180 protein-coding genes, 1 tRNA gene, 1 rRNA gene and 2 pseudogenes are annotated in these 165,292 nt (G+C 27.3%); 122 read left to right on the top strand and 62 right to left on the bottom strand.

All coding sequences use genetic code 11. The annotated features are described in order from the left end of the window. The first annotated feature begins 197 nt into the window (after positions 1–197). The gene (locus T324_RS0115400) at positions 198–617 is read left to right on the top strand and encodes a DUF2513 domain-containing protein (protein ID WP_028328659.1); all 420 of its coding nucleotides are present in this window, start codon (positions 198–200) and stop codon (positions 615–617) included. 7 nt (positions 618–624) lie between these two features. On the opposite strand, the gene T324_RS0115395 is transcribed toward T324_RS0115400, so the two are convergent. Then, positions 625–1,644, bottom strand: a complete 1,020-nt coding sequence (locus T324_RS0115395; RefSeq protein WP_028328660.1) for a DUF2806 domain-containing protein — start codon at positions 1,642–1,644, stop codon at positions 625–627. A gap of 146 nt (positions 1,645–1,790) precedes the next feature. Between T324_RS0115395 and T324_RS19005 the strand changes: the two are divergent. The 17 genes and pseudogenes from T324_RS19005 to T324_RS17520 all read left to right on the top strand — a co-directional run bounded on the left by T324_RS19005 (position 1,791) and on the right by T324_RS17520 (position 15,788). Next, positions 1,791–2,413 (top strand): annotated as a pseudogene (locus T324_RS19005) (glycoside hydrolase family 19 protein). Further along, entirely contained in the window at positions 2,406–3,239 is an 834-nt protein-coding gene (locus T324_RS0115385) for a hypothetical protein (protein WP_028328661.1), read from the top strand. Before T324_RS19005 ends, T324_RS0115385 begins: the two are co-directional and overlap by 8 nt. A gap of 111 nt (positions 3,240–3,350) precedes the next feature. Further along, positions 3,351–3,626, top strand: a complete 276-nt coding sequence (locus T324_RS0115375; RefSeq protein WP_028328662.1) for a hypothetical protein — start codon at positions 3,351–3,353, stop codon at positions 3,624–3,626. A 121-nt stretch (positions 3,627–3,747) separates the two neighbouring features. Continuing rightward, entirely contained in the window at positions 3,748–4,002 is a 255-nt protein-coding gene (locus T324_RS0115370) for a hypothetical protein (protein ID WP_239649034.1), read from the top strand. 7 nt (positions 4,003–4,009) lie between these two features. Continuing rightward, positions 4,010–4,252 (top strand): hypothetical protein, encoded by a 243-nt coding sequence (locus T324_RS17540; protein ID WP_028328664.1) that lies wholly within the window; start codon positions 4,010–4,012, stop codon positions 4,250–4,252. After that, positions 4,242–4,415: a DUF3486 family protein gene (locus T324_RS18655; protein ID WP_245580743.1), complete on the top strand. Its 174-nt coding sequence runs from the start codon at positions 4,242–4,244 to the stop codon at positions 4,413–4,415. Before T324_RS17540 ends, T324_RS18655 begins: the two co-directional genes overlap by 11 nt. A 7-nt stretch (positions 4,416–4,422) precedes the next feature. Then, entirely contained in the window at positions 4,423–4,716 is a 294-nt protein-coding gene (locus T324_RS18650) for a DUF3486 family protein (protein ID WP_245580742.1), read from the top strand. Between the two features lie 101 nt (positions 4,717–4,817). Continuing rightward, the gene (locus T324_RS0115355) at positions 4,818–6,284 is read left to right on the top strand and encodes a terminase large subunit domain-containing protein (RefSeq protein ID WP_028328665.1); all 1,467 of its coding nucleotides are present in this window, start codon (positions 4,818–4,820) and stop codon (positions 6,282–6,284) included. A 124-nt stretch (positions 6,285–6,408) separates the two neighbouring features. After that, positions 6,409–8,397, top strand: a complete 1,989-nt coding sequence (locus T324_RS0115350; RefSeq protein ID WP_028328666.1) for a phage tail tape measure protein — start codon at positions 6,409–6,411, stop codon at positions 8,395–8,397. Between the two features lie 40 nt (positions 8,398–8,437). Further along, on the top strand, positions 8,438–9,751 hold the full coding sequence (locus T324_RS0115345) for a methyl-accepting chemotaxis protein (protein ID WP_028328667.1): 1,314 nt from the start codon (positions 8,438–8,440) through the stop codon (positions 9,749–9,751). Between the two features lie 17 nt (positions 9,752–9,768). Further along, positions 9,769–10,779: a hypothetical protein gene (locus tag T324_RS0115340; protein ID WP_028328668.1), complete on the top strand. Its 1,011-nt coding sequence runs from the start codon at positions 9,769–9,771 to the stop codon at positions 10,777–10,779. A gap of 3 nt (positions 10,780–10,782) precedes the next feature. Next, on the top strand, positions 10,783–11,349 hold the full coding sequence (locus tag T324_RS0115335) for a hypothetical protein (RefSeq protein ID WP_028328669.1): 567 nt from the start codon (positions 10,783–10,785) through the stop codon (positions 11,347–11,349). 1 nt (position 11,350) lies between these two features. Beyond that, entirely contained in the window at positions 11,351–11,674 is a 324-nt protein-coding gene (locus T324_RS0115330; protein ID WP_028328670.1) for a phage GP46 family protein, read from the top strand. Then, positions 11,667–12,713, top strand: a complete 1,047-nt coding sequence (locus T324_RS0115325; protein WP_028328671.1) for a baseplate J/gp47 family protein — start codon at positions 11,667–11,669, stop codon at positions 12,711–12,713. Before T324_RS0115330 ends, T324_RS0115325 begins: the two co-directional genes overlap by 8 nt. Then, positions 12,704–13,270: a hypothetical protein gene (locus T324_RS17530; protein WP_038374941.1), complete on the top strand. Its 567-nt coding sequence runs from the start codon at positions 12,704–12,706 to the stop codon at positions 13,268–13,270. The genes T324_RS0115325 and T324_RS17530 overlap by 10 nt, the downstream gene beginning before the upstream one ends. A gap of 14 nt (positions 13,271–13,284) precedes the next feature. Next, positions 13,285–14,724, top strand: coding sequence for a hypothetical protein (locus T324_RS17815; protein ID WP_051436760.1), 1,440 nt, complete (start codon positions 13,285–13,287; stop codon positions 14,722–14,724). 467 nt (positions 14,725–15,191) lie between these two features. Continuing rightward, complete coding sequence (locus tag T324_RS17520) at positions 15,192–15,788, top strand: DUF4145 domain-containing protein (RefSeq protein ID WP_051436761.1); 597 nt, start codon at positions 15,192–15,194, stop codon at positions 15,786–15,788. Positions 15,789–16,009: 221 nt separating this feature from the next. Here the strand turns inward: T324_RS17520 and T324_RS18910 are convergent, their stop codons facing one another. The 5 genes and pseudogenes from T324_RS18910 to serS form a co-directional block, all read right to left on the bottom strand. Beyond that, positions 16,010–16,216: a hypothetical protein gene (locus tag T324_RS18910; RefSeq protein WP_028331063.1), complete on the bottom strand. Its 207-nt coding sequence runs from the start codon at positions 16,214–16,216 to the stop codon at positions 16,010–16,012. 94 nt (positions 16,217–16,310) lie between these two features. Continuing rightward, a pseudogene (locus T324_RS18905) lies at positions 16,311–16,919 on the bottom strand (MFS transporter). 195 nt (positions 16,920–17,114) lie between these two features. Further along, a complete protein-coding gene (locus T324_RS0115290; protein WP_028331061.1) occupies positions 17,115–17,717 on the bottom strand; it encodes a GDSL-type esterase/lipase family protein in 603 nt (200 codons plus the stop codon). A gap of 87 nt (positions 17,718–17,804) precedes the next feature. Next, a complete protein-coding gene (locus T324_RS0115285; RefSeq protein WP_028331060.1) occupies positions 17,805–18,131 on the bottom strand; it encodes a TfoX/Sxy family protein in 327 nt (108 codons plus the stop codon). Beyond that, complete coding sequence (gene serS, locus T324_RS0115280; protein WP_028331059.1) at positions 18,131–19,411, bottom strand: serine--tRNA ligase; 1,281 nt, start codon at positions 19,409–19,411, stop codon at positions 18,131–18,133. The genes T324_RS0115285 and serS overlap by 1 nt, the downstream gene beginning before the upstream one ends. A 453-nt stretch (positions 19,412–19,864) precedes the next feature. Here serS and T324_RS0115275 point away from each other — a divergent pair, with 453 nt between their 5' ends. From T324_RS0115275 to T324_RS0115240, 8 genes are all read left to right on the top strand, one after another. Then, complete coding sequence (locus T324_RS0115275) at positions 19,865–20,917, top strand: methionine ABC transporter ATP-binding protein (RefSeq protein WP_028331058.1); 1,053 nt, start codon at positions 19,865–19,867, stop codon at positions 20,915–20,917. Next, positions 20,898–21,578, top strand: coding sequence for a methionine ABC transporter permease (locus T324_RS0115270; protein ID WP_028331057.1), 681 nt, complete (start codon positions 20,898–20,900; stop codon positions 21,576–21,578). The genes T324_RS0115275 and T324_RS0115270 overlap by 20 nt, the downstream gene beginning before the upstream one ends. A gap of 30 nt (positions 21,579–21,608) precedes the next feature. Then, on the top strand, positions 21,609–22,562 hold the full coding sequence (locus tag T324_RS0115265) for an L-lactate dehydrogenase (protein WP_028331056.1): 954 nt from the start codon (positions 21,609–21,611) through the stop codon (positions 22,560–22,562). 21 nt (positions 22,563–22,583) lie between these two features. Continuing rightward, on the top strand, positions 22,584–23,384 hold the full coding sequence (locus T324_RS0115260) for a MetQ/NlpA family ABC transporter substrate-binding protein (RefSeq protein ID WP_028331055.1): 801 nt from the start codon (positions 22,584–22,586) through the stop codon (positions 23,382–23,384). Positions 23,385–23,515: 131 nt separating this feature from the next. Further along, a complete protein-coding gene (locus T324_RS0115255) occupies positions 23,516–24,313 on the top strand; it encodes a MetQ/NlpA family ABC transporter substrate-binding protein (protein WP_028331054.1) in 798 nt (265 codons plus the stop codon). 32 nt (positions 24,314–24,345) lie between these two features. Beyond that, complete coding sequence (locus T324_RS0115250; RefSeq protein ID WP_028331053.1) at positions 24,346–25,149, top strand: MetQ/NlpA family ABC transporter substrate-binding protein; 804 nt, start codon at positions 24,346–24,348, stop codon at positions 25,147–25,149. A 26-nt stretch (positions 25,150–25,175) separates the two neighbouring features. Then, entirely contained in the window at positions 25,176–25,991 is an 816-nt protein-coding gene (locus T324_RS0115245) for a MetQ/NlpA family ABC transporter substrate-binding protein (RefSeq protein ID WP_028331052.1), read from the top strand. A 25-nt stretch (positions 25,992–26,016) separates the two neighbouring features. Then, positions 26,017–27,183, top strand: a complete 1,167-nt coding sequence (locus tag T324_RS0115240; RefSeq protein ID WP_028331051.1) for a pyridoxal phosphate-dependent aminotransferase — start codon at positions 26,017–26,019, stop codon at positions 27,181–27,183. A gap of 62 nt (positions 27,184–27,245) precedes the next feature. On the opposite strand, the gene T324_RS0115235 is transcribed toward T324_RS0115240, so the two are convergent. After that, positions 27,246–28,628, bottom strand: a complete 1,383-nt coding sequence (locus tag T324_RS0115235) for an MATE family efflux transporter (protein WP_028331050.1) — start codon at positions 28,626–28,628, stop codon at positions 27,246–27,248. Between the two features lie 150 nt (positions 28,629–28,778). Here T324_RS0115235 and hisF point away from each other — a divergent pair, with 150 nt between their 5' ends. The 13 genes from hisF (at position 28,779) to T324_RS0115170 (ending at position 41,637) form a co-directional block, all read left to right on the top strand. Next, entirely contained in the window at positions 28,779–29,534 is a 756-nt protein-coding gene (hisF, locus tag T324_RS0115230) for an imidazole glycerol phosphate synthase subunit HisF (RefSeq protein WP_028331049.1), read from the top strand. Positions 29,535–29,655: 121 nt separating this feature from the next. Next, positions 29,656–30,057, top strand: a complete 402-nt coding sequence (locus T324_RS18315; protein WP_028331048.1) for a hypothetical protein — start codon at positions 29,656–29,658, stop codon at positions 30,055–30,057. Between the two features lie 65 nt (positions 30,058–30,122). Then, entirely contained in the window at positions 30,123–30,632 is a 510-nt protein-coding gene (locus T324_RS0115220; RefSeq protein WP_028331047.1) for a hypothetical protein, read from the top strand. After that, positions 30,625–31,818 carry a bifunctional glutamate N-acetyltransferase/amino-acid acetyltransferase ArgJ gene (argJ, locus tag T324_RS0115215; RefSeq protein WP_028331046.1) on the top strand — a complete coding sequence of 398 codons (1,194 nt, stop codon included), beginning with the start codon at positions 30,625–30,627 and terminating at the stop codon, positions 31,816–31,818. Before T324_RS0115220 ends, argJ begins: the two co-directional genes overlap by 8 nt. Before the next feature lie 442 nt (positions 31,819–32,260). Then, positions 32,261–32,989, top strand: coding sequence for a hypothetical protein (locus T324_RS0115210; RefSeq protein ID WP_028331045.1), 729 nt, complete (start codon positions 32,261–32,263; stop codon positions 32,987–32,989). Between the two features lie 442 nt (positions 32,990–33,431). Beyond that, positions 33,432–33,788: a DNA mismatch repair protein MutS gene (locus T324_RS0115205; RefSeq protein WP_028331044.1), complete on the top strand. Its 357-nt coding sequence runs from the start codon at positions 33,432–33,434 to the stop codon at positions 33,786–33,788. Positions 33,789–33,804: 16 nt separating this feature from the next. Beyond that, entirely contained in the window at positions 33,805–34,512 is a 708-nt protein-coding gene (locus T324_RS0115200; protein ID WP_028331043.1) for a helix-turn-helix domain-containing protein, read from the top strand. A gap of 4 nt (positions 34,513–34,516) precedes the next feature. Then, positions 34,517–34,792 (top strand): hypothetical protein, encoded by a 276-nt coding sequence (locus tag T324_RS0115195; protein ID WP_028331042.1) that lies wholly within the window; start codon positions 34,517–34,519, stop codon positions 34,790–34,792. 64 nt (positions 34,793–34,856) lie between these two features. Then, on the top strand, positions 34,857–37,016 hold the full coding sequence (locus T324_RS0115190; RefSeq protein ID WP_028331041.1) for a hypothetical protein: 2,160 nt from the start codon (positions 34,857–34,859) through the stop codon (positions 37,014–37,016). Positions 37,017–37,144: 128 nt separating this feature from the next. Continuing rightward, complete coding sequence (locus T324_RS0115185; protein WP_028331040.1) at positions 37,145–37,828, top strand: MerR family transcriptional regulator; 684 nt, start codon at positions 37,145–37,147, stop codon at positions 37,826–37,828. Between the two features lie 104 nt (positions 37,829–37,932). Then, positions 37,933–38,241 carry a hypothetical protein gene (locus T324_RS0115180; protein WP_028331039.1) on the top strand — a complete coding sequence of 103 codons (309 nt, stop codon included), beginning with the start codon at positions 37,933–37,935 and terminating at the stop codon, positions 38,239–38,241. Positions 38,242–38,528: 287 nt separating this feature from the next. Then, on the top strand, positions 38,529–40,520 hold the full coding sequence (gene ligA, locus T324_RS0115175) for an NAD-dependent DNA ligase LigA (RefSeq protein WP_028331038.1): 1,992 nt from the start codon (positions 38,529–38,531) through the stop codon (positions 40,518–40,520). Between the two features lie 847 nt (positions 40,521–41,367). Then, on the top strand, positions 41,368–41,637 hold the full coding sequence (locus T324_RS0115170) for a hypothetical protein (protein WP_028331037.1): 270 nt from the start codon (positions 41,368–41,370) through the stop codon (positions 41,635–41,637). Between the two features lie 384 nt (positions 41,638–42,021). Here the strand turns inward: T324_RS0115170 and T324_RS0115165 are convergent, their stop codons facing one another. Together T324_RS0115165 and T324_RS0115160 are read right to left on the bottom strand one after the other, a co-directional pair. Further along, on the bottom strand, positions 42,022–42,603 hold the full coding sequence (locus T324_RS0115165; protein ID WP_038375341.1) for a hypothetical protein: 582 nt from the start codon (positions 42,601–42,603) through the stop codon (positions 42,022–42,024). A gap of 8 nt (positions 42,604–42,611) precedes the next feature. Continuing rightward, the gene (locus T324_RS0115160) at positions 42,612–42,902 is read right to left on the bottom strand and encodes a Bor/Iss family lipoprotein (protein WP_028331035.1); all 291 of its coding nucleotides are present in this window, start codon (positions 42,900–42,902) and stop codon (positions 42,612–42,614) included. Between the two features lie 213 nt (positions 42,903–43,115). Between T324_RS0115160 and T324_RS18825 the strand changes: the two genes are divergently transcribed. Then, positions 43,116–43,247 (top strand): hypothetical protein, encoded by a 132-nt coding sequence (locus tag T324_RS18825; protein ID WP_281171830.1) that lies wholly within the window; start codon positions 43,116–43,118, stop codon positions 43,245–43,247. Positions 43,248–43,321: 74 nt separating this feature from the next. Here the strand turns inward: T324_RS18825 and fsa are convergent, their stop codons facing one another. The 10 genes from fsa to T324_RS0115105 form a co-directional block, all read right to left on the bottom strand. Beyond that, positions 43,322–43,975, bottom strand: a complete 654-nt coding sequence (gene fsa, locus T324_RS0115150) for a fructose-6-phosphate aldolase (protein WP_028331034.1) — start codon at positions 43,973–43,975, stop codon at positions 43,322–43,324. A gap of 79 nt (positions 43,976–44,054) precedes the next feature. Next, the gene (locus T324_RS0115145) at positions 44,055–46,358 is read right to left on the bottom strand and encodes a hypothetical protein (protein WP_028331033.1); all 2,304 of its coding nucleotides are present in this window, start codon (positions 46,356–46,358) and stop codon (positions 44,055–44,057) included. A gap of 38 nt (positions 46,359–46,396) precedes the next feature. Next, complete coding sequence (locus T324_RS0115140; RefSeq protein ID WP_028331032.1) at positions 46,397–47,362, bottom strand: KpsF/GutQ family sugar-phosphate isomerase; 966 nt, start codon at positions 47,360–47,362, stop codon at positions 46,397–46,399. Between the two features lie 27 nt (positions 47,363–47,389). Then, positions 47,390–47,518, bottom strand: coding sequence for a hypothetical protein (locus T324_RS18820; RefSeq protein WP_281171828.1), 129 nt, complete (start codon positions 47,516–47,518; stop codon positions 47,390–47,392). Between the two features lie 10 nt (positions 47,519–47,528). Continuing rightward, a complete protein-coding gene (locus tag T324_RS0115130) occupies positions 47,529–47,894 on the bottom strand; it encodes a YraN family protein (protein WP_028331031.1) in 366 nt (121 codons plus the stop codon). Positions 47,895–47,909: 15 nt separating this feature from the next. Next, positions 47,910–49,139 (bottom strand): HD-GYP domain-containing protein, encoded by a 1,230-nt coding sequence (locus T324_RS0115125; protein ID WP_028331030.1) that lies wholly within the window; start codon positions 49,137–49,139, stop codon positions 47,910–47,912. A 4-nt stretch (positions 49,140–49,143) separates the two neighbouring features. Beyond that, the gene (locus T324_RS0115120) at positions 49,144–49,404 is read right to left on the bottom strand and encodes an EscU/YscU/HrcU family type III secretion system export apparatus switch protein (RefSeq protein ID WP_028331029.1); all 261 of its coding nucleotides are present in this window, start codon (positions 49,402–49,404) and stop codon (positions 49,144–49,146) included. Further along, positions 49,397–50,482 (bottom strand): hypothetical protein, encoded by a 1,086-nt coding sequence (locus T324_RS0115115; RefSeq protein WP_028331028.1) that lies wholly within the window; start codon positions 50,480–50,482, stop codon positions 49,397–49,399. Before T324_RS0115115 ends, T324_RS0115120 begins: the two co-directional genes overlap by 8 nt. 115 nt (positions 50,483–50,597) lie before the next feature. Further along, the gene (locus T324_RS0115110; protein WP_028331027.1) at positions 50,598–51,683 is read right to left on the bottom strand and encodes an NAD(P)-dependent alcohol dehydrogenase; all 1,086 of its coding nucleotides are present in this window, start codon (positions 51,681–51,683) and stop codon (positions 50,598–50,600) included. 121 nt (positions 51,684–51,804) lie between these two features. After that, a complete protein-coding gene (locus T324_RS0115105; RefSeq protein ID WP_028331026.1) occupies positions 51,805–52,791 on the bottom strand; it encodes an aminotransferase class I/II-fold pyridoxal phosphate-dependent enzyme in 987 nt (328 codons plus the stop codon). Between the two features lie 587 nt (positions 52,792–53,378). On the opposite strand from T324_RS0115105, the gene xerD reads away from it, so the two are divergent. Then, on the top strand, positions 53,379–54,305 hold the full coding sequence (gene xerD, locus T324_RS0115100) for a site-specific tyrosine recombinase XerD (RefSeq protein ID WP_028331025.1): 927 nt from the start codon (positions 53,379–53,381) through the stop codon (positions 54,303–54,305). A gap of 42 nt (positions 54,306–54,347) precedes the next feature. Continuing rightward, the gene (locus T324_RS0115095; RefSeq protein ID WP_028331024.1) at positions 54,348–56,621 is read left to right on the top strand and encodes a hypothetical protein; all 2,274 of its coding nucleotides are present in this window, start codon (positions 54,348–54,350) and stop codon (positions 56,619–56,621) included. Between the two features lie 40 nt (positions 56,622–56,661). On the opposite strand, the gene T324_RS0115090 is transcribed toward T324_RS0115095, so the two are convergent. Next, the gene (locus T324_RS0115090) at positions 56,662–57,027 is read right to left on the bottom strand and encodes a heavy-metal-associated domain-containing protein (protein WP_028331023.1); all 366 of its coding nucleotides are present in this window, start codon (positions 57,025–57,027) and stop codon (positions 56,662–56,664) included. 166 nt (positions 57,028–57,193) lie between these two features. On the opposite strand from T324_RS0115090, the gene T324_RS0115085 reads away from it, so the two are divergent. Continuing rightward, positions 57,194–57,850: a hypothetical protein gene (locus T324_RS0115085; protein ID WP_028331022.1), complete on the top strand. Its 657-nt coding sequence runs from the start codon at positions 57,194–57,196 to the stop codon at positions 57,848–57,850. A 7-nt stretch (positions 57,851–57,857) separates the two neighbouring features. Further along, a tRNA-Thr gene (locus T324_RS0115080) sits at positions 57,858–57,930 on the top strand. Positions 57,931–57,985: 55 nt separating this feature from the next. On the opposite strand, the gene T324_RS0115075 is transcribed toward T324_RS0115080, so the two are convergent. From T324_RS0115075 to T324_RS0115060, 4 genes are all read right to left on the bottom strand, one after another. Beyond that, positions 57,986–59,437 (bottom strand): HD-GYP domain-containing protein, encoded by a 1,452-nt coding sequence (locus tag T324_RS0115075; RefSeq protein WP_028331021.1) that lies wholly within the window; start codon positions 59,435–59,437, stop codon positions 57,986–57,988. An 82-nt stretch (positions 59,438–59,519) separates the two neighbouring features. Continuing rightward, entirely contained in the window at positions 59,520–59,894 is a 375-nt protein-coding gene (locus T324_RS0115070; protein ID WP_028331020.1) for a YkgJ family cysteine cluster protein, read from the bottom strand. Positions 59,895–59,928: 34 nt separating this feature from the next. Then, positions 59,929–62,325 (bottom strand): hypothetical protein, encoded by a 2,397-nt coding sequence (locus T324_RS0115065; RefSeq protein WP_028331019.1) that lies wholly within the window; start codon positions 62,323–62,325, stop codon positions 59,929–59,931. A gap of 4 nt (positions 62,326–62,329) precedes the next feature. Continuing rightward, entirely contained in the window at positions 62,330–63,070 is a 741-nt protein-coding gene (locus tag T324_RS0115060) for a hypothetical protein (protein ID WP_028331018.1), read from the bottom strand. Between the two features lie 784 nt (positions 63,071–63,854). On the opposite strand from T324_RS0115060, the gene T324_RS0115055 reads away from it, so the two are divergent. The 6 genes from T324_RS0115055 (at position 63,855) to T324_RS0115030 (ending at position 69,667) form a co-directional block, all read left to right on the top strand. Further along, positions 63,855–65,369 (top strand): 16S ribosomal RNA (locus T324_RS0115055). Between the two features lie 121 nt (positions 65,370–65,490). Beyond that, entirely contained in the window at positions 65,491–66,030 is a 540-nt protein-coding gene (locus T324_RS17810; protein WP_051436869.1) for a GNAT family N-acetyltransferase, read from the top strand. Positions 66,031–66,118: 88 nt separating this feature from the next. Next, the gene (locus T324_RS0115045) at positions 66,119–66,448 is read left to right on the top strand and encodes a cupin domain-containing protein (RefSeq protein ID WP_028331017.1); all 330 of its coding nucleotides are present in this window, start codon (positions 66,119–66,121) and stop codon (positions 66,446–66,448) included. Positions 66,449–66,456: 8 nt separating this feature from the next. Continuing rightward, the gene (gene prmC, locus T324_RS0115040; protein ID WP_028331016.1) at positions 66,457–67,329 is read left to right on the top strand and encodes a peptide chain release factor N(5)-glutamine methyltransferase; all 873 of its coding nucleotides are present in this window, start codon (positions 66,457–66,459) and stop codon (positions 67,327–67,329) included. Between the two features lie 16 nt (positions 67,330–67,345). Further along, on the top strand, positions 67,346–67,756 hold the full coding sequence (locus tag T324_RS0115035; protein ID WP_028331015.1) for a hypothetical protein: 411 nt from the start codon (positions 67,346–67,348) through the stop codon (positions 67,754–67,756). Between the two features lie 192 nt (positions 67,757–67,948). After that, complete coding sequence (locus tag T324_RS0115030) at positions 67,949–69,667, top strand: amidohydrolase (protein WP_028331014.1); 1,719 nt, start codon at positions 67,949–67,951, stop codon at positions 69,665–69,667. A 202-nt stretch (positions 69,668–69,869) separates the two neighbouring features. On the opposite strand, the gene T324_RS0115025 is transcribed toward T324_RS0115030, so the two are convergent. Continuing rightward, the gene (locus T324_RS0115025; protein WP_028331013.1) at positions 69,870–70,631 is read right to left on the bottom strand and encodes an HAD family hydrolase; all 762 of its coding nucleotides are present in this window, start codon (positions 70,629–70,631) and stop codon (positions 69,870–69,872) included. A 236-nt stretch (positions 70,632–70,867) separates the two neighbouring features. Here T324_RS0115025 and T324_RS0115020 point away from each other — a divergent pair, with 236 nt between their 5' ends. Continuing rightward, on the top strand, positions 70,868–71,836 hold the full coding sequence (locus tag T324_RS0115020) for a beta-ketoacyl-ACP synthase III (RefSeq protein WP_028331012.1): 969 nt from the start codon (positions 70,868–70,870) through the stop codon (positions 71,834–71,836). A 100-nt stretch (positions 71,837–71,936) separates the two neighbouring features. Here the strand turns inward: T324_RS0115020 and T324_RS0115015 are convergent, their stop codons facing one another. Both T324_RS0115015 and T324_RS0115010 read right to left on the bottom strand, forming a co-directional pair. Then, entirely contained in the window at positions 71,937–72,449 is a 513-nt protein-coding gene (locus tag T324_RS0115015) for a hypothetical protein (protein ID WP_028331011.1), read from the bottom strand. Between the two features lie 9 nt (positions 72,450–72,458). Further along, complete coding sequence (locus tag T324_RS0115010; RefSeq protein ID WP_028331010.1) at positions 72,459–73,889, bottom strand: rhodanese-like domain-containing protein; 1,431 nt, start codon at positions 73,887–73,889, stop codon at positions 72,459–72,461. Between the two features lie 148 nt (positions 73,890–74,037). Here T324_RS0115010 and T324_RS0115005 point away from each other — a divergent pair, with 148 nt between their 5' ends. Further along, positions 74,038–74,715, top strand: a complete 678-nt coding sequence (locus T324_RS0115005; RefSeq protein WP_028331009.1) for a DUF305 domain-containing protein — start codon at positions 74,038–74,040, stop codon at positions 74,713–74,715. A 134-nt stretch (positions 74,716–74,849) separates the two neighbouring features. Further along, complete coding sequence (gene smpB / locus T324_RS0115000) at positions 74,850–75,329, top strand: SsrA-binding protein SmpB (RefSeq protein ID WP_028331008.1); 480 nt, start codon at positions 74,850–74,852, stop codon at positions 75,327–75,329. Between the two features lie 11 nt (positions 75,330–75,340). Here the strand turns inward: smpB and T324_RS0114995 are convergent, their stop codons facing one another. The 12 genes from T324_RS0114995 to T324_RS0114940 all read right to left on the bottom strand — a co-directional run bounded on the left by T324_RS0114995 (position 75,341) and on the right by T324_RS0114940 (position 85,119). Then, positions 75,341–75,619: a hypothetical protein gene (locus T324_RS0114995; RefSeq protein WP_028331007.1), complete on the bottom strand. Its 279-nt coding sequence runs from the start codon at positions 75,617–75,619 to the stop codon at positions 75,341–75,343. A gap of 5 nt (positions 75,620–75,624) precedes the next feature. Then, positions 75,625–76,797: a hypothetical protein gene (locus tag T324_RS0114990; protein ID WP_028331006.1), complete on the bottom strand. Its 1,173-nt coding sequence runs from the start codon at positions 76,795–76,797 to the stop codon at positions 75,625–75,627. A 225-nt stretch (positions 76,798–77,022) separates the two neighbouring features. Further along, positions 77,023–77,289 (bottom strand): co-chaperone GroES, encoded by a 267-nt coding sequence (locus tag T324_RS0114985; protein ID WP_028331005.1) that lies wholly within the window; start codon positions 77,287–77,289, stop codon positions 77,023–77,025. A 100-nt stretch (positions 77,290–77,389) separates the two neighbouring features. Next, the gene (locus T324_RS0114980; RefSeq protein ID WP_028331004.1) at positions 77,390–77,902 is read right to left on the bottom strand and encodes an adenine phosphoribosyltransferase; all 513 of its coding nucleotides are present in this window, start codon (positions 77,900–77,902) and stop codon (positions 77,390–77,392) included. Positions 77,903–78,005: 103 nt separating this feature from the next. Continuing rightward, positions 78,006–79,379 (bottom strand): MATE family efflux transporter, encoded by a 1,374-nt coding sequence (locus T324_RS0114975; RefSeq protein WP_028331003.1) that lies wholly within the window; start codon positions 79,377–79,379, stop codon positions 78,006–78,008. A 237-nt stretch (positions 79,380–79,616) separates the two neighbouring features. Continuing rightward, complete coding sequence (locus T324_RS0114970; protein ID WP_028331002.1) at positions 79,617–80,387, bottom strand: DUF2715 domain-containing protein; 771 nt, start codon at positions 80,385–80,387, stop codon at positions 79,617–79,619. Positions 80,388–80,505: 118 nt separating this feature from the next. Further along, a complete protein-coding gene (locus tag T324_RS0114965) occupies positions 80,506–81,105 on the bottom strand; it encodes a hypothetical protein (protein WP_028331001.1) in 600 nt (199 codons plus the stop codon). 43 nt (positions 81,106–81,148) lie between these two features. Further along, complete coding sequence (locus T324_RS0114960; protein ID WP_156920182.1) at positions 81,149–81,547, bottom strand: hypothetical protein; 399 nt, start codon at positions 81,545–81,547, stop codon at positions 81,149–81,151. Between the two features lie 368 nt (positions 81,548–81,915). Further along, a complete protein-coding gene (locus tag T324_RS0114955) occupies positions 81,916–82,731 on the bottom strand; it encodes a hypothetical protein (protein WP_028330999.1) in 816 nt (271 codons plus the stop codon). Between the two features lie 26 nt (positions 82,732–82,757). Beyond that, positions 82,758–83,561 (bottom strand): hypothetical protein, encoded by an 804-nt coding sequence (locus tag T324_RS0114950; protein WP_028330998.1) that lies wholly within the window; start codon positions 83,559–83,561, stop codon positions 82,758–82,760. 3 nt (positions 83,562–83,564) lie between these two features. Then, a complete protein-coding gene (locus T324_RS0114945) occupies positions 83,565–84,314 on the bottom strand; it encodes a hypothetical protein (RefSeq protein WP_028330997.1) in 750 nt (249 codons plus the stop codon). A gap of 22 nt (positions 84,315–84,336) precedes the next feature. Beyond that, positions 84,337–85,119 carry a hypothetical protein gene (locus tag T324_RS0114940; RefSeq protein WP_245580741.1) on the bottom strand — a complete coding sequence of 261 codons (783 nt, stop codon included), beginning with the start codon at positions 85,117–85,119 and terminating at the stop codon, positions 84,337–84,339. A 335-nt stretch (positions 85,120–85,454) separates the two neighbouring features. Here T324_RS0114940 and T324_RS0114935 point away from each other — a divergent pair, with 335 nt between their 5' ends. Together T324_RS0114935 and T324_RS0114930 are read left to right on the top strand one after the other, a co-directional pair. Beyond that, entirely contained in the window at positions 85,455–86,723 is a 1,269-nt protein-coding gene (locus T324_RS0114935) for an MATE family efflux transporter (RefSeq protein ID WP_028330995.1), read from the top strand. A 188-nt stretch (positions 86,724–86,911) separates the two neighbouring features. Then, positions 86,912–88,201, top strand: coding sequence for a dicarboxylate/amino acid:cation symporter (locus tag T324_RS0114930; RefSeq protein ID WP_028330994.1), 1,290 nt, complete (start codon positions 86,912–86,914; stop codon positions 88,199–88,201). A gap of 99 nt (positions 88,202–88,300) precedes the next feature. Here T324_RS0114930 and T324_RS0114925 read toward each other — a convergent pair whose 3' ends face one another. Together T324_RS0114925 and T324_RS0114920 are read right to left on the bottom strand one after the other, a co-directional pair. After that, positions 88,301–88,732, bottom strand: coding sequence for an Hsp20/alpha crystallin family protein (locus tag T324_RS0114925; protein WP_028330993.1), 432 nt, complete (start codon positions 88,730–88,732; stop codon positions 88,301–88,303). Between the two features lie 57 nt (positions 88,733–88,789). Continuing rightward, positions 88,790–89,212 carry an Hsp20/alpha crystallin family protein gene (locus tag T324_RS0114920; protein ID WP_028330992.1) on the bottom strand — a complete coding sequence of 141 codons (423 nt, stop codon included), beginning with the start codon at positions 89,210–89,212 and terminating at the stop codon, positions 88,790–88,792. A 366-nt stretch (positions 89,213–89,578) separates the two neighbouring features. Between T324_RS0114920 and T324_RS0114915 the strand changes: the two genes are divergently transcribed. From T324_RS0114915 to T324_RS0114855, 13 genes are all read left to right on the top strand, one after another. Next, a complete protein-coding gene (locus T324_RS0114915; RefSeq protein ID WP_028330991.1) occupies positions 89,579–92,065 on the top strand; it encodes a dynamin family protein in 2,487 nt (828 codons plus the stop codon). A gap of 11 nt (positions 92,066–92,076) precedes the next feature. After that, complete coding sequence (locus T324_RS0114910) at positions 92,077–92,718, top strand: hypothetical protein (protein WP_028330990.1); 642 nt, start codon at positions 92,077–92,079, stop codon at positions 92,716–92,718. Then, positions 92,715–94,493: a dynamin family protein gene (locus tag T324_RS0114905; protein WP_028330989.1), complete on the top strand. Its 1,779-nt coding sequence runs from the start codon at positions 92,715–92,717 to the stop codon at positions 94,491–94,493. The genes T324_RS0114910 and T324_RS0114905 overlap by 4 nt, the downstream gene beginning before the upstream one ends. 1 nt (position 94,494) lies before the next feature. Then, positions 94,495–96,279 carry a dynamin family protein gene (locus tag T324_RS0114900; RefSeq protein ID WP_028330988.1) on the top strand — a complete coding sequence of 595 codons (1,785 nt, stop codon included), beginning with the start codon at positions 94,495–94,497 and terminating at the stop codon, positions 96,277–96,279. Positions 96,280–96,284: 5 nt separating this feature from the next. Next, positions 96,285–96,725 carry a hypothetical protein gene (locus T324_RS0114895; RefSeq protein WP_028330987.1) on the top strand — a complete coding sequence of 147 codons (441 nt, stop codon included), beginning with the start codon at positions 96,285–96,287 and terminating at the stop codon, positions 96,723–96,725. Between the two features lie 29 nt (positions 96,726–96,754). Next, positions 96,755–97,072: a hypothetical protein gene (locus T324_RS0114890; protein WP_028330986.1), complete on the top strand. Its 318-nt coding sequence runs from the start codon at positions 96,755–96,757 to the stop codon at positions 97,070–97,072. 62 nt (positions 97,073–97,134) lie between these two features. Further along, positions 97,135–98,118 (top strand): biotin--[acetyl-CoA-carboxylase] ligase, encoded by a 984-nt coding sequence (locus T324_RS0114885; RefSeq protein ID WP_028330985.1) that lies wholly within the window; start codon positions 97,135–97,137, stop codon positions 98,116–98,118. A gap of 14 nt (positions 98,119–98,132) precedes the next feature. Further along, on the top strand, positions 98,133–99,134 hold the full coding sequence (gene bioB, locus T324_RS0114880) for a biotin synthase BioB (protein WP_028330984.1): 1,002 nt from the start codon (positions 98,133–98,135) through the stop codon (positions 99,132–99,134). A gap of 36 nt (positions 99,135–99,170) precedes the next feature. Continuing rightward, the gene (gene bioD / locus T324_RS0114875) at positions 99,171–99,842 is read left to right on the top strand and encodes a dethiobiotin synthase (protein WP_028330983.1); all 672 of its coding nucleotides are present in this window, start codon (positions 99,171–99,173) and stop codon (positions 99,840–99,842) included. A 28-nt stretch (positions 99,843–99,870) separates the two neighbouring features. Beyond that, complete coding sequence (gene bioA, locus T324_RS0114870; RefSeq protein ID WP_028330982.1) at positions 99,871–101,217, top strand: adenosylmethionine--8-amino-7-oxononanoate transaminase; 1,347 nt, start codon at positions 99,871–99,873, stop codon at positions 101,215–101,217. 108 nt (positions 101,218–101,325) lie between these two features. Then, the gene (locus T324_RS0114865; protein ID WP_028330981.1) at positions 101,326–102,930 is read left to right on the top strand and encodes a peptide ABC transporter substrate-binding protein; all 1,605 of its coding nucleotides are present in this window, start codon (positions 101,326–101,328) and stop codon (positions 102,928–102,930) included. A gap of 126 nt (positions 102,931–103,056) precedes the next feature. After that, a complete protein-coding gene (locus T324_RS0114860; protein ID WP_051436868.1) occupies positions 103,057–104,958 on the top strand; it encodes a DUF262 domain-containing protein in 1,902 nt (633 codons plus the stop codon). Further along, positions 104,955–107,555, top strand: a complete 2,601-nt coding sequence (locus T324_RS0114855; protein ID WP_084548681.1) for a DUF262 domain-containing protein — start codon at positions 104,955–104,957, stop codon at positions 107,553–107,555. Before T324_RS0114860 ends, T324_RS0114855 begins: the two co-directional genes overlap by 4 nt. A gap of 82 nt (positions 107,556–107,637) precedes the next feature. Here the strand turns inward: T324_RS0114855 and trxB are convergent, their stop codons facing one another. The 12 genes from trxB to hisIE all read right to left on the bottom strand — a co-directional run bounded on the left by trxB (position 107,638) and on the right by hisIE (position 117,077). Continuing rightward, positions 107,638–108,576: a thioredoxin-disulfide reductase gene (gene trxB, locus T324_RS0114850; protein WP_028330978.1), complete on the bottom strand. Its 939-nt coding sequence runs from the start codon at positions 108,574–108,576 to the stop codon at positions 107,638–107,640. An 81-nt stretch (positions 108,577–108,657) separates the two neighbouring features. Continuing rightward, positions 108,658–110,124 carry an AlbA family DNA-binding domain-containing protein gene (locus tag T324_RS0114845; RefSeq protein WP_028330977.1) on the bottom strand — a complete coding sequence of 489 codons (1,467 nt, stop codon included), beginning with the start codon at positions 110,122–110,124 and terminating at the stop codon, positions 108,658–108,660. A gap of 124 nt (positions 110,125–110,248) precedes the next feature. Further along, the gene (locus T324_RS0114840) at positions 110,249–111,772 is read right to left on the bottom strand and encodes a YifB family Mg chelatase-like AAA ATPase (RefSeq protein WP_028330976.1); all 1,524 of its coding nucleotides are present in this window, start codon (positions 111,770–111,772) and stop codon (positions 110,249–110,251) included. An 82-nt stretch (positions 111,773–111,854) separates the two neighbouring features. Continuing rightward, positions 111,855–112,418, bottom strand: coding sequence for an OmpA family protein (locus tag T324_RS0114835; protein ID WP_028330975.1), 564 nt, complete (start codon positions 112,416–112,418; stop codon positions 111,855–111,857). 24 nt (positions 112,419–112,442) lie between these two features. Then, entirely contained in the window at positions 112,443–112,889 is a 447-nt protein-coding gene (locus T324_RS17505; RefSeq protein WP_245580740.1) for a tia invasion determinant, read from the bottom strand. A 63-nt stretch (positions 112,890–112,952) separates the two neighbouring features. Then, a complete protein-coding gene (locus T324_RS18645; protein WP_245580739.1) occupies positions 112,953–113,093 on the bottom strand; it encodes a hypothetical protein in 141 nt (46 codons plus the stop codon). A 12-nt stretch (positions 113,094–113,105) separates the two neighbouring features. Then, the gene (locus T324_RS0114825; RefSeq protein ID WP_028330974.1) at positions 113,106–113,375 is read right to left on the bottom strand and encodes a hypothetical protein; all 270 of its coding nucleotides are present in this window, start codon (positions 113,373–113,375) and stop codon (positions 113,106–113,108) included. Between the two features lie 3 nt (positions 113,376–113,378). Then, a complete protein-coding gene (locus T324_RS0114820; RefSeq protein WP_028330973.1) occupies positions 113,379–114,044 on the bottom strand; it encodes a hypothetical protein in 666 nt (221 codons plus the stop codon). A gap of 21 nt (positions 114,045–114,065) precedes the next feature. Continuing rightward, positions 114,066–114,779, bottom strand: a complete 714-nt coding sequence (locus T324_RS0114815) for an autotransporter outer membrane beta-barrel domain-containing protein (RefSeq protein ID WP_028330972.1) — start codon at positions 114,777–114,779, stop codon at positions 114,066–114,068. 12 nt (positions 114,780–114,791) lie between these two features. Next, entirely contained in the window at positions 114,792–115,697 is a 906-nt protein-coding gene (locus tag T324_RS0114810; RefSeq protein ID WP_028330971.1) for a hypothetical protein, read from the bottom strand. A gap of 15 nt (positions 115,698–115,712) precedes the next feature. Then, positions 115,713–116,252 (bottom strand): hypothetical protein, encoded by a 540-nt coding sequence (locus T324_RS0114805; protein WP_028330970.1) that lies wholly within the window; start codon positions 116,250–116,252, stop codon positions 115,713–115,715. A 171-nt stretch (positions 116,253–116,423) separates the two neighbouring features. Continuing rightward, the gene (gene hisIE, locus T324_RS0114800; protein ID WP_028330969.1) at positions 116,424–117,077 is read right to left on the bottom strand and encodes a bifunctional phosphoribosyl-AMP cyclohydrolase/phosphoribosyl-ATP diphosphatase HisIE; all 654 of its coding nucleotides are present in this window, start codon (positions 117,075–117,077) and stop codon (positions 116,424–116,426) included. A 199-nt stretch (positions 117,078–117,276) separates the two neighbouring features. Between hisIE and T324_RS0114795 the strand changes: the two genes are divergently transcribed. Next, positions 117,277–118,017 (top strand): site-2 protease family protein, encoded by a 741-nt coding sequence (locus T324_RS0114795; protein WP_028330968.1) that lies wholly within the window; start codon positions 117,277–117,279, stop codon positions 118,015–118,017. Here the strand turns inward: T324_RS0114795 and T324_RS0114790 are convergent. The 4 genes from T324_RS0114790 to T324_RS0114775 are packed head-to-tail and all read right to left on the bottom strand — an operon-like array spanning position 118,010 to position 120,681. Continuing rightward, positions 118,010–118,906, bottom strand: coding sequence for a hypothetical protein (locus tag T324_RS0114790; RefSeq protein ID WP_028330967.1), 897 nt, complete (start codon positions 118,904–118,906; stop codon positions 118,010–118,012). The two genes, T324_RS0114795 and T324_RS0114790, sit on opposite strands and share 8 nt — an antisense overlap. An 18-nt stretch (positions 118,907–118,924) precedes the next feature. Beyond that, positions 118,925–120,007, bottom strand: coding sequence for a hypothetical protein (locus tag T324_RS0114785; protein ID WP_028330966.1), 1,083 nt, complete (start codon positions 120,005–120,007; stop codon positions 118,925–118,927). A 15-nt stretch (positions 120,008–120,022) separates the two neighbouring features. Further along, positions 120,023–120,418, bottom strand: a complete 396-nt coding sequence (locus T324_RS0114780) for a hypothetical protein (protein ID WP_028330965.1) — start codon at positions 120,416–120,418, stop codon at positions 120,023–120,025. After that, positions 120,418–120,681 carry a YtxH domain-containing protein gene (locus T324_RS0114775; protein ID WP_028330964.1) on the bottom strand — a complete coding sequence of 88 codons (264 nt, stop codon included), beginning with the start codon at positions 120,679–120,681 and terminating at the stop codon, positions 120,418–120,420. Before T324_RS0114775 ends, T324_RS0114780 begins: the two co-directional genes overlap by 1 nt. A 197-nt stretch (positions 120,682–120,878) precedes the next feature. Between T324_RS0114775 and T324_RS0114770 the strand changes: the two genes are divergently transcribed. From T324_RS0114770 to T324_RS0114735, 8 genes are all read left to right on the top strand, one after another. Further along, positions 120,879–121,391 (top strand): PaaI family thioesterase, encoded by a 513-nt coding sequence (locus tag T324_RS0114770; protein ID WP_028330963.1) that lies wholly within the window; start codon positions 120,879–120,881, stop codon positions 121,389–121,391. 328 nt (positions 121,392–121,719) lie between these two features. Further along, positions 121,720–122,808, top strand: coding sequence for a hypothetical protein (locus T324_RS0114765; protein ID WP_028330962.1), 1,089 nt, complete (start codon positions 121,720–121,722; stop codon positions 122,806–122,808). A 22-nt stretch (positions 122,809–122,830) separates the two neighbouring features. After that, on the top strand, positions 122,831–123,814 hold the full coding sequence (locus T324_RS0114760) for an ABC transporter substrate-binding protein (protein ID WP_084548679.1): 984 nt from the start codon (positions 122,831–122,833) through the stop codon (positions 123,812–123,814). 52 nt (positions 123,815–123,866) lie between these two features. Next, on the top strand, positions 123,867–124,637 hold the full coding sequence (locus T324_RS0114755) for an ABC transporter permease (RefSeq protein ID WP_028330960.1): 771 nt from the start codon (positions 123,867–123,869) through the stop codon (positions 124,635–124,637). 18 nt (positions 124,638–124,655) lie between these two features. Beyond that, a complete protein-coding gene (locus tag T324_RS0114750) occupies positions 124,656–125,441 on the top strand; it encodes an ABC transporter ATP-binding protein (protein WP_028330959.1) in 786 nt (261 codons plus the stop codon). A 22-nt stretch (positions 125,442–125,463) separates the two neighbouring features. Next, complete coding sequence (locus T324_RS0114745; RefSeq protein WP_028330958.1) at positions 125,464–126,411, top strand: DUF7916 family protein; 948 nt, start codon at positions 125,464–125,466, stop codon at positions 126,409–126,411. A gap of 36 nt (positions 126,412–126,447) precedes the next feature. Then, the gene (locus tag T324_RS0114740) at positions 126,448–127,458 is read left to right on the top strand and encodes an aliphatic sulfonate ABC transporter substrate-binding protein (protein WP_028330957.1); all 1,011 of its coding nucleotides are present in this window, start codon (positions 126,448–126,450) and stop codon (positions 127,456–127,458) included. Positions 127,459–127,849: 391 nt separating this feature from the next. Next, the gene (locus tag T324_RS0114735; protein WP_245580738.1) at positions 127,850–129,040 is read left to right on the top strand and encodes an ROK family protein; all 1,191 of its coding nucleotides are present in this window, start codon (positions 127,850–127,852) and stop codon (positions 129,038–129,040) included. Here the strand turns inward: T324_RS0114735 and T324_RS0114730 are convergent. After that, positions 129,008–129,814: a sulfite exporter TauE/SafE family protein gene (locus T324_RS0114730; protein WP_028330955.1), complete on the bottom strand. Its 807-nt coding sequence runs from the start codon at positions 129,812–129,814 to the stop codon at positions 129,008–129,010. The genes T324_RS0114735 and T324_RS0114730 overlap by 33 nt on opposite strands. 323 nt (positions 129,815–130,137) lie before the next feature. Here T324_RS0114730 and rpsL point away from each other — a divergent pair, with 323 nt between their 5' ends. From rpsL to T324_RS0114555, 35 genes are all read left to right on the top strand, one after another. Further along, on the top strand, positions 130,138–130,512 hold the full coding sequence (gene rpsL, locus T324_RS0114725; RefSeq protein ID WP_020064458.1) for a 30S ribosomal protein S12: 375 nt from the start codon (positions 130,138–130,140) through the stop codon (positions 130,510–130,512). A gap of 14 nt (positions 130,513–130,526) precedes the next feature. Then, positions 130,527–130,997 (top strand): 30S ribosomal protein S7, encoded by a 471-nt coding sequence (rpsG, locus tag T324_RS0114720; protein WP_028330954.1) that lies wholly within the window; start codon positions 130,527–130,529, stop codon positions 130,995–130,997. Between the two features lie 21 nt (positions 130,998–131,018). Further along, positions 131,019–133,100 carry an elongation factor G gene (gene fusA / locus T324_RS0114715; RefSeq protein ID WP_028330953.1) on the top strand — a complete coding sequence of 694 codons (2,082 nt, stop codon included), beginning with the start codon at positions 131,019–131,021 and terminating at the stop codon, positions 133,098–133,100. Between the two features lie 74 nt (positions 133,101–133,174). Further along, a complete protein-coding gene (gene tuf, locus T324_RS0114710) occupies positions 133,175–134,401 on the top strand; it encodes an elongation factor Tu (RefSeq protein WP_028330952.1) in 1,227 nt (408 codons plus the stop codon). A gap of 76 nt (positions 134,402–134,477) precedes the next feature. Continuing rightward, positions 134,478–134,783: a 30S ribosomal protein S10 gene (rpsJ, locus tag T324_RS0114705; protein WP_028330951.1), complete on the top strand. Its 306-nt coding sequence runs from the start codon at positions 134,478–134,480 to the stop codon at positions 134,781–134,783. Between the two features lie 103 nt (positions 134,784–134,886). Further along, complete coding sequence (gene rplC / locus T324_RS0114700) at positions 134,887–135,540, top strand: 50S ribosomal protein L3 (RefSeq protein WP_028330950.1); 654 nt, start codon at positions 134,887–134,889, stop codon at positions 135,538–135,540. A 29-nt stretch (positions 135,541–135,569) separates the two neighbouring features. Further along, positions 135,570–136,217: a 50S ribosomal protein L4 gene (gene rplD, locus T324_RS0114695; protein ID WP_028330949.1), complete on the top strand. Its 648-nt coding sequence runs from the start codon at positions 135,570–135,572 to the stop codon at positions 136,215–136,217. Positions 136,218–136,228: 11 nt separating this feature from the next. Beyond that, positions 136,229–136,522 carry a 50S ribosomal protein L23 gene (rplW, locus tag T324_RS0114690; RefSeq protein WP_211232604.1) on the top strand — a complete coding sequence of 98 codons (294 nt, stop codon included), beginning with the start codon at positions 136,229–136,231 and terminating at the stop codon, positions 136,520–136,522. 12 nt (positions 136,523–136,534) lie between these two features. Continuing rightward, positions 136,535–137,371, top strand: coding sequence for a 50S ribosomal protein L2 (rplB, locus tag T324_RS0114685; protein WP_028330947.1), 837 nt, complete (start codon positions 136,535–136,537; stop codon positions 137,369–137,371). Beyond that, a complete protein-coding gene (gene rpsS / locus T324_RS0114680) occupies positions 137,371–137,640 on the top strand; it encodes a 30S ribosomal protein S19 (protein ID WP_008723378.1) in 270 nt (89 codons plus the stop codon). The genes rplB and rpsS overlap by 1 nt, the downstream gene beginning before the upstream one ends. A gap of 11 nt (positions 137,641–137,651) precedes the next feature. Further along, entirely contained in the window at positions 137,652–138,059 is a 408-nt protein-coding gene (rplV, locus tag T324_RS0114675) for a 50S ribosomal protein L22 (RefSeq protein ID WP_028330946.1), read from the top strand. A gap of 3 nt (positions 138,060–138,062) precedes the next feature. Continuing rightward, positions 138,063–138,800 carry a 30S ribosomal protein S3 gene (gene rpsC / locus T324_RS0114670; RefSeq protein ID WP_028330945.1) on the top strand — a complete coding sequence of 246 codons (738 nt, stop codon included), beginning with the start codon at positions 138,063–138,065 and terminating at the stop codon, positions 138,798–138,800. After that, positions 138,800–139,213 (top strand): 50S ribosomal protein L16, encoded by a 414-nt coding sequence (gene rplP, locus T324_RS0114665; RefSeq protein ID WP_014933897.1) that lies wholly within the window; start codon positions 138,800–138,802, stop codon positions 139,211–139,213. Before rpsC ends, rplP begins: the two co-directional genes overlap by 1 nt. Next, a complete protein-coding gene (gene rpmC / locus T324_RS0114660) occupies positions 139,213–139,419 on the top strand; it encodes a 50S ribosomal protein L29 (protein WP_028330944.1) in 207 nt (68 codons plus the stop codon). Before rplP ends, rpmC begins: the two co-directional genes overlap by 1 nt. A 12-nt stretch (positions 139,420–139,431) precedes the next feature. Beyond that, the gene (gene rpsQ / locus T324_RS18640; protein WP_028330943.1) at positions 139,432–139,791 is read left to right on the top strand and encodes a 30S ribosomal protein S17; all 360 of its coding nucleotides are present in this window, start codon (positions 139,432–139,434) and stop codon (positions 139,789–139,791) included. Positions 139,792–139,796: 5 nt separating this feature from the next. Beyond that, a complete protein-coding gene (rplN, locus tag T324_RS0114650; RefSeq protein ID WP_028330942.1) occupies positions 139,797–140,165 on the top strand; it encodes a 50S ribosomal protein L14 in 369 nt (122 codons plus the stop codon). A 2-nt stretch (positions 140,166–140,167) separates the two neighbouring features. Continuing rightward, entirely contained in the window at positions 140,168–140,509 is a 342-nt protein-coding gene (rplX, locus tag T324_RS0114645; protein ID WP_028330941.1) for a 50S ribosomal protein L24, read from the top strand. Positions 140,510–140,525: 16 nt separating this feature from the next. Beyond that, a complete protein-coding gene (rplE, locus tag T324_RS0114640) occupies positions 140,526–141,089 on the top strand; it encodes a 50S ribosomal protein L5 (protein ID WP_038375335.1) in 564 nt (187 codons plus the stop codon). Further along, a complete protein-coding gene (locus T324_RS0114635; RefSeq protein ID WP_008723403.1) occupies positions 141,089–141,274 on the top strand; it encodes a type Z 30S ribosomal protein S14 in 186 nt (61 codons plus the stop codon). The genes rplE and T324_RS0114635 overlap by 1 nt, the downstream gene beginning before the upstream one ends. 15 nt (positions 141,275–141,289) lie before the next feature. Continuing rightward, the gene (rpsH, locus tag T324_RS0114630) at positions 141,290–141,691 is read left to right on the top strand and encodes a 30S ribosomal protein S8 (RefSeq protein ID WP_013114311.1); all 402 of its coding nucleotides are present in this window, start codon (positions 141,290–141,292) and stop codon (positions 141,689–141,691) included. Between the two features lie 21 nt (positions 141,692–141,712). Beyond that, positions 141,713–142,285: a 50S ribosomal protein L6 gene (gene rplF / locus T324_RS0114625; RefSeq protein WP_028330939.1), complete on the top strand. Its 573-nt coding sequence runs from the start codon at positions 141,713–141,715 to the stop codon at positions 142,283–142,285. Positions 142,286–142,295: 10 nt separating this feature from the next. Next, positions 142,296–142,652 (top strand): 50S ribosomal protein L18, encoded by a 357-nt coding sequence (gene rplR, locus T324_RS0114620; protein ID WP_028330938.1) that lies wholly within the window; start codon positions 142,296–142,298, stop codon positions 142,650–142,652. 11 nt (positions 142,653–142,663) lie between these two features. After that, the gene (gene rpsE, locus T324_RS0114615; protein WP_028330937.1) at positions 142,664–143,182 is read left to right on the top strand and encodes a 30S ribosomal protein S5; all 519 of its coding nucleotides are present in this window, start codon (positions 142,664–142,666) and stop codon (positions 143,180–143,182) included. After that, positions 143,182–143,361: a 50S ribosomal protein L30 gene (gene rpmD, locus T324_RS0114610; protein ID WP_028330936.1), complete on the top strand. Its 180-nt coding sequence runs from the start codon at positions 143,182–143,184 to the stop codon at positions 143,359–143,361. The genes rpsE and rpmD overlap by 1 nt, the downstream gene beginning before the upstream one ends. Positions 143,362–143,372: 11 nt before the next feature. After that, entirely contained in the window at positions 143,373–143,861 is a 489-nt protein-coding gene (rplO, locus tag T324_RS0114605; RefSeq protein WP_028330935.1) for a 50S ribosomal protein L15, read from the top strand. 8 nt (positions 143,862–143,869) lie between these two features. Then, on the top strand, positions 143,870–145,210 hold the full coding sequence (secY, locus tag T324_RS0114600; protein WP_028330934.1) for a preprotein translocase subunit SecY: 1,341 nt from the start codon (positions 143,870–143,872) through the stop codon (positions 145,208–145,210). A 5-nt stretch (positions 145,211–145,215) separates the two neighbouring features. Continuing rightward, complete coding sequence (gene infA / locus T324_RS0114595) at positions 145,216–145,434, top strand: translation initiation factor IF-1 (protein ID WP_028330933.1); 219 nt, start codon at positions 145,216–145,218, stop codon at positions 145,432–145,434. A gap of 25 nt (positions 145,435–145,459) precedes the next feature. Further along, entirely contained in the window at positions 145,460–145,576 is a 117-nt protein-coding gene (rpmJ, locus tag T324_RS0114590; RefSeq protein ID WP_008723415.1) for a 50S ribosomal protein L36, read from the top strand. Positions 145,577–145,598: 22 nt separating this feature from the next. After that, positions 145,599–145,988 carry a 30S ribosomal protein S13 gene (rpsM, locus tag T324_RS0114585; RefSeq protein ID WP_008723417.1) on the top strand — a complete coding sequence of 130 codons (390 nt, stop codon included), beginning with the start codon at positions 145,599–145,601 and terminating at the stop codon, positions 145,986–145,988. Between the two features lie 16 nt (positions 145,989–146,004). Further along, a complete protein-coding gene (gene rpsK, locus T324_RS0114580) occupies positions 146,005–146,415 on the top strand; it encodes a 30S ribosomal protein S11 (protein ID WP_028330932.1) in 411 nt (136 codons plus the stop codon). Between the two features lie 38 nt (positions 146,416–146,453). After that, positions 146,454–147,080, top strand: coding sequence for a 30S ribosomal protein S4 (rpsD, locus tag T324_RS0114575; RefSeq protein ID WP_028330931.1), 627 nt, complete (start codon positions 146,454–146,456; stop codon positions 147,078–147,080). 30 nt (positions 147,081–147,110) lie between these two features. Next, complete coding sequence (locus T324_RS0114570; protein ID WP_028330930.1) at positions 147,111–148,085, top strand: DNA-directed RNA polymerase subunit alpha; 975 nt, start codon at positions 147,111–147,113, stop codon at positions 148,083–148,085. Between the two features lie 23 nt (positions 148,086–148,108). Next, positions 148,109–148,495 carry a 50S ribosomal protein L17 gene (rplQ, locus tag T324_RS0114565; RefSeq protein WP_028330929.1) on the top strand — a complete coding sequence of 129 codons (387 nt, stop codon included), beginning with the start codon at positions 148,109–148,111 and terminating at the stop codon, positions 148,493–148,495. A gap of 128 nt (positions 148,496–148,623) precedes the next feature. Beyond that, positions 148,624–150,138 carry a transcription termination factor Rho gene (rho, locus tag T324_RS0114560; RefSeq protein ID WP_028330928.1) on the top strand — a complete coding sequence of 505 codons (1,515 nt, stop codon included), beginning with the start codon at positions 148,624–148,626 and terminating at the stop codon, positions 150,136–150,138. Positions 150,139–150,162: 24 nt separating this feature from the next. After that, the gene (locus T324_RS0114555) at positions 150,163–150,744 is read left to right on the top strand and encodes a Smr/MutS family protein (RefSeq protein WP_028330927.1); all 582 of its coding nucleotides are present in this window, start codon (positions 150,163–150,165) and stop codon (positions 150,742–150,744) included. On the opposite strand, the gene T324_RS0114550 is transcribed toward T324_RS0114555, so the two are convergent. From T324_RS0114550 to fabZ, 4 genes are read right to left on the bottom strand one after another with little or no spacing between them, the layout of a single operon-like run. Beyond that, positions 150,741–151,556 (bottom strand): hypothetical protein, encoded by an 816-nt coding sequence (locus tag T324_RS0114550; protein WP_038375332.1) that lies wholly within the window; start codon positions 151,554–151,556, stop codon positions 150,741–150,743. The genes T324_RS0114555 and T324_RS0114550 overlap by 4 nt on opposite strands. Continuing rightward, positions 151,553–152,683: a lipid-A-disaccharide synthase gene (lpxB, locus tag T324_RS0114545; RefSeq protein WP_028330925.1), complete on the bottom strand. Its 1,131-nt coding sequence runs from the start codon at positions 152,681–152,683 to the stop codon at positions 151,553–151,555. The genes T324_RS0114550 and lpxB overlap by 4 nt, the downstream gene beginning before the upstream one ends. Positions 152,684–152,707: 24 nt before the next feature. Beyond that, the gene (lpxA, locus tag T324_RS0114540) at positions 152,708–153,502 is read right to left on the bottom strand and encodes an acyl-ACP--UDP-N-acetylglucosamine O-acyltransferase (RefSeq protein ID WP_028330924.1); all 795 of its coding nucleotides are present in this window, start codon (positions 153,500–153,502) and stop codon (positions 152,708–152,710) included. Positions 153,503–153,517: 15 nt separating this feature from the next. Then, positions 153,518–153,982, bottom strand: coding sequence for a 3-hydroxyacyl-ACP dehydratase FabZ (fabZ, locus tag T324_RS0114535; RefSeq protein WP_028330923.1), 465 nt, complete (start codon positions 153,980–153,982; stop codon positions 153,518–153,520). 205 nt (positions 153,983–154,187) lie between these two features. Between fabZ and cas10 the strand changes: the two genes are divergently transcribed. The 10 genes from cas10 to T324_RS0114475 all read left to right on the top strand — a co-directional run bounded on the left by cas10 (position 154,188) and on the right by T324_RS0114475 (position 165,158). After that, on the top strand, positions 154,188–156,659 hold the full coding sequence (gene cas10, locus T324_RS17805; protein ID WP_169730124.1) for a type III-A CRISPR-associated protein Cas10/Csm1: 2,472 nt from the start codon (positions 154,188–154,190) through the stop codon (positions 156,657–156,659). A gap of 14 nt (positions 156,660–156,673) precedes the next feature. Then, complete coding sequence (gene csm2 / locus T324_RS0114525; RefSeq protein ID WP_028330922.1) at positions 156,674–157,324, top strand: type III-A CRISPR-associated protein Csm2; 651 nt, start codon at positions 156,674–156,676, stop codon at positions 157,322–157,324. A 1-nt stretch (position 157,325) separates the two neighbouring features. After that, entirely contained in the window at positions 157,326–158,096 is a 771-nt protein-coding gene (csm3, locus tag T324_RS0114520) for a type III-A CRISPR-associated RAMP protein Csm3 (protein ID WP_245580737.1), read from the top strand. A 1-nt stretch (position 158,097) separates the two neighbouring features. Further along, complete coding sequence (gene csm4, locus T324_RS0114515; RefSeq protein ID WP_028330920.1) at positions 158,098–159,138, top strand: type III-A CRISPR-associated RAMP protein Csm4; 1,041 nt, start codon at positions 158,098–158,100, stop codon at positions 159,136–159,138. Positions 159,139–159,150: 12 nt separating this feature from the next. Next, entirely contained in the window at positions 159,151–160,359 is a 1,209-nt protein-coding gene (gene csm5 / locus T324_RS0114510; RefSeq protein ID WP_028330919.1) for a type III-A CRISPR-associated RAMP protein Csm5, read from the top strand. After that, positions 160,353–161,132, top strand: a complete 780-nt coding sequence (cas6, locus tag T324_RS0114505; protein ID WP_028330918.1) for a CRISPR system precrRNA processing endoribonuclease RAMP protein Cas6 — start codon at positions 160,353–160,355, stop codon at positions 161,130–161,132. The genes csm5 and cas6 overlap by 7 nt, the downstream gene beginning before the upstream one ends. An 87-nt stretch (positions 161,133–161,219) precedes the next feature. Further along, positions 161,220–161,645, top strand: coding sequence for a hypothetical protein (locus T324_RS0114495; RefSeq protein WP_211232602.1), 426 nt, complete (start codon positions 161,220–161,222; stop codon positions 161,643–161,645). Positions 161,646–161,662: 17 nt separating this feature from the next. Further along, a complete protein-coding gene (locus T324_RS0114490) occupies positions 161,663–162,970 on the top strand; it encodes a hypothetical protein (protein ID WP_028330916.1) in 1,308 nt (435 codons plus the stop codon). Further along, complete coding sequence (locus T324_RS0114485) at positions 162,960–164,354, top strand: CARF domain-containing protein (RefSeq protein WP_028330915.1); 1,395 nt, start codon at positions 162,960–162,962, stop codon at positions 164,352–164,354. Before T324_RS0114490 ends, T324_RS0114485 begins: the two co-directional genes overlap by 11 nt. 582 nt (positions 164,355–164,936) lie before the next feature. After that, a complete protein-coding gene (locus tag T324_RS0114475) occupies positions 164,937–165,158 on the top strand; it encodes a hypothetical protein (protein WP_028330913.1) in 222 nt (73 codons plus the stop codon). The last annotated feature ends 134 nt before the right edge of the window (positions 165,159–165,292 follow it).

Below are 165,292 nucleotides of genomic sequence, written 5' to 3'. Positions count from 1 at the left end.
TTGATAAATACAAGCAATAGACCATCACACAACAGCGAATAAGCGGGATTTAACGGGATAAAGCGGTATTTAGTGAAATGTAAAAAGAAAAAGAACCAACACATTATGCAATTAATTTAATAATTTTTATATATAAAACGATGAAAAAAACTCATTTTAATATATAATTTAATCACAAAACACTAGGAAATTATATAATGAAAATAAACTACGAATTAATTAGAAATATACTTGAAGTTATGGAAGAACATAAAAATCATGAAATACTTGGAAAAGAACTATTAGATAAATTAAACATCAAAGTACCAGAAGATGATAATAATGAAGAAGAAATTTTATTATATGATAATTTAGTAGGACATATTAAAATTTTATTTGATAATGAATGTATAGATAATGATTTCAATAATAAGGAAAATAAATATGGATTTACTTATTTGTTATCTACTAACTTTCCATTAATTAATGGAGCTTATAGAATTACAGCAAAAGGATATGATTTTCTAAGCGGTTTAAAAGAAGATAAAGTATTTTCTAAAATAAAAGATTTTTCAATTAATGTAGCTATAGAAGCTGCCAAACAATTATTAGTAAAACTAGCTTTAGGAAATTTATAAACAACAACTATATATCATTAATTAAATTTTCATTTTCATCTATAGTATAAATTATATCATTCTTAAAATCTATATACTTAATTCTTTTCACTTCATATTCACAACTATTTTTAAAATTCTCTTTTATTGACTTAATATTATCAATAAAAAAGTCATCATTACTACATTTATCGTCTATTAATTCTAATATTTCTTTTCCAGATTCAGAAAGTTTAAATACATTTACATTCATAAGGTTTATAATCAATATATTAGTATTTTTATTTTTATTTTTTGATAATTTAAATAAATAATTGTTATTAGATATAACTATTTCACTACTTATTGTTAAATTTAAGTCATTAAGACTACTTATAACACCCGAATCCATAAGTTTAGTTATGTCTGAAAGAGAAATACCATATTTTTGTAATAAAGTTAAATTTTTAAATATATATTTTTCTCTTTCTTTGCCATAAAATAATAATTTAGCAACTTTAGTAAATAATTCTGCTTCATCAGTAGTCATATTTTTTAATGTTTCTAAAGTTCTATATGAAAAACTACCAGGCTGTTTTATCTCTCCTGCTAATAATTTAGCCCATAAATCCTGAATATCTTCATTGCTTATATCTTGAACAATATTAAAATATCTAGTAAACCAATCCTTATCCACAGGTTTATCAGAAACATCCTCTTCATCTTTTAATATATCATAAGTTTTAGAAATAACATTTTGAATATTAGAAGTTCTTGATAATTCCTGATTTACTAATCTTGCTTTTGTGTTTTCTAATAATATATTAGCATTACTTATTTCTGTTCCATTATTATGATTTATATTAAGATTTGAATTTTTAGTTATAAATTCTAATATTTTTTCTATTTCATATATTTTGTCATCTGTTTCTAATTTTCTTTTATAAGATTCAGCATCAGCAATTCTTTTTATATGATACGGCTCATATATTTTCCAACCAAAACCTCTTAATAAATCAATAAGTTTTTCTATAGCTTTACCAACTCCAGCTATATCATTGATATCCATAATAACCCCTTATAAAGCACTATGTATAAATGATAAATCTTTAATATTTTTTGTCAATATATATAAAAAATCTAAAAATCTTTAGTCTATAAAAGTTCATTAAAAATCTATAATCTGAATATAATTAAATGAAGGCAGGTATATAAATGCTTACAAAAGATATTCTTAAAAAATCAGGAATAAATCAAAAATGGTATGAAGTATTAAGTAAAAGTTTTGATAAATATCATATATGCAAATCTGATAACAAAGAAGAAAATATAAATGAATTAGCTATGTTTTTGGCACAATGCGGACATGAAAGCATTAATTTCACAAAATTAGAAGAAAATCTAAATTATTCAGCAAATACATTATTAAAAATATTTCCAAAATATTTTAAGGATATTAATGAAGCCAGAGAAGTTGTAAGCAAGGGTAAAGAAGCTATAGAAACAGAATATACGGAGGAAGACTAGGAAACGGTAAAAATGAAGGATACAAATATAGAGGCAGAGGCATTATACAGCTTACAGGAAAAAATAATTATAAAAAATACGGAGAAAAATTAGGGATTAATTTGGTTGATAATCCAGATTTAGCATCATCAGAATTAATAGCATCAAATATAGCATGCTGCTATTGGATAGAAAGAGGTTTACAGCCATTTGCAAGAAAAGGCGATGTAAAAACAGTAACAAAAATGATAAATGGAGGCTATAACGGACTAGAGGACAGAGAAAAAAGATTCAAAAATATACTAAAAATATTAGAGGCTGTTAATGACTGATATACTGACCGCTTTTTCTATAATAATAGCTTGTATAACTATACTTATAATAGGCAATTGGGTAAGAGAACTTATTATAAATAATAAGCAGGCTAAAGTAAAAGCCAATCTTAAAATTGGAGAATTAGAGTTTGGAAATGATAAAATTATCTCAGAAAAACCTATAGAAAAACAAAATAATTTAGTTTCTAATGCTTTTAAATCTCCAAAAGAGCTTGATGTATTAGGAGCTAAAAATAACAGTGAAATATTAGCTTATTATCACGGAGATAATGAAAATGGAAATAGGTTTCAATATGACAATAATATTACTTCTTTGACAGTCTATAAAGAATACAGCAATATTATAAGTCAAAGTACATTGAAAGTTCAGAGTAAAATAATTAGTTATATAGCCAGAAATCATATACTTAATAAAGATAAATCTGAGTTTGAAGAGTATGTAAAAGAAAAAAGAATAGAAATTATAAATATATATAATACAGCTTTATCCAAAAGCGACATTGAAAGTATAAGAAGATTAGGATTAGAAAATATTTGCAATTTTTATTATATGATTATTTTAGATAATCTAAAAGAGATTTATAAATCAATATATAATAATCATAAAGTACAATATGATAAACGTAATAATTTTCTGAGAAATCTTAAAAATCTTCCTGCCAAAGATAGGTTAAAAAGCTATGATGTTTTTATCAATAATAATTTTACGGAAACAACAATAAAAGATAGTGAAATAGTTTTGGAAAGTTTAGAATATTTACAAAAATTTTTACTAGGAATATTTCACGACAGTATAAAATATAATGGAATTAGACAAAAATAAAAAACTTGAATGCCTGCTGAAGCAATTCAGCAGGAGGTTATAATGAAAGTTTTTTATTTTAGCAATAATAAAATATTTCACGACAGTATAAAATATAATGGAGTTAGATAAATGAGTTTTATAGACAAGCATAATGCAAATAAGAAATTATTAATTTATACAAGTATAGTCAGTTTTATTTTAGGCTGTATTTGGGTATTTGTTAATTTAATTTGGAGAGGCAGGACAGTAACTAAAGAAGAGGCAATAGCAGTTGTAATAATTCTTCTTGGGCTTAATGCTGTTAGTTTTGGAAGCGACTTGAGAGGATTTTTAAAAATATTAAAAGGAGGAAATGAAAAAGAAAAAAGATTAGAAGAAGTAAATACAATAAAAGATAATAAATAAAATGACAATAATAATCAGTATAATAATTAATTTTTTAAAGACAAAACTATTAAGTTTTTTGAAATCAAAATATTTTATATATTTTTTGATTGCAGGTATTTTACTTGGATATATAAGTTTTTTGAATTGTACAATAAAAATAAAAGACAACAAAATCAAATCTTTAGAAAAAGAAATATATACAACAAAATTAAATATTTCAAATATTATACTAGAGAAAGAAATGATTTTTGATAATGAAAGAAAAATAATGCTTGAAAGTTTCAGCAATAGTAATGAAGCTATAGAAAATATAAAAGAAAGTTATCTTAAAAGCGATGAAATAAAGGCATTAAATACTATTATAAATGATTATTATAAAAATATAAAAAATTAAGGAATATATGAAAATAAAATATTTAATTTTAATACTTATATTTTTAGTAAGCTGTACTGCTAAATATATAACCATACCATTATCACAGACGCCTAGTTTTTATGAGCCTAATAATAATATAAATACAAGTAAAGAACTTATTAAAGAATATCAAAAAAGTATTATAAAAATATCAGAATGGCAAATTTGGTATAATGTACAAACAGGAAGTAATTACTATAAAATAAGAGGCAGTAATAATGGCACCTAAAAGCAACATAGATAAACTTGATAAAAAAACAAAAGAAGAAATTATAGAACTTTTGCAAGACAGTACGGTAAGATATATTGATATTGCTAATATTATCAATGAGAAATTGGGAAAAAAAGCAGTGTCAAAATCTGGTATATCAAGATATAAGAAAAAGATTTGATAATTTATTGGATAAGAAAAAAGAAATAGAGGCAATAGCTTCAGCTTGGAAAGATAAAACAGGCGATGAATTAGGCAATATTTTAGGCAAGCAGACTATGGAAGAAATAAGAATGCTTATCTATGATTTTGTAGGTTCATTGCAGGAAATACAAAACAGCGAGGTAGCAAATATGGATATAAAAGAAATAGAGAAAATGTCTAACTCTATAGAAAAGGCAACAAAAGGAATAATCAATCTTGAAAATGCTATATCGAAAAATAATCAGCATACAGAAGAGATAAAAAATAAAGCCCTTTAAGAGGCACAAATTAAAGCCATTAATAATGCTAATTCTGCAGGAATATCTCAGGAAACAGTTAATACAATATTCAGAGATGTATTTAATATTAATAATTAAAAATGAATAACAAATTAAAAAATAAAAAGATACTTTTACCCTATCAGGAAAAATGGCTTATTAATCAGGATAAAGTAAAAGTTTGGGAGAAATCAAGAAGAATAGGAGCTTCTTATGTTGAAGCTTTAAATTGTGTATTAAAAGCATCATTATCAAAAAAAGAAAATGGTATGAGCTGTTATTATATATCTTATGCAAAAGATATGACACAGCAATTTATTAAAGATGCTGCTTTTTGGGCTAAATTACTTAATATAGCATGTGAAGATTTTGGAGAAACAGTTATAAAAGATGAAAACAAAGATATAACAATTTATAAAATAAGATTTGAATCAGGTTTTGAGATATGGGGGCTTCCTTCTGTACCTCGTTCTATAAGAAGTAAACAAGGTCATATAGTTATTGATGAAGCAGCATTCTGCGATGATTTAAAAGAATTATTAAAAGCAGCATTAGCTATGCTTATGTGGGGAGGAAGCGTTTTAATACTTTCTACTCATAACGGAGAAGATAATCAATTTAATTTGCTTGTAAAAGATATTGAATCTGGAAGGAAAGATTATTATTTACAAACAACTGATATTGATGAGGCATTAAAAGACGGTCTTTATAAAAAAATATGTGAAATATCTAAAGAAGAATACAGTAAAAGTAAAGAACAAGAATGGCTAAAATCTATAATTAAAGATTATGGAGAGGCTTATGAAGAAGAACTTTACTGCATACCTTCAAAAAATGGAGATAAATATTTTAATAGAGCATTATTAGAAACTGTAGCTGATGAAAAAATAGAAGTGTTTAGATTCTATGAAAAAGATGATTTTACTTTCAAAACAGAAAATGAAAGATATGCAAAAATGTTGGAATATTTCAATATTGTTAAGCATTTATTTACAAATATAAAAGATGAAGTAGTTTTAGGAGAAGATTTTGCAAGGAGCGGAGATTTAACAGTTTTATGGTTTGAAAAAATAAAACTTAGTAAAAATAAAATAAAAACTCTATGTGTTATAGAATTAAGAAATATTCCATTCAGTAATCAGGAACAATTTATTTTACTATGCATAAATGAACTTGGAAGAAAGTTTTTAGGAGCTGCTTTCGATGCTAGAGGCAATGGACAAATGATAGCGGAGAATCTTTCATTAGCATATAGAGGTTTAATTTTAGAAGTAATGATAACTAGAAAATGGTATGCAGAAAATATGCCTAAGCTAAAAAGTGCAGTTGAAGATAAAACTACAAATATTCCAAAAGATAATTTTATTATAGATGATTTTTTGCAGGCTGAAGTTTGGCAAGGAATACCTCTTATAAGAGAAAGGACAGGCATAAGAGGAAATAAAAGACATGGCGACAGCTTAATAGCTAAAGTTATGGCAATATATGCTATTAATGAATTAGAGTTAAATATATACCAAAAGATAACTTATGAACCTGTAAAAACTCAAAATTGTTGGAGAACATAAAAGGAGGTGAGCCGAGCCTTCACGGTAAAGAGTGAAACGAATTACCGTGCTATTATTTAGGCGACCAATGTAGGCACCCTTGCGGGTGGGCGAACATTGCCTTCGGCACGCAGGAGCGGCAACAATGAGTAATATAACAGCTGGCGTTTTAATAAAATTAAAAGATCAATTCTCTTCTGGTATTGATAAGGCTTCCAATAAAGTTAATTCTTTTCAGAGTAAAATGCAGGGAGCTTTTTCAAAAATAGATGGGATATTAAACTCTACAGCAAGTAATTTAGCTACTTTAGGAGTTTCTATAGGCGTAGGTGCTACAATTAATAAAATGATAGCATTTGAAGATAGGATAAATAAAATCGGAACTATAGCAAGAAGAAATGCTAAAGATGTAGAAACAGCAGAAAAACAATTAAATGGTTTAAGCGAAGCTATATATAAAGCAGCTATGCAGCCAGATATTAAAGTAGATGCAAATGAAATTATTGATGCTATGGACATTATAATGACTAAAACAGGCAATATGGATTTTGCTAAAGAAAATATAGAAAATATTGGAAGAGCTATGAGAGCATTTGGGGCTTCTGGTTCTGATATAGGCTCAATGATGTCTGAGTTTTCTAAATTGAATTATTCTGCTGAAGAAACTGCAAAACTAATGGATGAGCTTTATTATCAAGGAAATCAGGGTGCTTTTACGGCTTCAGAGTTTGCTAAATTTGGACCAGCTATAATAGCAGCTTATTCAAGTATTGGAACAGCTTCAGAAGATTTGAAAAATGCCAATGCTGTTATGCAGGTATTAACTGCAGGTACAGGGGATGCATCAGCTTCTGTTACTGTTCTTGAAAGTATTATGAGTGATTTAACTAATCCAGAAATACAAGAAAAATTACAAAATCTAGGAAATATTATAGGAGCAGACTTTTCTGTTAGAGATAGTGAGGGAAATTTTAAAGATTTGCATGAAATAATTATGAAAATAGTAAATGCAAAAGATAAAATGGGCGGTAATTTTGATATGCTATCAGATGTTTTTGGATCGGATTTATCAAGAGAAGCCATAAAGCATTTTGATAATTATGATGAGATATTGGAAAAAGTTTTAGATGTTTCTAATGCTCAGGGACAAGTAAATGCATCTGCAATGGAAAATGCACAAAGTTTGGCAGCTAATATACAAAACTTGCAGACAGCTTTTGATTCTTTTGCCAATAAAAATGTAGCACCATATTTAGAAAAAGTTACAGGAATATTAAATGATTTTGCTAAAAATCCTGAAAGATTTGATGCCGTATTCAAAGTTATAGCAGCTGGATTTGGAATATTTATGACAGCAAAATTGGTATCAGGGGTTGCTAATACAATTAGTTCAATAAACAGTTTGAAAAATATGGCAAAAGGCAATATATCATCTACGCTGCAAGCGGACAGTCGTCATATACAAGGAACAGGAACTCCTATTCCTGTTTTTGTTACAAATATGGGACAGTTTTTTTCAAATGGAAATAATTCTAACACATTCAATGTAGGTCAATCATCTTCAAATATACCAAATATCAATAATGGAAAAATGACTTGGAAAAGTTTAGGAAAAACAGCAGGTGCTATGGGTGCTGCTGTTACTGCTATACCAATGGCTATAAGCGGATTTATGGCTGCTAATGATCCTTCACTTTCAAAAAAAGAACAAAATAAAATGAAAGGTGAGGCTGTTGGAGGAGCCGTTGGAAGTATTGCGGGTACAGCTATAGGAACTAGTGCTGGAGCTGCTACTTCCGCTGCTATAGGTTCAGTTGTTCCTGGACTTGGCACAGCTATAGGGGCTTTAGTAGGTGCTGGTGTTGGTATTGCGGGAGGATATTTAGGAAGCAAACTTGGCGGAAAAATTGGAGAAAGTTTGACTAAAGAAGATACTTTAGAAAAAACTATTACTGCTAATAATATACAAAATAACAATGCTCAGGTTGAAATGAAAGGAGCTGCTAATATTGGAGTAGATATAAAATTGACAGATGAAAGAACTTATTATAAAGCTACTCCATACAATAATAACATACCAAATATAAATATACAAACAGGAAATATTGAAGAAATAAGAAATTATTCTTCTTAAATAACTAAAACATAAAAAATCCACTGTTAATAGGATAAAAATGGGTAATAGTAGTAATTTTCAATATCCTAGCTCTTCATCTTGGAGAGAGGCTTATGATATACAAAGCCTTGTAAAATATGAAGCTCCTAATATGGAAGCTGTTTATTTCTTATATGATAATATAAATATTTCAGGCGGACAGTCTTTAGATAATTCAAGTTATCCTAATTTTGGGTATTGGAGTAATACTTCAATTAATGAATCTGTTAATAAAATAAGAGTATCTGGCTTTTTAAGAGATGAAGAATATTTAAATAAAAAAATAGATTTAATAAATGCTTTTAAGATAAAAACAGATGATGAAAATCCAGCTTTTATTTTTTTACCTCTTTATCCCAGATTAAAAGTAACTTTAGAAAACTGGTCTATAGATGAAAAAGCAAATGAAAATGGTCAATGTAAAATAGAACTTAATTTTAATCTATGTGCTGATAGAAAAAATGATGAAAATTATAATTTTCTTAATATAGAAGATGCTAAAAACAATGTTCAGGAAATAGCTAATAAAAATCTTGAAAAGAAATTAGAGAATAATTTTAATTATGATACTTTTTTATCAGGTATAAATAATGTATCAAGTAAACTTTCAAATGTTATTGGAATGATACAAGGAAAAGCAGATTATATTAATGATATGGCAAGGGCTATAAATACAATATCTTCTACAATCGCTCAAGGAATTAGAACTCCTTCAGTTTTCGCTGATGCTTTACAGAATGTTGTATCTTCAATAGTTAATGGAATAATAGATATAAAACAGTCTGTAAATGAAACTGCTGAAAGCTCAAAATCATTCGCCGCAGGCGGCACGCAAGGTGGGCAGACGCCACAGTCGTCAATTAACAGCATACTTCCAATAGAAAATGCAAAAAATAATGAAAAAAAAGTTTTACTTCAGTTTCTTAATTTTTATAATTATGATACTACAAAAGATACAATTTCTTTTAATGAAATGAATACTGCAAAAGAAAGTGATAATTTTATTAAAATAATTGCAGTTACTGCTGTTGCTAGTATTATAATTCAAATAGATGATAGTAAGGAAAAAATAAAAAATTATTTAGAACTATATGACAAATTAAATGATTCTATAAATAAAGATGATTATGAACTTAATAATGCTTTAATAGACTTAAAAATATCTGTTATAGAAGAATTGAAAATAAAAGAATTAAAGAAATTAAGAAAAATTAAGTTCAATAAGAATATGACATTATTAAATGCAGAGCATTTTTTGAACTCATACAATTTGAGAGATTTTAATTTTATAGAAGATAGTTTTGTACTTCCTAAAGAAATATTTTATGTTTAAATAGGAGTATTATTAAAATGCATATTAAAGTTTATGCTGGAAAAAGCAAGAGATTAATTAATTATAATTCAATTATTATAAAAAAGAGTATTGATGAAATATGTAATACTGCTGATATAGTATGTCCTTTAAGCGAATTAAAAAAAGTAGAAAAGCATGACAGGATAATAATAAAGGCTCTTATGTGGAATAATGAGGAGAGAAATGTAACAACTACTTTAGTTGATGATATTAGTGCAGTATTAAATAATAATCAAAAGCAGATGACTATACATTCACGTTCTTATGCAAGAGATATAATAGATTCTACAGATTCAGGAAGAATTGAAGGCGGTACATTAGTAGAGGTAGTAAGAAAAATAGCACAAAAATATAATTCTAATATAGTAGTATCACATTACCCTACAAACAAAGATAATTCACCTCCTATAGCATCTTTTACATGGGAAAATGAAAGTGTTTGGCAGAAACTGCTTACTATAGCAGAAAATAATGGCTATGCAATAGCTTCAAATCAAGCGTCTAATCTATATGTATGGGCTAGAAATACATATTTGGCAAATAATGCAAATCATAAAATCATAGAAGGAAAAAATATAAAATCAGCATCTTTAAATAAGAGAGGATATGAGCAGTTTAATTGCTATAGAATAAAAGGAAATTATGGAATAGGAGAAAAGTTTGATTATAAATGCGATACAAAAAGGGTATTTACACTATTTTTTACAGATGAAAATATATCTCAAAAAGAACTTTTAAATAGAGCTGAATCAGAATTAAAAAGAAGAAAATCAGATGAATTAAATATTAATATGTATGGTTGGGGATTATCATATGAGGAAATAGAAAATAAAAAAATAAAAAATAATGATAAGATAGAAGTATTTTATGAGCCTAAGCAAAAAATAAAAGTTAATATTCCTTCTTTTGGAATAGATGACTATAAAGTAATTAAAAGTGTTGAGCTTGTTCTTAATAATGAAGAGTTTTCATCTAATATAATTTTAGTAGATGAAGGAGCTGTATAAAATATGTCTTTGCCTAATCTTATTTCATCTATATCTTCTAAAATAGCAAATATGATAACTATTTCAAAATTTATAAAAAGAAATAATGATGATACTATTCAAGTAAAATCTTCTTATGATAAAACAATAGAAAAAAAAGAATTATTTCCTTATGGATTTATTGCAAAAGCTAAAGAAGGAGAAGTAATTATTTTATCTAAAGGCGGTAATTTTGACAGCTCTCAAATATTGCCTATTTTATCTAGTGATAAAGCTCCTGAAATTAAAGAAGGAGATACATGTATATATAATGAAAAAATATCAATAATTATAAATGAGGATATGATAAAAATAGGAGGAGATGATTTCGGCGGACTTATAAAAATAGAAGAATTAAAAAAAGAATTGGAAAAAAATAATCAAATACTTCAAGCTATATTAAATATATGTTTAGGAGCTCCTATACCAGAAGCTGGAAATGGAGCAAACTCTGCTTTTCAGCTTGCTTTAAGTACTGCTTTAGCTGGAAAGACAATTGCTAATTTTAGTAGTATAGAAAATACAAAAATAGTGCATGGAGCCAATAATTGAAATGTTAGAAATAGATCTAAACAAATATAATAATATAGAATATCTTGTTTCTATGAGCATTTATTCAAATAAAAATAAATGGTGGGCAGACAATGATTTTGGCAGCGATTTATTTGCAAAAAAAAATAAATTAAGCAAAGAAACTCAAAATGAAGTAAAAAGAATAATAACTGATTCTCTTGAATGGATAGTTGAAGACGGACTTGCAAAAGATATAGAAGTTGATACTGAAATAGAAAATAAAAGCAGATTAAATTATTCTGTTTTAGTCAGAAAGCCTGATAATAATACAGAAATTATAAAAGGAGTGTGGGATAATGAATGAATCTTTAGAGCAATTAAAATTAAAAATATTAAATCAATATTACAGTGAATTAAATCCTCTTGAAAATACTCCTAAATATAATTTAGTAAAAGTAATAGCAAATGTAGAAGCTGGTATTCAATATTCCCTTTTAGGTGATATAGAGTTTTTAAAAAAACAAATATTTCCTGATACAGCAGAAAAGGATTTTTTAAGAGCTCATTGGGCTGACAGAGTACCGCCTCTATATGCTGAGGTGGCGAGCGGAAGTATTTTGGTAAAAGGTATTGCTGGTGTTTCAATTCCTTCAGGCTCAGTATTTAGATCTGAACAAGGTAATAATTATTTTATGACAAAAACGTACATCATAGCAGAAAATGGAAGTGTAGAAATAGAAGTTCAGGCTGAAAATGCAGGTACCAGCTACAATTTAAAATCAGAATCTAAATTAAAATTAGCTTCTAATTTAATAGCAAATGTAGAAAGTGAAGCTGTTGTTCAAAGAGATATAGCAGGAGGAACAGATGGAGAAACAGATGAGGCTTATTTAATTAGAGTATTAAATTATATAAAAGGAAACAGTAATGGAGGAAATGGAGATTTTGCTGATGAAGCATTGAACTCATCATCAGAAGTAAGCAAAGCATTTGAGTTTAGAAATTTTAATGTATTTGGTGCTTTGCTTGTAGTTGTAATAGGAGGAAATGCAGATACTGGCTTTATGAAAGTATCAAACATAGATAAAGTTCAAGAGCATATAGAAAAAAAATATCCATATACAATATTTACAGTAAAAACTCCAGAAATTATAACTGTAAATATAACTATAGAATTAAAAAGAGAAGAAGATACTGTAGGAATTAGAGAAATGATTACATCTACTATTAAAGAATATTTTAATAAAAGAGTAAAGCCTGATATGGAAATAAAAGAAGCATTAATCAAAAATCTTATAGTTGATGATATTAATGTTACAGAAGCTAATGTTGAAATAGAAGGAGGAGATAAATACTATAATCAATTAGAATATGCTGTTTTAGGAACTATAACATGGAACTAAATATTAAAGATGAAAAAACTTATTTTGAAGCTGTAAAAAGTCTTTATCCTGAAGGGGTATTTTTTGAAAGTCAGTTTGAAAATGAAAACTCTGATATGTCTAAATTAGCAAAACTTCAGGCTGATATGATAAAAAAAATAAAATTAGAATTAAAGAAATTATGGCTTGAAGCCAGGCTTGAAACTTGTACAGAAGATACGATAGAAGATTATGAAAGAATACACTCTAAGGAAATAAGAAATGGTTTAAGTTTAGAAAAAAGAAAATTACTTATTTTGCAAAATGATTTGCTTGTTTCTCAAAACCCAAAAGATACTATTAACAATCTTATAAAAAATGATTATCAAACAGAAATATTAAATATTAATGCTAATCATAAAATATCTGTATTCGGACATGCATCTTTTGGTCATACAAGACTTTATAATTATAGAGCATTTTGTTCAGTAATAATAAAATTAAAAAAGATAGAAGATTCAAATAAAAAAATAGAATTAGAAGAGTTTTTAATAAATTTATTTGATGCAAATAAAATAATATTTTTTGATTATGTATAAAGGAGTTAATTTTTATGTCATTATATCCTAAAGACCAAGAAATCACAGTTTTTGGAGAAAATATAAAATATCCGAATATGGGAGAAGATGGAAAGTTTACAAATGGAAGTTTTTCTGACCCTAAAATTAAGCCTTCTTTTATTCCAGCTGAAACTATAAACCTTATTTTGGATAATTTGGAAAATGTTATAAAAGAAGCTGGTATTGAAAGTAATAATCAAGATACAAATCAATTGATAAATGCTGTAAAAAAACTTGCTGGAGATAATGTCAGTAAATTTAAATATAAATTAGAAGAATTTGATACTGGTAAAATTTGGATAGATGACAGAATTATATACGGCAGAGTATTTGTAATAGAAAATTTAAATACTCAGCATTTTCCTATAGAGATTCATACATTTGATGATATAGATAAAATGATAGACTATAAAATAATAGGTGTTTATAATTATGATGTTGTAAAACAGCTATTCAAAGATTATTTAATAGGTAAAGATAAAATGCCTGCTATTTTAGCTTTATATATAGAAAACAACATTTTATATTTTCATTGTTTAACAAATCCAGATCTAATTATAAATAATAATGACAATAAATTAGAAATATATATAGAATATATAAAAAATAATAAAACTTTACTTATTATAAATCCATTATCTTTAGATTTATATGAAGATATAGACAGGATATCAGAATTGCAGGTAAATACAGATGCTGAAACTTTTGAAGCTAGAATAGAAAATCAAGAAATAGCTTCATTAATTATAGAAGAAAATAAATTAAGAGTTGTACAAAAAAAGATAGGAAGTTCAAATATAATAATAGAAGCTCATGCATCTGGAAGAGAAAAAGCAAGCGTAACTATACCAATACAGATAAAAGAAAGACCAATTACAACTTTAACTTTATCATCTCAAAGCGGTGAAGTTAAGCAAGATGAAACTATTTCAATTACTGCTGATACTAATGCTGATAGTATAGAAGCTCAAATAAATAATTCTAATGCTCAAATAAGTGTATCTGGAAAAACTATTAATATTATTGGTAAAAATGTAGGTTCTTCAATTATTACAGTAAAAGCACAGATACCAAACTCTTTGGAAGTTAGTAAAAATTATAATTTAAATATTTTAGAAAATATATATTATAATTCGTTAATATATGGCAAAATAACTTCAAATTCAGCGTCATGGGGATACAATATATTAACAATTAATTGGACAAATAATAATTGGGATTGGAATTCTGGAAGAAATAATGTAGTAATTAAAACATATAATAGTAATAATCTTTTACAAACTATAAAATGTAATTATTATATTAGCTATTTTTCTCCAAATGTACAAAGTTCTAATGCATATTTTAAAAAAGATGGCGAAAAATTATTAGCATATCAATCAAGACTTAATAATGTCGAATCTATTACTGATATAGTAATATTTTCAGCATAATAAGTACTAATAGCCACTATTTTTATGGCTAGTTTTTTTGAATACCTTTTATTTTGGGATAGCATTTTGTTTTGGGCATTATTTAGTATCGTAATATATACTTTTTTATAATTAGCTCCGTTTTCTAATTTGTATAAATCTTCTAAAACGTTGCCTTGAATAGTTTGAGGTTTATACACAGTTTTATAAACCTCTAAAAATTTCTTATTTCTTACTTCCAATGATAAGTGAGGTGTTTTATTTTCTATAATCTCTTCTTCTTTAATATATTTAATATCTGGAGCTAAAATTATATTAGAACAGCTTAAAATAAAAATAACAATAATAATAAAAATGATTTAATATACATATATGCTTATATTAGCATGATGTAAATTCAAGTCAAGGCAAAAAGGCTATATTTAACTTGATTTAAAAAATATTTATTTATTATAAATAATGTTAATAATAAAATGGAGCTATTTTTTATGGAAAACTATACAAATCTAAAATGGCAATCAATAGATGAATATAAATCTATAAGTTTTATATGTTGGAATTGTGGAGAAAATATTGCATCAGAAAAAGCATATGGAGCAACATATTATTCTACAGGTTACAAAAAAAATTTTTATATAGGATTAGTTTATATATGTCATAAATGTAATGCTCCAAACATATTTAATAGAGATGGAGATCCTATAATAAAACCTCCTTATGGTAAGAATATTGATAAATTACCAAATGAAATAAGAGAAGCGTATAATGAAGCTAGAAAATGTATGCAAGTTGGAGCATATACTGCTGCTAGTATGATTTTAAGAAAAATATTAATGAATGTAGCTGTTTCTGAAGGAAAAGAAGAAGGTGATACATTCAAAAATTATATAGATTATTTAGACAATGAAGGTATCATACATAAAAAACAAAAAGGTCTTATAAATAAAGTTAGAGAAATAGGAAATGAAGCTAATCATGAGATTAAATCTGTATCTGAAGAAGATGCTCAATATATATTTAAATTAATTGAGCATCTATTGTTAAATAATTATGAATTTATAGATAATGATAACTCCCCAAATTAAGCTCATATTTAATATTATGCAATTAATTTAATAAATATATTCGTTGGTTTTTGACTCGTTTTTTGTTGGGGTTATCACATAACAGCACCGCCGAATCCAATCCATTTCATACCATAGTTGTCAACAATTGTGCTGCCTATAAATGAACCTAATGCTACTCCCAAATTGAAAGAAAATGAGTTGTTAGCTGAAGATAATGTAAGACATGAAAGATAATCTTTTTAAACAAAGTTTAATATATTAATATGCACAGGAGAAGTCATTAAATATATTGAAAAACCTACTGAAAATACAATTATAGCAGATCCTATCTGTGTATCAAAAGCATAAGGAGAGGCCAGCATGAATAAAAACTGAAATATAAATACAAATCTTAATTTATATACTCCGTTTTTTTCTGCTAATTTACCGAAAGTAAGGTACTGCATAAAACAGCTATTCCAAATACAAATAGTGCTATGCTTATGCGGTCATTTGGTACATGCACATACTCAGTAAAAATAGGGTTCAAATAAGTATAAATTACATAAGATGAAGCTGCACCAAATATATAGTAAGAGAACTTAATATTAGTCTGCTATCTTTTACTATTATGAACTGCTCCATTAACTTTACTTTATATCTTGGTGTATTTCTAGGAAGCGTTAGAGCCATTAAAACCATAGTAATTATACTTGAAATAGATATAAATAAAAATGAATCTCTCCATCCGAAATTATAGCTTATGGTAGTTCCTATAGGAAGCCTTAAAATATATGATATACTGAATCCTGAATAAATCAAAGCTACTATAATACCTCTGCTTTCTTTTTTCGCTACATAAGGTATAAACGATATTGATACAGATATTAAAACTCAGGATATTATAGCTGTGAATACCCTCATAATAATCAAAAATATATAGTTATCAGCCATTGAACATAGAAAATTACTTATGACAAATAGTATGCTTGCAAATATCATAAAGTAATATCTGTTAAACTTTCCAGCAATAGCGGCAGAAAATGGTGAACATAAAGAGTATGCTAAAGCAAATATTGATATAATTCGGCTTGCCTGAGTGATTGTTATATTTAAACTAGTGGAAATATCTGTTAAAATAGCTACTACTATAAATTCACTAGTTCCCAATACAAAACTTAAAATGACGAGGGCGATTATAGCAAATATTTTATTTTTTCTATTATGTTTACATTATTTATATCATTATTTTTAATAGCCTTAGCATTTGACATCCATTATTCCTCATTTTAAGAAAAAGTATGAAATATTTTCTATATAATTTTTAGTAAATATTATCGGATTTTTTTGTAAAAATTATTTTAGTTATTTTATAATGATTTCTAGCAATATTTTATAAAGTTCTAAGGCAAAAACACTATGACCATTTTCATTTAAATGAACTCCGTCAAAGTATATATCATAATAGTTATGATTTTTTAAGATATTATTTATAAACATATTGTATATATCTATGCTTTTTATACTGTTTCTTTTCGTATATTCATTGATAAAATTAACATATTCTTTTAAAGTATCTTCAAGTTCATCTAAATTATTTGCTTCAAAAAATGTAAATGTCTCTTTTATAAATGGAATAGGTGTAAAAGCTATGATTTCAATATTATTTTCATTGGATTTATTTATTATATTGATAAATGACTCTTTTATTTTTTCTAAAGATTTGTAAGTAAATATATCATTAACTCCGCCCATTAATATAACAGAATTAGGATTTTCTTTTATGCAGTCGATATCAAAACGGGCAAACATACCTGATATCATATCTCCGTTAATACCTTTGTTAATAAATATTATGTCTTTATTGTCTTCTTTAAATTTATTATTTAAAATAGAAGTCCATATATTTTTTCTGTTTACCATGTAACCGTAAGTTGTACTGTCGCCTAAGCAAATTATATTTTTCATTATATTATTTCCTAATTTCCTATTAATTTATAATAAAAAAGTGCAAACCTTGTTTAGGATTTGCACTTTAATGTTTTTATTTATTTTTTACTTTTTAGCTTTTTTCTTTATAGAAGGAAGCTCATCATAAATTTCTTTGAATAAATACTCAAAGAAATCATTATCATATTTATTGATATCTTCTATAAATATCATATCTTTAGCATTTTCATAAGGCGGCTTTAATATATAATCCTTCATTAAAGTTTTTGCCTTATTAGTAGGCTTTATAAAAAGATGATTATCGCATACATAGGCTATTATTTTATTTTTATAATAGATTATATATTCTCCCATCATAGACTTATAATCAATACCATCTAAAGAATCCAATTTATCTAATACTGTATTAAGAAACTCTTTATTGGACGGCATTAATTAACCTTTTCTATTTTATCAAAACCAGTAAATGGTCTTAAAGCCTCAGGAATGATAACGCTTCCGTCTGCCTGCTGATAATTTTCAAGTATAGCAATCCAAGTCCTTCCAACAGCAATACCAGAACCGTTTAATGTATGTACTAATTCAGTTTTTCCGTTTCTTCTAGTTCTCATCTGCATACGTCTTGCCTGATAATCCCAACAGTTACTTACACTTGATATCTCTCTGTAAGTGTTTTGTGAAGGAAGCCAAACTTCTATATCAAAAGTTTTATAAGCAGCATTTCCTATATCTCCGGAAGAAAGAACTACTACTCTATATGGAAGTTCTAATGCCTGCAAGATACTCTCAGCATCTTTAAGCATTTTTTCATGTTCTTCTTTAGATTTATCTGCAGCACATATTTTTACAAGCTCAACTTTATCGAATTGATGCTGTCTTATTAATCCTCTCATGTCCTTACCATAAGAACCAGCTTCAGAACGGAAACAAAGTGTATAAGCAGTACAATATAAAGGAAGCATGTTTTCAGGTATAATTTCTTCTCTGTATATATTTGTAAGAGGAACTTCTGCAGTAGGTATTAAATATAAAGCAGGATCATCTGTAGTTTTAAATAAATCCTCTTCAAACTTTGGAAGCTGACCAGTACCTGTCATAGTTCTGCCATTAACAAGCATAGGAGGTACATATTCTGTATAACCATGCTCAGTTGTATGTTTTTTTAACATAAAGTTAATTAAAGCTCTTTCTAATGCCGCACCTTTTCCTTTCATAAGTGAAAAACGAGTTCTAGCCATTCTTACTGCTCTTTCAATATCAAGAATATCAAGTCCTAAAGCTACATCAACATGGTCTTTTACTTCAAAATCAAATTTACGAGGCTCACCCCATCTGATTATTTCTTTATTTGCCTTCTCATCATCTCCGTCTGGTACATCTTCAGAAAGCATGTTAGGTAAATAAAGTATTTCATTATTAACCGATTCTTCAAGTTCAGATAATTTTTCTTCTTTTTTATTTAAGGATTCTGTGAAGTTTTTCATTTCTTCTTTTATTTTTTCTGCCTCTTCTTTATTTCCGGCTTTCATACATTCGCCTATTTTTTTTGAAGATTCATTTTTTTTAGCTCTGTCCTGCTCAACTTCTTTTAATAAATTTAGTCTTTCATGCTCTAAAGCCTTTAACTTGTCTAAAGATACCTTACTTCTTCTTTTTCTTAAATTTTCTTCTACTAATTCAATATTTTCTCTTATTAATTTAACATCTATCATAATAAAATCCTTAAATAAAATTTCTACAAATTATACTACTTATTTAAAAATAGTAAATTATATTTTGATAAATTTTATTAGTTTATATATTAGCAAAATAATTAAATATTTATAATTATGCATACAAACTAATATAATTACTATTGACAATTATTTATAATAGTGTATTATGTATACAATTATATTTTAGGATTTATTTGTGAACTTTATAATGATTGTAATAAATATGCTTTGCAATTCAATGCAAATGACTATGGTATGCAGTATAGATGGCTGTGAAGTATAATTTATTTTTTATTTTGTAGTTTCAGCCGTCAAGTATTGGCGGCTTTTTTATTTTTAAACTACAATATGGTTGACAGATATCTTTTTAATTATATAATGACGAAATATACTTTTTTATTAGAAAATATATTCTCGTTAAAAATTACAAAACAATAATTAGGATAATTAATGATAATTTTAGAGAATGTAAGTAAAGTATTCAAAACTGCAAAGAATAAGCAGCTTAATGCAGTAAATAATGTATCTCTTAAAATAGAAAAAGGCGAGATATATGGAATAATAGGGTTTTCTGGGGCTGGTAAATCTACTCTTGTAAGATGTATAAATTTATTAGAAAGACCTACTTCAGGTAAGGTTTATTTGGATGGTGTGGAGCTGACATCTTTACCTCAAAGAGAATTAAGACAAAAAAGAAAAAAAATAGGAATGATATTTCAGCAATTCAATTTATTTGCTTCCAGAACAGTATTTAAAAATGTTGCTTATGCTTTAAGATACCGCGGTTTTTCAAAAGAAGAAATAGAAAAAAAAGTTATGTCTTTATTGGAATTAGTTGATATAAAAGATAAGGCTTATGTTTATCCTTCTCAGCTAAGCGGCGGTCAGAAGCAGAGGGTTGCAATTGCAAGAGCATTGGCAAATGATCCGCAAATACTATTATGCGATGAAGCTACCAGTGCTTTGGATCCTCAGACAACTTCTTCTATTTTAAAATTATTAAAGAAGTTAAATGAACAGTTTGGACTTACTATAGTTGTAATAACACATGAAATGAATGTTGTAAAAGAGTTATGCAATAGAGTGGCAGTTATGAATAAAGGCGACTTGATAGAAGAAGGTAATATATTTGAAGTATTTTCTAATCCTAAAAATAGAATAACTCAGGATTTTATAGATACTACTTCAAACATATCAAAAATATATTCGCTTGTTGAAGAGGGAAATAATATAACAAAATTAAAAAGCGGAGAATGTATAGTAAGACTTAAATATAAAAAGGAAAGTGTTGCTGAGGCTTTAGTATCTCATATTTCAAGAAAATTCAATGTTGATGCTAATATAATATTCGGTAATATTGAACTTATAGATGATAGTCTTCTTGGCGGACTTGTTGTTATAATGCATGAAAAAGAAAAAGGCGGTATAACAAAAGCTATAGATTTTTTAAAAGAACAAAATGTTGATATAGAGGTGATATCCGATGCTAGAATTACTCAATAAATTAATACCTAATGTAATGGCTGATTTGCCTAGACTTTATCAAAGTATAATACAGACATTTATTATGCTTTTTTATTCAGGAATAATATCGTTTTTTATAGGCGGTTTTTTGGGGGTATTGCTTATAGTGACAAAAAGATTCGGTATAATGGAAAATGTGTTGGTGTATGAGGTTTTAAGCAAAGTTATTAACTTTTTCAGAGCCATACCATTTATTATTCTGCTTGCTATGTTAGTACCTCTTACAAGATTTATAATGGGTACTGCTATTGGTGTAAAAGGAGCTATTATACCATTAATATTTGGTACAGTGCCGTTTTTTGCAAGACAAATTGAAAGTGCATTATCTGAGGTTAATTATGGATTGGTAGAGGCAGCTCAATCTATGGGATCGTCTCCAATATCTATTATTTTTAGAGTGTATTTAAAAGAAAGTATTGCTCCTATAGCTAGAGGAACTACAATAACTGCAATCAGTTTGATAGGACTTACAGCTATGGCTGGTGCTGTAGGTGCAGGCGGACTTGGAACTTATGCTATACAGTCAGGATATTATAGAAATAAATTAGATATTATATATGTGTCTGTAATACTATTAGTTATATTAGTTGGTATTATACAGGCTTTAGGTAATTTTGTAGTAAAAAAAGCTACACATTAATTTAAAATTTTTTATTAAAGGAATTTATTTATGAATACTATAAAAAGAAGAAAAGTTGTTTTGATAGGTGCTGGTCATGTAGGTTCGCATGCAGGTTATGCTTTAGCTTCACAGGGATTAGTTGAAGAAATCATTTATATAGATATAGATGAAAAAAAGGCATTTTCTCAGGCTTTGGATATATTTGATTCTACTGTTTATCTTCCTCATAGAGTAGAAGTTAAAGCTGGAACTTATAAAGATATTGATGATGCTGATATAATGGTTGTATGTGCGGGTCCTTTGCCTAATATGGATCAAACTAGAATGGACACATTGGGTGCTACTATCGAAGTTATGAAAGATATAGTAGGTAAAATAAAGAATACAAAATTTTCCGGTATAATAATTAATATATCAAATCCTGCTGATGTAATTACTCATTATTTGCAAAATAAATTGAATTATGATGCTAAAAGAATAATATCTACTAGTACAACGCTCGATTCTGCAAGATTAAGAAGAGCGATATCAGAGGCTATTAATGTTGATCAAAGATCTATATATGCTTATGCTTTGGGTGAACATGGAGAAAGTCAAATGGTTCCATGGTCAGCTGTAACAATAGCGGGTAAATCTTTATTTGAGCTTATGAAAGAAAAAGATAAATATTCTAAACTTGATTTAAATGATTTAGCTACTAAAGGAAGAAGAGGCGGCTGGGATGTTTTAGGAGGAAAAGGTTCTACTGAGTTTGGAATAGGTGCTTCTTTAGCTGAAGTTGCACGTGCTATACTTTGCGATGAACACAGAGTTCTTCCTGTATCAGTTTATTTGAATGGAGAATACGGACAAAATGATGTTTATGCTTCTGTTCCTGCTGTACTTGGAAGAAATGGAGTTGAAGAGATAATAGAAATAAAAATGAATGATGATGAGAAAAAACTATTTGACGAGTCTTGCAGTGTAATGAAAAAGAATTATGAATTGGCTTTAAATATGTGATTATTTTAGGAGATAATGATAATGAAGAAGATAGTTTTATTTTTGAGTTTGATATTTTTTACAGCATGTTCATCTGGAAATAAAAATGTTAATTTAGTGAAGGTTGGATATATAGGAGAATCTGACAGAGTAATTTGGGAAGAGGTTATCAGACAAGTTTCAAATGATAATATACAAATAGAATTAGTATCTTTTGGAGATTATCTTCTCCCTAATCAGGCTTTGAATGACGGAGATATTGATTTGAATAATTTTCAGCATTATGCTTTTTTTAATAATGAAGTTGAAACTAAAGGATATAAATTAACTGCTATAGCTGATACTTGCTTGGCTGCTATGAATATATATTCTCAAAATATATCTAATGTAAATGAAGTTAAAGAGGGTGATAAAGTAACTATACCTAATGATCCTTCAAATGGAGGAAGAGCTTTAAAAGTATTAGAAGCTGCTGGTTTGATAAAACTTAAAGATAAAAGTATCGCAAATCCTGAGTTAAAAGATATATCCGAAAATCCTTTAAATATAGAAATAGTTGAAGTTGATGCTGGAAGTATATATAGTTTACTCCCTGATGTTGCTTGTGCTGTTATTAATTGTAACTTTGCTTTAAACTTTGGACTTAATCCAGATAAAGATTCCATATTTAAAGATAATCCTTCAAATTATGCTGATAAGAATTATATTAATATAATAGCAGCTAGAACAGAAGATAAGGATAATGAAATATATAAAAAAATAGTTAAGGCTTATCAATCAGAAGAGGTTAAAAATATATATAGCAAAGACTTTAAGGGTGCTTATATAGCTGTATGGGAGTAATTTATTTTTCTGAATACAATTATTAATTATGCTTTGTTTATTATAGATATTTGTATGATTTTGATTTCTAAATAAATATTTATCGGAATATATTAATATAATATCTTAACTTTTATAATTGGAGAAATTACATGTATAGAAAATTGTTCTTAATATTTTTAATTATTATTTTATTCTGTTTTTCTAGCTGTGCTGATAATAATGCATCTAGTGTTAAAATAGGTCATATTGGAGAATTTGATTCATATATATGGAAATCTATATCCAGAAAATTAGAAGGTGAAAATATAACATTAGAATTAATAAATTTTTCTGACTATTCTGAAATAAATAGAGCATTGAATAATGAATATATAGATATAAATAATTTTCAAAATTATGCATATTTTGTAAATGAAACTAATAAAAATGATTATTGTTTAAGTATATTAGAGAAAACCTTTATAGCTTCTATGAATATGTATTCAAGAAATTTAACTAATGTTGCTCAAATTTCCTCAGGGGCTAAGATTGCTGTACCAGACGATTATATTAATTTTTCAAGAGCTTTAAAAATATTAGATTCTATTGGATTTATCAGATTAAAGAAGAATGAGAAAAAGGATTATAATTATGAAGAAAAGGATATAATTGAAAATTTCTTAAAATTAGAGTTGGTTCCTACAAAAGCAAATGAAATATATTCTATTATTGATGATGTTGATGCTGCTATTGTTAATTATAGTTTGAGTTTTGATTTTCAGGATGAAAATATTTTATATATTGATGACCCAAGTAAATATGAATCTGATATGTATGTTAATGTAGTTGCGGCAAGACTTGAAGATGAAAATAATGAAGTTTATAAAAAAATAGCAAGTTCTTATAAAGAAAGAATGTATGATGAAATAAGAAATGGAAATATTAAAGGCCTTATAATGGTTGATTAATTTATAAAAAATCAAAAATGGAGAAAATTAAAATGAAAAAAATATTATTAATTTTTATATCAATATTATTTTTCTTATCATGCTCTAATAATGCACAGAAAAATACTGTTGTTAAAATAGGACATGTAGGAGAATCAGACAGAACTATATGGAAGCCTGTTATAGAGAAGCTTGCAAAAGAAGGTATTACAGTGGAATTAATTTCTTTTGCGGATTATACTCTTCCTAATCAGGCATTAAATGACGGTGAAATAGATTTAAATGCTTTTCAGCACTTTGCATATTTCAATAATGAAGTAGAAACAAAGAATTATGATTTAACAGCTATAGGCACTACTTTTATTTCTGCTATGAATATATATTCAAAAAATATAACGAATGTAAATGAGGTAAAAAATGGAGATAAGATTGCCATACCTAATGATCCTGCAAATGGAGGAAGAGCATTAAAAGTATTAGAAGCAGCAGGACTTATAAAAATAAATCCTGAGGCAGGAGATTCTCCAAGTATGAATGATATAACAGAAAATAATCTTAATATAGAGTTTGTTGAAGTTGATGCAGGAAGTATATATAGTCTTCTTCCAGATGTTGCTTGTGCTGTTATTAACTGTAATTATGCTATAGATTTTGGGCTTAATCCAGGAGCTGATTATATATTTAGAGATGATCCTTCTATTTACGAGGGAAATTCTTTTTATAATTTAATAGCAGCAAGAACTGAAGATAAAGACAATGAATTATACCAAAAGATAGTTTCCGCATATCAATCAGCTGAAGTTGAAAAAGTATATGCTGAGGATTTTAAAGGTGCTTATTTACCTACTTGGAAATAATAAATTAATTTTAAGGAGAAAAAACAATGAAAAAAATTCTATTATTAATATCTGCATTGATATTATCTTTATCGATATTAGCATGCGGAGGAAATGCCAAAAATAGTGAGCAGGTTGTTAAAGTTGGTTTTGCAGGAGAGTCTGATTATCAAATTTGGGAGCCTATAGTTGAAAAATTAGCAACAGAAGGAATAAAAGTAGAATTAGTATCTTTTTCAGATTATACTATACCTAATCAGGCATTAAATGACGGTGAAATAGATTTGAATGCTTTTCAGCATTATGCATATTTTAATGATGAAGTATCTAATAAAGGATATGATTTAACTGCTATAGCTGATACTTATATATCTGCTATGAATATTTATTCTACTAATATTACTGATGTAAAAGAATTAAAAAAAGGAGATAAAATAGCCATACCTAATGATCCTTCTAATGGAGGAAGAGCTTTAAAAGTTCTTCAGGCTGCTGGAATTATTAAAGTAAAACCTGAGGCAGGAGATACTCCTAGTGTAAGCGATATAATAGAAAATCCTTTAAATGTTGAAATAGTAGAAATGGATGCTGGTGCTATTTACGGTGTTCTTCCTGATGTTGCTTGTGCTGTTATAAATGGAAACTATGCTATAGATTTCGGTTTGAATCCTGGTTCTGATTATATATTCAAAGATGATCCTTCTATTTACAGCGGAAAATCTTTTGTTAATTTAATAGCTGCAAGAACTAAAGATAAAGATAATGAATTATATAAAAAAGTTGTAGCTACTTATCAATCTGAAATAGTTGAAAAAGTTTATAATGAAAACTTTTTAGGTTCTTATTTACCTACTTGGAAATAAATAGCTATTTTTATTAGGAAATTGTATGTTAGATTTGAGTGAAAGAACGAAAATATTTGTAGATTCTGTTATAAGAAGGATGACAAGGGTATGCTTAGAGTATGATGCAGTTAATTTATCTCAAGGCTTTCCTGATTTTGACCCTCCTAAGGTAATAACTGACAGATTAATAGAAGTTGCCAATGAGGGCCCTCATCAATATGCTGTTACTTGGGGATCTCAAAAATTTAGAGATGCTTTAATAGAGAAACAAAAGCATTTTATGGGATTAAATAATATTAATTCAACAGACAATGTTGTTGTTACATGCGGAAGTACAGAAGCTATGATGGCAGCAATGATGGCTGTATGTAATCCTAGAGATAAAGTTGTTGTATTTTCTCCTTATTATGAGAATTATGCAATTGATGCTATACTTTCAGGGGCGGATCCTATATTTGTACCTTTGAGACAACCAGATTTTAATTTTGATGCTAATGAATTGGAAGATGCATTCAAGCAAAATGCTAAGGCATTGATTTTATGTAATCCTTCTAATCCTTCTGGTAAAGTTTTCACTAGAGAAGAGTTAGAAATAATTGCATCGCTTGCCAAAAAATATGATGCTTATGTTATTACAGATGAGGTGTATGAACATATTATTTACAAGCCTCATAAACATATATATATGTCATCTTTACCGGATATGTTTGAAAGAACAGTATGCTGCAGTTCGCTTTCAAAAACTTATCATATAACAGGATGGAGACTTGGATATATAATAGGGCCTAAGCATGTTATTGATGCTGCTAAAAAGATACATGACTTTTTAACAGTAGGTGCTGCTGCTCCATTGCAGGAAGCTGCTGTTGAGGGGTTAAAACTTCCTTATTCTTATTATGATGAATTACAGGAAAAATATACTAAAATGCGTGATATGTTTTTAGATGGTTTAAGGAATTTAGATTTAAAATTTACTGAACCTCAAGGTGCCTATTATGTTATGGTTGATATAAGCGAGTTTGGTTATGACAGCGATATGGATTTCTGTTATGATTTAGCCAAAAAGGTAGGAGTAGGTGCTGTTCCTGGTTCATCATTTTTTAAGGAACCTACTAATAACTTGATACGTTTTCACTTCTCTAAAAAAGAAGATACGGTTAAAAAGGCTTTGGACAGGCTTGCTGATATTAAATCTAAAATGAAAAAATAATCTACTCATTATATTATAAATAATAGCATAGGGATATAAAAAATCTCTATGCTATTTTTTTACTATAAATTATTTTCTTTTAATTTTTTTATATTCTTTATTTCACGGCTAACCATTATAACAGTGACAATTAAAGCAGCTCCGTCAGCAACAGGACCCGCATACATTACACCATCTATACCTAATATTCTTGGAAGTATTATGATAAGAGGAAGCAAAAATATTATCTGTCTTGTCATAGATATAAATGCTCCTTTAAATGCTTTTCCTAAAGAAGTAAAGAATGTACCTGTTACAGGCTGAATACCATTTATTACCATAAGAGCCATATATATTCTCATATACTCTTCTGCAAAATGGAAATACAATTCGCTTCCGTCACCGAATATTCCTACAATTTGTCTTGGGAATAATTGAAATAAAAGGAAAGCTATAAAAGCCATTATTGTGGTTATTGTTATTGTAAGTCGGTATGTACTTATAACTCTGTCATAATTTTTTGCCCCATAATTAAATCCTATTATAGGCTGACTGCCTTGAGATGAACCTATTATAAAGGCCATAACAAGCATATTAATTTTGGCAATAATTCCTGCAACTGCTAGAGGTATATTTCCTCCGTATACAGATTGAGATCCATAATAACTAAGTACATTATTCATTGTAATTTGAACTGCCATCATAGCTAATTGATTAAATCCTGATGATGAACCTAATGAAAATACTTTTAATATATTTTTTGGATCTACTATAAAGTTATCTCTTTCAAAAGTTATATGCTTAAATTTGAACAAGTATCTTACAACTATTATAAAAGAAATAAACTGTCCTATTATAGTAGCAAGAGCAGCACCTGACATACCCATATCAAATTTAAATATTAATATAGGGTCTAATATAGTATTTACTATAGCACCTGCAAGTACAGATATCATGGAATATTGAGGGCTTCCATCTGCTCTTATTATGTGGCTCATCATAGTAGAAAATATGAAAGGTATAAATCCGAGTGCTGTTATATTTGTGTATTCTACTGAATATTCTAAAACCTCTTTTGTTGAACCAAACATTATCATAAAGTTTTTATTAAAAAGTTTTACTACTATAGTAAATATCAAACCGAATATAAGAACTGATACTATTGTATTTCCTATAATTTTTGCAGCTTTTTTATTGTTTCCTTGTCCTAATAGTATGCTATAAAATGAAGCACTTCCAAATCCGTGAAATAATGCTATAGACATGCATATAATTGTAAGAGGAAAAGCTACATTTGTTGCTGCATTACCATTTATTCCTACTCCGCGTCCTATAAATATTTGATCTACTATATTATACAAAGATCCTACAAGCATTGAAATAATACTTGGTGTTGCATATTTAAAAAGAAGTTTATACGGTTTTTCATAATATAGAGGGTTGGCAGTTACTTTATCATTATTTATCATATAATATCATCCGAAAAATATATAAAATTTATGTTTAAGTATATTTTATTTTATTTATTTTTCAAGAATGTAATTTTGACAATATATCTTTACGAAATATTTGTTTTACTGTATAATTTTTTATAAATTTAATTAGGTGTTTCTGCAATGATAACAAAAAGAATTATACCATGTTTAGATGTTAGAGACGGCAGAGTTGTAAAGGGTACAAATTTTGAAGGACTTAAAGATGTAGACGATCCTGTAGAACTTGCCAAATATTATAATAATTCTTTAGCTGATGAGCTTGTATTTTATGATATTACCGCTTCTTATGAGGATAGAAGTTTATTTGTAAATGTGCTTGAAAAAGTGGCAAAGGAGATATTTATTCCGCTTACAGTTGGAGGAGGCATAAACAGTATAAAAGATTTTGATATAGTGCTTAAATCCGGTGCTGATAAAGTAAGTGTAAATTCAGGGGCTATAAAAAATCCTAATTTAATACGTGAAGCTGCTGAAAAATATGGAAATCAATGTGTAGTCCTTTCTATTGATATAAAAAGAGTTAATGGTAAATATTCTGTATTTGCTAAAGGCGGACGTGAAGATACCAATATTGATGCCATTGAATGGGCTATAAATGGAGAAAAAAATGGGGCAGGAGAACTTGTAATAAACAGTATAGATACTGATGGAGTTAAAAATGGTTTTGATATAGAATTGCTTAAAGAAATTGCTCAAAATGTATCAATACCCTTAATTGCATCAGGAGGTGCTGGAAATATGGAGCATTTTAAAGATGTATTTCAGGTAAATGGGGTTGATGCGGGGCTTGCTGCTTCTATATTTCATTTTAAAGAAATAGAAATAAAAAATTTGAAGAAATATTTGCGTGATAATAATATTAATGTTAGACTATAACTGTATATTCATACATTTAATTTAAGTATAATGTTTAATATAAAAATTGTATATTTATACTTGACAAAAAAAACTTATATATTATTATAGCTTTAAAATTATGAATTATGGAGTAAATGTAATGGAAAGATTCAAATCTCTTTTTTTATTAGATGAATTAAACATATTAAACGGCTATTTTGCAAAGTTTGATGATGATGATGATTTTGATGAAGATTATGACGATGACTATGATGAAGATTATGACGACGAAGACGACTTCGACGATGATGACGATTTTGATGATGATGACGACTTTGACGATGATGATTATGATGATTATGACGACGAAGACGAAGATTATGACGATGACTACGATGATGAAGATGATTATGATGACGAAGACGATTTTGATGATGATGACATTGATGATTTAGATGATTTTGACGATGATTTCGATGATGACTATGATGATGAAGACGATTTTGATGATGATGACTATGACGACTATGACGATGATTATGATGATAATTATGATAAATAATTAATTTGATGTAAAGCAATATTATTATTTATTAATAGTATTGCTTTATATTAAAAGGCGGTTTGATGTCAGAAAAAAAATTCAAAAAATTTAGCAAAGAAAATAACAGCGGAAAAAAGTTTTATAGCAATAACTATAATAATAAAAAAAATAAAAATAATTTCTATAATAAAAAAAAATATCATAACAATAATAAATATCAAGAAAAAAGCATAGAAGAATATGAAAAAATTTATCTAAAAAGGCGTATGAAGGAAGATGTTGAAAGGCCTTTATGCCCTGTTTGCAATGAACCTATATATATTGTAGAAGAAGCTATAAGACACAATGCTACAGGAGAGTTAGCACATTTTGAATGTATTTTAAATGAAATTAAAGATAACAATATTTCAGAAATGGAAGATGAGGATAAAATAGTTTATTTAGGTTCTGGAACTTTTGGAATTATACAAGAGAGACAGAATGGAAAAAGCTCTAGATTTTTTGTACGTAAAAGAATCAATTATGAAAATAAGAAAATAAAGAAAGTAGAAGATGATGCAGATCCTGAAGAGGAGGATTTGTTTAATGTATGATATACCTCTGGGTTTTTCATCTGCTGCTATAAAATCCGGACTTAAAAATAATGATTATGATCTTGCAGTTATAAAAAGCGATCCGCCAAGTATAGTATCTGCTTTATATACTAAAAATACTTTTCAGGCTGCTCCTATTATTTTTTCAAAAAAAAATGATAAAAACAAAATAAATTTATTAATAGTAAACAGTAAAATTGCTAATTCTTTAACTGGAAAAAAAGGCTTGGATGATGTTATTGATATAGCTAAGTATGCATCTGATACTTTTGATATTAAAAGAGACAGTATATTAATGGCATCTACTGGTATTATTGGAGAAGAGTTAGATACTCAAAAAATCAAGAATGGTATTGATGAAGCAAAATACTCTTTAAATAATAGTTTTGATAATATTGCAAGAGCTATTCAAACTAGGGATAAATTTAATAAAATATATTCTACAGAATTGGATGTGTCTGGTAAAACAGCAAGATTTTATGCCGTTGCTAAAGGAAGTTCAATAGTGCATCCTAATATGGCTACTATTTTGCTTTTTATATTTACCGATTTAAATATTGAAAAATCTGCTTTAAATAAGGCATTTAGAGAATCTATAAATAAAACATTTAACAGAATATCAATAGATGGTGAAACTTCAACTAATGATATGGCTGTTATTATGGCAAATGGTGCACTTAATAATAAGGCTGTAACTGAAGGGAACAAAAAATTATTTAAGGATTTAAAAAATAAATTGGATGAGATATGTGCATATTTGGCTAAAATGATCATACTTGACGGAGAGGGTATAACTAAAACAATTATAGTTTCTGTAAAAAGAGCCAAAAATCAAAAAGACGCTTTCAATGCTGCTCATGCTATAGCTACTTCAAATTTAGTTAAAATATTATTTCTTTCAAAAAATCCTAATTTTGAAAAGATACTGTCTGTTTTGGGAAATATTAGTATTAATATTAATATTAATAATGTATCTTTATATGTTAATGATATAGAAATATACAAAAATGGTAAAGTAAATAAAAACGAAGTAAATATTAAAAAACTTAAAGAATATATCAATAAAGATAAAAAAGAAAATTATATAACAATAGATTTGGGTTATAATACTAAATACGAAGATTATTACTATTTCACAGATTTAACTCAGGAATACATATCAATACATTCTTCTTATAATATATAAAAGTTTCTCACTATAATATTCTGCTAACTAAAGTTGTCAGAAGTTCGAAACTTTTATCTGGTAATATATAAAAAGTTTCCCGCATTAATATCCGCACGCAGAGCAAAGTTATAAACATAGGTTTACTTTTATTCTAAATTTTCACTATTTTTAATTTTGTTAAACGTGCGTTAGAGAAATTCTAAACTTAATTAATGTTTGGGTGGGTGCTGAAATTTCTAAATAAGTTATAAAGATAGTTAATATCGAAATTTAAGAGTTAGTTATAAAGTATAAAGGGCGGGGAATGTAATAAAAGTTTTAAAATTTAATTGTACTTGCTCTTTTATTATTTCTAATATTTTTTATTTGCCATGCATTAAAATATTTAGCTATTTGCTGAATATTGAATTTAATATGTTTATATTATAATATAAATAGAAGTATTTATTATAAGTAAAATATGAAAGAAGTAAGAATATATTTAAATGGCAAAACAAAAAAAATATCTTATACAAGTGAAGAAGATATAAAGGCTGCTATTTCAAAAGAAGAAAATGTATATGTAGTTCAAAAAACTAGAAGCGCTAAAAAGAATGAAGATTTTTCTATATCAAAATTAATTTATAAAAATGGAAAATTTGATAAAATAGAAGAAAAATATATTTCAGAAATTAAACTCAACAGTAATAATATTTATCTTTTTGAAATAGGATTATTTATAGATATATACAATAATATTTTCAAAGAATTAGAAAATAAATATTTAGAATATATTGAACTAGTAGAGCTAGTAAATGATAAACAAAAAGTACTGCATAATATAAATTCTGTTAAGGAAGAAGTGAGAAAATATAGAGAATATCATAAAAATGAACTTTTTGAAGGTTATAAACTTTTTAAAAATACAATCTATTATAAATTGGAAATGCTTATTATAGCAGACAATATAAATTATTATTATAAAAATAAATTAGATTTCAAAAAGATAAAAACTATATTATATGGTGCAAATGATGAAGCTGAAATACATTTAGATTATATAAGAAATATTGAAAAGAACAAAAAAACAATAAAAGAATTAACAAAAATCAAAAAAGCATTAAAATTACCTCCTGATTCACTTCCAAAAATAAAAAGAGAATCAATTGACACTATAATAAAAATTCTATTAAGAAAGAAACGAGATTAAATATATACTATCATAAAAATAATATTTTTGAATGCTTATATTATCTAAAAATAGTAAAAGAATTATCTTATTAATAAGTAGAATAAAATTCAAAAAAAATCATTTTTTATTAGGTACATCGATGTATCTAATTAGAATATTTTTTATATTTTTCCTATAATTACCCTAGATGATATTTATGTATATATATGATGATATATACAATATAAAAAATATTGCTATCCTACATAGGGTATCAAATGATAATTTTTATTTATATGTTAATATGCACCTATAAATTACAGGAGGGAATATATGTGTATATTTATATTGTTAATTATTATGATTGTAAGCTTAACTCCTATATAGAAATCTATTATAAATCAGCATACTAAATAATATCTTTAAATATTCAATTAACTTTAATTTGAAAAAACACTATAAAAAATATAGGAGGATACTTATGTCTAAAATAAAAAATTATCATTATAAAGGAAATGAAAACTATGATGACAGCAGTATAATATATAAAAAATTTTTTAGAGACGGATATTATGTTATAGATTTGCATTACCTTAAAAAAGAAAAAGCTATTAAGGCTTTGGAAGATACTATATTTAATGATTATTTTTTAAAAAAGATTTCATGCCCATTAGAAATAGTTTACGGCAGAGGAAATAATAGTATCGATGGTTATTGCAAATTAAAAAATTACATAATAGAAAAATTAGATGATTTAAAAAGAGAAAAATTTATAAAGCTTTGGGAGTTTAAAAGATATACAAAATACGGTGCCATTATAGCTTATATAAACAATTAATTTTGGAGGTAAATGAATGTCTAAAAGAAATGAAAATAATGAAACTCTTAATAATAAAAGAGATGTTAATAAAAAAGATATTGTTTTCTACATAGCAAACAAAAAATATTTGCTTCCTTTTAGAAATAATATTAATAAAAATAAATTTATGCAGATAGGAGATTTTTATAAAGAATTAATTTCTAAAAAAATATCTAATATAGATTTAAAATTACTAAGAAAATGGGACGAAAAAGAAATATTACCGGCATATAGATTTGCTAAAGGTGCTGTGAGAGTTGATACAAGATACTATATAAAAGAGCATGTTTTAATAGTAAAAGAAATATTAAGATTAAAAGAAATAGGGCTTAATATAGCTGATATAGAAAAGGTAATATTTTTTAATTATAATATTAATATGATTCTGCTAAATAAAAATATTAAAAATAAAGAATCTTTTAATAAAATGAAAAATACTATTAATAATATAGATAATATGGAAGCTAAATTGATAATACCTTCTATAAAATCAGTAGATAAAAAAGTTGTTGAGAATATTTTAAATGATAATTCATTATATACTGATGTCTTAAAAAAAGAGGATATTTCATTAATAACTTTTATTTCTATATTAAATAAGGCTTGTATTAATTATAAAAATAAAAAATTTGATAAACTAAATTTTAAATATGATATGATTAATACAATAGAGAATATCAATAAAAAATTATATAAAGGATAATAAAATGACAGATATAAATAGTATTGAAAAAGAATTTATAATACCAATTATAAAAAAATTGAAAAAAGATTTTTTTGAAAATAATAGCGAAGAAATAGATGAAGATTATATAAAGAAATTGATATTTAATTATAAAAATGCTGATTTGGATAAAGATGATATTCCTATATTATCTTTTATATTGATGATGCTTGCTTCTTTCTCTTCTTATGAAGATGATTATTTTGATAAGAAAAAGTTTCATGAGTTTATGGAAGATATAATGAGTAAATTTAATTAAAGAATTAGGGCAGATATAATATTAATATTTGCCCTTTATAAATTTTTTTATATAATAATTATATATGAAAGATAAAATTGATTTAATTAATGATGATGTATGTTATATAATTGAAAATACTCATAAATCTAATATAACTTCAAAATATTTATTTGATGATAATTATATACTGCCTTCATTAAAAACATTATTAAAAAAAATAGATAATAAAGAAAATATAATAATATATCTTATTTCAAAAAATTCAGGAACTCTTACTCAAAGACAAAAAGGAAATTATAAATATATACAAATAGAGTTTTCAAAATATAAATATGAAGAAGTAGGAGAATATTTATATGATAATGATATATTAAGTTTTCTTACAAATGATAAGTTATGCTTTTTTGAAATAGGGGCTTTTTTAGATTTATTTAATTTAATAAAAACATACAATAAAGATACAACATATTCTTTGATAAACAGTATTTTGAAATGCGAGGAAAAATCATATTTTACTAAACTAGATAAAAAATATATAGATGATATTTATAACAAAATAAATGATGATTATATTAATAATAAAACAGAAGAGCCTTTAATAAAAAAAAGAGAAATGGAAAGGCTTAAAAAAATACTTCAGGAATATTATGATATCAGTAAATCTTCAATACTTCCTTCATACAGATTACAAAAAAATAAAGATGATAAAAATTATAGATATTATACTTTAGAGTCTTTGGTTGTTCTTGATGAGATACTTACTATATATAAAAGAATAAAAGAGGATAAATTTTATTTTATAAGAAATATAAGTTATTTAGATGATACTAATGATATTAAAGAAGAATTATTTAATAAAGATAAAGTTTTAATAAATCTTAAAGAAAAACAATTAATAAAAAATCATTTATATATAAAAGATACATTAGAAATATTTGAAGGTAATGATAAAAAGTTAAAAGGAAAGAGCAGAGAGAGTAAAAAAAGAAAAACTAGATATTTTTTTGATATAGATACTGCTTCTAAGATGTATAGAGATGAACTTAAAGAATATATAGAAGATTATATATTTATATTATATAATAATATTAATAAAATGCTTGAAGAATATAAATATAATGAAAATAATATAAATCTTATAGAAAAGATTATAAATTATGATTTACATTTTTTTTATTTTAAATTTATTCTTGATTATTTATTTTTATCTGAAGATTTTTTTCAAAATGGAAATATAGAATATTACAATAATTTACATGATTTATACAGCTATAAATATTTTTATTTAAAAAAGAATAATATAATTTTATTTGAAAATATATATATTAAATGCCTTGAGAATAATATTTATTATTATAATAATAAAAGATATCCATATAGATGTTATTTAACTAATGAAACTGAATCTTTATTTAAAAAAGATATAAATATTGAAATGAAATTAAAATTGGAATCTATATTTAAAAATAATGTTATAAATATAGCAGATGATTTTGAATATTTATATTCTTATTATGATTTTTTAGTTTTCCATTTATATTATAAAATAATAATTTACAATGGTTCAATTTCTCGTATAAAGAGAGGAGCTATAAAGGCAATTTATGAAGAGCTTATAAAACTTCCAGATAATATGATTATGCCTGATACATTATTATCTGAATTAAGAGAAAATTTTGAAAAAATATTATTAATAACAGATATAATATATTTCTCAAATATAAAAAATGATAATATAAAAAAATTAAGATATAATATTTTAGAGCTTTATAAAAAAATAGATTATATTGATAATATTATTAATGATGATGAAATATATGATATAGTTGAGTATTTAGAGAAAGATGAATATGCTAATGAAAATAATATTATAGACAAAATACCTTCATATAATGTTGATATGTTTGAGCATAGAAAATATTATGAAGAAAATATATCAGATATTATTAAGATATATAGTTCATATAGTGAAGTTTCGAGCAGACCTGAAAATATATTCGCGTTATTCTTTAATTATTCTTTATACTTATCAGATGATAATAATTTAATTTATAAAAATATAGAAAAAATATTAAATGATATAAAAAAAGTAAATGAATTATATCATTCTCATTATACAAGAGAGTATTGTACATTTGATATTGATTATTTAAGAGAATTATATTATTCAAATTTCAATTGGCAGTATTATTATGATCCTTCCATTAGATTAAAATATGAAATTAGAGATTTTATATCTTAAAACATTTTTATCATATTTACCCATATATATACCGTACAGTAGATATTTAGTTTTTCTTTTTGATTTATTTAAAAATAATTAAAAAATTATATTATAAAAATAAATTAATTGATATTGGAAAAATTATTATGCTTTCAGAATATTATATAAATAATAAGAAATATAAATTAGAAAGTAAGATTAATAAAAAAGAGTTAATTGCTATAGGTGATTTTTTAAAAATTTTAAAATGTGAAAAGATAGAAAATGTAACATTAAAAAAATTAAGAGAATGGGATAATAAAAAATTACTTCAGGCATTTAGAGTAGCACATGGTCCTATAAGAGAAAAAGTAAGATATTATACTAAACAGCATATTAATATTGTAATAGAAATACTTAGATTAAAATCATTAGGATTTGAAATACCTGATATAAAAAAAGTAATTATTAATAATAATCCTGAGAATTTAATATTATTAAATAAAGATATAGACTGCAAAAAGAATATTAAAAATATGAAAGATATTATTAGAAATATTAATAATAAAGAATTGTATATTATAAAGCCAATGATAAAAAATGCCAAAAAATATTTTTTAGAACAGATGAGTATAAAAGAATTTAATTATGATGATATAAAAAATATTTTAATTAAAAATAAATATTTAAATTATGATTCTGGTATTATTATATTTGCTTTAATTTTATTAAGTTCTTTTAATTGTTATGATATAGATAATGATATTTTTGATTCTTATAAATTTTCAAAGTATATTGATGATATATCAGAAAGTATTAATTTTATTAACAATAATAAAAAAAATAATTAATTACCCTAGGTATAATATTAATTATTGTTTGATTATTCATTGTCTAATCATTAAAAAAGTTTATCATTAAAATAATTTTTATTTATAAATTAAGGAGTTACAAAATGAAAAATGTTATTGGTATAATAATGATGTTTGTTTTTTCATTATTAATTATAGGATGCTCAACTATAGCAACAGCAGATAATATTCCTCAAAGTCTCCAGCTTAGTGGAAACGATATTACTGTGGGAGAGGTTTTAACGGCTGAACTTCCTTATGATGCCAAAGATAATACTTTAAAAGAACAGCTTATAGCAGAGGCACTTAAAGATACTAATTATGATTTTTTAATTATGCCTAGATATGAGATTGTCAAAGTAGGTTTATCAAAAAAGATGAAGATAAGGGGCAGAGGTGCTAGAGTAAAATAATAATTTCTTATTGTTGCTAGCGATAAACTCGCTTAAATGTAGCTGACAACTAAAGTTATCAGCTGCTCGTTTATCGCTTTAAAATTAAAAACATAATTTATATATAACTTATATTAATAAATATTAGCAATAATAGAAAAATAATACTTTTTATTTAAAAACTGTCTTATTATATTTAAGGCAGTTTTTTATATATTAAATTTTGATATCTTATTTATTAATTTAAAATATTGAATTCAATTTGTTTTATATTATAATATGAATATTAAATTAATGATGAGGTAAAAATGAACATAGAAGAAGCTAAACAAAGAATCGAACAATTAACAGAAACTATTAATTACCATAATAAGCTTTATTATACAGATGATAATCCTGAAATAGAAGACTATGAATATGATAAACTTTTCAGAGAGTTGGAAAATCTTGAAAGAGAGTTCCCAGAATTAAAAAAAGATGACAGCCCTACAAATAAAGTTGGAGGCACTATATTAGAGAAGTTTGAGAAATTTGAACACCCTATTGCTATGTACTCACTTTCTAATGTTATGAATGAAGAAGAATTTTTGGAATTTGATAATAGAATGCAAAAGGAACTTAATCAAAGCAAGATTAAATATACTGTTGAAAATAAATTTGACGGTCTTGCTTTAGAGCTTATTTATGAAAAAGGAAAACTTACAGTTGCAAGCACAAGAGGAGACGGACAGGTTGGAGAGAATGTTACTAATAATGTTAAGATGATGAGCAATGTTCCTAAAAGTATAAAAGAGAAAAAGAAACTTATTGTAAGAGGTGAAGCATTAATAACAAAAAAAGATTTTGAAGCATTAAATAAAGAGAGAGAAGAACTTGAAGAAATACCTTTTGCCAATGCTAGAAATGCAGCAGCTGGAGGATTAAGACAATTAGACAGTGCTGAAAGTAAAAAGAGAAGATTAAAATTCTTTGCTTATCAGATTGCCAATTATAAAGATTTTGATTTAACTAATGAATATAAATCAATGGAGTTTTTATCAGAATTAGGATTTACAGTTGAGGGCGTTCACCCAAACATCGATGCTAAAAAAGTATTAGAAACTTATTATGATATACAAGAAAAAAGAAGCAAAATGGATTATGAGATTGACGGACTTGTAATAAAAGTTGATGATGTTAAGCATCAGGAGAAATTAGGATTCTTATCACGAGCTCCAAGATTTGCAGTAGCTTTTAAATTTAAGCCAGAGGAAAAAGAAACAGTATTAAAAAATATTGAGGTTCAAGTTGGAAGAACTGGAGCATTAACGCCAGTTGCTAAATTGGAGCCAGTTCAAGTTGGAGGTGTTACAGTTTCAAATGTTACACTTCATAACCCTAATGAGATAAAATCAAAAGATATAAGAATTGGAGATACCATTGTAGTTATTCGTTCCGGAGATGTTATACCAAAGATTACAAGAGTGGTATTAGAAAAACGTCCTGCCGACAGTAAGCCTTTCGAGTTTCCAAAAAAATGTCCTGTTTGCGGAGGCGATACTGCTGTAACTGACGGCGATGTAATTGTCAGATGTATTAATGAAGAATGTCCGAATAAAATAACTAAATATATAGAATATTTTGTTTCAAAACCTGCTATGAATATGGAAGGTATAGGAAAAGAATGGATTGCTGCATTTACAAAAAGCGGACTTGTAAAAACACCTGCTGACCTTTATAAAATAAAAAAAGAAAATTTATTTGAGTTTGAAAGAATGGGGGAAAAACTTGCTGATAATATGCTTGAATCTATTGAAAACAGCAAGAATACCACTTTAAAAAGATTTATATATTCATTAGGTATTCGTCAGGTTGGAGAAACTACTGCTGACTTATTAGCTAAATATTTTACTTCAGTAGATAATTTTAAAAAGGCTACTATTGATGATTTACAAAATATTGAGGGCATAGGAGAGATTAGTGCTAAGAGTATTTACGATTATCTTCATAATGAAAAGACATTAAAATTGATAGAAGATTTAATTGCTCAAGGAGTTAATTCAGTATTTGAAAAAGTTGTGACAGTGGAATCTCCTCTTACTGGTAAGAATGTTGTAATAACAGGTTCAATAGAAGGCTTTACAAGGAATTCTGCAAAAGAGGCTGCTGAGAGATTAGGAGCAACTGTTCAATCTGCTGTATCAAAAAATACAAACATTCTAATTGTAGGCGAGAAAGCAGGAAGCAAACTTAAAAAAGCTCAGGATTTAGGCGTAGAGATAATGGAAGCTGATGAGTTTATAAAGCTTGCTAATGGCTAATAATTAAAATAAAAATAATAATTATAAATATATAAAGACTGTGAATATTTTTTGTTTACAGTCTTTATTTTTTTCTTTTCATATAAAAATATACTCATTATTATTGATATTTAATATTTTTTATATACTGAAACTAATATAGTTTGTCAATTTATTTTTATAAAAATTTTATCAACTTTTTTGTTGCACACGCTCTGCGGACTTCGTCAAAGTTGCAAAAAACGCAATTACTTCAGTTTTATATATTGGTAATACGTATTAAATATAGGATAAAACTTAAATTTTAGCATTAAAAATGCAGCCTTTCGACGCAGGCGGGCTGTGTCTGGTTCTTTTTTTAACTATAATAATAAAGAATATACATTCATTGAAAAATAAAAAATATTGATTAATTTTTAATAGACTTGTTTCAAAAGTACTTGACAAAATTAGTCGAAGAATTAGTAAAATAATGTTTTATATGTTGTATAATAATTAACTTTAATATATAAAATTGCAGTTCTTTTGCTTCTTTTATACCAATAAAAGAAGTGGGGTTGCCGAAGGCACGCACAGCGGGGGCAAAGCCCCGATTATAAAAAATAAAAACACTAAAAAATAAATAGTATAAATATTTCTTATTTTAGTTTTGAAACAAGTATAATAAAGGCTGTAATATTTACAGTCTTTATTTTGCTTTTTACATAAAAATATTTTATTTATTATTGATATTTAATTATATTTGTATATAATATTAAATATCAATAAAATATAATAAAATATGTATATTAATATAATTAATTATATTTTATCTAATTTATTGAATATAAATAATAAAAAAGTATCTAACTAAATCAGGAGGTATTTTATGATTATTAATCCTTTAAGATCGCCTATTGAATTGAGTATATTTAAATTGAATGTAAAAAGAAAAATAATCAGAGATAAAATGTTTTTAAAGAAATTGTCGGCTAAAATCAATAAAATGACTGACAAGCAAAAACAAAATAAACTTTTCAAATATCAAAAAAATAAATATAAAATAGATGAATGTATTGCAGAAGTGAAAAAAGAGATTGAAAGGAGAGAGGAACAGTTAAAGCTTTTAAATGCTGTACAGTTTGTAACTTGGCTTTAAATTTATCAAACGCACGGTTAGTAGAATTTATAATATTAATAAAATTTGAATTGCAAACAAATCTGTATATTTAACCTCGCTATACGTGCGTGAATTATATATCAAATTTAAATAAAACTTGGGTAGGTGCTAAAGATTCTTTTTAAACAAAAAATAAATAGATATTATATTTAAAATAAAATTAATAAGAATAGAGAGTGGGAGAGTGTAATTAAATTTTAAAACTTTCATTACATACCCGCCCAAGTTTTTATTAGATTTTGAATTTATTTAACACACGTTTAATGAAATTGGATTATATTATGATTGATTTATAATTTTATTATACATGTGGTTTTAAATATAAATTGGGGAGAATTTTTTAAAAAACTTCTCCCCAAAGTGTTAATAAAACTCTACTGAATTAATCGAATTTGCAATGCTGTACATAGAGTCGTAATCATTGTATGATGGAAATGTGTAACTCAATACAAGGTAATTTGAATTTTTTGATTCAAATATCACAAAAAATAAAATAGTATCTTGTAATTGTATTTTGTATTGTATATTTTTATTTCCATTTACTATAAAATAGTTTTTTAATATATTGTTGTCATGATTCATGCTGTTTATATAAGCAATAAGATTATCTAAAGAATTTTTGTTCTTAGGCATATATCCTACAAAACAAGTAGTTTCTTTACTTTCATTTAAAAACATGCTGTCTATATAATATAGATCTTTAGCATAACCTGTATTTTCTATTATACAATTTTTTTCTTTATCTGATAGTTTAATAGAATTATATAAAGGAATAAGTTTAACTTTTATATTTGAAATATGATGTTTATCTTCATATGATTTATTGTCACCTAAACTTAATTTTTTAAAATTTATATCTCTATTAGAAAATATATCAGCGTTAGAAGAATTATTTTCGCATGAAATTAAAAATAGTGTTAATAATAAATATAGTGTTTTTTTCATAATTAATTTTATTTTCTAACAGTAACAGTTCTGCTGGTAAAACCAAGTATACCAGTAATAAGATTTATAAAGAAATCTCCTGCATTAGTTCTTGTGTATATTTCATAATTTTCAGAACCTCCTGCTAATCTTTCAGTATCTACATCATTCATAGGTACTAATCCCCATAGAGCATACCATTGCTTTCTTCTCAAAGTAACACCTGTTTGAGGACCATCTCCAACTAAATGCCTATGCTGATAAGAACATGAAAGAGCAAATATGGACATTGCTAATAATAAAATTATAATTTTTACCATAAAAAACTCCTTTGAAAAAATATTCGTTTATAATGAACTTTGTTCAGTTTAACATAATAGATGCTTTTGTCAATAATGAAATCGAAAATAAAAACATTGGTACGAAATTGTTCAGTTTGTTTTTATAAATTCTTTATGACTTTTTTTATAAAATTATTATATTTTTAATAGAGAGTTATGAGAGAGATTGAATTTTGATAAATGGGGTAAACTATGACAGAATTTTTAGACAATATTTTTTATTTTTTTACAGATGAAGACTATATATTATTGATAGACGAGTATAATGATATTCTTTACAAAGATGTACAAACTGATAACAATAATATTATAGGCTTACTATGAGTGGTATTTTATTAAATGAATTTTAAATGGAAGTATTTTATTAATACTTCCATTTAAAAAATTGTTATTAACAATTATTTTCCAAATACTGCTTCATAATCTTTTTTGAATTTTTCTATACCTTGATCGGTTAATGGATGTTTAGTCATTTGTACAATTACACTATAAGGAACAGTAGCAATATCAGCACCTGCTAATGCACATTCTGTAACATGTATAGGGTGGCGTACACTTGCTGAAATAATTTCTGTTTCTATTGCATGAGTTGCAAAAATTTCTGATATAGTTCTTATAAGTTCAAGTCCATCAACAGATATATCATCAAGTCTTCCTATAAAAGGAGATACATAAGTAGCCCCTGCTCTTGCTGCAAGTAATGCCTGATTAGCTGAGAATATTAAAGTAACATTAGTTTTGATTCCTTCTTTAGATAATACTTTTACAGCTTTTAAACCTTCATCAGTCATAGGAATTTTTACTACCATATTTTTATGTATTTTAGCAATTTCTCTAGCTTCTGCTATCATATATTCAGCTTTAACAGTAGTTGCTTTAACTTCCCCAGATATAGGGCCATCAACTATAGTAGTAATTTCTTCTATAGTTTTTTTGAAATCTCTTCCTTCTTTTGCTATTAATGATGGGTTAGTAGTAACACCGCAAATTACTCCCATATCATTAGCTTTTCTAATTTCATCAACATTTGCTGTATCTATAAAAAAACGCATTGAAAAATCTCCTTAAAAAATTTTATTGTTATATAATAAATACATTATATAACTTTGATATAATTTTATCAATATTATTTTATTTATTAGTAGTTTCTTTAATTATATTATAATAATGCTTTTTACCCTGAAAAATATCTTGAGATAATATTCTCTGAGCATTTTCATATTTGAATATTGTAAGGTTAGACACTTCGCTTTGTTCTATTGGCGAATTATTTGTAGTATAATAAAATCTATTGTAAGTACTTATTGTATTATCTATTTGTTCTTTGTATAGCAGAGATATTACACTGTTGGTGTAATCAATATTTAAATTAACAGCTATAAATAATGGTATATTTTCTGGTTTAAAATTTTCAGGTGCTTTATATGCTCCATTAGCGCCGTCCCAAATTAAAATAGGGGAGGGTTTATAATCATTTAAAAAATTAGTTTTTATTTTTTCATCTATTTTAGAACGTTCTATTATAGCTTTTAAATAAGGGTATAAATGATCATGTTTGAAGATAATAACAGCATTCGGAGAATGTTTAAGTATTGTGTCTCTTATTTTTATTATTTCAATGGCTGTCATTGCTGAATTGTCTAGTGTTTCCATTATATGAAGCTGATCATTTCCTTCAAAATATTCTAAAAATTTTTTATTGTTTTCTGATATATTTAAATCATTTGATAAATGAGAATCTGTATGACCTAATATTGTAAATCCTGCTGCAAATACTGGGCTTTCTAAATTATTAATATTGGTGTTTAAATAAGTATTTATATTTGTAGTTCCTAATCCGAATACTTGAGATTTAAAACCTATAGATGGATAGAAAGTTTTTAAATTATATGTATTAAGTGCTTCTTCCAAAGCTATTGTAGTATAACCATTTTTAGAAAGCAAATCGGGAAGAGTACTTTCTATTTTTTCTGATTGAGTTTTAGGATAAAGAGGAGAAGAGCCTGTTAATCCGGAAAGTCTAGCATAAAAACTTCCATTATTTACATTAGGTGCTATTTTTCTTGAAGCATTAGCCCATTTCCTATATTCTTTTGTAAAAGGATCTTTTTGAAATAATTTTGAGAAATGAGAATAATCATAAAAAGATTCTAAAAATATAAGATAAACATCGCGTTTTAAACTTTTCTTTAACTCTTCTATTTTTTTATTTCTTTCGGCATTTTCAATATCATTTGTACTATTAATGTTAATATCTTCTAATTTGTTTATTTCATTAAAAATATTTTTTGTAGATTTTAAATAAAGTTCTGAAATTTCTCTTTTGGATTCATATTCTTTTAATAAATTAATTGATTCTGATACAAGCTCTTTGTTTGGTTTAATCTCATTTAATCTGTCATAATTTATTCTATAGTTTATAGTGTTTATTATTCCTTTTCTGTTTGCATTTCTTACAAAATCTATACTCCATATATCTATATTTTTAGGTTTGAAGAATAAAATAAATACTATAAATATTATAGAAATTGTCATAACTAATGATAATATTTTGCTTCTTTCTATAAATATTTTGTATATATTAAAGATGAATAATAATATAAAAAATATTAAAGAAGAAAAATATATTATACTTACAGTTATAGTTATAATTTTCAAATACATTGGAAGTACAGTAATAAGAGAGGCATAAAGATTAGGCATATCAGAAAATAGTATAACCATATTAAGTACTGTTAAGCTTATAGTCTCTATTACGAAAAAAGAAAACATTGATATTATGCAAAACAGAGATGCTAATATTATTCTAATATTTTTAAATCTTTTATTTAGAGGATTGTAAAAAATCAGACTATATGCTGTCATTGTAAATAAATATGAATATAAAAAATCATATATATTAAATTTTAGATGCATCATTGAAAATGACGGCATTATAAAATTGATTACAGATAAGTATAAAACGCTGTTTAATATAAATAAAAAAATATATGCTTTATAATTTTTTAAAATGTTTGGTATTATATAAAAATAGAGTATTGGAAATAGTATAATAATAAAAAGAGCAAAAAATATAACGTTATTATTTATTTTTAATTTATATTTAATATTATCTATTTTATCATTCTTATTTAATTGTATGCTGCTGTCGCCTATAACAAGATTTCCGTAATAAGTGCCGCTCCATTTTATATTAGTTACATTTTTAGGCATTTCATTAGTATTAGGGTATACAGTGTATATTTTATTGTTTTTAAATATTTTACTATCAAATTTAAGTTTGAAATAGTATTTATTTTCTAGTATATGATCAAAATCTGATAAATAACCTATTCTTTGAATATTTCCAAGCATGCTTAAAATTGCTGTAAAAAGAATAATTATAACTATAAGTGCTGAATATGAGAATATGAATATTTTTTTATTTTGTTTCATATTATTATAACAAGCATTTTTATGAAAAGTAAATTTATTTAAAATGCTTTTATTTTTAGAATATCATGTATATGAACAATACCTATAGGTTTATTTGTATTTTCTTCAACAACGATTAAATTTGTTATTTTGCCTTCCATCATATGAAGTGCTTCACCAATTAAAGTATCTTCATAAATAAATTTTGGGGAAGTATTCATTATATTTTGTACTTCTTGAGATAGTATATTTTGTATATCATTATTCTTTATGAGTAATCTTTTTAAATCTCCGTCTACGATTACTCCTTTTAATATGTTATTATCATCTACAACTATAGCTATTCCAAGTTTGCACTCTATTATTTTAAATAATGCTTCTTGTAATGTAGTTGTAAGATTAATTATAGGAAGATTGTCAGTATGCATAATAGATTTAACCTTTGCTAATTGTCTTCCTAAACTTCCGCCAGGATGAAATACAGCAAAATCTTCTGCTTTAAATCCTCTTAATTCCATTAAAGCAGTGGCCAAAGCATCTGATAAAGCAAGAGAAGCTGTTGTGCTCACAGTGGGAGCTAGTTTTAAAGGACAAGCCTCTTCTTCTACATATGTAAGCAGTGTTATTTTTGCATTTTTAGATAAGGTTGAATCTATTTCATTTGTAATTGCTATGTATGGTATATTTTGTCTGCATAGCCAATTAACAAGCTCTATTATTTCTCTTGATTCTCCGCCTTTAGAATATAATATACAGCAGTCTGTTTTTGTTATCATTCCGAAATCACCATGCATACACTCATTTGGATCAACAAAAAAACTTGGTGTTCCTGTGGAGGCAAAAGTAGCAGCTGCTTTTCTTGCAATATGTCCGCTTTTGCCAACTCCGGAAGTTATAACTCTGCCACTTATTTTAAACAACTCTTTTACAGCATTTTCAAAATTACTGTCCAAATTATCAGATAATTTTTTTAAGTTTTCACTTTCAAGTAAAAGAGTAGTTTTTCCACGTTCTATTATATTCATATAAGTTTTTATTTACCTTATTGTATTTTAATCTATTACTGCACTTATTAAGTGCCCTGCCAATCTTTCTATAGCTTTATTAATGTATTTTTCATCTTTTAACTTTTTCTTATATAGATCTATTTTTTCAGGATTAATTTTTACTGCTGTTTTCATGATAATACCCCTAAATAAATATATCTTCTATATAAGATATTTCTCTTTGATGGTGGGTATCGTCTATTAAAACTGCCCCAAAAGAACATTTTTGGTTAAGACCTAATCCTTTAGAAATTAAGTATTCTTCAGCTGTATTATAGAGCTTTTTCTTTTTTCGCTCAGATATAGAATAAGCTGCATATCCAAAACTTCCTTGTCTTCGATATTTTACTTCTATAAACACAATAACAACTCCTTTTGTCATTATTAAATCTATCTCGCCTCTGGTGTTTTTAGCTCTAAAGTTTTTTTCTAATAGAGTAAATCCCATATTCTCAAGATATCTTAAGGCAATATCCTCTCCTAGATTGCCTATAGTTTTTTTATTAGTCATCTTTTAATATTACTTTTATTCTGTTTCAAATATTTTGGTTTTTACCTCCTCTAAGAAATTATGATCTTTATCTACAGCAACTATAAATAATTTATTAGTTTCTAATAAATTAATAGTTTCTCCATCATTTATTAATTCTCCATTTTCATTGGAGACTATTTTTATTATTGGTCTTATAGGAAAATTAGGATTTGTAGCAAAAACTAATCCCTTTCTATTATCATTTAAAATTACAATACATCCTATAGGATAAACGGTGAATATACTTACAAAAGTTTTTGATATAGTAGGATCATATTTTGTATTAGCACCATGCATAATCTCTCTAACAGCATCTGATAAAAATACATCTTTCTTTTTATTTTCAGAACTTTTTTCAAGCATTAAGCTAAAAGTAGATTTATGTTCATGTCCTTTTTGTTTATAACTTTCAAATCTATTGCTTTTTAGCATTTTTTCTACTGAATGGGCTATTGCTACAATTTTGGCATATAAATGTATTTGATTTCCTACTAGTCCTCTAGGATAACCTTTACCGTTAAAAAATTCATGATGTGCAAGAGATATCATAGCTACTTCATCATCAAATCTAAAATTAGTTTTCATGATTTTATAGCCGTAAACTGTATGTTTTTTTATTTCGTTATATTCATCTGTTGTGAATTTTCCTAGCTTTCCTAATATTTTGTCAGGTACTTTGGTTAATCCTATATCATAAAGCATAGCACCAACTCCCAACCTTTTTACTCTGCTCTCAGAGAATTTCATTGAACGCCCAATAATCATTGATATCATGGATACATTTAAAGATCTTATATAATATTCTTCTACTTTTGGTAAACCACTTAAATTAAAAAGCTGCAATACGCTATTTAAATTTCTATTCATAATATCAAGTATTTCATCTATAATTTCATTAAGTTCATTAATATTTACTATATTATTATTTTTATAATTACCTAGATTATTTTTTACTTTTTTGATTATATTTAAATATATTTTTTTGAATACTTTATATTCTCTTAAGAATTTATCAAAGTCTGCAGCTGATTTGGTATCTATAGATATAGAGCTATTATCTTCAACATATATTTCTTCTATATTCCATTTATTTAATCTTTTTATATCTTCTTCTTTGATATCTATATATCCTGTAATAGCAAGAAAATCATTATCTAAATAAACATCTTTTTTTTCAGCTTTAGTTTTTATATCTTGAGTTTTTATGCTAGTTAAATTTCCCATCGTTTCACTCTGCCTTTAATTTATATATATGTTTTAATATAATGCTTACAGCCTCATAAAGTGAATAAGGTATTTCCTCTCCTATATCTAAATGCATTAAACTATTAGCTGTTTCTTCATCTGAAACAACAGGCACTTTATTTTTTTTTGCTATATCAACCATTCTTTTTGCTAAGAAATTACTGCCTTTAGATATAACAACAGGAGCATGATGTATTTCTTTATTATAGAGAAGAGCCACAGCATTTTCAATTTTTTTATTCATTGTTTTTTCCGCCATTATTAATATAATTTATTTCTAATTTTATATTATCAAAGTTAGTTAAATCTCTTTCTATATTTTCTCTGATATTATTGCATTTATTATATAACTTTTCATCAAAAAATCTAATACATATCAAATACTTATTATCATTATTTTTTGATATAGATATTTGACATAGCTCTTTGTCATCATCATAAGCTATAAAAGTAAATTGTTTGTTAGTTCTTTTTTCTTCGCTGCCGCTTATATAAAGAAGTACATCTTTTATTTCTCCATCTATCATAAATGGTATAGGAATCATAAATGAAGACTCTTTTAGACTCCTATTTCTTTTATTGGCAGATAGTATTTTTAAAAGCAGCTTCAGCATATTAGAACTATCAGAGGATAATTCACTATGAAGCATATCAAAGAGCATAAACCATATACCAAAATTAGCATTTGTAGATATATAGTTATCTAATTTTTCCTTATCATTTTGCTGCAAAACGTTGTCAGCAAGCATTAGTAATATTTCGGCTGTTTCGTTATTTTTGTTAGAGTTTTTTATGACGCTTATAATGTCATTAAATTTTTTAAAAATATTTCCTAAAGTGTTTATTTCTTCTACCGTTAAATATACACCATTAGACATCGCATTTAATATGAACTTTTTTTTGTTAATATCTAAGTCTGGAAGATATTTTAATATTGTTTCAAAATATTTAATATTTTCATAACTAGGCTTTACACCTCTTTGAGCTAGAATAGATGCAGTTTCTGATTTTTCTGTATTTATGTTAACTGTTACTTCTGCGTTTTTCTGATTGTTAATATTTTCTCTTGCTTCTTTAATGCTGCTTGCATCTTTTAAGATAGTTAAGGTTATTTCACCATTTTTTTTAGACACTAATGCAAAACCTTTTTCTGTTATTCCATTTTTGAATAATGCTATAACTTTATTACCCATAATATTTATCAATGCTTTATCAGAGTCAAGTTTACGCATTACAGAATATCTTACTACATCACCGTCTTTTATTTGAGACTTGTTATTATTTGTAATAATATTTAAATATTTATTATTTATATTAATCATATATTTATATTATATATTTTTTTACTGTTTTGTTAATAGTATAAAATAATAAAGCAATAGAGTAATAAAATACCCTATTGCATAAAAGTTTTTGTTTTTGAGAATGTATTAATTTTTATAGAGTTTTCATATCTATTACATATCTGAATTTAGCTTGCCCGCTTGTAAGTTTATTGTATGCTTCATCTATTTGGTTGGCAGATATAATTTCTGTTTCTGGATATATTTTATGCTTTAATGAAAAATCAAGCATTTCTTGAGTTTCTTTTATACCGCCTATCATAGAACCATAAACTTTTTTACCGCCTGCAAATATTAATCTTGCTAAATCTATACTTTGTTTTAATTCGGCAGGAGGAAGTCCTACAATAGCCATTTCTCCGCCATATTTAAGTAAATCTACATAATCATTAACATTATATCCTGTAGGTATAGTTGATATTATTAAATCAAAACGTACTTTAATATCTTTTGTAGAAGTAAATAAATCTTTAGCTCCCATTTCTAATGCTTCTTTTTTCTTTTTATCATTGCGGGCAAATACATATACATCAGCACCCATATTAACAGCATATTTTACAGCCATAGATCCAAGTCCGCCGAAACCAGCAACACCTACTGTATCGCCTTTTTTAACACCTGAAAACTTCAGAGGAGAATAAGTTGTAATTCCAGCACATAGTAATGGAGCAACTTTTTCCATTGGGGCATCTTTAGGTACAGTAATAGCAAATTTTTCGCTTACTACTATATTATTTGAATAACCACCATAAGTAGGTTCATCATTATGGAAATGATCTTTACAATCATAAGTAAGAACTGTTTGTCCTCTTTCGCAGAATTGTTCATGGCTTCTTTTACATGCTTCACATTCTCCGCATGAGTTAACCATACATCCTACACCTGCATAATCTCCTATTTTAAATTTAGTAACATTTTTACCAACAGCAACAACCTTGCCTGCAATTTCATGTCCTGGAACCATAGGGTATATGCCTTCATGCCATTCGCTTCTAGCTGAGTGTATATCGCTATGACATATTCCTGCATACATTATTTCTATCAAAATATCATTATCTCCCATAGAATGTCTTGAAAACTCAAATGGTTTAAAAGTATCTGTTTTGCTATGAACAGCATAACCCTTAGCATTTATTCTTTTACCTGAATTAGCTTCTTCTAAGTTTTTATCCAATAACATAAAATAACTCCTTTCTATAATTATGACACTATTATAACATTGAAGTGCACTCCAATGTCAATAGTTATTTATTATTTTTATATTTAATTTTTTATAATGAGAAATATTGCAGCTTGATAAATTATTGAATATTTACAATTGCTTTTAATTCATTAATAAGGATATTATTTATTTTAGGACTTGATATTGTAACTCTTAAAAAATTTGCTAATATATTTTCTTTATTATATTGCTTTACAAATATACTTCTTTTTATCAGCTCATTATATATAAAATCTGAATCCTTATTTACATGTTTTATCAAAAGAAAATTCGCTCTTGAAGGTATTACTATAAAACCTTCTTTACTTAATAATGTATCTAGTCTGTTTCTTTCTAATACTATATCAAATATATTTTTATATGATGTTTCTTTATCTTTTAAAGCTGCTATAGCTATTGTTTCTGATATTTTATTTATTCCATATTTTTGTCTTAATTTGGACATATTTTCTATATTATTTTTATTTGAAACTATAAAGTTAATATTAAGTCCTGAGATGGAATGCGAATGAGCTATAGATCTTATTATAATTAAGTTGTCATAGTTGTTAATTAAATTTATTGCACTTTCACCTGCAAAGTTGATATATGATTCATCTATTACATAAATACCTTCATAATGCTTTAAAAAATTTTCTATTTCTTTTATGTTTATAAACATTCCGGTTTCTGCATTAGGATTGCTTGTTATTATTATTGAGTTTTTATTTCTTATGTTTTTTTTGAGATTTATATTATAATCTTCTTTAGCCTCTATAACATCATAATTAATTTTGCAATATTCTAATATTCTAGTATATAGATCTCTGTAAGGCTCCTGCAGAAATATTTTATATTTGTCATAGGAGTTTATTATGCATGTAAATGCTTCATACATTCCATTAACAGATATTATATTCTCGTTTTCTATATTAAGGTATTTTGACATTTCTTTATCTAATTTTTCCGGTATAAATTCAGGAAAAAGTTTTAATGAATCTACATCAAATTTTTCAAGCTCTTTAATAATGTTTTTGGATGGCTTGTATGGATTTTCATTTTTGTCTAAAAAAATTTTTTTGTTCATTATTGCTATGCTCGCCTACGCCTTAATAAATTAAGTCACACACTGTGTACCTTCGGTAATGTTCCGGCTCGCTTATTTTTATTGCTATGCTTGCCTACGTTTTAATAAATTAACTCACACACTGTGTACCTTCGGTAATGTTCCGGCTCGCTTATTTTTATTGCTATGCTTGCCTACGTCTTAATAAATTAACTCACACACTGTGTACCTTCGGTAATGTTCCAGCTCGCTTATTTTTATTGCTATGCTTGCCTACGTCTTAATAAATTAAGTTATATGTATCCCTGAGGGATTATTATATTTATTATTGCTAATAAAAAATTGTACGTATAGTAAATGGATTTTCAATTTTTATGTTTAGCATTTTAATTTAAAAAAAATTATCACTTATAATTATCTTATTATTTTTAAATAAGTTTACACTTTTAAATTTTATGTTTAGTTAATGTAATATTTTTATTAAGTAATGTATTATGTTTAAATAAATAGTAAATATTGTCGATAATCATTTTAAGTTGACAATATCCTTAAATATCAATGTCAACTTGATTTTGTATATTATATCTTAAATTAAGAGGCAGATTTCAATGTCAGTTAAACAGGTTTCAGATCAAGAAATATTATCAATGTATTTAAACTATGAGGCTGTAGAAAAAGGCTTGTCATCAAATACTTTGGAATCTTATAAAAGAGATATTGTTATATATCTTGATTTTTTAAGTAGGAATAAAAAGACAATTCTAAAAGCCACAAGAAAAGATATTGAGAAATTTCTTAGCGAAAGAAAGGAGCAAGGTTCAAAATCAAGAACTGTAGCTAGAAATAAAGTTAGCATAGTTAACTTATATAAATTTTTAGTAATGGAGAATTACATTTCTAAAAATCCTACAGATAATTTAGAAGTTATACGTTTAAAAAGAGTATTGCCTGAATCTCTTACTGCAACAGAAGTAGATGATTTATTATCTGTGCATAATGAGAAAACAGATAAAGGCTTAAGAGATAAAGCTATTTTTGAACTTATGTATTCATCTGGTTTAAGAGTTAGTGAAATTTGTTCTTTAAAGATTGATGATATATTTTTTGAAGGTAAATATTTGAAGATATGCGGTAAGGGTAAAAGAGAAAGAATAGTGCCTATTAATGACAGAGCCTTGGATATTTTGCAAAGATATATACAAACTAGCAGAGTTATAATGGTTAAAGGGAAAAAGACTAGCGAATTATTTTTAAACTTCAGAGGCGATAAAATTTCAAGAGTTGGTATTTGGAAAATAGTTAAAGAAGCCATGAAAAAGAGTGGTATAGAAAAAAATATTTATCCTCATACATTAAGACATAGTTTTGCTACACATTTGATACAGCATGGAGCAGATTTGAGATCTGTTCAAAGGATGTTAGGACATTCTGATATAACCACTACAGAAATATATACTCATGTGGATTCTTCGCATTTGAAAAAGCAAATAGCTAAGCATCCTAAACATTCAAAGCATTCTAGACAGAACACTTGATAATAAATTAAATAAAAATAAAAAAATTGGAAGCAAATCAATATGAAAAAAAGTATAATAGCCACTACAATATTATTGCTCATATCCGTAGCACTTGTCTCTCTTACATTTGGTATAGGTGAGAGAATGACTATACTTAGTTATAATAATGATAATACCTACAACATTGATAGTGAGGATCCTAAAAATCATAGAATAGATATGTACAATCCGGATTCGCTTTCGCTTGTTACATCGAAACCTATATATGATTATGATTTATCTGTAGATTTGGAAGATATTTATACAGATGAGGATATAAGTGCTGATGAAGATATACAGTATTTAAGCCAGGATTTGCTTTTAAGCGATGATGAATTTAGTTCTTCAATGCCTAATCCTAATATACTTCCTGCAATGGTATTTAATGCCAATACAACAGATAAAGCTGCCGATCAATTAAGCGGAGCAATTGATGCTGCAATACTTAACTCTAGAAAAAGAGAAGCTCCTAGAGTATCAATAGATTTATCTAAAATATCTGTTTTTAGATATGAACCAGTTGTAATAAATGCTTCTGTTTATACTGAGGATGTTGTAAATAATATAAGTATTTATGTAAGATATAAGAAAGACAGGATAGTAAGAAAAAACGGCGATGAAAGATATTCAATTAATGTATTTAAAGTTAGAAACTCTCAATATAAAGGAACATATTTGCATCCTTTCGGAGGAGTTTTAGGAGAATATCAGGCTATAGTTTTGGTTCAAACTAAGAGCGGAGTTTTTGGTTATACAAAAGACTTTACAGTTAAAGGAAGACAATCTCCTCCTGCTAAAGAAACTAAAAAAATAGCTACTTTAGAATATGCAATAGATTTAACTACTAAAAAGATACCTAGCGTAGAAACAGGCGAACCTACAACTTATGATGCTATATATGACTGGGTTAGATATATGAAATGCGATATGTTCTGGGCTATAGGGGGACAGACTACAGGATGGACTGGAGGTATTACTCCTGAAGAGCCTTGGGCTAAAGCTATGATAAAAAATATTGAAAATTTGGCTGACAGCAGAGCTAAAGGAAATGTTGAGCTTGGTGCTTATGTTATGAGTTATTTTGCGGCAGGCGGCGGTGCTAGAAAAGGCGGATATGAGGTATCAGTTGGATATAATTCTGCTACTCAAAGTTTGGTAGAAAGCAGACATATATCTTTGGCTGACCCTAAGAGAGTTCAGGACATTATAGATATATTGAAAAGATATGATGCTAACCCTAATATATCTTATGTAGGACTTGACTTTATACGTACAGGTGAAGTAGATGGTTACGAGATGGTTGATGAAATGGTTGAGCTTACAGGTGTTTATGTTCCTGCTAACTGGTCTACTATGAGTAAGCCTGCTAGAATGCGTTGGCTTGCTGTTAATAGAGGCAGAAAAGAAATAGGTATGAAATGGAGATGGTTTAGAGCTCATAAAGAATCATTGATAATAAAAGCTATAAAAGAATCAGGAATTAAGAAAAAATTATGGGCATTTACTTTAGGTTGGAATCATGGTCAGGAACATGGACAAGATCCTTATATGTTCTTTGATGCTGGTATAGATTACGATGCAGTTATGATATACGAAGCTAATCGTGCTCAGCATGTTGGTATGCTTGCTGCTTGGCCTCAGTATTTATCAGGCGAATATAATGTATTAGTTGGAAATATGATAGATAACAGACTTCAGGACGGAAGTTTGAGACCGGAATTAGAATATATGAGAAGAATGTATGAATCTGAAGCTAAATTTAATAGAAGCAGCAGAATAAGAGGTATATTCTTCCATGATATTTCAAGAATGTTATGGTCTAAGTTTAGAGGTTCTGGAAACAATATAAAAGAGTGGGCTAATATTAATGCTTCTATAGTTTCAAGAATAGAAGAGAAATATTCAGAAAACCCATTCAATGTTACAGTTAAACTTGATGAGGGCAATAGAACAGGTGTGCTTACTATAGTTAATAGAACATCTAAGAGACAAAATGATGTAACTATTAAAACAGATTTATCTCAGGCTCTATCAACAATAGTGCTTGATAGTGAAAAAGTAGATATAGATCCAGGTGAAAGTGTTGAGATTGGATTTAGATATGCTTATGGCAGAAGCAGATATTCTTCTCTAATGGCTTTCAGAGTGGCATCTTCTTCTGGTGAGGAAAATGTGGCTGTTGCTTATACTATGTTAAACTCTTTCAGAGCAAGACCTAAGAAAGAAGAGGCTGCTGTAGTTGCTAAAGGCGACGAAGATAAAAAAGAGGAAGAAGAAAAAGTAAATAATAATTGATTTATACAACTTACAAAAGGGGGCTTCAAAGCCTCCTTTTTTATTCCTTTATATAATATCTGTACCCGGATTCTTTTATAATATTTTCAAATATTTTATCATCTATATTTTCTTTCATAAGAATCTCAGCTTCTTCTTTATCAAAATTTACTTTAGTATATACATTTCCAAGTTTATTAAAATTGTTTTCTATTGTTCTAGCACAATTAGTACAGGTCATTCCACCTATTTTTAATATTTTTTTATATGGATAATGATTTTTATTTTTATCTTTTACTTTAACTTTTTCATTGCAGCATTTAATTTCACCAGAACAGCAGCTTCCTGATTTCATTTTCTTTATATAGCTTAATACTGCTATAATTCCTATTATTATAATAGCAGTTATAATTATTACACTTTCCATTAAATATTACTTTTAACATTTATTAGATTATTCTAACAAATATTTTGAAGGTGTCAATATTATTATTCAATTTAAAAAAAAAAAATACCTACTTGTCTTTAATTTTAACCATTAATATTCCGTTCTTAATATTATATAGGTTATATTTATAATGGAGAATAATAAAATGAATAAATTATTAATTTCATTTTTTATTATATTTGTATATTTTTCATGTTTGTATTCACAGCAAACTAATGATGCAATGCAGACAAACAATTCAAATGCAACTAATGATATTTTAAAAAGTAGATTATTCTTTACAGAAAGAGATAAATTGACTTCAAAAATGAATATATATACATCATGGAAGGATACATATAAATATTTAAGAGATAACAGATTTAGATTCTATAAAAGAGCAGGCAGAACTATAACATTAGAGTTTAGATATAAGTATCCAGGTCAAATATTAGTAAATAGGGGAACTCCTATAATATTTACTTTTGATGACGGAAGCACTGTTCAATTATCTAATATTCAGAAGGTTATTTATAATCCGTTTATGATGGGTGATTTAAGATTTTATGATGTTGAAGTTAGATATAAGTTTAATGATGATGCTGAGTTTGAAAGTTTCGCAAGCAGACCTATTTCTAATATAAGATTTAATTTTGTAAACGAATTTAATGAAGAGACTTATGATGATATATATGTTTCTCCTTTAGCTACAACTAATTGGCAGATGGTATTTTCAGCTTATAGAGATGGCATTGCTAAATTAGAAGAATTACAGCAGCAAGCAACTAATAATAATAATCAGACCGCTGTTACAAATAATTAAGTTTTAAGCCAATCTAGCTCAGTTGGTAGAGCAACGCATTCGTAATGCGTGGGCCGTGGGTTCGATCCCCATGATTGGCTCATACTATTTTTCAGTAATTTTGTATAAAACTGTATAGACTTTTTTAGTATACTACTATAGTAATTTGCAAGTCATCAAATCCTGTTCTATAGAATTGCTTAAAAACTCAACAAACACATCGTATAGTATAGGATCTAGTTTAACATGCTTTTCTATAAAATCTTCTCTCATTATGTTTAATGCTTCTTCAGGAGTGAAAGTTTTACCGCCTCTATATTTACGTGCAGGGTCTATTAAAGCATCGTATACATCTATAACTTCAAGCATTTTAGCAGGGAAATAAGCAAAAGCATCACATTCATCTATAGCTTTAGCATCATAAGTCATTATTCTCTGTATTTGGAAATTAGGATGTTTAGCTAGTTTTAATTCATATAAATGCTGATAAGGGCCATATCCTAAACCATAATATTCATGATGTAATGCTACAGTTAATATAACCTCTAAAGGATATTCAGAAGTTTGGCTTACCAAGGCATAACTATTAAATAAATGCTTCTTTATTCTCTCATAATCTCTTCCAGTAGCACCTTCAAAATAATCTAAGTCTTTGACCTTTCCTATATCATGTAGCAAAGCACCTACAGCATAAAGATTCATTTCTTTTTCGCCTATAACCTTTACCCCTTTATCAATACAATCTTCAACAGTGGCTAAATTTTTATGTATATCTGCTTTGCTAAATACAGCTTCAACTTGTTCATAAAATTTCTTATATTTGTTTGTGTATGATGTTCTTATTTTATGAACTAAATGTCTTCTGTTTATGAGATTGTTATAAAATGCCATAAAATTAACATAAGAAATAAAAACTCTGTTGGAATGAGACATTACTCCTCCGTCAGAATAATTTCTTAATTCATCAAAAACTTTTTGTGTTTCTGTATTATTTGCAAGCATATCAACTATAGTAGTAACAAGATTTGTAGTTGTTTCTGTTATTTCCTGATTCTCTATTTTTGCCTGTTCTTGTGTAATTTCTTCGCCTTTAATTTTTTGTATGCTTTCAAACATTGTAACTTTAGCTATAAGTCCAACATCATTTCCAACATTAACTATTTGCTGAGCTGCATTTTTTGTTAATCCGGCTTGTTCATCTATTTTAATTTCTTTAAGTTCTTTATTATAATTTTCTATAGTATTAACTTTTTCTTTATATGTCATTTTAGAGATTTCAGATATTCTCTTACCCATCTCTTTTTCTGATTCTTTCGGAGTTCTAAATACATAAGGAGCGGAAGAATCGTTATCATTATTAGTTGCTGTATTGATTATAGATTTGAATTCTTCTATAAATACAGAAAAATGTTTTGGTATATATAATTTTAAATTAGCGTATTTTTCATTATCTATTATAATACTTAATTGTTCTGTTGGAAACGATATGATATTTTTTTCTTTGTCTAATCTAAATAGGGGTATATTATGTGCTATTAATTGATCCTTAATAGCTTTTATATCTTTTACAGATAAAGCATCATATTTACTAATCAAATCATTACTCATTATTTATTTTTCCTATACATATTATCCATTAACAACGTATTATTATATAATATTTTTAAAAAAAATGAAATAAGCAAAAAAATTATTTTTTGATTTTTACACCCGGGCAGGGTCTATTGAATTTACCTGCTATTATATTACCATTTTTATCCATATATTCTTTCCAATATGGAAAAGTTTTGCATTGATGCGGTTTAGCGTCATTGATTGTGCATCTATTATTTTCATCAAGAAATGGACAGCTTTCTCCTTCAGATATTCTTATATAATATCCGTAATTTTCTTCGTACTCTAGATATTTATTAATGAAAACAGGAGGAGATGTTTTTAAGAATTCAGAGGCATTTATTATATCATTATCATTAAAAAATACATATCCCTTTTCTTTACAGCATATACCACATCCTGTACATGAGAATTCTAATTTTGCATTCTTATTTTTATTGAATCTTTTCATTGTTTATATCGCTAAATGGGATTTTTTAATTGAATTATTTTAATATAGAATTTGCTTGAGATTTAATTGTATTTGCCTGATTTGATTTTCCAATTTTTGAATATATTTCAGCTACTTTTAGATAATCATTATATAAACTTCTTTTTTCATTATCTGTCATATCATCAACTTTTTTTTTACCGCCGTTTGGTATTTTTATATATATATTAAATACTATATCATCAGGACTTTTCATTAAATCTTGGTTAAGTACAAATATAGAAGGCCATCTTCTACCGTCTCCAAGTTCTTTTGTAGCTATAGAAGATAGCGTATCATTCCATTGTGTTTTATATGTATTAAGACCTGATATATTATTATTCTGATTCATTCCAGATATTGAAGCATTTGTGTTATTGGCTGTAGGAGGATTAGGTGGAGGAGTAGGAGGTGTAGGTGGAGTTATCTCTGGTTCTTTTGGAGGAGTAGGAGGTGTGTTAGTCTGCACTCTTGTATTAGTTTGAGTATTAACAGCATTATTAGTCTGCGGTCTTGTATTATTATTAGTTTGAGGTCTTACTGTAGTGTTAGTTTGCGGTCTTGTGTTATTAGTTTGAGGTCTTACTGTAGTGTTAGTTTGTGGTCTTGTATTAGTTTGAGTATTAACAGCATTATTAGTCTGCGGTCTTGTATTATTAGTTTGAGGTCTTACTGTAGTGTTAGTATCCTCTTTTATAGTATTTGTTTGTATTAATGCCGCATTATTATTTGTATTAACATTATTATCTATAGTTTCATTTGTTACAATATCATAAAATCCATCATCAGTATTATTATTGTTTTTTCCAGTAAAAAACTGTATACCTAAGAATGATAAACCTAAAATTATTATAATTATACCGATTATTGGTACAAGTTTATTTTGTTTCTTATCATTTTCCATAGAATGTGCTGGAGCAACATAAGGTTCTACCGGCTTTCTTTCTATTTCAGGGAAAGATGATGTTTTTAATTCATCTTCTGTTTCTATTATTTTTATATCTTTTTCTCTAAGTTCCTGAAGTTTTTCATTATCTTCTGTTTTTTCATCTTCTATTGTTTTATCAAGTGTGTAATTTTTATAATTTTCTACTTTTTCATTTTCATGTATTATAGGAGCACTTTCAACTGCTTTATCCATTTCTTCTTGATTAAATTTGGATTTTTGTACTTCTTCACTATCATTTAAATTAGGTATTACAACTCTTTTAAATATATCGCTTTTACTATAAGTTGCTTTTTCTTCGATTTTTTCTTTTTCATCTTCTTTTATATCTTCTGTTTCAGCAACCTCTGCTATTTCTTTTATTTCTAAAGTTTCAGTAACTTCCTCTACTTCTTCTTTTATATCGTCTTCATCTTTATTATTTTCAATATTATCTTTAACGTCTTCTGTTTCTTCAGATTCATCTGCGATTTTTTCTACAATTTCATCTTTTTCTTCTTCGTTATCATCACTTACTAAATCAACATTATCTGTTTTTGTCTCTTCAATATCTTTATCTTCATCATTGTTTTCATCTAATTTTTCAAAATGATATGTATCAGTTATAGAAGAGGATGAAGAAATTTTAGAATAATTATCCTCTTTATTATCAAAATTATCTGAAATGTTTTCTTCATTTTCTTTTTTATCTGAATCAAATCTATTAAAAGAAAATACATTTTCATCTTTTTCTTTTACAGTTTCATTGTTATTAAATAAAGATGATGATACAGGTTTTGATATATTCAAAGGTATATTATCATTTGCTATACTGTCTTCATTATCATCTATAAGTATTCTTTTTTTTACACTAACAGGTCTTGATACATTTTTTGATTTAGCTTTTATAGCTTCTTTTAATAAAGTTATAGATTCTCTTTCTGGTTTTGAATCTGTAGTTTCTGTTTTTATAGAATCTATTTTTCTAACAGGAGTTGAAGTTTTTAATGATATTTTTCTATCCTGAGAACTTTTTATTAATTCTTTTAAATCCTTTTTTTCTTCTTTCTTTTCATCTTCTTTTTTTATTATAGAATCTAATGTTTTAGGTTTTTCTATTTTATCAACCTCTATGGCTTTAACTTCATCTTCTTTTTTCACTACAGATGATGTTTTTTTTACAGCAGTTTTTTTAACAGAATCTTCTTTTTTAGAAGTTTCTTCTGCAGTTTTTTTAGCTGCAGTAGTTTTTTTAGTAGTTTCTTCTGCTTTTTTTACTGATGTAGTTTTTTTAGCGGTACTTTCTTTTTTAGCTGTATCTTTTTTAGCAGTAGTAGTATCTTCTTTCTTTTTTGATGCAGTTTTTTTAGTAGTTTCTTCTGCTGTTTTTTTAGCTGTAGTTTTCTTAGGAGTTTCTTCTGCTTTTTTCACTGATGCAGTTTTTTTTGTTGTTGTTTCTTTGTTTGTTGTAGTTTTCTTTGTTGCCATAGTATTACTCTGTTATATTTTGTTTGTTCTTTATTAATATATTTTTTATAGTATTCATAGTTTCATTATCAAATAAATTTTCAGTTATATTTCCTTTTTTTAAGTAATCTATAAGATAATCATTCAAATTTATGTTTTTATTTAAACCATATTTTTTTGCTATATATATGTAGTTGCACATAGAAAGTATAGTTCTAAGCTGATTACCATCTGATGAATACTTATCTATTAATTTTTGCGGGTTATCTATCTCTAGACAACTTAAATTATAACAAACTTTGAAAAAAAGTTTATCAATAGATTGTTTAATTTGAGTTTCTTTTTTTGTTTTTTTATTAATAGTATAAAGAGAAGAGAAGTCTCTAACCTGTAAATTACATACAGAAGCAAAAAATCTTTCCTGATAAGGCATTAAATAATGATGACTTTTCACTTTAGACTCTACTCTTGTAATAAATCCCTTTTCCTCCAAAGTATCCAAAGATTTTACTATAGTAGCATTTCCTCCTATACCAGCTTCATTTAATATCTGAGAATGTGTTATCTGAGATATTCCTAATTTATAATCATAATTAGCAACTAAAGTTCTGTATACTTCTTTTGCTGATAATGGAAGTTTTTTCCAAGTATTGTTTTCAGTAATAGATTTTGGAATAAAAGAACATATTGAAGCTATAGACAAAAATGCATCTTCATCTATGTTTTTTAACTGTGCTCTATTAATGATATCTATCATGGTTTCCAAAATAATACTCTCCAATTATATGCTCTTATATAATATATCTAAATTAATATAAAATCAAGTTTTATTTTTTATTTGTTTTGGTGGATTTTTATCGGATTTGTTTTTATTAATTTTATACGAGGTGTTTTTTATATTTGTCTAGTAAAAAATAGAGGTGTTTTTTATATTTGTCTAGTAAAAAATAATTGTTATTTTGGTTAATTTTTCTAATAAGTTTCTATAAAATAAATATATTTTTTTTTTGATAATTTTTATAATAAAACCTGGTATTTTAATAAAAAAATAAAAAAATATTTTTAAAATCATATATCAATTATATAAAATTATATAAAATTTGACCATTTTTATAAAAGAAATTCAAAAATTTGGTATGAAATTATGAAAACTAGAGATAAATTCTTGGTTGTAAGATATCGTTTTTTAGGTGTTTTTGATAATTGCTACTAAAATATGTATGATATGTTGTATATATATCTAATTATATAGTTTTTAGGTTAAAAAAAATAAAAAAAGCGGATTTTTAGTATTGTGTTTTTTTGCCCCTGTGCTATAATAATAAAACAAACGATGAGAAATAAAAAACATCGCTTGAAACAACGGGAACAAAAAGTTCTTTGAAATATGGATAGCAGAAGCAATTTAAGAAAAACAAAACACAACTGGTGTAAATGAACTTAATAAGTTCTATGACCCAACGGTTACAATTTGTAACATTTCTTTAAGTAAGTAAATCATCATTCAGTAGAATGATAATATAAAGAATCATTTCAGATTCACAAAAGTGAGTATGGAGAGTTTGATTCTGGCTCAGAGCGAACGTTGGCGATGCGTCTTAAGCATGCAAGTCGAGCGGGCTTATTCGGGCAACTGGATAAGTTAGCGGCGAACTGGTGAGTAACACGTAGGTAATCTGCCGTAGAGTGGGGGATAACCCATGGAAACATGGACTAATACCGCATATACTTTTGCTACACAAGTAGAGTAGAGGAAAGGAGTGATCCGCTTTACGATGAGCCTGCGGCCTATTAGCCTGTTGGTAGGGTAACGGCCTACCAAAGCTACGATAGGTAGCCGACCTGAGAGGGTGACCGGCCACATTGGGACTGAGATACGGCCCAGACTCCTACGGGAGGCAGCAGCTGAGAATCTTCCACAATGGACGAAAGTCTGATGGAGCGACATCGCGTGAGGGATGAAGGCCTTCGGGTTGTAAACCTCGGAAATTATCGAAGAATGATTGACAGTAGATAATGTAAGCCTCGGCTAACTACGTGCCAGCAGCCGCGGTAATACGTAGGAGGCAAACGTTGCTCGGATTTACTGGGCGTAAAGGGTGAGTAGGCGGACTTATAAGTCTAAGGTGAAAGACCGAAGCTCAACTTCGGAAACGCCTCGGATACTGTAAGTCTTGGATATTGTAGGGGATGATGGAATTCTCGGTGTAGCGGTGGAATGCGCAGATATCGAGAGGAACACCTATAGCGAAGGCAGTCATCTGGGCATTTATCGACGCTGAATCACGAAAGCTAGGGGAGCAAACAGGCTTAGATACCCTGGTAGTCCTAGCCGTAAACGTTGTACACTAGGTGCTTCTATTTAAATAGGAGTGCCGTAGCTAACGTCTTAAGTGTACCGCCTGAGGAGTATGCCCGCAAGGGTGAAACTCAAAGAAATTGACGGGTCCCCGCACAAGTGGTGGAGCATGTGGTTTAATTCGATGATACGCGAAAAACCTTACCTGGGTTTGAATTGTAAGATGAATGATTTAGAGATAAGTCAGACCGCAAGGACGTTTTACATAGGTGCTGCATGGCTGTCGTCAGCTCGTGTCGTGAGATGTTGGGTTAAGTCCCGCAACGAGCGCAACCCTCACCCTTTGTTGCTACCGAGTAATGTCGGGCACTCTTAGGGGACTGCCTACGTTTAAGTGGGAGGAAGGTGGGGATGATGTCAAGTCCTCATGGCCCTTATGTCCAGGGCTACACACGTGCTACAATGGCAAGTACAAAGAGATGCGAGACCGCGAGGTGGAGCGAAACTCAAAAAAGTTGCCTCAGTTCGGATTGGAGTCTGAAACTCGACTCCATGAAGTTGGAATCACTAGTAATCGTAGATCAGAACGCTACGGTGAATACGTTCCCGGGGATTGTACACACCGCCCGTCACGCCATCGGAGTTGGTTTTACCTGAAGTCGTTAGCCTAACCGCAAGGAGGGCGGCGCCGAAGGTGGGACTGATGATGAGGGTGAAGTCGTAACAAGGCAGCCGTACCGGAAGGTGTGGCTGGATCACCTCCTTTATTCGGAGATTGTCCGACTTAAATCTTACTGCTATTCATATTTGAAAGAATTTTTTCCATATTATATTTTTTATACCTCGTTAATAAACTAGCCTTTGAGGCTGGTTTTTTTGTTTTAATAATGGAACTTATAATTAAAGAAGCTAGAAAAAGAATTAGTCGTAAAAAAATTAAAGAAATATATGATTCCTCGTTTCCTAAAGAGGAAAAAATACCTTTTTGGATGATGTTTTTAATGTCTTTTACTAAGACAACAGACTTTCTTTCATTTTATGATAATGATAAGCTAGTTGGTTTTACATATATGGCTAAAGTTAATAATATCCTGTTTATTATGTTTTTGGCTGTTGATGAAAATATGCGTTCTAAAGGATATGGTTCTAATATATTAAAAATTTTAAAAGAAAAATATTCTACAGCTAAAATTATAATGTCTATTGATAAATCAGATTACACTAGAAAAGCTAAACTTGTCAATTTTTGTTTGAAAAATGATTTTGAATACACAGGATATTTAATGAAATCAGGAGAAAAAACTCAAGAGATTTTTATATATAATGGTGAGTTTAAAAAAAGAGAGTTTCAATTATTTTTTCATACATATTCAAATGCTACTATGGTTCCTAAGATTTGGGAAGATGAATCTATAATAAAAAGTTGATAACAATTTATCATAAAATATTATTGAATTTCTAAATTAAAATTGTTAAACTATAAAAAATATATACTAATTATATAGAGGAATAATTATGTATCAGGATTTTAATAAAACCGAATTAAAAAATCTAGGAAACGGACTAAAAAGAAGAGTATTAGCACATTCTAAAAATCTTATGACAGTTTATATGGAATTTGATGAAGGAGCTGTAGCTGAAGCTCATTCTCATAATGAACATGAACAAATTACTTATATTATAGAAGGGGAGTTTGAGTTTTCTGTTAATGGAGAGAAATATTTATGTAAAGCAGGTGATAGTTTACATTTTCCTAAAAACATGGCTCATGGATGTAAATGTATTAAAAAAGGAAAACTATTAGATACTTTCACACCTCAAAGAGAAGATTTTTTGAATAATTAATTTTTATAATGAATATCAATCAAGCAATAGTTAATTACGCCAAGAAGTTAGAAAAAATTAATAATGATTATAAAGTCTCTTATATTGAAACACAAACTATTATAATGCATGCCTTGAACCTTACAAAAATAAAATTAATATCAGAAGGTTTAAGAGAACTTACAGAAAAAGAAATAAATATGATAGAGAGTCTTATAAATAGACGTCTTAATTATGAGCCTTTATCTTATATCATAAATAAAAAAGAGTTTTACGGATTCGATTTTTATGTTGATAATAATGTGCTTATACCAAGACCTGAAACTGAAGAGATTATTGATTTGGTGTTGGATTATACAAAAGATAAAGATAATATTTCAATATGCGATATTGGTTCTGGAAGTGGAAATATACCTATAACATTAAAAAAATTATTTTTAGATCAGAATAAAAACATTGATATTACAGCGATTGAAATTAGCAATGGAGCTTTTCAAGTTATAAATAAAAATGCTTTAAATATATTAGGCGATGAAAAAATTATAAATATAATAAATACTGATGCTTTAACTTTCGTACCTAAAAATAAATTTGATATAATAGTTTCAAATGCACCTTATGTACCTTTGAGAGATAAATATGCGCTTCAAAAAGATTTGGAATTCGAGCCTCAAAATGCATTGTATTCAGGTTATGATGGGCTTGATTTTTATAAGAGTTTTTTAAGTATAATAGAAAAATATTTAAAAGATTATGGGGCTTTCTTTTTTGAAATAGGCTATGATCAGGGAGATGCATTGATTAATATATGCAATTCTTTAAATATGAAAAATGTATTGGTAAAAAAAGATTTAAGCGGAAAAGACAGATTTCTTGTTTGTGAGAACATGAAGAATTGTTAGTTATAAGGAGTATGATATGCAGTATGTCAAATTTGGAAGCAGAAGAGGGGAGCATGGTGATATTAAACTTTTAGATATATTCTATAAACATAATATTGTATTTGCTGAAGTGAAGGCTGGAGCAGAAAAGGTAAAAGAGAAAAAATTTCTAAAAGGAACTAGAATAATGATAGCAGATGGTTTAACTGCGGTTGCCGTTGCAGAGGCTTTAACTGATTCTGATTCTCTTGATAAGTTCAATATTAAATTTGCTAAAAATGAAATTGAGAGAGTTAATATTGTAGATTGGGTAATAGCTGCCAAAGTAAAAATATATAAATTAAAAGAAGAAGATTATTTTCCTACTACAATAGGTAAATTCTATCATATAAAAAATAAAGATAAAATAAAGCTAATAGATGAATTATTAGAAAAATATTCAAATTAATATTAGTTTATTTTAATAAAAAATAGTTCTGAACTTATTTAATTATTGTTCATTTACTACAAAACTGTATAAAACTTAAATTTCTTTTAATAATAATAAAAAAAACTGCATATATATTATTGTATATATTGAAAAGTTAATATAAAATCGTATCTCATTTTAAAAAATTTATTTTAAAGGAGTTTACAAAAAGTGAACAAAAAAACGTTATTACCAATCATTTTACTAATTTTCTCTTTTATTATTATTGGTTGCGGTAATGGTGCCGGAAGTAAATATGCAGATACTGTGATAACCGGTACAATATACACTTCTGAGGCGGATAATAAAATGGTGTCTGCTGTTGCTATTAAAGATGGTGTATATCAATATGTTGGAGATGAAGAAGGAGTAAAAGAGTTTATAGGTGATAATACCGAAGTAATTAATTTAGAAAGCGGTATGGCGATGCCTAGTTTTTTTGAAGCTCATGCACATGCTGAGTTAGGCGGTATAGGTAAATTATACCAAGTAGAATTATATGACGGAAAGTCAATGAAAGATTATGAGACAATAGTTTCAAACTTTGTTGCTGAGCATGAAGGTTTGAAAATATTGAGAGGTTCCGGATGGGGCAATGGATATACTCCTAAGAATGGTCCTACTAAAGATGTACTTGATAGAATTTCTACAGAAATTCCTATAGTATTAACATCTCAGGATTATCATTCTATTTGGGTAAATTCTAAAGCTATGGAAATTGCAGGAGTTGATGCTAATACTCCAGATGTTGAAGGTGGAGTAATAGAAAGAGACCCAGTTACTAAAGAGCCTACAGGAACATTCAGAGAAAAGGCTCAGGATTTAATATTAACTAAATTACCGGATTATTCTGTTGAAGAATATAAAAGTGGTATATTAGCATATCAGGATGAAGCTCTATCTTATGGAGTTACATCTATATTCAATCCTTTGTTAAATATGAATACAGACGGAAAAAATTTATTTTCTGCTTTAAATGAACTTGATAAAAGCGGCGATTTAAAATTAACTTATTTTTCAGGATTCCAAGTTCTTGCAGAGAATGATCCTATATCAAATTTAAATGTAATAGCTGATTTGAAAAAACAAGCTAATGGAAATAAATTTAAACTTACAACTGTAAAATTATTTGCAGACGGTGTAGTAGAAGGAAAAACAGCATACATGCTTGAAGATTATACTTCTGATCCTGGATTTAGAAGTGTAGGACTTTGGGAGCAGGATGCTATGAATGAAATATGTTTGAAAGCTGAAGAGTTAGGACTTCAAATACATATACATTCTATAGGAGATGCAGCAGCAAGATTATCTATTAATGCTCTTGAGCATGTTCAAAAAACAACTGGTGCTACTAACAAAAGACATGCTATAACACATTTACAAGTAGTTAATAAAGATGATATAAAAAGAATGGGAGAATTAAATATAGTTGCAGTTGCTAATCCTTATTGGTTCTTCAAAGAAGACGGATACTATTATGAATTAGAGCTTCCTTATTTAGGAGAGAGAGCAGAGCATGAATATCCTATGAAGGATTTATTTGATGCAGGCTGTGTTGTATCACTTGCAAGCGATTATCCTGTAACAGTTCCTCCTAGACCTTTAGATGGTATACAGATTGGTGCTACTAGAATGAATTTAGAAGGTGAGCTTGATTCATTACTTGGTGCTGACCAAATAGTAAGTGTTGAACAGATGATGGACTCTGCTACAATAAATGGTGCTTATCAGAATTTTGCTGAAGATACTTTAGGTTCTATAAAAGTAGGAAAAAAAGCAGATTTTATAATATTAGATCAAAATATTCTTGAAATAGCTCCTACAGATATTACTAAGACTAAAGTATTAAAAACTTATATAGACGGAAAATTAGTTTATCAAGCAGCATAATTAATTTCTTATTTAAATAAGATGCCCTGTATTATTGCATTTTAATAATGCAGGGCTATTCTTTTTTTCCTTTAAATCTATCAATTAGACTAACTATTCCAGCTATAATCAGACCGATTATGCATGCAATTCCTCACATAAATACCTCTATATGTTTTTATTTTATTATACCTTGATAGGGTATTTAAATCAATAGTGTATTTTATAATTCTTTATAAATAATATCAGATATAATATTAAAATATTTATTTGTTATAGATTTAACATTTTCTTTCGCATTTATCTGAACGTAGCCGTTATATTGCTTAATCATTTCTATATCATTATTTGAATCGCCGGTTACTAAAATCTTATCTATATTATTATTTTTTTTGATAATGTTTTCTAAGAATTTAATACCATTGGCTTTATTTACACTGTTTTTTACTATATCAACTGTTCTAATATTTGGATATGCTATAACTTTATTAAATTTATTATTTACAGCATTTGCTACTTCTTCTGTGGATTTAGAATCAGCAGCCATTTTATTTATCTGTATGATATTTTTTATATTATATATTTCATTAATATTTATTTTTTTATCAACTCTGAAAGGAAGTATATCTTTACCGTCTTTAGATTTTACAGATATAATATATTCATCATTTGCAATTTCTACAGTACCTTCAAAAGCATCATGCAGAAACTTTATAACATCATAAGAAATATCATCATCAATAGTATCTTTAAATATTGTCTCTCTTTTTCCATTAAAAACTAAAGCTCCATTATTAGCTATCAAATAATCAAATTCCAATCCATGCCTGTCAATATGTTCAAATATAGAAAATTTGTTTCTTCCAGTGGCAATAGCAAATATATTTCCTGCCTCTCTCCATTTTTTTACGGCATCAAATACACTATCATCTATTTTTTCATGTATGTATATAGTCATATCATAATCGCTAACAAATAATTTCATAACTTCTCACTTTAATTTATTATATTCAATTATAATTGATATTCTTTAATATGCAATTAGTTTATTTATCATTTTTATATAATTTAATATGTAAAAAACAATAAAAAGCAAATATAGTTATATATACTAGTACAAAATTTGAAAAAATAGTTATTATTAGCTATAGATTTTTTGATATTTGTAAACTACACTATTATAATGAAAATCCTAGTTAAGTATAAATTATGGAGAGCACTATGAAAAGAGCATATATTAAAAATATAGCATATTACGTTCCTGAGAAGATATTAGACAATAAATACTTTGAGAGCATATTGGATACTAATAATGAATGGATAATAACACGTACTGGAATAGAAACTAGACATATGGCTAGAGAAGATGAAACAATATTTGAAATGGGGCTTAATGCTGTTAGGAAATTAGAAAAAAAAGGTGTTGATTTGAATGAGGTTGATGCTATTTTAGTTCCTACTGTAACAAAGGATTATATATTCCCTTCAATGGCAGGACAAATACAAAATGCTTTAGGATTGAAGCATTGCTTTGCTTTGGATTTATCAGCTGCTTGTTCTGGATATATATATTCATTAAATACTGCTACTGCATTAATAGAAAGCGGTCAATGTAAAAATGTTCTTATAGTGTCTTGCGAAAAATTAACAAAAGATATTAATTGGAAAGATAGAGGAACTGCCATTCTTTTCGGAGATGCTGCTACTGCTTCATTAATAACTACTAGAGATGATGGTAAAGGAATTATAGGCATGCATATGCAAAGCGAACCTGATATGAGTATAGTTCTTAATGGCGGAAGTGTATGTCCCATAAGAGCTAATGATTTAGAAGCTCCAGAGTTTAAAATACATATGGATGGTTCTGAAACATTCAAAAGAGCTGTAACAGAGTTTTCAAACAGTATAGATAAAGTTTTAGAAACATCAGGAAAACAATTATCAGATGTAAGCTTCTTCGTTCCTCATCAGGCTAATTTAAGAATAATGCAGGCTGTTGCTAAAAGAATAGGTCTTCCTATGGAGAAAGTAAGCGTAGTATTAAATAAATTCGGAAACTGTTCTTCTGCAAGTATTGGACTAGCATTAACTGATGCTTTGGAAAATAATAAAATTAATGACGGAGATTTAGTTCTTCTTACAGGGTTCGGCGGAGGATTTACTTGGGGTTCTACATTAATGATTTGGTAATATTTAATAAGAAATTTTCCTAATAATAAAAATCGACTGTATAAATGTTTATAGGGCATTATAATATGTTTTCATATAATGCCCTACTTTTATTTATTGATTATTTATTTTTATCAAATAAATATATTAATTTATATAATATATAGCAAATAAAACTTGATAAGAAATATTTATAAAATAGAGATCCGTTTTTACAAGAGTATATCATATAGTTTATATACTTTGCTGGTATATCAGACATATTATTAGTCAAAACTGCATTTAAAATTATTCCAAATAGAGATGCGAATATTGATAATATTATTGGAGTAATTACAGCCTTTTTTATATTAAATGTTTTTTTGCAGTATAAATATATTATTAAAGATTGAAATGCAGCTACTAAGAAAGATGAAATGTTTATATTTCCTCCAGCTTTTAATGTTAAATACTGCATTAAAGCAAAATAAATAAAGCTAAATAATATACTTTGCCATAATCCTAAACCTATAGTCAGCAAAAATATATATACAATATTGCTATATAAAAATCCTGCATTTGGTATATAAATTTTTGCCAACTGTGTTAAAACTAAAAATAATATAGATAATAAAACAAGTATTATTTTTTTCATTTAATATTTTTACCAAGTATAATGAAATACAGGAGTTTCAGGCGCATCTTTAGGAACTCCTTTTTCTTTTCTAGGAAGATCCTCATATAAATGCCATTCATACCATCCACCGTCATATAATGTTACATTAGTCCATCCCAAAGCCAAAGCATAGAATAAAGTTTCGCTTGCTCTCCATCCGGTTCCGCAATGGAATGATATTCTTTTATCAGGTGTTATTCCCCATAATATCCATCTGTCTTCTATTATTTGATAGTTAAACATAGTTTCATCTGGGTTTCTGTAGTCTAATAAATTATAAGGATTAGAACCTGCATAAGCAAATCTTGAATTAGGTATATCATTAGCTTCGCCTATAAATGTATATCCGCTTACCTCTCCTAAATATTCAGGCCAGCTTCTTACAGATGCTATAACGGCATTTGTATCATTAATAAGCTGTTTTTCTTCTTCCAAGTCTATTATCCAATGAGGATTTGCAGGTACTTTTACTCCGAAACTTGCTACTGGAGTAGGTGTTACCTTTCCGGATTCTAAAGGCAGATTATCCGCTTTATATCTTTTAATTCCTCCATTTAATACTCTTACATCTTCAACACCTGCATATTTCATAATAAGAGCATATCTTGTATTAGCATAAGGTTTAGGTCCGTATACTATAACTAAAGTATCTTTATCTATACCAAGACTCAATAAAGTTTTCTCTATACTAGCATCATCCGGTCTTCTGAAGAATTTAGCCTTTTCTTCTAAAGTAAGAAATTCATATTCTTCTAAATTTTGAGGTCCTGATACATCTATGACTTTACTATCAACATGAACAGCACCAGGTATATGACCTTTCTCATAATCTGCTTCCATATCGCTGTAACTTAGTTCCACTATAACAAATTTTTTATTTTTAGGTATATCAGGATTATTTCCTTGTGTTAAATCATAAACCCATTTAGGATAAACTAATATTTCATAATTAGGCATTTTTTCTAATGGTCTTTTTGTTTTTTCTAACCAAGCATCTATTCCGCCGTCAAGAGTCATTACATTAAATCCTAAATTAGCAAATTTTTGAGCAGTGTTAGTATCAACTTCTTTTGTATCATAAATAATTAAATTCATAGGAGGATATAATTTTTTTCTTCCCAATTCTGTTAAAATTTCTTTATCTGATGCTAACATATCAAACCAGTCTGCTGTGAAATCATAAGCTCCTTCTATATGTCCGCCTTCAGACGAATTTATTTTCCAACCTATATATTCTGATTCCTGCCTTACATCTATAAAAGTATAGTTTGTATTTCCCAAAAGTTTTTCTGCTTCTTCAATGGATATATTTGTTACAGTACCTTTAGAAACAGCAGCATCTGTATTATCAGATTTTTGAGAACATGAAATTAGAAAAATAAAAAAAGATATAATAGTTATAGATAATAACTTTTTCATAATGATTAAACCTTCCGTAAATATTTTTGCGTACGATTATAATATATATGCATATAAAGTCAATTGTATATATAATAAATAATATTTTTTATTTTACAATTAATCAAATAAATAGTTTTAGATAGCACTAACTTTAAAGGATGGAAAAATGAAAAAAATAATTTTTATATTTATGATGTTATCTTCTATTTTAATTATGTCATGCGGACAGAAAACTTCAGGAGACAGTGCTTCTACTGATACTAATCAAGCTGCTATGGATCATTCAGCACATTCTGCACATAATACAGTAGGTTCTGAAATAATCAATTTAATGCATGCTCCTATGATGGAACAGCCTTTTCAAAAAACAGCAAATATTGATGTTGATTTTTTAGCTAATATGATACCTCATCATCAGGGCGCTATTTTATCCTCTAAAAAATTATTAGAGACAACAACTAATCAGACATTAACTGAATTAGCAAATAATATAATATCAGAACAGGAAAAAGAAGTTACTGAGTTTACTGATTTAATTAAAGAATTAGAAGGTAAAAATATAAGCTATGCAGAGATTGATACTGATGCTATAGGAAATGATATGGAAGCTCTTATGAATAAAATGATGGCTGATATGTCTGCAATAGAAGTTACTGCTGATAATGATATTGACTTCTTAAAAGGTATGATACCTCATCATCAGGGTGCTATTGATGTATCAAAGAAAATATTAGAGTATACAAAAGATGATAAAATAAAAGAAATAGCTAATAGAATAATAGCAGCTCAGGAACAAGAAATATACGACATGAATAATATGCTTAGTACATTAACTAATAAGTAATGTAGTTAAATAATAATAATAAGAGTTGGAATTTCTTTTATTCTAACTCTTATTTTTTTGTAATTTATAAAATATTTTGACAAAATATAATTTTTTTAGTATAATCTATATACTTTATGAAATGGTAAAGGATTATGAGTAAAAAGGATAAAAAATCTAGCAATACTATTTCCTCCGGAGAAATAACTAAGAATAAGAAAGCCCTTTTTAATTATGAGCTTATAGAAAAATTTGAGGCTGGTATTGTTCTGCTTGGTACAGAAGTTAAGTCGTTAAGAGAACGCAGCGTAAATATGGCAGACTCTTATGCTTCTTTTAAAAAAGGCGAACTTTTTATAGTTAATATGCATATATCTCCTTATCATTTCGGCAATAGAAATAATCATGAGCCTTTGCGTGAAAGAAAACTTTTAATGAAAAAACGTGAATTAAAACGTTTATATGTAAAAATCAAAGAGCAGGGACTTACTCTTATACCAATTAAACTTTATTTTTCAAGAGGTAAAGTTAAAGTAGAACTTGCACTTGCAAAGGGTAAAAAATTACATGACAAGAGAGAAACTCTAAAAAGAAAAACTTTAGACAGAGAAATGGAAAGATATATTAAAAAATAATTTTTCAGTATTTATTCATAAGATAAAGTATTTCTTATATAAAACTCTATTTTAGAAATATTACTAACTACCAGCTTGATATTTTCTTTTTTATTTTCATTTATTTTATATGTTTTTATTGAATCGATTAAATCAATTAGTAAATCTTTCAAATGATTCATGCCTATTTTTTCAAACTGTTTTGAAATAGAGGTAATTTTATCTATTACATTATAATCAATATTATTTATACCTGTAAAAGTAATATCTGATAAAATAAGTTCTAAATCTCTAATTAAATCAAAAATCATAATAATTAATCTTTTATTTTTAACAGATTTAAAGAATATAAAAATGGTATATCCTTTTTTACTTTAACTATGTAAAGAACAGATGCTATAAATATTCCAATCAATGCCATAATTAAAGATAAGTCACTTATATTAAATATAGTTTTATATAAAACTAAGATGGATAATGGTATATATATTCCGCCTGATAATGCTGTTAATATTATAAATAATAAGAATATAAATACAGGATTTCCCATTATGCCGGAATTAAATAGGCATTCAAGCCCTAAATAATTCATAAATGTTTGAAGATAAAGATATATCATTGAAATACATGCAAGTATAAAGAATGCTATAGAGTATATTTTCTCTCTCTTTACTATAAATCCTGCTATAAAGAAAGCTATTAATAATACTGAGAAAATATAACTATCTAAAAACATAAAACTTGCAACTATAATCAATTCTATTAATATAATTATCATCATCAATTTAAAATTCTTTTTTATGGCACTAAATCCAAAGAAAGTATACATTATTATTTTAGATTTAGCAGTTCTGTATTCATCATAAATATGCTTGAAATAGCTTATTAATATTAATGCTATGGCAACTAAAAATAGGGCAGGAAATAATGTTAATGTCATTATCATGGAACCTTTGACATTTATACTTTTTCCATCTCCATTTAATATTTTATATGAAAAGTTGTCATTATCATCATAAACGTTTACATGAGCAAATTCTTCATAAGATATATTTGTATTGCCTGTTGATCCTACATAAAGTATATGCATAAGAACAACACCTTCACCAGTACCTTTTAAATTTAGTTTAGCTTTTGCAACACCGTTTTCATCTGTAGGAACTACATAAACATTTGTATATATATCTACTTCATTAGTATTTTCTTCTTCTTCCATCTCTTTTAAAGATATTTCATTTTCTGTTGTATTTTCAAATGTAAATACATCAGGCTTTAATGATGTAAATCTTACTAATCTATTAACAAGAGGAAGACCTCTTCTTTCAATCATTATTGAAACTTCATTTAAGGCATTAGTGTCAGATATATTAAAGTTATTTTCTTTTTCGTATGTAAAAGTATATTCTGATGTTTTAGTTTGATTTGTTGTAGATTCTTGTGCATATATAACATTCAATAGTGCAATAAATATTATAAAATATTTCAGCATTTATAAAAAAACTCCTGATAAATTTAAAGACTATACTATTTTTATGAAACAAATTAATAAAATTAAATAATATATTTTGATATATTATTTAACCTTATTAATTCTTTATGATACGAAAAAGTTTTATTAACAATAAATATAACTATCATAATTATCAATAAGTAAAAAAAGAACACCGCTTTTTTGAAGCTTAGTGTTCTTTTTTGTATTCTTTATAGCTATTTATTATTTTATAAGAGCAACTATTTCTTCATTTTTTACTATTAAATATTCAGTATCGCCTTCTTTTATTTGTATTCCAGCATATTTATCATATATAACGATATCGCCTTTTTTTACTTTTATATTTTCGCTGTCGCCTATTTCAACAACTTCTGCTTTTTGAGTTTTTTCTTTAGATGTATCTGGAATAAATATTCCGCTTGAAGTTTTTTCTTCCTGTCCCAATACTTTTAAAAGCACTCTTTCTGCTAATGGTTTAATAGATGCCATATAAGTCTCTCCTTAAAATATATTTATTTAAATAAATTTTGCTTTATAATTTTTCGATAATTCTATAATAAAAGTTATTAAAAGTCAATAAGAAATAATATCAATATTGTATCAAAACATTAATAGGATATTTTGATATTTCTTTTCTTCCATTTAATTCTTTAAGCTCTATTAAAAAGGATGATCCAACTACAATTCCTCCTAATTTTTCCACCATTTTTATCATTGCTAATGCAGTGCCTCCGGTAGCTATTAAATCATCAACTATTAAAACTCTGTCTCCTTTTTTAAGAGCATCTTCATGCATGAATAAAGTATCAGTACCATATTCTAAAGCATATTCTTCTGAAATAGTTTTATAAGGGAGTTTTCCTTTTTTTCTAACAGGTATAAAACCGCAATTCATTTTGTAAGCTAAAGCAGAACCTATTAAAAAACCTCTGCTTTCTGCTCCTACTACAAAATCTATCTTTTCATTTGAAACTTGTTCTGCCATTTTATCTATTGCCAATTTAAAAGCATCTTTATTTTGAAGCAATGTTGTAATATCTCTAAATAGTATGCCTTTTTTTGGATAATCTTGTATATCTCTTATGTAATCTTTTAACTCCATATAACACCTCGTTATAATTAAAAAATAATTATGTAAACAAATTATACAACTTTTAATTATAATACTTTTATCAAAAAAATCAATCTTTTAATAAATTAATTTTTTAAGCGTTTGAATGAGAAGCTATATTAGCACCTTTTTTCCATCTATTAGAAAAATAATACATAAGACTAAAACTCATGCTAAATAGATTGCTTATTGCCATAGCAGTCCATATACCCCAAAGCTCCATTTTAGGAGATATTATATAGGCAAGCGGTACTCTTATTAAAACATGCGCCATAAATGCAAATATCATAAGCATGAAAGTTTTACCGGCACCGTTTATTACTCCATTAGTTGCAAACATAACAGAAAGCATTATTATAGAAGGCATTACAACATAAATATAACTTCTTGTATATTTTAAAACGCTCATATCATCCGTAAACATTCTTACAATAAGTTCCGGAAATAATACAGAAAATAATGCCATAAATGCAGATATTCCTATAGAAAGAATAGTTCCTACTTTGTATATTTCTTTAACTCTCTCCATTTTGTTGGCACCTATATTCTGAGCTACCATAGTGGCAATACCTGCTGATAATGCCAAAAGAGGAAGAAATGATAAAGAGTCCACTCTCATAGATACAGCAACAGAAGCGGAAGCTGATTCACCATAAGTATTTATAAGTCTATTTAAAAACATCCAGCTTATAGATACTATTAACTGCATAGCGGCAAAAGGCATTCCTATTTTAAGCATTAATTTGGTTATATTAAAATCGAAAGTTATATTAAAAGGATTAGCTTTAACAATACTGTTTTTCATTTTTAAATATATCATGCTGACCAAAACAGATACAAACTGTGAAAAAGCAGTGGCATAAGCAGCTCCGTCAAGTCCCATAGCAGGAAATGGTCCTATTCCTTTTATCATTAACGGATCTAATATTAAGTTCAATACAGAAGCTATTGCCAAGAATATTAAAGGTCTTACAGTGTCTCCTATACCTCTAAGCAATGCAGATACCAAAAAATAATAAAACATAAAAGGAAAACCTATCATGCTGATTCTGAAATAGCTTACAGAATATTCCATTATGCTGTCTGCTGTATTTAAAAATTTCATTATAGGAGGAGCAAAAATATATCCAAGTCCTGCCAAAGTTAAAGCGGTTATTAAACTTATAGTAGTAGAAACTTTTGAAGCATGAAGCACAGCATCATAATCTTTAGCACCAAAAAATTGTCCTATTAAAATATTGCTTGCAACAGTTATTCCGGATGCAATAGCCATTAATATTAATATAATAGGGAAACTTACAGCAATAGCTCCTAGTCCTTTAGGGCCTATCATTTGTCCTATCCAAATTGTATCAACTATATTATATGCTATGTTTAATAAATTTCCTAATATCATTGGTATAACTAATTTTATAAGGCTTTTGCTTACATTGCCTTCTGTTAATTCAAGCATATTATCTTTTTCCATAATTTTCCTCGGTAATGAATTTTAATATAGTATGAATTTTCTTTTTTACATAAATAAGTGCATGGGAAGAGATATTATATCACAAAAAAATAAAGTCAATATAGATTTATAATTTTTTATCTATTAGTATTTTTTATAGTAAATTTATATCTAGGGCAGCTATTTTTCCTTTAACTGAGTTTGCATAAAAAATACTTTTAATTACTTTATTAAATAGTTAAGTTTAGGGTAAAAATATTAATTATTATTCCTTCCGAATGACACTCCTAAATAAAACATAAATGATAAATATGATAATTGATAACTCTTTATTAAAGTTTTATCTACTATCTGTATATTATCGGTATTATAAGGCATCGAAAAATCATAGGCTATATAAGCTCCGTATAAAAATGCTAGTTTATCAGTGAAATAATAAAGCCCTTCAAAGTTTATTTTTATATAAGGAGACACTGACTCTTTATACAATTTTTTTATAACATCATAATTCCAATGCTTTTTATCCTGATACATTAAAGAGCCTTCAAAAATAGTATTTTCTTTCATTGTCTCGCCTTTATCATTGCTTTTTTCTAATACATCAGCGGATAACGGTATTTTCATTCCTACGCCTATACCTAATGAAAAATTGCGGAAATTTATTTTAGGATTAAAGCCTATTAAAATATTATTCATAATCACAGTTTCAGACATTTCAAAATAATTATATGACTCGGCATACGGATAATCATAAGTTATAGTATTAGCATTTAAATAATAGCCCGTTTCCAAAAGAAAACTTATGCTTTTTATAGGAATGTCCTTATTCAATTTCATATTATATCCAAGCTGGGCAATAACTCCTAACTCGCCGCCTATATCTCCCTTTATGCTTTGATATGTACGGTTAGGGTTGCTTAATTTTATACTGCTGAAACTCCCATTAAGCCCGAAAGGAACAAAGGCATTTATTTCAAACTGAGCAAATAAAGTAATATTAACAATTAAAAAAATAATTACTGCTTTCATATTATTGTTAATAAAAATTGTTCGCCTATAACCCTCTGCCATTTTATACTAACAATTTTTATTTAATCCTCCTTTTTTATATTTATTTAAAAAATTCTCCTTGTACTTTTTATCAAAATTAAAAGTCTTTTGATATTATATCGCTTTGCTGAAGTATACCATATATATACATCGTAAGAACAACAATTTTGTGATTATAATTTTCTTTATCCGATAAATAGCTGTAATTTTTAATGCCGCTCATTAGAGTATCTAAATCAATCCCCAAATCTATCATTACAATATTGGCTTTGCCATTAACCTGTCTGTCAAAATATAATGTTAATTGACTGCCGCTTACATTTACATTAGTAACTCTAAAACTATTTATAAAGCCATTAATGGTATAATAGGAGTGCTGCATATAGTCTATATAATTATAATCACCCCTGTCAAAATCTATAGTAAATATATCTTTTTTTCTATACAAGTCGCATGCCCTTAAATATTTATTGCCAAATTCCCACTCTACACACCATATATTTGTAAAATCATTGGCAAAATCTTTTAATCTGAACTTCATATGGCTTGTTACATTTTGAGTAATATATCTATGAGGCTTATCATTCTGAAAATACTGAACTTCAACATTTCTTTCATTCGGGTCTAATATTTTTACATTTTTGCATGATACTGTAAAAAATATTAAAGCAATTATTATAAATATATTTTTTATCATAATTAAAACCTCTGATTCTAACAAATTTATTAAAAAATATTCTTTATTTTATAGTAAGAGAATATGAAGATAAAGCATCCAATATTTTTAAACTTATTTTTATTATTTTTATCTGATAATCTGTCTGATCATTTACACCTTGATATTTTGTATGGGAATATATATCTTTTTTTAATGGTATATCATTAATTGTTTCGTCATTATTTTGTTCATCATACCATCGTATATCAAAATTTTCTCTATCTTTACGGTGAGGACTTAAAATTCCTCTCAATAATTCATTACCGCTTGATGTATTCATTTGATGAGGAAAATCAGATTTATTTGTATAATACATAGTTGTTATAGAGTTGTTAACGTTATCTGCTATATAAACTGAATAATTGTCTGAAGATGTTTTTTCGCAAATCATAAGTAAATTGCTGTCATTTTCTAACATCATAGCAACTTTATCAGTAGGTGTTGTAACCGCGTTGTTTTTCTCATCTAAATATATTATCTCTAAATTAGTATGTTGCTGCTACTGTGATGTTGTAGGGTTTAATGTGTTGTTTTTACTGCAGGCATAAAAATTAAATAAAACTAAAAAGATAATGAAAATGCAAGTTATCTTTTTTATATATTTGTATCCTCCTATTTTTGACAGACCTATTTTAATTTAAATGTCTAATATTTTTAAATATAATAAATAATTTACAAAAAAATATGGCTTTTTTATACTTTTAAGTATAAATAGTAGAATAAATCAAAAAAAATATACAATAATATTATTTTATTAAACAAAAATTACAAATTTCATATTGATAAAATTTAATATCCATACTTCACTTTAGGATGAGTTTTTCCGAAAGAAAGCCCGAATGAAATGCCTACACTTAAATTATTATAGCTCATAGAACCGAATATCGGAGACTGAATTAGAGGAGGTACTTCATAATATTTTAAATGATTATTTAAAAATTCTGTATTATAGCTCATTCCGAAATCATAAGAAAGATAAAGACCGTACATAATTGATACTTTTTCTGTAAGCATATAATAAAAATCAACATTATATTTTAAGTAGCCTATAACAGGAGTTTTAAATAAGTTTTTTATATCTCTGTATCCGTATGCATCTTTATCAGATAGTATAGATTCATTTCCTAAAGCACTGTTATTTAAAACATTTCCGCCGAATGGGGTTTTTACTCCTCCTGCTAATGTAATGGAGTAGTAAAGATTTATTATAGGAGCATAAAAATATAATTTTAATGCAAGCCCTGTATTTAATGTATGAAGCAAAGTTGTTTCAGATATTGTTCCTATAAGTGAGTGTACATAAGATATAGATATTGGCGACATATAATAGCCTATATCAAGCATTAAACTTAAGCTGTCTATTATAGGTGTTTGTAAATCAAAATTATAACCGCCTCTTACTAAAATTCCTGTTTCTGCTGCAATTTCATCATAAAACTTTTTAAATGAATTCTCTGTATAATCTTTATTTTTTACCGTGCTGTTAATATCTGTTTCATTTATACCAAACGGAATATATGCATCAATTTCTATACCTGCAAAAAGTCTGCTGCTGTTAAAAACAGATAAAATAAATAATAAAATATAAATAATAGCTCTTTTCATTTTTTTATTTTCCATTTTTTTAATTATTAATTTTGCAGTTTAGGATTAACTCTTGTGAAAGAAGCTCCTAATATAAACCCTACACCCAAAGATGATGAATTAAATTTATTATAATATCTTTCATTTGCAGTATTATTGGCATTGGCGATATCGGTATTTAATTTATATACATTGTAATTCATACCTATATTATATGAAACATACATTCCCAAATTAATTGCTATATTATCAGTGAAAAAGAAGAAGCTTTCTAATGTAAGTTTAACATAAGGTATTACTTTACTGTCATAAATTGTTTTTATATAATCACGGTTTCCTTTATTATCCTGCGGAAGAGGATTATTTATTTTTGAATCTATATTATTGAATGTATATGACATAGGTATTTTAACTCCGCCACCTAAACCTACAGCAAAATTGTTGCCTAAATAAAATTTTTGAATACCGCCTATATTTATAGTATGAAATGTTATAACTGTTTTTACTTCTTCATTTCCTAATATGCTTTGATTGTAATTAACAGCCATAGGATATAAATAATACCCAAAATCAATCATAGTGCTTGTACTTTTTAACACACTGTTTTCCAATTTAAAATTATATCCAAGCTGTGCCAAAACTCCTATTTCAAATGCAAAATCGCTTTTTAATGATGTTCTGGGTATAGGATTTATAGGAGAATTAGCCAGAAGCATATTTTCGTCTATGGATACATTTAAAAAGTCATAATTTGCTCCCATAGGTATAGATAAATTAAAATCTATATTTAAAGCAAATATATTAAAACAGTTTATAGTTAGTATAATAATAATATTTCTTATAATTCTCATAAATTAATACCCATTATCCCTTATAGCAAATCCCAAAGATACTCCCATAGAAAAGCTGGAAGCTTCCAATTTATCAAATACTTTTACACCTGCAAAATTATTTATATAATCAGTATTGTATTTAAAAGCAAAGTTATAATTAAAATAAAGTCCTGCCATAAATGATACATTTTTAGTTAAATGATAATACAAATTAACATCAAGTTTTATATATGGTATAACAACGCTTTTAAATACTTTTTTTATGTCGCTGAAATTATATTCTTCTTTTCCTGTTAAAACAGATTCATCTGCAGCAGCCAGCTGACTTATAACATTTCCGCTAAACGGAGTTTTTATTCCTCCTCCTAATCCTATAGAATAAGAAAGATTATAATTAGTTATATTATTAATGATTTTTACTGAAGCTCCTGTATTTAATGTATGTAAAAATGTAACTTCATAAAATCTTCCGATTAGTTCTTTACTAACTTCAATAGGAAGTGTTGAAGCCATATATCCGATAGTTCCTACTATACTTAAACTATTAATATATTTATTATCAAATTTAAAATTATATCCTATTTCAGAAAGAACGCCCGCACTCCAATATCCGTATTCATATATATTTCTTAAATGATCTTGAGTATTTATACGTTTATTTAAAATAGATACATTTCCGTCAATAGGTACAAATAAAGAAAAATCTATGCCTGCAAAAACATTATTATAAAAAATAAAAATAAGTATAATGTATTTTAAATACTTTCTCATAAAATAATAACCTTTAAGTTAATCATTCAATTATTTTTCTTTCATTGCTTCCTTTTCTTCCAATGGATAAACCTATATTAATACCCGCACCTATAGATGAATATGAGTAGTTATGATAATATGCAGTGCGAAAAGCGGAATTCAATTTATCTGTATTAAAGTTCATATCCATACTGTATGTGATATAAAGACCTATAATCAAAGAAACAAAATCATTAAAGAAATAATATCCGTCCATAGTCAATTTTATATATGGAATAACTCTGCTGTTGAATAAAGATTTTATATAACTATAATCATATTTTCCATTATTAGTTGGAATAGGCGGGTATCTTAAATCATCTCCGTATACTTTAACATCGGCAGAAAAAGGTATTCTTATTCCGCCTCCTATACCGAATGATAATCTGTCAAGCACATAGAATTTTTGAATTAATCCTATATGTAAAGTGTGAAATAATATATTGTTTGTAACTTCGCTGTAGGAATTATTATAAGATACTGACATTGGGGATAATTGATATCCTATTTCAGCCATTATACTTATACTTTTAAAAATACTATTTTTTGTATCAAAATTATATCCTATTTGAGACTGTACGCCGACTTCATAATAATCCGTATTTTTTAAAGATATTAAGGAAATATAACTTTCTGTGATTTTTGCATCAGAGAAAGTGAAATTATACCCAAACGGCATAATCAAATTAAAATCTATTTCTGCAAACAAACTTGATGATAGTAAGGATAATAGAAGAATTATTATTGATACTATTTTTATGAAATGTGTTTTAATGCTAAACATTTTAGTATATTTATAAATAATTTTTTCATATTATAAAATTAATTTGATATTATGTCAATAATATATACTATTATAGTGTAGTGTATTTATATATTATTATTTTTTTTAATTATACATTTTATATATAATAAAATAAAATCACAATAATATCAATACTTGACAATTATATTGATTCAAATAATATAGATATATGAAACTTGTTATTGAATTAAGCTCCTACAGTATTTTATAAAATTATTGTTGGGGCATACTAAAAAATAATTATACTGCAGTTCTTTGCGGTTTATAAATTTTTTGTATGCATTTGTCTTTTGTTTTAATTCAAGGAAAGTTTCATGTATTTAATCAAATTTTCAATTATATTATTTATTTCTAATACACTTCAATATTTATACAGCATAATAGATATAATATTCATTTCGCATACAGTAGGAAAAGAGGGAATTGCTGCATTGGGAAATTGTGCTTCAATTATGTTTATAGTAAATTCTATATCTTTGGGTTTATCTATAGGAGGTTCTGTTATAATATCCAAATACAGAGGCTCTAAAGATATAATAAAATATAAACAAAGTATCGGCAATTTAATATTTCTAGCTGTTTTGTCTTCTATAATAATTTCAATAATAGGTATAATATTTTCTAAACAAATATTAATTTTTATGAATATACCAAAGGAATCATTTAATTATGCTTATGATTATATTAGAATAATTTTTATAGGCGTATCATTTATGTTTTTATATTCTTCTTTATCATCTGTAATAAAATCAATAGGAAAGGAAAAAGCTGCATTATATTTTATTATAATTGCCGCTTTGATTAATATTATACTTGATTTTTTGTTCGTAGTGTTATTGAGTATGTCTGTAAAAGGTGCTGCTTTAGCTACTGTAATATCGCAGGCTATAAGTTTTTTATTATCATTATATTTTGTAAGAGAGTATATAAGTTTTGATATTAATACAGAAGTTATAATAGAATTGATATTACTTTCTTTTCCATGCATATTTCAAATGCTTATAATAAATATGTCGTATTTTATAGTTAACATAATGATGAATAAATATGATGTAATAGCGGGATTCACAATAGGATTAAAAATCAATACTTTTATAGGCATGATTTCTTGGTCTGTAGGGGAGGCTTTGAGTATAATTGTTTCAAAAAATATTGGTGAGAGGAACTATAGAGAAATAAAAAATATTGTTGTGTTTGGAATATTTTTCAATATATTGATTACAGCAGCAGCAATTATATTTATACATTTGTTTGCAATAGATATTATATCTTTATTTTACAGCGGCGATGAAAAGACAGTAAATGATGCCGTATTTTACTTAAGAATATGCGCCTCTTTTAATGGAATTATTTATGCTGTTATGTATATATTGGATAGTTTTCTTATAGGCATGCAGAAATCATATTTATCATTTATTAATTCATTTATTGATTCAATCTTCTTTAAAGTTATTTTATCAAGGATATTGGAAAACAGTATTGGATTTTTGGGTATATATGCTTCAATGTCTGTATCCTCTGTAATTCCGTTTTTCATAGGAATAATATATTTTGTAATATTTATGAGAAGATATAATTTATAAAGTACATATTTTTGTATTTTTTACGGATAAAATTTTAATTATTATTATTGTATTGGTTTATTATTATAGAACAAAAAAGTTATATTTTTTAAATTTAAAATATTAAATAATCTTATGTAGTATTGATTTTTTAATATTTATTAACATAATTTAAAATACAGAATAATAATTATTTAAGGATTTTTTTTATGAGTATGCTTAAAGATGTTAAAAGCAAGCTGCTGATTTTTATACTTATAAGCTTAATAGCAGGTGCTGTACTTGGTATGATAGTTTCATTAAATGCTTCTGCTGAAACTACTGCAAAACTTATAGCTATAGCTGATCCTATAGGCACTATATTTATAAGACTTTTAAAAATGATAGTAATGCCTGTAATACTTTTTACTTTAATAAGCGGAGTATCAAGCATATCGCCTAAAGATTTAGGTATAGTTGGTATTATAATATTGGCATTTTATATAGTAACATCAGCAATATCATCTATATTCGGTCTTTTTATAGGCAATATATTTAAACCGGGTTTGGGAATGGATTTAGATTTTGCTATGGCGGCAACTAAAGAGTTTACTAAACCAAGTTTTATAGATACATTACTTTCCACAATACCTACAAACCCATTCGCTTCATTTGCAAAAGGTGACGGAGATGTTCTTCCTACTATATTTTTTGCTATTTTCTTTGGAATATCATTGGCATTTTGCAGACACAATGAAAAAACAAAAGAAAATGCTGAGATAGTGTATAAATTTTTTGACGGATGTACACATATTATAATCAAAATTGTAGGATGGATAATGTTCTATGCTCCTATAGGTGTTTTGGCATTGATATTTACAGTATTTGCTAAAAACGGACCTAGTTCATTCGGTTCTTTATTTAAAGTTACATTCACTATTTATTTTTCTTTTATCATTCAATTAGTGATTGTTTACAGTATAATAAATATTATTTTTGGAATAAACCCTCTTAAATTCTTAAAAAAGATTTCTGAGCCTTTATTTACAGCCTTTGTTACACGTTCTTCAGGCGGAACATTGCCTATATCTATGAAAATTGCCGATGAACAAATGGGAATTAATCAAGGTATTTATAGCTTTACTTTACCTTTAGGTGCAACTATAAATATGAATGGTACTGCAATATATTTAGGTATTTGTGCTATTTTTATAGCTAATGCAAGCGGAAATCATTTGAATTTTGATTCTCAATTAACGGTTGTTATAGTGTCTGTTTTGGCTGCTATTGGTACAGCTGGTGTTCCTGGAGCCGGTTCTATTATGCTTTTAATGGTTCTCAATTCTATAGGACTAGATATTAATTCTAATGCTAATGTGGCTGCTGCTTATGGTATGATAGTAGGAATAGATGCTTTACTTGATATGGGAAGAACAGCTTTGAATATATCAGGAGATTTATGCGGTACTGCTGTTGTTGCTAAATTGACTAAACAAATGGATATGAGTAAATGGAGTTAATTTTTTAATAAACAAAATTAAGGCGTATGTGTTTAAACATACGCCTTTTATTATTATGGATTATATATTATGAATTTGAAATGCTTATTTTATTGTTTATTATTCCCCTTTAATCTCAATTTTTTTCTCATACTTAAACTCTTCTTTCTTTGGAAGGTTTATAACTAAAACTCCATTATTTAAGTTGGCTTCTATATTTTCTACATCAATACCTTTTGTACTAATATTGAAACTCTGCTCATAACTTGAAATAACTTCTTCCTTTGTTTCTCCATCATCTGATTTCATCATTTTTTTTCTTTTAGCAGAAATAGATAATATATTTTCTTTTATACCTATTTCTAAATCTTCTTTCCTAACTCCAGGCATATCTATTTCTAGGCAGTAGCTCTTTTCATCTTCATCTATTCTATAATCAAGCATTCTATGTTCATAATCTCTGTAATGATTGTAATTTCCTACAGGATTATTGTATCTATTAGTATTTGAAAAAATTGAATGTAAAGTTGGTACAAATATTCTTTTTGACATATTGAAATCTCCTTATTTCATATTCTAAAAATTCTCATAAACCTCTAATTAAACTCATTAAGCTATATTAATTTTTTTCTCATATTTAATCTCTTCTTTTTTTGGAAGAGCTATAGTCAAAACTCCATTATTTAAGTTAGCTTCTATATTTTCTATATCAATACCTTTTGTGCTTACATTAAAGCTTTGTTCATAGCTTGATATGATTTCTTCTTTGGATTCTCCATTTTCTGTTTTTACTGTTTTTTTGCGTTTAGCAGAAATAGATAATACATTTTCTTTTATACCTATTTCTAAATCTTCTTTTTTTACTCCAGGCATATCTATTTCTATAGAGTAGTTTTTATCATTTTCTTCTATATTATAGTGGCATGCTCTTTTTATTTCATTACTATTGTATAAGCCATTAAATGCTTCATCAAAACCTCTAAAATCATCTAATATAGTATGTAAAGCTGGTAAAAATATGTTTTTAGTCATAGTTAAAACTCCTTATTAACTTTTATATTTCTAATTTCATTTAATGTAGCATCTTTATATATTTTGTAACTTTTTTAAGTTTTTATCATCGCTACACTAATATATATGCAAGAATTGTACCAATAAAATTTGATTTTTAGTATTAAAATAATACATTAATTGTTATTTTATTGATATTTGTAAAATTAAAAACTAATTAATGGTATAATATTAATACACTTTATTTTGAATCTTGTATATAATCTATACTGTTTATATCTAAATTTACAAGCAATGAATATATTATATACATATAGATTTGATTTTTAATGTACAATTACATATAAAAAAGTTGATTATATTTTTTTTTATGATATAATCTAATACATGTCTACTGCATTAGAATTAATAAATAATATAATTCCAATTTTATCAAAAAATACAAATGTTAAAAAAAGGTATAATGAAGATATTGTTTGGCTTGAAAATAGAAAAGAAAAATGGCGAAATAATAGGGTAAGAGTAGGTATTATTGGTATTACAAGCAGCGGAAAATCTACTCTTATTAATGCAATAATGGGAAAACAAATACTTTCTACAGCTGTAGTACCAAATTCAAGCAGTATAACAAGTTGTTTTTATGGGAATAATGAAAAGTTAATCATATATTTTAATGATGGAAGAAAAAAAGAATATGATAATGTATTACCTAAGAATATCTTACAATATAATGATGAACGATATAATGAAAATAATAAAAACAGAGTAGAATTCCTTGAAATATATACACCATATTTTAGTTTAGATAAAGATATAGAATTAATAGACAGTCCTGGATTAGAAGCGTACGGCTTAGAATATCATGAGGAACTTACATTAGATACTTTACTTCCTACAATAGATATATGTATATACGTAACAACTACAAAAACAAATAGTGATGATAAAACTAGAGAAATTATAAATAAAATTGCTTCAAGAAACATTCCTATTGTTATAGTACAAAATATGCTTGATTCTGTGCTCCCTAATATAGAAGGTACAAAAAGTGCTGATGAAGTTGCTTTGGAACATAAAAATAGACTTATAAGAATAATTAACAATAGTAATATAAATGATAAACAGTCTGTAGTTATATGCCAATTATCTTCTATCCTTATATTAAGAAAAAAAACAGAAAACATAAATATTGAAAAAAAGTATGAAGATAGATTTGATGAATTCGTTTCTAATGTTAATAAATTGGTTAATGATAAAAAACCTAATATAGATGAAGAAAGAATAGATAGTATAATTAGTAAATTTGATTTATTAATATCAGATGAGAAAAAAAGGTTAAGCGGAATTAATTATAATATCAAATTTCAATATGAAGGTTACGATTCTAAAATTAATAAAGCTAAAGAAGATTTTGATAATAACATAGAAAAGTTATTTAATTTATTTAGTTATGATTCATTAAATAGTAACAATACAGCTAATAAAAATAATAGTAGTTCTTCTAGCTTTTTAGGCATATTTTTTAATGCTTTATCTGAAATGACAAATGTTAGTTTAAACTCTGGGAATATAGAAGATAAAGTAAAAAAAACTAAAGAGATGGCACATAATTTTGAAAAAGGTATAACAGAAACTATTAAAAATTATTATAATTTCTTGATAAATATATCAAAAGAATTAAATATACCTCCTAGAGATATAACTTTCAGTCAAGTTAATGTATCACAGTATAATTTAGAAGTACAAAAAGATAAAAAACCAGTAAAAAGATGGAGAGACAAACCTGGATTTTTTGCTGGAGTAGCAAGATTTTTTGATTGGGGTAATAATAATTGGGGAAAAGAAGAAATAACAGAATATGAAACAGAAATAAATAAGGAAGCAACCGAGAAAAATATAAAAGAATATATACAAAGGATAAAAAGTATATATTCAAAAACTATAGAAGAATATTATAATCAATTTTCATTTATAACAGGTCAATTTGATTTAGCATTGGAAAGAGAAAGAAGAAGTTATGAAGATAAACAAAAAAACTTATTAAGTCAAAAAGAAACAAAATCTATAATAGAAGAACTAGATAATTTACTTCGTGGTTATAGAAGTCTAAAAAAACATAACAATATCAACAAATCAAAAAAAGAAGAAACAACGAAAGATAATAATATATCATTAGAAGAAATAGAAATTGATGACTATATATATAATTTCTCTTTATTATCTGAATACATTATATATAGCTTTAATGATGAAGTAATGAAAAACTTATTAAATCATTTAAAAATATATAAAGCAAATGATATGATAATAGGTTGGGATAGTCAATCTATAAGTTTATTTATAAAAAGATTTTTTAATAAAATAGTAGAAATTAATGATAAAATGAAAAATTATGTTTCTTCTATATTAAAAGATTCACCTTTTTCATTAAACCTTTTATATAGTCCTAATGAAATTAATATAAGTTTTAATAGATATAATAATATTTATTTAATGCTTAATGCTCAAATAGGATTTAATAAAAAACAAATTAAAGATATAAAATTGCTTGATAAATTATCAAATAGTAATTTTTTATTTTTAGTTATAGAAGACTTTGAACAGCTTATAAATAGTAATAGTTTTACAGAAATGCTTTCATCTATTTTAGATTTCAAAGAAGAAATAGAAAAAATTACTAATTGTAAATCTATTATAATTATTAATAGTGAAAACCCTATATATAATTTATCATTTATAGAACATCAATTAAAACCATGTAAAAACCTTCAAGATGAGATAAAACTTATAGGAGAAATAGAAAAAGAATATAGTATTTTTTTAGATAAAAATGTTTCTGATAATATAGCAAATATATTAAGAATAAGAAAATAAGGAGTTATGTTATGATACTTAGAGCAGATAATACTGCTAAGAAATTAATGGAAGATATAAAAAGAAATATTTCAAGTGATATATTAGAAAAAATAGAAAATCAAAAAGCTGTTCTAGAGAATATTAGAGAGAATATTTCAAATTTATCATTTGAAGATGAGTTAAATAAATTAGATAGAAAATTAGAAAATATAAAAGAAACTTTGGAAGAAGCCTTTGAAGAAGCAAATAAAAATATAAAAGATATATTGAATAAAGCAAGCAATGAACTTTCCAAAAATGATTTAGAAGAAAATAAAAATTACTTAGAAAATTGTATTACTAAATCTAAAGAAGATATAGCAAATGGTATTAATACAGAATTAAACAATATTAAAGATATGGAAAATACTATTAATACAGAATTAAATAATATAAGAGAAGATATTAACAGTAAAATAGATTCAAATAAAGAACTTATAGAAAATGTAAAAATAGAATTAACTTCAAATATAGAAAATAGAATACAAAAGCTAGAAACCGATATATCATACATTAAAGATTGTATGGAAAAATCAAAAGAGGAATATAGTCTAAAGATTAAAGAATTTGAAGAAACTTTAGAGTATTTATCTTTACCATTTTATAAACGTTTATTTGGGAGAAAAAAATGAATATAGTATTAGAAGATAAATTAATAAATATATTAGATTTTTATTCTAAAGAAAATAAATTAGGTACAAAACTTCTTGAAATAAAGAACAAAATTTCTAACAATAGAGAAGATATAGTTCCAGTACTTGGTATGCAGGGAATGGGAAAAAGTACATTAATTAATTCCATACTTGCTGAAAACATACTTCCTAATGAAGCAGATGAAACTACTTGCGTACCTGTGGAAGTAAAATATGGTGAAGATAAAAAAGCAGAAGTTTATTTTTTTGATTCTGATAAGATTGAAATAGTACATACTATGGATGAATTAAAAGAGTATGTTGATAATAATTATAATCATGGCAATGAAAAAAATGTTGAAAAAATAGTTCTTTTTAGACCGCTTGAAATATTAAAAAATGGACTTGTTATAGTTGATTTGCCGGGGGTTGGAAGTTTAACTAAAAACAATGAAAAGACTACAAAAAAATATATAGAAAATTTATCATGTGCTTTATTTGTTATACCTACATCACCAACTATAAGAAGGCATGAAGAAGTATTTATAAGATCTATATGGGAGATATTTACAAATGTTATCTTTGTACAAAATGAATTTGGAGAGAACAAAAGAGAGATAGAAGAAGCTATAGATTATAATACAAAAATTTTAAAGTCTATAGCTGAAAAAATAAAAACAGAGTTTAAAGAAGATATTATGGTTGTAAATGCTTATAAGGCAGCTTATGGAAGAATATATAAAGACGAGGAAAAAATTAAATCATCTAATATCGAAGTATTATTAAAAAAATTAGAAAACTTTGCGCATGATAATAAAATAAAATCTGAAGAAATTTTTAATATAAGATTAAATAATTATATTAAATCTGCTGTAGATTCTATTAAAGATTTAATAGAAGCTGTTAATGGCAGTAATGAACAATTAAAAGAAAAATTAGAAGAAAATGAAAATAAGTTTAAAAAACAGAATATAGAAATAGAAGAAAAGGTAGAAAGCATTATAAATTATTTAAATAATGCAAAAAAATCTATACGTAATTTTGCTGAAAATATATCAGTTGAATATTTTGGTAAATTTAGATCTCAAATGCATAATATTATAGATCAAGGAGTTGTAGATGGTCCTAATCTATCACAATCATTTGAAGATTATCAAAGAGATTATTATTCTGAGATATCAAATGCTGTATTAGATGAGTTTACAAGTATTAGATTCGAAATTGAAAAACAGATTTTAGAGTTATCGGATATCATAAACAATGAAGATTATAAACTTTCATTTAATAATATGAGTTTTAGTAAACCTCAATCATTCAAATGGGAAAAAGGATTAGATGTCGGTATAAAAATAGGAGGAAGTGTAGGCGGAGTATTTGCAGGAATGGCAATAGGTGGTGCTATTGGAGGACCTTTAGGTGCTGCAGTAGGATTATTGGCAGGTACTGCTATAAGTTTAATATCTGCATTTATTGGTTCTAAATCTAGAAAAGCAATTTTAGCACAAAGAGCTAGTGAAGTAAAAGATGAATTAGAAGATTATTTCAAAGAATTCAAAGACGGCATAAAAAATAATATAACAGGTAATTTTAATAATATGCATACTGCTATTATAAAATCTCTAGAGGATTATGTTGATGATAGAAAAAAAGAATTTAAAGAGATGAAAAGAGAGAATGAAGAACTTATAAAAAAAGACTTCAAACAAGAATATGATTTAAATAAGCTACAAGAAGATCTTAACTATTTACAATCATTAAATGCCAAGGAGAAATAATATGCAAGAATTAGTAAAAAAAATGGAATTGGTATATTCTCTATGTAATAATATAAATGACAGCAGATTAATAGTTCTTGCCAAATTCCTAAAGAACAGAATAGATAATCCGGATAGTTTCGTTGTATTTTTAGGAGAAACAAGCAGCGGAAAATCTAGTATTTTAAATGGATTAATGCAGGAAAATATTTTGTATGTAAGTTCATCTCCTTCTACAGGAAGCATCATAGAAATATTATCAGACAATGAAGCAAAAGAAAAATCATACTATGCCATCAATAAAGATGCAACAATGGAAATTATAGATAAAGAAACTTTTGATGAGCTTGCTAAAAATCCAGATAAAGAATTAGAAAGATTAAGACTTCAAACTAATATTAAAGATTATAATTTTAATGGTTTAAGGCTTTTTGATACGCCTGGTTATAATTCTATAGTTTCTGAACATGAAGAAGTATTAAAAGAATTTTTACCAAATAGTGATGTAGTTATATATGTTGTAAATTATAAAATAGGAATACAGGAAAATGACTTTACTTTTCTAAATTTTTTAAAAGAACTTTTAGGAAATGATGTAGATGTGTCAATAGTTATTAATAGAGTACCAGAGGGAAGAACAGCAGAAGATAATCGTATAAAAGAAATATTAAGATATGGTAAAGACATACTAAATTATGAACCTAAATATTTTATAATCAATGCTATACAAACAGAAGACTATCCTCTTCCTCAATCTTGTGAATTATGGAAGTATATAGAAGAAAAAATACATTCTCAAGAAAGACAGGAAGCTTTAAAAAATAATTTTAATAATTTTATTTTAGATTTATTTTACCAATGTGAAGTTGAAGTAAATAAAAGATATCAAAGTATTAAATTAAATAGAGAACAAAAAGAAGCTATAAAAAAAGAAATTGAAGAATTCAAAAACAAGAAATCTAAAGCTATTGAAATGATAGATAGCACATTTGACAGAGTTATTAATAATGTTAAGAAAAAACTTCAAGATGTTATTCCTGTAGTAAATTCAAAAATATGTTCTTCTATAGATGCTGAAGACAGAATGCTTAAAGATGAGACTATAGCTTATGTTAATAGTCATTTACTTCCATTTACAATAAAACAGGAAGTATCTGAAGTTCAAAGATATATTTCAATAGAACTTGAAGATTTGGATAAGCAGTTAGAAAATTATTTAAACACTGTAATAAATCAATTTGTTGGTAAAATAGAAATAATATTTTCATCTTTTATGGATAAAGCACAGATTAATATTGCACAAAAACTTGGAGAAAAAATACTTAATCAAGGATTATTAGGTTATTTTGCTAAATACGGCGGTGCCGGAAAAGCTGCTGCAGGTGTTGCAAATGCTGCTTCTCATTTATTAAAGAAAATAGGAGAAATTTTTGGAAAAACTTTCTCAAAATCTACGCATAATGCTTTAAAACAATTCCTATCAAAAATAGGAGCTACATCTACAAAGGCAATAGGTGCTGCTGCTGCTGTTGTAATTGAATTAGCTTCTATGATTATCGATTATGCTACTTGGAAATCTAAATTAAAAGGAAAAGTTAAAGATGGTGTTGAAAAATGGTATGAAGAGGCTAAGCCTGCAATAATTAAAGATCTTGAAAAACTTAGGGAAGAGAATAAAAAAAATATTACAGAAATTTTTGATAATTTTTCTAGTCAATATGAATATGAAGAAGAAATTCCTAATGAAAAAGAAACTATGGAATTACTTGATAATGTAGAAAGAATTAAAAATGAAATAGGAGCATAAAAATTATGGGAGATTTTGAATTAAAAAAAAGCACAAGAAGCATAAAAAAAATTGATGATGCTATTAATCCTGAAATAGTAAAAGATAATAATAGTGTTGCATTTAAAGGACAAAATGCAGATAAATTAATTAATGCTGCTGCTGATAATTTTGACTCTATACTTCAAATAGCTTCAGATATAGTATCAATACAAAAAATTAAAGCACAATCTGAAGCAATAGTTAGAGAATTAGATGCTAAAGGTAATTATTTAATAAAAGAAGCCCAAGCTTATGTTGCCAAAAAAGAAGCTGATACTAATCAAACTATAAAAAAAATGGAAGTGGTTAGATTAATGATGAAAGACTTTTACGAGCATGCCCCTTCAAATATTACTGGAGATGAATTCTCTAAAATAATTATTCAATTTATAGATAAAATTGACAAATTCGATAAAGCAGATTAAATGTTAAATATTATAAATGGAAATTATTGATGGCTGACATTATAATTAATGATATTATAAATATATTTATGGCAAAAGCTAAAGATGAAGCGTATAAGGAAGCTATGGAAAATATTAAAGCTTCATATCAAAGGCTTATGGAAATAGAAACGCAATGCCGAAGGGAAAAAGCTTCTGCCTTGATAAAAGCAATGGCAAAAATGGATTTTGAAATAAAAAAATTTGAAGATATGTATAAAAAACTGGATAATGTATTCAATGATGATGCTAAAGAAAAAATAAATGAGTTTATAATTCAATATAAATTGAAAAAAAAACAATTATTATTAGAAAAAAAGAAAATATAATAATTGTAAACCTTTTATGTTTTTATGGTTGACAATTATTTAATATATGTTATTCTACTTCTATGAGTAGAAATATAAAAGAAGATATAATATCCATATTAGAATCAAATAAAGGTCTTTATATATCTGGTGAAAAATTGGCAAATAGCTTGAATGTAAGCCGTGCTGCAGTTTGGAAATCAATAAAATCTCTTAAAAATGAAGGTTATGACATTAAAGCAGTATCTAATAAAGGATATGTAATGTCAATAGACACAGATATTTTATCATCAAAAATCATAAAAAATAACATGTCTAAATATGATGATAAGTTTAATTTTATTATATATAAAACAGTTGAATCTACAAATATTATAGCTAGAGGACTTGCAATAAAAGGAGCAGAAAGCGGAACAGTTGTATTATCAGAAGAGCAGACAAGCGGATACGGAAGAAATGGAAAATCTTTTTTCTCTCCTTATGGTACAGGAATATATATGAGTATCATACTCAATCTAAAAAAAGAGAAAAAAATTTTTAACAGTTCATTTATCACTACTGCTGCGGCTATGGCTGTGTCAAAGTCTATAGAAGAAATTTCAAATGAAAACACACAGATAAAATGGATTAATGATGTATTTATAAATGATAAAAAAGTATGCGGAATACTTACAGAAGGAGCTTTTAGTTTTGAAGACGGAAAATTAGAATATGCTGTTATAGGAATAGGTATTAATGTTAATTTTCCTAAAAATGGTTTTCCTGAAGAGATTAATAATATAGCTGTTTCAATTAATAATACAGAAAATCACAAAGATATAAGAAATATTTTGATAGCTAAAATATTAGAAAAAATGTATGAATACTATTTTAATAATGCAGCATTTTATGATGAATATAAAAAACGTTCTTTTTTAATAGGAAAAAAAGTTTTGCTTAATATACATAATGAAGAACATATAGTAAAGGTTCTCGATATAGATAAAACTTTTGCTCTTGTAGCAGAATTTCAAGACGGTAAAATTGATAGAATTATATCAGGAAGTATAAATCATAGATTATCATAAATAGGAGGTTTAAAATGAACAATATAGATTTAATCATAAAAAAAGAAATATCATTAGAAGAATTAATACAGAAAATAATAAAAGGATTTGATATAACAAAAGAAGAAGCTATGCAATTAATAGAAGCACCATTGGATAATTTATGTTTTATAGCTAATGGAATAAGAAAATATTTTTGTTCTAATACATTTGATATGTGCTCTATAATAAATGCTAAAAGCGGAAAATGCTCAGAAAACTGTAAATTCTGTGCCCAGTCATCTCATTATGATACAAAATGCGAAGAGTATGATATTTTAAATAAAGAAAAAATATTAGAACAGGGGAAAAGTGATTTTGATAAAGGTGTTTTGAGATATTCTATAGTAACATCAGGAAGAGCTTTATACGGAAAAGAAATTGATGAAATATACGATACTGTTGAAACTCTTAATAAAGAAACTGACGGATATATATGTGCCTCTTTAGGTTTGCTTGATGAGGAAGGATTTAGTAAAATGAAAAAAGCAGGACTTAAAAGAGTTCATAATAATTTAGAAGCCTCAAGAAATTTTTTCCCTAAAGTATGCACTACTCATACTTATGATGATAAAATAAAAGCTATAAAAAGAGCTCAAAAAGCAGGAATGGTTGTATGCAGCGGCGGTATTATGGGAATGGGTGAAACTTGGGAAGACAGAATAGATATGGCAATAGAACTTAGAGAGCTTGGAATAATGTCAATACCTGTGAATATGCTTAATCCTATAGCAAACACTCCTTTTGAAAACATAGAGCCTCTTAGTGAAGATGATATGAGAAGAATAATCGCAATATTTAGATTTATTAATCCTAAAGCATTCATAAGACTTGCAGGCGGAAGAGGACTTTTAAAAGACAAAGGAAAATCATGCTTTTTATCTGGAGCTAATGCAGCTATAACAGGAGATATGCTCACAACTGCCGGCATTTCAATAGAAACAGATAAAAAAATGGTTGAAGAATTAGGTTACAAAATACAATTAAAAGAAGACTAATTTATAATAAAGATTAATTTATTAGGAAATATTAATATGGCTAAAGCTATTTTTATAACAGCAACAGGTACAGATATAGGCAAAACTTATGTATCAGGCTTAATCGCAAAACATATGAAAGATAAAGGATTAAATATAGGATATTATAAAGCAGCATTAAGCGGAAGTAATGATATAACAGACAGTGATGCTTGGTATGTAAAACAAAAAGCTGATTTATCAGATTCTTATGATGAAATGGTATCATATACTTATAAGCATGCATATTCCCCTCATTTGGCAGCACAAATTGAGGGTAACCCTCCAGATATAGAGTTTATAAAAAATGCTTATAAAAAAATATACAATAAACATGATTATATGATAGTAGAAGGAAGCGGCGGTATAATATGCCCTATTCGCTATGATAATAATCAAAAAATATTTTTAGAAGATATTATAAAAGAATTAAATATTCCTTCTCTTATAATTGCAGATGCAGGACTTGGTACAATTAATTCTGCTGTTTTAACTATAGAATATATGAGAAGTAAAAATTTAAAAATAAATGGTTTGATATTAAACAGATTTGAAACAGCAAATGAAATGCATAATGATAATAAAAAAATGATAGAAGAGATGACAGGAGTAAAAGTAATAGGTATTGTTGTAGATGGTGTTTTGCAATTAGATCAAAAAAATCAAAATATAGAAACTCTTTTTGAATAATATTTTTTATTTAAATAAAGGAATCATTATGACATTAGAAGAAAAGGATTTAAAATATATTTGGCATCCTTGCTCACAGATGAAAGATTATGAGGAACTTCCTCCAATCATTATAGATAGAGGCAAAGGAATTTATTTATACGATAAAGATGGAAAAGAGTATATTGATATTGTAAGTTCTTGGTGGTGCAATCTTCTTGGTCATTGCAATGAAAAAATAAATGCAAATATTAAAGCACAGCTTGACAAACTTGAACATGTTATATTTGCAAACTTTTCACATAATGGAGCTATTGAATTATGCGAAGAGCTTATAAAAATAATTCCAAAAGGATTAACTAAATTCAATTTTTCTGATAATGGTTCTTCATCTGTAGAAGCGGCATTAAAAATGGCTTTTCAATATCATCATCAAACAGGCAATACTAAAAAAATAAAATTTATGTGCTTTACAGACGGTTATCATGGTGAAACTATAGGGGCATTATCAGTTGGAAGTTTGGACCTGTATGCAAAAATATACAAACCAATGTTAATGGATACTATACATATAGAAGCTCCTGACTGCTACAGATGCAAATACAATCAAAACAGAGAAAATTGCAAATGCGAATGTTTTGAAGATGCTGAAAAAAAGTTTGAAAAATACGGAGAGGAAACTTGTGCTGTGATAGTAGAGCCTTTACTTCAGGCTAGTGCAGGAATGAGAATATATCCTCCGCTATACTTAAAAAAATTAAGAGAGCTTTGCGATAAATACGATGTAGTTTTTATAGTTGATGAGATAGCTACAAATTTTGGACGCACAGGAAAGATGTTTGCATGCGATCATGCCAATATCACACCAGATATAATGTGTATTTCAAAAGGACTCACAGGCGGATATATGCCTATGGCAATAACAATAACAACAGACAAAATATACAATGCTTTTTATGCTGACTATAATGAAGGAAAGGCATTCATGCACAGTCATACTTATAGCGGAAATCCTTTAGGCTGTTCTGCTGCTTTGGCTGTACAAAAAGTTTTAAGAGAAGATGATATTATAAACAAGGCACAAGTAAGAGCAAAATATTTAAATAATAAATTAAAAGAAAAATTACTTAATCACCCAAATATAGGAGAGATTAGAAACATAGGGCTTATAAATGCCATTGAATTAGTTACTGATAAAAATACAAAAGAAGGATTTGACTCAAAACTTAGAATGGGTTATCAAATATATAAAAAGGCACTTCAAAGAGGACTTTTATTAAGACCTTTGGGAAATGTTATTTATTTTAATCCTCCTTTGATAATTAATGAAGAAGAAATAGATAAGGCTATTGATTTATGTATATCTTCTATAAATGATATACTAAATACTAATTAAAAAATTATAATGAAAATTTATTTAATCCTATAATCTTATTAGGAACAAAAATATATTATAACAATAATATAAGTGTAATTTTTATAAATTAATGCAAAGGAAAAACAAATGTTAAAAAAAATAATTACTGCTGGTTTATTAATGCTATTAATTGTATTCGTATCTTGTTCTAAAAAAGAAATAATTACAAATAATGAAATTGTTATAAATCTTGCTCCGGAACCTCTGACTATGGATCCAACTTTAAACACTGATAATCTCACTATGATATATATTCTTCATGCTTTTGAAGGGCTTACAAAAAAAGATGCCAGCAATAAAATAATAGGAGGAGCTGCTGAAAGCTGGGATATTAATAGAGAAGGAAATATTTACACTTTTCATTTGAGAACCAATGCGAAATGGAACGATGGAAAAGAAGTTAAAGCACAGGACTTTGTTTATACTTGGAGGAGAGCCGTTGATCCTAAAACTGCCAATAAATACAGCTATTATTTTGAAGTGATAAAAAATGCCAAAGAAGTTATAAGCGGCGAAAAAACTATAGAAGAACTTGGAGTAAAAGCAATAGATGATTATACATTTGAAGTAGAATTAAATAGCCCTACAGCATACTTTTTAGAGTTGGCTGCTTATCCTCCTTTTTATCCTGTTCGTGAAGATATAATAAATGAATATAATGATAAATGGACTCTAAAACCTGAAACATATATAGGAAACGGGGCTTTTAAAATGACTGAAAGAAATTTCGATAAGAGCATAATACTAGAAAGAAATACCAACTATTGGAACAATGAAAATATAAAGCCTAATAAATTAACTTTTCTTTTGATGGAAGAGCCTAATACTTCTCTTGCTGGTGTGCTTAATAATTCAATTCATTTTGCAAAGCCTTTTCCTAGAAACGATATTGAAAGCCTAAAGCAAAAAGGAATAGTTCATATTGTACCAGTAGCTGCATCATATTATTACAGATTTAATTTAGATAATAAAGAAGCATTGAAAGACAGCAGAGTAAGACGTGCATTATCCTTAGCCATTGATAGAGAATATATTGTAAACTCTATTACAAAATGCGGAGAAAAACCTGCTGGAAGTTTAGTACCTTATGGTATTAATGATATAGACGGAGATTTCAGAACTAAAGCAGGAGAGTATATAATATCTTCCAACTATCAGAAAAACATAGAAGAAGCAAAAAAATTATTATCTCAAGCAGGATACAAAAACGGAAGAAATTTTCCTGTAATTGATTTGCTTATAGCTACAAGAGAGTTTGATATAAATATTGCTGATGCTGTTCAGAGTATGCTTAAAGAGAATTTAAACATAGATGTAAGAATAGTTAAGCATGAATGGGCTTCTTATCTACAAAACATGTATGACAGAAATTTCGATTTAGCTGTTTATTTATGGTATGCAGATTATAATGATCCTATAAACTTTTTAAATATTTTTAAAAGTGATGCTCCAAACAATTATGGTTCATATTCAAATAGTGCCTTTGATGAATATATAGACATAGCATCTACCAACAAAAATAATCAAATAAGAATGCATGCTCTTCATTTAGCAGAAAATATTTTTATGAATGACAATGCTATAATGCCAATATATTTTTATTCTGAAGCTTTGCTTGTTTCACCTAGATTAAAAGGTGTAGAATATGATTCGCAAGGTTTATATAGATTTTTTAATGCTTATTTAGAGTAATAAATAATTAATACTTCAATAAAAATCATATATAACCCTTAATATATAAAAACGAAATTTTGCGACAGTTTTTGTCGTAAAAATGTGTTATACTATATGGCATATATTTAGTTTTAAGGATTATATATGACAGAAACAACTAATCAAGAAAATAATGAATCTGTAAAAATGTGCTCTATAGGAGAGTTATTAAATTATAATTTCGTTATACCTAGTTATCAGCGAGGGTATAGATGGGATGAAATACAGGTAAACGATTTGCTCAACGATATTTATGAGTTTCATCAAAATAATAATGAAGGCTTTTATTGTCTTCAGCCTCTTGTATTAAAAGAGGCATCAGATGAAAAAATATTAGATGAATTAGAACTTAAAGATAAAAATAATGTATACGAAGTTATAGACGGGCAGCAGAGATTAACTACAATTTATTTAATATTAAAATATTTAAAAAATATACATGATAATAATATAAATATATACACTTTAACATATAGTACAAGAACAGATTCTAAAACATTTTTGGAAAAAACATTAACAGATAAAGAATTATCCGAAAAAGAAAAAGAACAATGTATAAAACATATTGATTTTGAATATATCTATAATGCATATCATACAATAATAGAATGGTTTGAAAGCAATAAAGAAAATAAGTGTAAAAAAGATGAAAACAAAAGCATAGAAGAAATCATAAAATATATTCTATTGGATGGAAAAAAAGTACAATTTATATGGTATGAACCTAAACCTAGTGATAATACTAATGCTATAGAAATTTTTACAAGAATAAATATAGGAAAAATTCCTCTTACTAATTCTGAACTTATTAAAGCTTTATTTTTACAGAAAGCTAATTTCGTACATGATGAAAATTTTGATGAAGCTTTATATGAACATGCTCAAATAGAAATTGCAAGCGAATGGGATTATATAGAAAATACGTTGCAATATGATAGATTTTGGGGATTCATTAATAATGATATGAATAAAAAATATAATAGGATAGACTATATTTTTGAAATAGTTTCAGATAAATTATTAGAAAAAGATAAACAAGATAAAAAAATATCTGAAGAAAATTTAAAAGAAATAGGAGAAGATGGTTATAAAACATTTAGATATTTTTACAAAAAGTGGAAAGACAATGAAAAAAAATGTCTTTTATTGCAAGATACTTGGAAAGAAATAAGATACTGTTTTTATGCTATGAATAAATGGTATCATGATTTAACTCTTTATCATTATATTGGATATATAATATACTTTAGTAATAAAAAAGTGGAAAGATTTTATAATATATATAATTTATATACTGATAATATGCGAGATCAATTTATAAAAGAATTGAAAGAAATTATCAAAAACAAAATTATTAATGATATAGATATCAGTGAAATCAATTACGAAGATAAAATTAAAATAAGAAAAATCCTTCTATTGTATAATATAGAATATATGTTAAAAAATCAATCATCAAATGCTAAATTTCCTTTTGATTTATTCAAAGAAAAAAGTTGGGATATTGAACATATAGATCCTAGAACTACAAATAATCTTATAAAAAAAGAAGATAAAAAAGATTGGTTAAATATTGTCATGGAAGATTATAAAGAGAATATTGATGATAATATTGAATCAGATATAAAAAAATATTTAGATGATGATAATAAAAATTTTGAAGAATTATATACTATGATAGTAAAACATTTATTCAATAATGAAGATTATAAAGATGATAAAAAAATTAATCGGGATAATTTATATAATTTAACATTATTAGATAGCCATACAAATAGAAGTTACGGTAATTCATTTTTTAAATCAAAAAGAAAAAAGATTATAGAAGAAGATAAAAAGGGAAATTTTATACCTATATGTACAAAGAATATATTTTTAAAATATTTTAATCCTAATGCTTCAACAATATATAAATATACAATAGATGATGCAGAAACATATGAAACAGATATATGTGAAACATTAAAAGAATTTTTACCTAAGTTATCTGATAAGGAGAATTTATGATGATGAATGAGAAATTAAGTTTAAGAAATTTTTTTAAAAAATATTCCAGAATAGAAATACCAAAGATACAAAGAGATTATGCTCAGGGCAGAGAAAATGAAAGCGAAGTGGCTGACAGATTTTTAAATAAAATATTTGAATGTTTAAAAGAAGATAATAAAAAATTAGAATTAGATTTTATATACGGCTCTGTAGATAAAAATAATGTAGTTTATTTATTAGACGGACAGCAGAGAGTTACAACTTTATTCCTGCTTTATTGGTATATAGCATTAAGAGAGGATAGATTTAATGAAGAAATAAAAGAATGTTTTAAAAAATTTACTTATTCTACAAGAGTATCATCAAGAGAGTTTTGTAAAAATATAATAAATAATATAGAAAAAATAAAAAAATATTATGATAATAAAATAGTAGAAAATAAGAAAGTAGAATTATCCAATATAATAACAGACTTTTATTGGTTTACAAATGAAAATGACCCTACTATAAAAGCTATGCTTAATATGATAGATAAAATAGATGAAAAATATAATGAAATTACGAAAGATAATAATTCTATTAAGTTATTTGATAATTTAGAAAAAATACAGTTTTATTTTTTACCTTTGGAAGATTTTAAATTAACAGATGAAATTTATTTGAAAATGAATGCCAGAGGAAAGCCTTTAACAAGTTTTGAAAATTTTAAAGCATTATTGGAAGATTTTTTTAAAGATAAAATTAACAACGATATATTACAGCAATATAAAATAAAAATAGATACTTCTTGGGTTAATTTTATTTGGACATTAACTAATGATTATAAAAAAGTTGATTCTTTATTTATGAAACTATTTAGTTTTATTTTTGAAATGATTTATTATTCTCAAATAGAAATTGTTGAAGATACTAGAAAACTACAAATAGAAAAATCCAATTTAGAATTTTTTGAATTATTTTTCAGCCATATAGGTGATGAAAAAAAAGAATATATAAAAAAATTAAAAGCAAATCCCATAGAAAATGAATTGGATAAAAAAACAGCTTTAAAAAATAATATAGAATTTATTATTAATATATTTGATATACTTTCAGAACTTGGAAAAGATAATTTGAATATCTTATTTAATAAAATATTTTACTATAGTGAATCAGAAAATAATAATGAAGATAAATATGAAAAAATTTCTACATTTTATGATAATTTAAATGTATTTTATGATGATAATGATGATAATTTATTTGAATTTACAAATAGCATAGGAAAAAGTATTTTAATATTTGCTATATTTAAAATACTTAATTATGAATATTTAAAAAATGAGAAAAATATAAAAGATATAAATAATATAAGAAATAAATACTTTAATAAATTAAGACTCATAAGAAATTTATTATATAATACTTATAATCTATATGATAACATTTATTATCAAATGAAATTAATTGATAAAATTATTACTGAAGATGAATTTGAAGTAATAAATACACAATTATCTAATAAAGACAGCATAAAAAATACTTTGTTTACAAAAGATTTGGTAAACTCCGAAAAAAATAAATTAGATAAATTAAAAAAAAACAATGAAAATATTAATAAAAATATTTATGCCTGCGAAAATAATATATTTTTGCAAGGTAATATTGATTTCTTATTAGGCAATATAGATAATGAAAATATAGTTGATGTAGTAAATTATATTTTTACTAAAGATGGCTTTAATAATGAAAATGGAAATTATTTAATACATAGGGCTATGCTTTCTTTTATTGATATAGAAAATATAATGAAAGGGTGTAAAGAATATAAATATAAATATCATATATATACGGAATACATATTCAAAAATTATAAACTATGGGATAATAGAAAAAATGATAAAGAAAGATTTATTAATTTTATAAAGACTATATCTAAAAAAATAAATGATAAAAATATAGAAGATAGTATAAAAGAAAATTGTCAGAATATAATTGATAACACAGAAAATTATATAAAAAAGGATGAAAATGATTTTAGATATTTATTAATAAAAGATGCTACTTATGGGAATGACAATATAACAAATTTATTTCATTATATATCTGGTACAATAAAATGGAAAGGAAACAGAGGTTATTATTTATATTACAATGGAACTAAACAAAGTATTTTAGATATACCATTAACAACTAAAGTTCATACAATGTTTCATCAATTTTTACAAAAACATACAGACTTTAAATTATATTATTTTGATGGCTCTAATAATCCTAAAATTGAAGAATCAAGAATATTAAAATATTCAAATAATGAATTTTTATATTGTTATGAATGGATTACTTTAGCTAAAGAAATAGAAATAGCAGATGAAACAGTTTTAGTTGGATTTACTACTGATGGTTATTGTATTGAATGCGGTATAAGAAAATATGATTTTAATGTATCTGAAAAGAAAATTAATGAAATCAATAAGAAAATTAATAATGATATTTTATGCAAGTTAAATCAATATCGTAATGATAGTGGAGCATATTATTATTGGAAATATTTAGATACTTGTAATGATAAAATTTTAGATGATGAATATAAAAAAATATTAAAATCTGTTATAGACGCTTTTTCTACAAAATAAATAATAATTAATTTATTGTTTAAATAAAAGAGCTTAACTTAATTAAAAGTTAAACTCTTTTTTGTTTTTTATAAAATTAAAATTAAGCCTTGTTTAAATAATGAGTTACGCTCATAGCAGCAACTGCACCTTCTCCAACAGCATTAGCAACCTGACGTACTGGTTTTAATATAGAATCTCCGCAAGCAAATACGCCTTCAATGTTAGTTTCCATTGTAGACATGTTTGTGACTATATGTCCAGTTTCTTTTAATTCTAAGCCAGTGTCTTTTAAGAAATGAGTTGCAGGCTCCTGACCTACGAATACAAATACACCGTCTACAGGCTGATCATGTACAGAACCATCTAATACATTTTTTATTTTTATGCTATTAACTTTACCATCTCCGCAAATCTCATCTATTACAGAATCAAGTACATATTCTACTTTTCCAGTATCTGTTAAATGTTTTACGTTGATAGGCTCAGCTCTGAATTCTTTTCTTCTGTGAACTAAATATATTTTATTAACGAATCTAGTAAGGAAATAAGATTCATCAAAAGCACTGTTTCCACCGCCAACTACAGCAACGGTTTTATTTCTGTAGAAAGCACCGTCACAAGTAGCACAATAAGAAACACCTTTTCCTGCAAATTTTTCCTCACCATTAGCACCTAATTTTTTAGCAAAACCGCCCATAGCAAGTATTATTGTTTTTGTTTCATAAGTTTTACCATCAGCAGTAATTACTTTTTTGATTTTATCTTTAATATTTTCTACTTTTATAACCTCATCATAAACTATAGGGTTTTTAGAGAACTTTTCAGCATGCTGCTGCATTCTAGCTACAAGCTCAAAAGCACTCATTTCTTCAGGGAAACCTAAGTAATTTTCAACAGTATCAGTGCTCATCATCTGTCCGCCAACACCTTTTTTTTCTATTAAAAGGGAATTAGTTAAAGCTCTTCCTAAATATAACATAGCAGAAAGTCCAGCAGGTCCTCCTCCTATTATAATACTATCATATACATTTTCAGACATAGAAACACTCCTTTAATTATTAGTAATAATTATTATATAATATTGACTATAAATAGTCAAGTTAGATATATAAAACATTTTTTATTTAAAATGTTTTTTTACATAAGCTATTATTTCACTGGCATTTGCTAATTCTCTAGATGAGTTTCCAACACGAATATAGAATTTTTCTTCTTTAGCACCCTGTTTATTTGTAATTTTAGTATAAACAGGTTCTCTTCCTTTACTAATGTATACAATACAAATATCTTTTCCGTCTTCAACAATAAAGTCTATTCTAATACCTTCAGCTGAGAAAGCATTTCCATAATAAGTTTCTATTAATGTTCTTAAATGCAGTTCAAAGAAATCCTTATTGGCATGCTTTAATGTAGAATAATCATGTTCAAGTCCTAGAATCTCACCATCATTTGAAATACCTATAAATAATCTTCCGCCTTCTGTATTACTGAACGCCGCAATAGATTTCATAATAACTTCTTCTAAAGCTTTATTAATTTTTTCTGTATTACTGTCATACCTTAAAGAAGATTTAAACTCTACATTTGTATTTTCACCTGCCTCAATAATCTTCTTTATATCCATATGATTTCTTCTTAAATCTTCTATTATTCTAATATAGTGTATAGCAAGTACAACTATTAATACAATAGTTACAATTACAAATACAATTAAAAATAATACTATAGGCACTTGTATTTTATTGATTAATGCTTTTTCAGGTATAATAATTCCAATTTCTATATTATTATTTGCAACAGAAAAAGTTCCTTTATAACCCCAATAATTATTGTCTTTATATGAAACTTTCATCATATCTTCATTTGTTCCATTAAACTCCTCAGTCATAATATCAGCTATAGCTACATAATCCAAATTATTTATTTTATTATTGGTGTTAGAAGAATATGATACTGGAAATGTAATTTTACTGTTTCCTGTAACCAAATATGCATATATATCATCAATATCTTTAAGTTCAACTTCATTGAAATTTACATTGAATTGAGATATGTATTCAAATGCTATATTTTCATTTGCTATGTATATTAAATGTATATAAGGTTTTCCGTCTTTTATATAAAATGAATCTATGCTTAACTGTTCAAAAGGTACAGAAGAATAGTTATGACTATTACTGTTGGTTACAATATGTCCTACTACCTTATATCCATTTCCTTCTTTAGTTATTGACATATAATTATTACCCACTTGCATAGCAGCTTTTTCTATGAAGGTATGTTTTGGGAAAAAATTAGTTATAAGAATTCTATATGCTTCTGGAGCTTGATTAACTATATCAAATATAGGAGTCATTTGCATGGAGAAGTAATATGTAGGATAAAATATCTTGGAGTATTCTTCTACTATTGATGTTTTCACATCCTGAAAAAGAGATTTAAATATAAATTTTATTGGTACCGGACTTCTCATTTGAACATATACCAAAAATACTATGGAAAAGAACATTATTGCTATTAGTATATCTCTTAATATTCTATTCTTGAGCTCAGATTTAGATAAGAATCTGCCAGATACGATTTTCATACTATATCCATTTTATACCTATATTGTGGATTCTAATAATAACATATATATTATATATTATCAACCTAAGTTAATAAAAATAGTTAAAATTATAGCTGTATAAATATATAAAAAATATAGTATATCAATTTATATTAAATCTGTACTGCAAAGCCTCTGTTATATGATTTACTTCTATTGTATCTTTATCCTCTAAATCAGCTATAGTTCTAGATACTTTTAATATTTTATCATAGCTTCTTGCACTCATTGAAAATCTTTCCATAGCCATATTAAGCAGATTTCTAGCTTTATCATCCATTTTGCAAAATCTTTCGGTATCCTTTATACCCATAGCTGAATTTGAAAATATTTTAAGTCCATTTTCTTTAAATCTTTTTTCTTGTCTTTTTCTTGCCTCAATAACTATTTTACGCATAGAAGCAGAACTCTCTTCATCAGCTTTAGAAATGATTTTATTATAATCAACAGCACGAACTTCTATTGAAATATCTATTCTATCTAGTATAGGTCCTGAAAGTTTAGCTATATATCTTTTTCTTGCTATTTCTGAACATCGGCATGTATGCTTTTCATCTCCGTAATAACCGCATGGACATGGATTCATAGCAGCAATTAATGTAAAATTAGCAGGAAATGACATACTTCCATTGGCTCTGCTTATTGTAACAACTTTTTCTTCCATTGGTTCTCTTAAAGTTTGAAGTGCTGAACTTTGAAACTCCACAAACTCATCAAGAAATAATACTCCATTATGTGCCAAAGTTATTTCTCCAGCCTTTATATTTCTTCCGCCTCCTACAAGACTTACATAAGAAGATGTATGATGCGGTATTCTAAATGGGCGTTTTTTTACTATAGGCATATCTTTTGATAAAAGCCCATAGGAAGAATAAATTTTTGTAACTTCAAGAGCTTCTTCAAAAGTTAGAGGAGGTAATATTGTAGGTATTCTTTTTGCTATCAAAGTTTTTCCGCAGCCTGGAGAACCTATCATTATAAAGTTATGTCCTCCGGCTGCTGCTATCATTGCCGCACGTTTTGCATATTCCTGTCCTTTAACATCTGAAAAATCTATATTATCATTTTCATCGCTATTAAAATTAAATTTTCCTTCGGATATAATAGGAGCTTTTTTTCCTTCTATAGCATCAATAGCATCTTTTAAAGTTTTAACAGGATATAAATTTAAACCATCAACTATATTAGCTTCTTCCATATTGTTAAATGGTATTATAGCATTTGTTATACCCAATTCTTTAGCATTTAAAAGCATTGAGAATATTCCCTTTACTTCTCTCACACTTCCGTCCAATGCTAATTCACCTAATATAATAGTTTTTTCCATAAAGTCAGAAAAAAATACCTGAGCACTTGATGAAAGTATGCCTAATGCAAAAGGCAAATCATACATGCTTCCTGTTTTCTTTAAATCAGCAGGTGCTAAATTGATAGTTATTCTTTTTGGCGGGAAAAATCTGTCGCTGTTATTTATAGCAGCTATTACTCTCTCTTTAGCTTCATTAACGGCTTGATCAGGAAGTCCTACAACATCAAATTTAGGCAAACCTTCTGATATATTTACTTCTATTATTATAGGTATTCCTTCTATTCCGTAAAGAGCTTCAGAGTATATTTTTGTATGCATATAAAACTCCATTATATTAATTTTTATATGCATAATAGTTAAACAAATTTTTTTATTATTTAAGCCGAAAATATATAAAAAATTATCTTTTTAATTTAATAGTCTCAGTTTCATTTCTTTTTTTATATGTTTCCTCTTCATCAGCACTATTTATTATTACAAACTGACATTTTCTATCTTTTTCATTATTCTGAGAAGCACGTGTAGAACCATAGCCTATATATCTTAGTCTTTTTCTATCTATACCTTTTGCTACTAATTTATTAAGTATAGTCCTTGCTCTGTTTTCAGATAATCTTATATTATAACTGTCGCTTCCTTTGCTGTCAGTATATCCTTCTATTATTAAATTAACATTTTGATTTTCATTTAAATATTTATATATTTCATTTATTCCATTGTTATATTCATCTTTTAATTGATAAGAATCAAAATCAAAATTTATAACATTACCAGTATTTAGTACAGTTCTGTCTCCTGTTTTTTTTACAGTGGCATCAGGAATATCTTTATATTCACTATTATTATTGTACATAACCGCATGCAGCTGTTTACTAAAAGCCAAAATTACAACATTTTCACTAGTAGTAGAGCATGAAACAGCAAAAAAGAATAAAGAAATCAATATTAATATATTATTTTTCATAATTAAACTTCTTCTAAATTATAATTATCTTAAAGTAAATCTAGCTCCAAGTAAAACTTCATGAGCATCAGTAAAGCCGAATCCTATTATATATCTGTATCCCAAATCTATAGCAAGCCAATCAAATATATTATATACTAAACCTGCATTAACTCCAAATACAAAAGAACTTTTCGTAATAAGGGCATTTCCTATTCCATCATAACTGTACCTAGTTTGGAATAGTCTGTTTCCTATTGATAAGCCTATATATATGTTCATAAGAGGTGTTCTTTGATAAAGCACCTTTGATGTAACAGTATCTAATTCACTATTTTTTAGGAAGAAAACATTAATATCATAATAAATACTTCCCATTATACTTTGCATAAAATAGCCCTTATCTTTTCCTGCAACCATTCCTTGAAACATATATTCTAAATCAATTCTAAGAGGGATTAATCTTGTTTTTCTAAATAAGTCATATCCCAAAGCAACACCAAACCCTACATAATTATTTTTATCAAGAACAACAGAACCTTTTTTAAGAGTCTCTTACATATTTGTAGATTTTAAAGCTTCATGCTTAAAATTAAATTTAGGGGCTATATAAATACCTGAAAATGTTGCTGACAATAAAGTTTTATTTGAAAAGGCAACTATAAAAAATAATAATACAATCACTAATCGTTTCATATAACAACCCTTTTATTTTAAGTAAACAAAATTCTTTTTAAATAAATTACTATTAGTACCATTGAAAAAAACAGTACTATTGCTAAATAAATTTCTATTAAAACCGCCTAATCCTAAAGAATAATTATTAAACATCATATTATTAGTATTTAAGCTTAAATTAGTCTGAGGCGGATATATCGGTATTTCTATATTAGGTATAGGAACAATAACTAAAGTGCCAGTTTTACAGGATGTAAAAATAAATATAGAAATAATAAATAGTAAAATAACTCTTTTCATTTTTTATTTCCTAAGGTCTGGTAATGGGAATCTTGCAGCTAATGCAAATTCATGAGCCAAAGTTTTATCCAAACTGTATAATAATCTATAGCCTATATCTATATTAAGAAAACTTGTAACATAAAAATCAAGTCCTAAAGCTGCACCTATTGCAAATGTAGCTTCCGGTTTAGTCACAGTAGCTTTCACTTTTCCGCCGTCTTCAAACCATTTGTCATAAGTATTTACATTTATTTTTGTTCCAATTAGCATACCTAAATATAATGACATTATTGGTGTTCTTCTATATATTTCATCTGCCGTTAATACTTTTAATTCGCTTTTCTTTATATGATAAATATGGAAGCTGTAATAAGCAGCAGCAAGTATAGTATGCTGAGATTGTTTTAATATGTTATTTATATGATAATTTCCAGTCATACCATCTTTAAAAGCATATTCTAATTCTACTCTAACAGGTATAGACTTTTGATATCTGTAAAAATCAAATCCGCCTGAAATACCTGCACCAAGATAATTATTCATTACTCTTTGATTTTTAGAATTACGTATTCCTGAATCATTGAAATTATAAATTATTTTAGGTGCTATATAAAATGATTCAACTAATGGAAATAGAGACATACTCATAAAACAAGTTATTATTAATATCAATAAAATTTTTTTCATGATAAAAACCTTCTGTAATTATTAAAAAGATATACCTATAGCCAATCTTGGAAGAGGTATTAATCTGATGCCTGGAGTAAATGAATAACCTATATCAAGCAATGATATATCTATGAAAGGACGTACATCCCAATCAGCACCCATTTTAGAAAATAAATCTATTCTAAAACCCATTTCTCCGGATATATAAAAATCATACACTGTTGTTCTTTTATATTTCACACTTCCATCATCTCTTACTTCTTTACCATTAACTATAAATGTAGTCATACCAACTTTAGGCAATAAGAAAAAACCATTAGGGGTATTGCTCTTATTAAAGTAAAATCTTACTCCTATAGATGCCGGTATTGCTATAGTACTACCGTTGTAGAATTTTCCCAATGTAGCAGAACTTATAATGTTTCCTGTACTGCTGTCTATTCCAGGTGTGCCGTAATCTCCATAATGAGTATCAAAAGCATAGAAACCTAATGTTATATCTAATGACTGTTTTGGAAGATATGTATAATTATAAGCAAATCTAATACCAAATTTACCATCATAAACTTTTCCGCTTGCTCCTTCCTGAGGTTTAAACACTAAATCACTAATAAGAGGTATAGTTCCCATAGAAAATAAAGTAGTACCGAAATCTACTGCAATAGAGTGCTTGAAGTAGTCTTGAGCATGTACCATAGAAAAGGAACTAAAAACTAACAAAGATATAAAAATTATTATTTTTTTAGTATTCATATTTCAAATCCATTAAAATCTTAAACTAAAGCCTATTCTTGGGAATAATGCAAATCTTATATTAGCAGCATATTTTGCCCAACTAGGGAAACTGCTCCAAGCAGGAATATTAAATGCAGAGAAGCCTGCAGTTAATGAAGTAACTCCTCCTGTTACAGTATTGTATACATTTTCTGCCCAAGGTCTAACATAATAACCTATTTCAAGCAATGCTATATCTATAGTAGGTTTAACTCTCCATTCTCTTGTAGGGAATAACTCTATATTCCATCCTATTTCATAAGACACATATAATGCAGCATCATATACAGTATGCTCAGTTTTTATACCAGTTAATCCATTTTCTGTAGAAACTGTGTAGAAGAAAGCATCTATACCGAAACGGAATGCATTATAAAATTGTCTTTTAGGTCCGTAGAATTTCGCACCGAATGTAACAGGCATAAATATAAATGATGCATTAAACTTTGTATCAGTACCAACTACACCTGAATAATTACCCTGTCCTAATGCTTCTAATAATTTTCCTGCATTCTCTTTTGAAATAGTTAAATCATAAGTGCTGGAATAAACCCCTATACCAGCTTCCATAGCTATTTGATTATGTACAAATATAGAATAAGAAATAGCAGGTATATACCAAGCACTTCCTTTAGCATCAGCATAATCAAAATATTTAGCTACATCTCCTAAATTAAATCCAAATAATCCGCCTAAATTAACAGCATTATTTGCTGCCGTATTGAATAACAAAGGAAAATATATAGCTCCGCCCGGATTAAGATTAACACTAATCATTTGTCTTCCCTTTATCCAGCTATAATCCTCTCCTGTTACCTCAGTAGATAAAGGAAGACCTTTAGCAAATAAGGAAAAACTACTAAATAAAATAATTAATAATATTAAATATCTTTTCATAATAAAACTCGATTATTATTTTATAGCCTGACCATTTGAAAAACCGTTTGAAGATGCTTTCAATATAGCTTCAACTTCTGCTCTTTTATCAGGAGTTAAATTAGTACCTTCAAGTATTTTATCAGAATTACTTAAATCTATTTTATCAGCACCATTATCTATAACAGCACTTATTAAGTTTCCAATAACAGCTTCTCCGCCTGCATCATCAAGTATATCTAATATAGCATCAACAGCTTCTTTAGCTTGCTGATTCATTTCCATAGCATAAAGTGTATCACCTACAGGAGTAGTCATTATGTATTTTCCGTTACTATCTTTATATATTCCGCCTATACCTAGTACAGGTTCTTCAAATGTGTAATCTCCATTAAGATTTCCTCCATTTGAAATATTAAGTTTATTGCCGTTTGCAGTAGCTCCAGCCCAATTTCCGCTTTGCATTTTAGAAAGTATCAAATCTGCACCTGGTTTTGTAACTTTTACTCCAAAATCTTTGGTGCATGAATTTAACGATAAAATTGCTAAAATCAGTATAATAAATATTGTTCTCATATTATATTTCCATAAAATAGGTTATTGTTTATATAATAAATCATTATGAAAATAATGCAATATTTTCATAATGAAATTTTACTTTTTTAATTAAAAATTGTTAAATATTTATGATTTTTTTAAAAAATTCTACTTTGTTTAATGAAAATTATAATTTTTGTTAAAAAATCATTATTTCATACTTTGTTGTTTTACTTTTTTATCTATTATAGATCTGCTTGCAAGTTCATTTTTTATATCATTAATACTAATTCCTTTCTCAACCATCAATACCAAACTATGATAAAGCAAGTCTGAAAGCTCGTATATAGTTTCTTTATTACTATCATTTTTTGCACCTATTATAACTTCTGTGCATTCTTCTCCTACTTTTTTTAATATTTTATCTATTCCGCTGTTAAATAGATATGTTGTATATGAACCTTCTGTTTGATTAATCTTTCTTCCCTTTATAAGTTCATATAGCTTATCTATAGAAAAGTCTTTATAATCATCTTTTGAATAAACTTCATTCATAAAGCATGACTCAGCACCTGTATGGCAGGCAGGTCCATCTTTAATAACTTCTACTACTAATGCATCATTATCGCAGTCGCTTTTTATACATTGTATATGCTGATAATTTCCTGAAGTTTCTCCTTTTCTCCATAATTCTTGTCTGCTTCTGCTGTAGAAACAAGTTTTACCTTCTTCTATACTTATTTTTAAACTTTCTTTATTCATATATGCTAAAGTTAGCACTTCTTTTGTATAATAATCTACAACTATAGCTGGTATTAAGCCATTATTATCAAATTTTAAATTATCTATGGAAATATCGTTCATAAATAAAATCCTTGAAAATATTTCTAACAGTATGCTATAATTACGTTTTTTTTGCAATATTTTCTGTAAAAAATTAATATATTTCATTTGTATATTTTTTATTTAAAAATATTATAAAATAAAAATTAAATTTGCAAAAAAGATAATTTATACTAAAATAAATATTCTTATATAGAGATAGAAAAAAGGAAACAATTAAATGGTTTATGATATATTTTCAAATAAATTATCTATAGGATTGATATCTTATATGGTATTTATAATATCTGCAAGCACACATGAATATTCTCATGCTAGAACGGCCTATATGCTTGGGGATGAAACAGCAATGAATTTGGGCAGACTTACACTTAATCCTTTTGCCCATATTGATATATTAGGAAGCGTAATATTGCCTATAATAGCAGCTGTTACTGGAATACCTGTTATAGGTTGGATGAAAGCGGTTCCAGTAAATCCTTATAATTTTAAAAACTTTGAAAGAGATCAGGCATTAGTATCATTTGCAGGACCTTTTGCTAATCTTATAATAGCAACTATATCCTTTGTAATAATGAAAATACTTACTATGCCTACAGATGGAACTTTTGTAATATATAAAATTTTAATATCATTAGAATCTTATAATAATGCTGCTGCTGAGTTTGTTATTAACGGACTTCCTATAATTTTAACAATGCTTTTTATGTTTTATATGATTAATATAATGCTTATGTTTTTTAATTTATTACCATTTCCGCCATTGGATGGAGGATGGATATTAAGATTTTTCTTATCTGATAAAGGAAAAAGCACTTATGATAAAGTATATCCTTATGGATTTTTAATACTTTATGCATTACTATTTTTTGGAATATTAAGAACAATATTAGCATTTATACAAAATATGTCGCAATATTTTTTGGGTAAATCTACTATAGGTGTAATATTTTCTATTTGACAAATTTACCTTGCCACCAATCCCATTTTGGAGAATAAAACATATATTCTATGGCAAAGTTAAAAGTAGATGTATTAGGAGCATAACCTTTGCCCCATACTACTTTATGATATGATACTGTCATATATAAAAAATCTGATATTGTAGCTTTGAATTTTACGAAAGGTTCTAAATATGTCATAGATGAGTCTTTTGTATATGGAAATACATAAGTTACACCTGTATACAGAGTTATAAATGGGGAAGTTATTATTTCTATTGCTCCTACTATTTCTCCTATATTAAATATATCCTCTAATAAATTATCTCTGGTATCAAAAGTGTATGCAAATAAAAAATTTACAGGTATAACTTTAGGAATTCCAGCTATCATTATTGTTCCATATATATTTAGAGGGTCTTTTACATCCTTATATAAAAAATTATTTTTCCTAAATGTATATCCTACTCCAAATTTAGCACCTATAGATAAATACCAATCTAAAAGAGTTGCTTTTACAGAGGTATTAATAGCATCGAATCCAAAACTGTCAGTCATATTTGTTGCACTTGTTAAATCATTTCTTGAATCTTGCCTTTGATATACAAAACTTGTAGAAACTCCTATCTCTACAAATTTAATAGGTCTCACTTTAAAATAAGGCATAAATGTGAAATATATATCTCTTCTGCTTATATTTGGATTGTACGGATCCAATGTATAAAGCTGTCCGTTAAACCAAGAATTATACTCACTGAATATTCCTCCTAAACCTACAGAAAACATTTTATTTTTTTCTATAAGAGGGGATATATCAAAATAATAATCATTTCTCTGAGCAAATGAAAATTTAGAAAAACAGAATAGTATCAAAATTGATAAATATAAAATTAAAAATCTATTCTTCATAAAATTTTAAATAGTTTATTAATCCTTTTTAGGATTTAAGAGTGATAGATTTTTTTCTATATTGTATCTATATCTCAAATCTGTTATTAATAATTGATATTTTTGCTGAGTTTTAGCCTCTATAACTAATGTTTCGAGAGCTTTCTGTGCATCAGCATAGGGTAGAGAATCTATATTATATATTTTACCGTATTGTTCATAAGCGGCATTAATTTCTTCTTCTGTAGGTTTTGGTATAGTTGATCTTATAGTCTTATCTATATAGTGTGTTGTAACAGCACTTCTAGTTAAAAAGTTTTCTATAGATTTAGCTTGAGGAGTATCATAAAATCCTGTTTTCTTAGCTTCATAAATCATAACTTCTCTAGCCACAAATGCTTTAAACATTCCGTCTCTTGCTTGTATTCTTAATGCGGCAGGTATATTTCCGCCAGCCTGTTTTAAAGATTCATTAAACATATCATTAAATTCTGATAATGGGATAGTATGGTCTTCTATAGATACACAGGGATCACTATTTACAGAATATACTAAATTATAATTTGTTTTTGCAGCATCTATGATTTTATCATATTCATTACGCATACGTTCTTGCAAAATAGTAGTTTCTATATCCATAGCAACTTGTTCATAAGTTACATTAGGTCCTACAGCTGCCTGTATACGTGCTTTATTATTATTAAAGAATCTTCTTTTTTCTTCATCAGAAACTACACCGAAATCATCACTTACTTTTTCCTGCATATATAGTTGTGATATTTGATTATCTCTTTCTTTAGAGATTAATTTAACAATTTCTTCATCTTTATCATAGCCTTCTTCAACAGCTTTCATGTACATTAATTCTTGTTCTATAAGCTGGGAAGCAAACTGCCATAATTGAAGATCATTTGTAAGTATAATATTTACAGCTTCTTCTGGAGCTCCTCTTAATATGGAAAGATTTGATATTTCAGTTAGACAATTTTCAACTGTAATAAGTTTTTTTACATTACCTTCTGCATCTCTTATTCTTATGACCCAATTAGAATCATCCTGAGAATATGAAAAATTAAATAATAAAGTAATAAACGAAACTATAAATAATACCTTTCTTAACATATATAAAAAATCCTATTATAAATCAAAATCATCATCTGTGTTTTTTTTCTTTTTTCCAGTGAATAAACTGAATATAGATTGAACAATATTAAATATATTAAAATTATTCATAAAATCTTTAGTTATTATACTAAAGCTATTAACACTCTCAGCTAAATTATTAAATGTATCATGTACAACATCTAAAGTAGATCTAGCTTTGTCTGCTTCTTCATTTACAGTGTTTGTAATATTATTTATTTTTTCACTAATAGATTCAACATTTTCTAGAATTTTATCAAATCTATTAGTGAATCTAAAATAACTAGCAAGCACTACAAAAAATATAGCTAACACCAATATTAGTGTAGATATTGCAATAAAAGCTAATGATATAGCTATAACATTTATTTGAAATGTAATATCCTGCATTACTCTTCTGCTTCTTCGCTAGATTTTTTTCTTCTTTTATCAAAGAAATCGCTGGTTTTTTCTTTTCCTTTTTCAACAAATTCTGAAGTTTTCAAAACTCCTCTGTGATAAAGATCATCTACTTTATATTTTATATTTTCCACAGTTTCTTTAATATCTTCTCTTGTTTCCTCTCCTGCTTTTGGAGCAAATAGTATACCTAATGCTACACCTGCAGTTAAACCCAATAAGAATGAAAATACTCCTGATACTTCTTTAGACATAATAAAATATCCTCCTAGGTTATATAACTTTTGGCTTAATATTAAATTTAATTTTCGTTTTTGTCAACTAAATAAAACGTTTTATAAAACTTATTTTTACATAAAAAGTAATAAAAAATAAATAGTGATATTGTTTTTTTGTACAAAAGTATTAATATTTAACTCAAAATTATAGAATAAAGTTTTGAGAGTTTTTTATGGAATTAAAGGTATTAAATAAACAGAATAATTCTAGAATGTGTTTAGTGTGCGGATTTAAAAATGATTTAAGTTTGAAAGCTGAGTTTTATGAACTTGAAGATAAATCATTATGTGCTTTGGTTACTTTTAGAGATGTTCATCAAGGATATCCTTCCAGAGTGCATGGAGGAATACTTGCCGCAATTTTAGATGAAACTATAGGAAGAGCTATGATGCCTTATACTGGAGAGGAAAAATGGGGTGTTACTATGACTCTTACTACAAAATATAAAAAACCTGTTCCTATTAATGAACAAATACGAATAGTAGGAAAAATTACATCCGGAGATGGAAGAATTTATGAGGGTGAGGGTTATATACTTTTAAATGATGGAAAAATCGCTGTAACTGCTAAAGGTACTTATATTTGTATGGGGCTTGATAAAATAGCAGAGATGGATCCTAATAGTGAAGAAGATTGGTTTGTAGAGAAAAAAGAAAGCGATCCTAAAACTATAGATATTCCATAATAATAGTTTTTTATCATATACTATAAATTAGTATATTCTTAATATATATTAGAGATGCTATTATAAATCATAATATATAACTGTTTCTATATTATAGTAGAATAAATTGAAAGATATAAAAATAATTCTTATTAAATATTATAAATTTACTGAATAAATTAAAGTTTGTATTAATGTTTTAAATAGCAGAAATATCAATTACTAATAATATTAAAATTTCAAAAAATAAATCATCATAATTTGTTATTTTGTATTGCTTTATCTTGATTTTGGTTAGTTAGTTTACTATACTAATTAATATCTAAAAAATAAAGTAAAGGTAATAATCATGACAAATTTAGAAAAAAAATTAATGGAATTTTCTCTTAAGCTAATAGATGAAAAAAAAGCTAAAATAATAGTACCGGTAACTCCTGAAATCGGATATTGGTTCGGCGGCGGAAATATGGTAGAAGATAAAGAAGGAAATTTATATATTTCTGGAAGATATAGAAATTCTGGAGATTCAAGAACAGGACTTGATTTGGGAGACAGAGGAGCAGAACTAGCTATATTTAAGTCTTCTGATAAAGGAAATACTTGGACAAAAGTAAAAAGCATATTAAAAAAAGAGCTTCCAAGAGGTGTTTTATCTATAGAAGGTACTGCTTTGAGATTTAATAAGGATAATGAAGTAGAGCTTTATATTTCTTCTGAAAAATCTGAAAATAAATATCCAGATCATCTTAAAAAATATTTAAAACCAGGCACAGGTGTATGGGATATTGATGTTATAGTAGCTGATAAAATAGAAAATTTAAGTGCTTCTAATGTAAAAGAGCTTATTAAAGGTGAGGATTCAAGATTTATACATTTAAAAGATCCTTTTGTATATGATAGTTATAATGGAGAAAAATATTTAATGTTCTGTACACATCCATATAACTGGACTAGTTCAAATACAGGATATATGATAAGAAGAGGTGAGAAACTTAATTTTGAAGCCCCAGTATTTTATTTCTTTGAAAAAGGTCATACTTGGGATATTGCTATGACTAGAGGAACTTGTGTTATTGATATGCCTCAGATTGGAATATTACAAAATAAAAGAGTAAGTTTATTCTTCTATGATGGTGGAGAATGTGTAAGAAATTTAGATGAGCATGAAAAAGCTGTAAAAAGACCTAGAGGATATTCATGTGAGGAATTAGGCGGAGTGGCATATATAGAAAATGGATCATTCTCTCATATTGAAAGAATAAGTAAAGAATTGCCTTTATTTATAAGTCCTTATGGTACAGGATGTTCAAGATATGTTGATGTATTAAGAACTAAGGATGGAATGTATGCTACTTGGCAGCAGTCTCAGGATAATAAATCTCAGCCTTTAGTTATGAATTTCTTGAGCAATGCTGAAATAGAAGATATTTTAAGATAATTTTTATTTATGGAGAAAAAAAGTGATTAAAAAATCTACAATATATATATTAATAATATCTTTAATTGTATTAGCATCTTGTGGCAAACAAAATGATACATCTTCTAATAAAGTAAGAGTTGCATATCATCCTAATATGGGAGGAGCATCTGCTATTATTACAGGTATCAATCAAAATTATTTTAAAGATGAAGGTTTGGATATAGAACTTGTTAAATTTACAAGCGGTCCTACTGAGATAGCAGCTATGGTTTCCGGAGATATACAAATCGGATATATAGGTTTTGGTGCTCATACATTAGCAGCAGAAGGAAAAGTTCAAATAATAGCTACTGACGGAATAGCAGTTGTTGAAGGTATTAGAACATTAAAAACTTCCGGTATAGATAGTGTGGAAAAATTGGTTGGAAAAAGTTTAATAACTCAATTAGGAACATCAGGAGAAACTATCATAGATCAAGTATTAGTAGGTACAGGAATTAATAAGTCAGACATAAATATACTTAATGCTGAGGTTTCAAGTGCTGTTGCTTCTTTTTTAGCTAATAAAGTAGATGCTATATCTGTATGGCCTCCTTATACTGTTGAAATAGATGAGAGAATAGGAAGAGAAAATCTTAATATAATACAGCCTCAGGAAATAGAGGTTGATTCTACAGCAAGCTGGATTGTAACTCAAAAATATTTAGAATCCAATGAAGATACAGTAATACGTTTTTTAAGAGCTTTATATAAGGCTATGGATTATAGAAAAGATCATTTAGATGAGTCTATAACTAATGTATCTGAGCTTGTTGGATTGGATGTGGAAACAGTTTCAAAAGAAAAATATAGTTCTGATTGGATGTATTCTGATAAAATGAAGAGTATGATTCAAGATGGAAGCCTTACTAATATGTATCAAAAACAAATAGAATATTTTGTACAGAATAATAGATTGAGTACAGAACCTGTAACTGTTGATAAATACACAAGAGTTGACATTATACAAAAAGCATTAAACTAAATATTAAAGTTTTATTAGTAAATCATAGTATATACTATAAAAAGGAAAAATTATGAATAGTAAACCTATGGGAAAGAAGAAATATATATTTACCATTGCCTCTGTTATAATAGCATTATTGGTATGGCAATTAGTTTCATCATCAGTAGCAGGTGCTGTTATAGCAAGTCCTGCTGATGTTTTAAAGTCATTTGTAAGAGAAATGAGCAATGGAAAATTATTAAATCATATAGGTATAAGTTTGTTTAGAGTATTGTCAGGATTTGCTTTAGCATTTATAGTTTCAATACCTATAGCATTTTTAATGGGATGGTATCAGCCGGTTCAGTTATTAATAGAGCCTGTAATACAATTTGTAAGAAATATACCAGCTTTGGCATATATACCTTTAGTTGTAGTTGCTCAGGGAGTTGGAGAAAGTGCTAAAATAACAGTTATATTTATATCTACTTTTTTAGTTATGATTATTACTGTTTATCAAGGTGTAAGAGAGGTTGATCAAACTTTAATAAAAGCAGCTAGAGTTTTAGGAGCCAAAGATAAAGATATTTTCTTAAAAGTTGTAATACCTGCTTCTGTTCCTTATATATTGGTTGGTATGCGTTTAGGACTTGGTGCTTCACTTACTACATTAATAGCAGCTGAATTAACAGGTTCAAGTGCTGGTTTAGGTCAGATGATACAGGAAGCTAGTTTATATTTTAGAATGGATATTGTTATGCTTGGTATAATACTTATAGGTATAACAGGATTAGTTCTTAATCTAATAGTAAGTATTATAGAAAATAAATTAACAGTATGGCAAGAAAAAAAGAAAAGATAGTTTTAAAGAGATATAATTATGGCAAACAAAGAAGTAAAAGTAAAAATTTCTAATGTTAGTAAAATATATAAAGGTACATCCAAAGATGTTCATGCCTTAGATAATGTTAACTTGGATATTTATAAGAATGAATTTGTATGCGTTATAGGTTCTTCAGGATGCGGAAAAAGTACATTGCTTAATATACTTGCAGGACTTGATACGCCTAATTCTGGAACTATAGAAATAGATGGAAAGCCTATAGAAGGTACCGGAGTTGATAGGGGAGTTGTGTTTCAACAATATGCTTTATTTCCATGGCTTACAGTTGCTAAAAATGTAGCTTTCGGATTAGAGCTTCAAAAGAAATCAAAGGCAGAAATAAATGAAATAGTAGATCATTATTTAAAAGCTGTTGGATTAATAGATTTTAAAAACTCATATCCTAAAGAGCTTTCCGGAGGTATGAAACAGCGTGTTGCAATAGCAAGAGCTTATGCTGTTAATCCTAATATACTTCTTATGGACGAACCTTTCGGAGCATTGGATGCACAGACTAGAGCACAATTACAAACTGAATTATTGAATACATGGGATAATGAAAAGAAAACATGTTTCTTCATTACACATGATGTTGATGAGGCTGTATTTTTGGCTCAAAGAGTTGTTATAATGAGTCCTCGTCCTGGAAGAATAAAGGCAATAGTTGAAGTACCTATAGATTATCCTAGAGTACCCGAAACTAAATTATCTAAAGAGTTCAATGATATAAAGAACCAATTATGGCAATTAGTTTATCAGGAATATTTAGAGGCAAAAAAATAATTAAAGGGTTGTTTATAATATTATGAAGAGAATATTTGAACTTAATTATAACGATACTTTTAATATGGATACAAATACTCTTATAGAAACTATAAGAAATTCTGAAGGCAGAACATTGATGGCTGAGTCTCTTATATATAAAAGACCTTTAGTAGAAAAAGTTACAGACCCGGAAATTTTGGCTGCTATGGGTGTAGATCTTATAACATTAAATATATTTGACTTATTGAACCCTTTTATATATGATTTAGATGAGGTTGAAGCTGATAATTCTTTGCCTTTAGCAGAGAGAACATTTAAAGGTCAATTAAAATTATATGAGTCTTCACGAAATAGGAAGGATCATATTGAAAGGATAAAAAAATATACAGGTAGATTTATAGGTGTTAATTTAGAGCCTGTGCCTGATGATGTTGATTATCCTGAAGGTTTAAAGGCTAATAAAGATAATTATAAAAGAGCATTAGATTTTGGATTTGACTATATAGTATTGACGGGTAATCCTCATACAAAAGTGTCTATGGATACTATAGCAAAAGCAACTGAAGAATTGGCTTCTGTAGCAAAAGGAAAGATGATGATTGTTGCAGGAAAGATGCATGGAGCAGGTGCTGGAAATACTGATACTAAAAAAACTGTTAAACAAATAGCAGATGCTGGTGCTGATGTAATAATGTTTGGAGCTCCAGGAACTTTACCAGGATATACAGTAGAAAAGGTACATGAATTAATAGATGAAGCTAAAGGATTTGGAATGCTTACAAAAACAGCAATAGGTACGGCACAGGAAGGATCTCCTATCGATACTATAAAAAATATAGCATTAATGTCTAAAATGGCTGGAGCAGATATAATGCATATTGGAGATGCTGGAGTAGGTGGAATATCAAGTCCTATGAATGCAATGGCTATATCATTAGTTTTAAGGGGTGAAGTTCATACATATAGAAGAATGGCTTTAAGAAGATAATATATAAAAAATAATTTATTTTAAGGAGACTTTTAAATGAAAAAAACTATGCATATTTTTTTATTGTTAATAGCATCAATGTTTTTAACAGTATCATGCGGTGGTAACAATGCTGCTTCTCAGAATTCTACTGAATCCGCTAAAATAAGAGTAGCTTATTTAGCAGATTTTGCTGGTACTTCTGCAGCTGCTATCGCTCAGGAAAAAGGATTTTTTACTGAAGAAGGTTTAGAAGTAGAATTAGTTAAATTTTTAAATGGACCTTCTGAAGTTGCTGCTATGCTTTCTGGAGATATTCAATTTGCGTATATAGGACATGGTGCTCATTCTCTTGCTATTCAAGGCAAAGTCAATGTATTATTCCCTAACGGATTAAGCAAATCAGAACAGATTATTATTGGAAAATGGTCTGGTGTTCAAGATTTAGCAGGATTAAAAGGTAAAACAGTTGGTACTCAATTAGGTACTTCTGGAGATATAGTATTGGATATTGCTTTAAGAAAAGTAGGACTTACTAAAGATGATGTAAAAGTTGTTAATATGGATGTAAGCGGTATAGTATCTTCTATGGTTGGTAAGAAAGTTGATGCAGTATCTGTATGGGCTCCTTATACATTTGAAATATCAAAACAGCTTGGAGATGAAGTATTCGTTGCAACATCTATTACAAACTATTTGGATGAAGCAGTATTTCCAAGTAGCTGGATAGTTACTCCTGACTATCAAAATAATAATCCTGAAATAGTAAATAAGTTTACAAGAGCTATATTTAAAGCTATGGATTATAGAGATGCTAATATGGATGAGGCAGTTGAAATAGTTGCTAAATTAAATGGAACTCCTGTTGATTCTGTAGCATTAGAGAAAGAAACTGCTATATGGCTAACTTCTAATGATATAAAAACTACTTATGCTGACGGAACAGCTGCTAAATGGTATGAAGCTCAGCAAAAAATATTTATAAACTCAGAAGTGGTTACTGAACCAGTTGATGTTAATAATTATGTGCAAATAAAATATATTACTGATAATATATTAAATAAATAATTTATATTTACTGGCAGTATTTTGTAAAAATTATAATACTGCCAGTTTTTTATATAATATTTGTATATATTTAATTTTTAGGTATTCATTTTTTGTAAATTAAATATATTTGTTGGAATATATTTAGCAATTACATATTAAAGATAAAAATAATCTATATTTTCTAAAAAATATTGTATATGTTAAATATTATAATAATTGATATTATACCTATAAAAAATATTATTAGGTTATTTATATTATTAATCAAATATAAATTTATCAAAACATTAAAATATAGTTTTATATTGACAAAATTGCAGATATATATTAATTAATTATCCGTAATAAATAAAAATGGTTTAAGATGATATAGATGTATATATCATCTTTTTATATTGTGATAATAAATATGATGAAGAGATTAAAGGCAAAACATTTAAAAGAGCAAAATTATATTGATATAGTGAAAATGCTAAAAATAGGTAATTATTCTAGAGCTGATTTAGCATACAATTTAGAATTAAGCAAAGCAAGTATATCTGTACTTGTAGATGATTTGATTAATATGGGTATAATATATGAGAAATGTGATGGGGAATCATCTTCTCATGGAGGAAAAAAACCTATACTATTGGATATAAATAAAAATATAGGATATTTTATAGCAATTCATTTTAGACGAGAAATTTGCCATATAGCTATAGTTAATTTAGAAAATGAAATATTAGAAGAGTGTATATTAGATGTTCATATATATGATGATTATAAAAGAACATTTGAGCCTATAATAAAGAAAATAAATGAACTTGTAAGCAATCATAAAGATAAAAAAATATTTTCTGCAGGTATATCAGTACCAGGAAAGACAGGAAAGAAAAATAATTTATTGATAGATTGTATGGGAATACCTGAATGGAATAATATACCTTTAAAAAAATATATAGAAGAAAATATCAATATTGATGTTATAGTAGACAGATATGCTTGTGCCATGCTGACATACAATATTGTTGAAGAAATGAAAAGATCTATGCCTATACAAAGTTCTTCTGTATATGTGTACTTAAGTAATTGGATTGGTGTATCAGTTTCTAATAATGGTAAAATTTTATATGGTACACATGATACAGCTGCTAACTACTCACATACTATAGTAACAGATTCTAATTATATATGCAGCTGCGGCAAAAAGGGATGCTGGGAGTCTGTAGCAAGTATAAAGGCTTTTATGAAAGAGCTTTCAAATAGAGATAATAAATATAAAGATTTAAATTTTAATGATATTGTAAGCAGTCATATTAATGATAGTATAGTAATTGATGTGTATAAAAATTTTTTAGCTTATTGGGTTTCTATAGGAATATATAATATAATAAATACATTTGACCCAGAAATAATATTTATAGGCGGTGAAATGCTTTATTTAGGTTCTGATTTTATAGAAGAAATTAAAAATAGAGTTCATTCATATAATTTATTAACGGATATAAGAATAGTAGAAAACTTTAAAGAAATAGAAATACATGCAGCTGCTTCTATATCGATATATGATTTTTATATGTATAGTTTATATAGAAAGCTTAGAAGAGAAAACATGTAGATTATATATACTTATTAATATTATAAGTATTAAAATTATAATGAATACTTTATCAAAGGAGCTTGAATCCATTTTTTTATTAATCTTTCTTCCTATGATTCCTCCTCCTATTCCTCCTATAATCATTACTATTAAAATGAATATATTAATTCCCTGTATTTCATTTTTTATTAATGCGGTAAGTACGCTTGATATTTGGGAAAATAGTATTATATAAAGAGAGTTTTCAGCAGCAATTTTATTATCCATAGCAAAAAATAGGTATAGGAAAGTAATATTAAAAGGCCCTCCACCAATACCTAAATATGAAGAAAGCAACCCCAAAAACATACCTATAATAATACATAAGAATATATTTTTTATATGCATAGGTTTAATTTTATTTTTTGACATATTTTTAATAGTAAATATTAGAGTAAATAATATCAGCAGTATTAATATTGATGATTGAAAAATTCCCGCTATATTTTCATTATTGAATGCTTTTATAGTTTGAGAAAATAGTATCTTTCCTACAAATCCCCCTATTACTCCTCCTAAAGCAAAAGGAGTAGCTATTTTTGTATCAACTAAACTTTTTCCGGATATTTTTGAATTTATAAAAGAATATAAACTCATAGATAATACTGTGCATGATGATAGAAAACTTATTTTACTTACTTCCATTAAATTTAAAGAATCTAATACAGGTTTTATTATAACTCCTCCGCCTATACCGAATATAGCACCTATACTTGAAGCAAATAAACTTACTAATAAAAATATTATAACCATAATAGTTATATATTATATTCTTTTTATAATGATTTTTCAATGAAAAAAATTAAAATATAATTTTAGTAAAAAAGTGAAAAAAAGTATTAAATACTATTGATTTTTTTGGTTTATTGATTTATAATCATCTAACTTTCATAAAAAGCGATTAAAGCGTATAGTATAGTTTCTTAAATTATTAATACTATAAATGCTCGGTGTGTTTTATACTGTTTCGTGTTTGAAGTTTTAAAGAATAATTTAGTTATTACCTTTCCGTTAGGATTAGGAATTTAAGAAATAAAATTTGTACAAAAAATAAATATTAGAGGGTTTAGTATTTTATGCCTACAATTAATCAATTAGTAAGAAAAGGTCGCAAGCGTATAATAAACAAGACAAAATCGCCTGCATTAATGAAATGTCCGCAAAGAGAAGGGGTTTGTACTCGTGTAACAACAACTACACCGAAAAAACCTAACTCAGCTATGCGTAAAATTGCTCGTGTAAGAGTAACTAATGGTATGGAAGTAACAGCTTATATTCCTGGTATAGACCATACATTACAGGAACACAACCGTGTACTTATAAGAGGAGGTCGTGTTAAAGACTTACCTGGTTGCCGTTATCACATAGTTCGCGGAAGCCGTGAAGCTACAGGTGTAGAAAAGAGAATGAAAGCTAGAAGTAAATATGGTACTAAGAAACCAAAGGCTTAATGGAGTAAATTAATATGGCTAGAAGAAGAAGAGCACAATCTAGAAAAATAGACGCTGATCCTATTTATGGTAGTGTTGATATAAGTAAATTTATAAACAAATTAATGTATGATGGAAAGAAAAGTAAGGCTGAAAATATATTTTATAAAGCTATAGATGTAGTTAAAGAGAAAACAAATAAAGATGGTTTAGAAGCTTTTAATGAAGCTATAGAAAATATTAAACCACGTGTAGAAGTAAAATCAAGAAGAGTTGGCGGATCTACTTATCAGGTTCCAGTAGATGTAAGAGAAGACAGACAAAAATCTTTAGCGTTCAAATGGCTTATAAATGCTTCAAGAAAAAGAGGCGGAAGAAGTATGGTTGAACGTTTATCAAATGAGATTGTAGATGCTATAGACGGAAAAGGTCAGGCAGTTGCTAAGAGAGATGAAGTTCATAGAATGGCTGAGGGTAACAAAGCATTCGCGCACTTTAGATGGTAGTTTTTAAGGAGTAAGTAAAAAGTGGCACGTCAAATTTCATTAGAAAACACACGTAATATTGGTATTATGGCTCACATCGATGCTGGTAAGACTACTTTGAGTGAGCGTATTTTATACTTTACAGGTAAAACTCATAAAATCGGAGAGGTTCATGAAGGTGCAGCAGAAATGGACTGGATGGAGCAGGAAAGAGAAAGAGGTATTACTATTACTTCAGCTGCAACAACTTGTTTTTGGAATGGACATAGAATTAATTTGATAGACACTCCAGGGCACGTTGACTTTACTGCAGAAGTAGAGAGATCTTTGAGAGTATTAGATAGTGCGGTTGGTGTTTTCTGTTCAGTAGGAGGAGTTCAGCCTCAGAGTGAAACAGTTTGGAGACAAGCAAGTAATTATAAAATTCCTAGAGCTATTTTTGTTAATAAAATGGACAGAATAGGTGCTAATTTCTACGCTGTTTTAGAACAAACAAGAGAAAGATTAAAAGCTAACAGTCACCCAGTAGTTATACCTATAGGTGCAGAAAGCAACTTTGAGGGTGTTGTTGACTTAGTAAATATGAAAGAAATAGTTTGGGTTTCTGAAGACGGCATGAAAATGGAAGAAAGAGAAATCAGACCTGAATTAAAAGAAAAAGCAGAAGAATATAGAAATTCTTTATTAGAAGCAATCGTTGAATATGATGATGAAGCTATGAATAAGTTCTTTGAAGGCGAGGAAATAGATGTTCCTACTATAAAAAGACTTATAAGAACAGCTACATTGACAGCAGATTTCTTCCCTATGTTCTGCGGTACAGCTTTCAAAAACAAAGGTATTCAAGTATTAATAAATGCAGTAGTTGATTATTTACCATCTCCTGTAGATAAACCTGAAGTAGAAGGTACAGATTTAGACGGTAATGTTATAAAGAGAAAAATAGCTGATGATGAAAAATTCAGTGCATTAGCATTCAAAATAATGACAGACCCTCATGTAGGAAAAATAGCATTCTTAAGAGTTTACTCTGGAATATTAGAGGGCGGTTCTTATGTATATAATGCAACAAAAGGTAAAAGAGAGCGTATCGGAAGAATACTTCAGATGCACGCTAACAAAAGAGAAGAGATTGAGCAAGTATATTGTGGTGATATAGCAGCAGCAGTAGGACTTAAAGAAACAACAACAGGTGATACATTATGTCCTGAAAATGCTCCTATCATCTTAGAATCAATCAACTTCCCAGAACCAGTAATTAACGTTGCTATAGAGCCTAAAACAAAAGGCGACAGAGATAAAATGTCAATAGCTTTATCAAGACTTGCTGAAGAAGACCCAACATTCAGAGTTAGCTTTGATGAAGAAACAGGTCAGACAATCATCGCAGGTATGGGTGAATTACACCTAGAAATTATCTGTGACAGAATGAAAAGAGAATATAAGGTTGAGGCGAATGTTGGACGTCCTCAAGTATCTTATAGAGAAGGTATTAAGAAAACAGTTGAGGTACAAGGTAAATTCGTACGTCAGTCAGGCGGTAAAGGTCAGTATGGTGATGTATGGTTGAGAATTGGACCTAATGAACCTAACGGCGGATTCAAATTTAATAACGAGATCGTTGGAGGAGCAGTTCCAAGAGAATATATACCAGCTGTAGAAAAAGGCTGTGTAGAATCTATGAATACAGGTGTTCTTGCTAACTATCCTATGCTTGATGTAATAGTATCTGCTTATGACGGATCATTCCACCCAGTAGACTCATCAGAAATGGCATTCAAAATTGCTGCTTCAATGGGATTCAAAGAGGGTTGTAAAAAAGCTGATCCTTATTTGTTGGAGCCTATGATGACAGTAGAGGTTGTAACTCCTGAAGATTATATGGGTGATATAATAGGGGACTTAGCTTCAAGAAGAGGACAGGTTCACGGATTTACAGATAAGTCTGGTTATAAATCTATTAATGCTACAGTACCTCTTGCTGAGATGTTCGGATATACAACAAGTATAAGAAACGTATCTCAAGGTAGAGCAAGCTACACAATGCAGTTCTCACATTATGAGGAAGTGCCTAAAAACGTAGCTGAAGAGATAATCGGTGCTAGAATGGGTAATAATAAGTAAGTAACAAAATATAATAGTTACTATTAGTAAAATAAAAAAAGAATTCCTAAAGTATAAATAATTGGAGGATTAAAATGGCTAAAGGAACTTACGAAGGTACAAAAACACACGTAAACGTTGGTACTATTGGACACGTTGACCATGGTAAAACAACATTAACATCAGCAATAACAGCAGTATCATCTGCTATGTTCCCAGCAACAGTACAGAAAGTTGCTTATGACTCAGTAGCAAAAGCTTCTGAAAGTCAAGGAAGAAGAGACCCAACTAAAATATTAACAATCGCAACTTCACACGTAGAATATGAATCTGATAACAGACACTACGCTCACGTAGACTGTCCAGGTCACGCTGACTACATCAAAAACATGATTACAGGTGCTGCTCAGATGGATGGTGCTATATTAGTAGTATCAGCAGAAGACGGTGTAATGCCACAAACAAAAGAACACGTACTTCTTTCTAGACAAGTAGGTGTAAACTACATCGTTGTATTCTTAAACAAATGTGATAAATTAGATGACCCAGAAATGGCTGAAATTGTAGAAGCAGAAGTAATAGACGTATTAGACCACTACGGTTTTGACGGTTCTAAAACTCCTATTATTAGAGGTTCTGCTATTAAAGCTATTCAAGCTATAGAAGCAGGAAAAGATCCAAGAACTGATGCAGATTGTAAATGTATATTAGACTTATTAAATGCATTAGATACATATATTCCAGATCCAGTACGTGAAGTAGATAAAGACTTCTTAATGTCAATCGAAGACGTATACTCAATTCCTGGAAGAGGTACAGTTGTTACAGGAAGAATTGAGAGAGGTAAAATCAAAAAAGGTGATGAAGTTGAAATCGTTGGTATCAAACCTACTCAGAAAACAACTTGTACTGGTGTAGAAATGTTTAAGAAAGAAGTAGAAGGTATAGCTGGTTATAACGTTGGATGTCTTTTAAGAGGTATTGAACGTAAAGCAGTAGAAAGAGGACAGGTATTGGCTAAACCAGGTACAATTACACCTCATAAAAAATTCGAAGCAGAAGTTTATATCTTGAAAAAAGAAGAAGGCGGAAGACACAGTGGTTTCGTAACAGGATACAGACCTCAGATGTACTTCAGAACAACAGACGTAACAGGAGTAATCAATTTGCAGGAAGGTGCTCAAATGATTATGCCTGGAGACAATGCTAACTTAACTATTGAATTAATTACTCCTATCGCTATGGAAGAAAAACAAAGATTCGCTATACGTGAAGGTGGTAAAACAGTAGGTAACGGTGTTGTAACAAAAATATTAGAGTAATAGAAAATAATAAGGGTATACCTTTTATTAAAGATATACCCTTTAATAAATTAAGAGAAAGCGAGTAATTCAAGCTATGAAAGAACAGAAAATACGAGTTAAACTAAAAGCCTTTGATATTGAGCTTATAGATCAATCAGCTCAGTCCATAGTTGCTAGTGTAAAGAAAACAGGTGCTAGAGTATCAGGACCTATACCATTGCCTACAAGCATACGTAAGGTAACAGTAATAAGAAGTCCGCATGTAAACATTAAATCAAGAGAACAATTTGAGATGCGTATATATAAGAGATTAATAGATATATTTGATGTAAACTCTCAAACTACAGATTCTCTTAAAAAGTTAGCGCTTCCAGCTGGGGTTGATGTTCAGCTTAAATAAGCGTTTAATTAAATATTAAAGATAAAGCTTTACTACGTTTTATCTGTAATAGTTTGATAAGTTAAAGAAAGTAGTAAGTAAAATCATTATAGAGGATTCGCCGATGGTAGGAATAATTGGCAAAAAATTGGGTATGACAACAGTTTTTGATGAAACTGGAAATGCTATAGCAGTAACAGTTGTAGAAGCTGGGCCATGCACAGTTATGCAGATAAGAGATAATGAGAAAGACGGTTATAGTGCTATTCAATTGGGTTATGGTGCCGTAAAAGAAAAGCATTTAAACAAGCCGCAAATAGGGCAATTTAAAAAAGCAAATTTAGAGCCTAAGAAATATTTGAAAGAGTTCAGAATGGACGATGCTAGTTCTTATACAGTAGGCCAAGAGCTTAAAGTAGATATATTTCAAGCAGGCGATTTTATAGATGTTAGTTCTTTGAGTAAAGGTCGTGGTTTTGCCGGTGTAATGAAAAGACATAACTACGATGGTGGTCCTATGAGCCATGGTTCTAACTTTAGAAGAAGAGCAGGTTCTATAGGTTGTAACAGTTATCCTGCAAGAGTATGGAAAGGCAAAGGTATGCCTGGTCATATGGGAAATGCTTTAACTACTATACAAAACTTAAAAGTAGTTGAAATAAGACCGGATGATAACTTAATTATGATAAAAGGTGCTATACCTGGTGCCATTAACAGTATAGTTAAATTAACATCAGCAGTAAAAAAGCGCAATAAGAAAAAGAACTCAATGAATTAATTAGAGTGAAATAATAACAGGATGATAAAATGGAAGTAGTAATACTAAATGAAAATGGAGATAGCGTAGGCAATTTAGAGGTTGTTGACGAGATATTTAAATCAGAAGTTAACAATAATCTACTTTACGAAGCAATCAAAAATGAATTAGCTAACAGACGTCAGGGAACTCACTCTACTAAAACAAGAGCAGAAGTTTCAGGAGGCGGTAAAAAGCCTTGGAGACAAAAAGGTACTGGTAGAGCAAGAGCAGGTTCTACACGTTCCCCAATTTGGGTAGGCGGTGGTAAAACACATACTCCAAAACCACGTGATTATAGCTATAGATTGCCAAAGAAAATGAAGCGTAAGGCTCTATTGTCTGTTTTATCTTTAAAATATGGCAGCAATGTTCTTAAAGTTTTTGAAGATTTCACTTTTGATGCTCCAAAAACAAAAAGAATGGCTAGTTTTATAAGTAAGGTTAAAGAACCAAATACAAGAAAGGTAGCATTTGTAGTAGGTAAAGATGAGTCTTTAGGTGATAATTACAATAAATTATTATTATCTTTAAGAAACATCAAAGATTTAAAGCTTGTAAATGCAGACAGTATGTCTATACATCCTTTATTTTATGCTGATGAAGTATATTTTACTAAAACAGCTTTATCTAAATTAAATGCTAGAATTAAGGGTTAAAAAATATGAGCATGTATTCACTTTTAATTGAGCCTATACTTACAGAAAAAAGTAATATGCTTAGAACTGAGCCTAGAGGAACAGAGAAGCGTTATTATGTATTTAGAGTAAGACAGGATGCTAATAAGAAAGAGTTAATGAAAGCGGTTGAGAAAATATTTAATGTTCATCCGTTAGATTGTAAGATAATAAATGTAAAGCCTAAGAAGAAAAATCGCAGAATGAGCAGACGCGGATATACACGCAGCTATAAGAAAGCGATAATAGTTCTTGACGGCAAAGAATCAATAGATATAGTAAAATAATGAGGGACACCGATGGCTATTAAGAAATTTAAACCGACAACACCAAGTTTACGCTATCGCACAGTAGTGGACTTTTCGGATATTACGACAAATGAGCCTTGTAAATCATTAGTATGCGGAAAAAAACGCATAAGCGGTCGCGGTTCAAATGGTCGTATAACTATGCGTCGTCGCGGAGGCGGACATAAAAAACTTTTTAGATTTGTAGACTTTAGAAGAGATAAGCATGATATAGAAGCAAAAGTAGTTTCTATAGAGTATGATCCAAATAGAACTGCTCGTATAGCACTTTTACACTATACAGATGGCGAAAAAAGATATATAATATGGCCATTGGGATTAAATGTAGGCGATAGAGTAGTAAGCGGAGAAAATGCAAAAGTTAAAGTTGGATGTACTTTACCATTGAAAAAAATTCCATTAGGTACTATAATACATAACATTGAAATAACTCCTGGAAAAGGTGGACAGCTTGTTAGAGCAGCAGGCGGTGGTGCTCAGATAACAGCTAAGTCAGGCGGTTATTGTGTAATAAGACTTCGCTCAGGTGAAGAAAGAAGAATACTAGAAAATTGTTATGCAACTATAGGTCAAATTGGCAACTTAGATCATTTCAATACTACAGATGGTAAAGCTGGTACTACAAGACATAAAGGCAGAAGACCAAAAGTAAGAGGTGTTGTAATGAACCCAGTAGATCACCCACACGGTGGTGGTGAGGGTAAAAGCGGACAGGGTAACCCGCATCCAGTTTCACCAACAGGTGTACCTACTAAGGGATACAAAACAAGAAAAAAACATAAGTATTCTGATAGATTAATATTAAAAAGAAGAGGGGGTAAGAAGTAATGTCTCGCTCTATTAAAAAAGGACCTTTTGTAGATAAGAATCTTTTTAAGAAAATACAAGCTGGAGATAACAAGCACCAAATAAAAACTTATAGCCGTGCTTCAACAATTATTCCAGAGATGATAGGTTTTACTATAAATGTACATAATGGAAAAACATTTGTAGCAGTTTATATACAAGAGAATATGATAGGTCACAAATTAGGCGAATTTGCACCAACAAGAAAATTTATATCTCATGCAGGTGCCGCTAAAGTAGGTAAGAAATAAGGATTTAGACTATGGATTATAAAGTAAAGGTACGTTATTTACGCATTGGTCGCAGAAAAGTAGCAAGACTTCTTCCTTTTGTTAAAGGTGAGTATGTGAATCATGCTATATCTAATCTAGCAACAATGCCACAGATGTCATCAGTAGTTCTAAGAAAGGCTATTAAGAGTGGAATAGCTAATGCAATATTCCAATCAAGAAATATCAATCCAGATACATTATGGGTAAAAACTGCTTTTGTGGATAAAGCTCCAACTCTAAAGAGAATACGTGCAGCAAGCAGAGGTAGTGCTGACCCAATATTAAAAAGACTTTCACATATTACTATAGTATTAAGTGATGATAAAAAACCTGAAAAGAAAAAATTAAAAGCTAAGAGTGCTAAAACAGAAGAAGCACCTAAAGCAGCGGAGGTATAAACTATGGGTCAAAAGGTTAGTCCAATAGGCTTAAGACTCGGAATTAATAAAACTTGGTCTAGTAGATGGTTCGAAGACAGCAGAACTTATGCAGACAGTTTGCATGAAGATTTATCTATCAGACGTTATATAATGAATTATTATTATAAAACATTGAAAGAAGAGCAGAAAAAAATCGGCGGAAAAAAAGAGTCTTTTGACCCTGCTATATCTAACATAGAGATAGTACGTTTTCCAGATAGAATTAACATATTCATAGCAACTGCAAGAGCAGGTGTAGTTATAGGACCTAAAGGTCAGAGAGTTGAAACTATAAAAACAGCAGTACAAAAAATGGTTAAAAAACCAGTTCATTTCTCTATTACAGAAATAAGAGATGCTGAATTAGATGCTAACTTGGCAGCTCAAAGTGTAGCTCGTCAATTAGAAATGCGTATTGCTTTCAGAAGAGCTATGAAAAGTGTTATAACTCAAGCTATGAAGAAAGGTGCTAAAGGAATAAAAGTTATGTGTTCTGGCCGTTTAGCAGGAGCAGATATTGCTAGAACAGAACAATACAAAAATGGTTCAGTACCATTACATACATTGAGAGCTAACATAGATTATGGCACTGCAGAAGCCCTAACTACATTTGGTATTATCGGAATAAAAGTGTGGATCTATAAGGGTGAAATTCTTGATAAAAAAGAGCATAAGCAAGATGATGCAGGTAAAGTTATCAGTGCCAAAGGAGATAGATAATGTTACAACCATCAAGAACTAAGTATCGTAAGCAGCACAGAGGCAGAATGAAAGGCAAATCAAAGAGAGGCAGTAACTTAACTTTCGGAGATTATGGTTTAATGGCTTTAGAACCTGTGTGGTTGACAGATAGACAAATTGAGGCTGCACGTATTGCTATATCAAGACATGTTAAGCGTGTAGGTAAAATGTGGATAAAAGTATTTCCAGATAAACCTTATACTAAAAAACCTGCAGAAACTAGAATGGGTAAAGGTAAAGGTAACGTTGAATATTGGGTAGCTGTAGTTAAGCCTGGAAAAGTAATATTTGAAATAGCAGGTGTTCCAGAGGAATTAGCACAGTCTGCATTCAGATTGGCTGGTTTTAAGCTTCCTATAAAAACTAAGTTCATTAAGAGGGAGGCTATATAATGGCTAAAAATAAAAAAGATTATAAGTCATTAGGTTTAGAAGAGCTTAAAGGTGAACTTCTAAAATTAGAGAAAGAATATCAAGAGCATAGATTTGAAAAAGTTGTCGGAGATGCTAGACAGACTCATCAGCTTAAGAAAGCTCGTAAAGATATAGCTAGAGTTAAGACATTTATTCGTCAGCATGAACTTGGTATAAAAAAATAGTGAGGTATTACTGTGGAAAGCAAAGCAAAAAAATATAAAAGAGTACTTGAGGGAATTGTAGTTTCTGATAAAATGGATAAAACTATAGTTGTAAAAGTAGAAAGCAAGCAGAAACACCCTCTCTATGGTAAAACTATTAGTAAAAATAAACGCTATAAAGCTCATGATGAAAAAAATGAATGTTGTGAAGGCGATTTAGTTAGGGTAATAGAGTGCAGACCTATTAGTAAAGATAAAAAATTCAGATTAACTAAAATAGTTAAGAAAGCTGAGCGTATAGAAAAAGATTCTATGGATAGCGATGTAGAAAGCGTATTAAAAAGAGAAAAACATGCTCCAGAAGCATCAGTTTCACAGGTTGAAGGAGAGTAAGAACTATGATACAAGTACCAACTACTCTTAATGTAGCTGACAATACTGGCGTTAAAAAATTAAAATGTATTAAAGTATTAGGAGGAAGTAGACGCAGATACGCTACTTTAGGCGATGTAATAATCTGCTCTGTAACAGATATAATACCTACTTGCTCTATAGAAAAAGGTAAAGTTGTTAAAGCTGTAATAGTAAGAGTTAAAAAAGAAGTTAGACGTCCAGACGGTTCATATATACGTTTTGATGAGAATGCTGCTGTTATAGTGGATGATAAAAAAGAGCCTCGCGGTAAACGTATATTCGGACCAGTAGCACGTGAGCTTAGAGACAGAGGCTTTATGAAGATAGTATCACTTGCACCAGAGGTAATATAATTATGATAAAGAAACAAGATTTAAGTAAGACAAAATACAAAGTAAAAAAAGGCGATACTGTTGAGGTAATAGCTGGAGAACAAAGCGGAGAACGTGGAGAAGTATTGTCTATAGACAGAGAAAAAGGCAGAGTTTTTGTAAAAAATATAAATATGGTTAAAAAAACTATGCCAAAAAGTCAGGAAAATCAGAAAGGCGGTATAGTTGAAAGAGAAGCTTCAATACATATTTCTAACGTTATGGTAGTAAATAAAGGCGGAAAAGCTACTAGAGTTGGAAGAAAAGAAGTAGATGGTAAATTAAAAAGATATGCCAAAAAATCGGGCGAAGTTCTTGATAAGTAAGCAGGAGAAATAAATTATGTCAGTATTGAAAGATAGGTATGAAAAAGAGATTAAACAATCTCTACTAAAAGATATGAATTTAAGCTCTACTATGGCTATTCCTAAGATTGAGAAGATAATAATTAATATGGGAGTAACTCAAGCAGTATCAGATAAAAAATATGTTGATTCTGCTGTTGAAGAACTAAGCCAAATAGCTGGACAGAGAGCTGTTGTTACAAGAGCTAAAAAGTCTATAGCTAACTTCAAATTAAGACAAGGTATGCCTATAGGCTGCAGAGTAACTTTGAGAGGCGATAGAATGTATGATTTTCTTGAAAGATTAATATTTATCGCTTTACCAAGAGTAAGAGACTTCCAAGGTATTCCTAGAAAAGGATTTGACGGAAACGGTAATTACAATTTAGGAATAAAAGAACATACAATATTCCCAGAAATAAGTTTTGATAAAACAGATGCCGTAAAAGGCTTAAATATAACAATAGTAACTACAGCAGATAACGATGATATGGCTCGTACTTTATTAGAGAGAGTTGGTTTGCCATTCCGTGCTGCACCTAAAAGTCAGGAGAATAAATAATGGCTAGATTGGCACTTAAAGTTAAAGCTACAAAAAAACAAAAATATAAAACAAGACAATATAATCGCTGCCCAATATGTGGTAGACCTCGTGCTTATATAAGACAGTACAAGATGTGCAGAATATGTTTTAGAGATTTAGCAAATAAAGGTTTGATACCGGGCGTAACTAAGTCTAGTTGGTAATTTAAGGAGAGTATAATGAGTGTACATGATCCAATAGCGGATGCTTTAACTATAATTAGAAATGGATGTAGAGCTAAAAAAGAAGCTGTTACTATACCTTTTTCTACAAAAATGGAAAATATACTTGCAATTTTAAAGAAAGAAGGATATATTAATGACTTCAAAAAAGTAGAAGTAAAAGATAAAAATTTCTTCCGTATAGAGATAGACTTGAAGTATTATGAAGGAAGTTCAGTAATAGAAGGAATTCAAAGAGTATCAACTCCAGGTTTAAGAGTTTATACTTCAGTAGACACTATACCTCAAGTAAAAAACGGTTTTGGTATATCTGTTATATCTACTAGCAAAGGCGTAATGACTGATAAAGAAGCTAGAAAAGAAAATGTTGGCGGCGAAGTTTTATGCTATGTTTGGTAATAAATTAAGAGGGTATTAATAATGAGTAGATTAGCTAATAAACCTATAACGATTCCTAAAGATGTTGAAGTTAAAGTAGACGGACACAAAGTTTTCGTAAAAGGTAAGAGAGGAGAGTTGACAAGAGAGTTTTTTAATTATATAATACTTGAACTCGAAAATAATTCTCTTTGGGTTAAACCTCCTAAAATTGAAAGTACTGACGAGAAAGATATTAAAGAAAATAGAGCTAAATATTCTGCACAATTAGGTTTAGTGTGGAAGCTTATTTCTAATATGATAGAAGGTGTTACTACTGGATATAAAAAAGTTCTTCAATTAGAAGGTACAGGTTACCGTTCTAATGTTCAAGGAGATACTATAACACTTCAATTAGGTTTCTCAAGCGATGTAAAAATGAAGATACCTCAAGGTGTAAAAGTAACAGTAGAGAAGGACACTAAAATCATTATTGAAGGTAATGATAAAGAACAAGTAGGCGAGCTTGCTATGAATATCAAAAAGAAAAGACCTGTTGAACCTTATAAAGGCAAAGGTGTTAGATTTGAAGGCGAGCATGTAAAAATGAAAGAAAGTAAAAAAGCTGCTAAGTAAGGGGTAAGGTATGAGTTTAAGAGAAAAAATTAAAGCTCAACGTGAAAGAAGAAAGAGAAGTATACGTATAAAAATAGAAGGAAGTGCTGAGCGTCCTAGACTTACAGTTTATAAAAGTCTTAAATATGTATCTGCTCAGATAATAGATGATAGTAAAGGTGTAACTTTAGTATCGGCATCTTCTCAAGAAAAAGAACTAAAAAGTGGTAAAAATACAGATATAGCTAAAGAGATAGGTAAAGTTTTAGCTACTAGAGCAAAAGAAAAGAATATAAGTGAAGTTGTATTCGATAGAAACGGATATATATATCATGGAAAAATAAAATCCCTAGCTGACGGTGCTCGTGAAGCAGGATTGAAATTTTAAGGAGTATTACCTTGGCACACGATATGAACAACAACGAAGAAAAAAGTATGTATGAAGAGCGTCTTATAACTTTAAATAGGGTTGCTAAAGTTATGAAAGGCGGAAGACGTTTTAGATTTGCCGCTTTAATGGTTCTAGGTGATAAGAACGGTCATGTTGGTTTAGGTTATGGTAAAGCAAATGAGGTACCAGACGCTATAAGAAAAGCTATAGAGCAGGCTAAGAAGAACATGATAGAAGTTAACCTAAAAGGTGAAACTATACCTCATAATACAGTTGGAGTATTTAGAAGCAGCAGAATAGTTATGAAACCAGCTTCTAAAGGTACTGGAGTTATTTCAGGCGGTCCTGCACGTGCTGTATTAGAATTAGCAGGAGTTAAGAATATTCTTTCTAAATCTCTTGGTAACAATAACTCAATGAATTTAGCTAAAGCTACTTTTGAGGGTTTAAAATCTTTAAAAACAGTTGAATATATGGCTAATAAAAGAGGAATTAGTATAGACCAAATTTATGGGAGGACAGAATAATGGCTAAAGTTGTTATAACATTAGTTAAATCTCCTATAGGCTATGAAAAATCTCAAAGAGATACAGTTGTAGCTTTAGGTTTCAAAAGAGGTAAAAGAGTTGTAGAAAAAGAGGCAACTCCTCAAATAAATGGAATGATAAATAAAATATCACACCTTCTTAAAGTAGAGTATAAGTGAGGTTCTTAAAAATGGCACAAGAAAATACAAAAATATTAAGAGCTCCAAAGGGTTCAAGTAAAAAGCGTCATAGGGTAGGACGCGGTCAAGGTTCTGGCTGGGGCTGTACTGCAGGCAGAGGTGATAAAGGAGCTCAGTCTCGTTCTGGTTACAGCAGAAGAGCTGGTTTTGAAGGCGGACAAATGCCTTTGCATAGAAGAATTCCTAAAAGCGGTTTCACTAATGCAGCTTTCAAAAAATTTGTTAATATTATTAATGTTGGTGATTTAGACTCTATAGGTAATGAAATAAGCAGAGAAACTTTATTAAAATTGGGTTTCTTATCATCTAAGAGAGATTATATTAAACTTCTTTCTATGGGTGAAGTAAAGAGTGCTGTCACTATTACCGTTGATATGGCTAGTAAAAAAGCTATAGAAAAGGTTGAAAAATCTGGCGGTAAAGTTATAATACATGAACGTAAAAAATATATTAGAAAAAAAGAAGATAAAAAATCTTAAGGTAAATTATGTTGAAATCATTAGCTAATATATTTAAGGTACAAGAGTTAAGAAGCAGGATTCTATTTACTATTTTAGCAATATTAGTTTATAGAATAGGAAGTCATATTCCAACACCGGGCATAGATCCTACAGCTTTATTGAGTTTTTTATCCTCATCGCAAGGCGGTGCAGGACTTTTGACTATAATGGATTTATTTTCAGGCGGTGCATTATTTAGATTTTCTATATTAGCATTAGGTATAATGCCTTATATTTCTGCTTCTATTATCATGCAGCTTCTTGGTGTAGTTATTCCTGCTTTGGAAAAAATGCAAAAAGAAGGGGAGAGTGGTCGTAAAAAAATAAATCAGTATGTTAGATATCTAACGCTTGTTCTTTGTATGATACAATCTGTAGCTATGGCTAGTTGGATACAGAGTATAAATGAAGGTGCTATGATATTTATGAATCCTGGTATAGGCTTCATACTTCTAGTAGTTGTAACAGCTACTGCCGGTACCATGTTCTTGATGTGGCTAGGTGACCAGATTACAGAACGCGGCCTTGGTAACGGTATATCTGTTATAATCTTTGCCGGTATCGTTGCTCGTATTCCTGCTGGTGTGTATGATGTTATACAGAAGAGAGACAGCGAATATTTGAATTCTTTAGTAATAGTTCTTTTCTTCATAATTTTTGCGATAGTTATATTCTGTGTAGTTTATGAAGAAAGCGGACAAAGAAGAATTCCTGTTCAATATGCTAAGCGTGTTGTTGGAAGAAAAGTATTTGGGGCTCAATCAACTCATATACCTTTCAAAATCAATCCGTCAGGTGTAATACCTATAATATTCGCTTCAGCTTTAATGGCTATTCCTGCTCAGATTGCCAGCTTAACTAGAGGAGTTCAATGGAGATGGCTTGATGCTTTACTTAGATTCTTCTCTTATGGTAGTTGGGCATATATAGTTCTTTATTGTCTTTTGGTTATCATGTTTGCTTATGTTTATACATCAGTACAATTCAATCCAGATGATATAGCAGAGAATCTTAAGAAATCAGGAGGTTTTATACCTGGTTACAGACCTGGTACACAGACTGCTGAATATCTTAAAACAGTATTAAGCAGAATAACTATAGGCGGTTCATTATTCTTAGCAGCTATAGCAGTATTTCCAGATTTAATGTCTAAGATTCCTATATTTGCTCCTTTCAGAGGTACAAATAATTCGCTTGTTTATTTAATGGGTGGAACATCTGTAATGATTAGTGTAAGTGTTGCTGTTGAGTTATTGAAGCAAATAGAATCCTATTTACAAATGCATAACTATGACGGCATATTAAAGAAATCTAAAGTTAGAAGGTAATCAAAATGGCTGAGAAAGAAAACATAGAGGTTGAGGGTGTAGTAGTAGAACCTCTTCCAAATGCTACTTTTAGAGTAGAATTAGAGAATGGTCATAAGATATTAGCACATATATCAGGTAAAATGCGTATGAATTTTATTCGCATACTTCCTGGTGATAAAGTAACTATAGAAATGTCTCCCTACGATTTAACAAAGGGTAGAATAATTTATCGTTATAAGTAAATAAAGTAAATGGAGATTAGTTACAATGAAAGTAAAAAGTTCTATAAAAAAACGCTGTAACGACTGTCAAATAGTTAAGAGAAAAGGCGTAGTTAGAGTTATATGTAAGAAAAATCCAAGACATAAACAAAAACAGAAGTAATTAATTTAAGGAGATAATTAATATGGCACGCTTAATGGGTGTTGAAATAAGAAATAATAAAAGAATAGAAATAGCCCTTACTGATATATATGGTATAGGACGTACACTTGCTCATGTTATTTGTGATAAGGCTAATATAGATTATTCTATCAAAGCTAAAGATTTAACAGATGCTCAAATTACTGCTTTAAGAGATGCTATAGAAGCAACTACTAAAGTAGAAGGTGATTTGCGTACAGAGCTTTATAACAATATAAAGCGTTTAAAAGACATTCACTCATATCGTGGAATGCGTCATATTAAAAGGCTTCCTGTACATGGTCAGCGTACCCGCACTAACTCTCGTAATGCTAGGGGCGGCGGAGCTAGAAAAGCTATTGCTGGTAAGAAAAAAGCACCAGGTAAAAAATAATTAATGGGGGAGAATAGTGGCTACTCAAAAAGGTAAAAAAACTCTAAAAGATAAGAAAATTAAAAAAGATAGAAAAGTTGAAGCTTTTGGTATAGTACATATAAAAGCTAGCTTTAATAATACAATAGTTACTATCACAGATAGAAATGGAGACACTCTATCTTGGGCTAGTGCTGGTTTAGATGGCGATTATAAAAGCAGTAAAAAATCTACTCCTTTTGCAGCTCAGGTTGCTAGTCAGAAAGCATCTGAAAAAGCTTATGCAATGGGTGTTAGAGAAGTAGAAGTTTATGTAAAAGGTCCTGGTATGGGAAGAGAAAGCTCAATCAGAGCAGTTGAAGCTGCAGGACTTAAAGTTAAACTTATTAAGGACGTAACTCCAATGCCTCATAACGGCTGTCGTCCTAGAAAAAGAAGAAGAATATAATTTTTGTATTTAAGTTGTAAAATAGGAGATAAATAATTATGGCAAGATATAGAGATGCTAGTTGTAGATTATGTCGCCGTGAACGTATGAAACTTATGTTGAAAGGTGAAAGATGTCTTACTGCTAAATGTGCTATAACAAAAAAGAGAGAAGTACCAGGTCCTGCTAACCGTAAAATGAAACAGTTATCAGAATATGGTATCCAGATGAGAGAAAAACAAAAAGTTAAACGTATTTACGGTGTTTTAGAAAAACAATTTAGAAATTATTATCATGAAGCTATACGTGTTGCTGGTGTATCTGGTGAAAATTTGCTCAGATTATTAGAATTACGTTTAGATAATGTTGTTTATAGACTTGGCTTCACTAAAAGCAGAAATCAGGCTAGACAGTTTGTTGCTCATGGTTTTATATCAGTTAATGGTAAAAGTATGACAATTCCTTCATACTGTGTTAAAGTTGGCGATAAAATCTCTTTCACTGAAAGAGGAAATGCTGTAGCTGAAGTAAAAAATATAGTAGAAGGTTTGAAAAGTGAATATGTTCCAGCATGGTTAAGTTTAGATCTTTCCAGCAAAACAGGTGAAATAGTTACTTTGCCTATAAGAGAACATATAGAGTATCCTATCAACGAACAGCTCATCATTGAGTACTATTCTAAGTAATGGAACTCTTTTATAAGGGGTATTATAAGAATGGCATTAAAAGAAATATTAGAATCTATTAGACGTCCTCATAGAGTTACTTTTGAAGCTAAAGATTTAACACCTAGTTATGGTAAATTTATAGCTCAGCCTTTTGAAAGAGGATATGCGGTTACAGTTGGAAATGCTTTAAGAAGAGTATTATTATCTTCTATACCTGGATATGCTATTGCTGCTATTAAAATTTATGGCGTAAGTAATGAATTTGAAAATGTTCCTGGAATGAAAGAAGACACAATCGTAATGATTATGCATCTAAAAAATGTAGTAGTTTCTCTTCCAGAACATTTGGACACTAAAACTATACACATGAAAAAAGAAGGTCCATGCGTTATTACTGCTGGAGATTTGGTGGAATCAGACTCTGAAGCTGTAGTACATAATCCAGATTACTATATAGCTACTATTGCTGAAGGTTATACTTTTGAAATGGATATTCAAATTGAAGGCGGATACAGTTATGTTCCTGCTGAATTGAATATGGAACTTGTAGAGGATGTTAATGCTATCGCTATAGATGCTATATATTCACCTATTTTAAGTGTTAAATATAGTGTTGATGATATAAGGGTTGGACAGCGTATAGATTACGGCAGACTTACTTTGGAAATTGAAACTAAAGGTAATGTTGCTCCGGAAAAAGCTTTATCTTGGGCAGCTAAAATATTGAGAGAAAACCTTACTCATTTTATGCAGCCGGAAGAGGCTAATGGAGATGATGGTAAAATAGAAGAAGCTCCTAAAGATTCTGTGCTTGATTCTTTAAAGGGTAAACATATAGAAGAAGTTGAATTCTCAGTTAGAACTGCTAATTTCTTAATGTCTTCCGATTTAAAAACTTTGGATAAGGTTGCTGTGAAAACAGATGCTGATCTTTTAAGACTTATTGGTGCTACTGAGATGATCATAGAAGAAATTAAAGAAAAACTTGCCGAATATGGTGCTCATCTTGGTATGAGAGGTTAATATAAACTTTTAAGGATAGTAAAATGAGACATAGAGTTACAGTAAAAAAATTTAATAGAACAAGTGCACATAAAAAAGCTATGCTTTCTAATATGCTTACTTCTCTTTTAAAATATGAGAAAATAGAAACTACTAAAGAAAAGGGCAGAGCTATAAAGCAATTAGCTGATAAAATTATTTATAAAGCTAAAGTTGATAATCTTCATAATAGAAGAACTATTGCTAAATATGTAAAAGATAAAACAGTGCTTGCTAAACTTTTTAAAGATATAGCTCCTAGATATGCTGGTAAAAACGGCGGTTATGTAAGAAAAATTTTATCATACAAAAGATTCGGTGATGCTGCTGATATGTGCGTAGTTATGCTTTGCGAATCTGACAGCTCTTCTGTTAAAACTAAAAATAAATAATTTAAATAAAAAAATCACATTATAAATCAATATAATAAGCAAATTAAAAAATAAATAATATTTATGTTTAAGTTATAGCGTTTAATCGCTATAACTAGACATTATATATTGTTTATGGAGGGATTATTATGGCTTATATAAAAAAACATGCTAAAACATCTGTTGAGAATGAAGAATTAGAAAATCCTACTGCTGTACAACAGCCTGTTAAGCCTAGAGCTATAAGAAAAAAGGTTGTTAAATTAGAAGCGAATACTGAAAATCAAGATAATGCAGAATCAAATAATATAGAAAAAGATGAATTAAATGCTCAGAAAGAAATAGTAGAAAGTGAAAACTCTGAAAAGAAAGTTATTAATAGACCTCATGATGTGCTTTATATCAGTAAATTGAGTTCTTTAACTTTTGAGGAGCTTTTAGAATTTGCAGAAACTTATGGTATTAAAAAAGATACAAGCAATAATATAAGACGTCAGGAACTTATGCATGCCATATTAAAGGCACAAATTTCTATGGAAGGTAAAATCGTTGCTGAAGGTACTTTGGAAACTTTGCAAGATGGTTTTGGTTTTTTACGTTCTAAAAACAGTAATTATTTAGTTGGACCTGATGATATATACATTTCTCCTGCTCAGATAAGACTTTTCGGACTTAGAACTGGAGATATTATTACAGGAGAAGTTAGACCTCCTAAAGATAATGTAGGTGAAAAATTCTTTGCTTTACTTAGAATAGAAACTGTAAATGGAGAAGAGCCTAATAATTTATATAAAAGACCTCATTTTGATAAACTTACTCCAATTTTTCCTAATGAACGTATAGATTTAGAGTTTGCTCCTAATAAAATTTCTACACGTATTATTAATTTAGTTTCTCCTATTGGTAAAGGTCAAAGAGGTTTAATTGTAGCACCTCCTAAAGCTGGTAAAACTATGATGCTTCAGGAAATCGCTAATGCTATATGTAAAAATTATCCAGATATTAAACTATTTATACTTCTTATAGATGAACGTCCTGAAGAAGTAACTGATATGAAAAGACAAGTTCCGGAAGCTGAAGTTATAGCATCTACTTTTGATGAAACTCCTGATAAACATTGTCAGGTTTCTGAGATGGTATTAGAGAAAGCTAAGAGATTAGTAGAAAATAAGCATGATGTAGTTATTATATTAGATTCTATTACAAGACTTTCAAGAGCTTATAACTTGGTAGTTCCTGCAAGCGGTAAGGTATTAACAGGAGGTGTAGATTCTAATGCACTTCATAAACCAAAAAGATTCTTCGGTGCGGCTAGAAATATAGAGGAAGGCGGTTCTCTTACTATAATTGCGTCTGCTTTGGTTGATACAGGCAGTAAAATGGATGATTATATTTATGAAGAGTTTAAAGGTACTGGTAATATGGAGCTTCATTTAGATAGAAGACTTGCTAATAGAAGACTTTTCCCTGCCATTGATATTGATTCTTCTTCTACTAGAAGAGAGGATTTACTTCTTAGTCCTGAAGAGATGAGCAAGATGTGGGCTTTAAGAAAGTTTATGCAGTCTCAGGGTATAGATGAAGATGAGATTATAGAAACAGTTGTTGATAAGATGAATTCTACTAAAGATAATGCAGAGTTCTTAAAATTATTAAATTCATAATATATTTATCAGGATTTTATTAATATGCCTACAAATTCTAATGAAGAAGAGGATAGAAAATTATTTGAATTCTATCTTAAGCATGGGTATTATCCTGATGATTTTGATACTTCTAAAAAAGAAAATACAATAGAAGAAAATATAACAACAAATAAAAATACTGACTATAAAAATTATCAAGAAGAATTAATTTATACTCAAGAAGATAAAGAAATGTTTCTAAGTGCAATTGAGAATCTCGATTGCACTAATCATTCTAAAAAATCTATTTATGATAAAAAAACAAATTATAAATTTAAACCTAATGTAAAAAATGCTATTCCAAAAGATAGACTTGATTTGCATGGAGATACTAGAGAAATAGCTTTGCATAAAATAAGAAAATTTATAGCTGAATCCAAAAAAAATAAATTAAGTCCTATACTAATAATTCATGGTAAAGGTTTTAGAAGCGAAAATGGAATTGCAGTTCTTAAAGATTTAGTTGAATACTATATTGCTACAGAAGGAAAACATTATATAAAATATTCTTCCAATGCTCCTTCTCATCTTGGAGGGGGCGGAGCTAAGATTATATATCTTCATATTGAAAGTAATAATAATTAATATTTATTATATACTGTGAAACTGAATTCCTGTTTGATTGGCAGTATTAGTTTAGAGTGGGTTCTGTTATTTTCATCAAATATTCTTAAGCATGTATGAGGGTCTAAATTCTGATTAAAAAGCCTTAAATCGCATAAAGCTAAGCCAAAACCAGCACTTTCTGAATTATCTAATTGCTCTATAAAGAAATTTTCAACCATATTCTTTTTATAATATTCTTCAAATGTAAGTCTTTTTGAATCTATTCTAGTTCTGCTAATCATTATGAGAGGTGCATCATTTATAACTTCAAATTCTATATTATTTTTATTTAATTTTATTAAGAATTTTATTATAAATTTCTTTTTTGTATCATTTCTGTATGAAAGCAGCTGTTGATATTTTTCATTATCTATATCTATATTGCTGTCCATATCTTTTATTAAATTATTTTCTAATTTTATTATATCTTTAAGAATTTTTTTTGATTCATCGTCTTTAAATGTATCAGAATATTCACTCATTATCTTATAATCATAAAAATATTCGTCAGTATCTATTTTTTGATTAAAATCTTTATGTTTTTGCCTCAATATCTTTATAGTTATTACATGTAAATATCTTGCTTTAATAGCATTTGATATAAGTTCCATTATAATATAACAAACATCATCATAATATTTTTCTACTTTATATTTTTTTAGTACTTCTTCTATTATGAGCATTATTTTTTGTTTGGTTTTATTATTTAACCAAATAATATTAAATTCTAAAGAAGATTTTTTATTTTTTTTTATATAATCTTTTATATCTTCTAATTCTAAATCAGTCATAATTGTATAATCTCTTTTGCTATACGTTCTAATACATTTTTTTCACCTAAAGTTTCTCTTACTCTAAGTAAATTATTGCTTACTTTTTTATAATATTCTTTATCAGTCAAGTATTTTATAATATAACTTGTAATAGCATTAGGATTGCAGTCATTTTGTAGTAGCTCTGGAACTGCCTCTTCATTAAGAAGTACATTTGGCATACCTACATATTTTATATTTGTAAGCAATTTACCAAGAAAAAATGTAATATGAGAGATTTTATAGCATATAACCATAGGTTTGCCATAACATGCAGCGAGAAGACTTGCTGTACCGCTAGACATTATCAAAGCATCAGAATATGAATAAACATAATCTTTATCATCTCCTAATAACAAAGAATAAGATATGTCTTTTAAAATATTATTATATTCATTTAATATTTTTTCTATAGGTTCTTTATATTCAGGATATGCTATTGGTATTATGAATCTTATATTAGACGAAAGCATATCATTAAGCATTTTCATAGATTTTATAAATACAGGTGCTAATTTAGTTATTTCTTGATATCTGCTTCCAAATAATACACCAACTGTATATTCTTTTTTAGGCATATTTAATTCTGGTATTGTTTTATTATATTCTAAATCAGCAAAAGGATGCCCGCTATACATTACATCGCATCCGTATTTTTTATATACTTCATAATCAAATAAGAAAGGTGTTATTATTTTTCTTGCCGAAAGCAGCTTTTTTGCATTCCAAGCCCCCCAGATTCCAACATGCGGAGGAAAATAGTATACATATTTTATATTATTAGCCTTGCAATATTTAGCTAATAAAAGATTAACACCTTGATTATCAACTAAGAGCATTATGTCTACTTTATTATTTTTAAGATATTCCTGCAAAATGTTAAACGCACCTAGTTTTTTAAATGCATAAACAGGATTAGCACCCTCAAAAATTCCCATGGTTGATAATGTAGACATGTCAGATAATATATTGACATTTGCTTTTTGCATTTCTACACCGCCGAAACCATCTAAAATAACATCAGGTTTTAATTCTTTTAATTTTTTTGCTAATAAGGCACCTTGAATGTCCCCAGATACTTCTCCAGTAGCTATAAATATTCTCATATTTTTTTACGTTTGTTTTTATTTTTATACAGTTTTTTTAGGGGTAATACCGCGTTTGGCCTTGGATATAAATATAACAATATCTTTAGCTATTTCATTTAATGAACTATCATTTAAATATGTATCTAAAAATTCCTGTTTAGTTTTATTCCAATTATACCACATATCATAAGCTTCTTCAGCTTGAGATATTTGCTCAGATGTAAACCCTGCTCTTCTCATTCCTACTAAATTTAACTTATAAATAATTGCTTCTCCAGCATGAGCAGTTAAAGCAAAAGGTAGTATATCTCTTCCCACAGCAGACATTCCGCTAATCATAGCATATTGTCCTATAGCACAGAACTGATGAACTACACAGTTTCCAGATATAAATGCTCCCTTTTCTACTCTTACATGACCGGCAACCAAAGCTCCGTTACATATTATAACATTATCATGTATTTCACAGTCATGTGCCACATGCCCAGTAGCCATTATATAACAATTGTTTTTTATAATAGTTTTTCCATTTTCTTTACATGATCTATGAAGATTGGCAAATTCTCTAATTTCATTGCCGTCACCTATCTCAAGAAAACTGATTGTTTTTCTATCAAAATGTATATCCTGAGGTAAATTTCCTATAACCGCATGATCATGTATTATATTATTTTTTCCTATAGTTGTGTATTCTTTTATTACAGAATGCGCTCCTATAGTTGTATTTTCACCTATACTAACTTCACCTTCTATTATAGCATAAGGACCTATTTTTACATTATCTGCTATTTTTGCAGATTCAGAAATAATAGCAGTACTATGTATATTATTTGACATTTTTATTCCTATAAATTATTTTTCTATTTTCATAGCTTCTTTGTCAACTAAAAATAAACCTAAATCAGCAGAGCAAGCTAATTTATCATTTACTTTAACTTCTCCATGAGTTTTAAGCAGATTATTGCTGAATGCTTCAACTGTAACAATCATGTCCATAACATCACCTGGTATTACAGGATTTTTAAATTTAACATTATCTATTTTTGCAAAGAACATAAATTTTTTGCCATATTCATCAGGTTTTAAAATTTTAGTGTAACAGTATATTCCTGAAGTTTGAGCTAATGCTTCAATCATTAAAACACCAGGCATAATAGGGCTTTCTGGAAAATGTCCTGTGAATTGAGGCTCATTAAATGTTACATTTTTTACAGCATGTATTTTACCTTCTTCAATACTTTCTACTTTATCAACAAGTAGAAAAGGGTATCTATGAGGAAGTAATTCCATTATTTTTGTTATATTAATTTTTTCCATTATTAAACAAATCCTTGATTAAAAAAAATTTAATACATTTTAAAGAAAATTATATCATATAACAACAAAGTTACAAGTATAAAAAATAATTAATATATACTGTATTAAAATAAAGTATTTATTTTTTATGTTAAATTATGAAAAAATAATTATAAAATATATATATATTGTTGACATCTCAATTTTATTTTATATACTTATTTTTATGTATAATGAAGATGATAAATATTGTAATTTTTTGTTAAATTCTCTTTTCTATGATATAGATGATATTATTTCATTTTTTGGCTTAGAGAGTAATATAGGGAAAAAGATTTCTGATTTAAAAAATATTTTAAATTATGAAAATAATGAAATATTAGAAAGTGTTTCAAAAATTCTTTATTCTATTATATCAAATAAAAATAATTTTGAGATTGATGTCTCTGAGAATAATGGAGCATTAAAATCTATATTTACTACATTTAAAAAACATCAATCTGATGATAAAAAATTAAAAAATATAAAATATTATCCTTTATCAGTTTTAGATAATGGCAGAGAAGATTTGAATGAAATAATATACCCTGATTTGAAAAAAGATTTTTTCAAATCAGGATTAGATTATAAAGAAAATTTTAATGAAAATGCTAATAAGACAAATTTAAAAGAAATACTTAATACAAAAAATATAAATGGTATTTTAAATGCATTATCAAATCTTTTTTCTTATGTTCCATATTCTAAAGGTACAGAATGTGGTATAGGAGATATATCTTTTTATGATAAATTAAAAATTAATACAGCATTATCTTCATGTTTGTATTTATTAAAGGATAGAGATAATTCATATAATGCTGAGGATTCTAATAAAAATCATTTTGTTTTACTTTCAGGAGATATTTCTGGAATACAAAAGTTTATATATACTATATCTTCTAAAGGTGCATTAAAATCTTTAAGAGCAAGGTCTTTCTATCTTGAAATAATGCTTGAACATATTGCAGACGAGATTTTAGAATATTTCCATTTAACAAGAGCTAATTTGCTTTATACCGGCGGCGGACATTTTTATATAATACTTCCTAATTTTGAAGATATAAATGAAAAGATAAGCAATATAATGCAAAAATTAAATGATTGGTTTATTTATAATTTTTCTATAGACCTTTATATTGCTATGGGAATAGAAGAGTTTAATTTTAAAGATTTGGAAGATTTTGCTTCTGTATTTAAAAAACTTTCTAAAAAACTAACTCAAATAAAACAAAGAAGATATTTTTATGATGATAATAATAGTCAGTTAGAAAATTTACTAATGCCTAAAGATAATCAGGCAGAATATGAATGTAGTATTTGTCATACTTCTTCTAAAACTACAAAAAAGACCGATTTTTTCTCTGCAGATAATGAAGATAAAGTTTATGCTTGTGATATATGTATTAATTTATGTAAATTAGGTAAATGCATGCTGTCAAAAGAAAAAAGCATCTTCATAATTAAAGATAAGTCCTTGATAGATAAAAATTATGCTGATGAAGCAGTTGATTTGCCATCTTTAGATTATGATAAAAAAAATGAAAAATCTAATAGATATTTCTATTTTGCAGATGTTAAAGATATTAAAAATATTAAAGATACTAATTTAGTAAGAGCTTATTCAAAGAATAATAATGATTATAATTATACAAATTTGTTTTTGGGAGAGTATAATTTTAAAGAAAACGAAAATGATAGAAATTTAATAGATTTTGAGACTTTAGTAAAAGGTACAGAAGATAATCCTACAGTTGGTATAAATAGGCTTGCTGTTTTAAGATGTGACGTTGATAGTTTGGGTGATGCTTTTATGAATGGTTTTAAAGGACATGCTGATATATTGAGAACTTCATCATTCTCAAGGCATTTAAGTTTATTTTTCAAATATTATATTAATTGTGTATGTGAATGTAATACTAATATTTCTGATTATAAACCATTTGGGAATTTGTATAGTAATGAGAAAAAATATAAAAAACGTATTGTTATAGTATATTCAGGCGGAGATGATGTGTTTTTAGTTGGTCATTGGCTTGATGTTCTTAATTTTACTTTAGATTTAAGAGAAGCATTTAAAAAATACACTAATGATGAACTTACTTTTTCAGCTGGTATAGGTTTTTTCCATAATAAATACCCTATATCTAAAATGGCATCTCAAACAGGTGAGCTTGAAGATTTAGCTAAAAAAAATGAAAACGGTAAAAAGGATTCTGTTGCTTTATTTGGAATACTGCAGGAAGATGAATCTAAATATGTATTTAGTTGGAATGAGTTTGAAAAAGTTAAAGAAAAAATAGATTTTTTATTTTCCGTGGGATATTTTTCAAAAGATGCTAAAGAAAAAGATATTAAAGAAAAGATTTTTTTATCTTCTTCTATGATATACAGATTAAAACAGCTTATAGAATTTTATAATAAAGATGAAGGTATGAATATAGCTAGGCTTGCTTACTCACTTGCAAGAATTAATTATAATAATGCCAATAAGGAAAACTATAATAAATTTAAAGATACAATATATAATTGGTTTACATATCAATCTAAAGAAAAAGATAAAAAAGATGAGAATATTGAAAATGAAAAATCCTTTAATAAGGAAATTAAATATTTAAATATTGCTTTAGATTTAATAATATATTTATTTAGAAAAGAATAATTACGGAGGAGTTTATGTCAGATAAAAATGCAGAAGCATTAAATATATCAGAGGCTAAATATTTTGTTTTAAAATATTTGATAATTTTTAAATATTTTAAAAATTCTAAAGGAGAAAGTTATAAAAAAACTCATAGTTTTATAACAACTAACCAAATAAGAAAGTTTTTATCTGCATTTATAAGGATCAGTAATAAAATAAAAAATGCTCAGTTATCTTTAAATTCTTATTTAGATGATGAAGATGAATCAAAAGAATTAAATAATTCTAATGAAGAAAAAAGTTCTGATATTATTAATGATATTATTAAAGAGATAGAATATATGAATATACAGCTTGTATATTTAGTAGGTAGAAATAAACAAGATAATAGTAAAGTAAATATTAGACCTAATAAAGATGCTGATAGTGAAGATGCAGAAAACAATAGATTGCATGAAAAGGATATAAATGAGCATATAAATCCAAATTCTCCTTTTGCTATAAGAATAGGAAATAAAAAGGGAATAGAAGCTTTATATATGAGAATACAAAAAAATATAGAAAATATTATAGACAATAAAGAAAAAAACTTCGATGAATTATTCAAAAATTTTGATGAATTATATAAATATATAGAATCAATAGTAGCTTATCATAAATTTTATGAAGTGGAGGGGGAATGATATGTTATTGAAATTTAAAATTTCTGCTAATATGACTTTATTAACAGGTATGCATATAGGAGCTTCTAATGATTTCTCTCCTATAGGTGCTATTGACAGTCCTGTAATAAAAGATCCTATAACAAAACAGCCTATTATACCAGGTTCATCTATTAAAGGAAAACTTAGAACTTTAATGGCTAAGCTAATATCTAATAATAATAAAGATTATAAGATAACAAAATGTGATGATGATCCTGAAGAAATAAAAGTATTATTTGGTTCTTCGGAACATGAAAGCCGACTACAGTTTTATGACTTGTTTCTTAAAAATCCAGGCAAATTAGAACAAAAAAATTTGGATTTTATTTATACTGAATCTAAATTTGAGAACTCTATAGATAGAATAACATTAGAGGCTAATCCAAGACAATTAGAAAGAATACCTGCAGGTGCTGTATTTAATTTTCAATTTATATATAATTTTTGTTATACTAATAATGAAAATGTTGATAATGATGTCATTAAGAAGGATTTTGAGTTTATATCAAATGCAATAAAAGCATTGCAATTAGATTATCTTGGAGGAAGTGGAAGCAGAGGATATGGAAAAGTATTATTCAATAAGTTTAAAGTTATAAATCCTGATTTAAAAAATTACAATATTGATAAAAAAGAATTTGAAAGTATTAATAGTGATAAAATGCGTTCTCTTATAGAAGAATCACTTAAAGATTCAGAATTATTTATAAAGCAATTAATAGAAGCTGAAAATAAAAAAACAAATAATTAATATGAAGTATAGATTATATAAATTACAATTTTTATCTCCTATTCATTTTGGAAGTGATACAGTAGGAACTAGTTTAGAAGAAGCAGACTTAATTTGTCATAGCGATACTTTTTTTTCTGCATTATGTTCTGAGTATATTAAATTAAATGGTTATAAAACTTTGGATGATATAGAGTTTAAAAAATTATTTGATAATAATGATTTACTCATATCTTCTTTGTTTCCATATAAAAATAATAGTTTTTATATTCCAAGACCTATGATTATATCTGAAAAAAACACATCAGATAATAATACAGATAATTCTGAAAAAGATAAAAAACATGATAGAAAAGCTATGAAAAAAATATCATATATACAAATCTCTCATATTCAAAACTATTTAAAAGGCGTTAAAAATAATGATAATAGTTTTTTGGACTTTTTGGAAAATATTAAAGAATTAGAAGACTATAATAATTTTGCTAAATATAGTTTGATTCAAAAAGTAGGATTAAGAAATAATGATGAAAAAAATGCATTATATGATGTTGGAGCTTATTATTTTAATGTAGGATGCGGACTTTATTTTATACTTGGATATAAAAGTGACAGCAATTTAAAATTATTTGAAAGTGTTTTAGAAAGTCTTAAATATTCAGGTATAGGCGGAAAAAGAACTTCAGGATATGGTTTATTTGAGTATAAAGTAGAAGAAGACATTAATATGTTTGAATTTGAAAACAAAAATGAAAGCAATTATAAGATGCTTCTTTCTTTATATTCTCCTTTTGATGATTCAAAAGAAGATAAGCTATGTGAATTAAGTAATATAGATTTCAATAAATCTTATTATTCTTTGATTAAAAGAAACGGTTTTATATATTCTCCTATACATGGAAAGAATTTAATAAAGAGAAAATCTTTATCTATGTTTAAAGAAGGTTCTTGTTTTTATGTTAAAGATGATATTAAAGGATATGTCTTAAATGTAAATAACAAAGATAGACAAGGCAATGTTTACAGATATGGTAAGGCTTTATGTATTTATATTAATTTTTAATTGGATTTATATATGAATAATGGATTTAAAATTGCTGATAATAAAACTTATTTAATGAAATTAACTACTTTATCTCCTGTTTTTATAGGAAGCGGTGAGGAAGTTAAGAAGAATGGATATATCTTTGATAATAATAAAATATTTATGGTAGATGAAAATAAATTGATAGATTTTTTATATAGCAAAAAGTATGATATAAAGAAATTAACATCTGATTTTTTTTCAAAAGATTTTACAATTAAAGAATTTATAAGGAAATTCATTAAGAAAAAATTTAATGAGATAGATATTTATAAATATATAATAGATGGAGATATATCTAATAATATAAGTACTTTTATTAAATCATCAAATGGTAATCCTTTTTTTCCTGGAAGTAGTATAAAAGGAGCTATTAGAACAGCTATTATCGCTTGTGAAATTATGGATGATAGAGATAAAGTGTATGATTTTATAAAAAAAGAAAAAATAGATATTTTTGGATCATCTTCTTCAAAAATAGAAAGCTTTATTATATCAGAGATGGCATCTAAATATAACTTCAAAGAAAATTCTGAAAATAATATATTTAATTTAATAAAAGTTGAAGATTCAGGAGATATTTTAGAAAAAGAAAAAAAATTATTTGTTTCAAAAAGAATTGATTTTAGTACTTATGAGAGTAACTTCAATAAAATGCCTAAATCTATTGAATTTATAAAACCAAATGTTAAAACTTTTTTTACTATTACAGTAGACAAATCAATTAAATATTTTGATATGAATAATTTACTTCTTATTTTGTCTAAATATTTTAATTATCAGTTTGAATTTTATACAAAAGCATTTCCTGATATTAATGAATGCCTTAAAGTAAGCTCTTTAGATTCTAATAATAATTATATATATTATAAAAAGTTTTTATCACTCGATGATTGTAAGCCTAATATTTTTTTAGGTGGAAATAATGGTTATTATTCTAAAAATATTTTTTATTCTATGTTGCTTGAAGATTTTAATTATGATTATTATATGAATAAATTAAAGGAACATTTTGACAAAAATAGTAAACATAAACATAGAATGAAAGATACTGAAATTTCTCCAAGAACATTAAGACTTTGTAAATTGGATAAAGAGTATATTAAGGATGATAAAGAATATAAAACTTTAGATGATTATGAAGAATTATATATGAATATAGGAATATGTAATTTACAAATAGAAAAAGAATTATGCTAGCTAGTTTAATCATAAAAATGAAACCCAGAGATGATAATGCGGTAATAAAAAAAGATTACGGCAGTTTGTTTCATGGTTATATGTATTCGAAATTGGATACTAATTATGTTGAAAAACTTCACAGTTTAAGACTTAATCCTTACAGTCAGTATTCTTATTTTGATAAGAAAAATAATGTTTATATATGGAAAATATCTACTTTAAATGAAGAAGCTAAAGAAAAAATTATAGATAGAATGTTTGATGATAATGTAAACTCTTTTGCTTTGACATATCATAATTTAAAAATCGATATTATTTCCAAAGAAATTATCGATGTTCATAGTTATAAAGATATTGCCGACAGATATTTTTTATCTGATGATACAGTGAGAACTGCTGATATTAAATTTTTAACTCCTACTACTTATAAAGTTCATGGACATTATACTATTTTTCCTTATTTGAGTAATATGTTTATAAGTTTATATGATAAATGGAATTATTACAGTAAAGATATAACTTTAAAAGAAGATAAACTTATACACAATATAGTTAAAAATGTTGAGATGGTTAAATATAATTTAAAAAGTACTCATTTTTGTATGGAAGGTGTTAAGTTGGATTCTTTTATAGGCGATATTAAACTTCATTGTTTTGGGGATAATATGCTTGTAAATATTTATAATATGCTTCTTGATTTTGCTAATTACTCTGGAATAGGAGCAAAGACTTCTGTCTCTATGGGAGGAGTTTCGATATCTAGGAATTATTATAAAACTAATAAAAAGTAGTGAAGGTATATTTTATGTCAGAAAAAAATAATGATAATCATAAAAAATATGTTTTATTTACTCCTGTTGGCGGAAATGATCCTGTAGGTGACGAAGTATTATAAAGATGATATGATTGAAGAAATAAAGAAAAAATTGAATGAAGGTAAAATTAGTCAAGATAAAGCAGATGAATTAATAAAATATATAGAATCAAAGAGAAGTAAAGAACCTATATTTATGGAAGGAGCTATACTTCATATTGTAAGACATTATAAACCGGAGTGTGTAGTCCTTTTTTTTACTAATTCTAAAGAAGAAGTAGATGAAAAATATGATATATTAAAAGATAATATCCAAAAATTATCTAAAGATTGTGAAATTATAAAGATAGAAGATTTTGATAAAGACTATATACATGATTGGAAGCACACTATAGATAATTTTAATGGTAAACTAGAAAGTATACCTCAAAAATATAAAGGGCATAAAATATTAATTAACATAACTTCATTACCCCTCATATTAATTTAAAACTTTGCTTGGAGGCATTGAATAATGATAAATTAATTCCTGTGCAGGTGTTGGTATCCCTTGATGATTTACACACAGGAGAAAAAAATGTTAAAAGAGAAGTCTGTAAGATATATGAAGAGTATGAAGAAATTGTTAGAAGATGTGTGGAACCTGACATACATAGTATAAGAAAACCTAAGATAAAGTCTCAATTACATTCATTAATATCTACAGGAGATGTTGATAAAAATGGTAAATATAATTATCATACGGCTTATAATTTATTAAAAAATGATAAGCATATAAAAAAGTCTCTGTTGAGTAAAATTGAAAATGCAAAGGATAGAGTAAATTTAAATTATAAAAATGATATAGAAGAATCTAAATTAAAAGAGATGAATAGATTTAGAGAATATTATTTTGTAATGAAAATAAAGAAAATAAAAGGAGAACTTTCTAATTTCATTCTTAGAATTACTCCTTTTATTACAGAACTTTTTTATTATTTTTTATCTAATTTAAATATTGAAGATTTAAAAGATGCTTTTGTACAAAAGGGAAATGATAATTATATAGACATTCTTAAAATTAAAAATATGAAATTACAAGAAAAAATTTCAAAATATATGTTAGAAGTTTATGTTAATCACAAATATACTCCTAAAGATCCATCATTAAAAGATGTTACACATTTATATTCTGAGATAAACAGTATCGATAACATTATATCAAATGTATATGAGAAAATAAAAAAATTATATTCTGTATCAAAGATGGATAAAAATATTTCTAAAGATTTGAGGACAGTAATTTTAAATATCTATGGCAATATAAATAATATTTGTTTTAATAAATATAAAATAGTCAATTTACTTCCTAATTTGATTAACTATAAAGATGAATCTTCAGAAATTAATGATATATGTGATTTATATGAAAAATTAAAAAATAAATCAGAAATATTGGATATAGCAGATAGTTATTCAAAAAAAGTTTATGCTACTATACAGCATTTATTGATAATGTTTGAATGTTATAATAATAATTATTTGAATATTTATAGACTATTTGAAGATTTTAGGTCTATAGAGCATAAAGTAAGACATGAAGTTGCTCATAAACTTGTTAATATTGATGAAGATGATATTATACGAAGTGTAGGATTATCATCTGATATGATATTGGATAAATGCGATGAATTATTTAGGTTAATATTTGTCAATGAACTTTCAGATAATGATATTGGATATGATGGAAAATTAAAATTTGATTATAATTGTATAATTAATAAAGATATAGAAAAATTATCAGAAGAACCATTGGAGAAATATAATGAACAGTAAATATATATTGTTTTCACCTGTAGGTTTTAATGATCTTATAGGAAATAAATTAAGGATTAATGAAGTTAAAGATAAATTGAATTATGATTTAAAAAATGATAAATTAGCTTGTTATGAAAAAGAAATACAGTCAATGATTGATTATCTTGAAGAAAATCCTAATGCAGATAAAAATACTGAAGGAATGATTCTTTCTATAGTGAGAAAATATAAGCCTGCTAAAGTTTTACTTTTATTTACTCCGGAGATGATAAAAAAGGAAAATAGTGAAGGTGTTAATATTTTTGATATTTTCAGAAAAGAGATTACTAAACGTTCTGAAGAATGTATAGTAGAAAAGAAATTAATAAAATACCATAACACGTTTGATTTTGATATTGTATCTGAAGATGAGGAATCTTTTTATGATATGATAAGTGATCTAAAAAAAGGATATGAAAATTTTAAAATATTAGTCAATATAACTTCATCTACAGCACAAATAAAAACTAGAATTGCTTTGGAATGCATTAATAGTGATGTTAATGTTATTCCTATTTATTTGGCAGATCCTTTAAGAAAAAAAGACAATTCTGTTAAAGCTAATAGGATGCCAAAAAATCAGACAACTAGTGAATATGAATATAAAGAACCTGAAAAAAATAATAAGTTAGATCGTTTAGATAATATTAATACTATATGGGAAGAGTATGAAGAATATACCATATATAGGGAAAATAATATTGCAGAAAAGGATGATATATATGATAGAAAATATATTATTCCTAAATTATCTGTTTTAATACAGAATAAAATAGAAGCCCAAATGAAAGCTTTGCTTGATAACTCTTATGAATATAAAGCATGTTATGATTTATTTAAAGATGATGAATTTATAAAAAGTAATTTTCCTGATATTTTAACTCTTTTAAGATATGCTGATTTAAGAGCTAATCTGAAATACAGTGATAAAGAATTAATTAATGAAAATATTAATTTAAATGATGGATGTTTGAAAGAATTTCAAGATAAACTTAATACTCCAATTGGTAATGAGAAAAAATTAATAGAATATTTTTATTTAATGAAATTAAAACAGAGAAGGGGGGATTTATCCGATTTTATATTAATGCTTACTCCGTTTTTAAAAAATATAAAGCATACAAGAGGAAATAATAAAATTATTAAATTTCTAGAAAATATAGAACATACATTGAGAAGGATAGCGGCACATAAAATGATTAATTTATCAGAAAAAGATATAAAAAAAGAAACTAATGGCAGTATGTCGAAAGATATAATTGAAAAATGTGCAGAACTATTAAAATTAATTTGCGGAAAAAATTTTGATAAAGAATATTTTGTTTATGACGAAATAAATAAAAGAATATTTGAAAAATTGTAATTATTTATTTGACATATTTTTAATAAATGATATATTATAATTAGTAAAATATTGTTCTTTAACCCAATCTAAATATTAATAAAAAGTTACAGAAAAATTGCTGTAGCTAGCCATTTAAAATATAAAATGGTTCATTAAACGTTTAGTAGTTCTTAGGAACTTCTAAATTTTAGAAAATTAAATTATTATTTAGAGAGGTTATCATATGAATATTGATTCTTTTTCAATTCTTAATAAAATTATCTCAAATTCGTTAAATATAATTCTATGCTTTGCGGAAAAATGTTGTTTTTATGGTAAAAATATTAATATTGCTATTGACTTGTTATATCTTTTTTGCTATAATGTAGTTATAAATAATAACTTGTATATTTTAGGTTTTTATCAATTTTTTATGAAAAAAGATATTGACTTTTTGAAATATATGGTTATAATTAATGATGTAAATAGTTCTTTAACCCAATCTAAATATTAGTAAAAAGTTACAGGAAAATTGCTGTAGCTAACCATTTTGAAAAGACAAAATTAGTTTCTTTTTTATTGGTTTTTATGAAGTTAAATTAATAATATTTGGAGGGTATTATGACTAACTATTTATTTTCTTCTAATCTTAATCACATTTATTTTGTGATATCAAATTTGCATCATGATAATAGTATTGTAAGAATATCTAAAAACTTAGTAAAAATCAAAAAGTACAGCAGAAATTTTATGCCTAAATCTTCAAACAGATCTCATGCGGATAAAAAGAGTTGTATTAAGAAAAATATATTGAAGAAAATGTCTAATAATGATCTATTTTAACTAATTATAACAAGTATTGTCTGTACCTATGTGCTTAGAACATTTAGGTACATAAAGGGTTAATTTTAAGGAGTTTATTATGAGTAATCCAGTATTAATCGTTAAGTTAATTAAAGTAGCAGCAGAGGTATTAG

The sequence above is a fragment of the Brachyspira alvinipulli ATCC 51933 genome (assembly GCF_000518245.1).
Taxonomy (GTDB): domain Bacteria; phylum Spirochaetota; class Brachyspiria; order Brachyspirales; family Brachyspiraceae; genus Brachyspira; species Brachyspira alvinipulli.
The sequence above is the reverse complement of the archived record's forward strand: the minus strand, read 5'-3'. Positions and strand labels throughout refer to the sequence as shown.

Excerpts from the sequence above, each read along its gene's own strand:
- csm5 (WP_028330919.1), top strand. The coding sequence starts at position 159,151 with ATGAATAATGGATTTAAAATTGCTGATAATAAAACTTATTTAATGAAA.
- T324_RS0115110 (WP_028331027.1), bottom strand. The coding sequence starts at position 51,683 with ATGTTATTGGATAAAAACTTAGAAGAAGCTAATTCAGGTAAAAGAATA.
- T324_RS18825 (WP_281171830.1), top strand. The coding sequence starts at position 43,116 with ATGACAGAATTTTTAGACAATATTTTTTATTTTTTTACAGATGAAGAC.
- T324_RS0114775 (WP_028330964.1), bottom strand. The coding sequence starts at position 120,681 with ATGTCTAAAGAAGTATCAGGAGTATTTTCATTCTTATTGGGTTTAACT.
- T324_RS0115075 (WP_028331021.1), bottom strand. The coding sequence starts at position 59,437 with ATGAGTAATGATTTGATTAGTAAATATGATGCTTTATCTGTAAAAGAT.
- rpsC (WP_028330945.1), top strand. The coding sequence starts at position 138,063 with ATGGGTCAAAAGGTTAGTCCAATAGGCTTAAGACTCGGAATTAATAAA.
- cas6 (WP_028330918.1), top strand. The coding sequence starts at position 160,353 with ATGCTAGCTAGTTTAATCATAAAAATGAAACCCAGAGATGATAATGCG.
- T324_RS0114840 (WP_028330976.1), bottom strand. The coding sequence starts at position 111,772 with ATGCATACAAAAATATACTCTGAAGCTCTTTACGGAATAGAAGGAATA.
- T324_RS0114750 (WP_028330959.1), top strand. The coding sequence starts at position 124,656 with ATGGCAAACAAAGAAGTAAAAGTAAAAATTTCTAATGTTAGTAAAATA.
- T324_RS0114785 (WP_028330966.1), bottom strand. The coding sequence starts at position 120,007 with ATGTTAAGAAAGGTATTATTTATAGTTTCGTTTATTACTTTATTATTT.
- T324_RS17520 (WP_051436761.1), top strand. The coding sequence starts at position 15,192 with ATGGAAAACTATACAAATCTAAAATGGCAATCAATAGATGAATATAAA.
- T324_RS18645 (WP_245580739.1), bottom strand. The coding sequence starts at position 113,093 with ATGAAACGATTAGTGATTGTATTATTATTTTTTATAGTTGCCTTTTCA.
- T324_RS18655 (WP_245580743.1), top strand. The coding sequence starts at position 4,242 with ATGGCACCTAAAAGCAACATAGATAAACTTGATAAAAAAACAAAAGAA.
- T324_RS0115140 (WP_028331032.1), bottom strand. The coding sequence starts at position 47,362 with ATGAATATAATAGAACGTGGAAAAACTACTCTTTTACTTGAAAGTGAA.
- T324_RS0115120 (WP_028331029.1), bottom strand. The coding sequence starts at position 49,404 with ATGAATAAAAAAATTGAAAATGCTGTGGCTCTTCTCTATAATAAAGAA.
- T324_RS0114780 (WP_028330965.1), bottom strand. The coding sequence starts at position 120,418 with ATGCAGGATATTACATTTCAAATAAATGTTATAGCTATATCATTAGCT.
- bioD (WP_028330983.1), top strand. The coding sequence starts at position 99,171 with ATGGCTAAAGCTATTTTTATAACAGCAACAGGTACAGATATAGGCAAA.
- fsa (WP_028331034.1), bottom strand. The coding sequence starts at position 43,975 with ATGCGTTTTTTTATAGATACAGCAAATGTTGATGAAATTAGAAAAGCT.
- T324_RS0115220 (WP_028331047.1), top strand. The coding sequence starts at position 30,123 with ATGTCAGAAAAAAAATTCAAAAAATTTAGCAAAGAAAATAACAGCGGA.
- T324_RS0115330 (WP_028328670.1), top strand. The coding sequence starts at position 11,351 with ATGTTAGAAATAGATCTAAACAAATATAATAATATAGAATATCTTGTT.
- trxB (WP_028330978.1), bottom strand. The coding sequence starts at position 108,576 with ATGTCTGAAAATGTATATGATAGTATTATAATAGGAGGAGGACCTGCT.
- smpB (WP_028331008.1), top strand. The coding sequence starts at position 74,850 with ATGAGTAAAAAGGATAAAAAATCTAGCAATACTATTTCCTCCGGAGAA.
- rpsG (WP_028330954.1), top strand. The coding sequence starts at position 130,527 with ATGGCTAGAAGAAGAAGAGCACAATCTAGAAAAATAGACGCTGATCCT.
- T324_RS0114855 (WP_084548681.1), top strand. The coding sequence starts at position 104,955 with ATGATGATGAATGAGAAATTAAGTTTAAGAAATTTTTTTAAAAAATAT.
- T324_RS0115165 (WP_038375341.1), bottom strand. The coding sequence starts at position 42,603 with ATGAAAAAAACACTATATTTATTATTAACACTATTTTTAATTTCATGC.
- T324_RS0114635 (WP_008723403.1), top strand. The coding sequence starts at position 141,089 with ATGGCTAGATTGGCACTTAAAGTTAAAGCTACAAAAAAACAAAAATAT.
- T324_RS0114820 (WP_028330973.1), bottom strand. The coding sequence starts at position 114,044 with ATGAAAAAAATTTTATTGATATTAATAATAACTTGTTTTATGAGTATG.
- T324_RS0114735 (WP_245580738.1), top strand. The coding sequence starts at position 127,850 with ATGATGAAGAGATTAAAGGCAAAACATTTAAAAGAGCAAAATTATATT.
- rplB (WP_028330947.1), top strand. The coding sequence starts at position 136,535 with ATGGCTATTAAGAAATTTAAACCGACAACACCAAGTTTACGCTATCGC.
- T324_RS0114860 (WP_051436868.1), top strand. The coding sequence starts at position 103,057 with ATGACAGAAACAACTAATCAAGAAAATAATGAATCTGTAAAAATGTGC.
- T324_RS0114745 (WP_028330958.1), top strand. The coding sequence starts at position 125,464 with ATGAAGAGAATATTTGAACTTAATTATAACGATACTTTTAATATGGAT.
- T324_RS0115200 (WP_028331043.1), top strand. The coding sequence starts at position 33,805 with ATGTCTAAAAGAAATGAAAATAATGAAACTCTTAATAATAAAAGAGAT.
- lpxA (WP_028330924.1), bottom strand. The coding sequence starts at position 153,502 with ATGTCAAATAATATACATAGTACTGCTATTATTTCTGAATCTGCAAAA.
- rplO (WP_028330935.1), top strand. The coding sequence starts at position 143,373 with ATGGCACAAGAAAATACAAAAATATTAAGAGCTCCAAAGGGTTCAAGT.
- T324_RS0114910 (WP_028330990.1), top strand. The coding sequence starts at position 92,077 with ATGATACTTAGAGCAGATAATACTGCTAAGAAATTAATGGAAGATATA.
- T324_RS0115245 (WP_028331052.1), top strand. The coding sequence starts at position 25,176 with ATGAAAAAAATTCTATTATTAATATCTGCATTGATATTATCTTTATCG.
- rplQ (WP_028330929.1), top strand. The coding sequence starts at position 148,109 with ATGAGACATAGAGTTACAGTAAAAAAATTTAATAGAACAAGTGCACAT.
- xerD (WP_028331025.1), top strand. The coding sequence starts at position 53,379 with ATGTCAGTTAAACAGGTTTCAGATCAAGAAATATTATCAATGTATTTA.
- serS (WP_028331059.1), bottom strand. The coding sequence starts at position 19,411 with ATGATAGATGTTAAATTAATAAGAGAAAATATTGAATTAGTAGAAGAA.
- T324_RS0114485 (WP_028330915.1), top strand. The coding sequence starts at position 162,960 with ATGAACAGTAAATATATATTGTTTTCACCTGTAGGTTTTAATGATCTT.
- T324_RS0114940 (WP_245580741.1), bottom strand. The coding sequence starts at position 85,119 with ATGTTTAGCATTAAAACACATTTCATAAAAATAGTATCAATAATAATT.
- T324_RS0115070 (WP_028331020.1), bottom strand. The coding sequence starts at position 59,894 with ATGAAAAGATTCAATAAAAATAAGAATGCAAAATTAGAATTCTCATGT.
- T324_RS0115375 (WP_028328662.1), top strand. The coding sequence starts at position 3,351 with ATGAGTTTTATAGACAAGCATAATGCAAATAAGAAATTATTAATTTAT.
- csm3 (WP_245580737.1), top strand. The coding sequence starts at position 157,326 with ATGTTATTGAAATTTAAAATTTCTGCTAATATGACTTTATTAACAGGT.
- T324_RS0114965 (WP_028331001.1), bottom strand. The coding sequence starts at position 81,105 with ATGATAAAAAATATATTTATAATAATTGCTTTAATATTTTTTACAGTA.
- rpsM (WP_008723417.1), top strand. The coding sequence starts at position 145,599 with ATGGCACGCTTAATGGGTGTTGAAATAAGAAATAATAAAAGAATAGAA.
- T324_RS17810 (WP_051436869.1), top strand. The coding sequence starts at position 65,491 with ATGGAACTTATAATTAAAGAAGCTAGAAAAAGAATTAGTCGTAAAAAA.
- T324_RS0115270 (WP_028331057.1), top strand. The coding sequence starts at position 20,898 with ATGCTAGAATTACTCAATAAATTAATACCTAATGTAATGGCTGATTTG.
- rho (WP_028330928.1), top strand. The coding sequence starts at position 148,624 with ATGGCTTATATAAAAAAACATGCTAAAACATCTGTTGAGAATGAAGAA.
- cas10 (WP_169730124.1), top strand. The coding sequence starts at position 154,188 with ATGTATAATGAAGATGATAAATATTGTAATTTTTTGTTAAATTCTCTT.
- T324_RS0115275 (WP_028331058.1), top strand. The coding sequence starts at position 19,865 with ATGATAATTTTAGAGAATGTAAGTAAAGTATTCAAAACTGCAAAGAAT.
- csm4 (WP_028330920.1), top strand. The coding sequence starts at position 158,098 with ATGAAGTATAGATTATATAAATTACAATTTTTATCTCCTATTCATTTT.
- T324_RS0115170 (WP_028331037.1), top strand. The coding sequence starts at position 41,368 with ATGATTATTAATCCTTTAAGATCGCCTATTGAATTGAGTATATTTAAA.
- T324_RS0115260 (WP_028331055.1), top strand. The coding sequence starts at position 22,584 with ATGAAGAAGATAGTTTTATTTTTGAGTTTGATATTTTTTACAGCATGT.
- T324_RS0115255 (WP_028331054.1), top strand. The coding sequence starts at position 23,516 with ATGTATAGAAAATTGTTCTTAATATTTTTAATTATTATTTTATTCTGT.
- rplV (WP_028330946.1), top strand. The coding sequence starts at position 137,652 with ATGGATTATAAAGTAAAGGTACGTTATTTACGCATTGGTCGCAGAAAA.
- T324_RS0114900 (WP_028330988.1), top strand. The coding sequence starts at position 94,495 with ATGCAAGAATTAGTAAAAAAAATGGAATTGGTATATTCTCTATGTAAT.
- rplW (WP_211232604.1), top strand. The coding sequence starts at position 136,229 with ATGTATTCACTTTTAATTGAGCCTATACTTACAGAAAAAAGTAATATG.
- T324_RS0114885 (WP_028330985.1), top strand. The coding sequence starts at position 97,135 with ATGAGTAGAAATATAAAAGAAGATATAATATCCATATTAGAATCAAAT.
- rplC (WP_028330950.1), top strand. The coding sequence starts at position 134,887 with ATGGTAGGAATAATTGGCAAAAAATTGGGTATGACAACAGTTTTTGAT.
- rplN (WP_028330942.1), top strand. The coding sequence starts at position 139,797 with ATGATACAAGTACCAACTACTCTTAATGTAGCTGACAATACTGGCGTT.
- rpsH (WP_013114311.1), top strand. The coding sequence starts at position 141,290 with ATGAGTGTACATGATCCAATAGCGGATGCTTTAACTATAATTAGAAAT.
- T324_RS0114845 (WP_028330977.1), bottom strand. The coding sequence starts at position 110,124 with ATGAAAATCGTATCTGGCAGATTCTTATCTAAATCTGAGCTCAAGAAT.
- T324_RS0114815 (WP_028330972.1), bottom strand. The coding sequence starts at position 114,779 with ATGAATACTAAAAAAATAATAATTTTTATATCTTTGTTAGTTTTTAGT.
- T324_RS0115290 (WP_028331061.1), bottom strand. The coding sequence starts at position 17,717 with ATGAAAAATATAATTTGCTTAGGCGACAGTACAACTTACGGTTACATG.
- rplP (WP_014933897.1), top strand. The coding sequence starts at position 138,800 with ATGTTACAACCATCAAGAACTAAGTATCGTAAGCAGCACAGAGGCAGA.
- T324_RS0115145 (WP_028331033.1), bottom strand. The coding sequence starts at position 46,358 with ATGAAACAAAATAAAAAAATATTCATATTCTCATATTCAGCACTTATA.
- T324_RS0114950 (WP_028330998.1), bottom strand. The coding sequence starts at position 83,561 with ATGAGAATTATAAGAAATATTATTATTATACTAACTATAAACTGTTTT.
- T324_RS0114930 (WP_028330994.1), top strand. The coding sequence starts at position 86,912 with ATGAGTATGCTTAAAGATGTTAAAAGCAAGCTGCTGATTTTTATACTT.
- T324_RS0115340 (WP_028328668.1), top strand. The coding sequence starts at position 9,769 with ATGCATATTAAAGTTTATGCTGGAAAAAGCAAGAGATTAATTAATTAT.
- bioB (WP_028330984.1), top strand. The coding sequence starts at position 98,133 with ATGAACAATATAGATTTAATCATAAAAAAAGAAATATCATTAGAAGAA.
- T324_RS0115015 (WP_028331011.1), bottom strand. The coding sequence starts at position 72,449 with ATGAAAAAAATAATACTTGTTTTATTATCTATATTATTTTTAGTTTTA.
- T324_RS0114945 (WP_028330997.1), bottom strand. The coding sequence starts at position 84,314 with ATGAGAAAGTATTTAAAATACATTATACTTATTTTTATTTTTTATAAT.
- T324_RS17530 (WP_038374941.1), top strand. The coding sequence starts at position 12,704 with ATGGAACTAAATATTAAAGATGAAAAAACTTATTTTGAAGCTGTAAAA.
- T324_RS0114790 (WP_028330967.1), bottom strand. The coding sequence starts at position 118,906 with ATGAAGAATAGATTTTTAATTTTATATTTATCAATTTTGATACTATTC.
- T324_RS0114980 (WP_028331004.1), bottom strand. The coding sequence starts at position 77,902 with ATGGAGTTAAAAGATTACATAAGAGATATACAAGATTATCCAAAAAAA.
- rpmD (WP_028330936.1), top strand. The coding sequence starts at position 143,182 with ATGGCTAAAGTTGTTATAACATTAGTTAAATCTCCTATAGGCTATGAA.
- T324_RS0115210 (WP_028331045.1), top strand. The coding sequence starts at position 32,261 with ATGAAAGAAGTAAGAATATATTTAAATGGCAAAACAAAAAAAATATCT.
- T324_RS0115020 (WP_028331012.1), top strand. The coding sequence starts at position 70,868 with ATGAAAAGAGCATATATTAAAAATATAGCATATTACGTTCCTGAGAAG.
- T324_RS0115355 (WP_028328665.1), top strand. The coding sequence starts at position 4,818 with ATGAATAACAAATTAAAAAATAAAAAGATACTTTTACCCTATCAGGAA.
- T324_RS0114810 (WP_028330971.1), bottom strand. The coding sequence starts at position 115,697 with ATGAAAAGATATTTAATATTATTAATTATTTTATTTAGTAGTTTTTCC.
- T324_RS0115265 (WP_028331056.1), top strand. The coding sequence starts at position 21,609 with ATGAATACTATAAAAAGAAGAAAAGTTGTTTTGATAGGTGCTGGTCAT.
- T324_RS0114795 (WP_028330968.1), top strand. The coding sequence starts at position 117,277 with ATGGTTTATGATATATTTTCAAATAAATTATCTATAGGATTGATATCT.
- T324_RS0115205 (WP_028331044.1), top strand. The coding sequence starts at position 33,432 with ATGTCTAAAATAAAAAATTATCATTATAAAGGAAATGAAAACTATGAT.
- T324_RS17540 (WP_028328664.1), top strand. The coding sequence starts at position 4,010 with ATGAAAATAAAATATTTAATTTTAATACTTATATTTTTAGTAAGCTGT.
- T324_RS0114765 (WP_028330962.1), top strand. The coding sequence starts at position 121,720 with ATGACAAATTTAGAAAAAAAATTAATGGAATTTTCTCTTAAGCTAATA.
- T324_RS18820 (WP_281171828.1), bottom strand. The coding sequence starts at position 47,518 with ATGAAAACAGCAGTAAAAATTAATCCTGAAAAAATAGATCTATATAAG.
- T324_RS0115350 (WP_028328666.1), top strand. The coding sequence starts at position 6,409 with ATGAGTAATATAACAGCTGGCGTTTTAATAAAATTAAAAGATCAATTC.
- secY (WP_028330934.1), top strand. The coding sequence starts at position 143,870 with ATGTTGAAATCATTAGCTAATATATTTAAGGTACAAGAGTTAAGAAGC.
- T324_RS0115025 (WP_028331013.1), bottom strand. The coding sequence starts at position 70,631 with ATGAAATTATTTGTTAGCGATTATGATATGACTATATACATACATGAA.
- prmC (WP_028331016.1), top strand. The coding sequence starts at position 66,457 with ATGAATATCAATCAAGCAATAGTTAATTACGCCAAGAAGTTAGAAAAA.
- tuf (WP_028330952.1), top strand. The coding sequence starts at position 133,175 with ATGGCTAAAGGAACTTACGAAGGTACAAAAACACACGTAAACGTTGGT.
- rpmJ (WP_008723415.1), top strand. The coding sequence starts at position 145,460 with ATGAAAGTAAAAAGTTCTATAAAAAAACGCTGTAACGACTGTCAAATA.
- T324_RS0114925 (WP_028330993.1), bottom strand. The coding sequence starts at position 88,732 with ATGTCAAAAAGAATATTTGTACCAACTTTACATTCAATTTTTTCAAAT.
- T324_RS0115250 (WP_028331053.1), top strand. The coding sequence starts at position 24,346 with ATGAAAAAAATATTATTAATTTTTATATCAATATTATTTTTCTTATCA.
- T324_RS0114935 (WP_028330995.1), top strand. The coding sequence starts at position 85,455 with ATGTATTTAATCAAATTTTCAATTATATTATTTATTTCTAATACACTT.
- T324_RS0114995 (WP_028331007.1), bottom strand. The coding sequence starts at position 75,619 with ATGATTTTTGATTTAATTAGAGATTTAGAACTTATTTTATCAGATATT.
- T324_RS0115285 (WP_028331060.1), bottom strand. The coding sequence starts at position 18,131 with ATGCCGTCCAATAAAGAGTTTCTTAATACAGTATTAGATAAATTGGAT.
- T324_RS0115190 (WP_028331041.1), top strand. The coding sequence starts at position 34,857 with ATGAAAGATAAAATTGATTTAATTAATGATGATGTATGTTATATAATT.
- T324_RS0114835 (WP_028330975.1), bottom strand. The coding sequence starts at position 112,418 with ATGAAAAATAATATATTAATATTGATTTCTTTATTCTTTTTTGCTGTT.
- T324_RS0114890 (WP_028330986.1), top strand. The coding sequence starts at position 96,755 with ATGGCTGACATTATAATTAATGATATTATAAATATATTTATGGCAAAA.
- T324_RS0114730 (WP_028330955.1), bottom strand. The coding sequence starts at position 129,814 with ATGGTTATAATATTTTTATTAGTAAGTTTATTTGCTTCAAGTATAGGT.
- T324_RS0115345 (WP_028328667.1), top strand. The coding sequence starts at position 8,438 with ATGGGTAATAGTAGTAATTTTCAATATCCTAGCTCTTCATCTTGGAGA.
- T324_RS0115385 (WP_028328661.1), top strand. The coding sequence starts at position 2,406 with ATGACTGATATACTGACCGCTTTTTCTATAATAATAGCTTGTATAACT.
- T324_RS0114955 (WP_028330999.1), bottom strand. The coding sequence starts at position 82,731 with ATGAAAAGAGCTATTATTTATATTTTATTATTTATTTTATCTGTTTTT.
- T324_RS0114805 (WP_028330970.1), bottom strand. The coding sequence starts at position 116,252 with ATGAGAACAATATTTATTATACTGATTTTAGCAATTTTATCGTTAAAT.
- T324_RS0114970 (WP_028331002.1), bottom strand. The coding sequence starts at position 80,387 with ATGAAAGCAGTAATTATTTTTTTAATTGTTAATATTACTTTATTTGCT.
- T324_RS0115160 (WP_028331035.1), bottom strand. The coding sequence starts at position 42,902 with ATGGTAAAAATTATAATTTTATTATTAGCAATGTCCATATTTGCTCTT.
- T324_RS0115395 (WP_028328660.1), bottom strand. The coding sequence starts at position 1,644 with ATGGATATCAATGATATAGCTGGAGTTGGTAAAGCTATAGAAAAACTT.
- T324_RS0115065 (WP_028331019.1), bottom strand. The coding sequence starts at position 62,325 with ATGGCAACAAAGAAAACTACAACAAACAAAGAAACAACAACAAAAAAA.
- T324_RS0114740 (WP_028330957.1), top strand. The coding sequence starts at position 126,448 with ATGAAAAAAACTATGCATATTTTTTTATTGTTAATAGCATCAATGTTT.
- T324_RS0115115 (WP_028331028.1), bottom strand. The coding sequence starts at position 50,482 with ATGATTAATATAAATAATAAATATTTAAATATTATTACAAATAATAAC.
- T324_RS0114825 (WP_028330974.1), bottom strand. The coding sequence starts at position 113,375 with ATGAAAAGAGTTATTTTACTATTTATTATTTCTATATTTATTTTTACA.
- T324_RS0115005 (WP_028331009.1), top strand. The coding sequence starts at position 74,038 with ATGAAAAAAATAATTTTTATATTTATGATGTTATCTTCTATTTTAATT.
- T324_RS0114920 (WP_028330992.1), bottom strand. The coding sequence starts at position 89,212 with ATGACTAAAAACATATTTTTACCAGCTTTACATACTATATTAGATGAT.
- hisF (WP_028331049.1), top strand. The coding sequence starts at position 28,779 with ATGATAACAAAAAGAATTATACCATGTTTAGATGTTAGAGACGGCAGA.
- rplX (WP_028330941.1), top strand. The coding sequence starts at position 140,168 with ATGATAAAGAAACAAGATTTAAGTAAGACAAAATACAAAGTAAAAAAA.
- T324_RS0114865 (WP_028330981.1), top strand. The coding sequence starts at position 101,326 with ATGTTAAAAAAAATAATTACTGCTGGTTTATTAATGCTATTAATTGTA.
- T324_RS0115325 (WP_028328671.1), top strand. The coding sequence starts at position 11,667 with ATGAATGAATCTTTAGAGCAATTAAAATTAAAAATATTAAATCAATAT.
- T324_RS0114550 (WP_038375332.1), bottom strand. The coding sequence starts at position 151,556 with ATGACTGATTTAGAATTAGAAGATATAAAAGATTATATAAAAAAAAAT.
- rpsS (WP_008723378.1), top strand. The coding sequence starts at position 137,371 with ATGTCTCGCTCTATTAAAAAAGGACCTTTTGTAGATAAGAATCTTTTT.
- T324_RS0114475 (WP_028330913.1), top strand. The coding sequence starts at position 164,937 with ATGACTAACTATTTATTTTCTTCTAATCTTAATCACATTTATTTTGTG.
- T324_RS0115105 (WP_028331026.1), bottom strand. The coding sequence starts at position 52,791 with ATGAACAAAAAAATTTTTTTAGACAAAAATGAAAATCCATACAAGCCA.
- T324_RS0115185 (WP_028331040.1), top strand. The coding sequence starts at position 37,145 with ATGCTTTCAGAATATTATATAAATAATAAGAAATATAAATTAGAAAGT.
- T324_RS0115090 (WP_028331023.1), bottom strand. The coding sequence starts at position 57,027 with ATGGAAAGTGTAATAATTATAACTGCTATTATAATAATAGGAATTATA.
- T324_RS0115130 (WP_028331031.1), bottom strand. The coding sequence starts at position 47,894 with ATGACTAATAAAAAAACTATAGGCAATCTAGGAGAGGATATTGCCTTA.
- T324_RS0114570 (WP_028330930.1), top strand. The coding sequence starts at position 147,111 with ATGGCATTAAAAGAAATATTAGAATCTATTAGACGTCCTCATAGAGTT.
- ligA (WP_028331038.1), top strand. The coding sequence starts at position 38,529 with ATGAACATAGAAGAAGCTAAACAAAGAATCGAACAATTAACAGAAACT.
- T324_RS0115045 (WP_028331017.1), top strand. The coding sequence starts at position 66,119 with ATGTATCAGGATTTTAATAAAACCGAATTAAAAAATCTAGGAAACGGA.
- T324_RS0114555 (WP_028330927.1), top strand. The coding sequence starts at position 150,163 with ATGCCTACAAATTCTAATGAAGAAGAGGATAGAAAATTATTTGAATTC.
- T324_RS0114990 (WP_028331006.1), bottom strand. The coding sequence starts at position 76,797 with ATGCTGAAATATTTTATAATATTTATTGCACTATTGAATGTTATATAT.
- T324_RS0114895 (WP_028330987.1), top strand. The coding sequence starts at position 96,285 with ATGGGAGATTTTGAATTAAAAAAAAGCACAAGAAGCATAAAAAAAATT.
- T324_RS18315 (WP_028331048.1), top strand. The coding sequence starts at position 29,656 with ATGGAAAGATTCAAATCTCTTTTTTTATTAGATGAATTAAACATATTA.
- hisIE (WP_028330969.1), bottom strand. The coding sequence starts at position 117,077 with ATGAACGATATTTCCATAGATAATTTAAAATTTGATAATAATGGCTTA.
- T324_RS0115085 (WP_028331022.1), top strand. The coding sequence starts at position 57,194 with ATGAATAAATTATTAATTTCATTTTTTATTATATTTGTATATTTTTCA.
- rplE (WP_038375335.1), top strand. The coding sequence starts at position 140,526 with ATGTCAGTATTGAAAGATAGGTATGAAAAAGAGATTAAACAATCTCTA.
- T324_RS17815 (WP_051436760.1), top strand. The coding sequence starts at position 13,285 with ATGTCATTATATCCTAAAGACCAAGAAATCACAGTTTTTGGAGAAAAT.
- T324_RS0114770 (WP_028330963.1), top strand. The coding sequence starts at position 120,879 with ATGGAATTAAAGGTATTAAATAAACAGAATAATTCTAGAATGTGTTTA.
- T324_RS0114915 (WP_028330991.1), top strand. The coding sequence starts at position 89,579 with ATGTCTACTGCATTAGAATTAATAAATAATATAATTCCAATTTTATCA.
- rpsJ (WP_028330951.1), top strand. The coding sequence starts at position 134,478 with ATGAAAGAACAGAAAATACGAGTTAAACTAAAAGCCTTTGATATTGAG.
- T324_RS18910 (WP_028331063.1), bottom strand. The coding sequence starts at position 16,216 with ATGCAGTACCTTACTTTCGGTAAATTAGCAGAAAAAAACGGAGTATAT.
- fabZ (WP_028330923.1), bottom strand. The coding sequence starts at position 153,982 with ATGGAAAAAATTAATATAACAAAAATAATGGAATTACTTCCTCATAGA.
- T324_RS0114905 (WP_028330989.1), top strand. The coding sequence starts at position 92,715 with ATGAATATAGTATTAGAAGATAAATTAATAAATATATTAGATTTTTAT.
- T324_RS0114960 (WP_156920182.1), bottom strand. The coding sequence starts at position 81,547 with ATGATGTTAGAAAATGACAGCAATTTACTTATGATTTGCGAAAAAACA.
- T324_RS0115095 (WP_028331024.1), top strand. The coding sequence starts at position 54,348 with ATGAAAAAAAGTATAATAGCCACTACAATATTATTGCTCATATCCGTA.
- rplF (WP_028330939.1), top strand. The coding sequence starts at position 141,713 with ATGAGTAGATTAGCTAATAAACCTATAACGATTCCTAAAGATGTTGAA.
- rpsL (WP_020064458.1), top strand. The coding sequence starts at position 130,138 with ATGCCTACAATTAATCAATTAGTAAGAAAAGGTCGCAAGCGTATAATA.
- infA (WP_028330933.1), top strand. The coding sequence starts at position 145,216 with ATGGCTGAGAAAGAAAACATAGAGGTTGAGGGTGTAGTAGTAGAACCT.
- csm2 (WP_028330922.1), top strand. The coding sequence starts at position 156,674 with ATGTCAGATAAAAATGCAGAAGCATTAAATATATCAGAGGCTAAATAT.
- T324_RS0115010 (WP_028331010.1), bottom strand. The coding sequence starts at position 73,889 with ATGAAAAAGTTATTATCTATAACTATTATATCTTTTTTTATTTTTCTA.
- lpxB (WP_028330925.1), bottom strand. The coding sequence starts at position 152,683 with ATGAGAATATTTATAGCTACTGGAGAAGTATCTGGGGACATTCAAGGT.
- rplR (WP_028330938.1), top strand. The coding sequence starts at position 142,296 with ATGAGTTTAAGAGAAAAAATTAAAGCTCAACGTGAAAGAAGAAAGAGA.
- rpsD (WP_028330931.1), top strand. The coding sequence starts at position 146,454 with ATGGCAAGATATAGAGATGCTAGTTGTAGATTATGTCGCCGTGAACGT.
- T324_RS0115240 (WP_028331051.1), top strand. The coding sequence starts at position 26,017 with ATGTTAGATTTGAGTGAAAGAACGAAAATATTTGTAGATTCTGTTATA.
- T324_RS0115400 (WP_028328659.1), top strand. The coding sequence starts at position 198 with ATGAAAATAAACTACGAATTAATTAGAAATATACTTGAAGTTATGGAA.
- bioA (WP_028330982.1), top strand. The coding sequence starts at position 99,871 with ATGACATTAGAAGAAAAGGATTTAAAATATATTTGGCATCCTTGCTCA.
- T324_RS0115125 (WP_028331030.1), bottom strand. The coding sequence starts at position 49,139 with ATGGGAAATTTAACTAGCATAAAAACTCAAGATATAAAAACTAAAGCT.
- T324_RS0115180 (WP_028331039.1), top strand. The coding sequence starts at position 37,933 with ATGAAAAATGTTATTGGTATAATAATGATGTTTGTTTTTTCATTATTA.
- T324_RS0115195 (WP_028331042.1), top strand. The coding sequence starts at position 34,517 with ATGACAGATATAAATAGTATTGAAAAAGAATTTATAATACCAATTATA.
- argJ (WP_028331046.1), top strand. The coding sequence starts at position 30,625 with ATGTATGATATACCTCTGGGTTTTTCATCTGCTGCTATAAAATCCGGA.
- T324_RS0115335 (WP_028328669.1), top strand. The coding sequence starts at position 10,783 with ATGTCTTTGCCTAATCTTATTTCATCTATATCTTCTAAAATAGCAAAT.
- T324_RS0114755 (WP_028330960.1), top strand. The coding sequence starts at position 123,867 with ATGAATAGTAAACCTATGGGAAAGAAGAAATATATATTTACCATTGCC.
- rplD (WP_028330949.1), top strand. The coding sequence starts at position 135,570 with ATGGAAGTAGTAATACTAAATGAAAATGGAGATAGCGTAGGCAATTTA.
- T324_RS0114985 (WP_028331005.1), bottom strand. The coding sequence starts at position 77,289 with ATGGCATCTATTAAACCATTAGCAGAAAGAGTGCTTTTAAAAGTATTG.
- rpmC (WP_028330944.1), top strand. The coding sequence starts at position 139,213 with ATGGCTAAAAATAAAAAAGATTATAAGTCATTAGGTTTAGAAGAGCTT.
- T324_RS0114975 (WP_028331003.1), bottom strand. The coding sequence starts at position 79,379 with ATGGAAAAAGATAATATGCTTGAATTAACAGAAGGCAATGTAAGCAAA.
- T324_RS0115035 (WP_028331015.1), top strand. The coding sequence starts at position 67,346 with ATGCAGTATGTCAAATTTGGAAGCAGAAGAGGGGAGCATGGTGATATT.